The organism is Pseudomonas phoenicis (assembly GCF_047302395.1).
Taxonomy (GTDB): Bacteria; Pseudomonadota; Gammaproteobacteria; order Pseudomonadales; family Pseudomonadaceae; genus Aquipseudomonas.
Map to the genome: position 1 here is coordinate 2465107 of NZ_CP154852.1, position 228816 is coordinate 2693922.

200 protein-coding genes, 1 other RNA gene and 4 pseudogenes (2 of these 205 cut by a window edge) are annotated in these 228816 nt (G+C 64.6%); 119 read left to right on the forward strand and 86 right to left on the reverse strand.

The window, feature by feature from the left end:
* Both mqo and AA0Z93_RS11090 read right to left on the reverse strand, forming a co-directional pair.
* A protein-coding gene (gene mqo, locus AA0Z93_RS11085) for a malate dehydrogenase (quinone) (protein WP_413048893.1) crosses the window boundary here: on the reverse strand, window positions 1-728 show its beginning. The gene continues 778 nt to the left of window position 1, outside the view; only the first 728 of its 1506 coding nucleotides appear in the window; its start codon is at window positions 726-728; its stop codon lies beyond the left edge, outside the window.
* 597 nt (window positions 729-1325) lie between these two features.
* Window positions 1326-1559, reverse strand: a complete 234-nt coding sequence (locus AA0Z93_RS11090) for a hypothetical protein (protein ID WP_413048892.1) — start codon at window positions 1557-1559, stop codon at window positions 1326-1328.
* A 144-nt stretch (window positions 1560-1703) separates the two neighbouring features.
* On the opposite strand from AA0Z93_RS11090, the gene AA0Z93_RS11095 reads away from it, so the two are divergent.
* Window positions 1704-2288 (forward strand): YajG family lipoprotein, encoded by a 585-nt coding sequence (locus AA0Z93_RS11095; RefSeq protein WP_413048891.1) that lies wholly within the window; start codon window positions 1704-1706, stop codon window positions 2286-2288.
* A 56-nt stretch (window positions 2289-2344) separates the two neighbouring features.
* Here AA0Z93_RS11095 and AA0Z93_RS11100 read toward each other — a convergent pair whose 3' ends face one another.
* On the reverse strand, window positions 2345-2551 hold the full coding sequence (locus AA0Z93_RS11100; protein ID WP_413048890.1) for a hypothetical protein: 207 nt from the start codon (window positions 2549-2551) through the stop codon (window positions 2345-2347).
* Between the two features lie 106 nt (window positions 2552-2657).
* Window positions 2658-3827 (reverse strand): 1-acyl-sn-glycerol-3-phosphate acyltransferase, encoded by a 1170-nt coding sequence (locus tag AA0Z93_RS11105; RefSeq protein WP_413048889.1) that lies wholly within the window; start codon window positions 3825-3827, stop codon window positions 2658-2660.
* Between the two features lie 125 nt (window positions 3828-3952).
* Between AA0Z93_RS11105 and AA0Z93_RS11110 the strand changes: the two genes are divergently transcribed.
* From AA0Z93_RS11110 to AA0Z93_RS11125, 4 genes are all read left to right on the forward strand, one after another.
* A complete protein-coding gene (locus AA0Z93_RS11110; RefSeq protein WP_413048888.1) occupies window positions 3953-4138 on the forward strand; it encodes a CPXCG motif-containing cysteine-rich protein in 186 nt (61 codons plus the stop codon).
* Window positions 4138-4398 (forward strand): putative signal transducing protein, encoded by a 261-nt coding sequence (locus AA0Z93_RS11115; protein ID WP_413048887.1) that lies wholly within the window; start codon window positions 4138-4140, stop codon window positions 4396-4398. Before AA0Z93_RS11110 ends, AA0Z93_RS11115 begins: the two co-directional genes overlap by 1 nt.
* Before the next feature lie 15 nt (window positions 4399-4413).
* Window positions 4414-5034: an SOS response-associated peptidase gene (locus tag AA0Z93_RS11120; RefSeq protein ID WP_413048886.1), complete on the forward strand. Its 621-nt coding sequence runs from the start codon at window positions 4414-4416 to the stop codon at window positions 5032-5034.
* Between the two features lie 87 nt (window positions 5035-5121).
* A complete protein-coding gene (locus AA0Z93_RS11125; RefSeq protein ID WP_413048885.1) occupies window positions 5122-5937 on the forward strand; it encodes a M48 family metallopeptidase in 816 nt (271 codons plus the stop codon).
* A gap of 69 nt (window positions 5938-6006) precedes the next feature.
* Here the strand turns inward: AA0Z93_RS11125 and AA0Z93_RS11130 are convergent, their stop codons facing one another.
* The 3 genes from AA0Z93_RS11130 to AA0Z93_RS11140 all read right to left on the reverse strand — a co-directional run bounded on the left by AA0Z93_RS11130 (window position 6007) and on the right by AA0Z93_RS11140 (window position 8862).
* On the reverse strand, window positions 6007-6591 hold the full coding sequence (locus AA0Z93_RS11130) for a TMEM165/GDT1 family protein (protein WP_413049029.1): 585 nt from the start codon (window positions 6589-6591) through the stop codon (window positions 6007-6009).
* 252 nt (window positions 6592-6843) lie between these two features.
* Window positions 6844-7842: a methyltransferase gene (locus AA0Z93_RS11135; protein WP_413048884.1), complete on the reverse strand. Its 999-nt coding sequence runs from the start codon at window positions 7840-7842 to the stop codon at window positions 6844-6846.
* A gap of 54 nt (window positions 7843-7896) precedes the next feature.
* Window positions 7897-8862, reverse strand: a complete 966-nt coding sequence (locus AA0Z93_RS11140) for a 2-hydroxyacid dehydrogenase (protein WP_413048883.1) — start codon at window positions 8860-8862, stop codon at window positions 7897-7899.
* Between the two features lie 505 nt (window positions 8863-9367).
* On the opposite strand from AA0Z93_RS11140, the gene AA0Z93_RS11145 reads away from it, so the two are divergent.
* The 7 genes from AA0Z93_RS11145 (at window position 9368) to AA0Z93_RS11175 (ending at window position 17141) form a co-directional block, all read left to right on the forward strand.
* Window positions 9368-11254, forward strand: a complete 1887-nt coding sequence (locus AA0Z93_RS11145) for a DUF1302 domain-containing protein (protein ID WP_413048882.1) — start codon at window positions 9368-9370, stop codon at window positions 11252-11254.
* 24 nt (window positions 11255-11278) lie between these two features.
* Window positions 11279-12643 carry a DUF1329 domain-containing protein gene (locus AA0Z93_RS11150; protein WP_413048881.1) on the forward strand — a complete coding sequence of 455 codons (1365 nt, stop codon included), beginning with the start codon at window positions 11279-11281 and terminating at the stop codon, window positions 12641-12643.
* Window positions 12644-13071: 428 nt separating this feature from the next.
* Entirely contained in the window at window positions 13072-14676 is a 1605-nt protein-coding gene (locus tag AA0Z93_RS11155; RefSeq protein ID WP_413049028.1) for a response regulator, read from the forward strand.
* Window positions 14673-15365, forward strand: coding sequence for a sensor histidine kinase (locus tag AA0Z93_RS11160; protein WP_413048880.1), 693 nt, complete (start codon window positions 14673-14675; stop codon window positions 15363-15365). The genes AA0Z93_RS11155 and AA0Z93_RS11160 overlap by 4 nt, the downstream gene beginning before the upstream one ends.
* Window positions 15366-15529: 164 nt before the next feature.
* Complete coding sequence (locus AA0Z93_RS11165) at window positions 15530-15826, forward strand: type II toxin-antitoxin system MqsR family toxin (protein ID WP_413048879.1); 297 nt, start codon at window positions 15530-15532, stop codon at window positions 15824-15826.
* Window positions 15827-15828: 2 nt separating this feature from the next.
* Complete coding sequence (locus tag AA0Z93_RS11170; RefSeq protein ID WP_413048878.1) at window positions 15829-16230, forward strand: type II toxin-antitoxin system MqsA family antitoxin; 402 nt, start codon at window positions 15829-15831, stop codon at window positions 16228-16230.
* A gap of 179 nt (window positions 16231-16409) precedes the next feature.
* The gene (locus tag AA0Z93_RS11175) at window positions 16410-17141 is read left to right on the forward strand and encodes an OmpA family protein (protein ID WP_413048877.1); all 732 of its coding nucleotides are present in this window, start codon (window positions 16410-16412) and stop codon (window positions 17139-17141) included.
* A 60-nt stretch (window positions 17142-17201) separates the two neighbouring features.
* On the opposite strand, the gene pta is transcribed toward AA0Z93_RS11175, so the two are convergent.
* Both pta and AA0Z93_RS11185 read right to left on the reverse strand, forming a co-directional pair.
* Window positions 17202-19289 carry a phosphate acetyltransferase gene (gene pta, locus AA0Z93_RS11180; RefSeq protein WP_413048876.1) on the reverse strand — a complete coding sequence of 696 codons (2088 nt, stop codon included), beginning with the start codon at window positions 19287-19289 and terminating at the stop codon, window positions 17202-17204.
* Between the two features lie 40 nt (window positions 19290-19329).
* Window positions 19330-19643, reverse strand: a pseudogene (locus tag AA0Z93_RS11185) (DUF3565 domain-containing protein); the annotation flags it as partial.
* Between AA0Z93_RS11185 and AA0Z93_RS11190 the strand changes: the two are divergent.
* Together AA0Z93_RS11190 and AA0Z93_RS11195 are read left to right on the forward strand one after the other, a co-directional pair.
* Window positions 19642-20127, forward strand: coding sequence for an FKBP-type peptidyl-prolyl cis-trans isomerase (locus tag AA0Z93_RS11190; protein ID WP_413048875.1), 486 nt, complete (start codon window positions 19642-19644; stop codon window positions 20125-20127). The pseudogene AA0Z93_RS11185 and the gene AA0Z93_RS11190 overlap by 2 nt on opposite strands.
* Before the next feature lie 145 nt (window positions 20128-20272).
* Complete coding sequence (locus AA0Z93_RS11195) at window positions 20273-20755, forward strand: glutathione peroxidase (protein ID WP_413048874.1); 483 nt, start codon at window positions 20273-20275, stop codon at window positions 20753-20755.
* A 25-nt stretch (window positions 20756-20780) separates the two neighbouring features.
* On the opposite strand, the gene AA0Z93_RS11200 is transcribed toward AA0Z93_RS11195, so the two are convergent.
* Window positions 20781-21962 carry a glycosyltransferase family 4 protein gene (locus AA0Z93_RS11200; RefSeq protein WP_413048873.1) on the reverse strand — a complete coding sequence of 394 codons (1182 nt, stop codon included), beginning with the start codon at window positions 21960-21962 and terminating at the stop codon, window positions 20781-20783.
* Window positions 21963-22218: 256 nt separating this feature from the next.
* Here AA0Z93_RS11200 and AA0Z93_RS11205 point away from each other — a divergent pair.
* Together AA0Z93_RS11205 and AA0Z93_RS11210 are read left to right on the forward strand one after the other, a co-directional pair.
* Window positions 22219-22905: pseudogene (locus AA0Z93_RS11205) on the forward strand (PAS domain-containing protein); the annotation flags it as partial.
* A 144-nt stretch (window positions 22906-23049) separates the two neighbouring features.
* Window positions 23050-23445: pseudogene (locus AA0Z93_RS11210) on the forward strand (methyl-accepting chemotaxis protein); the annotation flags it as partial.
* Between the two features lie 214 nt (window positions 23446-23659).
* On the opposite strand, the gene AA0Z93_RS11215 reads toward AA0Z93_RS11210, so the two are convergent.
* Both AA0Z93_RS11215 and AA0Z93_RS11220 read right to left on the reverse strand, forming a co-directional pair.
* A complete protein-coding gene (locus AA0Z93_RS11215; protein WP_413048872.1) occupies window positions 23660-23875 on the reverse strand; it encodes a TIGR02450 family Trp-rich protein in 216 nt (71 codons plus the stop codon).
* Between the two features lie 32 nt (window positions 23876-23907).
* Window positions 23908-24144, reverse strand: a pseudogene (locus AA0Z93_RS11220) (EI24 domain-containing protein); the annotation flags it as partial.
* A gap of 952 nt (window positions 24145-25096) precedes the next feature.
* Between AA0Z93_RS11220 and AA0Z93_RS11225 the strand changes: the two are divergent.
* On the forward strand, window positions 25097-26185 hold the full coding sequence (locus tag AA0Z93_RS11225; RefSeq protein ID WP_413048871.1) for a type I restriction endonuclease: 1089 nt from the start codon (window positions 25097-25099) through the stop codon (window positions 26183-26185).
* 783 nt (window positions 26186-26968) lie between these two features.
* Here AA0Z93_RS11225 and AA0Z93_RS11230 read toward each other — a convergent pair.
* The 3 genes from AA0Z93_RS11230 to AA0Z93_RS11240 form a co-directional block, all read right to left on the reverse strand.
* Complete coding sequence (locus AA0Z93_RS11230; protein WP_413048870.1) at window positions 26969-27175, reverse strand: hypothetical protein; 207 nt, start codon at window positions 27173-27175, stop codon at window positions 26969-26971.
* 42 nt (window positions 27176-27217) lie between these two features.
* Window positions 27218-27841 carry a recombinase family protein gene (locus AA0Z93_RS11235; protein ID WP_413049026.1) on the reverse strand — a complete coding sequence of 208 codons (624 nt, stop codon included), beginning with the start codon at window positions 27839-27841 and terminating at the stop codon, window positions 27218-27220.
* Between the two features lie 1032 nt (window positions 27842-28873).
* A complete protein-coding gene (locus AA0Z93_RS11240) occupies window positions 28874-29536 on the reverse strand; it encodes a HEPN domain-containing protein (RefSeq protein ID WP_413048869.1) in 663 nt (220 codons plus the stop codon).
* A gap of 576 nt (window positions 29537-30112) precedes the next feature.
* On the opposite strand from AA0Z93_RS11240, the gene AA0Z93_RS11245 reads away from it, so the two are divergent.
* Window positions 30113-31045: a hypothetical protein gene (locus tag AA0Z93_RS11245; protein ID WP_413048868.1), complete on the forward strand. Its 933-nt coding sequence runs from the start codon at window positions 30113-30115 to the stop codon at window positions 31043-31045.
* Window positions 31046-31101: 56 nt separating this feature from the next.
* On the opposite strand, the gene AA0Z93_RS11250 is transcribed toward AA0Z93_RS11245, so the two are convergent.
* Window positions 31102-31329, reverse strand: coding sequence for a helix-turn-helix domain-containing protein (locus AA0Z93_RS11250; RefSeq protein ID WP_413398521.1), 228 nt, complete (start codon window positions 31327-31329; stop codon window positions 31102-31104).
* On the opposite strand from AA0Z93_RS11250, the gene AA0Z93_RS11255 reads away from it, so the two are divergent.
* The 3 genes from AA0Z93_RS11255 (at window position 31311) to AA0Z93_RS11265 (ending at window position 32841) form a co-directional block, all read left to right on the forward strand.
* The gene (locus tag AA0Z93_RS11255) at window positions 31311-31778 is read left to right on the forward strand and encodes a hypothetical protein (RefSeq protein WP_413049034.1); all 468 of its coding nucleotides are present in this window, start codon (window positions 31311-31313) and stop codon (window positions 31776-31778) included. The genes AA0Z93_RS11250 and AA0Z93_RS11255 overlap by 19 nt on opposite strands.
* Window positions 31778-32323, forward strand: coding sequence for a hypothetical protein (locus AA0Z93_RS11260; protein ID WP_413048867.1), 546 nt, complete (start codon window positions 31778-31780; stop codon window positions 32321-32323). The genes AA0Z93_RS11255 and AA0Z93_RS11260 overlap by 1 nt, the downstream gene beginning before the upstream one ends.
* Window positions 32324-32484: 161 nt before the next feature.
* Complete coding sequence (locus tag AA0Z93_RS11265; RefSeq protein WP_413048866.1) at window positions 32485-32841, forward strand: hypothetical protein; 357 nt, start codon at window positions 32485-32487, stop codon at window positions 32839-32841.
* A gap of 835 nt (window positions 32842-33676) precedes the next feature.
* Here the strand turns inward: AA0Z93_RS11265 and AA0Z93_RS11270 are convergent.
* The 3 genes from AA0Z93_RS11270 to cysZ all read right to left on the reverse strand — a co-directional run bounded on the left by AA0Z93_RS11270 (window position 33677) and on the right by cysZ (window position 37365).
* Window positions 33677-34498 (reverse strand): helix-turn-helix domain-containing protein, encoded by an 822-nt coding sequence (locus AA0Z93_RS11270; RefSeq protein WP_413048865.1) that lies wholly within the window; start codon window positions 34496-34498, stop codon window positions 33677-33679.
* Between the two features lie 758 nt (window positions 34499-35256).
* Window positions 35257-36546, reverse strand: a complete 1290-nt coding sequence (locus AA0Z93_RS11275) for a DUF6538 domain-containing protein (RefSeq protein ID WP_413048864.1) — start codon at window positions 36544-36546, stop codon at window positions 35257-35259.
* A gap of 54 nt (window positions 36547-36600) precedes the next feature.
* Window positions 36601-37365 (reverse strand): sulfate transporter CysZ, encoded by a 765-nt coding sequence (cysZ, locus tag AA0Z93_RS11280; protein ID WP_413048863.1) that lies wholly within the window; start codon window positions 37363-37365, stop codon window positions 36601-36603.
* Window positions 37366-37662: 297 nt separating this feature from the next.
* Between cysZ and trxB the strand changes: the two genes are divergently transcribed.
* Complete coding sequence (trxB, locus tag AA0Z93_RS11285) at window positions 37663-38625, forward strand: thioredoxin-disulfide reductase (RefSeq protein WP_413048862.1); 963 nt, start codon at window positions 37663-37665, stop codon at window positions 38623-38625.
* Window positions 38626-38668: 43 nt separating this feature from the next.
* Here the strand turns inward: trxB and nadC are convergent, their stop codons facing one another.
* Window positions 38669-39517, reverse strand: a complete 849-nt coding sequence (gene nadC / locus AA0Z93_RS11290) for a carboxylating nicotinate-nucleotide diphosphorylase (RefSeq protein ID WP_413048861.1) — start codon at window positions 39515-39517, stop codon at window positions 38669-38671.
* Window positions 39518-39791: 274 nt separating this feature from the next.
* On the opposite strand from nadC, the gene AA0Z93_RS11295 reads away from it, so the two are divergent.
* The 3 genes from AA0Z93_RS11295 to ampE all read left to right on the forward strand — a co-directional run bounded on the left by AA0Z93_RS11295 (window position 39792) and on the right by ampE (window position 43456).
* On the forward strand, window positions 39792-41972 hold the full coding sequence (locus tag AA0Z93_RS11295; protein ID WP_413048860.1) for a DUF1631 family protein: 2181 nt from the start codon (window positions 39792-39794) through the stop codon (window positions 41970-41972).
* Between the two features lie 90 nt (window positions 41973-42062).
* The gene (ampD, locus tag AA0Z93_RS11300; RefSeq protein WP_413048859.1) at window positions 42063-42629 is read left to right on the forward strand and encodes a 1,6-anhydro-N-acetylmuramyl-L-alanine amidase AmpD; all 567 of its coding nucleotides are present in this window, start codon (window positions 42063-42065) and stop codon (window positions 42627-42629) included.
* Entirely contained in the window at window positions 42626-43456 is an 831-nt protein-coding gene (ampE, locus tag AA0Z93_RS11305; RefSeq protein ID WP_413048858.1) for a regulatory signaling modulator protein AmpE, read from the forward strand. Before ampD ends, ampE begins: the two co-directional genes overlap by 4 nt.
* An 18-nt stretch (window positions 43457-43474) precedes the next feature.
* Here the strand turns inward: ampE and AA0Z93_RS11310 are convergent, their stop codons facing one another.
* Window positions 43475-44257 carry a TatD family hydrolase gene (locus AA0Z93_RS11310; protein ID WP_413048857.1) on the reverse strand — a complete coding sequence of 261 codons (783 nt, stop codon included), beginning with the start codon at window positions 44255-44257 and terminating at the stop codon, window positions 43475-43477.
* Between the two features lie 2 nt (window positions 44258-44259).
* The gene (gene cra, locus AA0Z93_RS11315) at window positions 44260-45255 is read right to left on the reverse strand and encodes a catabolite repressor/activator (protein WP_413048856.1); all 996 of its coding nucleotides are present in this window, start codon (window positions 45253-45255) and stop codon (window positions 44260-44262) included.
* Between the two features lie 341 nt (window positions 45256-45596).
* Here cra and ptsP point away from each other — a divergent pair, with 341 nt between their 5' ends.
* The 3 genes from ptsP to AA0Z93_RS11330 are packed head-to-tail and all read left to right on the forward strand — an operon-like array spanning window position 45597 to window position 51153.
* On the forward strand, window positions 45597-48461 hold the full coding sequence (gene ptsP / locus AA0Z93_RS11320; RefSeq protein WP_413048855.1) for a phosphoenolpyruvate--protein phosphotransferase: 2865 nt from the start codon (window positions 45597-45599) through the stop codon (window positions 48459-48461).
* Complete coding sequence (gene pfkB / locus AA0Z93_RS11325) at window positions 48461-49408, forward strand: 1-phosphofructokinase (protein ID WP_413048854.1); 948 nt, start codon at window positions 48461-48463, stop codon at window positions 49406-49408. The genes ptsP and pfkB overlap by 1 nt, the downstream gene beginning before the upstream one ends.
* Entirely contained in the window at window positions 49405-51153 is a 1749-nt protein-coding gene (locus AA0Z93_RS11330) for a PTS fructose-like transporter subunit IIB (RefSeq protein ID WP_413048853.1), read from the forward strand. The genes pfkB and AA0Z93_RS11330 overlap by 4 nt, the downstream gene beginning before the upstream one ends.
* Window positions 51154-51224: 71 nt before the next feature.
* Here AA0Z93_RS11330 and AA0Z93_RS11335 read toward each other — a convergent pair whose 3' ends face one another.
* The gene (locus AA0Z93_RS11335; protein WP_413048852.1) at window positions 51225-51449 is read right to left on the reverse strand and encodes a DUF3820 family protein; all 225 of its coding nucleotides are present in this window, start codon (window positions 51447-51449) and stop codon (window positions 51225-51227) included.
* Between the two features lie 194 nt (window positions 51450-51643).
* Between AA0Z93_RS11335 and AA0Z93_RS11340 the strand changes: the two genes are divergently transcribed.
* On the forward strand, window positions 51644-52120 hold the full coding sequence (locus AA0Z93_RS11340; RefSeq protein ID WP_413048851.1) for a PA2169 family four-helix-bundle protein: 477 nt from the start codon (window positions 51644-51646) through the stop codon (window positions 52118-52120).
* Here AA0Z93_RS11340 and AA0Z93_RS11345 read toward each other — a convergent pair.
* From AA0Z93_RS11345 to norR, 10 genes are all read right to left on the reverse strand, one after another.
* Window positions 52117-53616 carry a diguanylate cyclase gene (locus tag AA0Z93_RS11345; protein ID WP_413048850.1) on the reverse strand — a complete coding sequence of 500 codons (1500 nt, stop codon included), beginning with the start codon at window positions 53614-53616 and terminating at the stop codon, window positions 52117-52119. The two genes, AA0Z93_RS11340 and AA0Z93_RS11345, sit on opposite strands and share 4 nt — an antisense overlap.
* A 315-nt stretch (window positions 53617-53931) precedes the next feature.
* Window positions 53932-54144: a hypothetical protein gene (locus tag AA0Z93_RS11350; RefSeq protein ID WP_413048849.1), complete on the reverse strand. Its 213-nt coding sequence runs from the start codon at window positions 54142-54144 to the stop codon at window positions 53932-53934.
* A gap of 259 nt (window positions 54145-54403) precedes the next feature.
* A complete protein-coding gene (locus AA0Z93_RS11355) occupies window positions 54404-55138 on the reverse strand; it encodes a YkgJ family cysteine cluster protein (protein ID WP_413048848.1) in 735 nt (244 codons plus the stop codon).
* Entirely contained in the window at window positions 55135-55446 is a 312-nt protein-coding gene (locus AA0Z93_RS11360; RefSeq protein ID WP_413048847.1) for a hypothetical protein, read from the reverse strand. The genes AA0Z93_RS11355 and AA0Z93_RS11360 overlap by 4 nt, the downstream gene beginning before the upstream one ends.
* Window positions 55447-55550: 104 nt before the next feature.
* Window positions 55551-56450: a chemotaxis protein gene (locus AA0Z93_RS11365; RefSeq protein ID WP_413048846.1), complete on the reverse strand. Its 900-nt coding sequence runs from the start codon at window positions 56448-56450 to the stop codon at window positions 55551-55553.
* A 195-nt stretch (window positions 56451-56645) separates the two neighbouring features.
* The gene (locus tag AA0Z93_RS11370; protein WP_413048845.1) at window positions 56646-57830 is read right to left on the reverse strand and encodes an HlyD family type I secretion periplasmic adaptor subunit; all 1185 of its coding nucleotides are present in this window, start codon (window positions 57828-57830) and stop codon (window positions 56646-56648) included.
* Between the two features lie 88 nt (window positions 57831-57918).
* Window positions 57919-60003: a type I secretion system permease/ATPase gene (locus AA0Z93_RS11375; RefSeq protein ID WP_413398590.1), complete on the reverse strand. Its 2085-nt coding sequence runs from the start codon at window positions 60001-60003 to the stop codon at window positions 57919-57921.
* Between the two features lie 302 nt (window positions 60004-60305).
* Window positions 60306-61679, reverse strand: coding sequence for a TolC family outer membrane protein (locus AA0Z93_RS11380; protein ID WP_413048843.1), 1374 nt, complete (start codon window positions 61677-61679; stop codon window positions 60306-60308).
* A 257-nt stretch (window positions 61680-61936) separates the two neighbouring features.
* Window positions 61937-79348, reverse strand: coding sequence for a BapA/Bap/LapF family large adhesin (locus AA0Z93_RS11385; protein ID WP_413048842.1), 17412 nt, complete (start codon window positions 79346-79348; stop codon window positions 61937-61939).
* A 186-nt stretch (window positions 79349-79534) separates the two neighbouring features.
* Window positions 79535-81085 carry a nitric oxide reductase transcriptional regulator NorR gene (gene norR / locus AA0Z93_RS11390; protein ID WP_413048841.1) on the reverse strand — a complete coding sequence of 517 codons (1551 nt, stop codon included), beginning with the start codon at window positions 81083-81085 and terminating at the stop codon, window positions 79535-79537.
* Between the two features lie 153 nt (window positions 81086-81238).
* Between norR and hmpA the strand changes: the two genes are divergently transcribed.
* On the forward strand, window positions 81239-82417 hold the full coding sequence (gene hmpA, locus AA0Z93_RS11395; RefSeq protein WP_413048840.1) for an NO-inducible flavohemoprotein: 1179 nt from the start codon (window positions 81239-81241) through the stop codon (window positions 82415-82417).
* 49 nt (window positions 82418-82466) lie between these two features.
* On the opposite strand, the gene AA0Z93_RS11400 is transcribed toward hmpA, so the two are convergent.
* Window positions 82467-83423 carry an arsenic resistance protein gene (locus tag AA0Z93_RS11400; protein WP_413048839.1) on the reverse strand — a complete coding sequence of 319 codons (957 nt, stop codon included), beginning with the start codon at window positions 83421-83423 and terminating at the stop codon, window positions 82467-82469.
* A 275-nt stretch (window positions 83424-83698) separates the two neighbouring features.
* The gene (locus AA0Z93_RS11405; protein WP_413048838.1) at window positions 83699-84877 is read right to left on the reverse strand and encodes an acetyl-CoA C-acetyltransferase; all 1179 of its coding nucleotides are present in this window, start codon (window positions 84875-84877) and stop codon (window positions 83699-83701) included.
* Between the two features lie 279 nt (window positions 84878-85156).
* Here AA0Z93_RS11405 and fabV point away from each other — a divergent pair, with 279 nt between their 5' ends.
* Window positions 85157-86368, forward strand: coding sequence for an enoyl-ACP reductase FabV (fabV, locus tag AA0Z93_RS11410; protein ID WP_413048837.1), 1212 nt, complete (start codon window positions 85157-85159; stop codon window positions 86366-86368).
* A gap of 146 nt (window positions 86369-86514) precedes the next feature.
* Here fabV and AA0Z93_RS11415 read toward each other — a convergent pair whose 3' ends face one another.
* From AA0Z93_RS11415 to folM, 3 genes are read right to left on the reverse strand one after another with little or no spacing between them, the layout of a single operon-like run.
* On the reverse strand, window positions 86515-86856 hold the full coding sequence (locus AA0Z93_RS11415) for a HopJ type III effector protein (RefSeq protein ID WP_413048836.1): 342 nt from the start codon (window positions 86854-86856) through the stop codon (window positions 86515-86517).
* Entirely contained in the window at window positions 86853-87146 is a 294-nt protein-coding gene (locus tag AA0Z93_RS11420; protein WP_413048835.1) for a DUF1244 domain-containing protein, read from the reverse strand. Before AA0Z93_RS11420 ends, AA0Z93_RS11415 begins: the two co-directional genes overlap by 4 nt.
* Window positions 87147-87157: 11 nt before the next feature.
* Window positions 87158-87889 (reverse strand): dihydromonapterin reductase, encoded by a 732-nt coding sequence (folM, locus tag AA0Z93_RS11425; protein WP_413048834.1) that lies wholly within the window; start codon window positions 87887-87889, stop codon window positions 87158-87160.
* A 141-nt stretch (window positions 87890-88030) separates the two neighbouring features.
* Between folM and AA0Z93_RS11430 the strand changes: the two genes are divergently transcribed.
* Window positions 88031-88945 (forward strand): MerR family transcriptional regulator, encoded by a 915-nt coding sequence (locus tag AA0Z93_RS11430; RefSeq protein ID WP_413048833.1) that lies wholly within the window; start codon window positions 88031-88033, stop codon window positions 88943-88945.
* Between the two features lie 15 nt (window positions 88946-88960).
* Here AA0Z93_RS11430 and AA0Z93_RS11435 read toward each other — a convergent pair whose 3' ends face one another.
* The gene (locus AA0Z93_RS11435; RefSeq protein WP_413048832.1) at window positions 88961-89395 is read right to left on the reverse strand and encodes a PAS domain S-box protein; all 435 of its coding nucleotides are present in this window, start codon (window positions 89393-89395) and stop codon (window positions 88961-88963) included.
* A gap of 104 nt (window positions 89396-89499) precedes the next feature.
* On the opposite strand from AA0Z93_RS11435, the gene AA0Z93_RS11440 reads away from it, so the two are divergent.
* Complete coding sequence (locus tag AA0Z93_RS11440; protein WP_413048831.1) at window positions 89500-89955, forward strand: flavodoxin; 456 nt, start codon at window positions 89500-89502, stop codon at window positions 89953-89955.
* Between the two features lie 197 nt (window positions 89956-90152).
* The gene (locus AA0Z93_RS11445) at window positions 90153-91079 is read left to right on the forward strand and encodes an alpha/beta fold hydrolase (RefSeq protein WP_413048830.1); all 927 of its coding nucleotides are present in this window, start codon (window positions 90153-90155) and stop codon (window positions 91077-91079) included.
* Window positions 91080-91285: 206 nt separating this feature from the next.
* On the opposite strand, the gene AA0Z93_RS11450 is transcribed toward AA0Z93_RS11445, so the two are convergent.
* Window positions 91286-92065, reverse strand: a complete 780-nt coding sequence (locus tag AA0Z93_RS11450) for an IclR family transcriptional regulator (protein WP_413048829.1) — start codon at window positions 92063-92065, stop codon at window positions 91286-91288.
* Between the two features lie 152 nt (window positions 92066-92217).
* On the opposite strand from AA0Z93_RS11450, the gene hmgA reads away from it, so the two are divergent.
* Genes hmgA through maiA form a run of 3 tightly spaced genes read left to right on the forward strand, consistent with a single transcriptional unit; the run spans window position 92218 to window position 95461 of the window.
* The gene (gene hmgA, locus AA0Z93_RS11455) at window positions 92218-93525 is read left to right on the forward strand and encodes a homogentisate 1,2-dioxygenase (RefSeq protein WP_413048828.1); all 1308 of its coding nucleotides are present in this window, start codon (window positions 92218-92220) and stop codon (window positions 93523-93525) included.
* Window positions 93522-94814, forward strand: coding sequence for a fumarylacetoacetase (fahA, locus tag AA0Z93_RS11460; protein ID WP_413048827.1), 1293 nt, complete (start codon window positions 93522-93524; stop codon window positions 94812-94814). Before hmgA ends, fahA begins: the two co-directional genes overlap by 4 nt.
* Window positions 94815-94828: 14 nt before the next feature.
* The gene (gene maiA / locus AA0Z93_RS11465; protein WP_413048826.1) at window positions 94829-95461 is read left to right on the forward strand and encodes a maleylacetoacetate isomerase; all 633 of its coding nucleotides are present in this window, start codon (window positions 94829-94831) and stop codon (window positions 95459-95461) included.
* On the opposite strand, the gene AA0Z93_RS11470 is transcribed toward maiA, so the two are convergent.
* Complete coding sequence (locus AA0Z93_RS11470) at window positions 95455-96261, reverse strand: SirB1 family protein (protein ID WP_413048825.1); 807 nt, start codon at window positions 96259-96261, stop codon at window positions 95455-95457. The two genes, maiA and AA0Z93_RS11470, sit on opposite strands and share 7 nt — an antisense overlap.
* A 137-nt stretch (window positions 96262-96398) precedes the next feature.
* Here AA0Z93_RS11470 and AA0Z93_RS11475 point away from each other — a divergent pair, with 137 nt between their 5' ends.
* Complete coding sequence (locus AA0Z93_RS11475; protein ID WP_413048824.1) at window positions 96399-97430, forward strand: Leu/Phe/Val dehydrogenase; 1032 nt, start codon at window positions 96399-96401, stop codon at window positions 97428-97430.
* Between the two features lie 157 nt (window positions 97431-97587).
* Window positions 97588-98793: an MFS transporter gene (locus AA0Z93_RS11480; protein ID WP_413048823.1), complete on the forward strand. Its 1206-nt coding sequence runs from the start codon at window positions 97588-97590 to the stop codon at window positions 98791-98793.
* A gap of 54 nt (window positions 98794-98847) precedes the next feature.
* Here the strand turns inward: AA0Z93_RS11480 and AA0Z93_RS11485 are convergent, their stop codons facing one another.
* Window positions 98848-99114 (reverse strand): YebG family protein, encoded by a 267-nt coding sequence (locus tag AA0Z93_RS11485; protein ID WP_413049024.1) that lies wholly within the window; start codon window positions 99112-99114, stop codon window positions 98848-98850.
* A gap of 343 nt (window positions 99115-99457) precedes the next feature.
* On the opposite strand from AA0Z93_RS11485, the gene AA0Z93_RS11490 reads away from it, so the two are divergent.
* Window positions 99458-99895 carry a phosphate-starvation-inducible protein PsiE gene (locus AA0Z93_RS11490; RefSeq protein ID WP_413048822.1) on the forward strand — a complete coding sequence of 146 codons (438 nt, stop codon included), beginning with the start codon at window positions 99458-99460 and terminating at the stop codon, window positions 99893-99895.
* Between the two features lie 163 nt (window positions 99896-100058).
* On the opposite strand, the gene AA0Z93_RS11495 is transcribed toward AA0Z93_RS11490, so the two are convergent.
* Both AA0Z93_RS11495 and AA0Z93_RS11500 read right to left on the reverse strand, forming a co-directional pair.
* A complete protein-coding gene (locus tag AA0Z93_RS11495) occupies window positions 100059-100994 on the reverse strand; it encodes a DMT family transporter (protein WP_413048821.1) in 936 nt (311 codons plus the stop codon).
* Window positions 100991-101881, reverse strand: a complete 891-nt coding sequence (locus tag AA0Z93_RS11500) for an aspartyl/asparaginyl beta-hydroxylase domain-containing protein (RefSeq protein ID WP_413048820.1) — start codon at window positions 101879-101881, stop codon at window positions 100991-100993. Before AA0Z93_RS11500 ends, AA0Z93_RS11495 begins: the two co-directional genes overlap by 4 nt.
* Window positions 101882-101985: 104 nt before the next feature.
* Between AA0Z93_RS11500 and AA0Z93_RS11505 the strand changes: the two genes are divergently transcribed.
* Together AA0Z93_RS11505 and AA0Z93_RS11510 are read left to right on the forward strand one after the other, a co-directional pair.
* Window positions 101986-102900 (forward strand): LysR substrate-binding domain-containing protein, encoded by a 915-nt coding sequence (locus AA0Z93_RS11505; protein ID WP_413048819.1) that lies wholly within the window; start codon window positions 101986-101988, stop codon window positions 102898-102900.
* Between the two features lie 217 nt (window positions 102901-103117).
* The gene (locus tag AA0Z93_RS11510) at window positions 103118-103420 is read left to right on the forward strand and encodes a hypothetical protein (RefSeq protein WP_413048818.1); all 303 of its coding nucleotides are present in this window, start codon (window positions 103118-103120) and stop codon (window positions 103418-103420) included.
* Here the strand turns inward: AA0Z93_RS11510 and AA0Z93_RS11515 are convergent.
* Window positions 103409-103729 (reverse strand): DUF3509 domain-containing protein, encoded by a 321-nt coding sequence (locus tag AA0Z93_RS11515; protein WP_413048817.1) that lies wholly within the window; start codon window positions 103727-103729, stop codon window positions 103409-103411. The two genes, AA0Z93_RS11510 and AA0Z93_RS11515, sit on opposite strands and share 12 nt — an antisense overlap.
* 108 nt (window positions 103730-103837) lie before the next feature.
* A complete protein-coding gene (locus AA0Z93_RS11520) occupies window positions 103838-104188 on the reverse strand; it encodes an HPF/RaiA family ribosome-associated protein (protein WP_314489259.1) in 351 nt (116 codons plus the stop codon).
* A 284-nt stretch (window positions 104189-104472) separates the two neighbouring features.
* Here AA0Z93_RS11520 and AA0Z93_RS11525 point away from each other — a divergent pair, with 284 nt between their 5' ends.
* The 6 genes from AA0Z93_RS11525 to AA0Z93_RS11550 all read left to right on the forward strand — a co-directional run bounded on the left by AA0Z93_RS11525 (window position 104473) and on the right by AA0Z93_RS11550 (window position 110772).
* Window positions 104473-104778, forward strand: a complete 306-nt coding sequence (locus AA0Z93_RS11525; protein ID WP_413048816.1) for a DUF3649 domain-containing protein — start codon at window positions 104473-104475, stop codon at window positions 104776-104778.
* Complete coding sequence (locus tag AA0Z93_RS11530; protein WP_413048815.1) at window positions 104775-106358, forward strand: PepSY-associated TM helix domain-containing protein; 1584 nt, start codon at window positions 104775-104777, stop codon at window positions 106356-106358. Before AA0Z93_RS11525 ends, AA0Z93_RS11530 begins: the two co-directional genes overlap by 4 nt.
* Entirely contained in the window at window positions 106358-106684 is a 327-nt protein-coding gene (locus AA0Z93_RS11535; protein WP_413048814.1) for a DUF3325 domain-containing protein, read from the forward strand. Before AA0Z93_RS11530 ends, AA0Z93_RS11535 begins: the two co-directional genes overlap by 1 nt.
* Window positions 106685-106688: 4 nt before the next feature.
* A complete protein-coding gene (locus AA0Z93_RS11540; protein ID WP_413048813.1) occupies window positions 106689-107264 on the forward strand; it encodes an RNA polymerase sigma factor in 576 nt (191 codons plus the stop codon).
* A complete protein-coding gene (locus AA0Z93_RS11545) occupies window positions 107261-108241 on the forward strand; it encodes a FecR family protein (protein ID WP_413048812.1) in 981 nt (326 codons plus the stop codon). The genes AA0Z93_RS11540 and AA0Z93_RS11545 overlap by 4 nt, the downstream gene beginning before the upstream one ends.
* 125 nt (window positions 108242-108366) lie before the next feature.
* Window positions 108367-110772 carry a TonB-dependent siderophore receptor gene (locus AA0Z93_RS11550; protein WP_413048811.1) on the forward strand — a complete coding sequence of 802 codons (2406 nt, stop codon included), beginning with the start codon at window positions 108367-108369 and terminating at the stop codon, window positions 110770-110772.
* Between the two features lie 210 nt (window positions 110773-110982).
* Here the strand turns inward: AA0Z93_RS11550 and AA0Z93_RS11555 are convergent, their stop codons facing one another.
* Both AA0Z93_RS11555 and AA0Z93_RS11560 read right to left on the reverse strand, forming a co-directional pair.
* Window positions 110983-111957, reverse strand: coding sequence for a 2-hydroxyacid dehydrogenase (locus AA0Z93_RS11555; RefSeq protein ID WP_413048810.1), 975 nt, complete (start codon window positions 111955-111957; stop codon window positions 110983-110985).
* 227 nt (window positions 111958-112184) lie between these two features.
* Complete coding sequence (locus AA0Z93_RS11560) at window positions 112185-113132, reverse strand: LysR family transcriptional regulator (protein ID WP_296264553.1); 948 nt, start codon at window positions 113130-113132, stop codon at window positions 112185-112187.
* Between the two features lie 139 nt (window positions 113133-113271).
* Here AA0Z93_RS11560 and AA0Z93_RS11565 point away from each other — a divergent pair, with 139 nt between their 5' ends.
* Genes AA0Z93_RS11565 through AA0Z93_RS11580 form a run of 4 tightly spaced genes read left to right on the forward strand, consistent with a single transcriptional unit; the run spans window position 113272 to window position 118071 of the window.
* Window positions 113272-114834 (forward strand): efflux transporter outer membrane subunit, encoded by a 1563-nt coding sequence (locus AA0Z93_RS11565; RefSeq protein ID WP_413048809.1) that lies wholly within the window; start codon window positions 113272-113274, stop codon window positions 114832-114834.
* Window positions 114834-117011 carry an FUSC family protein gene (locus tag AA0Z93_RS11570; protein ID WP_413048808.1) on the forward strand — a complete coding sequence of 726 codons (2178 nt, stop codon included), beginning with the start codon at window positions 114834-114836 and terminating at the stop codon, window positions 117009-117011. The genes AA0Z93_RS11565 and AA0Z93_RS11570 overlap by 1 nt, the downstream gene beginning before the upstream one ends.
* Window positions 117001-117201, forward strand: coding sequence for a DUF1656 domain-containing protein (locus AA0Z93_RS11575; protein WP_413048807.1), 201 nt, complete (start codon window positions 117001-117003; stop codon window positions 117199-117201). Before AA0Z93_RS11570 ends, AA0Z93_RS11575 begins: the two co-directional genes overlap by 11 nt.
* Window positions 117202-117210: 9 nt before the next feature.
* The gene (locus AA0Z93_RS11580) at window positions 117211-118071 is read left to right on the forward strand and encodes an efflux RND transporter periplasmic adaptor subunit (RefSeq protein WP_413048806.1); all 861 of its coding nucleotides are present in this window, start codon (window positions 117211-117213) and stop codon (window positions 118069-118071) included.
* 173 nt (window positions 118072-118244) lie between these two features.
* On the opposite strand, the gene AA0Z93_RS11585 is transcribed toward AA0Z93_RS11580, so the two are convergent.
* Window positions 118245-118700 (reverse strand): universal stress protein, encoded by a 456-nt coding sequence (locus AA0Z93_RS11585; protein WP_413048805.1) that lies wholly within the window; start codon window positions 118698-118700, stop codon window positions 118245-118247.
* Between the two features lie 154 nt (window positions 118701-118854).
* On the opposite strand from AA0Z93_RS11585, the gene AA0Z93_RS11590 reads away from it, so the two are divergent.
* From AA0Z93_RS11590 to AA0Z93_RS11605, 4 genes are all read left to right on the forward strand, one after another.
* The gene (locus tag AA0Z93_RS11590) at window positions 118855-119781 is read left to right on the forward strand and encodes a LysR family transcriptional regulator (RefSeq protein ID WP_413048804.1); all 927 of its coding nucleotides are present in this window, start codon (window positions 118855-118857) and stop codon (window positions 119779-119781) included.
* 116 nt (window positions 119782-119897) lie between these two features.
* Window positions 119898-121439: an MFS transporter gene (locus AA0Z93_RS11595; protein WP_413048803.1), complete on the forward strand. Its 1542-nt coding sequence runs from the start codon at window positions 119898-119900 to the stop codon at window positions 121437-121439.
* A gap of 23 nt (window positions 121440-121462) precedes the next feature.
* Window positions 121463-122548 (forward strand): HlyD family secretion protein, encoded by a 1086-nt coding sequence (locus AA0Z93_RS11600; RefSeq protein WP_413048802.1) that lies wholly within the window; start codon window positions 121463-121465, stop codon window positions 122546-122548.
* Window positions 122545-124002 carry an efflux transporter outer membrane subunit gene (locus AA0Z93_RS11605; protein WP_413048801.1) on the forward strand — a complete coding sequence of 486 codons (1458 nt, stop codon included), beginning with the start codon at window positions 122545-122547 and terminating at the stop codon, window positions 124000-124002. The genes AA0Z93_RS11600 and AA0Z93_RS11605 overlap by 4 nt, the downstream gene beginning before the upstream one ends.
* On the opposite strand, the gene AA0Z93_RS11610 is transcribed toward AA0Z93_RS11605, so the two are convergent.
* A complete protein-coding gene (locus AA0Z93_RS11610; RefSeq protein WP_413048800.1) occupies window positions 123985-124809 on the reverse strand; it encodes an SDR family oxidoreductase in 825 nt (274 codons plus the stop codon). The two genes, AA0Z93_RS11605 and AA0Z93_RS11610, sit on opposite strands and share 18 nt — an antisense overlap.
* 454 nt (window positions 124810-125263) lie before the next feature.
* On the opposite strand from AA0Z93_RS11610, the gene AA0Z93_RS11615 reads away from it, so the two are divergent.
* Window positions 125264-126349, forward strand: a complete 1086-nt coding sequence (locus AA0Z93_RS11615) for a pyridoxal phosphate-dependent aminotransferase (protein WP_413048799.1) — start codon at window positions 125264-125266, stop codon at window positions 126347-126349.
* 111 nt (window positions 126350-126460) lie between these two features.
* Here the strand turns inward: AA0Z93_RS11615 and AA0Z93_RS11620 are convergent, their stop codons facing one another.
* Complete coding sequence (locus AA0Z93_RS11620; RefSeq protein WP_413048798.1) at window positions 126461-126925, reverse strand: multidrug transporter; 465 nt, start codon at window positions 126923-126925, stop codon at window positions 126461-126463.
* A 267-nt stretch (window positions 126926-127192) separates the two neighbouring features.
* Between AA0Z93_RS11620 and AA0Z93_RS11625 the strand changes: the two genes are divergently transcribed.
* Window positions 127193-127948: a hypothetical protein gene (locus AA0Z93_RS11625; protein WP_413048797.1), complete on the forward strand. Its 756-nt coding sequence runs from the start codon at window positions 127193-127195 to the stop codon at window positions 127946-127948.
* Window positions 127949-128007: 59 nt separating this feature from the next.
* Here the strand turns inward: AA0Z93_RS11625 and yaaA are convergent, their stop codons facing one another.
* The gene (yaaA, locus tag AA0Z93_RS11630) at window positions 128008-128787 is read right to left on the reverse strand and encodes a peroxide stress protein YaaA (RefSeq protein ID WP_413048796.1); all 780 of its coding nucleotides are present in this window, start codon (window positions 128785-128787) and stop codon (window positions 128008-128010) included.
* Window positions 128788-128922: 135 nt separating this feature from the next.
* Between yaaA and AA0Z93_RS11635 the strand changes: the two genes are divergently transcribed.
* The 5 genes from AA0Z93_RS11635 (at window position 128923) to moaE (ending at window position 132996) form a co-directional block, all read left to right on the forward strand.
* Window positions 128923-130056 (forward strand): polysaccharide deacetylase family protein, encoded by a 1134-nt coding sequence (locus AA0Z93_RS11635; protein ID WP_413048795.1) that lies wholly within the window; start codon window positions 128923-128925, stop codon window positions 130054-130056.
* A gap of 287 nt (window positions 130057-130343) precedes the next feature.
* The gene (locus tag AA0Z93_RS11640; protein ID WP_413048794.1) at window positions 130344-131738 is read left to right on the forward strand and encodes a PhoH family protein; all 1395 of its coding nucleotides are present in this window, start codon (window positions 130344-130346) and stop codon (window positions 131736-131738) included.
* Window positions 131739-131831: 93 nt separating this feature from the next.
* The gene (gene moaC / locus AA0Z93_RS11645; RefSeq protein WP_413048793.1) at window positions 131832-132305 is read left to right on the forward strand and encodes a cyclic pyranopterin monophosphate synthase MoaC; all 474 of its coding nucleotides are present in this window, start codon (window positions 131832-131834) and stop codon (window positions 132303-132305) included.
* Entirely contained in the window at window positions 132302-132547 is a 246-nt protein-coding gene (locus AA0Z93_RS11650) for a MoaD/ThiS family protein (protein ID WP_413048792.1), read from the forward strand. The genes moaC and AA0Z93_RS11650 overlap by 4 nt, the downstream gene beginning before the upstream one ends.
* Window positions 132548-132549: 2 nt before the next feature.
* Entirely contained in the window at window positions 132550-132996 is a 447-nt protein-coding gene (gene moaE / locus AA0Z93_RS11655; protein WP_413048791.1) for a molybdopterin synthase catalytic subunit MoaE, read from the forward strand.
* Between the two features lie 35 nt (window positions 132997-133031).
* On the opposite strand, the gene rhlB is transcribed toward moaE, so the two are convergent.
* The 3 genes from rhlB to algW form a co-directional block, all read right to left on the reverse strand.
* Window positions 133032-134477 carry an ATP-dependent RNA helicase RhlB gene (rhlB, locus tag AA0Z93_RS11660; RefSeq protein ID WP_413048790.1) on the reverse strand — a complete coding sequence of 482 codons (1446 nt, stop codon included), beginning with the start codon at window positions 134475-134477 and terminating at the stop codon, window positions 133032-133034.
* A 104-nt stretch (window positions 134478-134581) separates the two neighbouring features.
* Complete coding sequence (locus AA0Z93_RS11665; RefSeq protein WP_413048789.1) at window positions 134582-135238, reverse strand: alpha/beta hydrolase; 657 nt, start codon at window positions 135236-135238, stop codon at window positions 134582-134584.
* A 217-nt stretch (window positions 135239-135455) separates the two neighbouring features.
* Entirely contained in the window at window positions 135456-136619 is a 1164-nt protein-coding gene (algW, locus tag AA0Z93_RS11670; protein WP_413048788.1) for a Do family serine endopeptidase AlgW, read from the reverse strand.
* 173 nt (window positions 136620-136792) lie between these two features.
* On the opposite strand from algW, the gene AA0Z93_RS11675 reads away from it, so the two are divergent.
* From AA0Z93_RS11675 to cysN, 3 genes are all read left to right on the forward strand, one after another.
* Complete coding sequence (locus tag AA0Z93_RS11675) at window positions 136793-137551, forward strand: Nif3-like dinuclear metal center hexameric protein (protein WP_413048787.1); 759 nt, start codon at window positions 136793-136795, stop codon at window positions 137549-137551.
* Window positions 137552-138006: 455 nt separating this feature from the next.
* A complete protein-coding gene (cysD, locus tag AA0Z93_RS11680) occupies window positions 138007-138924 on the forward strand; it encodes a sulfate adenylyltransferase subunit CysD (protein ID WP_413048786.1) in 918 nt (305 codons plus the stop codon).
* Window positions 138925-138939: 15 nt separating this feature from the next.
* On the forward strand, window positions 138940-140841 hold the full coding sequence (cysN, locus tag AA0Z93_RS11685) for a sulfate adenylyltransferase subunit CysN (protein WP_413048785.1): 1902 nt from the start codon (window positions 138940-138942) through the stop codon (window positions 140839-140841).
* Window positions 140842-141662: 821 nt separating this feature from the next.
* Here cysN and AA0Z93_RS11690 read toward each other — a convergent pair.
* Complete coding sequence (locus AA0Z93_RS11690; RefSeq protein ID WP_313741642.1) at window positions 141663-142100, reverse strand: YhcB family protein; 438 nt, start codon at window positions 142098-142100, stop codon at window positions 141663-141665.
* A 140-nt stretch (window positions 142101-142240) separates the two neighbouring features.
* On the opposite strand from AA0Z93_RS11690, the gene AA0Z93_RS11695 reads away from it, so the two are divergent.
* The 3 genes from AA0Z93_RS11695 to zapE all read left to right on the forward strand — a co-directional run bounded on the left by AA0Z93_RS11695 (window position 142241) and on the right by zapE (window position 145430).
* Entirely contained in the window at window positions 142241-142876 is a 636-nt protein-coding gene (locus AA0Z93_RS11695) for an alpha/beta hydrolase (RefSeq protein WP_413048784.1), read from the forward strand.
* A 26-nt stretch (window positions 142877-142902) separates the two neighbouring features.
* Window positions 142903-144252, forward strand: coding sequence for a tryptophan--tRNA ligase (locus AA0Z93_RS11700; RefSeq protein WP_413048783.1), 1350 nt, complete (start codon window positions 142903-142905; stop codon window positions 144250-144252).
* Between the two features lie 83 nt (window positions 144253-144335).
* Window positions 144336-145430 (forward strand): cell division protein ZapE, encoded by a 1095-nt coding sequence (zapE, locus tag AA0Z93_RS11705; RefSeq protein ID WP_296264600.1) that lies wholly within the window; start codon window positions 144336-144338, stop codon window positions 145428-145430.
* Window positions 145431-145524: 94 nt separating this feature from the next.
* Here the strand turns inward: zapE and AA0Z93_RS11710 are convergent, their stop codons facing one another.
* Together AA0Z93_RS11710 and AA0Z93_RS11715 are read right to left on the reverse strand one after the other, a co-directional pair.
* Window positions 145525-146448: a GlxA family transcriptional regulator gene (locus AA0Z93_RS11710; protein ID WP_413049023.1), complete on the reverse strand. Its 924-nt coding sequence runs from the start codon at window positions 146446-146448 to the stop codon at window positions 145525-145527.
* Window positions 146449-146663: 215 nt separating this feature from the next.
* A complete protein-coding gene (locus AA0Z93_RS11715; RefSeq protein ID WP_413048782.1) occupies window positions 146664-147704 on the reverse strand; it encodes an NADP(H)-dependent aldo-keto reductase in 1041 nt (346 codons plus the stop codon).
* A gap of 256 nt (window positions 147705-147960) precedes the next feature.
* Between AA0Z93_RS11715 and rplM the strand changes: the two genes are divergently transcribed.
* The 7 genes from rplM (at window position 147961) to AA0Z93_RS11750 (ending at window position 152830) form a co-directional block, all read left to right on the forward strand.
* Window positions 147961-148389, forward strand: a complete 429-nt coding sequence (gene rplM, locus AA0Z93_RS11720; protein ID WP_413048781.1) for a 50S ribosomal protein L13 — start codon at window positions 147961-147963, stop codon at window positions 148387-148389.
* A 14-nt stretch (window positions 148390-148403) separates the two neighbouring features.
* Window positions 148404-148796: a 30S ribosomal protein S9 gene (rpsI, locus tag AA0Z93_RS11725; RefSeq protein ID WP_028696599.1), complete on the forward strand. Its 393-nt coding sequence runs from the start codon at window positions 148404-148406 to the stop codon at window positions 148794-148796.
* Between the two features lie 260 nt (window positions 148797-149056).
* On the forward strand, window positions 149057-149650 hold the full coding sequence (gene petA, locus AA0Z93_RS11730) for a ubiquinol-cytochrome c reductase iron-sulfur subunit (protein ID WP_413048780.1): 594 nt from the start codon (window positions 149057-149059) through the stop codon (window positions 149648-149650).
* Window positions 149650-150861: a cytochrome b gene (locus AA0Z93_RS11735; RefSeq protein WP_413048779.1), complete on the forward strand. Its 1212-nt coding sequence runs from the start codon at window positions 149650-149652 to the stop codon at window positions 150859-150861. Before petA ends, AA0Z93_RS11735 begins: the two co-directional genes overlap by 1 nt.
* Entirely contained in the window at window positions 150861-151640 is a 780-nt protein-coding gene (locus AA0Z93_RS11740; RefSeq protein WP_413048778.1) for a cytochrome c1, read from the forward strand. The genes AA0Z93_RS11735 and AA0Z93_RS11740 overlap by 1 nt, the downstream gene beginning before the upstream one ends.
* A 121-nt stretch (window positions 151641-151761) precedes the next feature.
* On the forward strand, window positions 151762-152385 hold the full coding sequence (locus tag AA0Z93_RS11745; protein ID WP_413049022.1) for a glutathione S-transferase N-terminal domain-containing protein: 624 nt from the start codon (window positions 151762-151764) through the stop codon (window positions 152383-152385).
* A 10-nt stretch (window positions 152386-152395) separates the two neighbouring features.
* On the forward strand, window positions 152396-152830 hold the full coding sequence (locus tag AA0Z93_RS11750) for a ClpXP protease specificity-enhancing factor (RefSeq protein WP_413048777.1): 435 nt from the start codon (window positions 152396-152398) through the stop codon (window positions 152828-152830).
* 44 nt (window positions 152831-152874) lie between these two features.
* Here AA0Z93_RS11750 and AA0Z93_RS11755 read toward each other — a convergent pair whose 3' ends face one another.
* From AA0Z93_RS11755 to AA0Z93_RS11770, 4 genes are all read right to left on the reverse strand, one after another.
* Window positions 152875-153453, reverse strand: a complete 579-nt coding sequence (locus AA0Z93_RS11755) for a BON domain-containing protein (protein ID WP_413048776.1) — start codon at window positions 153451-153453, stop codon at window positions 152875-152877.
* Entirely contained in the window at window positions 153450-154043 is a 594-nt protein-coding gene (locus tag AA0Z93_RS11760) for a phosphoheptose isomerase (RefSeq protein WP_413048775.1), read from the reverse strand. The genes AA0Z93_RS11755 and AA0Z93_RS11760 overlap by 4 nt, the downstream gene beginning before the upstream one ends.
* 88 nt (window positions 154044-154131) lie before the next feature.
* Complete coding sequence (locus AA0Z93_RS11765; protein WP_413048774.1) at window positions 154132-154500, reverse strand: YraN family protein; 369 nt, start codon at window positions 154498-154500, stop codon at window positions 154132-154134.
* A complete protein-coding gene (locus tag AA0Z93_RS11770; protein WP_413048773.1) occupies window positions 154500-156314 on the reverse strand; it encodes a penicillin-binding protein activator in 1815 nt (604 codons plus the stop codon). The genes AA0Z93_RS11765 and AA0Z93_RS11770 overlap by 1 nt, the downstream gene beginning before the upstream one ends.
* A 188-nt stretch (window positions 156315-156502) precedes the next feature.
* Here AA0Z93_RS11770 and rsmI point away from each other — a divergent pair, with 188 nt between their 5' ends.
* From rsmI to lpxC, 18 genes are all read left to right on the forward strand, one after another.
* Window positions 156503-157378: a 16S rRNA (cytidine(1402)-2'-O)-methyltransferase gene (gene rsmI, locus AA0Z93_RS11775; protein ID WP_413049021.1), complete on the forward strand. Its 876-nt coding sequence runs from the start codon at window positions 156503-156505 to the stop codon at window positions 157376-157378.
* Window positions 157379-157445: 67 nt separating this feature from the next.
* Window positions 157446-157805, forward strand: an RNA gene (gene rnpB / locus AA0Z93_RS11780) — RNase P RNA component class A.
* Between the two features lie 308 nt (window positions 157806-158113).
* Window positions 158114-158569 (forward strand): division/cell wall cluster transcriptional repressor MraZ, encoded by a 456-nt coding sequence (gene mraZ / locus AA0Z93_RS11785; RefSeq protein ID WP_313739215.1) that lies wholly within the window; start codon window positions 158114-158116, stop codon window positions 158567-158569.
* Window positions 158566-159513, forward strand: a complete 948-nt coding sequence (rsmH, locus tag AA0Z93_RS11790; protein WP_413048772.1) for a 16S rRNA (cytosine(1402)-N(4))-methyltransferase RsmH — start codon at window positions 158566-158568, stop codon at window positions 159511-159513. The genes mraZ and rsmH overlap by 4 nt, the downstream gene beginning before the upstream one ends.
* On the forward strand, window positions 159510-159803 hold the full coding sequence (gene ftsL / locus AA0Z93_RS11795; RefSeq protein ID WP_413048771.1) for a cell division protein FtsL: 294 nt from the start codon (window positions 159510-159512) through the stop codon (window positions 159801-159803). The genes rsmH and ftsL overlap by 4 nt, the downstream gene beginning before the upstream one ends.
* Entirely contained in the window at window positions 159803-161536 is a 1734-nt protein-coding gene (locus AA0Z93_RS11800; protein ID WP_413049020.1) for a peptidoglycan D,D-transpeptidase FtsI family protein, read from the forward strand. The genes ftsL and AA0Z93_RS11800 overlap by 1 nt, the downstream gene beginning before the upstream one ends.
* The gene (locus tag AA0Z93_RS11805) at window positions 161533-163023 is read left to right on the forward strand and encodes a UDP-N-acetylmuramoyl-L-alanyl-D-glutamate--2,6-diaminopimelate ligase (RefSeq protein ID WP_413048770.1); all 1491 of its coding nucleotides are present in this window, start codon (window positions 161533-161535) and stop codon (window positions 163021-163023) included. Before AA0Z93_RS11800 ends, AA0Z93_RS11805 begins: the two co-directional genes overlap by 4 nt.
* The gene (locus AA0Z93_RS11810) at window positions 163016-164383 is read left to right on the forward strand and encodes a UDP-N-acetylmuramoyl-tripeptide--D-alanyl-D-alanine ligase (protein ID WP_413048769.1); all 1368 of its coding nucleotides are present in this window, start codon (window positions 163016-163018) and stop codon (window positions 164381-164383) included. Before AA0Z93_RS11805 ends, AA0Z93_RS11810 begins: the two co-directional genes overlap by 8 nt.
* Complete coding sequence (mraY, locus tag AA0Z93_RS11815) at window positions 164383-165465, forward strand: phospho-N-acetylmuramoyl-pentapeptide-transferase (RefSeq protein WP_413048768.1); 1083 nt, start codon at window positions 164383-164385, stop codon at window positions 165463-165465. The genes AA0Z93_RS11810 and mraY overlap by 1 nt, the downstream gene beginning before the upstream one ends.
* A 6-nt stretch (window positions 165466-165471) precedes the next feature.
* Entirely contained in the window at window positions 165472-166818 is a 1347-nt protein-coding gene (gene murD, locus AA0Z93_RS11820) for a UDP-N-acetylmuramoyl-L-alanine--D-glutamate ligase (protein WP_413048767.1), read from the forward strand.
* The gene (ftsW, locus tag AA0Z93_RS11825; RefSeq protein ID WP_413048766.1) at window positions 166815-168029 is read left to right on the forward strand and encodes a putative lipid II flippase FtsW; all 1215 of its coding nucleotides are present in this window, start codon (window positions 166815-166817) and stop codon (window positions 168027-168029) included. The genes murD and ftsW overlap by 4 nt, the downstream gene beginning before the upstream one ends.
* Complete coding sequence (gene murG / locus AA0Z93_RS11830) at window positions 168019-169098, forward strand: undecaprenyldiphospho-muramoylpentapeptide beta-N-acetylglucosaminyltransferase (RefSeq protein WP_413048765.1); 1080 nt, start codon at window positions 168019-168021, stop codon at window positions 169096-169098. Before ftsW ends, murG begins: the two co-directional genes overlap by 11 nt.
* Window positions 169091-170545, forward strand: a complete 1455-nt coding sequence (gene murC / locus AA0Z93_RS11835) for a UDP-N-acetylmuramate--L-alanine ligase (protein WP_314489122.1) — start codon at window positions 169091-169093, stop codon at window positions 170543-170545. Before murG ends, murC begins: the two co-directional genes overlap by 8 nt.
* Window positions 170542-171498 (forward strand): D-alanine--D-alanine ligase, encoded by a 957-nt coding sequence (locus tag AA0Z93_RS11840; RefSeq protein ID WP_413048764.1) that lies wholly within the window; start codon window positions 170542-170544, stop codon window positions 171496-171498. Before murC ends, AA0Z93_RS11840 begins: the two co-directional genes overlap by 4 nt.
* Window positions 171499-171504: 6 nt before the next feature.
* The gene (locus tag AA0Z93_RS11845; protein WP_296264642.1) at window positions 171505-172374 is read left to right on the forward strand and encodes a cell division protein FtsQ/DivIB; all 870 of its coding nucleotides are present in this window, start codon (window positions 171505-171507) and stop codon (window positions 172372-172374) included.
* 14 nt (window positions 172375-172388) lie between these two features.
* Window positions 172389-173645, forward strand: coding sequence for a cell division protein FtsA (ftsA, locus tag AA0Z93_RS11850; RefSeq protein WP_296264644.1), 1257 nt, complete (start codon window positions 172389-172391; stop codon window positions 173643-173645).
* A 55-nt stretch (window positions 173646-173700) separates the two neighbouring features.
* On the forward strand, window positions 173701-174903 hold the full coding sequence (gene ftsZ, locus AA0Z93_RS11855) for a cell division protein FtsZ (protein ID WP_413048763.1): 1203 nt from the start codon (window positions 173701-173703) through the stop codon (window positions 174901-174903).
* Window positions 174904-175015: 112 nt separating this feature from the next.
* Window positions 175016-175927 (forward strand): UDP-3-O-acyl-N-acetylglucosamine deacetylase, encoded by a 912-nt coding sequence (lpxC, locus tag AA0Z93_RS11860; RefSeq protein WP_296264647.1) that lies wholly within the window; start codon window positions 175016-175018, stop codon window positions 175925-175927.
* Between the two features lie 80 nt (window positions 175928-176007).
* On the opposite strand, the gene AA0Z93_RS11865 is transcribed toward lpxC, so the two are convergent.
* Window positions 176008-176463 carry a DUF721 domain-containing protein gene (locus AA0Z93_RS11865; protein ID WP_413048762.1) on the reverse strand — a complete coding sequence of 152 codons (456 nt, stop codon included), beginning with the start codon at window positions 176461-176463 and terminating at the stop codon, window positions 176008-176010.
* Window positions 176464-176800: 337 nt separating this feature from the next.
* Between AA0Z93_RS11865 and secA the strand changes: the two genes are divergently transcribed.
* From secA to AA0Z93_RS11885, 4 genes are all read left to right on the forward strand, one after another.
* Window positions 176801-179539, forward strand: coding sequence for a preprotein translocase subunit SecA (gene secA, locus AA0Z93_RS11870; RefSeq protein WP_413048761.1), 2739 nt, complete (start codon window positions 176801-176803; stop codon window positions 179537-179539).
* A gap of 141 nt (window positions 179540-179680) precedes the next feature.
* A complete protein-coding gene (gene argJ / locus AA0Z93_RS11875; protein WP_413048760.1) occupies window positions 179681-180898 on the forward strand; it encodes a bifunctional glutamate N-acetyltransferase/amino-acid acetyltransferase ArgJ in 1218 nt (405 codons plus the stop codon).
* 106 nt (window positions 180899-181004) lie between these two features.
* Window positions 181005-181637 (forward strand): glutathione S-transferase family protein, encoded by a 633-nt coding sequence (locus AA0Z93_RS11880; RefSeq protein WP_413048759.1) that lies wholly within the window; start codon window positions 181005-181007, stop codon window positions 181635-181637.
* Window positions 181634-182581 carry a Nudix family hydrolase gene (locus AA0Z93_RS11885; protein ID WP_413048758.1) on the forward strand — a complete coding sequence of 316 codons (948 nt, stop codon included), beginning with the start codon at window positions 181634-181636 and terminating at the stop codon, window positions 182579-182581. The genes AA0Z93_RS11880 and AA0Z93_RS11885 overlap by 4 nt, the downstream gene beginning before the upstream one ends.
* 46 nt (window positions 182582-182627) lie before the next feature.
* Here the strand turns inward: AA0Z93_RS11885 and AA0Z93_RS11890 are convergent, their stop codons facing one another.
* From AA0Z93_RS11890 to AA0Z93_RS11900, 3 genes are read right to left on the reverse strand one after another with little or no spacing between them, the layout of a single operon-like run.
* Complete coding sequence (locus AA0Z93_RS11890) at window positions 182628-183191, reverse strand: cob(I)yrinic acid a,c-diamide adenosyltransferase (RefSeq protein ID WP_413048757.1); 564 nt, start codon at window positions 183189-183191, stop codon at window positions 182628-182630.
* Between the two features lie 2 nt (window positions 183192-183193).
* The gene (locus tag AA0Z93_RS11895) at window positions 183194-185221 is read right to left on the reverse strand and encodes an ATP-binding protein (RefSeq protein WP_413048756.1); all 2028 of its coding nucleotides are present in this window, start codon (window positions 185219-185221) and stop codon (window positions 183194-183196) included.
* Between the two features lie 36 nt (window positions 185222-185257).
* Complete coding sequence (locus tag AA0Z93_RS11900; RefSeq protein ID WP_413048755.1) at window positions 185258-186175, reverse strand: putative 2-dehydropantoate 2-reductase; 918 nt, start codon at window positions 186173-186175, stop codon at window positions 185258-185260.
* A 120-nt stretch (window positions 186176-186295) separates the two neighbouring features.
* Here AA0Z93_RS11900 and AA0Z93_RS11905 point away from each other — a divergent pair, with 120 nt between their 5' ends.
* The 3 genes from AA0Z93_RS11905 (at window position 186296) to AA0Z93_RS11915 (ending at window position 189120) form a co-directional block, all read left to right on the forward strand.
* Window positions 186296-186781 carry a YajQ family cyclic di-GMP-binding protein gene (locus AA0Z93_RS11905; protein ID WP_413048754.1) on the forward strand — a complete coding sequence of 162 codons (486 nt, stop codon included), beginning with the start codon at window positions 186296-186298 and terminating at the stop codon, window positions 186779-186781.
* Between the two features lie 113 nt (window positions 186782-186894).
* Window positions 186895-187737: a mechanosensitive ion channel family protein gene (locus AA0Z93_RS11910; RefSeq protein ID WP_413048753.1), complete on the forward strand. Its 843-nt coding sequence runs from the start codon at window positions 186895-186897 to the stop codon at window positions 187735-187737.
* A gap of 138 nt (window positions 187738-187875) precedes the next feature.
* Entirely contained in the window at window positions 187876-189120 is a 1245-nt protein-coding gene (locus AA0Z93_RS11915; RefSeq protein WP_413048752.1) for an MFS transporter, read from the forward strand.
* Window positions 189121-189148: 28 nt separating this feature from the next.
* Here AA0Z93_RS11915 and AA0Z93_RS11920 read toward each other — a convergent pair whose 3' ends face one another.
* Window positions 189149-190696: an AmpG family muropeptide MFS transporter gene (locus tag AA0Z93_RS11920; protein ID WP_413048751.1), complete on the reverse strand. Its 1548-nt coding sequence runs from the start codon at window positions 190694-190696 to the stop codon at window positions 189149-189151.
* A 43-nt stretch (window positions 190697-190739) separates the two neighbouring features.
* The gene (locus tag AA0Z93_RS11925) at window positions 190740-191093 is read right to left on the reverse strand and encodes an MGMT family protein (protein ID WP_413048750.1); all 354 of its coding nucleotides are present in this window, start codon (window positions 191091-191093) and stop codon (window positions 190740-190742) included.
* Between the two features lie 152 nt (window positions 191094-191245).
* On the opposite strand from AA0Z93_RS11925, the gene AA0Z93_RS11930 reads away from it, so the two are divergent.
* The 7 genes from AA0Z93_RS11930 (at window position 191246) to AA0Z93_RS11960 (ending at window position 198018) form a co-directional block, all read left to right on the forward strand.
* The gene (locus AA0Z93_RS11930; RefSeq protein ID WP_413048749.1) at window positions 191246-192253 is read left to right on the forward strand and encodes a DUF481 domain-containing protein; all 1008 of its coding nucleotides are present in this window, start codon (window positions 191246-191248) and stop codon (window positions 192251-192253) included.
* An 87-nt stretch (window positions 192254-192340) separates the two neighbouring features.
* The gene (locus AA0Z93_RS11935; RefSeq protein ID WP_413048748.1) at window positions 192341-193072 is read left to right on the forward strand and encodes a HugZ family protein; all 732 of its coding nucleotides are present in this window, start codon (window positions 192341-192343) and stop codon (window positions 193070-193072) included.
* Window positions 193073-193138: 66 nt separating this feature from the next.
* Entirely contained in the window at window positions 193139-193600 is a 462-nt protein-coding gene (locus tag AA0Z93_RS11940; RefSeq protein ID WP_413048747.1) for an FxsA family protein, read from the forward strand.
* Between the two features lie 256 nt (window positions 193601-193856).
* Window positions 193857-194150, forward strand: coding sequence for a co-chaperone GroES (locus tag AA0Z93_RS11945; protein WP_028696642.1), 294 nt, complete (start codon window positions 193857-193859; stop codon window positions 194148-194150).
* A 48-nt stretch (window positions 194151-194198) separates the two neighbouring features.
* Window positions 194199-195839 (forward strand): chaperonin GroEL, encoded by a 1641-nt coding sequence (gene groL / locus AA0Z93_RS11950; protein ID WP_313739190.1) that lies wholly within the window; start codon window positions 194199-194201, stop codon window positions 195837-195839.
* A gap of 177 nt (window positions 195840-196016) precedes the next feature.
* Window positions 196017-196700: a two-component system response regulator ColR gene (gene colR, locus AA0Z93_RS11955; RefSeq protein WP_296265328.1), complete on the forward strand. Its 684-nt coding sequence runs from the start codon at window positions 196017-196019 to the stop codon at window positions 196698-196700.
* The gene (locus AA0Z93_RS11960; RefSeq protein WP_413048746.1) at window positions 196690-198018 is read left to right on the forward strand and encodes a sensor histidine kinase; all 1329 of its coding nucleotides are present in this window, start codon (window positions 196690-196692) and stop codon (window positions 198016-198018) included. The genes colR and AA0Z93_RS11960 overlap by 11 nt, the downstream gene beginning before the upstream one ends.
* A 99-nt stretch (window positions 198019-198117) precedes the next feature.
* Here AA0Z93_RS11960 and AA0Z93_RS11965 read toward each other — a convergent pair whose 3' ends face one another.
* Complete coding sequence (locus AA0Z93_RS11965) at window positions 198118-198939, reverse strand: beta-carotene 15,15'-dioxygenase, Brp/Blh family (protein WP_413048745.1); 822 nt, start codon at window positions 198937-198939, stop codon at window positions 198118-198120.
* A 2-nt stretch (window positions 198940-198941) separates the two neighbouring features.
* Entirely contained in the window at window positions 198942-199634 is a 693-nt protein-coding gene (locus tag AA0Z93_RS11970; RefSeq protein WP_413048744.1) for a bacteriorhodopsin, read from the reverse strand.
* 541 nt (window positions 199635-200175) lie between these two features.
* Between AA0Z93_RS11970 and AA0Z93_RS11975 the strand changes: the two genes are divergently transcribed.
* Window positions 200176-200877, forward strand: coding sequence for a lipopolysaccharide kinase InaA family protein (locus AA0Z93_RS11975; RefSeq protein WP_413048743.1), 702 nt, complete (start codon window positions 200176-200178; stop codon window positions 200875-200877).
* Window positions 200874-201107: a hypothetical protein gene (locus AA0Z93_RS11980; protein WP_413048742.1), complete on the forward strand. Its 234-nt coding sequence runs from the start codon at window positions 200874-200876 to the stop codon at window positions 201105-201107. The genes AA0Z93_RS11975 and AA0Z93_RS11980 overlap by 4 nt, the downstream gene beginning before the upstream one ends.
* Before the next feature lie 59 nt (window positions 201108-201166).
* Here AA0Z93_RS11980 and AA0Z93_RS11985 read toward each other — a convergent pair whose 3' ends face one another.
* The 3 genes from AA0Z93_RS11985 to AA0Z93_RS11995 are packed head-to-tail and all read right to left on the reverse strand — an operon-like array spanning window position 201167 to window position 203511.
* Window positions 201167-201535, reverse strand: coding sequence for a DNA polymerase III subunit chi (locus AA0Z93_RS11985; protein WP_413048741.1), 369 nt, complete (start codon window positions 201533-201535; stop codon window positions 201167-201169).
* Between the two features lie 5 nt (window positions 201536-201540).
* Window positions 201541-201969 (reverse strand): DNA polymerase III subunit chi, encoded by a 429-nt coding sequence (locus AA0Z93_RS11990; RefSeq protein ID WP_413048740.1) that lies wholly within the window; start codon window positions 201967-201969, stop codon window positions 201541-201543.
* Window positions 201970-202017: 48 nt separating this feature from the next.
* Window positions 202018-203511, reverse strand: coding sequence for a leucyl aminopeptidase (locus AA0Z93_RS11995; protein ID WP_413048739.1), 1494 nt, complete (start codon window positions 203509-203511; stop codon window positions 202018-202020).
* A gap of 285 nt (window positions 203512-203796) precedes the next feature.
* Between AA0Z93_RS11995 and lptF the strand changes: the two genes are divergently transcribed.
* Together lptF and lptG are read left to right on the forward strand one after the other, a co-directional pair.
* Window positions 203797-204912, forward strand: coding sequence for an LPS export ABC transporter permease LptF (gene lptF, locus AA0Z93_RS12000; RefSeq protein WP_413048738.1), 1116 nt, complete (start codon window positions 203797-203799; stop codon window positions 204910-204912).
* Entirely contained in the window at window positions 204905-205966 is a 1062-nt protein-coding gene (lptG, locus tag AA0Z93_RS12005; protein ID WP_413048737.1) for an LPS export ABC transporter permease LptG, read from the forward strand. The genes lptF and lptG overlap by 8 nt, the downstream gene beginning before the upstream one ends.
* Window positions 205967-206019: 53 nt before the next feature.
* Here lptG and AA0Z93_RS12010 read toward each other — a convergent pair whose 3' ends face one another.
* The 13 genes from AA0Z93_RS12010 to gap form a co-directional block, all read right to left on the reverse strand.
* A complete protein-coding gene (locus AA0Z93_RS12010; RefSeq protein ID WP_413048736.1) occupies window positions 206020-206508 on the reverse strand; it encodes an RDD family protein in 489 nt (162 codons plus the stop codon).
* Window positions 206509-206594: 86 nt separating this feature from the next.
* Window positions 206595-206807: a cold-shock protein gene (locus tag AA0Z93_RS12015; protein ID WP_186556447.1), complete on the reverse strand. Its 213-nt coding sequence runs from the start codon at window positions 206805-206807 to the stop codon at window positions 206595-206597.
* 333 nt (window positions 206808-207140) lie between these two features.
* A complete protein-coding gene (gcvT, locus tag AA0Z93_RS12020) occupies window positions 207141-208262 on the reverse strand; it encodes a glycine cleavage system aminomethyltransferase GcvT (protein WP_413048735.1) in 1122 nt (373 codons plus the stop codon).
* A gap of 102 nt (window positions 208263-208364) precedes the next feature.
* Window positions 208365-211220, reverse strand: coding sequence for an aminomethyl-transferring glycine dehydrogenase (gcvP, locus tag AA0Z93_RS12025; RefSeq protein ID WP_413048734.1), 2856 nt, complete (start codon window positions 211218-211220; stop codon window positions 208365-208367).
* Window positions 211221-211230: 10 nt separating this feature from the next.
* Complete coding sequence (gene gcvH / locus AA0Z93_RS12030) at window positions 211231-211614, reverse strand: glycine cleavage system protein GcvH (RefSeq protein ID WP_413048733.1); 384 nt, start codon at window positions 211612-211614, stop codon at window positions 211231-211233.
* A 342-nt stretch (window positions 211615-211956) separates the two neighbouring features.
* Complete coding sequence (locus AA0Z93_RS12035) at window positions 211957-213465, reverse strand: sigma-54-dependent transcriptional regulator (protein WP_413048732.1); 1509 nt, start codon at window positions 213463-213465, stop codon at window positions 211957-211959.
* 65 nt (window positions 213466-213530) lie between these two features.
* Window positions 213531-213893 carry a DUF5064 family protein gene (locus AA0Z93_RS12040; RefSeq protein ID WP_413048731.1) on the reverse strand — a complete coding sequence of 121 codons (363 nt, stop codon included), beginning with the start codon at window positions 213891-213893 and terminating at the stop codon, window positions 213531-213533.
* 230 nt (window positions 213894-214123) lie between these two features.
* Complete coding sequence (locus tag AA0Z93_RS12045; RefSeq protein ID WP_413048730.1) at window positions 214124-214573, reverse strand: YbaN family protein; 450 nt, start codon at window positions 214571-214573, stop codon at window positions 214124-214126.
* Between the two features lie 51 nt (window positions 214574-214624).
* Window positions 214625-215239: a biliverdin-producing heme oxygenase gene (locus tag AA0Z93_RS12050; protein ID WP_413048729.1), complete on the reverse strand. Its 615-nt coding sequence runs from the start codon at window positions 215237-215239 to the stop codon at window positions 214625-214627.
* Between the two features lie 104 nt (window positions 215240-215343).
* Window positions 215344-217938, reverse strand: a complete 2595-nt coding sequence (locus tag AA0Z93_RS12055) for a TonB-dependent receptor (RefSeq protein WP_413048728.1) — start codon at window positions 217936-217938, stop codon at window positions 215344-215346.
* 133 nt (window positions 217939-218071) lie between these two features.
* Window positions 218072-219028: a FecR family protein gene (locus AA0Z93_RS12060; protein ID WP_413048727.1), complete on the reverse strand. Its 957-nt coding sequence runs from the start codon at window positions 219026-219028 to the stop codon at window positions 218072-218074.
* Window positions 219029-219122: 94 nt separating this feature from the next.
* Window positions 219123-219635, reverse strand: a complete 513-nt coding sequence (locus AA0Z93_RS12065; protein WP_413048726.1) for an RNA polymerase sigma factor — start codon at window positions 219633-219635, stop codon at window positions 219123-219125.
* Window positions 219636-219807: 172 nt separating this feature from the next.
* Complete coding sequence (gene gap, locus AA0Z93_RS12070) at window positions 219808-220809, reverse strand: type I glyceraldehyde-3-phosphate dehydrogenase (RefSeq protein ID WP_413048725.1); 1002 nt, start codon at window positions 220807-220809, stop codon at window positions 219808-219810.
* A gap of 266 nt (window positions 220810-221075) precedes the next feature.
* Here gap and edd point away from each other — a divergent pair, with 266 nt between their 5' ends.
* The 7 genes from edd to AA0Z93_RS12105 all read left to right on the forward strand — a co-directional run.
* Window positions 221076-222902 (forward strand): phosphogluconate dehydratase, encoded by a 1827-nt coding sequence (gene edd, locus AA0Z93_RS12075; RefSeq protein WP_413048724.1) that lies wholly within the window; start codon window positions 221076-221078, stop codon window positions 222900-222902.
* Window positions 222899-223858 (forward strand): glucokinase, encoded by a 960-nt coding sequence (locus AA0Z93_RS12080; RefSeq protein ID WP_413048723.1) that lies wholly within the window; start codon window positions 222899-222901, stop codon window positions 223856-223858. The genes edd and AA0Z93_RS12080 overlap by 4 nt, the downstream gene beginning before the upstream one ends.
* 123 nt (window positions 223859-223981) lie before the next feature.
* Window positions 223982-224707 carry a response regulator gene (locus AA0Z93_RS12085; RefSeq protein ID WP_413048722.1) on the forward strand — a complete coding sequence of 242 codons (726 nt, stop codon included), beginning with the start codon at window positions 223982-223984 and terminating at the stop codon, window positions 224705-224707.
* Entirely contained in the window at window positions 224688-226142 is a 1455-nt protein-coding gene (locus AA0Z93_RS12090) for an ATP-binding protein (RefSeq protein WP_413048721.1), read from the forward strand. Before AA0Z93_RS12085 ends, AA0Z93_RS12090 begins: the two co-directional genes overlap by 20 nt.
* Before the next feature lie 130 nt (window positions 226143-226272).
* Window positions 226273-227535 (forward strand): ABC transporter substrate-binding protein, encoded by a 1263-nt coding sequence (locus AA0Z93_RS12095; RefSeq protein WP_413048720.1) that lies wholly within the window; start codon window positions 226273-226275, stop codon window positions 227533-227535.
* An 86-nt stretch (window positions 227536-227621) separates the two neighbouring features.
* The gene (locus tag AA0Z93_RS12100) at window positions 227622-228530 is read left to right on the forward strand and encodes a carbohydrate ABC transporter permease (protein ID WP_413048719.1); all 909 of its coding nucleotides are present in this window, start codon (window positions 227622-227624) and stop codon (window positions 228528-228530) included.
* Window positions 228523-228816, forward strand: partial view of a carbohydrate ABC transporter permease gene (locus AA0Z93_RS12105; protein ID WP_413048718.1) — the 5' end (the start) only. Its footprint extends 543 nt past the window's final position; the window shows 294 of its 837 coding nt (coding positions 1-294); its start codon is at window positions 228523-228525; its stop codon lies off the right edge, out of view. The genes AA0Z93_RS12100 and AA0Z93_RS12105 overlap by 8 nt, the downstream gene beginning before the upstream one ends.

Sequence of the window (228816 nt, forward strand, 5' to 3'; positions counted from 1 at the left end):
CCGGCGCCGAGGAAGACGAAACGGGCATCGACCTCGCGACTGCCGCCGCCGTTGACGTCCTTGACGGTCACCGTCCAGCCGCTGCCGTTGCGCCGCAGGCCGGTCACCTTCTTGCTGTACTTGACCTGCGCGTCCTGGGTCTGGCCCAGGTGCTTGAGCAGTTGGTTGGTCAGGGCGCCGAAGTTGACGTCGGTGCCTTTCATGACGCGGGTGGCGGCGATGTGCTGGTCGGCCGGGCGGCCTGGCATCATCAGTGGCATCCACTGCTGCATCACGGCCTTGTCTTCGGTGTATTCCATTTCGGCGAAGGCATGGTGTTGCTTGAGCAGTTCGAAGCGCTTCTTGAGGAAGGCGATGCCCTTGTCACCTTCGACGTAGCTCAGGTGCGGAATCGGGTTGATGAAATCGCGGGGTGCGCCGAGGCTGCCGTTCTTGATCAGGTACGACCAGAACTGCCGCGAGACCTCGAACTGCGTGTTGATATGCACGGCCTTCTTGATGTCGATGCTGCCATCGGCCGCTTGCGGGGTGTAGTTCAGCTCGCACAGGCCCGCGTGGCCGGTGCCTGCGTTGTTCCAAGGGTTGGAGCTTTCTGCGGCCCCCGAGTCCATGGCTTCGACCACTTCCAGCTTGAGGGTGGGGTCGAGCTCCTTGAGCAGTACGGCCAGGGTGGCACTCATGATGCCTGCGCCTACCAGTACCACATCAACCGATTCGTTCTGCGCCATTACCGCGTCTCCACAATCTACAGCACCTAATTGACAGCACAGGATTCCCGGGATGCCAGGATCGCCATGTCCGACGTTTCGCAGTTCTTGCAATGCTCGCCGACACCGCCAATAAGCCCTTACGTTCGTCTATTGAACGCTTTTTGCCCTGCCTGCGGCAATTCGACTTATGGTCAAGGTGCCCTGCGTGCGTTATGCACCGGCCTCGGCGCCCACTTTCGATGGGCACGTCGGCCGCCTGTTCGGCGCTGATGGAGACGCTTCTACCGCGTGTACACATGCCAGACTGTTCATTGCTCGCCACACTCTTGTGAAGTAGTGAATAACCCGTTTTTCACGTCCTTTTGGAAACGTGAACCTCAAAAGGCGAGCTGCGCGCTGGCAACCCGCAGGTCCATGTGCGACCGCGCCTGGCAAATTGCAGGCGACAGCCACCGTGGCCTGAGTGGAAGGCTCTCTGTGGGCGAGGCGGTGTAGGTGCCGAGGTAAACGGCGGATGCGGGGGCCCGATCAGGAGACGTCCTTATAATCGGGGCCAGATTATAGCCAGGTCGTGGGCAGAAAAGTCGCCCGAAAGGGATTTTATTGCGACGTTTGTCAGGCGGGGAGACTGTGTGGCTGCCAATGCCCGTTTGCATTGCGGCAAACCCTGGCGCTTTGCGGCAAGGGCCGATCCAGCCAGGCCAGGCGCATTTCCATGACCTCGACCCACGTGCCGGTATCGGGGCGGGCGGCGCATTGCTTGAAGGCCAGGCAACGACCCTGGGCGTCGAGACGAACATAGGTGCGGCGACGTGGGCGCTTGAACAGCAGGTTCCAGAGCGAGGTCATGGCAGCGATTCCTGTCGGGGGTGGCTGCAAGCGAGGTTAGCCTCAGCCGGTTAAAGCATTGTGACAAGTGCATCGGGCCAATGGCTGGCCGCTCGGGGCGTGCGTATACTGTCGCCCTTTGCGGCCTTTTCTGGAGAAACGCGCATGTTGCAACGTCTGTTGTTCGGTTTGATCGCGGTAGCCGGCCTCGGCCTGGCCGGATGTGCCCACAGCCCGCAGCAACTCAGCCCGCAGCCCAAGATCACCGCCGCGTTGGCGCCCGTCGGGCACGGCCAGCCTGTGGTGGTGAGGGTGGTCGACGGCCGATCCTCGCCATCGCTCGGCACGCGTGGTGGCATGTACCCGGAAACCAGCACCATCAGCGTCAGCGGCAACGACGTGCTGCCCAAGCTGCAAGCCCAGGCCGAAGCGGCCGTACGCCTGTTGGGCTTCACACCTAGCGCCGGCTCGTCCAACGCGCCCAAGCTGACCGTGACCCTGGCCGAGCTCAAGTACCAGTCACCCAAGGACAAGATGTACGTGACCGAAGCCACCATCGGTGCCACCTTCCGTGCCGACGTGGTCAACGGGGGTCGCAACTACAGCGGTCGCTACGGCGCTTCGCTGGATCAGCGCTTCGGTATGGCGCCGAACCAGGACACCAACAACAAGCTGGTCGGCGATGTGCTCAGCGATGCGCTGACGCGTCTGTTCAAGGACCAGACCATCAGCCAGATGCTGGCCCAGTAAGTCAGTCCTTCTGCATGGAAAAAGCCCGCGATCGCGGGCTTTTTCGTGGCTGCGATTCAGGCCGCCTGCACGTGCAGGTCCAGCACGCTGATGCCGGTCAGCAGATCCACGTCGGGCAGGTCCTCGTGGCTATGACCGCCCAGGGCGCAATACACCAGCCACTGGCGGTCCTGGACATTGATGGCGAAGCCGTCGATCAATGCCTGCTGTTCGTCGCTCTGGGCGATCAGGTAGAGGCGGTCCTGGTTCTGGGCGTGCAGCATGGTCACACTCCGTTTCGAGAAGGCCGATAGCCTGGCCTCTCTCAATGACGAGCGTGTGACAGCGGAAATTCAAGCCCCCGGTCGCCTTGACCGGGAGCGCTGGGGTTCAGCAGGCCACGGCGTTCTGCTGTTTGACCTGGTACTGGTTGCGCACGGGCGTGGCGTATTGCAGCACCAGGTAAGGCCGCTGCTCGACCGGGCAGGCCTCCAGACGGGCTTGCCATTGGGCCTTGGCCTTCTCCAGTTCGTCGGCCGGGAATACCTGCTCGGCGCCGGGCACCTGCAAGGCCTCGTCCCTGTCGGCCCACATGGCGTAGGCCAGGTAGTGCACCGGGAACAGGCGATAGCCGCCGAGAATATCCCGGTCGATGGCCTGGGCCAGTTGCTTGGTGTCTTCGTGGTAGGCGGTGACCGGCGGCGCGAAGTGGATGTGCACCCGGCCTTTGTAACCGGTGATGCCCAGGCCGATGCTGTTGTCGTCTTCGCCTGGCGTCTTGCTGTAGCTGCCGGTCGTCGCGCGGATGTACAACTCGCGGGCCTTTGCCAGGTCGCAAGGGTCGTATTCGTAGCTGATCGACACGGGGATCAGGTTCAGGCTCTGGATCACGGCGCCGAAGGGTTCGTCCTTGCGGCTCATGTGGAACATCTTGAGGATCGCCGAATCGGTACGGTCGTCGCCGTCCTTGGCCCGGCCCTCGGCCTGGGCGATCCAGATCGAAGCGCCGTCGTTGCGGATCGAATGGTTGATGTAGGCCGACAGCAACTGAAAGGCCGCGAGCTTTTCCCGGCGCCCGCTCAGTGAGCGGTGCACGATGAAACTCTTGTTCAGGCGCATCATGTCGCTGACGAAGGGCCGCTGCAGCAGATTGTCGCCGATGGCGATGCGCGGCGTCGGCAGGCCGGCATGGTAGACCGCGTAGTTGACGAAGGCCGGGTCCATGACGATGTCGCGGTGGTTGGCCAGGAACAGGTACGGCGTGCCGGACTTGAGCTGCTCCACACCGGTATAGGTCACGCCATCGGTGGCGTTGTCGATGGTCTGGTCGACATAGTGCTCGACCTTGTCCTGCAAGGTCGACACACAGGTGACGCCAGCGAACTGCTGGCGCAGGCGGCGGGCGATCAGCGGCTTGAGCAGCCAGCCGAAGGCACCGGCGGCGCGTGGGAAGCGGTAACGGGTAAGGAGGTCCAGAAAGGCCGGATCGCTGAGCAGGCGCGCCAGAACGGCAGGGACTTCAGCGTCGTCATAGGGTCGGATGGCATCGAATTCGCCCATCATGCTCTCTTGTTGGAAACGGCTAAGGTGATAGAGGCAGGGCAGGGCCCGAGAAATGGCTCGGTCGCCCGCAGGCCCTGCAGACAGAACGGCGATTATACGCACAAGTCCATAGGGAGACCGCGATGCTGGAAGAGGATGGGTACGATTGCCCGTATTGCGGTGAGTCGGTGCAAACCCTGGTCGACCTGTCGGCCGGGGATCAGGTGTATACCGAAGACTGCCAGGTCTGTTGCCAGCCGGTGGTGTTCGTGTTGCAGGTCGACGGCGACCAGTGGTGGCTCGAAACCCGACGCGAGGACGACGCCTGATGCAGCGCATCTACGAACCGGAAAACCTCATGGAAGCGCAAATGCTGATCGGCATGCTGGCCAGCGAGGGAATCGACGTGTTCCTCGCCGGGCGCGACCTGGTCGGCGCCACGGGCGAAGTGCCGATCCATGGCCTGCTAGGCCTTGCCGTGGCCGACGAGCAGGCCGGTTACGCACGGCAGCTGATCGATGCGTACAATGCCGCCCAGCCCATGCCGGGCGACGAACCGGACAGCTATCCCGGTACGCTCATCTGCTAGGTTCTCGTATTTCCCATGTCTGGACGTTACGCGCTGTTCCGCTGGTCCCCCTCATTCGCCGCGCTGCCCGGTTTTCCCGGCGACCAGCAGCCGCACTGGAACATCGCCCCCGGTGCTTCGGTGCTGATCCAGCGCCGTCTCGACGGCGAACCGTCGCTCGCCCGTGCCCGCTGGGGGCTGACCCCGCCCTGGCTCACCGACATGACCCGTACCCCGGCCCACGCCCGCGCCGAAACCCTGGCCGACCAGCCGATGTTCCGCGAACCCTTCGCCCAACGTCGCTGCCTGATGCCGGCCAACGGTTTCTACGAATGGCGCGGCAATGTGCGCAAGCGTCCCTATTGGCTGACCTCGGGCGAGGGCGCGACGCTGTACATGGCCGCCATCTGGGAAGCCTACCCGGTGCAGGAACAGGTCTGGCTCAGCTGTGCGATGGTCACCCAGGCGGCGATGAGCCAGCGCCGGCCGCTGCTGCTCGATGCCGCCGGCCAGGCCGCCTGGCTCGACGCCGAGACACCGCTGGCGCGCTTGCAGGAGTTGCTCGCGCAACCGCCGGCCACGCTTCGGGAACGCGCCCTGGCCAACCTGGTCAATGATCCCAACCTCGATGCGCCGCAGTGCCTGACACCTGCTTGAGCGTGCATCGGCAAATTCGCCAACCAGACCCTAGCGGCGCCCCACCTGTGCGCCTAGGATAGGCGCCACGTAAAAAGGAGTTTCTCAATGCGTAAGATCTTTCTCGTCAGCCTGCTGAGCGCAGGCGTCGTGCTGGGCGGCTGCCAGGCGGTGAACACCACCTCGGGCGACTCGGTGGGCGTGCAACGCAAGCAATACATGTTCAGCATGCTCTCGACCGACGAAGTCAACCAGATGTACGCCCAGTCGTACCAGAAGACCCTCAGCGAAGCGTCGAGCCAGGGCGCTCTGGCCAAAAACACCGCCGATGCGCGTCGCGTCCAGGCCATCGCCGACCGGCTGATCGCCCAGGCGCCGAAACTGCGTCCCGATTCGGCGCAGTGGAAGTGGGAAGTCAACGTGATCCAGAGCGACGAGCTCAATGCCAACTGCGGCCCCGGCGGCAAGATCATCGTCTACACCGGGCTGATCGATAAGCTCAAGCTGACCGACGACGAAATCGCTGCGGTCATGGGCCATGAGATTGCCCACGCCTTGCGCGAGCACGGCCGCGAAGCCATGTCCAAAGCCTATGGCGTGCAGATGGCACGTAATGGCGCCGGCGCCTTGCTCGGCCTGGGCGAGGGCAGCTTGGCCATGGCCGACACCGTGGTCAACTACGCCATGACCCTGCCCAACAGCCGTGCCAACGAGAACGAGGCCGACCTGCTCGGCCTGGAACTGGCGGCCCGTGGCGGCTACAACCCCAACGCTGCCATCACCTTGTGGAACAAGATGAGCCAGGCTTCCGAAGGTTCGCCGCCCGAGTTCATGAGCACTCACCCGGCCTCGGAAAGCCGGATCGCCGCGCTGCAGGCGGCCATTCCGAAGGTGATGCCGCTGTACCAGGCGGCGAAGAAGTAACAGACCCGCCAGCTCGCGTTGGGGCAGGTCTGCACGTCAGACCCGCCCCAACCGACACCTGCGGCGCGATCAGCCCACCCAGCCGCTGGTCTTCATCGCCGAATACACCGCCACCAACGCCAAGACCACGAATGCCGTCGCCGCCAGGCGCCGAATCAGCGTCAGCGGCAGCTTGTCGGCCGCGAAATTGCCCGCCAGCACTACCGGCACGTTGGCGATCAACATGCCCAGCGTGGTGCCGATGATGACCATGATCAAATCCGGATACTGCGCCGCCAGCATGACCGTGGCCACTTGGGTCTTGTCGCCGATCTCGGCCAGGAAGAAGGCGATCAGGGTGGTCAGGAACGGGCCGAAACGCCGTGTGTTGCCGGCCTCGTCGTCGTCCATCTTGTCCGGCACCAGGGTCCACAACGCCGTAGCGGTGAAGCTGGCGGCCAGTATCCAGTGCAGCACCGCTTCGCTGAAGAAACTGCTGAACCAGGCGCCCACGGCACCGGCGGCGGCATGGTTGGCGAGGGTGGCGGCGACGATGCCGGCGATGATCGGCCAGGGCTTGCGGAAGCGCGCGGCGAGAATGAGGGCGAGCAGTTGCGTCTTGTCGCCGATTTCGGCGAGGGCAACGATGGCGGTGGGGACCAGCAGGGATTCCAACATCAGGGTTCCTACGGGGGCGGGTCGACACGGCTATGACACGTACGACCTCCCCGCCCCGGGTAAGGTGTGCGTGTCATAGGTCTTGTCAAACCCTGGACCCGTCTGTGCGGGTCCTTGGGTCGCACGCGCCATGGTCGGAGGACCAAGCATGTTGACGCGTACCGGGCGAGCGCTGGGCTCGCGGGAGACTACTCCCCTAGGACGGAGCGGATTCTGCCTAGGCCGAGCGCATTCGGCAAGCGCTGATTGTCAGCGGCGCGTTGCCTGGTAAATGCGGAAGCCGGCGTCTTCGGTGAGGACGGCGCAGTTCCCCAAAGCGGCTTCGATCAGCGGTTTGTAACGTAGGAAAGTGTTGGCGACCAAGCGCATTTCGCCGCCTTTTCGCAGATGTTCGCCTGATTTTTCCATCAAGGCTTCCGAGGCGCGGTAGTCCGTGTGGACCCCGGTGTGGAACGGCGGATTGCTCAGGATCAGGTCCAGTTCGACCGGCGCATGGTCGATGCCGTCGCCACTGATGACGTCCGCATCCAGACCGTTGGCCGCCAGCGTCAGACGGCTGCTGGCCACGGCGAAGGCGTCGACGTCCAGCAGCGTCACCTGGCTTTCGGGGTAGCGGCGCTTGACGATTGCACCCAGCACCCCGGCTCCACAGCCAAAATCCAGGACCTTGCCGGTCGGCAATCCGTCCAGATGCTGCAACAGCAGCGCCGTGCCGCGGTCCAGGCGGCCATGGCTGAACACGCCGGGCAGGCTGAGCACCTGCAACGGGCCGTCGGCCAGCGGCAGTTCGAAGCGCTGGGCCAGATCGTTCAGCACCGGCGCGACAGGGGCCTGTTCGACGCTGACCTGCCACAGCTGGCAGTGGCGGGCACTGTCGAGCTTGCGCGCAGTGCCGAAGGCTTTCAGGGTCTTGGCAGCGCCTTCGATGCCGCCGCGTTTTTCGCCGACCAGGAACAGTTCGCGTCCGGGCAGCCGCGCGGCGAGCGACTCGAGCAGGTAACTGGCCAGCTCGCGGGACTTGGGCAGAAACACCACCGCCGCTGCGAAGTCCACTGCCGGTACCTCGGTGCCATAGTGGCTGCGCCCGGCGAAGCGGCTGTCGAGCAGGGCATGGTCGCCGGCGTGCCAGGTCCAGCCCTGGGCGTTGGGCAGGCGACCGAGCAGGTCGTCCGGGGCGACCCCTGCGATCAGCAGCGGGCCTTGGAACAGCTCTGCCTGACGGAGCAACACTTCACTGCGCGGGTCCATGGACGGCGTCTCCTGGAAAAAAGCGCGGAGTGTAACAGAGCCGCGCGAGCGCCCTCAGCCCACCGTACGGCGCGGCTGCCCGGCGAAGAACGCCTGGGCGTTCTCGGCAAGCTGGCCGACGATGCGCTGCCGCGCCTCTACCGCACCCCAGGCCGAGTGGGGCGTGACGATCAAGCGTGGAATGTCGCCAGCCAGCAAAGGGTTGCCGTTGACGGGGGGTTCGACGCTCAGCACATCGGTCGCCGCTCCGCCCACGTGGCCGCTGCGCAGGGCGTCGGCCAGCCCCTGTTCGTCGATCAGTCCGCCACGTGCCGTGTTGACCACCAGCGCGCCCGGTTTGAGCAAGGCCAGCTCGGCAGCCCCGAGCATGTTTCGCGTCTGCTCGGTGAGCGGGCAATGCAAGGTCAGCGCATCGACCTGCGGCAGCAGTTCGGCTAGCGGCAGGCGGTCGTCACGGGCTGGACGGCCAGGTACCTGGCCACTGAGCACACGCATGCCGAAGGCTTCGGCCAGGCGCGCCACCGCACCGCCCAACTCGCCATGGCCGAGCAGGCCGAGGGTCTTGCCTTCGAGTTCGAGGATGGGGAAGTCGAGCAAGCAGAACTGCTTGGCACTGGCCCAACGGCCATCGGCGACCGCGTGTTGGTAGTCGCACAGGCGCGTGGCCAAGGCCAGGAGCAGGGCCAGGGTGTGCTGGGCGACCGACGGTGTGCCGTAGCCCTGGCAGTTGCACACCGTGACACCCTGGGCGCGTGCGGCTTTGAGGTCGACATTGTTGGTGCCGGTGGCGGCCACCAGAATCAGTTGCACCTGCGGGTTGGCGGCCAGCACGTCGGCGTCGATCACCACTTTGTTGGTGATGACCACCTTGGCGCCCTGTAGACGCTGCGCGACCTCGTCTGGCGCAGTGGCGTCGTGCAGACGCAGCTCGTCGAAGGCGCTGGACAGCGGAGCGAGGTCGAGATCGCCCAGGTCGAGGGAGGCAAGGTCGAGAAAAACGGCGCGACGCAGACTGGGCATGGGTGGCTCCGGTGGTCGGTTGGAAGGGCAGGGGGTGTCAATCAACCTGAAGGGGGTGGGGGTGTCAAGGCGGGCAACAGGCGGCGGACAAGGCGCGTCGGGGGGATCAAGCGCAAATGCCCATCGATTTGCGGAGGCGCTCGAGGCCTTTATCGGACACCGACTTCGGCTGGTCGCGCAGGGCCGTTCAGCGGGGCGGTGCATTGCGCTCGGGCGTGTGATCGGCACCCAGGCTGGGCATAATGCGGCACCGCGTGCGGCAACTGAGTGGCACCTTGCCATTGTGTAGAAATCAGCCATGCTTCATTGCGCCCAGGCCCGCTCGCCTGTAGCGCCGAAAGGTGGATGTACAGCTCGCGTCTGGGGCACCTGGGCCGCTGCACGGGCTGGCTTCAGTCTCGGCAGGGGATGTTCGCAAGCGGATGAAGCGCCTGCGCCTGAGCATGCCTGGACCATCGCTGAACGCACTCGTTGCCATAACAAGAAACGACACGGAGTAGGGTCGATGAAATCTGCCAACATCCTCTGGCGCCGGGCCAAGTTGCCCCTGGCTGCCAGCCTCGCTTCAACCCTTGCCGGCCCTGCGTTCGGGGTCAACTTCAACATCGGCGAGATCGAGGGCCAGTTCGACTCGTCGCTGTCGATCGGCGCCAGTTGGTCCACGGCCAGCCCCAACAGGAACCTGATCGGCGTCAACAACGGCGGCAAGGGCCTGTCGCAGACCTCCGACGATGGCCACCTGAACTTCAAGCGCGGCGAGACCTTCTCGAAGATATTCAAAGGCATCCACGACCTCGAACTCAAGTACGGCGACACCGGCGTGTTCGTGCGCGGCAAGTACTGGTACGACTTCGAGTTGAAAGACGAAGGCCGCGAGTTCAAGGACATCAGCGACTCCAACCGCAAGGAAGGCGCCAAGTCGTCGGGCGCCGAACTGCTCGACGCCTTCGTCTACCACAACTATTCGATCGGCGATCAACCGGGTTCGGTGCGTTTCGGCAAGCAGGTGGTGAGCTGGGGCGAAAGCACCTTCATCGGCAACGGCATCAACGCCATCAACCCCATCGACGTGTCGGCCTTCCGTCGGCCCGGCGCCGAGATCAAGGAAGGGCTGATTCCGGTCAACATGTTCTACGTGTCGCAGAGCCTGACCGACAACCTGTCCGCCGAAGCCTTCTACCAGTTGGAATGGGACCAGACCGTGGTGGACAACTGCGGCACCTTCTTCTCCCAGGCCGACATCATCGCCGACGGCTGCGACGGCAACCTGCGCGTGCTCAACAGCAGCCGTACCTTGCCGGCCGCCGCCCGGGGCTTTCTCGCCAGCCAGGGTGTGAGCGCCAACGAAGAGGGCGTGCTGGTGCGCCGCGGCGCGGATCGCGATGCCCGCGACAGCGGCCAGTTCGGCGTGGCCTTGCGCTACATGTTCGAGCCGCTGGACACCGAGTTCGGCGCCTATTTCATGAACTACCACAGCCGTGCGCCGATCTTCAGCGCCACCGGCGCGCCGGTCTCGGCGTTCCGCGGCGTGGGCGGCCTGCCGGCGGCCTTGCGGCCCTTGGCCCCCTTGGTCATCGCCGGGAGCTCGCAATATTTCGTCGAGTACCCGGAAGACATCCGCCTGTACGGCCTGAGCTTCTCCACCACGCTGCCCACCGGTACGGCCTGGAGCGGGGAGGTGAGCTACCGGCCCAATGCACCGGTGCAGCTCAACACCACCGACATCCTCTATTCCGGGGTACGGCCATTGGGTGGAGCGCTGAGCAACGCCTCTCTGCTCAACGGCGTGCCGGGCCAGGACCTGCACGGCTACCGACGCAAGGAAGTGACCCAGTTCCAGACCACCCTCACGCACTTCTTCGACCAGGTGATGGGCGCAAGCCGCATGACCCTGGTCGGGGAATTGGGCGTGACCCACGTGGGCGGGCTGGAAAGCGCCTATGACACCCGTTACGGCCGCGACCCGGTGTTCGGCCCCGGCCCCTTGCCGGCCACCGGCGGGCAGGACACCTGCCAGGCGCTCAACGCCAGCACCATCGCCGGGGCGGGCGCAGGCGCGTCCACGGCCAACCTCAACCGCAAGTGCGAGAACGACGGTTACACCACCAGCACCTCATGGGGTTACCGCACGCGGGTGATCTGGGAATACCCGGACGTCTTCGCCGGGGTCAACCTCAAGCCCAGCGTGGCCTGGTCCCACGACGTGTCCGGCTATTCGCCAGGCCCTGGCGGCAATTTCGAGGAAGGCCGCAAGGCCGTCAGCCTGGGGGTGGACGCCGAGTACCAGAACACCTACACCACCAGCCTGTCCTACACCAATTTCTTCGACGGCAAGTACAGCACCGTGGATGACCGCGACTTCGTCGCCCTCAGCTTCGGCGTGAACTTCTAAGCACTCGATCGGGATGACAAACGCATGAAGACTTCCTCACGCTTGTTTTGCGCCGGTGCCCTCGGCCTGTCCTTGCTCAGCAGTAACGTCCTGGCGGCCGTTTCCGCCGAAGAAGCGGCCAAGCTCGGCACCACCCTGACGCCCATGGGCGCCGAGAAAGCCGGCAACGCCGATGGCTCGATCGGGCCTTGGGAGCCCTTGTCCAAGACCGCCGGCAGCGTCGACGGCAAAGGTTTCCTGGCCGATCCGTACGGCAGCGAGAAACCGCTGTTCACCATCACCGCGCAGAACGTCGAGCAATACAAGGCCAAGCTGTCGCCCGGCCAGTTGGCGATGTTCAAGAGCTACCCTGACACCTACCGGCTGCCGGTGTACAAGACCCACCGCGGCGCCACGGTACCTGACGAGGTGTTCGCCGCGATCAAGCAGAACGCCACGAACACCAAACTGGTCGAGGGCGGCAACGGCCTGCAGGATTTCCAGACCGCGATTCCCTTCCCTCTGCCCAAGTCGGGCCTGGAGGTGATCTGGAACCACATCACCCGTTACCGCGGCGGCAGCGTCACGCGCCTGGTGGCGCAAGTGACGCCGCAGCAGAACGGTTCCTACAGCGCCGTGTCGTTCCAGGACCAGTTCGTCTTCCGCGACCGCCTCAAGGATTACGACCCGGCCAACCCGGGCAACGTGCTGTTCTACTTCAAGCAGAAGGTCACCGCGCCCGCCCGCCTGGCCGGCACGGTGTTGCTGGTCCACGAGACCCTCGACCAGGTCAAGGATCCACGCAAGGCCTGGATCTACAACGCCGGCCAGCGCCGCGTGCGGCAGGCGCCGCAGGTGTCGTACGACGGGCCGGGCACGGCGGCCGACGGCCTGCGCACCTCCGACAACCTCGACATGTTCAACGGCGCCCCCGACCGCTACGACTGGAAGCTGGAGGGCAAGCAGGAGCTGTACATCGCGTCCAACGCCTTCAAGCTCGATTCGCCCAGCCTCAAGTACGAGCAGATCGTCAAGGCCGGGCACATCAATCAGGACCTCACACGTTACGAACTGCGCCGCGTGTGGCACGTGGTCGCGACCCTCAAGCCCGGCCAGCGGCACATCTATGCCAAGCGCGACTTCTACATCGACGAAGACACCTGGCAAGCGGCGGTGATCGACCAGTACGATGGCCGCGGCCAGCTGTGGCGGGTCTCGGAAGCCCATGCGCAGCCCTACTACAACGTCCAGGTGCCGTGGTACACCCTGGAGGCGATCTACGACCTGCAATCCAAGCGCTACCTGGCCTTGGGCATGAAGAACGAAGAGAAGCGCGCGTACGACTTCGGCTTCAGCGCCAACAAGAGCGACTTCCAGCCAGCGGCCCTGCGCCAGGACGGCGTGCGTTGAAACCAGCGCTGCTGGGGCCGGCGAACGCTTGACGGGATTCCTGTTGGGGCGGCCGGTTCGGCGCTCCGCTCCTGTTGGAGCGGCTTCAGCCGCGATGGGCGGCACCGCCGCCCTGACACGGGCCGAGCCGCCGGCCTATTTCAGACACCGTCGAACATTTGACCGAAACCGATCGCAGCCATTGGGCCTGCTGCGCAGGCCATCGCGGCTGAAGCCGCTCCGACAAGGTGGCCTCGAGAGACTTGTCTGCAACCATGGAGCCTCCAACACGGCAGTGGTCGTAGCGATTGCGATGGGTGGCGCCGTCCTGTCTGCTCATCGCCTCAGATTTTCTATTCAGCTTTCGCGCCGCCGGCCGATACACAGGCCGGCGGCTACGCGTTCGCGCGCACCCTATGTCCAACTTCCCACTACAACAGGGCGTGTTGATGCTGCAGTACGGGCAAAAAAGCTTTCTGATCGTCGACGACTACACGGATTTTCGCACCGCGACACGCTCCATGCTGCGTGAGCTGGGTGCCCGTGAAGTCGATACCGCCGACAGTGGCGAGCAGGCGATACGCCTGTGTGCGCAAAAGCGCTACGACTTCATCCTCCAGGATTTCCACCTCGGCGATGGCAAGAAGAACGGCCAGCAGGTGCTCGAAGACCTGATCCTCGACAAGCAGATCAGCCACGAATGCGTGTTCGTCATGGTCACGGCCGAGAGCAGCCAGTCGATCGTGCTCAGCGCCCTGGAGCACGAGCCCGACGCCTACATCACCAAGCCGTTCAACCGTGTCGGCCTGGCCCAGCGGCTGGAGAAGCTGGTACAGCGCAAAGCCTTGCTCAAGCCCATCCTGCAAGCGCTGGACCGCGGCCGGCCGGCCGAGGTGCTGGCGGCCTGCACCGAGGTGTGCAAGCAGGACCCACGCTTCGCGCCGCTGTGCCTGCGCTACCGGGCCGACGCGTTGCGCGACCTGAACCGTTTCGACGAACTGGAAAAGTACCTCACCGCCATCCTCTCCAGCCGCCCGCAGCCCTGGGTGTACGCGGCGCTCGGCAAGCTGTTGCACAAGCGCGGACGCAATGCCCAGGCCCAGGGCGTGTTCGAGCAGGCGCTCAAGGCCTTCCCGATCATGCCCAACCTGTACGACGGCATGGTCGAGGTACTGATCGCCCAGGGCGACAACCGCCGCGCGCAAGGCCTGCTGGAAGAAGCGGTGCGCTTGTCGCCGCTGTCGGTCAAGCGCCAGGCGACCTTGGGCAAGCTGGCCTACGAGAACGAGGATTTCGACAGCGCCGCCAAGGCCTTCCGCCAGGCGGTGAACCAAGGGCAAAGCTCGCGCTACAAAGACCCGGAAAGCAACCTCGGCCTGGCCCAGGCGCTGATGAGCCGCAGCGCGGGCGGGCTGGATGCGCGCACGCGGGTGGAAATCAACAACGCGCTGGGCGAAGTGGCCAAGGACTATCCCGAAGACCAGGGCATGCAGGTGCGTGCGCGCATGATGAAGGCCGCCAGCCTGGTGCAGGCCGGCGACGCCGAGTCGGCCGCCAAGCTCACCGAGCAGGCCGTGCAGCGGCTGGGCAAGATGAACCAGTTCTTCTCCGTCGAATCGGCGCTGACCGTCGCGGCGCAGATGAAGGCCATGGGCCAGGGCGCGGCCGCCAAGTCGGTACTCAAGGCCTGCGTCGAATCCTACGGCGACGACCCGAAGGTGATGGAAAGCGTCGGCAAGCTGACCGAAGACCCCGACGTGCTCAACGCCGTGGCCGATGCCGTGGACCTCAACCGCCAGGGCGTGCGCGCCTATCAGGCCGGCCACCTGGAACTGGCGCTGGGCATGTTCCGCCGCGCTTTGGCGCTGCAAGGCAAGAACATCAGCATCGCGTTGAATACCGCCCAGGCGCTGCTGCGCGTGGCCGGCGACAAACTGACCCCGGAGGTCATCGAGGAATGCCGCGCCTGCCTCGGCAGCGTGGCTGGCATTCCACCCGGTGACAGCCGTTACGATCGTTACCGCAAGTTGCATATCCGAGTGTTCGGCGCATGAATCAGACAGACCAGGGGCTGGATTTCTCCACGGTGATCGCCTCCACCGTCCACGACATGAAGAACTCGCTTTCGGCACTGATCCAGGCCCATCACCAATGGCTGGAACGCATTCCCGAAGCGTTGCGCGAAGGCAGCGAACTGGGCGTGGTCGAGCATGAATTGAGCCACCTCAACGGCATGCTGGTGCAACTGCTCGGGCTGTACAAGCTGAACGTCAACCAGCTGCCGATCTGCCCGGACTACCACGAGCTGGACGATTTCCTCGAAGCGCAACTGGCCGTCCACGAGGATGTCATCAAGCACCGCGGCATCGTCGCCAGCTGGCGCCTGGACAGCGCAGCGCCTTTGGCCTTTTTCGACCGCGAGCTGGTGGCCTCGGTGGTCTCCAACATGCTCACCAATGCCATCCGCCATGCCGACAAAGCGCTGGTGCTGAGCATCGAAGAAGCCGGTACGGAGCTGGTGATCTGCATCAATGACGACGGCCCAGGCTATCCACAGCGTCTGATCGAGCAACAGCTCGACTACGTGCCCGGCATCGACCAGAGCAGCGGCAGCACGGGCCTTGGTCTGTACTTCGCCGCCCGCATCGCGGCGCTGCACGAGCAGGGCGGGGTGCAGGGGCGGATCGAGATCGCCAATGGTGGGGAGTTGGGGGGGGGGTTGTTCAAGTTGTACTTGCCTTGAAAGTCGTTGGAGCGCGAAAGCTGGCATGCGCTGGCCTCATCGCATCTACTGGCCAGGCGGTAGCTTTCTGCAATGCATGAGTGAATGTCAGTACGGAGTCCGCTGACCTACCGGCTGTCTGGCTGTGCTAACCTCCCGCAAAAAAACCTAGTAGGTTAATTGCGATGGAGAAAAGGACGCCACATTGTAGACTCAGCGTCGTCAAGGCGTTGATTGCACAGGGTAAGGTACGCACGACCCAAGCCGCTCGTACAGGCGCACTGGATCTGGGTCTTGAGCTTGTCGATATGTTGGCCGTCGTGAACGAGCTTGCACCCAAGCATTTCTTCAAAAGCATGACTACTCATGCCGATCACACAATCTGGCAAGACGTCTATCGCACGACTGCCTGGGTGGGGGATGTGTATCTGAAATTGACAGTCATAGACGATGTACTGATCGTGTCCTTCAAGGAGCTTTGAACATGAAATGTCCTGTTTGCGGCGCTGCGGAACTGATCCAGGATACGCGCGACCTGCCGTATGTCTACAAAGGTGAAACCACCACGATTTCATCCGTCACAGGCGAATTCTGTCCGGCGTGTGATGAGTCCGTGCTCGGCTTGCAAGAGTCGGATCGGGTCATCAAGGAAATGGGCGCCTTTGCCAAACAGGTCAACGCAGCGATCGTCGATCCCGTCTTCATCGCTACGGTGCGCAAAAAGCTCTTGCTCGATCAGCGCGAAGCCGCTGAGTTGTTCGGCGGAGGCGTCAATGCTTTTTCACGTTATGAAACTGGAAAAACCAAGCCCCCATTGGCGCTGGTGCAGTTGCTGAAGGTGTTGGATCGCCATCCCGAACTTTTGCATGAAGTCAGAGCCGGTTGAGAGTGTAAGGGGGCAATCGGAAAGGCGGCCTCCCTTTGCATGAATAGAAGTGTCGCAGTACTTGCTCAGCGCTCCTGTCGCCAGCGGTATGGGAATTTTCCTCCCCCGGTACACTCCAACCCCGGTACGGATCGCCCGCCGATCGCTGCAATTTTTCATCCTGCCTCAGGAGCTTGCCCATGTTTTCCATGCGTCCCTTGATCGTCCTTGCCACTGCGGCTGCGCTGATGTCCGGCTGTGCCAGCCAGAACCCTTACGAGAACCAGGGCCAAGCGCAAGGCTCCAGCGGCATGAGCAAGACCGCCAAGTACGGTGGCCTGGGCGCCCTCGCGGGTGCCGTGGCAGGCGCTGCCATCGACCACAACCACCGTGGCAAGGGGGCGTTGATCGGCGCTGCCGCCGTGGGCGCCGCCGCTGCCGGTTATGGCTACTACGCCGACCGCCAGGAAAAGGCCCTACGCGAAAGCATGGCCAACACCGGCGTGGAAGTGCAGCGCGAAGGCGACCAGATCAAGCTGATCATGCCTGGCAACATCACCTTCGCCACCGATTCGGCCAGCATCGCGCCGAGCTTCTACGCGCCGTTGAACAACCTGGCGACCTCGTTCAAGCAGTTCAACCAGAACACCATCGAGGTAGTCGGCTTCACCGACAGCACCGGTGCTCGTCAGCACAACATGGACCTGTCCCAGCGCCGCGCGCAGTCGGTGGGTACCTACCTGACCTCCCAAGGCGTGGACGCTTCGCGCGTGACCGTGCGCGGTCTCGGCCCGGACCAGCCGGTCGCGAGCAACGCCGACGCCAATGGCCGTGCGCAGAACCGACGTGTGGAGGTCAACCTCAAGCCGATTCCCGGCCAAAACTATCAGCAACCGGCCCAACAGCAAGGCCAGGTGCAGCAATACCCTTGATGCGCTGAACCACCGTTGCCAGCGGGGCAGTTCGGGAGACCGACTGCCCCGCTGTGCGTTTCACAGCACCTGGCTGGCCTGGATCGCGGTCAGGGCGATGGTGTGCACGATGTCGTCGACCTGCGCGCCGCGCGGCAGATCGTTCACCGGTTTGCGCAGCCCTTGCAGCATCGGCCCCAGGCTGACGCCGTCGGCGCTGCGCTGCACGGCCTTGTGGGTGGTGTTGCCGGTGTTCAGGTCGGGGAACACGAACACCGTGGCGCGGCCGGCCACGGCGCTGCCGGGCGCCAGTTGGCGGGCGACGTCCGGGTTGGCGGCGGCGTCGTACTGCAACGGGCCGTCGATCAACAGGCCTGGTACCGCGCTTTGCGCCAGGCGCGTGGCTTCGCGCACTTTACCCACTTCCTCGTCGCTGGCCGAATCGCTGGAATAGCTGATCATCGCCACCCGCGGCGCGATACCGAACGAGTCCGCCGACGCCGCGCTCTGCCGGGCGATTTCCGCGAGCTCCTCGGCGCTGGGGTGGGGGTTCATCACGCAATCGCCGTAGATCAGCACCTGATCGGGGAACAGCATGAAGAACACCGAAGACACCAGGCTGCACCCCGGCGCGGTCTTGATCAGTTGCAGGGCCGGGCGAATGGTGTTGGCCGTAGAGTGCACCAGGCCCGAAACCAGCCCATCGACCTCGCCCAGGGCCAGCATCACCGTAGCCAGCACCACCGGGTCTTCGAGCTGTTGTTCGGCCATCGGTGCGTTGAGGTTCTTGCTCTTGCGCAGGGCCACCATCGGCTCCACATAACGGCTGCGGATCGACTCCGGGTCAAGGATCTCCAGGTCGGGCGGCAGGCTGATGCCTTGGGCGCGGGCCACGGCCTGGACGTCTTCGGGCCGCGCCAGCAATACGCAACGGGCGATGCCGCGTGTCTGGCACAGGGCCGCGGCCTGGACCAACAGGGGTTCGGCACCTTCTGGAAGAACGATGCGCTTGTTGGCCTGCTGCGCCCGCTGGATCAGTTGGTAGCGGAACACCGCCGGCGACAGGCGCAGCTCGCGGGGCGTGCCGCAACGCTGGTGCAGCCAGGTGGCGTCCAGGTGGCTGGCGACGAAGTCGGTGATGACTTCGGCGCGCTCGCGGTCGTCGATGGGGATCTCGCGGTTGAGCGAATTGAGCCGGGTCGCGGTGTCGTAGGAGCCGGTGCTCACCGACAGGATCGGCAGGCCGGCCTGCAAAGCGCCACGGCACAGCTCGAGGATGCGTGTATCGGGCTTGCTGTCGCTGGTCAACAGCAGCCCGGCCAGGGGCACGCCGTTGATCGCGGCCAGGCTCACGGCGAGGATGATGTCGTCGCGGTCGCCCGGCGTCACCACCAGGGTGCCGGGCTTGAGCAGCGGCACGGTGTTGGCCACGGTGCGCGCGCAGAGGATGATGGCGTTCATGCGCCGCTGTTCGTAGTCGCCAGCATTGAGCACCTGGGCGCCGAGCAGATCGGCCACGTCGCGCGTGCGCGGCGCGTTCAGCTCGGCCTGGAAGGGGATGCAGCCGAGCAGACGGAAATCGCCGCCGCGCAGCAGCGGCGAGTGCTCGCGCAGGCGCTGGGCGAAGTCGGCCATGGGCTCGTCGGAACGCACCTTGTTGAGGATCACCCCCAGTACCTTCGGGTCGCGCGGGCCGCCGAACAGCTGCGCCTGCAGCTCGACCCGTCCGGACAGCTCGCTGAGCACCTCGTTTTCCGGTGCCGACACCAGGATCACCTCGGCGTCCAGGCTCTTGGCCAGGTGCTGGTTGACCCGTGCGGCGTAGCTCGCGTGCCGCGTGGGCACCATGCCCTCGACCACCACCACGTCCTTACCGACGCAGGCTTGCTGGTACAGGCGCACGATCGCTTCGAGCAGCTCGTCGAGCTGGCCGTCGCCGAGCATGCGCTCGACCTGCGCCAGGCTCAACGGGGTGGGCGGCTGGATGCCATGGGTGCGCGCCACCAGCTCGGTGGAACGTTCGGGGCCGGTGTCGCCGGGGTGCGGCTGGGCCACCGGCTTGAAGAAGCCGACCTTGAGCCCGGCGCGTTCCAGGGTGCGCACCAAGCCCAGGCTGATCGAGGTCAGGCCGACGGCGAAATCGGTGGGTGCGATGAAAAATGTCTGCATGTGTGCGTCTCGGCTGTAGGCGGGCACAGAATCGATCGGCAAGGGTAGCGCTATCGACCCTCTGGGCGCACCAACCGCAGGCGAAGGGCTGACCGATGCGCCGTCGCCGCGCCTGGGGGTCGAGCACCCAAGGACGTGATTGCCAAGGCGGTTGGTGGCGCAGGTGCTGGGTATGGCCGCAGGAGAGCTGCACGACCCAGTGCCCCTCCTGGTCGAGCTGCCAACCGATAATCCGACCGCTGGGTCGCCCATGGCTACCGTTGGGTCGTGCCGGAGCCATGGCCGGTTCGCAATCGGGCGATGCGTTGGTTACACTTCCAGGTTCTACATTCTTTTGCAAAGGTCTCGCCCCATGCTGATCGCCGCCAACAAGGCTGTCTCTATCGAATATACCCTGACCAACGAAGCGGGTGAGGTCATCGACAGCTCCGCTGGCGGTGCGCCGTTGGTGTACCTGCACGGTGCCTCGAACATCATCCCGGGCCTGGAAAAACAGCTCGAAGGCAAACAGCCCGGCGACGAACTGAACGTCACCGTCGAGCCTGAAGAAGCCTACGGCGAATACTCGGCCGAACTGGTCAGCACCCTCAACCGCAGCCTGTTCGAAGGCGTCGACGAGCTGGAAGTGGGCATGCAGTTCCACGCTTCGGCACCGGACGGCCAGATGCAGATCGTCACCATCCGCGACGTCGATGGCGACGACGTGACCGTCGACGGCAACCATCCGCTGGCCGGCCAGCGTCTGAACTTCCAGGTCAAGGTCGTCGACGTACGCGACGCCTCCGAAGAAGAAGTCGCCCACGGCCATGTGCACGGCGAAGGTGGTCATCACCACTGATCGTTCTGCGCTAAGCTCAGAACGTCGCCAGGCGCTCGGCCAAGCCGGACATTCCCAAGGGAAGTCGACCGGCTTGGCCCGGCGCCTTTTTGTTGGGCGCGCTTTGCCCGCAGCGCAATGCGTGAAGCCATCGAGGGAGAGATTCATGAGTGCATTTCATCAGGTGAAGCTGCAGGCGCTGCAAGGCGGCGAGCTGTCGCTCGCGCCGCTCAAGGGGCAGGTGGTGCTGGTGGTCAATGTGGCCTCCAAATGCGGCCTGACACCGCAGTATGCCGCTCTGGAGCAATTGCAGCAGCGCTATCAGGCCCAAGGCTTCAGCGTGCTTGGCCTGCCGTGCAACCAGTTCGCCGGCCAGGAGCCGGGCAGCGAACAGGACATCCAGACCTTTTGCGACACGCAATACGGTGTGAGCTTCCCGCTGTCGGCCAAACTCGAGGTCAACGGCCCACAGCGGCATGCGCTGTACCGCTTGCTGGCCGGAGAGGGCGCGGAGTTTCCGGGCGACATCAGCTGGAACTTCGAGAAGTTCCTGGTGGGCAAGGACGGCCGCGTGCTGGCGCGCTTTTCGCCACGGACTGCGCCGGACGATCCGGCGGTGGTGCAGGCGATCGAGAAAGCGCTGGCCTGAGCATTGTATGGTCAGCGCTCGTCCATCATGGATAGGCCCGGTCCAGCGCCCCTTGTGCGCCATGCGCCAGACACGCCTGCACCAGGTATTCTTCGAACCGTTCGACGACTCCCGGCCAGCCCTGCTGCAGGGCATGGTGTCGGGCGTTGAGGCGCACGCGTCGCACGCTCTCGTGGTCTTCGAATAGCCAGCACGCCGCCTCGATGAAGCCGGCGCTGTCGCCAGGCATGGCCAGGGCGCCGTTGTAGCCGTGTCGAATGTGCTGAGCTGCGGCGGCCTGGTCGAACGCTACCACCACCAGCCCCGAGGCCATGGCTTCGAGCACCACGCTACCCAAGGTGTCGATCAGGCTGGGAAACAGACACAGGTCGCTACTGGCGTAATGCTCGGCCAGGGCTTCGCCCCGTTGTCCACCGCAAAACACGGCGTCGGGCCAGCGCTGCGCGAGCACGTCGCGTTGCGGACCCTCACCGACCACTATCAAACGTAAACGACGCTGCGGGGAGGCACGCTGCAACGCCGCCAGGCAGGGACCTAGCAGATCCAGGTTGTGCTGCGCCGCCAATCGGCCCACGTGCAGAACGGCAAGGTCTTCAGGCCCGAGCCCCCAGTGTTCGCGCAGCGACCGGCTGCGCCGCGCAGGGTTGAACAAATGGGCGTCGACCCCATGCGCCAGCAGCTCTACTCGCTCGAAGCCACGGCGTTGCAACTCCAGGCGCTGACTGAGACTGGGTACCAGGGTGAGCGCGGTTCGGCGATGAAAACCGCGCAAATAGCAAGTCAGCGCGCGGGCCAGCAAACCCGAGCCATAGCGCCCCGCGCATTGCGCGAAGTCCGTGTGAAAGCCACTGACCACCGCGATGCCCAGACGCCGCGCTGCACGCAACGCGTTCACACCGAGCGGACCTTGGGTGGCGATGTACAGCACGTCGGGCCGTTGCCCTCGCCAGCGCCGCCAGAGCTTGTGCATCGACACTCGACTCCAGCGCAGGCCTGCAAAGCCTGACCAGGGCCAGCCTGTGACCGGCGACAGATCGACTCCCTCCTGGCCGGCCACATCGGCAGGCAGGCGCGCTCGAACGATGTCTACACGGTGGCCGCGCTGGCGTAGCCCCTCGCTCAGGTGAGCCAGGGCATTGGCCACGCCGTTGATTTCGGGCGCGAAGGTGTCGCTGACCAAGGCAATGTGCAAAGGCGGGGTTTTCATGCAAAAAGTGTCCCTCCAGCCCGTTGCCATTGCGTGACAGCCAAATGGCAGATGCTTGAACGGTAGCGCATGGCGGTCTGAAGAATATTTCATCGAGCACCCCTCAAGAACCGAGCGGCTCCAGCCGATGGATAAGCATCAAATGACAGGTGCTCGGGTGAGTGTGATGTTCAACAAAAAATTGAAGCAGGAAATGCAGCAACTGCGTGAAGACCTGCTTTCGGTCGAGCAGGTTAAGGACAGCCTCGACAGTGAAATGCTGGTCATCCAGCTCGACCCGGAAGGTCGCATTCAGCACGTCAACGAAAACTTCGCCAAGGAAATGCGCTACAAACCCGAACAACTGCTGGGCCGCGCCCTCGAAGATTTCGTGCCGGGCCATGTGCGCTCGCTGGACTTTTACCAGCGCATGCACAAGGCCCTGACGCGCGGCGAGCACCTGCATGGCGCCTTCCGCTTGCTGCGCGGCGACGGCGAGGAAGCCTGGTTGCGCTCGATCCTGCAACCGGTGCGTGGCAGCGATGGCCGCCTCAAGTACTTCAGCCTGCACTCCAGCGACCTCACCCGTACCATCAAGACCTCCCGCGAGCACGAAAGCCTGATCAAGGCGCTGATGCGTTCCACGGCGGTGATCGAGTTCACCCTCGACGGCGAAGTGCTGACCGCCAACGACCGCTTCCTGCAATCGCTGGGCTATCGCCTCGAACAGGTGCGCGGCCGCCACCACCGCATGTTCTGCGAGCCTCAGGAAGCCAACTCGCCCGATTACCAAGCCTTCTGGGAAAAGCTGCGGCGCGGCGAGTACATCGCCGACCGCTTCAAACGTGTCGATGCCCACGGCAATACCGTATGGCTGGAAGCTTCGTACAACCCGATCTTCGATGCCCACGACGTGCTCTACAAAGTGGTCAAGTTCGCCACCGTGATCACTGACCAGGTCAACCGCGAGCAGGCCGTGGCGCAGGCCGCCGACATCGCCTACTCGACCTCGCTCGACACCGATGCCAGCGCCAACAAGGCTACCGGCGTGATGAGCCAGAGCGTCGAGGTGATGCGCGGGCTGGAAGCGTCGATGCAACGCGCCGCCGAGGGCATCCAGGCGCTGGACAAGCAATCGAAAGTGATCGGCGCGATCATCAAGACCATCAGCGACATCGCCAGCCAGACCAACCTGCTCGCCCTCAACGCGGCCATCGAGGCCGCCCGCGCTGGCGAACAGGGGCGCGGCTTCGCCGTGGTGGCCGACGAGGTGCGCCAACTCGCCTCGCGCACCAGCAGCGCCACCGAGGAGATCGCCCGTGTGGTGCAGCAGAACGAGCAGCTCGCGCAAGCGGCCGTGGACATCATCGACACCAGCAAGCGCCAGGCCGAGCAGGGTCTGAGCCTGGCCGACGAGACCGGGCAGGTGATCGACGAGATCCAGGAAGGGGCGAAGAAGGTGGTGGATGCGGTAGGGCAGTTCTCCAACCAGCTCAATGGCTGAGGCCGCGCCACTGCATCGAGCCCTGGGCGCCTGAAGGCGGTCGGGGCCGTTCCTGGAACACCTGGGCGCTACCTGCCCCGCAGCCATCTGATGGATTGATGCGGGCGCCGGAACGGGCGGGTCGCGAAGGCCTCTCGGGCATCACTCCCCATACTTGGCGAGCCTGCGGATAGGCGCCTGGGCGTCTGCAAGGCCGCTTTCGCCAGCCCTCCGATTATCGCCAGCCCATTGCCCACACCTCTGCATCGCGCAGCAGCCGCCAGTCCAGCCACTCGCTACGCCCGCTGTGCACGGCCTGTAGCTCCACGCGCAGCAGGACGCCGGCTTCGTCATGCTCCAAATCGGTCACCAAAAAGTGCTTTTCACGGTTGACCGGCTGCGTCGCGGTCCATTTCGACAGCTTGAGTTTGGCGGGGCTGAAGCGATTCATTGGTAAGCTCCTGTGGACGAGGTGAGATAGGTTCAGGCCCGGCGGTCTGGCGTTTTCGCCACTCGGCCATCGCCTTTTTCCCGTACCCAGAACAAGGTCGCACCAGCGACGGCCGCCGGCATCATCAGGATGTTCACGCCCGGAACCAGCAACGCCAGGTAGGTCACCCCACCGAAGCTCAGCGACTGCCAGCGCTTGCTGCGCAGCCAGGCGAGCATGTCCTGCCAGCTCATCTTGTTGTTGTCGGCCGGGTAGTCGATGTACTGAAGAAGCCGACCCAGGTCCCAAGAACCCGCGTAATTCACTGCCCCTTCCCAGGGAGGTGAGAGGGTAATGTATCAGTCAAGTGGGTGGCCTGAAAGGATCAGGTGAAGACCTGCCTGTAGCAGATAGCGTTGCCCATTCAGTCGTCCGATTCTTTGAGAGTAAGTCCCGCTTGATCCGGGTCTACCAGCGGTACAGATGATCTCAGCAAAATTTCTCGCCCCATATGTCGCGAGTGGGAACTGTCGTAGGGCTTACGTGGTAAGGGCCGGCGTGTAGTGCGAGACTCCACGCACACAGTACCCACAACTTATCCACAGGGGGCGTGCCTTGCAAAGGGTCTGGGACCGCATTATCTTGTAGCCAGAAACGCGAAGCCCCCTATATATAGGGGGCATAGAAGGAATTAGCTGGCGAGTGGTCACGCGAAGTTTGGCGACAGAACGTGTCCACCCGCCCCTCCCCTGATACGCGCATTTCTAGAACGCATGAATCCGGGCAGGCGGTTATTAAGCCAACACCGTGACCGTCACGTCAATACACTAGATGTGTAAACGGCGTCACGCTCGGAGGATTGCTACATTGTGAATCCTTTAGAGGGCTTAACTGCCATGTCTAGACGCCGTCCTCGCCGCTCGTCGGCACAACGCATTAAGAACGTGTTTGTTCACTCCTACCCACGATACCGCTTAGGTCGCTGGGAGCAGGTTTGTCAACACTTCCGTAGTATGCCTCAGCAGCTAGTCTTCGATTTCTGATTGGCTTCGCCCCTGCCTGAGTTTGGTAGGGGTACTAGCTTAAAGCTTGACATCAAGGCTAATGACAGGTCCTGGGCAGCGGTAAGGCCCTTACCCTCCTCAACGCTATTTACCTTCCCCCAGTAGAGTTCTGGGTGATTAGCAATTGCCATCATGGCCTCACGCCACTAGTATGTGGTATCTGTGCGAGGAGCAAGAGATGGAATTCGTAGAGCGACTGAACGCATTATCAGCCAAGATCCGCCAGCAGGGTCCTGCCATCCTGACAGAAGAGGCGACTAAGATTGCCTTTGTCATGCCTTTTATCAATTCCGTACTGGGCTATGACGTCTTCGACCCCTCTGAGGTTACTCCAGAGTACGTCTGCGACGTCGGGACGAAAAAGGGCGAGAAGATCGACTACGCCATCATGAAGAACGGCGAGATCCAGATTCTGATCGAGTGCAAGAAGATAGGCGAGCCGCTCCATATTAACCACGCTAGCCAGCTCTTCCGGTACTTCCACGTCACTACAGCTCGTATCTCGATACTAACCAATGGCCAAGTATACAGGTTCTTCACCGATCTCGACGCCCCTAACAAGATGGATGAGAAGCCTTTCTTAGAGCTCGATCTTCTCGATATAGATGAACACGCTCTACCAGAACTTCAGAAGCTGACGAAGTCCGCATTCAATGTGGATTCGATCATTAGTGCTGCCGGTGAATTAAAGTACGTCGGGCAAATTAAAAAGGAGATGGCTTCTCAGTTCAGTCAACCGAGCGACGACTTTGTCAAGTTCTTCGCAACTCGCGTGTATGATGGAATCATCACGCAAAAGGTCAGGGAGCAGTTTACTATTCTGACCCGTAAAGCTGCGATCCAGTTCCTGGGTGATCAAATCAACGGTCGACTTAAATCAGCTATGAGCGGTGCTGTTGAACCGTCATATGCCATGCAGTCTGTCGAAGTTAGCTCACCAGTTGCAGAGTCTAATGAGGATAGCCCTGAAGATCAGGTCCAAACTACACTTGAGGAGTTGGAAGGTTTTCATATCGTCAAGGCAATCGTAAGAGCGGTGGTAGATGCTAAGCGTATCGTTCATCGAGATACTAAAAGCTACTTCGGGATATTGCTTGATGACAATAATCGTAAACCTATTTGTCGCTTGCACTTTAATCGAAGTCAGAAGTACATAGGTTTGTTTGACGCTGACAAGAATGAGACTAGGCATCCTATCGCATCTTTGGATGAGATATACAACTTTGTAGAGCAACTGAAGAGTGCCACCTCTTTGTATGATAAGTGACGTTCAATCGAGAGCCATCCATCAATGAGAAATCCAAGAGCTCTGACAGTTAGCCTCGAAGCTGAGTCTGCTGAGCATTTGCGTAAGCTCCTTGAGTTAGCTATGTTCGACTTGGACAAGCTAATAGAGAAGTCTAGGGATCGGGAAGAGGGGGAGTCTGTCCCAGTTGCTATGACTGGGGATATGGGCAGTTACAAGATTGTATATAAGTTGGGTTCCCACGCAGCGGTGGATGCTCACGCCAGTTTGCTTGAGCAAGGGTATGAGCGTTGGGAGTCAGCAACGTGGACTGACCGGGGTTACAGTGTCTACGGGCACGCGGAACAAGCGGCGGTGCGTTTGTATATCGATGATGGTCGGGTCACAGAGCATGATCAGGCTGAGCACGAGGCCAATACCTTTGGCTTTTGACTTGACGCCACCATGCCGGGTCCACGTACTGACTTCTTCAATAACTACCTAAAACGCAGTCTGCTCCATCGGTAATGTTGGCGCGCTTCATCAAAGGTTAGCTTTTCGCCAATGCTGAAGGCTAGAGTGATCAGAGGTATTGCAGTGCAAGACTCCCTACACCCCCAGCCCCATGATTTTCAAACGTACCTTCTGCCTTTCGTGAACGGCACTGGCGAAGCTGGGGCGCTAATATGCAGCGGGGCACTGGGCAACCGGCCAGAGTCAGCTAAGTGTGGGTCGGTGCTTAACGCCCCTTGCTCTGGCTTCGGCCACCGCATGCTGAAAGGTAGAAATATGCCGGACAAAGCAAAGCCCCGCCAATGGCGGGGCTTATGTCCGAAGTTGCTCTATCACCGAGGCTATCACCTCAGCGTTGGTATCCAGCGCCTGTAGCGCCATCATTGTGTTCTCAAAGGTGTTCTCTGAACCTCTGGCCCTCAACCATAGGGCTATCTCTTCAGTACTCGCCCGTATAGCCTGCTGGTTCATATGCAGGGCCTCAAGAGCGTCTGCTATTGCCGCATCCCGGTCGTCCATAAGGTGCTCTCGCCGTAGAACCTGATAACGCAGCTTAGGCTACTACAGCGCCTGAAGGGCCATATCTTTCTTGATCCGGTACACCGTAGCTACCCCCACCTCTGCCAGCTTGGCTATCTCTTCTATCTTGATACCATCACGCTTGAGCAGAGCAGACACCTGACCCCACTTCTTCTGATTACGGCCCTTGCCTCCTACCTTCTCGCCACGGGCACGTTTGTTATCCAGCCCCTGCTTGATACGCTCCACCCGCTTCTCTTGATCTAGGCGGGCCATTGTCGCCATTAAATCAATGAGCATGTCATTGATAACATCCATGATCTGGCCAGTAATGCCTTTGTCTACGATGAGCTGATGAGAGGTAGGCAGGTCAGCAACTACCAGACGCAGGCCCTTTGACTTGATGACGCCCTTCAGGTGCTGCCAGTCGGCCTGGGAAAGGCGAGAGAGGCGGTCTACTGACTCAACCAGCAACACATCACCTGATGTAGCAGAATCGAGCAAACGAGCCAGTTCAGGGCGTTCTAGCTTGGTGCCGCTGATGTTCTCTGCATATACATCGGCCACTTGCAGACCTTTGTCCTGGGCGAAGTCCAGCAAGAGTTGCTTGGCTCGCTCTGCGTCCTGATCGTTAGTCGAGGCGCGAAGGTAGAGGTGGGCCTTAATCATGGATCTATCCTTTGTCCAATTCGGTGATAGACAAATGATAACCTATCATTTAACTGCCAATCAACTGGCGATTGATAGCCAGGAGCGACTCTCTCGTGCCATCTCGGATAGCTATAGCTAAAAAGTAGTCTAGGGCGTGAGTCAACGATGAAGGTTGCCCAGCTTGAGGTATTGACAAGACGACCTGTCCGCAACTAGGGCGTAGGCTGATATGCAGCACTTCATCATTTGCGATCTACGCATGAATCTTTAACAAGTTGATACCGATGCCTGCGGGCACTCACCGGACAAAACCCGTAATAGAATTGAGGTGGGGTGCACAAACGCTGAGCTGAAGAGCGATGAATAGTAGCGGAGGTACCAGAGATAACCCATGGCTTAATCAGGAATCTTACTGGCCTTCAAGTCTAAGATCCTCCCAATGGGCTGGATCATCTGGTATTTGTCTCCAAAGCAGCTATCCGTTGATCAGCTCATCGCATTTACGGTCGTTAAGAACGTCGCAATCGAGTATCGCTCGGCAATACCGCAGAGCTTATCCATGCTTAACTCGGATTGCTGTAGGGGAGGCGGGCCATATCCGGTAATTATTGTCTTAGCTCGAACGGTGGCAGTAGTACTGTTACATATTGATTATCACTGGGGCGCATGTTCCACTGACACGACGCACTAGAAGCGATCGGTAGCATTAGTGGCTATTAATCCTGTCGTGCAGAATCCTTGTGATGCCTGGTATGATGATCGGAATATTTATCTCAGGAGGGGCTTCGGCTTGACCCCGCTTCTGTCAATGCCAACATCTACGGGCTACCGAATGAGTTTGATGATGACAAGTTATATGCACAAACCTACCAAAGGATAGATAAGCCTTAGTTAAATTGAAATCTAATAGCGAGTATTTATTACTGGTCTGTAATTGCCTTTTGCCGATGACTCCGCCCGTCAAACACGGTGAAGTTTAGATCAGGTAGATAGAGCTCTATAACGTTCGAGGCATCACCTGATCCAAGTCGGTCACGTTTATCTTAGTTACCAAGGCTCAGCGCCGGTTTGCAGCTTTAAATGATCGGCGACTGCTTGCTCGCATCGGTCAACGATCTGTCGCACATGATTCAGGTACGCCGCACCTGTATTCTTCGCGACAGGTTTTGCATCACGGATGCGATGAGCAATGTTGCCTCGACTGCTAATGAAGGCGTCTAACTTGGTTTTGGCTTGATTAGGCGTCATCTTGTGCCAAGCCCAGTTGCTACTGAGGTTGTTAAGCCCCAACATCTCTTCGTAGAGCCTATCAACCTGCTCTGACTTCGGCGTATTGAATTTTCCCAACCACTTATCGTGCACGTCGGCCTTGTGCTCTAGAAGAATAGTCCGCCATCCACTATCAGCCAAGTCCCAAAGCTTTAGCGAATTAGGGTCATTCTTAATGTCTTTAATTGCGAGGCTTTTAACTCTTCCTGGGATGGCGGACGCACTTTGTGCATGCTTAAGCAAGAAGTCGAATGCCTCGATAGCTAGGTCCTCAATGTATGATTCCCAGCATGCAGTGACAAAGATAATTACGGAACGGTTTAGTACCTCAACACCGTGCTTGCGTCCACGCCCCTCTCCGCCAATCTCCTTGTGGATGTCCCATAGCTGCTCGATGTCAGCCTTGTTGATCTCAAATGTACTTTTAGAATTAGACGACATTCCTTGACCCTATTGATGTGAGATGAAATCGCGTGCATGCCTCGACCTAGCTATACTCGCATACCGCTCTCAGCCTAGCCCAACAGCCTGCGATGTCAATGCCAATCGTATCAATTGCCGGGTACGTAAACCCCTACTGAGTCAAGCTCTACAAGCCAACTATTATTCATAGCCAGTACAAATTGGGAGGGCACATTAATATTCATTTGAATAGTTGCCGATGCAAATAGCATCCATAGGCGGTCAATTACTGGTCGGCAGCTATACGCCACCGAACAAAGCGGCAATGCTCAAGCCTAAGGTATCAGCCAGCACTTGGATGATGTTGATGGAGTGATTTGCGCCTCAACTCTCGATGTGCGACATGTTTATCTTGGCGAAGCCCCACAGATCAGCAAATGCTTCCTGACTTACGCCCATGGCCATACGCAGCTCCCTACCTAGGTATTGGACTGATATGGAAACGTTGGTCGCCAGCTCAGTGAGATAGGGTGGCCATCCTTAAAGAGGTCTGCTAAGCAACGGAGCACTTGATATAACTAGGCTGGTATGGCTATCTAACATAGTTACCCTTCCATGGACAAGCTGATGTCTACCAAGAGAAAAATCGCTTACGCTTACTACTTGCAAGGCTGGAATTACGATGGTGGCAACCGAGAGGTCCTCAAGGCGAGCCGACGGGTTACGCCCGATGAGTATGAAGAGGAGATGCTTGGTAGCCTCTTCTGCCCAGGCTGTCACACAAACATTGAGCGGACCCCCAAGGAGAAGGACCTCTTTACCAATCGCCGTGATCCTTTCTATCGTCACCTACAGCGCTGGCAGCATGTGGCTTGCGTCCTCAGGGCAAAGAGGCCAGAGGGCAAGCGTTACGACTCATGGGAGGAGGCGAAGCGAGCAATAGATCACGATGAGCTGACGATCATCAAGGAGTTTCGCCAGACCAAGCCTGAAGTGGATCTCACCTCTAGCGCCGACTACGACGAGACCCCAGTGGAAGACGCTGATGGACCTTTAGCTGAGGTGCCGATCAGCCGTCACAAAGGTGAGTCCTTCAAGTTGCCTAGCAAGATCAGTACCGTTGCAGGAATTTGTCGTAACTTTGACATTAACAAGGGCAAGTACTTTTACCTGCCGGAAGCACAGCATGCGGTGCAGCTTGCCTCCTTGCTAACGAACGTGACTGAGCTCACACACGACATTCTGAATACTAAGCAGAAGCCCCGGCTGTATTACGGGAGGATCAAGAGCAGTCGGAACGCTGGGAGCTCCTCGACCAACATCCGCATGACTCGGCTCGAATGTGATCCTGCAATTGGTGATTTCACTGTCAAGCTTCAAGATGGATTCTGTCGAGACAAGGGCATAAACGATGAGTCCGCTGGTCGGATCGTAATGTTCTACGGGGTCATCACCACAAACGGTACAGGCTTGGCTGTTGATCGGGGTGCTTGGGGTGAGATAGCGCTCGTGCCAATAAAATACAACGATTCACTTATACCCGGTTGATGACAGTCACCAGCAACGGAGGTGTCCCGCTGTGTCTTACTCCCCAGTGTCGGCTCTTATAATCTCAAGGCTGTCTCAACATCAGCAATGAGGTGTGACGGCCTGCACCCTAGCGCAGCGGCCAGCTTGAAAATGATGTTGATAGTAGGCTGATGCACGCCCCGCTCGATAAGGCTAACGTAGTTCCTTTGCACGTCGGCCTCTAGTGCCAGCTTTTCCTGCGTCAGTCCTGCCTGCTTCCGCCGCTCGCGGAGAACCTTGCCGAATGCCAAGCCTGCGTCCAAACCTTGCCTCCTCTATAAGAGGTAGCACTGTCAGTACAAGAATCAGTCAGGTCTTCACAGTATGCTGTGAATTTAGGCTCTGGCATGGCATCATTCTGCCCGAGCAATGGCAGGGTGCCATTGCAGCGGCGACGGTAAGGTTCGCTGCTCAAGCGGAGACAGGAGTGTTAATTTTGAAAGGAAGATCGTTGGCTCTGTTGATTGCAGGCGCTATGGTGCTGATGGGCGGATGCACTGCACCGCAGTACCGGATGGTGAAGCCAGGGGCCTCTGACGAGCAGGTGACACAGGACGACGCTAAGTGCCAGAACCAATCGGCCATGATCCAGGTTGCCGACTGGGAGTACCGAGGAACGTTCGCAGAAGGCGCCAATCTTCAGATGAAGCAGAACAAAGCCTATCAGAACTGCATGGTAGGCAAGGGCTACAGCGCCATCAGGGTCAAGTGATGCCTCTAGAACAGAAGCGGATGATGCGGCGCGTGATTCAAGGTACGGCGGCCATAGGGGTGCTGTGTGCCCTGGCTGGGTGTGCTCAATCGCGGTACGAGCCAATTGTGTACACAGACTCTGCATCCGCTGAGCGGTGGGCTTTCACGCCGATTGAGGTCAAGTACAAAGACGCCCAGTCCCCGGCCTGGAACTTTGAAATGGTCCTTCAGACGAGAGCCTGGGAATGCAGCCAGCAAGCAGATATGGGCTACATCCTCTATAAGCAGCTCCGAGAGTATGGATCGAACAAGCGACCGGATGAGAACGCTCAAGCCCTAGCTGACTGCCAGCGGTATGCCTATCAGCAGGGGGATGAGGCTATTGGTCGTCTTAAGCAAGCCAAGGTCTCAGCCAAGACCTTGGACCTTAGCAAGGACCTGTACGCGAAGTGGTCAGCCTTCCTTGCAGGAATGTCGATCTCTGCACCGAAGGACCACATAGCAGCGGGTCAGTATGATGCAAGCAGACGTGCCCTGATGGCAGAAGAGAGGTTCGCTCAGTAGCTCCCAAGTACTCCGTCGGTGCGAGATTAGCGATATCGAAAGTCTGGTAAGTCCGCAGTTGGTAAGGCCCTCAGTAATAAAGCCAGTAAGACCGTAAGTGTAAGGCTAAAGCGACCTTAAACCTACCTTGCTCAACTGAGCTAATCGAAGGAACCTACCTAATGAACGATCAACTTGCATCAATCTTAAGCGGCGAAACCAACAAAGAATCACCATCCGTCTACCTAAGCCAGCAAATGCTCTCCAGGCTTGCCGAAGCTAGTCTCGCAGTTCCCAACTGCATTCCAGTAATGCTGATGCTTGTTTCAAAGGCAAGAGCCGACGGTTCTATTGAGCTATCCAGCGTGGAATTGGCTCGGCAGTGTGAGCTCACGCTAAAAAGGTTAACGGCAGCCATCTTCGGGCTCGCTGGCGCAGGGCTTATAGAGAATTTCAATGTAAGGGCCAGCCTTGAGGGCAGAATACTCTGCCAAGTAAACTCTACCTTGGTAAGTCGCAAAGTTCCGGCGCAGAAGTGATACTGGCCTAACATACATGAGTAAGGATTGCTCAAAAGCCTTTAGTCCACTATGCAGAAAGCGACCTGTGGCCTAGGATGTGCCGCATTCCAAAGCTTGCATATCTGACTTAGCATCTACTGAAAACTGGATCAGGCCACCTTGGAGAGTAGGCCCTCGGAGCTGTCTGGTAGCACTGCTTGTATACAGAGTGCTACAGCCTTCACAAAAGATTTACTTTCAGTAAGAGTAGGGGCAAGAGCAGGTTGGTGCTGCACCATCCCAACTTTGGTTTGGAGGTTTACCTGCGCCTGCTACTTGGTATCTTTAGGTGGGAGGGGGAGCAGTACTCCACTTCGTGGGCTTAACCCTTTCATTAAACTGTGACGTGCCGTCACGCAATAATAAATCTATGCCGCTCGGCATGATTGAGATCAAGGCTTAGAGTGGGGAGGGCAGTACAGCCCTTCTCTCCCTCTGCTTATAGAATTGTTATCCTGCCTTACGGCGTATTCATAGCAGGGGGCAGGGCAGACAAGCCCCCCAGTGCTTCTGATGTTAACCTTGCAAATAAATGGTGACGTTCCGTCACGCAGTAATAGCTTTTATGGTTCTGAGTATAGATAGAGTAAGATCAATAGATAGAATGAGGGGCTTTCTTGCCCCTTCTCTTCTCTGCTGCATAGAGTATTACCTTGCCTCAAGGCAAAAGTAATTTTGCTGTGGCGGTTACGCCACGATGGTAAAATTATAGAGGTAAGTCATCTCAAAGCTCCGCTTTGGCATTCGCTTTATATGTATGCGGCCGTATTACTCCCCCCCCATCCTGCTCCAGAACCATTGCAGGTGGTGGTGGCTATGCTGCCTGCAAGCTCTCATGTTCTGCTGCCTCGGCTCGCCACTTCCTGATTGTCTTCGGATCAACCCCTGTCTCTCTTGCGATAGGCTTGATCGGTACGCCTTCTCTCAGCATTTGCATTACCCTGGCCTTCATTGGATGCTCCGAACGTATAGGAAGTTGAGCTATAGTCGGTTTAAAACCATCAACGGTCACCTGTGAGTCATACTCCTCTTCACTGTTATACTGGTTCAGCGTACGTAGGTCATAATGAAGCTTCTGTATCTCTTCAGGGCTAGGGGTAGTAGATTCATTACAGTCTTCCCAGTCATGATTCTTTTGAGTTGAGTTTATGCCTTCCATGTAGTCTATCAGCATCGTCGGGCGGCTCTTCATCATCCAAGGGATTATGAGGCTTATAGCGGTTAAATAGCGCCTTGCATGCCGCTCTTTCAAGTTTAGTAGGATCTCCACCGATTCGTTTGTAACTTCGGGAAGCCATTCTAGAATCAGTGCGATACTTTGTACTGAAAGTGGCATCGACTTGCCGCTTGCACCAATGGGGCGGTCATGCCAGTCAAGTCGGGCAACCCCCTCAATGATGTCCATCGCAAACCTAGGATAACGCTCCCAAGCAGTCATAGAACCTATGAAGCCGTAGAACGGATTTACCACTGTCTTGGGTTTGGGGCCGGTTGTGCTCTTTTGTTTCCTTAAAGGCTTGACCTTGCAAGGGGTAGCGTTGTCCGTTAGCCACTTTTGAGCATTGGCTGCTAACCGGCTGTCTATTGCTTCAAGCTCTGGGGCGGTAAGAAGGGTTGTAACTTGCTCGTTGTGCATGTGTTATCACTCTGTGTTAATTTTATCTCATGGCAATACCTCGCGCCTGCTTAGCAATTACTTTGTGGTAATTGGTTTTATCGCAGACGACATGAAGCCCGCTCTGCTCAGTGGCTCAGTGGCTTGAACAAGCGAGTTAATGATCTGATGTGGGAGGATATTGCGGATGTCAGCGGTGCTGACAGGTTTTCCATAGTACAGATGTGTTGCCGGCAGTCAAGCTTCTAAGGTCAGTTAAGATTGCTTTAGCCACTGTTTTTGTTAATGCAGTACATGCCATGCTGCACTTATCTTCATTCAGTGTGTTGGGGTAAGGGCCTCCTGACGCTTTTGTCCTCATAATGGCCATGACAAGGCCCTTAGCACAGAGCGCGTTGAGATCGAGTTGATATGAGAGATAGTCATGATCTCATCCTGCTTATGTTGCTAACTATCGGGCATCTCAATGTTGATAATCTCTCCGCTGGGTGTAGGGCGATCCGTCATTGGCGGGGGCTTCAATTATTCCTCCCGATCTTTTAATCGATTGATGCTAATCCTCACTGTGTCATACCGGTTGTCCACAGGATCAGAGATCCTATGGCTTGTCATGCTCACGAAGCCGCAGTGGGCCGGGACAACCACGATGCCAGTACCTTGCGATCGTGGCAGCAGGCGATGCGTCATGCCGGTTAAGCTTCAAGATCCATTGGAATCGTAGTCAAAGCCTTCAGCATTGCCTTTAGAGGACTACGGCTACCATAGGTGCTAGGAGCCTGTCATTGGTCAGGCAGCAGCCCAGCAGCTTTAGCAAGACTAGGCAGCTTCTGTATCTCAACCGCCATGCGGGACAGTGGATTGATGCCATAGCTATCTCCGATGTGGCCAGACGCATGCCCAGTTATCCAGTCGCTCACTTCCTTAGGTATCCCGTGCTCCCTTGCAAGGGTTTTGAAACTATGCCGGAAGGCATGTAGTGGATTACGGCCTGCTCGGTACACACCGCACCGCTGAGTGATCGGACGCCATGACTTGGAGACAATCCCTGCGAAGCCGTCGCTCACTTTTACTAATTGAGGGAAGACCCGTGTCTCTGGCAAGCGGCCGTGTACGAGGGTCAGTAACCCTAGGGCGATCAGGTCGGGATGGACAGGGATCTCTCTGCGACTGCTGTCAGTCTTGACTGACTTGTCAGCTCGGTCATCGATGATCCGAATGAACCACGAGCCACATTCATGCTGGTGGATATCTTCGATGTAGAGTTGAGCCAGCTCTTCACGCCGGGCACCAGTGTATGCGGCCATCAGCGGTATCCAGAATACCGCGTTCCCTGGCCGACCTTGGGCATCTCGCAGCTTCTGGAACTCAGCATGGCTAAACAGATTGACCAGCTCGCTCCAGCTATACCCCCGATTGTCATCCAGGCGGCGCTTCGGCTTACCTGACCCCAAACGCTTGTGAATGCGGGATGCTGTTACCGGATTCGTTTGAAGCAGACCTGAATCCACTACGAAGGCCATTACTGATGACAGCCGTGCTAGCAGCAAGCGAGTTGATGAGGTCGCCAGCGGCTTGACGTTGGGATCTGAGGGCTGGATCAGGTTGCCAGCGAACTCATGGATATCTGCGGGCTGAATTGCCGCAATAGGCTTGTCACTCATGTCTTTGATGAACCGGTTGACGGCGCGGCTGTAGTCCACCGTATGCCGCCGCAGCACGTATTCGGACCTGCCTGACATAGAGATGGATTGCACATAGCGTGTGAGCGCCTCTGACAGCCTTATAGAGCTTTCTCTAAGGACAGGCAGTGTAGGCGTAGATAGAGGCTCACCTACCGTCTTGGGCTTGCAGGGCTCAACGTAGAGGCCCTGACGGGCATCATTAAACAATCTCTCTGACTCCGTATACGCAAGAGCAAAGGCAGCCTTCGCATGATGATGGTCTCGGGTATTCAGCGAGCGGCGAATCTCGGTCTTGCCGATGATTTGCCTGAGATCATCCGGCACCCTGCGACGTAGGTAATAAATGCCCGAGTCGGGGTGCCTGAATGGTTGAGCTATGAGTGCCATGTGTACCAGCCTTGTGTATCAGTTGGCTGGGAAAGGGCATCGCTTACGTAGTTATCAGGCTTGCTTATTGGCTGATTGTGTCACCCGCCCATCGCCCTTTTCCCGCACCCAGAACAAGGTCGCACCAGCGACGGCCGCCGGCATCATCAGGATGTTCACGCCCGGAATCAGTAACGCCAGGTAGGTCACCCCACCGAAGCTCATCGACTGCCAGCGCTTGCTGCGCAGCCAGGCGAGCATGTCCTGCCAGCTCATCTTGTTGTTGTCGGCCGGGTAGTCGATGTACTGGATGGCCATCATCCACACGCCGAACACCAGCCACAGCGGCGCGGCGACGACGTTGACCACCGGAATCAAAGAAAGGACGAACAACCCCAGCGCGCGCGGCAGGAAATAGCCCAGCTTGCGCATTTCGCGGGAAAAGGTGCGCGGCACCATGGCCGCCAGCTCACCCCAGCTGAAGGGCGGGAAATGGTCTTCGCCGCGGGCCACCACCTCGACCTTTTCCGCCAGGAAACCGTTGAAGGGCGCAGCGACGATGTTGGCCACCAGGGTGAAGCTGAAGAACACCATCAGCACCACCAACGCCACGAACAGCGGCCAGAGGATGTAGGACAGAAAACTCAGCCACTGCGGCAGGCTGGGCATCAGGGTATCGACCCAGAGGCCGAACTGGTGGCTGGCGAAATACACCAGGCCGCCGAACAGCAGCAGGTTGATGGTCAAGGGCAGCAGCACGAACAGCCGCAGGCCCGGGCTCAGCACCAGCTTTAGGCCTTCACGCAGGTACTGCGGGCCAGACAGAACGGGGGCGGGCATGGACAGCTCCAGAAAGGTCAGGGAAACCGCGCTGACCTTACCGAGTTTGCCGGATGCGGGGAAGGCATCTGCCAGCATCGGGCGCCGCCGCCAGTTGGCCGAGCCGCCCTTGGTAGTGCATAGCGCTTGCCTATGGAGTGGATTGTCTAAGGATATTTCCTTACTCTCTGCCACCTCGCTACAGTCTGCCCCACAGCTTTCTGCGGCCCGTGCGGCCCGACATCGCACAGGCCCTTCAATTCCAGCCTGCCCACCCGGCGCCCGACGCCGGCCCTGGTAGATCTACAGGAGTTCGACATGTCCGAAGTTCGTCATTCGCGAGTCATCATTCTCGGTTCCGGCCCTGCCGGCTACAGCGCGGCGGTCTATGCGGCCCGAGCCAACCTCAAGCCGCTGCTGATCACCGGCATGCAGGCCGGTGGCCAGTTGACCACCACCACCGAAGTCGACAACTGGCCGGGCGACCCCCATGGCCTGACCGGCCCGGCACTGATGCAGCGCATGCAGGAGCACGCCGAGCGTTTCGAAACCGAGATCGTCTTCGACCACATCAATGCCGTGGACCTGGCCAGCAAGCCGCATACCCTGACCGGTGACAACGGCACCTATACCTGCGACGCGCTGATCGTCGCCACCGGCGCCAGCGCCCGCTACCTGGGCCTGCCGTCGGAAGAAGCGTTCATGGGCAAGGGCGTGTCGGCCTGCGCCACCTGCGACGGCTTCTTCTACCGCAACAAGCCGGTCGCCGTGGTCGGTGGCGGCAACACCGCCGTGGAAGAGGCGCTGTACCTGGCCAACATCGCCAGCAAGGTCACCCTGATCCACCGCCGCGATACCTTCCGCGCCGAGAAGATCCTGATCGACAAGCTCAACGCCCGCGTGGCCGAAGGCAAGATCGAACTCAAGCTCAACGCCAACCTCGACGAAGTGCTGGGCGATGAGATGGGCGTGACCGGTGCGCGGCTGAAGAACAACGACGGCAGCTTCGACCAAATCACCGTCGACGGCGTGTTCATCGCCATCGGCCACACCCCCAACACCTCGCTGTTCGAAGGTCAGCTGACCCTCAAGGACGGCTACCTGGTGGTCAACGGCGGCCGTGAAGGCAATGCCACCGCCACCAACGTCGAGGGCGTGTTCGCTGCAGGCGACGTGGCCGACCACGTCTACCGCCAGGCCATCACCTCGGCCGGTGCCGGCTGCATGGCGGCGCTGGACGTCGAGCGCTACCTGGACGGCTTGGCCGAAGCCTCGTTCTGATCGCTGTGTGGCAGCAGGTGGCCGGAGCGCCGGCCGCCTGCTGCTACAGGCTCAAGCGCATCGACAGGTCGACGGCTTTGACATCCTTGGTCAGGGCACCGATCGAGATATAGTCCACGCCGGTCTCGGCGATCACCCGCAAGGTCTGCTCGTTCACGCCACCGCTGGCCTCCAGCTTGGCTTTGCCGGCGTTCAGACGCACCGCTTCGCGCATCTCATCCAGGCTCAGTTCGTCGAGCATGACGATGTCCGCCCCGGCCTCCAGCGCCTGGCGCAGCTCTTCCAGACTTTCCACTTCGATCTCCACCGGCTTGCCCGGCGCGATGCGCTGTGCGGCCTGCACGGCCTCGGCCACGCCCCCGCAGGCGGCGATGTGGTTCTCCTTGATCAGAAAAGCGTCGTACAGGCCGATGCGGTGGTTATGGCAGCCGCCGCAGGTCACCGCGTACTTCTGCGCCAGGCGCAGCCCCGGCAGGGTCTTGCGGGTGTCGAGCAAGCGCACGCCCGTGCCTTCTACCAAACCTGCCAGAGCCTGGGCGCGGGTAGCGACGCCCGACAGCAGTTGCAGGAAGTTCAACGCGGCCCGTTCGCCGCTGAGCAGCGAACGGGCCGGGCCTTCGAGGTGGAACAGCGCCTGATCGGCGGCGGCATGCTCGCCATCGAGCACTTGCCAGTGCACCGCCACGCGCGGGTCGAGCTGGCGAAACACCGCATCGACCCAGGCCGTGCCGGCGACCACGCAGGCCTCGCGGGTAATGATGGTGGCTTTGGCCAGGCGTTCGGCAGGTATCAACTGCGCGGTGATGTCACCGTTGCCGATGTCTTCGAGCAGCGCCCGGCGCACGTTGGCTTCGATTTCGGCGGTCAGGTCGGCGAGGCGTAGGTTCGGCATGGTCGGCTCCACAGGCAAAGTGCCGGCGATTATAGGGCAGGGCAGCCGCCTGTACACCCGCCAGGCCACGCTAGCCCGTACACTCTGGCGCCCCTGTACTCGCGCCGCCATTGTGACGTCGCGCACATCTTTCCGCCCAGGGACGACCTTTGATCGGTTCGCAGGAGTTCGAGGAACGTCTGCCGGTCATCAGTATCGAATCCCGCAGCGTTCGTCCCGCCATGCACACGACTTCTCTGGCCTCACGCACCTCGTCAAGGATTGACCCTTTCTCATGAACAGCAAGGAGCTCGACATGCGGCACGAAGGCAATGTGATCCCACTGGCCTCGGCCCTCGACCGCCGTACGGCGTTGCTCGCGCCCGGCCTGCCCATGTCGCTGCTGCGGGTGCGTGATCGCGCTGCCGCGCATTTGAGCAAGGATGTACAGACCCTGTTCGATGCGGCCGAAGACGTGTTGCTCGAGCAGATCGACAAAACTCGGGATGCGTCCGGGCAGCGGCGCGCTCAACAGGCCATGCGCAATGTCCGCCTCAAACGAAAGCACGTCGAATTCGAGCTGCTCGATGCGTTTCACCAGGCCTTCGCAGGGCTGGCGCAAAACACCGGCAAAGCCCTTTTCGACAGTGATCTGGTGCGTGCGCCACAGCCCCGCCTGACGCGTACCGACAATGCGCAGACCCTGGCCATGATCGCACGCGTACATGGCCGCGAAGGCGCTGTGCTCGAGCAACTTGACGCCCGTTTCGAGACGCTGCTCGAAACGCCGCTGAGGTTCACACGCGGCAATCCCTTGAGCCCGGCGTGCCTGTGCCAGTACTTTGCCCAGGCCTGTGGCGGGTTGCGTGTGGACGAAGCGATCACCGCGGTGTTGTTCGACCTGTTCGACCAGCATGTTCTGGGTCGGCTGGGCGCGCTTTACAGCGAGGCCAATCAGTTGCTGGCGAGCGCAGGCGTGCTGCCAATGCTGACGCCTATGGCTGCCGCGTCCGGCATGCGGCGCCCGCCACGGGCCGGTGCTCCGACGCTGGCGGCCGGGCAGGGGCAGGCGATCGCCCTGCAGGCGGCCGGACAGGCGTTCTTCGTCTCCATGCAAAGTGCGTTGGCACCGCTGCGCGGGCAGCTCACCCCACGGCTGCGTGCCACCGGCGCCATCGCGGTCACCGCTCAGGACCTGGCCCGCATGCTCTCGCATTTGCAGCGCCACAGCGCTGTTGCGGCCGGCGCCGGTGCTTTCGACCTGGGTCAAGAGTTGCAGCACCTGTTGCTCAAGATCAGCGCGCGGAGCGGCACACGACGCTGCCTGGGCCAGGCCGAAGAAGACACCATCAATCTGCTGGGGCGCATATTCGCCGCGTTCGAGCACGACTCGAGCCTGCATCCGCGCATGCGCGCTTTGCTCGCGCGGCTGCACCTGCCGCTGCTCAAGGTGGCGGTCCTCGACAAAAGCCTGCTGACCCGCGCCAGTCATCCGGCCCGGCGCCTGTTCAATGAGCTGGCCAGCACGGCCATCGGCTGTCAGGGCGAGGCCGACGGTCTCTACCTGCGCCTGGAAAACGTGGTGCAACGCGTACTCGACGACGTTTTCGAGGACAGCATGGTCTTCAAGAGCCAACTGGACACCTTGCTCACCGCCAGCCTGGAAGAGCGCCGCCGCAACGATCTGCTCGAACAGCGCGCCCGCGATGCGGAAGAGGGCCATTTGCGCATGCAACGGGCGCGGCACGACGTCGAAGCCGCGCTCGACCGGCGTCTGCGTGGCCAACGCTTGCCACTGAGCGTGTTGCGCCTGGTGCAGGATGCCTGGAGCCAGGTGCTGTTGATGGCTTGGCTCAAGCACGGCATACGGTCCGCAGCCTGGAAGGGCGCGTTGCTGACCGTCGACCAATTGCTCGCCAGCATCGCCCCGCACCCCTGCGCCGAGGCACGCGTCCGTCTGCTGGCCGGTCTGCCGGCACTGCTCAAGGCGCTGCGCGATGGCTTGGGCAGCATCGCCCTGGATTCGTCGAGCAGCCGGGAATTCTTCTGTGAACTGGAGCGCCTGCATGTGCAGGCCTGCACGCAGGCAGGCGGTAAAACCGCAGACTCGGACCCGAGCTGGATAACGATCACCGCGCCGATCCGTCTGCCAGGTGCCGAATCGTTGCCGCCCTCTACGGCAGCCGATGATGTGCCGCCTTGCGCCTTCAAGATGCTCGAGCGCCTGCGCATCGGCACCTGGATCGAGGTGCGCGAGGCTGACAGCGTAGTGCGTTGCCGGCTCCTGGCGCGTGTCGACGGCAGCGACCGTTACGTGTTCGCCAACCATGAGGGCGTAAAGCTGCGCGAATGGCACCGCGTGGCCCTGGCGCGGGCCGTGCACCACGGCGAGGTGCGCTTGCTCAACAGCGGCCGCGCTTTCGACCGCGCCCTGCGCAAGGCGCTCGACCGACTGGACTCCGGCCAGGTGCGCTGACCGCTCGAATACCCGGCCATCGTTCATTCACAGGCCGGGTAACGCGGCGCATACTGAGCGCCCCCCAAACGCTTCACAGGATCGGCTTCCATGCACCTGGACCCCGCCACCGGCTGGTTCCGCGACGTGACCCACTGCCCGTCGCCCAACTGCAATGCGCGCCCGCTCGGCCAAGCGCCGTCTTTGTTGGTCATCCACAACATCAGCCTGCCGCCGGCGTGCTTCGGCACCGGCAAGGTGCAGGCGTTCTTCCAGAACCGTCTCGACCCGGACGAACACCCCTATTTTCAGGGCATTCGGCACCTGACCGTATCGGCGCACCTGTTCGTCGAACGCGATGGGGCGGTGACGCAGTTCGTGTCTTTGCTCGAACGCGCCTGGCATGCCGGGGTGTCGAGTTTCGAGGGCCGCGAAGGCTGCAACGATTTTTCCATCGGTATCGAGTTGGAAGGTACCGACACGCTGCCCTACACCGATGCGCAGTATCGGGTGCTCGAACACCTGACCCGGCAGATACGCGATGCCTGGCCTTCGATCGATGGCGCACGCATCTGCGGGCACAGCGACATCGCTCCACAGCGCAAGACCGATCCAGGGCCGGCTTTCGACTGGCCGCGCTATCGCGCGTCCTTGGCCATCGACGAGGACGACGCATGAGTTTTCTGGTGCTGGTGCTGGTGGTATGGATCGAGAAGTTCTCGGCCCTGCGTCATCGCGTGCAATGCGACGCTTTCTTTCGCGGCGAGTTGGTGCGCCTGGAGCGCAGCGGCAAGCTCCACCCCTGGTCGAGCCTGGCGATTCTGGTGTTGGCGCCGGTGGCCTTGCTGGTGATGGTGCTGCACGTGCTGGAGCCGGTGGCGTACGGCCTGCTGGTACTGCCGGTGCACCTGCTGGTGCTGCTCTACAGTCTGGGCCGGGGCGATGCCAAGGCGGCGCTCGGGCCGTTGCGCGACGCCTGGCACCGCGGCGACGAACAGGCCGCGTTGCATGTCGCCGAACGCGATCTGGGCCTGCACGCCGAAGGGGCCGACGACTTGCTCGGGCAGGTCCAGCACTATCTGGCGTGGCAGGTCTACCAAGGCTTCTTCGCCGTGATCTTCTGGTACTGCCTGCTGGGTCCGGCGGGTGCCTTGGCCTATCGCCTGCTGGCGTTGAGCGTCGCGCATAGCCGGCACACTGCGCTGCAAGTGCGCGCCGAGCGGCTGCGCCACCTCATGGATTGGTTGCCGGTGCGGGTCTTGGGCGCGAGTTTCGCCTTGGTCGGACACTTCGTCGCCGTGGGGCGGCGGATGCTGCCGGAGTTGCTCGACCTGCACCGGCGTGCCTCTGCGCTGGTGGCCGACTGGGCGCTGGCGGCGACCGACGCGCCCGCGCAGGGTGCCCTCGAACAGGGCCGGGCGCGCTTGAACGGACTATGGGAATTGCTGCTGCGCAGCGCGGTGTTGTGGTACGTGGTCTTCGCGCTGTGGACGATCTTGCGCTAGCGCCAAGCTCGCAGCGGCTCAGTCGGCCCAGCCGAACAGCGTGCAGGCATTGGCAGTGGTGGCCTCGGCCAACCGCTGCGGCTCCACGCCGATGATCTCTGCCAGCACCCGGGCGATGCAAGGCAGGTGCGCGGGGCTGTTGCGCTGGCCGGCAAACATGGCTGGAGCCATGTCCGGCGCATCGGTCTCCAGCACCAGGCTCTCCAGCGGTAGGCGCGGCAGCACCTTGCGCAGGCGCAACGCCTGCGGCCAGGTGGCGGCACCACCCAGGCCCAGCAGAAAGCCCAGCTTGATGTACTCGCGGGCCTGCTCGTAGCTGCCGGCGAAGGCATGCACGATGCCACCGCGCGGCAGCCTGTAGCGCTTCAGGGTGGCGATGACCTCGGCATGGCTGCGGCGCACGTGCAGCAGCGCCGGCAGCTGGCAATCCTTGGCCAGTTGCAGCTGCGCTTCGAACCAGACCTGTTGCCGTTGGCGGTCCAGCTCGGGCAGGTAGAAGTCCAAGCCGAATTCGCCGACCGCGCACAGGCGCGGGTCGCCGCGCAGCCGGTCGAGCCAGTCGTGCAGCTGTTGCAGGTGCTCGGCGCGGTGCGCGTCCAGGTACACCGGGTGCAAACCGAACGCCGCGTGCAGGCCGGGGTGGGCACAGACCGTGTCCCATACCCGCTGCCAGTTGGCCTGCTCCACCCCCAGCACTATCGAGCGCTCCACCCCGGCGGCCCGCGCCTGGGTCAGCAACGGCGCGCGGTCGGCATCGAAGTCGGGGAAATCCAAGTGGGTATGGGTGTCGATCAGGCGCATGGTCAGGCCAGGTGCAAGCGTTGCTTGAAGGTGCGCGCCACCGCATGTACGCCAGGTTGGTACTGCTGGGTTTCGATGGCGGCGACGGCCAGGTCCAGGGCGGTGGCGGCGATCAGGCCGTGCTGCTGGGCCATGGCGTTGACCGGCAGCGGCAGGAAGTCGAGCAGTTGATTGTCACCGAAGGTGCCCAACTGCAAGGCGCGGGTGCCTGGCGCCTGGCCGTGCAGGGCGTCGAACACCCCTTGCAGCAGCACGTATGAGGTGGTCACCAGGGCATCGGGCAGGCCACCCAGTTCCTCGATCGACTGGGCCATCAGGCGCTGGCCGCAGGCGCGGCTGAACGCCTCGCCCTGGTAGCGGCGCACCTCGCCCGTGTGCTGGCTCACGGCAGCGTCGAAGCCGGCCAGACGCGCCTGGCTGACCGACAGCTCCGGGCGCGCGCCGATCAGGGCGATGCGCTGCGGGGCGTCGCGCAGCAGGCTTTGGGTCAGCAGCAGGCTGGCGTGATGGTCGTCGCTGACCACCGAGCAGAACTGCTCCGGGTCCAGGCTGCGGTCGATGCCGATCACCGGCAGGCCTTTGGCCTGCAGCTCGCGGTAGCTGGGGTCGTCGGCCGGCAGACAGCTGGCGACGAACAACGCATCGCAACGCCGCGCGCGGAACAGCTGTTGCAGCTGCCGTTCGCTGTCGGGTTGGTCGTCGCTGCTGGCGATCAGCAACTGGTAGCCACGGGCACGGGCGCCGGCTTCCAGCCGCTTGGCAATGCGTGCGTAGCTGGGGTTTTCCAGGTCGGGCAGGATGAAGCCCAGGGTACGGGTATGCCGGCTGCGCAGGCCGGCGGCCTGGGGGTTGGGCATGAAACCATGGGCCTCGACCACGGCGCGCACGCGCTCCACGGTGGCGCTGCTGATGCGCTGCTGTTCGGCCTTGCCGTTGATGACATAGCTGGCGGTCGTCACTGACACACCGGCCAGACGGGCGATATCGCTGAGTTTCACCGAATGTTCCTTGTTATGACCTGGAAAGGACCGCGCGGCCCCTTGCAGCAGTTTTACCCATACTTGCAAGGCTGCGCAGACGACCTATGTCGCAATTGTCCGACAAGCTGGGGCTGTTTAGACGCAAGATTATCGAGTAACGTGGCCGCCGAATCAGATTAAACGTTTCAGCCTCGGAATACTGCCCTCTTTCCTTCCGCGCTGGAACCACGTCGCGATGCAAACGAGCGGTCTGTGACCCATTCTGGTGAGCAGGCGCTGCGCCTGTATCGGTCGCAACCCAACGTCAGCATCCACAACAATACCTCGGGCTCCGAAGCGAGCCGGAAAAGGAGTAGGTCATGCTCGAGCTCGCCAAAGAGCAGATAGCGATGGGCCAGGTAGCGGCCGACAAGGCCCAGGCATTGCGCCTTCTGGCGGATCGGCTGGTCGCCGACGGTCTGGTCGCCGAAGGCTACCTCGAAGGGCTGCAAGCCCGCGAGGCACAAGGTTCGACCTTCCTCGGCCAAGGCATCGCCATTCCCCACGGCACCCCACAGACCCGCGACCTGGTGTTCAGCACCGGCGTACGCCTGTTGCAGTTCCCCGACGGCGTCGACTGGGGCGACGGCCAGCGCGTGTACCTGGCCATCGGCATCGCCGCGCGTTCGGACGAGCACTTGCGCCTGCTGCAATTGCTGACCCGCGCCCTGGGCGAAACCGACCTGGCCGAGGCCCTGCGCCGCGCCAGCTCCGCCGAGGCCTTGCTCAAACTGCTGCAAGGCGCGCCCAAAGAACTCGCCCTGGACGCGCAACTGGTCAACCTGGGCCTGGCGGCCGACGACTTCGACGAGCTGAGCTGGCGTGGCGCGCGATTGCTGCAAAAGGCCGGTTGCGTCGAGCCCGGCTTCGCCGCGGCCTTGCAACAGGCCGAACCGCTGCCGCTGGGCGAAGGCCTGTGGTGGTTGAACAGCGACCGTCAGGTGCTGCAACCGGGCCTGGCCTTCATCACCCCGCAGCAGCCCCTGCGCTACCGCGACCAGCCGCTCAATGGGCTGTTCTGCCTGGCCAGCCTGGGCGCCGCGCACCAGGCTTTGCTGGAACGGCTGTGCGAAGTGCTGATCGAAGGCCGCGGCCAGAGCCTCTACCAGGCCACCGACAGCCGCACCGTGCTGCAAGTGCTGGGCGGCGAAGTGCTGCCCGACTGGCCCAGCGCGCGCATCGTGCTGGCCAACGCCCATGGCCTGCACGCACGTCCGGCCAAGGTGCTGGCGCAATTGGCGAAAAGCTTCGACGGCGACGTCCGCCTGCGCGTGGTAGACACCGGCGAAGCCGCCGTGTCGGCCAAGAGCCTGAGCCGGCTGCTGAGTCTCGGCGCCCGCCGTGGGCAGACGCTGGAGCTGCTGGCCGAACCGCAGATCGCAGGCGATGCCCTGCCGGCCCTGTTCGAGGCCATCGCGCAAGGCCTGGGCGAAACCGTCGAACCGCTCGACCAGACCCCCGCCGCACTGCCGCAAGCCGCTACTGCGCCAGACGCGGCCACCGTGCAGGCGCCCCAGGCTGGCAGCCAGATCCAAGGCGTGGCCGCGTCGCCCGGCATCGCCAGCGGGCCTGCCCACGTCTGCGTGGAACGTGCCCTGGACTATTCGCTGCGTGGCGTCTCGCCCGCGCACGAACGGCAACGCCTGCGTGAAGCCCAGGCCGTGGTCGACGCCGAGTTGCAGGCACTGATCGCGCGCAGCGCATCGGCGATCGGCGACATCTTCGTCACCCACCAGGAAATGCTCGCCGACCCGGCCTTGGGCGAAGAGGTCGAGCTGCGCCTGGGCCAGGGCGAAAGCGCCGAAGCGGCCTGGATGGCGGTGATCGACGCCGCCGCCCGCCAGCAGGAGGCGCTGCACGATGCCTTGCTCGCCGAACGCGCCGCCGATTTACGCGACGTCGGCCGCCGTGTGCTCGGCCAACTGTGCGGTATACAGGAGGCGCGTGAGCCGCAGCAGCCCTATGTGCTGGTGATGGCCGAAGTCGGCCCGTCCGACGTCGCCCGCCTGGACCCGGCGCGCGTGGCCGGCATCGTCACCGCCTACGGCGGCGCGACCGCGCACAGCGCCATCGTCGCCCGTGCCTTGGGCATCCCGGCGGTGGTCGGCACGGGTGCAGCGATGCTGTTGCTCGAATCGGGCACGCCGTTGCTGCTCGACGGCCAACGTGGCCGCGTCAGCGTGGCGCCGTCCGCAACCGAGGTGCAACGCGCCCTGGCCGAACGCGATCAGCGCGAACAACGGTTGCAGGCGGCCTGGGCCGAGCGCCATCGACCCGCCGTGACCCGTGACGGCCACGCCATGGAAGTGTTCGCCAACATCGGCGAGAGCGCCGGCATCGACAAAGTGCTGGAGCAGGGCGCCGAAGGCATCGGCCTGCTGCGCACCGAACTGGTGTTCATGGGCCATTCCCAAGCGCCGGACGTGGCCACCCAGGAAGCCGAGTACCGCCGTGTGCTCGACGGCCTGGGCGGGCGCCCGCTGGTGGTACGCACTCTGGACGTGGGCGGCGACAAGCCGTTGCCCTACTGGCCGATCGAAGCCGAAGAGAACCCTTTCCTCGGCGTGCGCGGCGTGCGCCTGACCCTGCAACGCCCGCAGATCATGGAGGACCAGTTGCGCGCCCTGTTGTGCGCCGCCGACAACCGCCCGCTGCGGATCATGTTCCCCATGGTCGGGCAGATGCACGAATGGCGCGAAGCCAAGGCCATGGTCGAGCGCCTGCGCGTGGAGATCCCGGTGGCCGACCTGCAGGTCGGGATCATGGTCGAGGTGCCTTCGGCGGCGCTGCTGGCGCCGCAACTGGCCCGCGAGGTGGACTTCTTCAGCGTCGGCACCAACGACCTGACCCAGTACGCCCTGGCCATCGACCGCGGCCATCCGAGCCTGTCGGCCCAGGCCGACGGCCTGCACCCGGCGGTGTTGCAACTGATCGACATGACCGTGCGCGCCGCCCATGCCCATGGCAAATGGGTCGGCGTCTGCGGCGAGCTGGCTGCCGATGCCCAGGCCGTGGCGATCCTGCTGGGCCTGGAGGTGGACGAACTGAGCGTGGCCGCACGCAGCATCGCCGAGGTCAAGGCGTTGGTGCGTGAGACCGATTTCCAGGCGGCGCGCGCGTTGGCGCAGGCCGCCTTGCAACAGGACAGCGCCGCCTCCGTACGTGCGCTGGTGGAGCGTAGCTGATGGCCAAGATCCTCACCCTGACTCTCAACCCGGCGCTGGACCTCACCGTCAGCCTCGAGCGCCTGCGCCCGGGGGCGGTCAACCGCGCCCACAGCCAGCACAGCCATGCCGCCGGCAAGGGCCTGAACGTGGCCCAGGTGTTGGCTGACCTGGGCCACGAGCTCACCGTCGGCGGCTTTCTCGGGCGCGACAACCTGCAGCCGTTCGAAGCGCTGATCGAGCGCCGCGGTTTCAGCGATTGGTTCGTGCGCGTCGATGGCGAGACCCGCAGCAACCTCAAGCTGGTCGAGGCCGACGGCCAGGTGACCGACATCAACGGCCAAGGCCCGCAGGTGGACGCCGCCGCGCAAGCGGCCTTGTTGCAGCGCCTGGAGCGGATCGCCCCCGGCTTCGACGCCGTGGTGGTCGCCGGCAGCCTGCCGCGCGGCATCAGCCTGGCCTGGTTCGAGCGACTGCTGCGCCAACTGGTGGGGCAGGGCCTCAAGGTCGTGCTCGACACAAGCGGCGACGCCTTGCGTGTCGGCCTGGGCTGCTCGCCCTGGCTGGTCAAGCCCAACGTCGAGGAACTGGGCGACGTGCTCGGCCAGGCGTTGCCCGACCGCGCAGCGCAGCAGGCCGCCGCCCAGCGCTTGCTGGCGGCCGGCGTGGAGCACGTGGTGCTGTCCAATGGCGAGCACGGTCTGAGCTGGTTCAGCGCCGCGCGCACGCTGCACGCGCTGCCGCCACCGGTGAAAGTGGCCAGTACCGTAGGCGCCGGGGATTCGCTGGTGGCCGGCATGCTGCATGGCCTGTTGCAGGGCGAAGCCCCCGAACGGAGCCTGCGCCGGGCCACGGCCATCGCCGCCCAGGCCGTGACCCAGGTCGGCTTCGGCATTGACGACCACGCGCAACTGGCCCGCCTGGAAGCGGGCGTGCAGATACAAGAACAACAGGAGAGTGGCCAATGAACCTTGCCATCGTCACCGCCTGCCCGAACGGGCAGGTGTCCAGCGTGCTCAGCGCACGCCTGCTCACCGCCGAGGCGCAGCGCCGCGGCTGGAGCACCAGCGTCGAGGTGGCCGACGCCGAACACCCCGAACAGTGCTTGAGCGCCGAGCAGATCGCCGCCGCCGACTGGATACTGGTGATCGCCACCGGGCCCCTGGACCTGTCGCGCTTCGTCGGCAAACGCGTGTTCCAGAGCACGCCCGCGCAAGCCTTGGCCGACCGCGAACGGTTCCTCGACGAGGCCGCCGCCAGTGCTCAGGTGCTGACAACGTCCGCGATCGCCGAGCCTGCCGCAAGCACCGGCGCCTCGGCTACCGCCCAGCCGCGGCTGGTCGCAGTCACCGCCTGCCCGACCGGCGTGGCGCACACCTTCATGGCTGCCGAAGCTTTGCAACAGGCAGCGGCGCAGAAGGGCTGGCAACTGACCGTGGAGACCCAGGGTTCGGTAGGCGCGCGCAACCCCTTGTCGGCCGAGGCCATCGCCGATGCCGATGTGGTGCTGCTGGCTGCCGACATCGAAGTGCCCACCGCGCGCTTCGCCGGCAAGCGCATCTACCGCTGCGGTACGGGCATCGCCCTCAAGCAGGCGGCCGCGACCCTGGACAAAGCGCTGGCCGAAGGCAAGGTCGAGAGCGCAGGCGATGCCAGCGCAGCGCCGGCCAAGGCGGAAAAGGCCGGAGTCTACAAGCACCTGCTGACCGGCGTGTCGTTCATGCTGCCGATGGTGGTGGCCGGTGGCTTGTTGATCGCGTTGTCGTTCGTGTTCGGCATCAATGCCCATGAAGTGCCGGGCAGCTTGCCGGCCGCGCTGATGCAGATCGGCGGCGAGGCAGCGTTCAAACTGATGGTGCCGTTGCTGGCAGGCTACATCGCCTGGTCCATCGCCGACCGCCCGGGCCTGGCGCCCGGCATGATCGGCGGCCTCTTGGCCAGTACCCTGGGCGCAGGCTTCATCGGCGGCATCGCCGCGGGCTTTCTCGCCGGCTACAGCGCCAAGGCCATCGCCCATTGGGTGCGCTTGCCCAGCAGTCTGGAAGCGCTCAAGCCGATCCTGATCATTCCGTTGCTGGCCAGCCTGTTCACGGGGCTGGTGATGATCTACGTGGTCGGCCAGCCGGTGGCGGCGATGCTCGCGGGCCTGACCCAGTTCCTCGACAGCATGGGCACCACCAACGCCATCCTCCTGGGGGTGTTGCTGGGCGGGATGATGTGCGTCGACCTCGGGGGGCCGATCAACAAGGCTTCCTACGCCTTTTCGGTCGGCCTGCTGGCTTCGTCGAGCTACGCGCCGATGGCCGCGACCATGGCCGCCGGCATGGTGCCGCCGATCGGTCTCGGCATCGCTACCTTCATCGCTCGGCGCAAATTCGCCCAGAGCGAGCGGGAGGCCGGCAAGGCAGCCTTCGTGCTGGGCTTGTGCTTCATCTCCGAGGGTGCGATTCCCTTCGCCGCCAAGGACCCGCTACGGGTGATCCCGGCCAGCATCGCCGGTGGCGCCCTGACCGGCGCGCTGTCGATGTACTTCGGCTGCAAGCTGATGGCGCCTCACGGCGGGCTGTTCGTGATGCTGATCCCCAACGCGATCAACCATGCGGCGCTGTATTTGCTGGCGATCGTGGCGGGTAGCTTGGTCACGGCGGTGGTGTACGCCTTGATCAAGCGTGGCGAGCCGGTGGAGTTGGCGGTGGCGGCACCGCCGCGTTGAACGCCGCGCCCGCGGCTAGCGGGCATTGGCAAGGTTGACCGACAGGGGCGCTGAGGCGCCCCTGTCGCATTTCAGCGGCGCGCTGGAGCGCTGCGCAAGGGCTTGAGCAGGTCGATCAGGCCGTTGTGGTCGATCTCGTGCATCAACGCCAGCAGGCCGCCCAGCTCGCCAGGCGGAAAGCCTTTGCGGGCGAACCAGGCCAGGTAGTCGCCCGGCAGGTCGGCGAGCAGGCGGCCTTGGTATTTGCCGAACGGCATGCTGCGGGTCACCAGCAGCTTCAGGGTGTCAGGGTTCATGCGGGCCACCGGATACGAATGAGTCGCGACCCTACTGCAAACTGCACGACCGGCCAAGGCCGATCATGCAGAACGCGACGCATGGCGTTCTGCCTTTACTTCCTAAGCTATTGATTTATAAGAAATTAACTTTTAATCAAATCTGGCACGAAGGCTGCTCTCATCTATTCACTAACCATCAAGGAGTTTGAGTCATGAGCGATACCAACAAAGATGTGATCGATGTCCTCAACGACCTGATCGAGTACAGCAAAGATGGCGAGAAAGGGTTCAAAAAGTCGGCCGAAGACGTGAAAAACCCTCGTCTGAAAGAATTCCTCACTGCTCGCGCTGCAGGCTGCGCTCAGGCCGTAACCGAGCTGCAAGCCGAAGTCACTCACTTGGGCGGCAAAGCAGAAGATTCCACCAGCTTCACCGGCGACCTGCACCGCGCTTGGATCGACCTGAAGACCACGTTCACCAGCCACGATGACGAGGCTGTCATGAACGAGACCGAACGCGGCCAGGACTACGCGCTGAAGGCGTACCGCGAAGCCCGCGAGAAGTTGACCAAACTGAACGTCCCAGCCGCAGCCAACAGCCTGGTACTGGTCCAGAAGCAGCTGGACGGCGTACAGAAAAATCATGACGAAGTAAAAGCACTGCGCGACCAGGTCCGCGCGCAGTCCTAAGACTGCGCTTGCTCCACCCGGTTGCGGCCATTGGCCTTGGCCCGGTAGAGCGCCTCGTCAGCCAAACCCAGCACGGTCGTCAGATCGCGCTGGGTTTTTTGCATGCGTACGGCAATGCCGATGCTGACCGTGATCGCCACGCTGCCATCGCCGAATGCCGGTAGCTCCTCGACCGCCGCTCTGATCCGTTCGGCGATCAGCCGCGCGCCCGAGGCATCGGTTTCCGGCAGCACGACTTGGAATTCTTCGCCGCCATAGCGCGCCGCCAAGTCGGCCGGGCGGCGGACGCACCGGCGCAGTGCCAGCGCCACTTCGCGCAGGGCATGATCGCCACCGGCGTGGCCGTGACGCTGGTTGAACGCCTTGAAGTGGTCGATATCCACCATCAGTATCGCCAGTGGCTTGCCGCTGCGCTGGGCGCGCGACCATTCGAGCTTGAGCACTTCGTCGAGGCGACGACGGTTGGGCAAGCCGGTGAGGCTGTCGGTGGCCGCCAGTTCGGCGAGGCTGTGCTCGGCGCGCTGGCGGCGGCGCAGTTCCCGGCCGAGCAGGACGCTCAACCAGAGGATGCCCACACACAGCACGCCGGTGGCAGCGCCCACCAGCCAGGCTGTGTGTCGCCAGGAGTGCAACACTTCGTCGGCCGAATGCACCACCAACACGATCAACGGCAGGTTCGCCACTTTGGCGAAGGTGTAGATGCGCTGTGCGCCGCCACGGGCGACCGAGGCGGCGGTGAAGCTCCCGTTCTGCTCGGCCAGAATGCGTTGGAAGTTCGCCCGTTTCAGGTAGTTGCCACCCACCTGCGGATCGGTGTCTAGCACCGGTTGGCGCGCCAGCAGTTGGCCGTCGGTGCTGAGCAGGTTGACACTGCTTTGCTTGCCAATGTCCAGGCGCTGGAACAGCGCGTCGAAGTACGCAAGCGGTAGTGCGCCCAGCGTGACTCCCATGAAAGCGCCGCTCGAAGAAGAAATGCGCCGGCTGAAGTTGAGGCACCAGCCCAGTTCGTCCAGTTGGCGCTGTGAGGGCGAAGTCAGCACCAGGCCCAGGCCCGGATGCGCGCGATGCGCCTGGAAGGCTGCGGTGTTGGCGAAGTCGGTCAGCAGGGGCACCTTGCCGGACGATCGTCCCTGCACCTGGCCCTGTGCGTCCAGCCACAGCAGCTCGCCTTGCCCAGGCGTGGTGATGGCCTGACGGAAGAGGATCTGCCGACGCAGGTCGGGCGCCAGGCTCGACAGCTGCGGATGCCGCACACCCCACATGAGCCCGCGCAAGGATTGGTCGTACAGCTCGGCGTTGCGCAGCACATCGTTTTCGATCAACTGCACGATGTTGTTCGACGCCCGCACCGCCGAGCGCTCGACGCTGTCGCGCTCGCGCAGCAGCAGGTAGCCGACGATCGAAACGATGGCGAACACGGCCAGGCAGGTGCCCAGGGTCAGTGCCTGTTCGGGGCGGGATTTGAATAGCGCGAGCAGCGGCGCAGGCGTGGGCACGTCGAGCTCCCTGAGCAAGAACGTCGTGAACGGGGCGCCATTCTAGGCAGCGGCACCTTCTGCCTCAAGCCTGTGACCATGGGCTTTCACGGCCAGGCGGGCTTTGCAGGCGGCGGGCGGCCTGCGTTCGGAGTCGATCCGCGCTGGGCGGACGGACTATTGGATGCCATCGGTGTGTCATAGGTGGACGCACTGAGATGGGGGATCGGCGTGCGCCGAGCGATCCAGCACGGCCGAACCGGTGCCCCGATCTGCCGTGCTTTACAAGGAACTATTGCGAAGGGCGTAACAAGCTATGAAGGTTTTGCTGCGCGATCAGCTATCGGCCTGATCGCTGCTCGCCGTTTTCGCAGCGGTTCGCTCGCTGCTGTCGCTGTGGTCGCCCTGTTGCGCGAATTGCGCTTGGGCCTGCTCGGCCAGCGCCTGGTTGCGCGCCGCGAAAGCGGGGGATTCTTCGGCCTGCGCCAGGGGCGACAGCACCAATGCCGAAAGGATGAACGCGCTGGCAATACCCATGCTGTTGGACATTTCGAACTACCTTCTTGCTGAGCAAGTGCTATGTGGATGGCGTTACGGTAGTCCTGGCGCTAAGCAGGAAAAAGCGTCAGGCGCAATAAGCACCTTTACCAATTGGGTAAGAATAAGGCGTTGGTATCTGCTCGAAAAATCTGTCTTTCCGGTCAGAACCTGCATGCCAGAGCGGCTGCTGCGCCGCGCGCCAGGTTCGCCGAAACGATGCCTTGCCCGCGCAGGGGTATGTCGGCATCCGGCGTCGCCCGATCAGCGGTCAGAATCCGATGAAGGTGTAGTACTCAGGCGTCTGTGCAGTGACCTGCAGCCCATAGGTGCCGACAGCTTCGGCCAGATTGGGCTGCTCCACGTGCACCTGCCAGGGTTCGGGGCTGCCGCTCAGGGGATGGTCCAGCGCTTGCGCGAAGGCGGTCATATCCGGCAGCCAGGCGGTGAAGCCGTTGCCTTTGAGTGCGCTGATGGTCATCCCCAAGCGTTCGCAGACCGCCACCTTCGCTGCGATGTCGTCGCGGTCGGCCTGGCGCGACGCTTCGATCAGCGCGCGCAGCGCCGGGTCCGCCGCCACTTGACCGTGGATCAGCACCGGCCCTCGTTCCCAGGCTTCCTGGGGACAGTCCTTGGCTTCTGGGCGCAGCGGAATGTGCGGGTTGATTTCCATGGGGTAGATGCGGCAGACCAGCGGGCGCGCTTCGTAGATGGTGCACAGGTCGGCCGTGTCGAGGTGCATGCAGCGGCCTGGGTTGAAGGCCGCGAAGGTGACCGCCACCTGGACCTCGCCGGTGCCGCACGGCACGCCCAGGGAGCGGCGCAAGGCATGCTCGCGCTGCTCGACCGGCATGCCCGGACCGTCGGTGACGAAGCCTTCGATCAGCACGATGACCTGCCCGCCGGCCTGCGCCCACTGCCGCGCTTCGTTCAAGGTCAACGGCACGTGGTGGCCGGTGCAGCATTTGCCGCAGCCGGTGCAGGCGAAGCGCAAGGCCGTGCTCATGACTTGCCGATGACCCACTCGCTGACGAAGGCTTTCTGCACGCGCCGATCGTACAGGCACAGCTCGGTGCCGAGCTTGCCTTTCAGGGCCTTCTGCGGATAGACGCCTTCGATGAGCAGGGCGCTGTAGCCGACCTGGTCGTCGAACTCGGCGGGCTTGCCCAGCACGTGGACGTCCTTGAGCTGGCTCGCCGCCAGGCAGGACTTGAGCAGCGCCTGGCGGTAGTCGTTCCAGGCCTGGCTGCTCGACGCATGGGCGGCGCCGCTGGCCAGGGCGCAAGTGATCAGGATTGAGCAGAAGAACTTCATATGCGATACCGGCACTTTCATCTGAAGACGCTGGATTATGCCCGACTGAGGTCAGGCATCAACCCTGAGGCTGTGTCTTCATCTGTACGCTGGCGGCGTATCGCTCACGGCTCGCCGAACACCACCGCGCGCGCCGCCACCAGCAGGCAGTCGGTCAGTTCCGGCGAGGAGAACTTGGTGAGAATGGCGTTGGCCCCGGCCAGGCGCGCCTTCTCGCTGCTCATGGCACTGTCGAGCGAGGTGTGCAGCAGCACGTACAGGTGCTTGAAGTCCGGCGTTTCGCGCAGGGTCCGGGTGAAGGCGTAACCGTCCATCTCGGACATTTCGATGTCAGAGACCACGATGTTGATCTCGCTGGCCGTACCTTGCAGCTCCAGCAGCACTTCGATGGCGTCTTTCGCGCTGCGTGCCGTGCGGCAGTCGATGCCCAGGTTGCGCAGGGTGTGGATCGACTGCTGCAACGCGACCTGGCTGTCGTCGACCACCAGGATGTTGGCGGCGGCCAGCAGGCTGGCGGCATCTTCGTCCAGGCCATTGCTGGGCGCCATCTGGGGCGGCGGGGCGATGCCGTGGATCACTTTCTCGATGTCCAGCACCTGCACCAAGGCGTCGTCGACACGTGCGACGCCGGTGATGAACGAACGGTTGCCCGAACCGAACGGCGGCGGTTTGATGTCGGTGGTGCGGCAATGCACGATGCGCACCACGGCCTGCACGTGCAGGCCCTGCCGCGAGCGGCTGATCTCGGTGACGATCAGGCAACCGCCGTTGGGGTCTTCCAGCGGCCGCTCGCCGATGGCCCGCGACAGGTCGATCACCGACAGCGGGTTGCCGCGCAGGGTGGCCACGCCTTTGACGTGCGGGTGGGCTTCGGGCAAGCGGGTCAGCGCCGGGCAGGGAATGATTTCGCTGACCTTGAGCAGGTTGATCGCCATCAGCTTGCCGCTGCGCAGTGTGAAGAGCAGCAGCGACAGCGAGTCTGCGCGGGCGTTTTGGGTAGCCATGGGGCGAGCTTGCACTCAATGAGGGAGGATGCCGGGTTATCGGCTTGAACGCGCGGGGCTTTAGCCCGTACTGGCAAGCCGCCTGGGTCGGGGCGGCGCTGCCGCCCATCGCGACTGAAGTCGCTCCTACAGGGGCGTTGCCACCCATTGCGACTGATCGGAGCGCCGACCCAATGGCTACGACACCGCCCCGAGTCACCGCTCCCGCAACGCCTCCCGCGCCCGGTTCATCGGCTTGATCAGGTACTCCAGAATGGTCTTCTGCCCCGTGCGGATGTCCACCGTCGCGACCATCCCCGGCGTGATCGCGAACTGTTTGCCGGCTTTGTTCTCCAGGCTGTCGCGCTGGGTGCGGATGAACACGCGGTAGTAGTAGATCTCCGGTTTGACCTCGTCTTGCAGGGTGTCGGGCGAGATGCCCACCACGTGGCCGTCGAGGCTGCCATACACCGAATAGTCGTAGGCACTGATCTTCACCTTGGCCGCCTGCTCGGGGTGGATGAAGGCGATGTCGCGGGGCGAGATGCGGGTTTCGATCAGCAGGCGCTCGTCCATCGGCACGATCTTCATCACCTGTCCGCCAGGCTGCACCACGCCGCCCAGGGTATTGACCTCGATGTCCTTGACGATGCCGCGCACCGGCGAGCGCAACGTCAGGCGGGTCAGCGAGTCGGTACGGCCGCGGATCACCGCCTTGAGGCTGTCGGCTTCGGCGCTGGCCTTGGCCAGTTCTTCGCGGGCCCGCACCAGGTAATCGGAGCGCGCTTCGGTGGCCTTGAGTTCGAGTTCCGAGCGCTGGCGGTTCAGGCGGATCACCTCGACCCGGCTGGAAGCGCCGAGCTTGGCCAGGTTCTCGGTGATCTGCAGCTCGCTGCGCACCAAACGCAACGAATCCTGGATGCCGGCCAGGGTCTGTTCCAGACCGCGGCGGCGGGTCTGGTACAGCGCGGTTTCGGCTTCGGTCAGCTCGGTCCAGTCCTTGAGGCTGGCAGGGAAGGTCAGCGGTTTGCCGCTGACTTCGGCGCGCAGCCGAGCCACGCTGGCCAGCGCAGCGCGGTACTTGGCCTCGCTTTCGCCGACGGTGGATTCGGTCTTGGTCGGATCGAGCTGGGCCAACACCTGGTCGCGCTGCACCATGTCGCCTTCGGCGACGTTCATCTGCGCGACGATGCCGCCTTCGAACGACTGGATCACCTGTTCACGGGAGCTGGGGATGACTTTGCCGGTGCCGGTGGACACCTCGACGATCTCGAACCAGGCCGCCCAGGCCACGAACGCGGCGAGCATCAGGGCGCAGACCGTGATCACGCGCCCAGCGCGCAGTACCGCGTGGTCGTCCTGGCCGTCCAGGTAGGAAGCGGGTAACGACGGTTGGCTCATGCTTGGCCTCCTTGGCCTGGCGCTGTCGGTAGGGCGGCGAGCGGGCCATGTCGGCGCTCGCCACAGGCAACGAATGAAAACGAACGGCTCATGCCTGGCCTCCCTGGCTCAGCCGCGCCAGCGCGGCGTCGCGCTGGTCGTCGATGACGATGCGCCCGCCGTCGAGCACCAGCACCCGGTCGACCCGTTGCAGCACGCTCATGCGGTGGGTGGCGATGACCAGGGTGCGGCCCTGGCAGAAGCGCTCGAGGTTGTCCAGCAACGCGCGCTCGGTGACATCGTCCAGCGCGGCGGTGGGCTCGTCGAGCAGCAGCACCTGGGGCTGGCGCAGCAGCAGGCGCGACAGCACCAGGGCCTGGCGCTGGCCGCCGGACAGCCCCAGGCCGCCCTCCAGAATCAGGTGGTCGAGGCCCTTGGGCAGTTGCCGCACGAAGGCCAGGGCGCCGCTGGCTGCCAGCGCCGCGACCAGTTCCTGGTCGCTGGCCTGGCCGCTGCCCAGGGTCAGGTTTTCCCGCAGGGTGCCGTGGAACAGGCGTGCGTGTTGCGCCAGCAGGCCAACGTCGCGACGCAGGTCGGCCGGGTCCAGGTGGGCCAGGGCGATACCATCGAGGGTGACTTCGCCCTGCGCCAGGTCCATGGCGCCGCCGAGGGCTTGCAGCAGGGTGGACTTGCCGGCGCCGTTGCGCCCCAGCACGGCGATACGCTCGCCGGGGGCGATGCTCAGCTGGCCGATGCTCAGTGCCGGTGTGGCCTCCGGGCTGTAGCGGAACACCGCTTGGCGCAGCCGGTACTCGCCATGGATCGCCGGCAGGTGCACGCGGGCTTCGCCTTCCGGATGGTCGACCGGGCTCTGCATCAGTTTGTCGATGCCTTCCAGGGCTACCTTGGCCTGCTGCCAGCGGGTCAGCACGTGGGTCAGTTGCGCCATCGGCGCCATCATGCGCGAGGCCAGCATCGAGGCCGCCACCAGGCTGCCGGTGGTGAGGTCGCCGGCGATCACCATCGGCGCGCCGACCACCACCACCACGGCGAACACCGCGCCCTGGATGTTCTGCGTCCAGGTCACCAGGCCGTTGGTCAGGGTACGCAGGCGCAGGCTGTTGTGCGCGCAGGCGGCGTTGTACTGGTTCCATTGCCGCTCGAAGCGCGCTTCGGCTTGCAGGGCCTTGATCTCGTCCAGGCCCTGGATGCTTTCCACCAGCATGGCGTTGCGCAGCCCCGACTCGCGCATCGAGGCGTTGGCCAGACGCGCCAGACGGCGTTGGGCGAGGATGCCGGGCAGAATCATCAGCACCAGCGCCGCCAGCGGAATGATCACCAGCACGCCGCCGATCAGCCAGAAGACGAACAGGAACAGCAGGAAGAACGGCAGGTCGGCCAGCGCCGTTGCAGTGCTGGAGGTGATCAGGTCGCGGATCTGCTCCAGCTCGCGCAACTGCGAAATGAACGAGCCGGTGGACTTGGGCCGCACCGAATTGCGCAAGCGCAGCGCATGGCCGTAGACCAGGTCGGAAATGCGCAGGTCGGCGCGCTTGCCCAGCAGATCGGTGACCTTCAGGCGCAGCAGGCGCATGGTCAGGTCGAACACCAGCGCCAGCACCACGCCGCCGAACAGCACGTACAGCGTGGGCAAGGATTCCGCCGGAATCACCCGGTCGTACACCTGCATGGAGAACAGCACCCCGGCCAGGGCCAGCACGTTGGCCACCAGGGAGGCGAGCATCACCTGGCCATAAGGGCGCAGGTCGCGCAGCACGATGCGCGCGAACCAGTGGCGGTCGTAGGGCGCGGTGTAGTCGTCGGTGCGCACGTCGCGCAACGGGCGGGCCGGGCGCAGCAGGGCGACGCGGGCGATGCGGCCCTGCAACTGGTCGCGGTGCAGACGGCTGGCCAGGCCCTGGTCGCCGGCGAAGACCACGGCCAGGTGGTCGTCTTCGGTCACCGCCTCGACCACCGCCAGCTGGCCGTCGTCCAGCTCCAACACCAAGGGCGCGCGCCATTGCCGCAGGTCCTTGGCGTCGAAGCGCACGAAGCGCAGGGTCAACCCGGCCTGGCGCGCCATGTGCCGGAGGATCTCGTCCAAGGGCCGCGCGTCTTCGGCGGCGGCCAGGCGGATACGCTGCGGCGACACGTCGAGGCGGTAGTGCCGGGCCACCTGTAGCATGCTTTCCAGCCAAGGGCCGAGGTCCGGGCGCTGGGCGGGGTCGCCGGCCGTAGGTCCGCCAGCGCCAGATCCACCCGCAGCGGATTGACCGGGGCCAGGTCTTCCTACGTCGGGTTGACGGCTGTCCAGTGGACCGGCGGCGGTTCGACTGGCGTTGGGTCTTCCTGCGGCGGGTTGACCGGCAGCGGGTCCGTCAGCGCCGGTTTTATCCGCGCCAGAACCACCAAGACCAAGTCCGTGCGCACCGGCGCCCGTATCGGCAGCGGCGGCAGAGGTGGCAGCGCCCGGTTTGCTCAGGTTGACGGCATCGTTCATGGCAGGATCTCCACCCCTTGCAGGCGCTGGCCTTCGAGGCCCAGCACCGGGCGCAGCGCGCCGTTGTTGTATAGGCAGTCGACGTTCAGGCGTAGCAGGTCGGAACGAGTGGCGGCCATGTCGAAGCGCGATTGGTAGATTTCCTGCTCGGCGTTGAGCAGGTCGAGCAGGGGCCGGGTGCCGAGCTCCAGGTACTGCCGGCCGTAGAGCATGCGCGCTTCCTGGATGCTGTCCTGGCGCAGTTCCAGCGAGCGCAGCCGGCGGCCCAGGCCCGAAGTCTGCGCCTGGGCTTCGGCCAAGCCGCGGCGCGCTTGCAGGCGCGCCGCGTCTTCGGCCGAATCGGCGGCGCTCAGCGCGTGGCCGGCGGCACGGGCACGGGCGCTGGTGGCACCGCCTTGGTAGATCGGCACCTCGACATTGAGATAGATGCCGGCCTGGGTGCGGTCCAGGTTGCGGTTGTCGCGGTTGTAGTCGTTGTCCAGATAGTGGTTGACCTGCGGTTGCAGCGACAGGGTCGGATACGCCTCGGCCTTGGCCTGGGCCAGTTCGGCCTGGGATTGCGTGCGCTGGGCCAGGGCCATCAGCACGGCCGGCAGACGGTCGTCGCCGGCCAACGGGCGTTGGCAGGCCTGGCCCAGTTCAGTCGGTGCATCGTCGCTCAGCGGTGGAGGCGAACTGCGCCCCAGCAGGGTGGCCAGTGCCGCCCGCCAGCGCTGGTACTGCGCTTGGTACTCCTCGAACACGGCCTGCGCGGCCTCGGCCCGTGACTGCGCCTGGACCACGTCCGAGCGCGTGCTGGCACCCATGTCGCTGCGCTGGCGGGCCAGGCCGACGATTTCGCCCACGCCTTGGATCTGCGCACGGGCGATGTCCATCAGGCGCGCGTAGCGCTGGGTCTCGATCCAGGCATAGGCGGTGTCGCGCGCCAGCTCGTCGATCACCAAGAGGATGTTGGCCTGGGCGCGGGCGGCCGCCGCATTGGCTGCATCGACGGCGTAGTCGACCTTGCCGAAGTCGTAGAGCATCTGCTTGAGCGAGAGGTTGAGCGCCTGGCTGCTGCGGTCGCCGCCGTAGCCGGAGTCGAAACCGGTGCGCACGCCCCCGGAAATCTGCGGGTAATAACCGGAGCGGGCGACGTTGATGCCCTCGCCCTGGCGATAGAGATCGCCGATGGCCTCGGCGATGCGCGGGTGCCACTGCACCGCCTGCAACGCGGCCTCGGCCAGGCCCAGGCGGTCCTGGCCATCTGCCGCCTGGCCGGTCGGCGGGCGCGCCGGCACGGCTTGGGGGCTGTCGCGAATCGAGGAGGGGCTGATCTGGCGCAAGGCCGGATCGATATCGTCGTCGGCCAAGGCGGCCGGTTGCAGCATCAATGCCAGAAGCCCGAAGGCACCTGGCAACAACGGAGACAGCGAACAGCCTGACTTCACATCATTCCCTTAATACCGTGTCATCCATGACTGCCGGACACAGGCCCGACGCGCTTGCAGGTGTCGCCATCGTTTCGGAAAAGGACCGGTGTGCCGCGCCGGCCAAATCGAGCGCGGGCAAGACCTAAATCCTGCCTGCGCTCGCCTTGCATTACCTTCGTATCAAGACGTTTCCTACAACCATAGACTAGCTTTCCCTAAACCACATGCACGCTGTTCTGGATCCACAGTTGCTGGCTCGGGTCTTGCTGGGCCGTGTACTGGTCGTAGTCGATGCCGTCCGCCACGCCTTGGCCCGCCAGGCTCCACTGCTCGCCGAGCAGCACCGAGTCGGCGCCGTCGCCTTTGATCAGCAACGGGCTGCCCACTCCGTCGCCCAGCGCCAGCACATCCTCCAGGCTGACGCTCAGGCTCACCGCACTGGTGGTGTTGAGGTCGAGCACTTCCAGGGCCTGGACCTGGCCAACCAGGCTGCCCAGGTCGATGCTGGCGTCGCCGCCTTGCCAGAGCAGGGTGGTGCCCTCGGCAGCGTCCTGCACCTGGGCGAAAGCGTCTTCGCCGAGCAGGTCGTCCGCAGCCACGCTGGTATCGGCACCACTGTCGTTGGTATCGGCGGCTGGCGTGTCACGCGGATCGTCGCTCAGCGCCTGCACCGCTCGATCATCCGCCTCGGCCCCGCCGGCCACCAGCAGCGAGACTTGGGCGTTGTCGTCCAGCACCGCCAGGCGTTGCACGCCAGTGACAGCGCCCTCGGCCAGGGTGATCTTCAGCTGCGCGGTGTCGACACTGCCGTTGGGGTGGGTGAGGGCGTAGGTGAACTGATCCACCTGGCCCACCACCGAGCCGGCCAATCCGGGTTTGAGCGTGTAGCTGTAACTGCCGTCGGCCTGCACCAGCAGAATGCCGTACAGCCCGACCACGCTGATGCCGTTGTAGCCAGGCAGCGCGTAAGTGTTGGCGGCGGTCTGCACGCTCAGGGTGGTGAGGTTCGAACCCAGGGTATCGCCGGCCAGCAGGTTGCCGGTGGCGACGCTGGAGCGGTCGACCATGAACTCGGTGAGCGACTTGGTGCTGGTGTTGAGCGTGGAGTTCAAGCTCGACCCCAGGCCCAACAAGCCGCTGGCCTTGACCGTGACCTGGTAGGTACCGGCGCTCTGGTTGGCGAAGGTGTAGCCGCGCGCGGTGTTGTTCACCAGGCTCAGCAGGTCGTTGCCGTTGACGGTCTGCACGGTTACGTACTGGCCGCTGGCATTGAGTTTTTGCAGTTGCACCGAAGCATTGCCCAGCAGCGCCAGCAAATTGGCCGAGGTCAGCACCACTTGCAGGTCGGCGGTGGTGCCGGCGGCCACGGTGTGGCCCAGCACGCTGGACTTGACGCCTGCCAGGGCCGGCAGGTCGATGCGGGCGAAGTCCTGGGTCGCCGTCGTGACCTTGTTGGCCAGTACCAGGTTGCTGCGCCCCACATCGTCCACGGCGTCCACCAGCCTTGCCGGCGCGGCGAGGTTGCTGTCGTTCCACACCTCAGTGGCCTGTGGGCTGTCGATGCGCACGTAGAGGTTGGCGGTGTCGCTCTTGCCGTTGGGATGCGCCAACTGATAGCTGAACACATCGACCTTGCCGACGCTCGCGGTGCTGCCGTTGGGGGTGTAGGTGTAGCTGCCGTCGGCACGGATCAGCAGGCTGCCGTACTGGCCCTGGACCGTGGTGCCGGCGCCGGCCGCGACGTAGCTGCCGGCCTTGAGCACCTGCAACACGGCGCCGCTGTCCGGCCCGAGGATGTCGGTGGTGCCGTCGGTGCCCAGGTCGCTGACGACGTTGCCGGCCAGCGCCGTGCCCGTGCCGGTGAACTGGGTCAGGCTGGTGGTTTCGATGTCCAGCCGGGTGTTGACCGTGGTCAGTACGCCCAATCCCCCGGAACGCGTCACCAGTTGATAGTCACCGGCCTGCAACGTGCCGATCGTGGCGCGCAGCCCGACGCCGGGCAGCAGCACCAAGGTCAACAACGCCGAGTCGTTGGCGGTGGCGATGTCCACCCAGACGCCGCTGGCGTTCTTCACCTGCAAGGTGAAGGTCGAACTGTTGAGCAGACCCAGCAGGTTGTCGGTGCTCAGGGTCAGGACCGGATTGGCGGTAGTGCCGGCGGCGACCGTCCAGTTGAAGGCCTTGCTAGTGTTGAGGCCCGCCAGCAGGGTGTAGCTGTCGTTGATCGGTGCTTGGGTGACGACCACCGGCGCCAGGTTGACCACGGCGGTCGCCAGGTTGTCGCTGGCCACCACCGGCAGGTTGACGTCGATGTCCGGCGCCACCACCGTGGCGTTGGCCGACACGTTGCCGCGCGGGTCGGTGAGGCTCACGGTCAAAGCCTGACCATTGTCCTGCGCCGGGTTGAGCACCACGCTGAACAGCCCCGTAGCACCGATCACCACACCGCTTTGCAGCACGCTGCCGTCGGCGCCGCGCACGGTGACGCTGGCGCCCACTTCGCCGCTGCCGGTGAGCAGCGTGCCGGTGGCGTTGACCAGCAGGTTGCCGGCCAGGCTCGGCGGAGTGAAGTCGGGCGCCACCACGCTGCTCACCGGCGAGACGTTGCCCGCCCCATCGGTCAGGGTGACGTTGAGGGTTTCGAAGTTGACCTGTGGTGTGGTCAGCGTGACCACATAGCTGCCGTTGGCCGCCACCGTGGCCGTGCCGACGACCGTGCCGTTGCTGCGCACGATCACCCGTGTGCCGGCCTCGCCCGTGCCGGTGAGCACGGTGCCCGCCGCGTTGATGGCGACGCTCGGCGCGGTGGGCGCCGTGGTGTCGGCGGCGGTTAGGGTGGCGCTGGCCGACAGGTTGCCGGCGCGGTCGGCCTGGCGCACGGTCAGCACCTGGCCATCGAGCTGGGCGGTGGGCAGCGTCAGTTCGAACTGGCCATTGGCACCGACCTGCACCGAACCCAAAGCCGCGCCGCCCCGGCCGCTGACGCTGACCAGGGCGCCCGCCTCGCCCGTGCCTACCAGGCGCAGGCCGCCGTCGAGCAGTTGCAGGTTGCCCGGTGCGCCAGGCGCTTGCACGTCCGGCACGCTGTAGCCGAGCACGGCCGAGCCGTTGCCGGCGGCATCGGTCTGCTGCACGTTGAGGGTCTGGCCGTTGAGCTGGGGGCTTCCCAGGGTGACGGCGAAGGTGCCCGCCGCCGTCACCGACGCGGTGCCCAATGTGGCGCCCAGCGCGCTGCGCACCGTGACCGTGGCGCCGGCCTCGCCGGTACCGCTGAGCACCAGGCCGTTGCCCGACAAGGAAACCACCACCGGCTGCGCGGGTGGCGTGACGTCCGCAGCCATCAGTACGAAGGGCTGCGACGCACCGCCACTGGAGCTGGCGACGACCTCGAGCATCTGACCATTGAGTTGCGCTTGCGCCAGGGTGATCTGGAAGGTGCCCTGCAAGGTCGCCTCGGCGACGCCGAGCTGTACCCCGGCGGCGTCGTACACCCGCACTTCGCTGCCGGCCGTGGCGAGGCCGGTGACCACCAGGCCATCGGCGCTGAGCAGCACGCCGGTGGGCGCCGCCGGTACGGGTTCGAGCGGCGTGTCGAAGGTCTCGGCTGGGGACAGGTTGCCTGCGACGTCGGTCTGCGTGATCGACAGCGGCGCACCCGGTGTGGCGGTCGGTGCCAGCACTACCTGGAACGTGCCATTGGCCGCCACCACGGCGCTGCCCAGCGTCGTGGCGCCTTCGGTGACACGTACCGTCGCACCCGCTTCGCCGCGACCGGTCAGCACGTCGTAAGCGGTATTGATCGACAGATTGGTCACCAGCCCCGGGGGTGTGACGTCCAGAGCGACCACGGTCTGCGCGGCGGAGGTATTGCCCGCGGCATCCGTGGCGCTGACGGTCAACGTCTCGCCATTGAGCTGCGCGGGTGTGATCGGCACCGCGAAGGCACCGCCCGCCGGTATCTGCACTTCGTTCAGCACCGCACCGTTGGCGGCACGTACGCTGACCGTACTGCCCACTTCGCCCGTGCCGGTGAGCAGCGTACCCGCCGCATTGAGGTTGAGGTCGAGCAGGGGCGCCGGTGGGGTGAGGTCTTGCGCGGTGAGCAGCAGCGGCACCGATGGATTGCCCGTGGCGTCCTGCGCCACGACGCTCAACACCTCACCGTTCTGCTGCGCGGTGGCAAGGTCCAGGACGAACAGGCCCTCGTCGTCGATCACGCCTTGGGCCACGACGTTGCCCAGGTTGTTGACCACAGTCACCCGCGCGCCGGCTTCACCGCTGCCGCTGATCTGCGTGCCGTCGGCATTGAGGCTGGCGACCACTTGCGCCGGTGGCGTGACGTCGAGCGCCACCAGGGAAGTGGGCAGCGACACGTTCTGGCTGGCGTCCTCGAGGGTGACTTGCAGGCGTTCGCCATTGCGCTGCGCAGCATCCAACGGCACCACGAAGCGGCCATCGGCGCCCACGTCGGCGGTACCGATCGGCACCCCGCCCAGGCTGACCGTGACCCGGGTGCCGGGCTCGCCCGTACCGCTGAGCTGGTCGCCTGCGCCGTTGAGCGCCAGGTTGTCCGGCGCCAGCGGCGGCGTGCGGTCGGGCGCGGTGACCTGTACCGCCTGGCTGAGGTTGCCGGGCGGGTCGGCCTGCTGCACGTCGAGGATCTGGTTATCGATCTGCGGTGGGTCGAGCTCGACGCGGAAGGTCTCGTCGGGCTGCACCAGGCCGCTGCCCAGCACCTGCCCGGTCGCGTCGCGCACGGTCACCGTCGAGCCCGGTTCGCCGCGTCCGGTGACCACGCTGCCGTCGACTCTGATCCGCACCGCGCTGAGCGGCTCGGGCGGGGTGAAGTCCGGGGTGTTGAGGATCAGCACCGGCGACAGGTTACCGGCCGCGTCGGCCTGTACCAGGCGCAGGGCCTCGGCGTTGGTCAGCGCCGGGGTCAGGGTGAGGCTGAAGTTGCCGCTGGCATCGACGGTCGCCGTGCCCAACGGCTCGCCGGCCGCATTGCTCACCGTGACCACGGCGGCCACTTCGCCACGACCGCTCAGCGTCGCACCGTCGGCGGAAATGCTCACGTCGCTGAGCAGGGTGGGCGCCCTGGTGTCGGGAGCTGTGAGGTCGCTGGCCGCCGAACGGTTGCCGGCGGCGTCGGTGAGCACCACGTGGAGGATCTGGCCATTGGCCTGGAGCGGCGTCAGTGCCACTTCGAAGGTACCGTTGAGCAGCACCGTAGCGCTGCCCAACAGGGCGCCGCTGGCATCCAGCACACTGACTTGGGCACCCGCTTCGCCGGTACCCAGCAGCACGCCGCCGCCGCTGGCGAGGCGCAGTTCGGCCGGGGCCTCGGGCGCCGTACGATCCGCTGCCAACAAGGCGATGCTGGTGGAGATGTTGCCGGCCGCATCGGCCTGTGTGGCGTCGAGACGCTCGCCGTTGAGTTGCGCGGCATCGAAGGTGACGCTGAAGCTGCCGTCGGCCGCCACCTGGGCCGTGCCCAGCGTCAGGCCGCCGTTACCGCTGACGCTGACCGTGGCGCCGGCTTCGCCCTTGCCGCTGAGCACCAGGCCATCGGCGGACAGCGACAACTGCGTCAAGGGTTGTGGCGCGATCAGGTCCGGCGCTTGTAGCGTGGTCGGCAGCGACAGTGTGCCAGCGGCGCCTTCGGCGCTGATTTCCAAACGCTCGCCGTTGGCCTGGCGGCTGTTCAAAGTCACGTTGAAGGTGCCGTCGGCGAGCACCGCCGCGCTGCCCAGCAACAGCCCGTTGGGACCGTAGACCTGTACCGTGCTGCCGACACTGCCGATGCCACTGAGGCTCAGGCCGTCGTCGGCCAGCAGCAGTTGCGTCGGCGTCTGTGGCGCAGGGATGGCCGGTACGTCGAAGGTCAGGGCGGGCGAGGCATTGCCGTTGGCGTCGACTTGCACCACACCGAGCGGCAAGCCCGGTGTGGCAGGCGGATCGAGGGTGATCGCGAAGCGCCCGTCGGCATCGACCACGCCGGTGCCGAGCACGGTGCCATTGACGTCGATGACATTGACCGTGACGTCGGCACCTGCCTCGCCATGTCCGGTCAAGGTCACGCCGTCGGCCGACAGCGCCAGGTTGCTGACGAAGTCGGGCGGGGTGGTGTCGGCGGCGAGCACATTGGCTACCGCCGAGCGGTTGCCGGCGGCATCGGTGGCGGTCACCTGCAGCGCTTGGCCATCGACCTGTGGCGCCGCGAGGGTCAGGCGGAAGGTGCCGTTGGCGTCGACCAGGGTGGTACCCAGCAGCAGGCCTTGGGCATCGCGCACCTGCACGGTGCTGCCGGCTTCGGCGCTGCCGGTGAGTTGCAGGCCGCCGCTGGCCAGCAGCAGGTCGCTGGGCGCGGCAGGCGGCGTCAGGTCAGGGGCGACGACTGGCGCGGCCGCCGAAGCGATGCCGCCTGCGTTGATCTGCACCGCGCTCAGGCGCTCGGCGTCGAGTTGTGCGGCGTCCAGCCTGAGCACAAAGGTGCCGTTGCCGGCGACCGTGCCGGTGCCGATCAGCGTGCCTGCCGCGTCGCGCACCTCCACCGTATTGCCTGCCTGGCCCAGGCCGCGCAGGGTCAGACCGTCGTTGTTCAGCACCAGGTTGCTCAATGGCGCTGGCGGTTGCAGGTCGGGGGTGGTCAGGGCGATGGCCGGCGACAGATTGCCGGCCGCGTCCGCTTGGGTCACGCCCAAGGTCAAGCCCGTGGTTTGTGGCGGTGTCAGCGCGACCACGAACAGGCCGTTGTCGGCCACGGTCGCGCTGCCTACCAAGGTGCCGTCAGGCGTACGCACGCGCACGCTGGCGCCGGGTTCGCCGGTACCGCTGAGCCGGCTGCCGTCTGCGCTCAACAGCAGTTGCCCGACCGCCAGCGGTGGGGTGCGGTCCGGCGTAGCCAGCGCGACCGGCTCGGAGGTGTTGCCGGCCCGGTCGGTCAGAGTGATCTGCAGCGGCGCACCGCTGACCTGGGTGATCGGCAGAGTGACCTGGAACTGCCCGACTTGGTTGACCGTACCGGTGGCCAGCACCACACCGTTGGCGTCGCGCACGGTCACCAGTGCGCCGTTTTCGCCCTGGCCGCTGACCACCGTGGCGGCATCGTTCAAGCTCACAGCCGAGGCGCCGGCCGGCGGCGTGATGTCGGGTGCGCTGGACGAAATCGCCAGCGACAGGTTGCCGGCCGCATCGGCCTGGCGCACCAGCAGGGTTTCGCCGTTCACCGGGGCGGGGTTCAAGGCCACGCTGAACGCGCCGGCGGCGTCGACCACGGCGCTGCCGAGCAAGGCGCCGCCGGTGTCGCGGACCGTGACGGTCGCGCCCGCTTCGCCGCGCCCGCTCAAGGCCGTGCCATCGCGCTCGACCAGGGTCACCACAGGGGCATCCGGCGCCGTAACGTCCGGCGCGACCACGCTGACCGGCGCCGACACCACGCCTTGCAGCGACGCATTGACCTGTAGCGTCTGGCCGCCGAAGGCGGCGATGCGCAGGAACACCAGGAAGGTGCCGTCCGTGCCCACCGTGCCGGTGCCCAGGGTCACGCCCTCGGCGACCACGCTGATCTGGCAGCCGGCCGTGCCCACGCCCGTGAGGCTGAAGCCGTCGGCGCTGAGCTGCAATTGGGACGGTGTCTCGACGATGCTGCCGAGCGGGCCGTCCACCGGCGTAGGCACTGTGTTCGGGTTCCCGGCGGCATCGATCACCACCAGTTCGGCACTGTCGCCGGCCAGCAGCGCGGTGAGCAGAGGCACCACGAAAGTGCCGTCGTCACCGACCTGAACGCGGCCCAACTCGCCGTCTGCGTTACGTACGACCACCGTGCTGCCCGGCTCGGCATTGCCGCTGATGCTGGCGCCGTCCAGGCTGACCGAGACGTTCAGCGCGGCTTCGGGTGGAGTGGAGTCGGGCGCGTTGAGCAGCGCTTCGAGCGAGGTGAGGCCAGCGCCATCGGTGGCGATCAGGCTGATCAGCTCGCCGTTGGTCAGCGTGGCGGGAAGGGTCGCGGTGAAGGTGCCGTCGGTCTGCACCGGCACGGTGACCAACTCGAGCCCGGCGGCATCGCGCAGGGTGACGCTCACAGCGCCAACGGCCGTACCGCTGACGGTGCTGCCGTCGACGCTGACGCTGCCCAGTGGTGCTTCCAGCGGCGCAGTGGCGGGCGCGGTCACGTCTGTGGGGATGGAGGTGTTGTTCGCCGTATCGGTCAGGGTCACGCTTAGGGTTTGACCCTCGTTCTGCAGCGGCGTCAGGTTGACCACGAACAGGCCGCCGGGCTGCACCACGCCCTGACCGAGCAGATCGCCCGCAGCATTGCGCACTTCCACGCGGCTGCCCACTTCGCCCGTACCGGACAACTGGTTGCCGTTGGGGCTGAGCTGCAGGTTGTCGGGCGCCAGGGGAGGGCTGGTGTCATTGGCGGTGTAGCGTACCGCCGCTGAGGCGTTGCCCTGGGCGTCGATCACCAGCACATCCAGCAATTGGCCGTCGATCTGCGCAGGCAGATCGACTTGGAAGCGTCCGTCGGCATCGACCGTACCCGTGCCCAGCACAACGCCCAGCAGGGTACGCACTTCCACGCTGGCGCCTGGTTCGGCGATGCCGCTGAGCAGGGTGCCGTCGACGCTGAGCGACAGCCCGGCGGCGATGTCGGGGGCTTGCAGGTCCGGTGCTTGCACATCGACGCCTGGGGAAACGTTGCCGCCGCCATCGGTCAGGGTCGCGGTGAGGCGCTGGCCGTTGAGTTGCGCCGGCTCCAGCGTCACGCGGAAGCTGCCGTCTGCGGCAACCACGACGCTGCCGACCACGCCTTGGGCGTTGCGCACGGTGACGGTGGTGCCAGGTTCGCCTATGCCGATCAGTACGCTGCCGTCGGGCAGCAGTTGCAGGGCGCTGGCAGGCTCTGGCGTTTCCAGGTCCGGGGCGCCGACCGTGACGGGGGCGGACAGATTGCCGGCCACATCGCGCTGTTCGACGGTCAAGGTCTGGCCGTTGGTTTGCGCGGGGTCCAGGGGCACGTCGAAGCGGCCGTCCGCCGCCACCAGCACGCTGCCTAGGATGGCGCCGTCAGGCCCGCGCACGGTCACGCTGGCGCCCGCTTCGCCCTGGCCGCTGACGGTGGTGCCCTCGGCGCTGACCAGCAACTGGGCGACCGGCAAGGGCGGTTCGATGTCAGGCACAGCGAACGTCACCGTGGCCAGGTTGCCGGCGGTGTCGCTGGCTTCGATGTCCAGCGTTTCGCCGTTGCGTTGCGCCGGGGTGAGGGTGAGGCTGAAGCGACCTGCGGCGTCGACCGTGGCGCTGCCCAGCACGTTGCCGTCGATGTCGCGCACGGTGAGGGTGGCGCCCGCTTGACCGAGGCCGCTCAGCAGCGTGCCGGTGGCATCCACGGTGAAACCCGAGGGTTGCAGCGGGCCGAGCAGGTTCGGCGCGGTCAGGCTGCCGGGCGTGGAGACGTTGCCGGCGCCATCGGTGAGGATGACGTCGAGCGCTTGGCCGGCGACCTGCGCCGGGTTCAACGTCAGGCTGAAGCTGCCGTTGTCGTTGACCACGCCAGTGCCCAGCGCTTGGCCATCGGCACCGACCACCTGCACGCTGGCACCCGGCTCGCCACGGCCGTTCAGGGTGACACCGTCGGCGCTCAGTTGCAGGCCCAAGGGCGCCGACGGCGCGGTGATGTCCGGGGCTACGGCGGGGGTAGGCAACGAACTGTTGCCGGCGGCATCGACCACCACCAGGGTGAAGTCTTCGCCGTTGGCCAAGGGCGGAACGAGCGGCAACTGGAAGTTGCCAGCGCCGTCGGCCCGAACTTCCCCCAGCGAATTCCCGGCAGCATCGCGCACCAGCACCTGGCTGCCCGCTGGCGCGGTACCACTGACGCTGGCGCCGTCTTCGGCCACCACCACGTTGGCGGGGCTTGGCAGCACGGCGTTGCCAGGTACGTCGAGCGACAGTTCGGCGGAGCGGTTGCCGGCCGTGTCGATCTGCACCAGGTTCAGCGCATCGCCTGCGGCGACCGCAGTGTCCAGGGCGACGAGGAAAGTGCCGTTGTCGGCGACCACGGCGGCGCCCAGCAGCGTGCCATTGGCGTCCCGCACTTCCACGCGGGCGCCGACTTCGCCGCGGCCGGCGACCAGCCCGTCGAGCGCGCTCACCACTATGTCGAGCACCAGCCCTGGCGGGGTGACGTCCGCTACGTCGTAGTCCAGCGGCGTCGAGCGGTTGCCCGCGCCATCGATCACTTCGATCAGCAACGCTTCGCCGTCGAGCAGCGGGGTATCCAGGCTCAGGCTGAAGCGGCCCTGGGCATCGACCAGCGCTTGCCCGACCAAGGCCCCATCGGCGTCGCGTACCTCGATCCGCGCGCCGGCTTCGGCACTGCCGCTCAGGGTCTGGCCGCCGACCAGCAGCAGGTCGGTGGGTTGCGCGGGCGCAGTCAGGTCGGGTGCGTCGAGCGAAGCGCTGGCGGTGTTGCCCGCGGCATCGGTGAGGGTCACGCGCAGCGCGCTGCCGTCGATGACGGCGGGCACCAGGTCGAGGATGAACTGGCCGTCGAGCGCCACTTGGCCCTGCGCCAGCACTTGGCCTGCGGCATTCAGCACACGGACCGTGGTCCCGACTTCGCCACGACCGGACAGTATGGCGCCGTCGGGGCTGATGGCCAGCGCCGTGGGTGCGGCCGGCGCAGTGGTGTCGACCGGCACCTCGATCTGCGGTGCCGTCACGTTGCCGGCCAGCGACGTATTGCCCGCGCTGTCGGTGGCACTGACTTGCAACGCTTGGCCGGCGACCTGGGCCGGTTGCAGGGTGACGCTGAAGCTGCCCGCAGCATTGGCCTGGACGCTGCCGAGCAGATTGCCCTGGGCGTCCTTGACTTGCACTTGGCTGCCTGCTTCGGCACGGCCGACAACGCTGCGCCCGTCGGCGCTGACCAGCAACGCGCTGGGCGCATCGGGTGCGGTGAGGTCAGGTGCGGTGATGGGCACGGGCAGCGAAGCGTTGCCTGCGCCGTCGACCACGACCACTTGCAGTTGCTCGCCGTTGGCCTGGGGCGGGTCGAGCACCACGTCGAAGCGGCCTTCGGCGCCCACGCCGACGCTGCTCACGACCTCGCCGTTGGCGTCGCGCACCTGCACCGTCGTGCCCGGCGTGGCGCTGCCGCCGAGGCTGCTGCCGTCCGCGGCCAGCACCAGATCGCTGGGGCTGAGCGGCGGCGGGGTCAGCGGCACGAGGTAGTTGACCGGGTCAGAGGTGAGGCCGGCTGCGTCGGTCTGTACGAAGGTCAGGGCGCTGCCTGGCAGGATGGCCTCGGTCAACGGCAGGAGGAAGTTGCCATCGACGCCCACCACGCCGCTCGCCAGCAATTGGCCGTTCGCATCGCGTACGCTGACCGTGGCGCCTGCTTCACCACGCCCGGCGATGAGCAGGCCATCGGCGCTGACCACGATGTTGCCGACCCCATCGGGGGCGGTGCGGTCGGGCGCTGGGAACACCAGGGGCGTCGAGCCGTTGCCCGCCGCATCGATCAGGCGTATGTCCAGCAGCTCGCCATTGAGCTGGGGCGTGTCGAGGGTGAGGCTGAAGCGTCCGTCGGCATCGACGTTGCCACTGCCGATCAGCACGCCGGCGGCGTCGCGCACTTCGACCTGGGCGCCGATCTCGCCGGTACCGCTGAGCAGGTCGCCGTCGATCAGTTGCAGGTCGCTTGGCTGTTGCGGTGCGGTGAGGTCGCGGCTGGTGATCAGGGTCGGCGCCGAGGCATTGCCGGCGGCATCGACCAGGGTCACGCGCAAGGTGCTGCCGTCGATCACCGCGGGTGCGAGGTCGAGGCCGAAGCGGCCGTCGGCGCCGACCGTAGTGCTGGCGACGAGGTTGCCTTGGGCATCGCGCACCTGCACTTGGGCGTTGGCCTCGCCGCTACCGGTCAGGCGCACGCCGTTCGGAGTGAGCGCCAGGTCGAGCGGGGCCTGCGGCGGCGTCACATCGACCGGCGGTTCGAGGTCGGGCGCGGTGACGGCGGCCGGGCCGGAGACGTTACCGGCCGCATCCTGGGCGGTGACGGACAGCGCTTGCCCGGCGGTCTGCACCGGCACCAGAGGCACGCTGAAGCTACCGGCCTCGTTGACCACGGCGGTGCCGAGCAGGTTGCCCTGGGCATCGACCACGCGCACGGTGCTACCCGGTTCGCCACGGCCGGTGACGGACGCGCCGTCGGCGCCGACGAGCAGTTCGCCCGGCACGCTTGGCGGCGTGATGTCGGGCGCGGTGAGGGAAGTAGGGATCGAGCTTTGGCCGTTGCCATCGATGGCGAACGCATCGATCAGTTCGCCATTGGCCTGGGCCGGTTGCAGGGTGAGGGTGAAGGTGCCGTCTGCCGCCGCTACGGCGCTGCCCAACAAAGTGCCGTCAGCGGCACGGGCCTCGACACGGTTTCCGGGCGTGGCGACGCCACTCAGTTCGGTGCCGTCTGCGTTCAGGGCCAGTCCGGTCGGGCTGGCCGGGGCCGGGGTGGCAGGTACGGTGAAGTCCAAGCCTGCCGAAACGTTGCCGGCGGCGTCGGTTTGCGTGAGGGCGATGGCCTGGCCGGCGGCTACCGGCGTGTCCAGGGTCAGCACGAAGGTGCCGTTGTCGGCCACCGTGCCGGTGCCGATGAGGTTGCCGTCGCCGTCGCGCACCTGCACGGTGGCACCGGCTTCGCCGCGGCCTGAAAGTGTGACGCCGTCGGCGCCGACCACCACGTTGGTGACGGCGGCGGGGGCAGTGATGTCGGGCGCTTGGAAGGCCAGCGGGGCGGAGGTGTTGCCGGCACCGTCGGTCTGGCGCACGTCGAGGAACTCGCCATTGGCCTGGGCGGGGTCGAGGGTCAGAGTGAAGCCACCGTCCGCACGTACCTGTCCCGTGCCAATCACCGTGCCCAGCGCGTCGCGCACCACGACGGCGGCGCCGGGCTCGCCCGATCCGCTCAGGGTGGTGCCGTCGGCCAGCGCCAGTGCGCTCGGCTGGGCCGGTGCCGTGAGGTCTGGCGTAGCGATCGAAACGGGCGCCGAGGTGTTGCCTGCGGCGTCGGTGAGCTGCACTTGCAACGCGCTCCCGTCGACGATCGCGGGGGCGAGGGCAAGGACGAAGCTGCCGTCGGCCGCCACCGCGCCCGTACCGATCACGTTGCCTTGGGCATCGCGCACGGTCACCGTCGTACCCGCTTCGCCACGGCCGCTCAACTGTCCGCCGCCAGGGCTGAGCACCAGGGCGGTCGGGCTGGCCGGCGGCGTGACGTCGACGGGCGGTTCGAGGTTGGGCGCGGTGATGCCCACCGGCGCCGAGACGTTGCCGGCGGCATCCTCTGCGGTCACGGCCAGGGCCTGGCCTGCGGTTTGTGGCGGGTCGAGCGGCACGGTGAAGCTGCCGGCGGCATTGACCACGGCGCTGCCGAGCGGGTTGCCCTGGGCATCGAGCACGCGCACGGTGCTGCCGGGTTCGCCACGGCCGGTGACGTTGCTGCCGTCGGCGTCCACGGTGAGTTCGGTCGGCACGGCGGGGGCAGTGATGTCGGGTGCGGTGAGCGAGGTGGGGATCGAGCTTTGGCCGTTGGCGTCGATGGCGACCGCATCGATCAGTTCGCCGTTGGCTTGAGGCGGTTGCAAGGTGATGGCGAAGGTGCCGTCTTGGGCGGCCACGGCGCTGCCGAGCAGTACGCCATTGGCGCCGCGCACTTCCACTCGATCGCCAGGTGTCGCCAAGCCGGTCAGTTCGGTGCCGCCGGCATTCAGCGCCAGTCCGGTCGGGCTGGCCGGGGCGGGGGTGGCAGGTACGGTGAAGTCCAGATCTGGAGAAACGTTGCCAGCAGCATCGGTTTGCGTGAGGGCGATGGCTTGGCCGGCGGCTACCGGCGTGTCCAGGGTCAGCACGAAGGTGCCGTTGGCGGCCACCGTACCCGTGCCGATCAGCGTGCCATCGCCGTCGCGCACCTGCACGGTGGCACCGGCTTCGCCGCGGCCCGACAGTGTCACGCCGTCGGTACCGACCACCACGTTGGTGACGGCAGCAGGGGCGGTGATGTCGGGTACTTGGAAGGCCAGGGGCACGGAGGTGTTGCCCGCCGCGTCGGTCTGGCGCACGTCGATGAACTCGCCATTGGCCTGAGCTGGGTTTAGGGTGAGCGTGAAGCTGCCATCGGCATCCACGGTGCCGGTGCCGATGACATTGCCTTGGGCATCACGCACTTGAACCGTAGCGCCCGGCTCGCCAGAGCCGGTCAGGGTGATGCCATCGGCCACGGCCAGATCGGTCAGCGGCGCAGGTGCGGTCAGATCCGGCGAGAGCACCGAACCCGGTTGCGAAACGTTGCCGGCCGCATCGGTCAGGTCCACTTGCAAGGCGCTGCCGTCGATCACGGCCGGGTCCAGCGCAACGGTGAAGCTGCCATCGGCGCCCACCGTGCCGGTGCCGATCAGGTTGCCTTGGGCATCGCGCACGTTGACGATGGTGCCCGTCTCGCCGCGGCCGCTCAACTGACTGCCGCCTGGGCTGACGACCAGGTTGGTGGGCGCATCGGGCGCGGTGTCGTCGACCGGCGTATCGACATGGGGCGCTGTCACCACCGCGCTGGCCGAAATGTTGCCGGCCGCATCCTGGGCTGTGACCGACAGCGCCTGGCCGTCGATTTGCGGCGGCGCGAGTGCGACCGCGAAGCTGCCGGCAGCGTTGACGGTGGCCGTACCGAGCACGTTGCCCTGCGCATCGACCACACGCACGGTGCTGCCAGGTTCGGCGCGGCCGGTCAGCACCGTGCCGTCGGCACTGACGGCCAGTTCGGTCGGGGCATTGGGGGCGGTGATGTCGGGGGCGGTGATCGAAGCGGGGATCGAGCTTTGGTCATTGGCGTCGATGGCCACGGCATCGATGATTTCGCCGTTGGCTTGAGGCGGTTGCAGGGTGATGGTGAAGGTGCCGTCCGCCGCCGCTACGGCGCTGCCCAGCAAGGTGCCGTCAGCGGCACGGGCTTCGACACGGTTTCCGGGCGTGGCGGTGCCGCTCAGTTCGGTGCCGTCTGCATTGAGCGTCAGTCCGGTCGGACTGGCCGGAGCGGGGGTGGCAGGTACGGTGAAGTCCAGATCTGGAGAAACGTTGCCAGCAGCATCGGTTTGCGTGAAGGCGATGGCTTGGCCGGCGGCTACCGGCGTGTCCAGGGTCAGTACGAAGGTGCCGTTAGCGGCCACCGTACCCGTGCCGATCAGCGCGCCGTTGCCGTCGCGCACCTGCACAGTGGCACCGGCTTCGCCGCGGCCCGACAGTGTCACGCCATCGGCACCGACCACCACGTTGGTGACGGCAGCAGGGGCGGTGATGTCGGGTACTTGGAAGGCCAGGGGCACGGAGGTGTTGCCCGCCGCGTCGGTCTGACGCACGTCGATGAACTCGCCATTGGCCTGGGCTGGGTTCAGGGTAAGCGTAAAGCCACCATCGGCACCCACGGTGCCGGTGCCGATCAGGTTGCCTTGAGCATCGCGCACCTGAACCGTAGCGCCAGGTTCGCCGCTGCCGGTCAGAGTGACGCCACCGGCCACTGCCAGATCAGTCAAAGGCGCAGGTGCAGTCAAGTCGGGCGAGAGCACCGAACCCGGCTGCGAGACGTTGCCAGCGGCATCGGTCAGATTCACTTGCAAAGCACTGCCGTCGATCACGGCGGGGTCAAGCGCAACGATGAAGCTGCCGTCGGCAGCGACTACACCCGTGCCGATCAGATTGCCTTGTGCGTCGCGCACATTGACGGTAGTACCAGCCTCGCCACGCCCGCTCAACTGGCTGCCGCCTGGGCTGACGGTCAGTGCGGTGGGCGCGTCGGGTGCGGTGTCATCGATCGGCGTTTCCAGATCGGGTGCCGTCACCGCTGCGCCGGCTGAAGTATTGCCGGCCGCATCCTGGGCAGTGACCGAAAGCGCCTGGCCGTCGATTTGCGGCGGCGCGAGTGCGACCGCGAAGCTGCCGGCAGCGTTGACGGTGGCCGTACCGAGCACGTTGCCCTGCGCATCGACCACACGCACGGTGCTGCCAGGCTCGGCGCGACCGGTCAGCACCGTGCCGTCGGCGCTGACGGCCAGTTCGGTCGGGGCATTGGGGGCGGTGATGTCGGGCACTCGGAACGTCAGCGGCGCTGAGGTGTTGCCCGCCGCATCGGTCTGGCGCACATCGACGACCTCGCCATTCGCTTGCGCCGGGTCGAGGGTCAGTGTGAACCTGCCGTCGGCGCCTACGGTGCCGCTGCCGATCGGGTTGCCGGCGGCATCGCGCACCTGCACGGTAGCGCCAGGCTCGCCAGTGCCGGTCAGGGTGACGCCATTGGCCACGGCCAGATCGGTCAGCGGAGCGGGTGCGGTCAAGTCCGGTGACAGCACCGACACTGGTGGCGAGACGTTGCCTGCGGCATCGGTCAGGTCCACTTGCAGGGCGCTGCCGTCGATCACGGCAGGATCGAGCACAACGCTGAAGCTGCCATCGGCACCTACGGTACCGGTGCCAATCGAGTTGCCCTGGGCATCGCGTACGTTGACGGTGGTGCCGGCTTCGCCGCGGCCGTTCAGTTGGTTGCCGCCCGCGCTTACGGCCAGGTCGGTGGGCGCGTCCGGTGCGCTGGTATCGGGTGGAGTATCGGTCGTAGGCGCGGCGATGACCGTGCTGCCGGACGTGTTGCCGGCCGGATCGGTCACGCTGACCTGCAAGGGCTGGCCGCCCGTTTGTGGGGGCTGCAAAGGCACGCTGAAGCTGCCGTCGCCAGCCACCGTACCGCTGCCGAGCAGGCTGCCGTCCGGGCCACGCACCACCACGGTGGCGCCCGGCTCGGCGGTGCCGGAGACGGCCGTGCCCTGGGGATTGATCGCAAGGTCCGTAGGCGGTTGCGGCGCGGTGATGTCGGGCGCTGTGACCGTAGCGGGCTCGGACGTGTTGCCTGCGGCGTCGGTCAGGCTGACGTCCAGCACTTCGCCATTGGCCTGGGCAGGCGCCAGGGCCAGGTCGAAGGTGCCATCGCCGCCCACCGTACCGCTGCCGAGCAAATTGCCCGCCGCATCGCGCACGTTGACGGTGCTGCCGGCTTCGCCACGCCCGCTCAGGCGCAGGCCGTCGGCGCTGACCAACAGGTCGGTCGCGGCGGCCGGGGCCGTGGTGTCCGCTGGGGCACCGCCGCCACCGCCGCCACCACCACCGCTGCCGGCCGCCGCTGCGGCACCACCGGCGCCGAGCAGGCCCAACCCGGCAATGGCGAAGGTGGGCGTGGCATTGCCCGCTTCGCCCAGGCCGGCCATGAGCTGGTCGAGCGAGGCGAAGTCTTCGAAGGTGAAGCCGGTGAAGGCGTCGGCGTCGTAGAGGCCGCGCCAGAGCGTGCCGTCTTCGCCGACGAAGACGATGTCGTTGCCGATCCCGGCTTCGTTGACCACGAAGAAATTGCCGAGGGTGATCTTTTCACCGGACTTGAGCGTGACCACCAGGTTTTGTCCATCGCGCACCACGTTGGCCACGCGGTCAGGCGCGACGGGCAGTTGAACGAGGCTGGGCTGGTTGAGGCGCAGGTCGCCCCAGGCGGATTGCGACAGTTGTTCGGTGCTTTTATCGGCGACGACGATGTTATCCATACATGCTCCCTGCTGGATGGTGGGCCGCCCTACCGCACAGCGGTAGCCGGCCAATCCTTGCCCGTTCGTGCACGAACGAGCCCGTAACAGCCCTGTTACAGATCGTTGGGAATGTATAGGTAGCGCTGATCGAACCGGCCAGTTTGTGGGGCGCGCCAAATATTTAGCTGCCGAATAATTGGCGTCTCAGTCGATGCCCAGACGCTTGCACAGGCGGCCCAGGTTGGCTCGGTCCAGACCCAGCTCGCGCGCAGCGGCGGCACGGTTTTGCGCGTGGTCGGCAAGCGATCTGCGAATCAGTTGGCGCTGGAAATCGTCCGTGCTTTGGCGTAGGTCACCCACGGGTTGTCCGATGAGCGGTATCGCCACAGCGTCGTTGGCCAAGGCTTTGGCTGTGTTCGCAGGCAGGTCCAGGTCGCTGGCGGTCAAACTCAGGATGCGCGGACGTTGCGCTTGACGGCCCAGTGCCTTTAGCGCGCTGCGGCCGACCAGATGCTCCAGTTCGCGGACGTTGCCCGGCCAGTCATGGCGCAACAGCGCCGCTTGCGCGTCGCTGGTCAGGCGCAAGCCGTTCAGGCCCAGGCGCGAGCGGTTCTGTTCGAGGAAGGTGCCGGCCAGCAAGAGAACGTCGCGCCCGCGTTCGCGCAGCGGCGGCACCCGTAGCGGGTAGACGCTCAAGCGATGGTAGAAGTCGGCACGCAGACGCCCCTGGCGCACTTCTTCGGCCAGGTCGCGGTTGGTGGCGGCGATCAGCCGCACATCGACCCGGTGCTCGCGGTCCGAGCCCAGGCGCTGCAACTGGCCGCTTTGCAGCACCCGCAACAATTTGGCCTGCACCGTCGGGCTCAACTCGCCCACTTCGTCGAGAAACAGCGTGCCGCCATGGGCCAGCTCGAACTTGCCGCGTCGGTCGCTATGGGCACCGGTGAAGGCGCCACGCACATGCCCGAACAGTTCGCTTTCCACCAGCGTGTCGGGCAGGGCCGCGCAATTGAGGCTGATCAGGGGTTTGTCGGCGCGCAGGCTGGCCTGGTGCAGGGCTTGGGCGACCAGCTCTTTGCCCACGCCGGTTTCGCCGGTGATCAGCACCGTCAGCTCGCTGGCCGCGACCAGTTGCACCTGGTCGAGCAGCTGTCGGTGGGCTTCGCTCTGGCCGATCAACTGCCGCGCGGGGTGGCTGGCCTGGCGGTAGAGTTCGGCGCGTTGGCGTTCGTCTTCGGCGCGCAAGGCCAGGTGGGTGATGCGTTCGGCTACGGTGACGGTGGCCGCGGCCAGGCTGGCGAAGGCCTGCAGTGCATCCAGCTCGACCTTCTGGAATTGCTCCGGGCGCAAGGCATCCAGGGTCAGCAGGCCCCAGGGGCGGTCTTCGACCAGCAGCGGGCAGCCCATGCAGTCGTGCACGTGCAGATCGACCTCGGGAGCGTCGACCAGGCCGTCGTAAGGATCGGGCAACGGACTGTCGCTGGGAAAACGGGTGGGGGTGGCTTGGCTCAGCAGGATCTGAAAACGTGGATGCTCGCTGACCTTGAACCGCCGGCCCAAGGTGTCGGGCGTCAGGCCGTCGACCGCCAACGGCACCAGCCACTCGCCGTCCAGGCGCAGCAGCGCAGCGGCGTCACAGGGCAGCAGGTCGCGCAGGGCTTGCAGCAGGCGGCGGTAGCGTTCGTTTTCGGGCAGTTCGCGGGACAAGTCGCGGACCAAGGGCAGCAGGGCGCGGAGCAAAGGGGTTGCAGTCATAAGGACTCCTCGTAGTCGAAATGACTATAGTTGCGTACGAGTCATTTCGACACTCAGATCTTCTAAAACCTTGATTCGAAAGGATTCTTTAGTTGGCACGCATTGTGGAATATCCAGGTATCCGTTTTCCATGCTTGCCTTAGGAGTCACCGCATGCTCACTGCCGACCAACGCGCCATCATCAAAGCCACCGTTCCACTGCTCGAAAGCGGTGGCGAAGCGTTGACCACACATTTCTACAAGATGATGCTCGACGAGCATCCCGAGGTGCGTCCGCTGTTCAACCAGGCCCACCAGGCCAACGGCGACCAGCCCCGGGCGCTGGCCAACGGCGTGCTGATGTATGCCCGGCACATCGACCGGCTGGAACAGCTGGGCGGCTTGGTCAGGCAGATCATCAACAAGCACGTGGCGCTGCAAATCCTCCCTGAACATTACCCGATCGTCGGTGCCTGCCTGCTGCGGGCCATCAGGGAAGTGCTCGGCGAAGACATCGCCACGCCTGCGGTGATCGATGCTTGGGGCGCGGCCTACGGCCAACTGGCGGACATCCTCATCGGTGCCGAAGAAGGCTTGTACCGAGCCAAGGAGCAGGCCACGGGCGGCTGGCGCGGTGCACGTGCCTTCAGGTTGGCGCGCCGCGAGCAGGAGAGCGCGGAAATCGTGTCCTTCTACTTCGCCCCGGTCGATGGCCAGCCGGTGCTCAAGGCCGAGCCCGGCCAGTACATCGGCCTGCAGGTGTTCGTCGACGGCTGCGAGCAGCGCCGCAACTACTCTCTGTCGGCGCTGTGCGATGGCCGTGAGTACCGCATCAGCGTCAAGCGCGAGGCGGGCGGCAAGGTGTCCAATTACCTGCACGATCGGTTGCAGGTGGGCGATGTGCTGCAACTGTTTCCGCCAGCCGGTGATTTCACCCTCACGGCCAGCGACAAACCGCTGGTACTGATCAGCGGCGGCGTGGGCATCACGCCGACGTTGGCCATGCTGCAAGCGGCCCTGGAAAGCGGCCGGCCGGTGCGCTTCATCCACTGCGCACGCAACGCCGGTGTGCATGCCTTCCGCGACACCGTCGATGCGCTGGCGGCGGCGCATCCACAGCTCGAGCGCTTCTACTGCTATGCCGAAGACGATGGCAGCGCGCCTGCCCAGGCGGTCGGCTTGATGAGCCAGGCACTGCTCGGCCAATGGCTGCCCGTCGAGCGCGATGTGGATGTGTATTTCCTCGGACCGAAGCCGTTCATGGCGGCGATCAAGCGTCAGCTCGCGGCGTTGGGCGTGCCGCCTGAGCAAAGTCGTTTCGAGTTCTTCGGGCCTGCGGCTGCGCTGGAGTGAAGCACGGCCTGGCCATCGACGCGCCAGACCGCTCGGGGCTCGACGTGCCTCAGCGTCGGATCAGCACCGGCAGCAAGCGCACGTAGATCAGCTCGGCCACCAGCTCCACCAAGGTCTGGGTCATCACCGCTGCGGCCGCGAGCGTGCGCAGCTCGGGTGGCAGGGCCAGAGCCAGGGGCAGTACCACCAGCGAGTTGCGCGTGGCGCTGCTGAAGGCGAGTGCGCGTGCCTGCTGCAAGGGCAGGCGCCACAGCCGGGCCACGAGCAGGCCGATGCACGGCGCTAGGACGGCGAAACCGACGTACACGGGCAATACCGGCAGCAGCCGGCCCACATCGGCCAGCACCTCGCCGATCTGCGACGCCACCACCAGCATCAACACCAGCGCCATGGCCGGCACCGGCAGCCAGGCACAGGCCCTGTCCCAGGCCGCCATGCCGGCGAAGCGCCGGGCGCCGGCGCTGGTGGCGACGGCCAGCAGCAGCGGCAGCGCGATCAGGCCCAGGAAGGCGCTGAGGAAAGGTGTGAGGGTGAGCTGTAGCGTCATTCCCTCGGCCATCATCGCGGTCATGAAGATCGGTAGCAGCAGCAACTGCACCAGCAGCAGCACCGGCGTGGCGGCGAGCATCGAACGGGCATCGCCCTTGCCCAGGTGGGTGAACACCACCACGTAGTCGATGCAGGGCGTCAACAGCACCAGCAACGCGCCGACCAACAGCGCCGGATGCCCGACCAGGCTGCGCGTGCCTACCCACACCAACAGCGGCACCAGGACGAAATTGGCCAGCAGCAGGGCCGCCATGAAGCGGCCTCTGGGCAGGCTGGCGCGCATGTCGAGGAAGGGGATTTGCAGGAACATGGCGTACATCAGTACGGCGATGGCGGGGCTGATCAAACCGGTGAGGCCAGCCGCGACGCCAGGCGCCGACAGCCCGGCTGCGACGGCGAGTGCCACGGCGGCGAAGTACAAGGGGATCTGGCGCTGTTCCAGTTGGTCTCGGGTCAAGGTAGGGCTGCCTGCACGGTTCGGGGGCTGCCGGGCGACGGACGCGTCAGACCGGTCGGGGCAGGTGAGGGCCGGCATTATGCCTGAGCGGTGTGGTTGAGTTGGGGAGGGTTGCCGAAGGGCGGGTTCTGATTCATCCCAGGGGGGTGACACCGTGGCGCGACCGTTGGGCCGGCTGTGCCGGCCATCGCGGCTGATCGGAGCGCCGAACCGGTCGCTCCCACAATCGGGTGCGAGATCGGGTCTTGATACAGGGCGCGCAGTTCCGCATGCGGTCAACGCTCGATGGCCAACGCCACACCTTGCCCGCCGCCGATGCACAGCGTCGCCAGGCCCTTGTGCGCGTCGCGCTTGAGCATTTCGTGCAGGAGCGTCACCAGCACCCGGCAGCCCGAAGCGCCGATGGGGTGGCCCAAGGCGATGGCACCGCCGTTGACGTTGACCCGCGCCGCGTCCCACTGCAGTTCCTGGCCCACCGCCAGCGCCTGGGCGGCGAAAGCTTCGTTGGCTTCGATCAGGTCCAGGTCCTGCATCCGCCAGCCGGCCTTGTCCAGGCAGCGACGGGTGGCCGAAACCGGGCCGATGCCCATGACCGCCGGGTCGACACCGGCGCTGGCGTACGCCGCGATGCGCGCCAGGATCGGCAGCCCCAACGCCTCGGCCTTGGCCACGCTCATCAGCAGTACGGCCGCCGCGCCGTCGTTGAGCGTCGACGCGTTGCCGGCGGTGACGCTGCCGTCCTTGCGAAAGGCCGGGCGCAGCTTGCCCAATGCCTCGGCGGTGGTGCCGGGGCGCGGCTGCTCGTCGATGGCGAAGACGGTCGGTTCGCCCTTGCGCTGTGGAATGTGCACAGGGGTGATCTCGTCGCTGAAGCGTCCGCTGTCGATGGCCGCCAGGGCCTTGCGCTGCGATTCGGCGGCGAAGGCGTCCTGCTGCTCGCGGGTCAGGCCGTAAGCCTCGACCAGATTCTCGGCGGTGATGCCCATGTGGTAGTCGTTGAAGGCGTCCCACAGCCCATCGGTGATCATGCTGTCGAGCATCTGCCCATGGCCCATGCGTTGCCCGGTACGGGCGCTGGGCAACACGTAGGGCGCCAGGCTCATGTTCTCCTGGCCGCCGGCGATCACCACCTCGGCGTCGCCGCAGCGAATCGCCTGGGCACCCAGGTGGATGGCCTTGAGGCCCGAGCCGCAGACCTTGTTCAGGGTCAGGGCCGGCACCGCATGGGGCAGGCCGGCCTTGACCGCGCTCTGCCGCGCCGGGTTCTGCCCGCTGCCGGCGGTCAGCACCTGGCCGAGGATCACTTCGTCGACCTGGGCCGGGTCCAGGCCGGTCTGCGCCAGCAGGCGGCGGATCACCACAGCGCCCAGCTCGACGGCGGAGACCGTGGCCAGTGCTCCCTGGAAGCTGCCGATGGCAGTGCGGGTGGCGGCGACGATGGCGACTTCGTTCATGGCGGTGCTCCCTGGACAGGCTGGAAAGCCCCACAGCATCCACGTCCTCGCCGAGCTTGAGAAGTTTGTTTTTCTAGGCGATTGATCGCCTTTTCAAATCAATATCGGCGATTGGTGGCGATTGCGTGAGTGTTTGAAACCTGCGGCACAGCCCTTAAGATGTGTCGCGGCGTGGACGGGTGTAGTCTCACCCTCCCAGAAATCCCGGAAACTCCAGACACGCATGCGCTCGCCTTCGCCGCGAGCGCAGCCTGCACAACACCTGACGAGGTACAGACATTGGCCATCATTCATCCTAAGGTTCGCGGTTTCATCTGCACCACGACCCACCCGAAGGGCTGCGAGCTCAACGTCCGTGATCAGATCGAAGCTACCCGCAAACTGGGCGTGCGCGAAGATGGTCCGAAGAAGGTCCTGGTCATCGGCGCCTCCAGCGGTTATGGCCTGGCTGCGCGCATCACCGCAGCCTTCGGCTTCAAGGCCGACACCCTGGGTGTGTTCTTCGAAAAGCCCGGCAGCGAAACCAAGGCCGGCACCGCCGGCTGGTACAACTCGGCGGCGTTCGACAAGTTCGCCAAGGCCGAAGGGCTGTACAGCAAGTCGATCAATGGCGACGCCTTCTCCGACGAAGCCCGCGCCAAGGTCATCGAGCTGATCCAGCAAGAGATGGGCGGCAAGGTCGACCTGGTCATCTACTCCCTGGCCTCCCCGGTGCGCAAGCTGCCCAAGACCGGTGAAGTGGTCCGTTCGGCGCTCAAGCCCATCGGCCAGCCGTACAAGTCGACCGCCATCGACACCAACAAGGACGTCATCACCGAAGCCAGTATCGAGCCGGCCTCGGAGCAGGAGATCGCCGACACCGTCACCGTCATGGGCGGCCAGGACTGGCAGCTGTGGATCGACGCACTGGCCGATGCCGACGTACTGGCCGACGGCGCACGTACCGTGGCCTTCAGCTACATCGGTACGGAAATCACCTGGCCGATCTACTGGCATGGCGCCCTGGGCAAGGCCAAGCAGGACCTGGACGACACCGCCCTGCGCCTGGACGAGAAACTGGCCTCGCAGGTACAGGGTGGCGCCAACGTGGCGGTGCTCAAATCGGTGGTGACCCAGGCCAGCTCGGCCATCCCGGTGATGCCGCTGTACCTGTCGATGGTGTTCAAGATCATGCAGGAGAAGGGCGTGCACGAAGGCACCGGCGACCAGCTCAACCGCATGTTCCGCGAGCGCCTGTACCGCACCGACGGCCAGCCGGCCGAGGTGGACGAGAAGCGCCGCCTGCGCCTGGACGACTGGGAGCTGCGCGACGACGTGCAGGACGCCTGCAAGGCGCTGTGGCCGCAGGTCACCACCGAGAACCTGTTCGAAGTGACCGACTACGCCGGTTACAAGAAGGAGTTCCTCAATCTGTTCGGCTTCGAACGCGCCGATGTCGATTACGACGCCGACGTGGCGACCGATGTGAAGTTCGACTGCATCGAGCTGTAAGCCGCCAGCGCCCAGGCCGGGCTCACCCGCCTGGGCGAGCGAGCGTCGAACCGACCTGCATGGGTTCGGCGCTCCATCAAGGACTGCTGCGCGAAGAGGGAAGGGTGCCGACCCCTCGCAGCGGTCCTGCCTGTCCAGGCGTTACCTCAGTCCAACCGCTGCAGCGGCTGCGCCTGGAACGTCACCCCCGCCAGACCGGCGTTCATCAGCGCGCGGATGTTGCCGTGGTCGCTGCCTTCGGGCGTGTTCAGCACATCGCGGTAGTGCTCGCCGAACGCCAACAGCGCCTCATCCTTGGTGAAGTTTTCCAGCAAGGCCAGGCCGAGGGTCTTGCACGACCCTTCGTTCTGCCCGGCGGCGCTGACCAACCCATTGTTGTCGAAGCCTTGCGGCGTGTAGCGGTAATGCTCGGCGACGAACGCCAGCGTGTCCGCGAAGGCATGCTCGCCGCTGTTGAGCGAAGTGCGCAGGGTCAAGAGATCGGTCACGGTGCTTTCCTTTGGTCGAACGCCGCCTGTTGCTCGGCGTTGGCTTCTTTCTGGTAGTGGGCTTTCCATTCGGCGTAAGGCATGCCGTATACCGCTTCGCGGGCCTCGTCGAGGCTGAGTTCGACCTGCTGCTCGTCGGCGGCGGCCTTGTACCACTTGGACAGGCAGTTGCGGCAGAAACCGGAGAGGTTCATCAGGTCGATGTTCTGCACGTCGGTGCGCTGTTGCAGGTGGCCGACCAGGCGGCGAAACGCGGCGGCTTCGAGTTCGAGCTGTTGCTGTGGGGTCATGGTATCGGCTCTCAGAGCATGCGGTTCTTCAGGTGTCGGCCGCCGTTGATCGTCACTTGGCTGCCGGTGCTGTACTGGCTTTGAAGCAGGAACAGTACGGCTTCGATCAGTGGCTGGGGGCCGGGTTCGAATTCGAGCAGGGCTTTTTGCAGGGCGTGCTGGCGGTAGGCTTCGTCGCCCTCGGGCTTGAACATCAGCAGGCCGGGCAGGATGCCGTTGACCCGCACCTGCGGCGCGTACTTCTCGGCGAACGACAGCACCATGTTCTGCAGGGCGGCCTTGGTGGCGGCGTAGCCGATGTGGCTCTTGCTGCCACGCGAGGAGGTTTCGTCGCAGATGTGGATGATGTCGGCCTTGCCGGCGCCTTGCAGCAGCTCGCCCAGTGCCAGGTTCAGGTGATAGGGCGCCTCGACGTGCAGGCGGAACATGGTGTCGAGGTTGTCCAGGCTGTCGTCGAGCCACAGCGAGGCGTTGTGGATCACGGCGCGCAGGCTGGTGCAGTGGCGTCGCAGGTGGGCGACCAGCGCCTCGCGGTCGGCGACTCGGCACAGGTCGGCTTCGAAGTGCAGCAGGTTCGGGTGCGCCGGCGGCTGGCTGCGGCTGGCGCAGACCACCGTGTGGCCAGCCTGCGCCAGGGCCTGGGCCAAGGCCAGCCCGACACGCTGGCTGGCGCCGGTGAGAAGGATGGGGCTGTTCATGTTCGGGGCGGTCGACCGTGGTGTCCTTGCGATAGGGCCAAGCATACCCGAACTGTTTCCCCCTGTGCGGGCACGCCGCCGCCTGCCGTGGGCCAGCAGGGATGAACGCCATCGGGCGGCTGCGCTCGCCGGGCCAGGCCTCCCGACGTACACTGGGCGGCTCTTTCCACAGCAGACAGCGGTCCCATGAATCGACGGTACGCCGGCTGCCCGGCAGAGCAGGATCAGGAGCCGGTGCTGCACGCCATTGGCGAGGTGGCGCGCGACACTGGCGTCAACGCGGTGACCTTGCGCGCCTGGGAGCGTCGCCACGGGCTGCTGCAACCGACCCGCACCGACGCCGGCCACCGCCTGTACAGCCAGGCCGACATCGACACCATCCACAGCATCCAGGCCTGGCTCGAGCGTGGCGTGCCGGTGAGCCGGATCGCGCGCATCCTGGCCCGCGGTACGCCGGCCACCCAGGCGCTGGCCGAGGGCTGGCATGCGCAGGCGCGCACGGCCTTGGCCGATTTCGACCGTCAGCGCCTGGCCGAGGTGCACCGGCAGGGGCTGGCTGCCCTGGGCCAGGATGTGCTGTTCGAGCAGGTGTGGATGCCGCTGTGGACTTCACTGCGACGCGCCGATGGGGCCTATGGCCAAGTCAGCGAGAGGCTGTGTCTCGATCAGTTCCTGCGCCATCAGGTGCTGGACCAGCTGCGCGCGCAGCCTGTCGAGGGCCGCTTGCAGGTGCTGGTGGCGCCCCTGAACGAACAGGCGCACAAGCTGGAGCTGTTGGTGGCCGGTTTGCTGTTGAGCGATGCCCACACGGCGGTGACCGTATTGCCTTTGGGTCAGCCGCTGGCCGAGCTGGCGTTGATCTGCGAGCGGCGCGCGGCGGATGCGTTGGTGCTGTTCGCCCATCACCACCGACCGGCCGAACTGGGCCGCCGGTTGGCCCAGGTCACCTGTGGGTTGACCTGCCCCTTGGCGTTGGCCGGGGAGGTGACCGAATCGGCCGAGCCGTTGTTGCAGGGTGGCCCAGTGGCATGTCTGGGCGCGCAGGGAACGGTGATGCGCCAGCGTTTGCGCGCCTTCCTGGCAGGGCAGCTCGATACTTGAGAGGCGATGCCGCGCCTACGCCGGGTTCGTGCTCAGCGCCGCCAACGCCGCCTGCGTCTCGGCCAACTGACGCTCCAGCTCGACCTGGCGGGTCACGTCTTTCTGGATGCCGATGTAGTAGGTGCGCTGCGAGATGGGGTCGTGCAGCGGGGTGATCGACAGCTCGTTCCAGAATGCCTGGCCGTCCTTGCGGTAGTTGCGCAGCACTTCGCGGCAGGGCTGGTGTTCGGCCATGGCGCGGCGGATGCGCACGCGGGCCAGTTGGTCGCGGTCCTCGCCCTGCAGGAAGCGGCAGTCCTGGTACAGCGCTTCGCTGCTGGCGTAACCGGTCAGCCGTTCGAAGGCGGGATTCATGTAGATGAGGATGGTGTCCTCGCCTTCGCGTTCGGCGACCACGATGCCGTCGTTGGAGGCATCGACCATCGACTGCAGCAAGTAGGGATTGATCATCGGCAAGACCTGAAAGAAGAGGGACGACACCGGCAGCGTGCTTTTTCGCGCGCGTCGAAAGCCAGTATCCTACGACTTCATTCACTGCTGGAAATCCCTTCCCGATGAAAATCGCCATCCTGTGCGGCTCGGTCTATGGCGCAGCCGAAGACGTCGCCCGCCATGCCAAATCCGAGCTCGTCGACGCCGGTTTGCAGGCCTGGCATGCCCAGCGCGCCACCCTCGACGACATCCTCCGTTTCGCTCCCGAGGCGGTGCTGGCCGTGACGTCGACCACCGGCATGGGCGAGTTGCCCGATAACCTGCTGGGCCTGTATAGCGAACTCAAGGACACCTTGCCCGCCAGTTGGCGCGGTCTGCCGGGCGCGGTGATCGGCCTGGGCGATTCGAGCTACGACACCTTCTGCGGCGGCGGCGAGTTGATGGTCGAGCTGTTCGAGGAGTTGGGCGTGCAGGCCGTGCTGCCGATGTTGCGCCTGGACGCTGCCGAAACGGTCACACCGGAGACCGACGCCCAGCCGTGGCTGGCGCAGTTCGCGGCCGCCCTGAAAGCACGCTAGAGGCCGCCCGCCCATCAGGCAGCGCTTACCGCTGTCCCGTACGGCCATCAAGCTGGCTGCCAACGCGACGCAGCGCCCAGACCGCCCTGGCTAGACTCGACCTCGAGAGCGAGAGCACACCCATGTGCCAAGAGGTGATTCGTCATGCGTGCAGTCTTGATGGCCTCCCGTTGCACCGAACCGGGGGGGCGCGCCTGATGCCCCTCGCCGAGATCCCCCTTTGTGTCTGGCGCACACGTGCGCAGTCCTTCACCTTCGCCGGGCAGAGCGTGCGCTACTGGACGGCCGGGCAGGGCGAACCGCTGCTGTTGCTGCATGGCTTCCCCATGGCCAGTTGGGACTGGCACTATCTGTGGGCGCCGCTGGCCCAGCGCTTTCGCCTGATCGCCTGCGACATGCTCGGCTTCGGCGATTCGGCCAAGCCCCTCGACCATAACTACAACCTGCTGGCCCAAGCCGACCTGCAGCAGGCGCTGTTGTGGCACCTGCGCATCGACCAGCCGGTGCACGTGCTGGCACACGACTACGGCGGCCATGTGGCCCAGGAGCTATTGGCTCGGCACCGCGAAGGCCGCGCCGAGCTGGCCAGCTGTGTGTTTCTCAGCACCGGCCTGCTGCCCGAATGCCACCCTCTGCAAATGGCCCACAAGCTGTTGCTCAGCCCTTTGGGGTGGCTGGTGGGGCGTGCCTTCGGCAGGGAAGATCTGGTGCGCAGCCTGTCGCAAACCCACCGCCTGGACACCCATCTGAGCGAGAGCGCCCTGGACGACTACTGGAGCCTGATCCTGTCCAACCGCGGCACGCGCATCCTGCACAAGCTGATGGGCTTTGCGCGCGAGCGCGTGCTTCACCGCCAACGCTGGCTCGACGCCTTGCAGCAGGGCGACGTGCCTTTGGCGGCGATCAATGGCGCGGACGACCCGCTGTGCAATGCGCCGGCGCTGGCGCGCTATCGACAAGTGCTGCCCGAGATCGAGATCGGTCTGTTGCCCGGGGTTGGCCACTTTCCCCATACCCAAGCGCCTGCGCAGGTGCTGCAACGGTATCTGGCGCTGCGCGACCAGCCGCTGTTCCCGCTGGCGCACAAGGCCACCTGGGACGAGGTGCGCCAGGCACAGCCATAAAAAAAGCCGCTGCACCGGCAGCGGCCAAGGAAGACGGCAGATCAAGGAGCTTCAAAATCGGCCTGGGTCCCGGCCGGCACCGGTCACTGGGGGTTCGGGGTGCAAGGGCCGGGGAGGGGAGCATAAGCCGTCGACTTCCTCGGAAAAACACGCTTTGCCGACAATCATCGTTACACGTCTGGTAACAGTGGCGTGGGCGCCATGCCTCAAACCGGTTGGAAACCCATCCGCCAGCTGCTGGCCTGCGCCGCGGCACGCAAGTGCTCGGCCGCAGGGCCTTGGCTGTCGGCGTTGAACATCGAGGTCGGCCCGACCACGGTCATCACGGCCGCGATACGGCCCTGGGCATCGAAGATCGGCGCTGACAGGGCGTCGACTCCCGGCATCAGCAAACCGTGGATGTGGTGCAGCCCTTCGCTACGGATCGCTTGAAGAGTGGCCTCGTAGTCACAGGCGCGGCGTTTGGAGCGGGCAAGTTCCTGTTCACGCAACTCGGCGAGCTCGCGCTCGGGCAGGTAGGCGGCGAACACCAGGCCGGTGGACGAGCCCAGCAGCGGCAACACCGAACCGATCTGCGTCACCACCGTGACCGCACGCACGGCCGGCTCGATGCCGACCACCGTCGCCCCCTGATTGCCCCAGACCGCGATGAAACAGCTCTCGTTGAGGGTGTCGCGCAGCTGCGCCAGCGGTTCGGCGGCGACCTTCAGCACATCGATGCTGCCTAGCGCGGCCAACCCCACGCGCAGCGCTTCGCGACCCAGGCCGTAGTGGTTGGTGGCCGTATTCTGCTCGGCGAAACCGCTGGCGATCAGTGCCTGCAGGTAGCGGTGCACCTTGCTGGCGGGCATGTCGACGAATTCGGCCAGGCGCGACAGCGAAGTGGACGGCGCGAGCTGCGCCAGGGCTTTGAGGATGTCGGTGCCGACTTCTGCCGAGCGGACTTTCTGCTTGCCGCTGTCGGCAGGCGTTTGGGGCTGGGTCATCGCAAGGTTCTTCCGGTGGAGGTGGCGACCTTATAGCTTGACGCCTGGGATTGAGCAAATTACGTTATACGTAATCCGATTACGATAAATACAATTCAGCGAGCTTGCTGCGGTGCCATACCGCTTGGCAGCCCGCCCGATCCGGAGGTCCCATGCAGCCCACCCCGTCCGCCGATGTGCAGTACCTCAGCGGTTTCGCCAACGAATTCGCCAGTGAAGCCCTGCCGGGCAGCCTGCCGCAGGGGTGCAATTCCCCGCAGCGGGCGCCTTATGGGCTGTATGCCGAGCAGTTGTCCGGCACCGCCTTCACCATGCCGCGCCACGAGCAGCGCCGCAGCTGGCTGTACCGCTTGCGGCCGAGCGCCCTGCATCCGCGCTTCGAGCGCCTGGCGCGGCAACCGTTGGCCGAGGCCGCAGGGGAGATCACGCCCAACCGCCTGCGCTGGAATCCGCAGCCCCTGCCGGCCGAGCCGACCGACTTCATCGACGGCTGGTCGCCCATGGCGGCGACTGCCGCCCCCGAGGCCCCCAGCGGCGTCAGCGTCTACCTCTACGCAGCCAACCAGTCGATGCAGCGGGCGTTCTACGATGCCGACGGCGAACTGCTGGTGGTACCGGAAATGGGTCGCCTGCGCATCGTCACCGAACTGGGCGTGTTGCAACTGGAGCCGCTGGAGATCGCCGTGATCCCGCGCGGCATGAAGTTTCGCGTGGAGCTGCCCGATGGCGAAGCCCGCGGGTATCTGGCGGAAAACCACGGCGCCGCATTGCGCATTCCCGACCTGGGACCGATCGGCAGCAACGGCCTGGCCAACCCGCGCGATTTCCTCGCGCCGGTCGCCCACTACGAAGACACCACCGGCCCCGTGCAACTGGTGCAGAAGTTCCTCGGCCAGTTCTGGGGTTGCGAGCTGAACCATTCGCCGCTCGACGTCGTGGCCTGGCACGGCAACAACGTGCCGTACAAGTACGACCTGCGGACCTTCAATACCCTCGGTACGGTGAGCTACGACCACCCCGACCCGTCGATCTTCACCGTTTTGACCTCGCCTAGCAGCGTGCCGGGCATGGCCAACATGGACTTCGTGATCTTCCCGCCGCGCTGGATGGTGGCGGAGAACACGTTCCGCCCGCCGTGGTTCCACCGCAACCTGATGAACGAGTTCATGGGCCTGATCGCTGGCGCTTACGACGCCAAGGCCGAGGGCTTCCTGCCAGGCGGCGTGTCGCTGCACCCGTGCATGAGCGCCCATGGCCCCGACGCCGAGACCTGCGAAAAGGCCATCGCCGCCGAACTGGCCCCGCACAAGATCGACGGCACCATGGCCTTCATGTTCGAGACCAGCCAGGTGCTGCGCCCCAGCCGTCAGGCGATGCGCAGCCCGCAATTGCAAACCGACTACGACCGCTGCTGGGCCAGCCTGGCGACGACTTTCGATCCGCAGGGAGCCAAACCATGAAGCCGTCCTCCATCACCCTCAGCTGGGTGGAACACGCCAACGGGCATCGCGACTTCCCGTTGCAGAACCTGCCCCTGGGCATCTTCAGCCGGCCGGGCGAAGCGCGCCGCGCCGGGGTCGCCATCGGCGAAGCGATCCTCGACTTGCCGGCGGTACTGGATGCCGGGTTGTTCGATGGTCAGGCCAGGGTTGCGGCCGAGGCCGCGTCGAGCGATTCGCTCAACGACTTGTTCACCCTCGGCAGCGGTCCGCGCGTGGCCTTGCGCGAACGCTTGACGGTGCTGCTCGGCGAACACAGCGAGCATCAGGCGATCCTGCGCCCGCTGCTGTACCCGACCCAGGACTGCGAGATGCACCTGCCGGCGCGGGTCGGCGACTACACCGATTTCTACGTGGGCATTCAGCACGCCACCAACGTCGGCAAACTGTTCCGCCCCGACAACCCGCTGCTGGCCAACTACAAGTACGTGCCGATCGGTTACCACGGCCGCGCCTCGACCCTGCGCCCGAGCGGCGTCGACGTGCGCCGTCCCAAAGGCCAGACGCTGCCGGCAGGCGAGCGCTCGCCGCGCTTCGGCCCGTGCGCACGGCTCGACTACGAACTGGAACTGGGGGTCTGGATCGGCCAGGGCAACGCCATGGGCGAGGCCATCGACATCGCCCGGGCGGGCGCGCACGTCGCCGGTCTGTGCCTGCTCAACGACTGGTCGGCGCGCGACATCCAGGCCTGGGAGTACCAGCCGCTGGGGCCGTTCCTGTCGAAGAGTTTCATCACCAGCCTGTCGCCCTGGGTCATCACCGCCGAGGCGTTGGCGCCGTTCCGCTGCGCGCAGCCGCCACGTCCCGATGGAGATCCGCAACCGCTGGCCTATCTGTTCGACGCCGACGACCAGGCTCAGGGTGCCTTCGACATCGAGCTGGAAGTGCTGTTGCTCACCGAGCGCATGCGCGAACAAGGCCAAGCGCCCGAGCGCCTGGCCCTGAGCAACAGCTTGAGCATGTACTGGACCGTGGCCCAACTGGTGGCGCACCACAGCGTCAACGGCTGCCAACTGCAACCGGGCGACCTGTTCGGTTCGGGCACGCTGTCCGGGGCCGGGCAGGGCGCCTACGGCAGCCTGCTGGAGATCACCGAAGGCGGCAAACAGCCAGTGCGCCTGAGCAATGGCGAGCAGCGCAGCTTTCTCGAAGACGGTGACGAAGTCATCCTGCGCGGGCGTTGCGTGCGCGAGGGCGTGGCCAGCATCGGCTTCGGCGAATGCCGTGGCCGCGTCGTGGCCGCCAACTGAAGGAGGCCGCGGCGATGGAACTGTTCACCTATTACCGTTCCACCTCGTCCTACCGGGTGCGCATCGCGTTGGCCCTCAAAGGCCTCGATCCCCGGGCGATCGCCATCAACCTGCTGGGCGGCGAACAGCTGCAACCGACCTATAGGGCGCTCAACCCGCAGGCGCGGGTGCCAATGCTGCGCACCGACCACGGCGAGCTGCTGTTGCAGTCGCCGGCGATCGTCGAGTACCTGGAAGAGGTCCATCCGCTGCCGGCGCTGCTGCCCCGCGACGCCGGCACGCGGGCGAAGGTGCGTGCGGTCGCGGCGCTGATCGCCTGCGACGTGCATCCGCTGCACAACGTCAGCGTGCTCAACCGCTTGCGCGGCATGGGCCAGGACGAGGTGCAGGTAGCGGCGTGGACGGCCCACTGGATCGGTGAGGGCCTGGCTGCGGTGGAACGGCTGATCGGGGATGAGGGCTACTGCTTCGGCGACGAGCCGGGCCTGGCCGACCTCTACCTGATACCGCAACTGTATGCCGCACAGCGTTTTCAGGTCGATCTGGCCGCCTACCCGCGCATTGGCCGCGTCGCTGCCCTGGCGGCACAGCATCCGGCGTTTCAAAGGGCGCACCCGGCGCGTCAGGCCGATGCGCCGGCTCAGTGAAGCGAGCGGGGTGCCGAAGGCAGTTGTTCCAGGCGTTCGGTCAGTTGCAAGCGTTGTACTGGATCTTCGCTGAGCAGCAAGGCGTGCTCCAGGTCGAAACGTTCGGCCTGCGGGCAGTCGAGCCGCTGGTACAGCGTAGCCCGTGCCAGGTAGTCGCCGCTGAGCACGGGGCCCAGCTGCATCACCCGTTCGGCGTCCACCAGTGCGGCCAGGAAGTCGTCGTGCTGGGTATGCAGGTGCCTGAGGTTGCGCGACAGGCGCTGCAGCATCTGTGCGGGCGTGGCGGCGGCCAGATGCTCGACACTCAGGGAGGCACTGGCGCCGTACTGGCGTTGCAACAGCTCGCGGCAGTCCGCGGGGTACAGACGGCGACCGCCGCAGGGGTCGAGCAGGTAATCTGCGCCCGGCACGCGCAGCAGAAAGTGGCCCGGGAAATTCACCCCTTCCAGTGGAATGGCCAGACGCTGGGCGATTTCCAGCGCCAGGAGCGCCAGGGCCAGGGGCTGGCCGCGACGACGTTGCAACACTTGGTCGAGCAGGGCTGCCTGGGGACGGATGGGCTGGTATTCCTCCTGTTGAAACCCCAACGCGTTCAGCGTGCGCAGCAAAGGCTGGGCGAGCTCCCTGGGCGGCAGAGCCGGCAGATGGTGGGTGACGTCCAGCTGCAGGTGTTGCAGCTGGTTGAGGCGATTGCCAGGCGAAACGCCTGGGTCATGTTCGGCGGCGATCCATAGCGCCGCTTCGAACGGTGCGGCGGGAGTGCGTTGCAGGCACAGCAGGCAGTGTTGACGTGGGTTCATCGAGGCCTCCACACAGCGGTCGTCTTCGGACGTGGCAGTGCGTCTCGGTACGTGCGGTCGGCCGGTGGTCCGACGGCGGTTCGCACGGCAGGGCGCTGCCTATACTGGGAATCTGCACCTTTTATGGGAGCCCGTCGATGTTCGCGCTCATGCATGCCACACGCGCCCAGGCCTTGCACCTGTGGAGCGACCCCGCGACCGGCCTGCGCGCAGTGGCGGTGATCCACAACGAGCAGCTGGGGCCCGCCATGGGCGGCTGCCGTTACCTGCCCTATGCCGATGACGAGACCGCCATCGCCGACGCCCTGCAATTGGCCCGGGCCATGAGCTACAAGGCCGCGCTGGCCGGGCTGCCGGTAGGCGGCGGCAAAGCGGTGATCCTGCGCGGCGCCCAGGGCGGCGACCGTGCCGCGCTGTTCCAGGCTTTCGGCCGCTTTCTCGATACCCTGGGCGGACGCTTGGTGGTGGCGGTGGACAGTGGCACCTCCATCGACGACATGGACTGCATCGCCCGCAGCACGCGCCATGTCGGTAGCACCCGCGCCGCCGGCGACCCGGCGCCGGTCGCCGCGCTCGGAGTGCTCGCGGGCCTGCGCGCCACGGCCCAGGCGCGTCTGGGCAGCGGCAGCCTCGAAGGCCTGCGCGTGGCGGTGCAGGGGCTTGGCCATGTGGGCCACGCACTGGCCGAGGGCTTGCACGCGGCAGGGGCGGAGCTGCTGGTCAGCGATCTCGACCCCGATCGCGTGCGCCGCGCCGTGGAGCAGTTCGACGCCTGGCCGGTGGCCCACGACGCCCTGTTGAGCACACCTTGCGATCTGTTCGTGCCCTGTGGCGTAGGGCCGGTGCTCAACGCCCAGAGCGTGATGCAGTTGCGCTGCGCCGCCGTGGCAGGCTCGGCCAACAACCCGCTGACCACCTTGGAGGTGGCCGACCAACTGCAAAACCGCGGCATCCTGTACGCGCCCGACACCATCATCAACGCCGGCGGCCTGATCCATGTGGCGTTGACCCATCGCGGCGAAGCGCCCGAGCGCATCACCGCCCACCTGGCGCGCATCCCCGAACGCCTCACCCAGGTGTTCGGCCATGCCCAGGCGGAAAATCGCTCGCCAGCGCGGGTGGCGCAGACGCTCGCCGAGCGGTTGCTCTACGGATGCGCGGGAACCTGAGCGCCGCCCTGGGCTCAGAGCCCATAGAGGCTCGGGGTTGGACGCTCGCGTCGCACACCTTTAGACTCCGCGCCCCGGCGTTCGTGCTCGCCTTCGAGCCGCGCCTGCTGCACCGCGCCTTGCCTTGCGGCGCCCCATTCGAACGATAAGGTTTTCCATGACGACACAACACACCGCACCCCATGTGGGCACGGCGCTGGTGCTGTTCGCGTTGGCGGTCGGTGGCTTCGCCATCGGCACCACGGAATTCGCGACCATGAGCCTGTTGCCCTTTTTCGCACCGGACCTCGGCATCGATGCGCCGACCGCCGGGCACGTGATCAGCGCCTACGCCCTCGGCGTGGTGGTCGGCGCGCCTTTGTTGGCCGTGCTGGGCGCGCGCCTGGCGCGCCGTACCCTGCTGATCGGGCTGATGGGCCTGTTCGCCCTGGGCAACGGCCTGTCGGCGCTGGCGCCTGACTATCACTGGATGCTGGTCTTCCGCTTCATCGCCGGTTTGCCGCACGGTGCCTACTTCGGCATCGCATCCCTGGTAGCCGCCTCGCTGGTGCCGCCCAATCGCCGCACCTGGGCGGTAGGGCGCATGTTCTTCGGCCTGACCATCGCCACGATCATCGGCGTGCCCCTGGCCAACTGGCTGGGCCAGTTGTTCGGCTGGCGCTACAGCTTCGCGCTGGTGGCGCTGCTGGGCATCGGTACCATGCTCGCCCTGACCCTGTACGCGCCGCGCGATACCGCCAACCCCACGGCCAGCCCGTTGCGCGAACTCGGCGCGCTGCGCAACGCGCAGGTGTGGTTGACCTTGGGCATCGGCGCCATTGGTTTCGGCGGGCTGTTCGCTGTGTACACCTACCTGGCCGACATCCTTGGCGCCGTCACCCATGTGCCTCACAGCACCGTACCGCTGGTGCTGGCGGTGTTCGGAGTCGGCATGACCCTCGGTACCCTGATCGTACCGATCTTCGCCGATCGCGCACTGATGGCCACCGCCGGTGGCATGCTGGTATTCAGCGCCATGATGCTGGCGCTGTTCCCATTCGCGGCAGGCAACGTGTGGACCATTTCGCTGTGCGTGCTGTTGATCGGCTCGGGCGGCGCGCTGGGCACGGTGTTGCAAACGCGCCTGATGGACGTCGCCGCCGACGCCCAGGGCCTGGCAGCTGCCCTCAACCATTCGGCCTTCAACTTCGCCAACGCCCTTGGCCCATTCCTGGGCGGCCTGGCCCTTACGGCCGGCTATGGCTGGACATCGCCAGGATGGGTGGGCTGTGGCCTGGCCCTGGGCGGGCTGGCCATCTGGGCCGTGTCCGCCGGGTTAGACCGCCGAACCCTCGGCAGCCCGGCCGAACAGACGCCTTCATGACCCGCGCAAACGAGAAGGGCGGGGTTTGATACCCCGCCCTTCGATCGCCCGACATCACTCGCCGGCGTCGGCCTTGGCCTCGAGCTCGGCCAGCGCGCCGGCGTTGCTCTTGAACGCCGTGGCGAACACTGCGCGGTTTTTCGCCATGAAGATACTGGCTTCTTCGGCCAGGTTTTCGTCCAGCCCGGCTACGTTTTTCAACAGGACCTGGGTAAGCACCTCAGCCAGTTCCAGCATCTGGTCATGGGCATCTGCAAGTTTGCGGTCCAAGAACGTCGTCTCCAAATCGCGAGTGCTGCGGTAAAGAATCTCAACAGCCATACGAGGCCTCTCAGTCAGTGATGTCAGGGGCACCGGCACGGCGCGGCCTGGGTCGCAACGAAAGCCGCTGCGGTAGGTGGCGACATCTTCGTTCGAACGGGGGTGGTGATTCGGTTACAGGTTGACTGTATCGATATACAGTATACGCGGCGATCTGGTTCATGCAACCGCCACGTATCCACGTGATGATTTGCCATAGCCTTCCGGCTGGCCTGCGGCATTGCAGATGCCTGCGGCATTCGGTCGCCTTCCGCAATGCGGAGCTGGCCTTTTAACTGCATGGCTTGGGCGTCATGCCTGCGGCGAAGGCTGTTCCTGGCCGCACACGAGGGGGAGAGGAAACATGAAATGGGCGGATAGGATGCGGGTCCGGCTGCATGCCGGAGCCAACAGCCTGGGCAACCTGGGCGTCGAGCTATTCCATTACCTGGCCTTGTTCGGCATCGGCGCGATCACCGTCTATGCCGGCATCAACACGTTCATCGACATGCTGGGGCAAGACAAGGTCAGCGTCGACGACATCCTGCTGTTGTTCATCTACCTCGAACTGCTGGCGATGAGCGGCATCTATTTCCGCACCAACCACATGCCGCTGCGGTTCTTGCTGTACATCGGCGTCACGGCGTTGATTCGGTTGTTGATCAGCGACGTTTCCCACCACAAGTCGCCCGATGCGGGCATCTTGTACCTGACTGGCGGCATTGTGCTTTTGTCGCTGTCCATCCTGGTGGTGAGGTTCGCATCGGCGCGATTCCCGTCGGTGCAAGAACGGAGCGAATGAGCACGGGACATTGTGCGAAACGATCGTGCTGTGCCGACATCACGAGCAAGAGCGCCTGGCGATGCGTCTGCGTCCGATTCTCCGTGGATTCGCTGGATACTGATAAAAATGCCAGTCTGGCTTAGTAGAAGCACTTCGAGTGACTGTTTGAACACCTCTGGGCTCATTTCGGTTCCTTGTCGCGGCGGCTACCGTCGCAAGCCAGTGCCCGGACGTTGGCGCAGACCGCAGCATTGAGGAAGCGAACCCGGCTGAATCCTTTGACTGCCATGATGATCAACAACGCGCCCACTAACGTGAGCCAGGAAATCTCGTTACCGAACGCCAGATAATCCAGCACGACGGTCACCACCGGTACCAAATAGAACAACACGCCCACCTGACTCGCGGCCTTGCGGGTCAGCATGTGAAACAGCAACAGGACGGCGCAGGTGGAAACCACCACGATCATCCAGACGGCGGCCATGACGAATTCGCCGGTTACGTCCAGCCTGATGGTCGTGAACGGCAGCGCGAGCAGGAATAGGCAAGCGGCCGTAAGCGTCTGGTAGAACGCCGAAGCGACGGGGTGGATGACCGATCGCTGCTGCATCACTGAGCCTGCGCTGATCGAGACGACCGCTACCAGTGCGAACAACAGGCCCAGCCCGGTCAGCGCACCGACCTCTCGTGCGCCGAGCACGGCAGTGGTCAGCCCTGCAAAGCCCACTGCCAGGTAGGCGTAACCTGCTCGTCCAATGCGCTCGTTAGCCATTACCGGCGTCAGGATCGGCTGTAGTCCCAAGACGATCGCCAGGACGCCTGGAGTCATCTGGTAGTCCAGCGCAAGAAAATAGGCCGATTGGTAGCCTGCCTGAATCAGCACACCGATCCACAGGGCTCTGAACAGCAGCCGCCTAGGCAGCACGAGCAATTCACGCAAGCCATCGACCCGGCTGATCAGCCAACAAACGAAGAACAAGGCCAGGGCCGCGCCCGCTGCGCGTATCGTAAGAAACACCGAGACCGAGGCGTCCTCCAGGCCGAGTTTCACGAAAATGGCGCCGCTGCTCCACATCAGCAGAAACAGCAGCGGAGCGTATCTTTCCAGCGCAATCACCGAGCGACCCCAGCCTGACACGTCCAGTCGCTCAAGGCGTAGCGTTCGCCCATCGCTCTATGTTCGATGAGGTAGCGACGCAGTGTTTTGGCTTTTTCCAGTACAGGCGCATTGTTCGCCTGCTCGGCCGCGCTGATGATCCAGTCGTAACAGGAGGCCACGGGCAGGTCATAGATGAAGTGATATTTGGACAAGGCGAACACGATGTCCTTGAACGTAAAGCATTCGATCAATGTGGCGGTCGCTGCAATGATTTCGCGTTCTTTCAGGGGCTGGAGCGGCACGCGCTTGATATGGATGTCATGGCGCTGGACGTGGGCCGATCGGCGATCCTTGAATATGTCGGCCGGTTCGAAACGTTGTTCATATATGAAGTCCAGACAGAGGAACGTGCGGCTGTTCAGGCCAAAGTTTATCGCGGCATGGCTGATGCCGGCATCCAGATACCAGACTTCGCCCGCGCGCATCTGAAAGACGCCTTGTTCATCGGAATGGAACGCTTGTGCATTGTCTTCGAGCGCTAGAAATACGCGGTAATAAGTAACCGCTGTGTCCAACTCCACAAAGTCACGGTGGGGAATGACGAGGCCGTCCACCAAGCTGCGGGCGCGGACCATCCTGAGAGCCGTGGGCTCGAACTGCTCCTGGATGAGCTTCGCGATGGCTGGGCACTGGCGCAGGTGCTCAGTGGGCAGGCAACGGCGTGCGTTTTTATAGCGGGTGTCGTCCGCCTCGCCGGTTGCATTGTAAAGGGATATGTTTTTCCAGTGCCCTTGGCCGAACTCATCGTATTCTTCGGGCTGTTTCCTGATCGACCTGAGGCGCTCGATATCATGACCCAGTTGGTAATGTTCGATGTTTATCGTTCCTATGATTTCAGAGGCCATCGCTCGCTCCTTATGCGCTTGCCTCATCCTAGGCGATGCAATGGCCTACCGTCGTTAATAGTTATGATAAGGGGCATCACCGGTGGTGATGGAAAGGAATCGCGATGAACTTGGACATGAACCAATTGCGCGCCTTCGTTACGGTCGCCGAACTCAAAAGTTTTTCCAGAGCCTCGCATCGGTTATGTCGCGTGCAGTCTGCCATTAGCCAGCAGATTCAAAAGCTCGAACGCTCGATCGGCGCGGTGCTGTTCGTCAGGGGTGCGCGTACGCTCGAACTTACCGCCCAAGGCGAACACCTGTTGGCCTATGCGCTGAAGATTCTGGCGTGGAACGATGTCGCCATCACCGAGTTGACCGAAGTGTGCACGGCGCGCGTGGTCAAGATAGGCACTTCGGACACCTATGCGACATGCCATCTTGCGCACATCATGAAAACCTGCGCCCAGCGGCTGCCTGCCATGGAAATCGAGGTCCAGTGCGACTACAGCAGTGCGCTGTGGAGGCGTTATCGCGCCGGGGAACTGGACATCGTGCTGACTCAAGACTGCCCTGCGGACATTTCGGCGCAGTTGCTGTATTCGGAGCCCTTGGTCTGGGTTGTCGCGAAGCAGAGCGACGTCTTCGAACGGGAAACGGTGCCGCTGGCGCTTTTCACCCAAGGCTGCGGTGACAGGGCGCTGGTGCTCAATGCCCTCAATCGCGTGGGCAAGCCGTACCGCATCGGCTATCACGGTACGAGCCACGCGGGCGTGATCGCAGCTTTGTCCACAGGCTGTTACGTCTCGGCCATGTTGCCGAGCAGCGCCGACCCAAGCCTACGGGTCCTGGACGAAGCGCAAGGGTTTCCGCCCTTGGGCAGCCTGGACATTTCGCTCGCCTGTCGAGAAAAGTCGCACATCGCTCTGGTCAGCCTGTTCGCAGAAGTGGCCCGCAGTTACTTCCATCGATTGAACCGCGCACCTTCGAGTTTCGAACGCCCTTCAATGCTGATCGATGCAGCCGCACAGGCGCTGTAAGATTGCGCCTGTGCAGGCTGAAAGCACGACTGCCGACCTGCTCCGCAACCAAGGTGTTCGAGCGCATGCGGTGATGGTCTCTCAGGCGCCTTTGACGACCTGAGGTGCTGATTATCTAAAGGTACGGCTGCACCCAAGTCCTTTCAAATACCGCGACTCGGCCTCCCGGCGGCTTTTTCGACCGCTGGCCGTCGGGTGTGGAATCAAGGGACTCGTCATGGGCGAACAAGAACACGTCATCGACTTTCTGGAAGGCTATCTGCAACCGCTGGGGCTGGACCTGGAAAACACGTATATCACCGAAATCAACGACATCATCGAGCCACGAGTGGTCGCTTCACGCTCGATAGCCGACGAGGTGGTGCACTGGATGGGCTTGGGCCAAGAGCCGACCTACGACCCTGGCCTGGTGGGCGTCTTCCGCGAACCGTATAGCTTCGCGGATACACATCGCGAACCTCGGCTGCGCCTGTCCGAACTCGAAAGGGCGATCCGCGCGCTGCTCGACCTAGCGCGCTGAAGGGCGGGGCAAGTGCGTGGGCGGCGGTGGGAGGCGTTCGGCAAGGCTTGCCAGCATGGCAGCTGAGTCGTCGGCAGCGGTGGCCAGTTCCAGCTGGATGCCTTCGACCAGCCGCTGCAACTGCCGTGGATCGTTGCGTTGTGCCGGTGCGATCAGGTGTTTGGCCACGATGCCGGATGCATCGGACAAGGTGAGCATGATACTGCCATCCAGACCTGCGACACACAGGTTCACGCGGTAGTCGTCGGCAAAGGCCCTGTTGATCAGTTCGAAAGGGTTGTACATGGTCATGTTCTGCAACGTGGACATGTAGAGAGGACTGGCATCGCAAGGAGAAGGTTCACCGCCCGAGCCCCATGGGCTGCAAGGGAAAACGCCCGGCATCGTGGCGCCGGGCGTTTCGGACGGGGCATGCAATCACTCGTCAGGGTCTTCGTTCAATTCGAGCGTCGGCCGCTTGCTGCGCAGTTTGCCGTAGAAGTGCTCCAGCGCATGGTTGAGCTTGGTGGTGGCGCCGTCGACCGCCAGGTCGAGCGAGTTGGCGGTGTGGCTGACCGAAATCGGTGCATGGCCTTTGGGTCGAGCTTCCATCTGGCAGCGCTTGTCGTGTGGGCCGGGCTTGGCGCCATTGTCGTCGCTCAGGTGGACTTCGATGCGGGTGAGGTCGTCTTCGTAGCGCTCGAGACCACTGTGCAACGTGGTGCGGACCCATTCTTCCAAGCGCACATCGCCCTGGATCTGGTTGCTGCTGTTGACCTGGATTTGCATGATTCCAATCCTTATTCAGCTGGCTCGCAAGGGCGGCTCCGGGCGTTCGTGCCGTGGGAAATGCTGCGCCCTTGACTCTAAGGTCAAGCAACGCCCGGTCGAATTCAACCCTGGTTGAAAAATAAATTTCCTGTTGCAATTAGTCTTGAACCAAGGCGTCAAAGGGCACCCGCATGGGCCGCCTTGAAGGTTTCGCAGGCAACGCCGGCAACTCATCAGCCAAACTTTGCTTATGAGAATTGAAATCATTACTATTGCATCCCCCGAAACCCCGGACCTCTTCCATGAAACCCAAAGCCACGGGTCTGCCTCTGCATTACCGCCTGGCGGTCGTGTCCCGTTGCCTGGCCGCCTTGTTCGGCGGCTACGTGCTGGCTTCGCTGGCCAGCATCTGCCTGGCCCTGTTGGCGCCTCTGCCCCAAGTGGACGCCGTACTGTTGGGCATGATGCTGTCGTTCGTCGTGTACCTGCTGGCCTTCATCTGGTGCTTCGCCTGCCGTAGCGCTTGGCAGGCGTGGGTCGGGGTATTGGCGCCGAGCCTGGTGCTGGGGGCGATCGACGCACTGGCCTACTGGATGAACCTGCCATGAGAGAAGGCTTCCGCCAGGCGATGGCCTGGCTGCACACCTGGACCGGGCTGATCTTCGGCTGGTTGTTGTTCGCGATTTTCCTGACCGGCACGATGTCGTATTTCAAGGAAGAAATCAGCCACTGGAGCCAGCCGGAGATCCAACGCCACACCCTCGATCCGGCCAACAGCCTGGCCTTGGCCCAACGTTACCTGCAAAGCAACGCAGGCTCGGCCAGCGCTTGGTTCATCCGCCTGCCAAGCGAACGCGAGCCGGCCATCAGCGTGGGTTGGCGCACGCCGGAAGGCGGTCGTCGCGGTTTCATGCGCAAGGACCTCGATGCGTCCAGCGGTGAGGAGGTGCAGGCACGCGACAGTCGCGGCGGCGAATTCTTCTACCGTTTCCATTTCCAGCTGGAGATGCCCCATCCCTGGGGGCGCTGGCTGTCGACTTTGTGCGCCTTCATCATGTTCCTCGGGCTGATCACCGGGATCATCACCCACAAGAAGATCTTCAAGGAATTCTTCACCTTCCGCCCCGGCAAGGGGCAGCGCTCCTGGCTGGACGGGCACAACGCCATCGGCGTGCTGGTGCTGCCGTTCCACCTGATGATCAGCTACAGCAGCCTGGTGCTGTTCATGTACATGGTCATGCCTGCCGGCATCCTGGCCAGCTACGGCGGTGACACCAATCGCTACTTCAGCGACCTGTTCGGGCGTGACCTCGACGTCACCCCCGCTGGCGTGGTGGCGCCCATGGCGGCGCTGCCCACGCTGTACGCCAAGGCGCTGGAACAGGCACCCGGCGCGCATCTGGGCACGGTCCAGGTGCAGAACCCCAACGACCAGAACGCCCGGGTCAGCTTCACCCGCGCCTCGTCCGACGACGTCGCCTACCGCCGCAGCCAGACCTGGAGCTTCGATGGCGTCAGCGGCCAACTGCTGTCCAGCGGTGCGCCCGAGAGCGGCATGATGATGACCTCGTTCAGTTTCGCCGGTCTGCACATGGGCAACTTCGCCGGGCCTTGGCTGCGCTGGCTGTATTTCTGCTTCGGCCTTGGCGGCACGGCGGTGATCGGCACCGGCCTGGTGATGTGGTTGGGCAAGCGCCAGCTCAAGCATGCCAAGCGCGCACGCATGCCGGCCGAACTGCGTTTGGTCGAGGTGCTCAACATCGCCAGCATGAGCGGTCTGCTGCTGGGCGTGGCGGCGTTCTTCTGGAGCAACCGCTTGCTGCCGCTGGACGTGCAGGGGCGCGGCGACATGGAGGTCAACGCGTTTCTGGGGGTGTGGGCCTTGTCGCTGCTGCATGCAATGCTACGCCCCGGTCGTCGTGCCTGGGCCGAGCAATTGGGCCTGGGCGCGCTGGCCTTCGCGTCGCTGCCGCTGCTCAACGCGCTGACCACTGGGCAGGGCCTGAACCATTCACTCGCGGTGGGCGACTGGGCGATGGCCGGTTTCGATCTTACGGCGCTTGCCGTCGGCCTGTTCCTGAGCTGGACCGCGCGCAAGCTGCTGACCCCGCCCAAGGTCGCCGCCAAGCGCGCCCCGCGGGCATTGCCTGCAGGCCGCGACGGCGTCGCCAAAGTGGAGGTGCACTGATGTTCGCCATCGCCTTGATGGGCTTCGCCGGTTTCGCGGCGCTGTGCCTGGCCATGGAAAAGCACTTCAAGGAGCTGCTCAAACGCAGCCCCGACGCACGTCATGGCAAGGCCTTGCGCCTCGGCGGCTGGGCGCTGTTGCTCACGTCGCTCGCGCTGGCGGTGCACCTGCGCGGTTGGACGCACGGCCTGGTGGAGTGGATCGCCGTGTTGATGGCAGGGGGGGTCGCATGGGTGTTCGTGCTGCCTTATCGCCCACGCCTGTTGTTGGGCCTGGCGGCCGCCAGCGCCGTGCTCGGCCCGTTGCTGGCCGTGTTCACGCCGTGACGCTGTGAGCGAGCCGGGAGAGCGCAGCGAGCCCGCCGAGGAGCATGCTTGCGGGCGGGCACGGTTCGTCCAGGTGTTCCAGGCCCAACGCGCGCGCATGGAAGCGCTGGTCAGCCGCCGCGTCGGCTGCCGTGCCACGGCTTCGGACCTGGTCCAGGAGCTGTTCCTGCGTTTCTGGCGTCGGCCGCAGATCGAGGTCGAGGCGCTCGACACCTACCTGCTGCGCTGTGCCGGCAACCTGGCCATCGACCACCTGCGCAGCGAAGGCAGCCGCGAGCGTGCGGCCGAAGCCGTAGCGCCGGTGGACGAGGCGACCACCGCCCTGGCCCCGGAGCAGGCGCTGGAAGTCGACCACGACCTGCAGCGCATCGAGGCCGCCTTGCGTGGTTTACCCGAACGCACCCGGCACATCTTCCTGCTCAACCGCATCCATGGCCGCAAGTACGGCGAGATCGCCACAGCCATGCAGGTGTCCCAGAGCGCGGTGGAAAAGCATATGATGCGCGCCCTCCAAGCGTGCAAGGCGAGCGTCGCCGAGCCCACGTCCATGCCACGCCGGCCAGGAAGCGCCCGCCGATGAGCCGTCCACCGTCGATCTCCGAAGCGCAGTCGCAGGCTGCCCTGCTCTGGCTCAGCCGGATCAACGAGCAGCCCGCGCAGGCCGAAGGCGCGGCCTTCAAGCGTTGGCTGCTGGCCGATCCGCGGCACCGCGAGGCTTACGCGCAGGCCCAGTCACTGTGGCGAAGCAGCGCCGCGCCGGCGCTGCGCCTGGCCGAAGAGGAGGGCGACAGCCTGCAACGCTATCTCGAGGCCATGGGCCGTCCGGTCAAGCGTCCTTGGCGGCGACGCAGCGCGGCGTTGGCGATGGCCGCCTGCCTGGTACTGGCCGTGGGCATTGCCGGAGGATGGCAGCCTGGCCATTGGCTGCTGGACACGCAGGCCGACTACCGCAGCGGCGAAGGCCCGCGCCAGATCACCCTGGCCGACCGCTCGCAGGTCACGCTCGATGCGGGCAGCGCGATCGCGGTCGATTTCGCCCAGGGTGAGCGCCGCGTGCGTTTGCTGCGCGGCGCGGCGTTTTTCCAGGTCAGGCATACCGGCGAAGCGTTCCGGGTCGAAGCCGGTGGCGGCGAAGTGCGGGTGATGGGCACCCAGTTCGAAGTGCGCGCGCTCGACGACGGCGCGCAGGTCACGGTCAGCAGCGGACGCGTGGCGGTCAGCCCAACGCCGGGAGGCAGGGCGCAGGAGCTGACTGCCGATCAGCAACTGAGCTACCGCAGGGGGCAGCTGGACACCGTGCAGCGCGTCGACAGCGACAACCGTCTGGCCTGGCGTCAGGGCTGGCTGAACTATTACCACGCGCCGCTGGGGCAGGTGGTCGATGACCTGGCGCGCTACTACCCCGGGCGCATCCTGCTGCTCGACGACACGCTGGCGCAGCGGACCGTCAGCGGCAGCTTCCCGGTCGCCGAGCCGATGCAGGCACTGGATTCGCTGGCCCAGGTGCTGGGCTTCTCGCGGCAGACGCTGTTGGGGCGGCTGACCCTGATCCGCTAGGCGAATGCGGATCGAAAGATCGTGAAAATATTTTCGACGACGGGTGAGGTCGTCCGCTTCGGCATCCGTGTAATGAGTGGAACTGCGATTGATTCGCAGTCATAGCCCCTCACAGGTCAGCGTTCATGAAGTTCATCCCGCGTTGCGTTCCCCTCTGGCTCGGCCTTTCCCTGCTACCGACCACGGCGTTCACCTCCCTGGCCAGCGGCGCCGAGCAGCAGCAGGCCTACGCGTTCGCCCAGCCGGCCCAGCCCTTGGCCCAGGCCCTCAACGCCTTCAGCCGCGCCACCGGGCAGAGCGTGGTCTATACCGTCGAGTTGCCCGGCGTCCAGGCGCCGGCGCTGGACGGACGCTACAGCGCCGAGCAGGCGCTGCAACGCCTGCTCGGCAGCACCGGCCTGACCTGGCGGCGTCTGGACGCCCGTACCCTGACCCTGGACGCCTCGTCTGCGCCAGCGCCCGACAGCGCCGGCACCGTCAACCTGCAGGCCACCACCGTCGCATCAATGCTCGACGACGACAGCTACCAACCGCCGGCCACGGCCTCGATCATGCGCGGCCAAGGCCCGAGCCAGGACCTTCCCCAGGCGATCAACGTGGTCCCGGCCCAGGTGATCCGCGACCAGGCCCCACGCAACCTCGACGACGCCCTGAGCAACGTCAGCGGCATCACCCAAGGCAACAACTTCGGCGGCACCTCCGACACGGTGATGAAGCGCGGCTTCGGCGACAACCGCGACGGCTCGATCATGCGCGACGGCATGCCCATCGTGCAGGGCCGCAGCCTCAACGCCAGCACCGAACGGGTCGAGGTGCTCAAGGGTCCGGCGTCGTTGCTCTACGGCATCCAGGACCCGGGCGGCGTGATCAACGTGGTCAGCAAACGCCCGCAACGCGAGCAGTACAACGCCGTGACCGTGCGCGGTTCGACTTACGGCAGCGGCAAGAACGGCAGCGGCGGCGGCCTGGACAGCACCGGTGCGCTGGGCGACAGCAACCTGGCCTATCGGCTGATCGTCGACCACGAAGACGAAGACTACTGGCGCAACTATGGCGTGCACCGCGAATCGCTGGTGGCGCCGTCTTTGGCCTGGCTGGGCGAAGACACTCAAGTGGTGCTGGCCTACGAGCACCGCGAGTTCCTCCACCCCTTCGACCGCGGTACGGCGTTCGGCAGCAACGGCCACCCGCTGGACATTCCCGCCACCCGCCGCCTGGACGAGCCGTTCAACGACATGGAGGGCCGCTCCGACCTGTATCGCCTGGAAGTCGACCACCAATTGGACGACGCCTGGAAGCTGCACTTCGGCTACAGCTTCAACCGCGAAACCTACGACGCCAGCCAGGTGCGCGTCACTGCCGTGAACGAAACCGCCGGCACCCTGACCCGCAGCATGGACGGCACCCACAACGCCATGAGCCGCGATCAGTACGCGACGCTGAGCCTCAACGGCAACCTCGAACTGGCCGGCATGCAGCACGACCTCCTGTTCGGCGTCGACCACGAGGACCGCAAGGTGTTTCGCGGCGATCTGATCCGCCAGACCGCGCGCTCCCGCTTCAGTTATGTCGATCCGGTTTACGGCCGGGAAGTGGAGGGCAGCACGGTGCGCGCCAGCGACAGCGACCAGACCGACAAACTGCGCACCGATGCGCTGTTCATGCAGGACGCCCTGCACCTGGACGACCACTGGATTCTGGTCGCCGGCGCGCGCTTCCAGCAGTACGACCAATACGCCGGGCGCGGCCGACCGTTCACGGCCAACACCGACACCCGCGGCCAGTCCTGGGTGCCGCATGCCGGCATCGTGTACAAAGTCGACGAACAGTTGTCGTTCTATGGCAGCTACAGCGAGTCGTTCAAACCCAACTCCAGCATCGCGCCGCTGACCGGTGGCCTGGTGCTGGACTCCTCGATCGCGCCCGAAGAGGGCAAGTCCTGGGAACTGGGCGCCAAGCTGGACGTGCCGGGCCGGCTGACCGGTACCCTGGCGCTGTTCGACATCACCAAACGCAACGTGCTGGTGTCCAACTTCGACAGCAGCACGGGCGAGACGCTGTACAGCAATGCCGGCGAGGTCAATTCACGCGGCGTCGAATTGGACCTGACCGGCCAGCTCAGCGACCGCTGGAGCCTGATCGGCAGCTATGCCTTCACCGACGCCGAAGTCACCAAAGACCCGGACCTGGAGGGCAATCGCCTGCAAAACGTCGCCCGTCATAGCGGCTCGCTGTCGGCGGTGTATGACTATGGCAGTGTGTTCGGCGGCGACCGGCTGCGGATCGGAGCAGGCGCGCGCTATGTGGGGGAACGTTCGGGCAACGCCACCAACACCTTCGACTTGCCGTCCTATACGGTGGCCGATGCCTTCGCCACCTATGAAACCAAGCTCGATGAGCACAAGGTGCTGTTGCAATTGAACGTGAAGAACCTGTTCGACAAGGTTTATTACAGCTCAGCGGTGAACCAGTATTTCGTGGCGATTGGGGATGCGCGGCAGGTGGGTGTGTCGAGTACTTTGGAGTTCTGAGGCGGCATGAGAAACCGTACTGTGGCAGGGCAGCTATGTGCATTGGTCGTATCAGGGCGGCGGTGCCGGCCATCGCGGCTGAAGCCGCTCCTACAAAGAGATATGTATTCTCGGCAGTGCACTCTGACTTGTAGGAGCGGCTTCAGCCGCGATTGCCGGCACCGCCGGCCCAATGGCCCCAGCACCTTCCAACAGATTCCGGCGCGGTCGTTACCCCTTCCACACCTGCGGATTCACCAGATTCTGCGGCCGCTCACCCAACAGCGCCGCGCGCAGGTTGTCCAGCGCCCGGTTGGCCATGGCTTCGCGGGTTTCGGCGGTGGCCGAGCCCAAGTGCGGCAGGGTCAAGGCATTGGGCAGCTTGAACAGCGGCGATTCACGCAACGGCTCCTGCTCGTACACGTCCAGGCCGGCGCCGCGGATGGTGCCGTTTTGCAAGGCTTCGATCAGTGCCGCCTCGTCCACCACCGGGCCGCGGGCGATGTTGATCAGGAACGCGCTGGGCTTCATCGATTTCAGTTCCCGCGCGCCGATCAGTTTGCGCGTGGCGTCGGACAGCGGCACCACGATCACCACGAAGTCCGCCTCGCCCAGCAACTGCTCCAGGCTGCGGTACTGCGCGCCCAATTCCTGCTCCAGCGCCGTCTTGCGGCTGTTGCCGGCATACAGCACCGACATGTTGAAACCGAAGCGCCCGCGGCGGGCGATCGCCGCGCCGATGTTGCCCAGGCCGACGATGCCGAGGGTCTTGCCGTGCACGTCGCTGCCGAACTGCGCCGGCCCCACGGTGGCCTGCCAGTTGCCGGCCTTGGTCCAGGCGTCGAGCTCGGCAGTGCGCCGGGCGCAGCCCATGATCAGCGAGAAGCCGAGGTCGGCGGTGGTTTCGGTGAGCACATCGGGGGTGTTGGTCAGGGCGATGCCGCGCTCGTTGAAGTAGTCCACGTCGTAGTTGTCGTAGCCCACCGACACGCTCGACACCACTTCCAGCTTGGCCGCACCTTCGAGCTGGCTGCGGCCCAGTTTGCGCCCCGCGCCGATCAGGCCATGGGCTTGGGGCAACGCTTCGTTGAACTGCGCCGCGATGTCGCCGTTCTTGGGGTCGGGCACGATCACGTTGAAGTCGGATTGCAGGCGCTCGGCCATGGCGGGAGTGATGCGGCTGAAGGCCAGGACGGTTTTTTTCATGGACGGCTTCTCTGCAAGGCGGATAGGGCCTTGTAGGGGTTAGCCGTTGCGGCATTCCGGTGCTAGCTGCGACGGCCCGCAGAGCGACTGCGGGTCAGATGATGCGCGATGGCTTGACCAGACATCGCCGGCCGTTGCGGCTAGCCTCGGCGCGCGGAAACGGCCGCCCCTACAGGTGATTGGTTAGCAACCTAACATCGTCCGTGGCCTCAGTGCAGCCGCTTTTTTCAATGCGCCACGTGCAACTCATGAATTTTCAGGTCCGCATCGTGGGCGGCGAGGATTTCCGGCAGGGAATTGCGCAGGTACTCCACCCAGGTCTTGATCTTGGCGTCCAGGTACTGCCGCGACGGGTAGATCGCGTACAGGTTCAGCTCCTGCAAGCGGTAGTCGGGCACCACCCGCACCAGGCTGCCGTCGCGCAGCCCGTCGATGGCGGTGTAGATCGGCAGCACACCCACGCCCATGCCGCTGCGGATCGCGGTCTTCATGGCGTCGGCGGAATTGACCTGGAACGGCGAGGACGGCACGTTGATCACCTCCTGGCCTTCCGGACCGTTGAACAGCCACTTCTCCAGCGCGATCACCGGGCTGACCATGCGCAGGCAGGCGTGCTTGGCGAGTTCGGCCGGCTTTTGCGCGATGCCATGGCGGGCCACGTAGTCGGGCGAGGCGCAGACGATGCTGTAGGTGATGCCCAGACGCTGCGAAACGAAGCCCGAATCGGGCAGCTCGCTGGCCAGCACGATCGACACGTCGTAGCCTTCGTCGAGCAGGTCCGGCACGCGGTTGGCCATGGTCAGGTCGAAGGTCACGTCCGGGTGGGTTTCCCGGTAGCGGGCGATGGCATCGACCACGAAGTGCTGGCCCACGCCGGTCATCGAATGCACCTTCAGTTGCCCGGCCGGGCGCGCATGGGCGTCGCTGGCTTCGGCTTCGGCCTCTTCGACGTAGGTGAGGATCTGCTCGCAGCGCGTCAGGTAGCGCTTGCCGGCTTCGGTCAGGGCGATGCGCCGGGTGGTGCGGTTGAGCAAGCGCGTTTGCAGGTGCGCTTCGAGGTTGGAAACTGCGCGCGACACGTTCGCGGTCGTGGTATCCAGTTGGGCGGCGGCGGCGGTGAAGCTGCCCAGCTGCGCCACGCAGCTGAACGCGCGCATGTTTTGCAAGGTGTCCATGGGTCACTCTCGGGGTTGAGGGCGAAATTGTGACATGAAGCAACGGCGGAAGCGCTTCGACCAAAGCCGGATTATCGCTCTTTTGGTAACAAAGATTCGCAGGAATATACGCTTATCGGCGTTCGCGCCGCCCCCTAGAATGGCGCCGCCCACCCTCCATGCCCCGGAAACCGCCGCTGTGCAGCGTCGCCTCGTTAGCGCACTTCGTGTGCTCAGTTGTTGTGTCTTCAGTCTGAACGTATCGGGCTGTATCAATACCGCCGGTATCGCCCCGCACCAGCACCCTATGCAGCCCGACGCCCTGGCCATCGACGCGGCCATCCGCGGCGCCGAAGCGGATGCGCACTGGCCCGTTCAGCGCTGGTGGCAAGCCTATGGCGACCCGCAGCTCGACCGCCTGATCGACCAGGCCCTGGCCGGCAGCCCCAGCCTGGCCGCCGCCGTGGCGCGCCTGCGCCAGGCCCAGGCGCAGGCCGGTGTGGCCGAGTCGGCCGAAGGTGTGCAGGGCAATGCCGAAGCCGCGTTGAACCGCCACGGCTGGCCGCAGGATCAGTTCTACGGCCCCGGCGCACTGTCCGGCGCCAGCACCTGGGACACCCATGCCGGGCTTGGCCTGAGCTATTCCCTCGACCTCTGGGGCCGCGAGCGCAATGCCAGCGAGCAGGCCCTGGACGTCGCCCACCAGCGCGCCGCCCAAGCCCGACAGGCGCAGCTGGAATTGCAGAACAACCTGGCCAAGGCCTACATCCAGCTGGCGCTGCACTACGCGCAACGCGACATCGTCGAACGCCAACTGACCCGTCAGGAACAGATCCTGGCCCTGGCCCAGCGCCGCCTCGACGCCGGCATGGGCACCCACCTGGAAGTCAGCCAGGCGCAGGCACCGCTGCCGGAAATCCACCGCCAGCTCGACGGCCTCGACGAAGCCATGGCCCTGACCCGCAATCAGTTGATGGCCTTGGCAGGCCTCGGGCCAGGGCAGGGTGCCAGCCTGCAAAGGCCGACCCTGGCCCTGGCCGCGCCGTTGCCGCTGCCGTCGCGGGTGCCGGCCGAACTGCTCGGCCAACGCCCGGACGTGGTCGCCAGCCGTTGGCAGGTGGCGGCGCAAGCGCGGGGCATCGACGTGGCCCATGCGGATTTCCTGCCCAACATCGACCTGCTCGCCAACCTCGGTTTCATGGCCACCGGCGGCGCTGCCCTGAGCTTGTTCGACGCGCGCAAGCGCACCTATCAGGCCGGGCCTGCGCTGAGCCTGCCGGTGTTCGACGGCGGCCGCCTGCGCGCGCGACTGGGCGCCGCGGCGGCCGGCTACGACCTGGCCGTGGCGCACTACGAGCAAACCCTGGTGGAGGCGCTGAAAGCCATTTCCGACCAGTTGATCCGCCGTGAGTCGATGCAGGCCCAGGCGCGCCTGGCCGGTGAGTCGGTGGCCGCCGCCCAGCGCACCTACGACATCGCCACCGTGGCCTTCCAGCGCGGGCTTACGGGGTACCAGGACGTGCTCGACGCACAGACCTCGCTTTTGCGCCAGCAGCAGATCGAACGGCAGGTCTGGGCCGCGCGCCTGACCGTGCATGCCGAACTGGCCACGGCCCTGGGCGGGGGGCTGGGCGCCGGGGGCGATGCTCCTGACCCCGCGCGCGAAGCGGCGCCTTCCTTGCCGGCCGCCCTGGCGCTGGGGCAGCGCGGCGGTGGCGCGTGATGAACGCCATGGGCCTGGCCTGGGACCGCCTCCAGGGCCTGGAGTGGCGGCGCGGTCTGTTCACCTGGGCACGCACCGACGGCGTCACCTGGGTGTACATCCTCAAAGTGCTGACGGCGGCCTTCCTCACCCTGTGGCTGGCCATGCGCCTGGAGCTGCCGCAACCGCGCACGGCGATGATCACCGTGTTCATCGTCATGCAGCCGCAGAGCGGGCATGTGTTCGCCAAGAGCTTCTACCGCGTGCTCGGCACCCTGGCCGGCTCGGCGATGATGGTGTTGCTGATGGCGCTGTTTCCGCAGAACACCGAGCTGTTCCTGCCCAGCCTGGCGCTATGGGTGGGCTTGTGCGCGGCCGGGGCCATGCGCTACCGCACTTTCCAGGCCTACGGTTTCGTACTGGCCGGCTATACCGCGGCCATGACCGGCCTGCCGGTGCTCGAACACCCCGACCAGGCCTTTCTGGCCGCGGTGTGGCGGGTGCTGGAAATCGGCCTGGGCATCGTCGTCTCCACCGCGGTCAGCGCCGCGATCCTGCCGCAGTCGTCCAGCGCGGCACTGCGCAATGCTCTGTACCAGCGTTTCGGCGTGTTCGCCGGGGTGGCCGTGCAGGCGTTGCGCGGCAGCAACGCCCCTGCCGACTTCGAAGCCAACAGCGTGCGCCTGGTCGCCGAAGCCGTGGGCCTGGAAAGCCTGCGCAACGTGACCGCCTTCGAAGACCCGCACATGCGCCGGCGCAGTGGCCGGCTGGTGCGCATGAACAGCGAGTTCATGGGCGTGACAACGCGCTTCAACGCCCTCTACCGCTTGCTCGAACGCTTGCGCGCGCAGGGCTCGACGTCCATCAACGCGGCGCTCGCGCCCGGCGTGGCGAGCCTGATCGAGCTGTTCGAGCCTTATGTGAACCGCTTGCTGACCGATGCCGACGCGCTGCGCCTGACCCTGGAACTGGCCGCCTACCGCGACGGCCTGCAGCAGCAGGTACGCGAGCTGCGCGCCGCGTACCTGGCCAGCGCGCCCAGCGAGGCCGAGCTGCTGGATTTCCACACCGCCTTCGAACTGCTCTACCGCTTGATCGACGACCTCTACAACTATGCCCAGACCCACGCTTCGCTGGCGGCCCACAAGCACGCCCGCGAGCAGTGGCGCGAGCCCTTCGTGGCCCGCACCAACTGGCGGGTGTCGGCGGCGGCAGGCGTGCGTTCGGCCGCGGTGCTGTTGCTGCTGGGCAGCTACTGGCTGCTCAGCGACTGGCCCAGCGGGGCGATGATGACCTTGATCGCCACGGTCACCGCCGGGCTCTCGGCGGCCTCGCCCAACCCCAAGCGCATGGCGTTCCAGATGGCCTGCGGCACCTTGCTCGGCGCCTTCGTCGGCTTTTTCGAAACCTTCTTCGTGTTTCCCTGGATCGACGGCTTCGCCTTGCTCTGTCTGGTGCTGGCGCCAGTGTTCGTGTTCGGCGCGTTTCTTTCCTCGCGCCCGGCCCATGCCGGCTACGGCATCGGCCTGCTGGTGTTCTTCGCCACCGGCTCGGTGCCGAACAACCTGACCCAGTACGACCCTTACACCTTCATCAACGACTACATCGCGATGGTGCTCGGCATGCTGGTCTGCGCGGCAGCGGGGGCGATCGTCCTGCCGCCCAACAGCCGTTGGTTGTGGCAGCGCCTGGAGCACGACCTGCGCGGCCAGGTGCTGTTCGCCCTCGGTGGGCGCCTGCGCGGGTTGGGTTCGGCCTTCGAGAGCGGCACCCGCGACCTGCTGCACCAGGCCTATGGCCTGGCCGCCGGCACGCCAAAGGTGCAGGGCGAGCTGGTGCGCTGGATGTTCGCGGTGCTGGAGATCGGCCACGCCATCATCGAGCTGCGCAAGGAGCAGGCCCAGGCTCCGGTGCACCCGGCCTACGCCGAAACGCAGCCCTGGAGCCAGGCCATCCGCGTGATGGGGCGGGCCCTGGCGCGCTTGTTTTTGCAACCGAGCGCCAGCCACCACGCGCGTGCGCTGGTGGCCGTGGACCACGCCATCAGCCGCGTGCAGGCCACCGACGAGCCCTTCGCCCGGCATTTCGACACCTCGGTACTGCGGCGGGTGCAGAGCTACCTGCACTTCATCCGCACCTCGCTCCTCGACCCACAATCGCCACTGGCACCCGCCCCAGGAACCGACCATGCCCCGTGAGATCGCCTTCCACGGCCTGTACCTGCCGACCCTGACCTTGCTGTTCCTGCTCGCCGCGGGGCTGGCCTGGGGCCTGGACCGCTTCATCGCCAGCGTCGATGGCTACCGTTTCTTCTGGCATCCGGCGCTGCTGCGCCTGTCGCTGTTCGTCTGTCTCTTCGGCGCCCTGGCGCTGACCGTCTACGGGTAAGCACCTGCGATGAAAAAGTTCTACAGCCTGATTGCCACCCTGTTGGTGCTGGCCGCTGCCGTGTTCATCGGGCGGCAGTTGTGGGTCGACTACATGACCACACCCTGGACCCGCGACGGCCGGGTGCGCGCCGACATCATCAATGTCGCCGCCGACGTGCCGGGCTACGTGCTGGAGGTGCCGGTGCGCGACAACCAGCGGGTACGCAAGGGCGACCTGTTGATCCAGATCGACCCGGCCCATTACCAGGTGGCGGTGGACCAGGCCAGGGCGCTGGTGGCCTCGCGCAAGGCCACCTGGCAGATGCGCCAGGTCAATGCCCGGCGCCGCGCCGACCTGGACAACCTGGTGATCTCCCAGGAAAACCGCGACGACGCCCGCGACATCGCCGGCGCCGCCCTGGCCGACTATCAGCAGGCCCAGGCCCAGCTCGCCGCCGCCGAGCTGAACCTGGCGCGCACGCGTATCCTGGCTACGGTAGACGGCTACGTCACCAACCTCAACGTGCACCGCGGCGACTATGCGCGCACGGGCGAGGCGGTGATGGCGGTGGTCGACGAGCAGTCGTTCTGGGTCTATGGCTTCTTCGAAGAGACCAAGCTGCCGCACGTGAAGGTGGGCGATCCGGCCGAGTTGCAGATGATGAGCGGCGAGCGCCTGGGTGGGCATGTCGAGAGCATCGCCCGCGGCATCTACGACCGCGACAACCCGCAGAGCCGCGAGCTGGTGGCCGACGTCAACCCGACCTTCAACTGGGTGCGCCTGGCGCAGCGGGTGCCGGTGCGGATTCACATCGATCAGGTGCCGGAGGGATATCTGTTGGCGGCGGGGACCACCTGTACCGTGGTGGTCCAAGGGCGTGAGGAATGAAGAAGGCGGCTGGGCGGTTCGACTGGGCGGCATCGCCCAGACAGGGTCGGCGAAGAAGGCCTGGCCAGACCGGCTCGGCCAGATCGGCTCGGCCAGACCGGCTCGGCCAGACCGGCTCGGCGCGCAATCGAAGCATTATCGACCGCCGGCGTCGCAGCCCCTTACATGCGTGCTCAGGGTTCCTGCATCGGTGCCACCAGCACTGGCCATCGCCCCTCATCGATCACCTTCGCGCTGACCGACGGATCGAGCAGCCGGCCCAGCCGCGACAGGTGGCGGTGGCCCATGACGATCAATTCGCAGTCCAGCGTCTGCGCCGTGTCGAGAATCACCGCCACCGGTGCCCCCGGTACGGTGTGCCCCTCGCACTCGAAGCCCGCTGCGCGCAACGTCTCGATCGCCTGGGCCACGGCCTGCTCGGCCAGTTGCTGTTCTTCGCAGGCGGCCGGGTACTGGTCGCGCTCCTGTTCGGTGTAGCCGGTCGGTGCGGGGTGTACGGCAAAGCTCGGGTCGATCGCCAGCAGCACATGCAAGGTCTGTTGCGCAGACCGGCAATAGCGCTGGACCAAATCGAGGATGGCATGGCGGGCCGGGGAGGCATCGATGGCGATCAGGACTGGGCGCGGCATGGGCATTTCCTTGGCAGTGGAAGGGCAGGCCTGCATTCTCGACGCTTGCCGGCGTGCGGATAAAGCCCCTGGCACGCACGAGCCGATTGCGTCTGGCGCACGGGTGCCAGCTGTTAAGATCGCCACTTCCCACAGCCTTCGCGGAAATCACTCGATGCCACTGCCGGACATGAACCTGTTGGTCGCCCTCGATGCCTTGCTCGACGAAGGCAGCGTGGTCGGCGCGGCGCAACGCATGAACCTGAGCCCTGCCGCCATGAGCCGCACCCTGGGGCGCATCCGCGACGCACTGGGCGACCCGATCCTGGTGCGCGCCGGGCGCGGCCTGGTGCCGACGCCACGGGCGCTGGCCCTGCGCGAGCAGGTCAGCCACTTGGTGGAGCAGGCCGGGCAGGTGTTTCGCAGCGCCGAGAGCGTCGATCTGGCCAACCTGGAGCGTGCCTTCAACATCCGCACCAACGACCTGTTCATCGCCCTGTACGGCGCGCAGTTGCTGCGCATGATGCACGAGCAGGCGCCGCGCACGGTGCTGCGTTTCGTGCCCGAAGGCGGCCAGGACGACGATGCGGTGCTGCGTGACGGGCGCACCGACCTGCTGATCAGTTCGAGCATCGACCTGGGCCCGGAGATCAAGGTCCAGCGCTTGTTCCACACGCTCTACATCGGCCTGGCCCGGCGCGAGCACCCGATCTTCGACGGCCCGATCACCCCCGAACGCTTCGCCGCCTACCCGCAGATCAGCGTCTCGCGCCGTGGCCGCGCCAACGGTCCGATCGATGCGGAACTGGCGCTGCACAAGGTGCAACGGCATGTGGCGCTGATCACCCCGAGCTTCCATTCGGCGATGTTTTCCCTGCCCGATTCCGACCTGATCCTGCCGATGCCGGCCAACATTCTCGCCAGCGTCAACAAGCTCGACCTGCCGCTACGGGCCTTCGACATTCCGCTGCCGATGGAGCGGGTGACGGTCATGCAGGCCTGGCACCCGCGCTACCACAACGACCCCGCGCACCGCTGGCTGCGCCAGACCCTGAAGGCCTGTTGTCAGATGGAAATGGGTGACGAAGGACAGTGGGCCTAGAACCAACACCCGCCGATTGCGCCGGACGCAAAATAAAACTGCCGATAAGTCAGTTTTCGTAAGCATTCGACCTTTCTAGACTGCACAGCCTTAAATTATTGCTGGAGATTTCAGGCATGGCGGTGTCGTTCACCCCCCCGCCGACGCTCGCCTCTGCGCCGTCAGCGGCCGCGCCGGCGCCATCGGCGTTCGGTCCGCGCGTGGTGACCGGGTTGTTCGGCGTGCTGCTGGCGGTGCTGTGTGCCGGCCTCAACGAAGCCGTGACCAAGCTGTCGCTGGCCGACATCCGCGGCGGCATGGGCATCGGCGCCGACGAAGGTGCCTGGCTGCTGGCGGTGTACAGCGCCGCGTCGGTGTCGGCCATGGCCTTTTCGCCCTGGCTGGCCACCACGTTTTCCCTGCGCCGTTTCACCCTGTGCGCCATCGCCCTGTTCGCCGTGCTCGGTCTGCTGCAACCCTTCGCACCGAACCTGCACAGCCTGATGCTGCTGCGCATCCTGCAAGGGCTGGCGGCCGGGGCCTTGCCGCCGATGCTGATGAGCGTGGCGCTGCGCTTCCTGCCGCCGGGCATCAAGATCTATGGCCTGGCCTGCTATGCCTTGACCGCCACCTTCGGCCCGAATCTGGGCACGCCGCTGGCAGGCCTGTGGACCGAATACGTCGGCTGGCAATGGGCGTTCTGGCAGATCATCGCGCCGTCGCTGCTGGCCATGGCCTGCGTGGCCTGGGGTTTGCCGCAAGACCCGTTGCGCCTGGAGCGCTTCGCCCAGTTCGACTGGCGCGGCGTGCTGCTCGGGCTGCCGGCCCTGAGCTGCCTGGTGCTGGGCCTGTCGCTGGGCGATCGTTGGGGCTGGTTCGACTCGCCCCTGATCACGGCGCTGCTGGGCAGTGGTGGGTTGCTGCTGGTGCTGTTCATGTACAACGAGTGGTCGGAGCCGGTGCCGTTCTTCCAGCTGCGGCTGCTGTCGCGGCGCAACCTGGCCTTCGCGCTGGTGACGCTGGCCGGGGTGCTGGTGGTGCTGTCCGGTTCGGGCAGCCTGCCGTCGGCGTATCTGGCGCAGATCCAAGGCTATCGGCCGGCGCAGACCAGCCCGCTGATGCTGTTGGTGGCGCTGCCGCAGTTGCTCGCGCTGCCGTTGACCGCGGCGCTGTGCAACCTGCGCGCCGTCGATTGCCGCTGGGTGCTGGCCATGGGCCTGGGCCTGCTGGTGCTGTCGTGCCTGGGCAGCAACGGGCTGACCAGCGCCTGGATCCGCGACGACTTCTACCCGATCTACCTGCTGCAGGTGTTCGGCCAGCCCATGGCGGTGCTGCCGCTGCTGATGCTGTCGACCAACGGCATGAGCCCCCAGGAAGGGCCGTTCGCCTCGGCCTGGTTCAACACGGTCAAGGGTTTGGCTGCGGTGGTGGCCACGGCGGTGCTGGAGCTGCTGGGTACCTGGCGCCGGCATTTCCATTCCAACCACCTGGTCGACAGCCTGGGCAACGCGCCGCAACTCGACGATCGCGCCGCCGGGCTCGCCCAGCGCATTCATGAACAGGCCCAGGTGCTGACCTCGGCCGACCTGTATCTGGTGATGGCAGGGATCGGCGTCGCGCTGATCTGCCTGATTCCTTTCGTACCTACCCGGGTCTACCCGCCGCGTGCGGTGGCCTGAACCTGTGACCGAGAACCGCTGACATGAAGGACAACCGCAAGACCCTTATCATCGCCGGCGTGCTCGCCGTGGCGGCGCTGGCCGTGCTCGCCGGCCGCTGGCTGCTGGGCAGCGACCATCGGCAAAGCACCGAGGACGCCTACGTGGTGGCCGACTACACCGTGGTCGCGCCGAAAGTGGCCGGCTTCGTCAAGCAGGTGCTCGTCGAGGACAACCAGCAGGTCAAGGCCGGGCAACTGCTCGCCAGCCTCGACGACCGCGACTACCAGGCCGCTCTGGACGCCGCGCTGGCCCGCCAGAGCGTGGCCCAGGCGCAGCGCGCCAACGCCCAGGCGACCCTCGAACGCCAGGCCGCGCTGATCGCCCAGGCCGAAGCGGCGGTGAGGGCAGCCAAGGCCGAGACGGCCTTCGCCGAACACGAAGTGGGCCGTTACGGGCGCCTGGCCGAACAGGGCGCCGGCACCGTGCAGAACGCCCAGCAGGCGCGCAGCCGGGTCGAACAGGCCCGCGCGCAGCAGGCCAACAGCGCCGCGGCCTTGCTCGCCGCACGCAAGCAGGTGGATGTGCTCAGCGCCCAGCGCGACAGCGCCGAAGGCCAGTTCAAGCAGGCCGGCGCTGAGGTGGAGAAGGCGCGCCTGGACCTGTCGTACACGCGCATCACCGCCCCCGTCGACGGCATGGTCGGCGAGCGCGCGCTGCGTGTCGGCGCCTACGTCAGCCCCGGCACGCGACTGCTGTCGGTGGTGCCGCTGGCCGAGGCCTACGTGGTCGGCAACTTCCTCGAAACGCAACTGACCCACGTGCATCCCGGCCAGCCGGTGCACTTGCGGGTCGACACCTTCGCCGAACACAGCCTGCACGGCCACGTGCAGAGCATCGCCCCGGCCACCGGCGTGACCTTCGCTGCGGTCAAGCCCGACAACGCCACCGGCAACTTCACCAAAGTGGTGCAGCGCATTCCGGTGAAGATCGTCTTCGATGCCGGCCAGCCCGGCTTGGAGCGGTTGCGTGTCGGCATGTCGGTCGAGGCGACCATCGAGACCGACGCCGATGGCCACGTCGATAGCCTCGCGGAGAGCCCCGTCGGCCGCGAGATCAGCGCGCGATGAAGGCCATGGCCCGTTTCAGCCCTTTGCTGCTCGCCGCAACCCTGGCCGGCTGTAGCCTGGGCCCGGACTTCCAGGCGCCACACAGCCAGGCACCGGCGCAGTGGTCGTCGCCGCGCGGTGAGGCCGCGGCCAGCCAGCCGCGCGCCGAACCCCTGCAACAGCGCTGGTGGGACAATTTCCATGACGCCCGTCTCAGTGCCCTGATCGAGCAGGTGACGGCGCGCAACCTCGACCTGCGGCTGGCCAGCGCCCGCGTGCTGCAAAGCCGCGCCGCGCGCAGCTCGGTGGCCGCCGAAGAACTGCCGTCGGTGGACGCCGAGGCCGGCTACAGCCGCGCGCGCAACAGCGCCGAAGGCCTGAACGATCCGTCCGGCCATGCCGGTAAATCCGCCTATAGCCTGTGGCAAGGCGACCTCACCGCCGGCTGGGAGCTGGACCTCTGGGGCCGCGTACGGCGCCAAGTGGAGGCGGCCGATGCCAACGTGCAGGTGGCCGAGGACGACCGTCGCGGCGTGCTGTTGACGCTGCTGGCCGAAACCGCACGCGACTACATCCAACTGCGCGCCGTGCAGCGCACACTGGGCGTCACCGAGGACAACCTCAAGCTCGCCCGGCATGGCCTGGAGCTGTCGCAAGACCGCTTGAACGAAGGCGTGGCGACCCAATTGGACGTGGCCCAGGCCAGCGCGCAAGTCGCCTCCATCGAGGCGCGCCTGCCTACTTTGCAGGCCCGACGCGACGACCTGATCAACGCCTTGAGCCTGCTCGCCGCCGAGCCGCCCGGGCGTTTGCAGACGCAGTTGCTGGCCCCTGGCGCCGTGCCCGAGCCGCAACAGCGCTTCGCCATCGGCCTGCCCTCGCAACTGGCCGCGCGGCGGCCGGACATCCGCCAGGCCGAAGCGCGACTGCATGCCGCCACTGCCAGCATTGGCGTGGCCCAGGCCGACTTCTACCCGAGCATTCGCCTGTCGGGCAGCGTGGGCTTGCAGTCGCTGCAACTGGCCGACCTGGGTAGCTGGAGCGCACGCCGCTTCGCGGTCGGCCCACAGCTGTCGCTGCCGATCTTCGAGGGCGGGCGGCTCAAGGGCGTGCTGCAACTGCGCGAGGCGCAACAGCAGGAAGCGGCGGTGAACTACCGCAAGACCGTGCTCGGCGCCTGGCACGAGATCGACGATGTGCTGCGCCTGTACAACGCCAGTCAGTTGCGCCGCGACCATTTGGCCGAAGCCGTGCGGCAGAACCGCATCGCCCTGCAGACCGCGCAGCGCCAGTACGTGGAAGGGGCGGTGGACTTTCTCAACGTGCTCAGCGTGCAGAGCGCGCTGCTGGCCAGCGAAGAGCAGTGGATCGACAGCTCGGCGGCGGTGGCCCAGGCCATGGTGGGCTTGTACAAGGCGCTGGGCGGAGGCTGGGAGGCGTTCGAGGCCGCGCCTGCGTCACAGCCGTCGCAGTAGCCCGAAACGCTTGCGCAGCGCCCAGTCCAGCAGGCGCCGCGGCACCAGTCTGGCGAGCAGCGGCAGGGCGGTGCTGCCATTACCCAAGCGCACCACGGCCGGCAGCGGGCGCCGTTGCAGCGCGGCGAGCACGCCTCGGGCCAGTTGCGCTGCGGGGGTGGGGTGGTCCTGCGAAGCCCGGGCGCGCGCCTCGACCTGCGCACGCAAGGGCCACCAGGGCGAGTCGGCCTGCAACACCTCGGCCGCCTGGCGCTGGGCGGTGCTGGCGAACTGCGAGGCGATGGCGCCGGGTTGTACTTGCAGGACGGTGATGCCGAATGGCGACAGCTCCAGGCGCAGGGCATCGCTCAGCGCATGCACCGCTGCCTTGGAAGCGCAGTAGGCGCCGGCGAACGGCGTGACCAGCACGCCCGACACGCTGCCGATGTTGACCACCGTGCCCTGGCTGCGGCGCAGCAGCGGGAAGAACACGCGGGTCACGTCCACCAGGGCGAACACGTTGGTTTCGAATTGCTGGCGCAGTGCGTCGGCGCCGCCGTCGAGCAGCGGGCCCATGGCGCCATAGCCGGCGTTGTTGACCAGCAGGTCGAGGCCCGCGCCGCGCGCCTGCACCTCATCGAACAGACGCAGCAGCGCAGGGCGGTCGTTGACGTCCAGCGCACGGGCGATGAAGCCGGCCGCGGCCAGGCACTCGACGTCGCCCGCTTGCCGCGCCGTGGCCCAGACCGCGTAGCCGGCATCGCGCAAGGCGTCGGCCAGGGCGCGGCCGATGCCGCTGGAACAACCGGTGATCAAGGCAGTGGGCATGGCGCGGGACCGTGACGAGGGCAGGGAGGGAGAGTCTGGCAGAGTGCGCCGAACAATGCGTGCGATCAGGCGGTATTGCGGACCAATCCGGTCCGTTGGGCAATCGGGGCCTGATGACTGCGATCGGTTACATCAGGTGCTCTACGATGCCTGCCTGAATAAGGCCTGCTGCGCAGGCCATCGCAGCTGAAGCCGCTCCAACACGGTTTTTGTCGCCTGAAAGACTTGGCTGCACGAAGTCTCACAAAGGAACCCTGTAAGAGCGGCCGGTTCGGCGCTCCGATTAGCCGCGATGGGCTGCGCAGCAGCCCCAGATGACGCTGTCTACGCGTGACTGACTGCCATTAGTCATTGCGAGCCCGCCTTGGAGCAGCCGGGCATGGCGCCGTGCCACCCTAAAGACCGTTCCGCTCCAGGCGTCCTTTAGTCATCGACTCCCTGGAGGCACTACCACATGGAAGGTTTATCGCGGCGTCGTCTCGTCGGTCTCGGTGCGGCCCTGCCGTTCTTCAGTCAGGCCAGCCAGGTCAGCTGGGCACTGCCAGCGCCTGCCGACCCCTCACCCGTACGGCTCAACTACAACGAGAGCCCGTGGGGGCCGAGCGCGGCGGCGCGCGCAGCCATGCAGGCGGGCATCGCCGGTTGCGGCCGTTATCCCTATCCATTGCAATACCAACTGATCGAGGTATTCGCGCGGCAGAACGGTCTGAGCGAAGACCAGGTACAGGTGTTCTGCGGCTCCAAGCTGGCCCTGCAGTACGCCGTGCATGCCTTCACCGACAAACGCAGCCTGGTGGTGGCCGAGCCCTCCTACGAAGCGCCGGTCGACACCGCCCAGGCGCGTGGCACGCAGGTGCATGCCATACCCCTGGACGCCCGGCATGCCCACGACGTGGACGCCATGCTGGCTGCCGATAGCGCGCCGGGCATGCTCTATGTGTGCAATCCCAACAACCCCACCGGCACCCTGACGCCGGCGACAGCGTTGCAGCGGCTGATCGCCAAGGCGCCGTCCGACACCGTGGTGGTGGTCGACGAGGCCTACATCCACTTCAGCGATGCGCCCAGCTGCCTGCCCTTGGTCGCCAGACATCCCAACCTGCTGGTGTTGCGCACCTTCTCCAAGCTGTACGGCATGGCCGGCGCCCGCGTAGGTTTGGCCATCGGGCAGCCTGCGCTGTTGGCACGACTGGAGGCGTTCGACGGCTACAACGTCGCTGCCGAGCCCAGCCTGCGCGGCGCCCTGGCCAGCTTGCAGGACGGCCCCCTGGTCGCGCAGCGCAAGCGCGACAACCAGCGCTTGCGCGACTCGACCCTGGCGCGGCTGCGGCAGGCGGGCTGGCGCTGCACGGCCTCGCAGGCCAACTGTTTCATGGTCGATGTGCGGCGGCCGGCCGGGGAGGTGGCGCAGGCGTTGGCCAAGGCGCAGGTGCTGGTGGGGCGGGTATGGCCGAGTTGGCCGACCTGGCTGCGGGTCAGTGTCGGCGATGCGGCGCAGATGCAACGCTTCGAGGAAGCATTTTTCCAGGTAGTGGGCTGAGCGGACCGCTTACGGAGCTTTGCCGTGCGTGCCGGGCCTCGTCACCCTCGGCGCAGGGGGCGCGGCATGTGCGCGGCAACGCAGCCGGCCTGTTTCCAGCGTGAGCCCCGTTCAGTTGGCGAAGCGCCCTTGCAGGTGCTCTGCACGAAACTCCAGGGTCTGCGCGCGATAGCCACTGCGCAGTGGCGGCAGCGGCAGGCAGTCGCTCCATTCGGCGCCGGCTTGTAGCTCGCCCGGCCCGCGATAACGCGGCGCGCTGTAGGTGCTTTCGGCGAGGTTGACGGTATCGCCCGGCGCATAAGCGGCAATGCGCCAGCGCAATTCGCTCAGCGGTGCCGCGTTGGCGTTTTTCATCCGTACCTGCAAAGGCCGATCGGCCGGGCAACCGTCTGGTGCATAGCTCAGCCGCAGGTCGAGCCGCGCCAGTTGCGCGGCCTCACGGGTGTCTTGCCAGGCGACCCACGTCGCGACCAGACCCAGCCCCAGCACGGCTGCCAGCGACAGTGGCAGGGCCTTTTGCGGGTAGCGCAGCAGCAGGGCCAGCCAAGTGAGCAGCAACAACGCGCCGATGAGCATGGAATGCGAGCCTGGGTGGGAAGTGGTTTGGCCATGCTAGCGGTATTCGATCTGGGGTTCAAAGCGCCTTGAGCGGTGCGTGCAGTGTGGGGCAGGGGTCTGTGGCAGGACGCGGCTTGAGCACACAGCTGGCGGCGCGTGCGGTTCTGGCGCCTGGCATTTCTGCCAGTACAAATTGAGCGCCGTTGACTCTAGGGTAGTCGCCAAGCGCTGCCTGATAGGCAGCAACACTCCGCAAATACGACGCCAAGCGCTTAAGGAACTGACATGACTACTTCCGAGCACGCCATTCACGATCAAGGCTACATGAGCGCTACCATCGACGGTAAACCCACGTCCCTCACCACCAAGATCGACCCATCCGGTGGGGTCATCGGCATCAATGACAGGAACCAGTTCGTCTACATCGGTTTTTCCGAGGACATTGCCGACGGCAATTACAACATCGGCGAGTACGGCATCTCGGCCTATATAGGCGGCGACCATTCAGGGGCGGCGGTACGCGGCAAGCTCAAGGACTTCAAACGGAGCGAAAGCGACCGGGTGATCATCCAGGGCAAGTTCGAATTCACGGCCGTCGACGAGAATGGTCTCGAGATCGAGGTTAGCGATGGCGCGTTTTCGGTATCGGCGATATCAGCGGCGAAAGCCAATGCTTCGGGTGTGGCGTCAGCCACCTTCAAGCCCGAACTGGCGAGCAACGCAAGGTTCGACGCCGACCACTTCAGCTATTCTGGCACGTCCGACAAACCAAGCTTGGTCTGGGTAAGGCAGGACGAGAACCTTCAGGGCGACTTGAATTCGCTGGGTGTGTTGTTCACCCTCATCTATGACGACCCTGCAAACCCAACTGTAAGAAACGCGTTCATGACCATCCATCAATCGGTCGTGCCAGCCACACTGTTCAGTCCTGCTGTGGTGAGCCTCACGCCCGGCCAGACCATCGAGATCCAGTTCGACGTGGAGTTCTCTTACATGGGCGAGTCATACAGAAGCAAAGGTTTGCTCACGCTCAATCTGTAGACGTCGGGCGCGTTCGTCTGCTCGCGCGACGTGGCGCGAGCGGGGTTCCTTTTGCCGCGTCAGGCCGGCGCCTGGTCGCGCAAGAACACCAGATGGTCCGGTGTGGACTGCTCAGCGCTGTAGTAGTAGCCCTGTTCATCGAAACCCTGCAAATGCTGCGGGTCTTCGATGCGCTCCTTGATCACGAAACGGCTCATCATGCCCCGCGCCTTCTTGGCGTAGAAGCTGATGATCTTGTGCTGGCCGTTCTTCAAGTCCTTGAAGTCGACGTCGATCACCCGAGCCTCGAGCGCGCTGCGTTTGACCGCGCCGAAGTACTCGTTGCTGGCCAGGTTCAGCAGCAGATCGTCGCCTTGGTCGGCCAGGGCTTGGTTCAGCCATTGGCTGATGCGCGCACCCCAGAACGCGTAGAGGTCCTTGCCGCGCGGGTTGGCCAGTTTGGTGCCCATTTCCAGGCGGTAGGGCTGCATCAGATCGAGGGGACGCAGCAGACCATAGAGGCCCGAGAGCATGCGCAGGTGGTCCTGGGCATAGCTGAAGTCGTCTTCGCCGAGGCTTTCGGCGTCCAGGCCGGTGTAGACGTCGCCCTTGAAGGCGAGCAGCGCCTGCTTGGCGTTGCTCGGGCTGAACTCGGTGCTCCAGCTGCCGAAGCGCGCGGCATTGAGGCCGGCAAGCTTGTCCGAAAGGTGCATCAGCGCGGCGATCTGCGCCGGGCTCAGCTCGCGCAGTTGCGCGATGAGCAACTCGGCATGCTCGAGGTGCTGCGGCAGGGTGGAACGCTCGGTGACGGGCGGGGTGTCGTAGTCGAGGGTCTTGGCGGGGGAAATCACCGTCAGCATCGGTGCGGCTCCTGAAGTCGATGGGGGATTCTACGGCGCAGGTCGCGCCAGGCCAAATCGGCATGGCGACAAACGCAGACCTCGGACGGGGCAGAGGCTATAGTGCCGGCCATGTCTTTTGCGGAGTGATCGATCGTGCGCATTGTCTTGGGCCTGCTGGCAGGTCTGTTAGGCCTGACCGTACAGGCCGCGCCCGTCTCGCCCTATGTCAGCCTCGACCGCGCAGCATGGCCCGAGCGGCTGGACAGCCCGGTGCTGTTCGACGTCGCTTCGCGGGCGGAAATTCTCTCTTTCGCGCGCGCGCTCAACGACAGCGAACAGCTCGACGAAACGGCGCTGGCGGCGCGTCTGGGCCTGCGCCAGGTCAACTTGCAGAAAGTGCGCGCCGTGCGTGCGCGGCTATGGCAGCGGTTATGGCACAACTACCAGCAGGCGCAACTGAGCTGCGAACAGGACGCCTCGTTCTGCTATCCGCTGGAAAGTCTCGCTGAGTTGCGCACCCAAGCTGCGCAATTCGCCGACGATGTCGGCGAGTTCTATACCGGTTGGGTGGAGCCCAGCTACCGCTTCCACCAGCGTTACCTCGACGAGCAGTTGCGCAAGGCGGCGCTGCTCGGCCAGACCTCCAGCGAAGTTGAGCGGCTGTCGGATGCCGAGCGCGACGGCGCAACCCTCAACGACCGCGTGTTCCTGTTGAGCTTCGTCGGCGGCCCGAGTGCGCCAGGCGGCGCCACCGACGGCCTGACCGACTACCTGCGGCGCCAGCAGGTCGAAGGTACCTTCTTCGTGCTCGGCAACCGCTTGCAGCAACGCCGCGGCGCCAGTTCGGTCGAGGCGCTGCGTGCGTTGTACGCGCGGCAGTGCGTCGGCATCCAGGGCTGGGAATACCGCTCCCATGCGCAGTGGCAGGGCTGGCAGGACTCGCTGCGGCGCAGCCAGGCGCGGGTGCAGAGCGATCTGCCGACGCAGTACGTGCCGCTGTTCCGTCCGCCCTATGGGCAGCGGCGCAGCGATGGCGACGGCTTCATGGCCAGCCAGGGGTTGCAGGTGTCGTTGTGGGACATCGACGCCCAGGACGACGGCAGCCTCGACAGCCAGGCCTCGGCGCAACGCGTGCTGACCTTGATGCTGCTGTGGCGCAAGGGCGTGGTGCAGTTCCACGACAGCCTGGACAAGGCGCAGCCGGCCGTCGAGTGGTTGCTGGAGAACACCGCGCAGAGCGGTCTGGGCTGGGAAGACTGCCACGCCTATGGCACGTCGACACGTTGAGGCACCAGGGCGAGGCCTATCACTTTAGCCGTCGTTCGGCCGTACGCAAGGTCGCTTGGGCGATCGGAAAAATAAACTGCACATCCGCGTGAAAGTGCTTTTTCCCGTCATGGGTTTTGCGGTATGAAAGAAGCCAGACAGCCGAATCCTGCAGCACAGGTGGCGTCATCCAGACTCCCCTTGCCAGGTGCGCCCCCCGCCCGTAACGACGCGGATACGGGGAGAACGGCGGTCAATCTGTAGCGCAGCGGCACGTGCTACGTGGCTTCGATATAAGGTGACCGAGTATGGATGACCAAGGACGCACCCCTTCCTCCAGCAAGCCAATCCTCTATGTCCTCGATACCAATGTCCTGATTCACGACCCCAACGCGTTACTCAACTTCGAGGAGCACCACGTCGCCTTGCCGATGACCGTGCTGGAGGAACTCGACAAGCTCAAGACCGGCAAACAATCGATCGCCGCCGACTGTCGCCAGGCCATCCGCCTGATCGATCAGACGCTCGGCGACGCCACACCCAGCGCAGTGGAGCAGGGCGTGCCGATCCAGCGTGGCAAGAACGGGCCGAAGGGCTTTCTGTCGATCCTGATGAGCCCGCGCCATGAAGCCAGCCATGTGCTGCCGGCGCACCTGAACGACAACATCATCATCAACCAGCTCCTCGAGCTGCGCGCCAAGCGTACCGACCTCGACGTGGTGCTGGTCACCAAAGACATCAACATGCGCCTGAAGGCGCGCGCCTGCGGCATCGCCGCCGAGGACTACAGCACCGATCAGCTGGTCGACGACGTGTCCCTGCTGTCCAAGGGCTATCACTCGGTCAATGGCTCGTTCTGGGACCGCGTCAGCAAGGTCGATACCCGCCAGGAGCGCGGACGCACCTGGCACCGCGTGCAATTGGCCGAAGCCTTGCCGGCGGTACACGTCAACGAATTCATCATCGACGAACAGGGCTTCGTGGGCTGGATCAAAGGCGCTCGCGAAGGTGAATTGCTGCTGCTCGACCTGCACCAGGAACCGCTGCTGCACCAGGAAGCCTGGGGCCTCAAACCGCGCGACATCCACCAGAGCCTGGCGCTGCTCGCGCTGCTCGACCCCGACATCCACCTGGTCAACCTGACCGGCGCCGCCGGCTCGGGCAAGACCATCCTGGCCCTGGCGGCGGCCATCGAGCAGACCATGGTCAGCAAGCGCTACCGGCGCATCATCGCCACCCGCAGCGTGCAGGGCCTGGACCAGGAGATCGGCTTCCTGCCCGGCACCGAGGCCGAGAAGATGGAGCCTTGGCTGGGCGCCATCACCGACAACCTCGAAGCCCTGCACATGGACGACGAAAGCACCCACGGCAGCGTCGAATACATCCTCGAACGGGTACCGTTGCAGTTCAAATCGCTCAACTACATCCGCGGTCGCAGCTTCCAGCAGAGCCTGATCCTGATCGACGAGTGCCAGAACCTCACCCCGCACCAGATGAAAACCATCATCACCCGCGCGGGCGCCGGTTCCAAAGTGGTCTGCCTGGGCAACCTGGCGCAGATCGACACCCCCTACCTGTCCGCTACAAGCTCCGGTCTGACCTACCTCACCGAGCGCTTCAAGGACTTCCCCCACGGCGTGCACATCACCCTGCAAGGGGTACCGCGTTCGGTACTGGCCGAATACGCCGAGTCGCATATGTAAGGTCGGACATCGGGCGGCACGCCGCCCGATTTTTCCCTGCGCAAGCGTGGCCCCGGGGTTTACACTCGCAGCTCCCTTCACAGGAGCAGAGCAGTGCTGACACACCTTGATTCCCAGGGGCGGGCCAACATGGTCGACGTCACCGAGAAAGCCGTCACCGCGCGCGAAGCGGTGGCCGAGGCCCGCGTGCGCATGCTGCCGCAGACCCTACGCATGATCGTCGAGGGCGAGCACCCCAAGGGCGACGTGTTCGCCGTGGCGCGTATCGCCGGCATCCAGGCGGCGAAGAAGACCAGCGACCTGATTCCCCTCTGCCACCCGCTGATGCTCACCAGCGTCAAGGTCCAGCTGCGCGCCGAAGGCGACGCCTGTGTGCTGATCCAGGCGCGCTGCAAGCTGGCCGGGCAGACCGGCGTGGAAATGGAAGCGCTCACGGCGGCCAGCGTGGCCGCGCTGACGATCTACGACATGTGCAAGGCGGTGGACAAAGGCATGGTCATCGAGCAGGTCCGCTTGCTGGAAAAGCGCGGCGGCAAGAGCGGCGACTTCATGGCGGGCGCCTCGTGAACGTGCAGGTGGTGTACTTCGCCCGCTACCGCGAACGCTTGGGCCTGGATGGCGAAGCGCTGGCGGGCCAGTTCGCGTGCGTCGACGATGTGCGCCAGGCCTTGCTCGCCCGTGGCGAAGCTTACGCCGTGCTGGCCGAGCAGAACCTGATGTGCGCGCGCAACCAGGATCTGTGCCGGCTGGCCGAGCCGCTCGCAGAGGGTGACGAAGTCGCATTCTTCCCGCCCGTGACCGGAGGTTGAACATGGCCGTATGCGTGCAGGAAGGCGCTTTCGATCCGGGCCAGGCGGTCAACGCCATGCACGCGGCGAATGTCGGCGTGGGCGCGGTGGTGAGCTTCGTGGGCTACGTGCGCGACTTCAACGACGGTCGCGACGTGGCGGGAATGTTCCTCGAGCACTACCCCGGTATGACGGAAAAGGCCTTGGCCAAGATCGTGGCTGAAGCCGAGCAGCGTTGGCCGCTGCTCAAGGTCGAAGTGCTGCACCGTATCGGCGCGTTGGCCCCAGGTGAGCCGATCGTCTTCGTCGGCGTGGCCAGCGCGCACCGGCAGGCGGCGTTCGCCGCCTGCGACTTCATCATGGATTACCTGAAGACCCGTGCCCCGTTCTGGAAGAAGGAAAGCACGGGCGAGGGACCGCGTTGGGTCGAGGGCAAGCAGAGCGACCAGGACGCGGCGCAGCGCTGGTGATTGGCCAGGAGCGGATGGCGCCCGCTCCTGAGGGCCTAGGGTTTACGCGGTACGGGTGTTAGCAACGCTTCAGGCGGCATTTCGCATTTGATCTTGCGCCCCAGCAGCTCCTCGATACCCGGCAACTGGTACGAGTCGTCTTCCCCGGCAAAGCTGATCGACACGCCATTGGCCCCGGCACGTCCGGTACGACCGATGCGGTGCACATAGTCGTCCGGGTCTTCGGGCAGGGTGAAATTGATCACATGGCTGATGCCGTCGATGTGGATGCCACGGCCCGCCACGTCGGTGGCCACCAGCACGGTCACGCGGCCCTCACGGAAGTTTTCCAGGGTGCGGATGCGCTTGTGCTGCGGTACGTCGCCCGACAACTGCGCGGCGTTGATGCCGTCGCGCACCAGGCGCTCTTCGATGCGCCGCACCTCGTCCTTGCGGTTGGCGAAGACCATCACCCGCGACCAGCCGTTCTGCGTCACCAGGTTGTACAGCAGCTTGTACTTGTCGCTGCCGGCTACGGCATAGACGTGCTGCTCGACGGTGTCGCTGGCCACGCTTTCCGGCTCGATCTCGACGATGGCGGGCTCGGTGGTCCACTGCTTGGCCAGGTTCATCACATCCTCGGTGAAGGTGGCCGAGAACAGCAGGGTCTGGCGCTCCACCTTGGGCGGGGTCTGGCGAATGATCTGCCGTACCTGGGGGATGAAGCCCATGTCGAGCATGCGGTCGGCTTCGTCGAGCACCATCACTTCGACCATGTCCAGGTGCACCTCACCGCGCTGATGGAAGTCCATCAAGCGACCTGGGGTCGCGACCAGGATGTCGCAGTGGCGGGCTTCGAGGGCCTTGAGCTGCTTGTCGAAATCCATGCCGCCGACGAAGGTCATGACGTTCAGACCGCTGTATTTAGTCAGCCCCGCCGCGTCCTTGGCGATCTGCACCACCAGCTCACGGGTGGGAGCGATGATCAGTGCGCGCGGCTCGCCCATGTAACGCTCCTTGGGCGGCGGCGTCTGTTGCAATTGGGCGATGATCGAGATCAGGAAGGCCGCGGTCTTGCCGGTGCCGGTCTGCGCGCGACCGATGGCGTCCTGACCGCGCAGGGTATGCCCCAGCACCTGCGCCTGGATCGGCGTGCAGTAGGGGAAGCCCAGGTCATGGATGGCGTGCATCAGTTCGGGCGACAGCTTGAAGTCGTGAAAGCGCGTCTTGCCCTCGGCCGGTTCGACGACGAAATCTTCCAGCTTCCATAACGAGGCTTGCGGCTTGGGCTTGCGCTCGCGACGGGGTTTGGGTTTGGCGACGGGTTCGACAGGCTCGCTGGCAGCCGTAGGCATGGGCGGGGTGGCGTGAGTCGGCGCCGGAGATGGCGGGGAAGCCGGCGCAGCGGCGGCCGGCGGCGGTTGTATCACGGGGGCAGCGGGCGCGACGGCCCGGGAGGCTGCCTCGTCCTTGCCGAATAGTTTCTTGAGTGCCTTGAGCACGGTCGTCTCATCAACTGATTAAGGAATGTACGCCGGGCAGTGTAAAGCAAGTTCCATGCGCGGCGTAGTACGGTTCGCAGGCAACTACAAAGTGGCCGCGTCGATCAGCGTAGGCGCGCGGCCAACCAGTCGAAGATGTCTTGAATCTGCGCAGGTAGCACCTGGTGCTCCATCGGGTATTCCTTCCACTCTGCCGCCACGCCCCACCGCTTGAGGTATTCGAAGGCGGTGCGGCCCATCGAGGGGATCACCACCGGGTCGTGCACACCATGCAGGCAGAGCGCAGGCGTACGCTGCTGGCAGGCGCTGAGCTGGTGTTCGTCGCCGAAGGTGGGGGCGTAGGTCGACAGTGCCAGTACGCCGCCCAGCGCTTCCTGCCAGGCGACGTAGGCCGTGTGCAGCACCACCGCGCCGCCCTGGGAGAAGCCGGCGAGGAAGATGCGCGAAAGGTCGATGCCCTTGCTGCGCTCTGCCTCGATCAACGCCACCACCTGAGCGGCCGATTCGTCCAACTGCGCCTCGTCGATGGCCCGTGCCGGGCTCATCGCCTTGATGTCGTACCAGCTGGGCATGGCATAGCCGCCGTTGATGGTCACCGCGCGGGTCGGCGCCTGGGGCATGATGAAGCGCGTGCTGAGCAGGCCTCCCTGCAACGCTTCGGCCACCGGCAGGAAGTCGTAGCGGTCGGCGCCCAGACCGTGCAGCCAGATGACACAGGCATCGGCGGTCTTTTGCGGTTCTAGGATCAACGGGTCGGTCATGTCTGCTCCATGAAGTGGGCGCTTTCCTGTTCAAGTGCGGGAAAGCACCAGCCAGTGGGTGGGTAAGGTCTGTGCGAAAGCCTTGAACACTCGTCGGTGCCGGGTAGGAAATCGCCACATTCGACCTTCGCCTCGGGACTTTTCGCATAGGCCGCCAGGGCGAACGATGGCGTCACCCTACAGGTTTTAGCGCCGCCGTGCGTCGGCGCTTCGACGGCTACTTCTCTTGCTGCTTGACCACCGGCGCCGGTGGCGGACGCAGGCCGACCTCGGCGATCAGTTTGAGCTGCTTGCCGTTGCGCATCACTTCGATGGCCACTTTGTTGTTGGGCTTGATCCGTGCCACCTGGTTCATCGACTTGCGGCCATCGCCGGCCGGCTCGCCATTGATGTTCAGGATCACGTCGCCGACCTGCAATCCGGCTCGCGCCGCCGGGCCTTCACGGAAGATGCCGGCGACGACGATGCCCGGACGGCCCTTGAGGCCGAAGGATTCGGCCAGCTCCGGGCTCAACGGCTGCACTTCGATGCCCAGCCAGCCACGGATCACCTGGCCATGCTCGATGATCGACTTCATCACCTCCAGCGCCAGCTTGACCGGAATGGCGAAGCCGATGCCCTGCGAGCCGCCGGACTTGGAGAAGATCGCCGTGTTGATGCCAGTGAGGTTGCCGTTGGCATCGACCAGCGCGCCGCCGGAGTTGCCGGGGTTGATCGCGGCGTCGGTCTGGATGAAGTCTTCGTAGTTGTTCAGGCCCAACTGGTTGCGCCCGGTGGCGCTGATGATGCCCATGGTGACCGTCTGGCCGACGCCGAACGGGTTGCCGATGGCCAGCGACACGTCACCGATGCGCAGGGTGTCGGAGCGGCCGATGGTGATGGCCGGCAGGTCCTGAAGGTCGATCTTGAGTACCGCCAGATCGGTTTCCGGATCGCTGCCGATCACCCGTGCCAGGGTCTCGCGGCCGTCCTTGAGGGCCACCACGATCTGGTCGGCACCGCTGGTGACGTGGTTGTTGGTCAGCAGGTAGCCCTCGGGGCTCATGATCACCGCCGAGCCCAGGCTCGACTCCCAGCGCCGCTGCTTGGGCAGGTTGTCGCCGAAGAAACGGCGGAATTGCGGGTCTTCGAACAAAGGATGGGCGGCGTTCTTGTTGACCACCTTGGTGGTGTAGAGGTTGACCACCGCCGGTGCCGCGTGGGTGACCGCGTCGGCGTACGACACCGGCCCCTGCACCACTTGGCCGCTCTGCGGCGCCTGTTGCAGGTTGACGTCCTGGCTGGGCAGGCCCACCCACTGGGGGAAACGCTGGATCACCAACAGCGCGATCATGATCCCGGTCAGAAGGGGCCAGCCGACGTAACGCAAAGCCTTGAGCATCGAACGAATCCTGGGAGTAGGGCGGGGGCCGCAGCGTCGGGGCACATGCCGGTACGACGCTGCGGCGAGCGGCGACCACGGACGGTGTTCGCGGGGCGGTCGGCGGCTCATAATGGCCGGCATTATACGGGCAGCGCGCCTGTCACCAAGGTCGATTTGAAGGAGTTTTTTCCATGGCTGTCGCTCTCGATACGCTGGTCGCCGAAGCCGAACGCTATTTGGCCAGCAAGGGCTTTCAGGACTACTGCCCCAATGGCTTGCAGGTCGAGGGTCGGCCACAGGTGCGGCGCATCGTCAGCGGCGTCACCGCCAGCCAGGCATTGATCGACGCCGCCGTGCAGGCCGAAGCCGATCTGCTGCTGGTGCACCATGGCTATTTCTGGAAGGGCGAGAACCCTTGCATCACCGGCATGAAGCAGCGCCGGGTGAAGGCCCTGCTGCAACACGATCTCAGCCTGCTGGCCTTCCACCTGCCGCTGGACGTACACCCAGAGGTGGGCAACAACGTGCAGCTCGCCCGCCAATTGGGCATCACCGTCGAAGGCCCGCTGGACCCGGCCGACAGACGTGTGGTCGGCCTGCTCGGCGCGCTGCCCGAACCGGTCTCGCCGCGCGACTTCGCCCGGCACGTGCAGGAGGTGCTGGGCCGCGAGCCGCTGCTGATCGAAGGCGAGCAGATGATCCGCCGTGTGGGCTGGTGCACCGGCGGTGGCCAGGGCTACATCGACCAGGCCATCGCGGCGGGGGTCGATCTGTTCATCAGCGGCGAGGCCTCGGAACAGACCTACCACAGCGCCCGTGAGCACGGCATCAGCTTCATCGCCGCAGGGCACCACGCCACCGAGCGCTATGGGGTGCAGGCCCTGGGCGATTACCTGGCGCGGCGCTTCGCCGTGGAGCATCTGTTCATCGATTGTCCGAATCCGATTTGACGGTTAGGCAGTGATGGGGGGGCGTGCTGCCGGGTTCGGTTGAATGATGACTGTCCGGTACGCCCTGGTGAAAACGTCGGGCGCGCTGTGCGGGCCATTGCGGCTAAAGCCGCTCCCACAAATTGGGCGTGACCCTGTTGGAGCGGCTTCAGCCGCGATGGGCGGCAACGCCGCCCTGGATCAGGCGTCGCATATTCTCTATGGAGAAGCGTTCTGGCCATCGGGCCGGTGCCGCCGGCCCAAGCTGCGCGACGAACCAGATGCTAAGCACTTTTGCCTGCAATGGCATCCCAGCTCCCCTCGGCGAAAACTGGGCTCTTACCCCAAACCCCCAGTCATATCGTTAGGCCTTTTCGATCTATCCGGCCTCCTAAATAGAATCGACCCCTGTGATAAAGTGCCCTGCTCGAACACGGCCCGCAGGCCGTCCATAAGATCGTTTTACGTGAGTAGCCATGGTCGACAAACTGACGCACTTGAAACAGCTGGAGGCGGAAAGCATCCACATCATCCGCGAGGTGGCCGCCGAGTTCGACAACCCGGTCATGCTGTACTCGATCGGCAAGGATTCCGCCGTGATGCTGCACCTGGCGCGCAAGGCCTTCTTCCCAGGCAAGCTGCCCTTCCCGGTGATGCACGTCGACACCCAGTGGAAATTCCAGGAGATGTACCGCTTCCGCGACAAGATGGTCGAGGAAATGGGCCTGGAGCTGATCACCCACGTCAACCCAGAGGGCGTGGCCCAGGGCATCAACCCCTTCACCCACGGCAGCGCCAAGCACACCGACATCATGAAGACCCAGGGCCTCAAGCAGGCGCTGGACAAGCATGGTTTCGACGCGGCCTTCGGCGGTGCCCGTCGCGATGAAGAGAAGTCGCGCGCCAAAGAGCGCGTCTACTCGTTCCGCGACAGCAAGCACCGCTGGGATCCGAAGAACCAGCGCCCCGAGCTGTGGAACGTTTACAACGGCAAGGTCAACAAGGGCGAATCGATCCGCGTCTTCCCGCTGTCGAACTGGACCGAGCTGGACATCTGGCAGTACATCTACCTCGAAGGCATCCCGATCGTGCCGCTGTACTTCGCCGCCGAACGCGAAGTCATCGAGAAGAACGGCACTCTGATCATGATCGACGACGACCGCATCCTCGAGCACCTTTCCGAGGAAGAGAAGGCGCGCATCGTCAAGAAGAAGGTGCGCTTCCGTACCCTGGGCTGCTACCCGCTGACGGGCGCCGTCGAGTCCGAGGCCGAGTCGCTGACCGACATCATCCAGGAAATGTTGCTGACGCGAACGTCCGAGCGCCAGGGCCGGGTCATCGACCACGACGGCGCAGGCTCCATGGAAGACAAGAAACGCCAGGGCTACTTCTAATTTCAGGGTTACTCCATGTCGCACCAATCTGATCTGATCAGCGAGGACATCCTCGCCTACCTGGCCCAGCACGAGCGCAAGGAACTCCTGCGTTTCCTGACTTGCGGCAATGTCGATGACGGCAAGAGCACCCTGATCGGGCGCCTGCTGCACGACTCGAAGATGATCTACGAGGACCACCTCGAGGCCATCACCCGCGACTCGAAAAAATCCGGCACCACCGGCGAGGACATCGACCTGGCGCTGCTGGTCGACGGTTTGCAGGCCGAGCGCGAGCAGGGCATCACCATCGATGTCGCCTACCGCTACTTCTCCACCGCCAAGCGCAAGTTCATCATCGCCGACACCCCGGGCCACGAGCAGTACACCCGCAACATGGCCACCGGGGCCTCGACCTGCGACCTGGCGATCATCCTGGTCGACGCCCGCTACGGCGTGCAGACCCAGACCCGCCGCCACAGCTACATCGCTTCCCTGCTGGGCATCAAGCACATCGTGGTCGCGGTCAACAAGATGGACCTCAAGGGCTTCGACGAGCAGGTCTTCGAGTCGATCAAGAGCGACTATCTGGACTTCGCCGAGCGCATCGACCTGCAACCGTCGAGCCTGCACTTCGTGCCCATGTCGGCGCTCAAGGGCGACAACGTGGTCAACCGCAGCGAGCGTTCGCCGTGGTACACCGGCCCTGCGCTGATGGAAATCCTGGAAACCGTGGAAGTGGCGGCCGACCGCAATTTCACCGACCTGCGTTTCCCGGTGCAGTACGTCAACCGGCCGAACCTGAACTTCCGCGGCTTCGCCGGCACCGTCGCCAGCGGCATCGTGCACAAGGGCGACGAAGTGGTGGTGCTGCCCTCGGGCAAGAGCAGCCGGGTCAAGTCCATCGTCACCTACGAAGGCGAGCTGGAGAATGCCGGTCCCGGCCAGGCCATCACCCTGACCATGGAAGACGAGATCGACATCTCCCGTGGCGACCTGCTGGTGCATGCCGACAACGTACCGACGGTGGCCGATCAATTCGACGCCATGCTGGTGTGGATGGCCGAAGAGCCGATGCTGCCGGGCAAGAAATACGACATCAAGCGCGCCACCAGCTACGTGCCGGGCTCGATCGCCAGCATCACCCACAAGGTCGATGTGAACACCCTGGAGAAGGGCGCGGCCAGCGCGTTGCAGCTCAACGAGATCGGCCGGGTGAGCGTCAGCCTCGACTGGTCGGTGGCGCTGGACGGCTATGACAGCAACCGCACCACCGGCGCGTTCATCGTCATCGACCGCCTGACCAACGGCACCGTCGGCGCCGGCATGATCATCGCGCCGCCGGTCCTGCCCCATGGCGGCAACGGCCAGCATGGCAAGACCGCCCACGTCGCTACCGAAGAGCGCGCCCGGCGCTTCGGCCAGCAACCGGCCACCGTGCTGTTCAGCGGCCTGTCCGGCGCCGGCAAGAGCACCCTGGCCTATGCCGTGGAGCGCAAGCTGTTCGACATGGGCCGTGCGGTCTACGTGCTCGACGGCCAGAACCTGCGCCATGACCTGAACAAGGGCTTGCCGCAGGATCGCGCCGGTCGTACCGAAAACTGGCGCCGTGCCGCCCACGTAGCGCGCCAGTTCAACGAAGCCGGCCTGCTGACCCTGGCCGCCTTCGTCGCCCCGGACGCCGAAGGCCGCGAACAGGCCAAGGCGCTGATCGGCCAGGACCGTCTGTTGACCGTCTACGTCCAGGCCTCGCCCCTGGCCTGCCGCGCCCGCGACCCGCAAGGGCTGTATGCGGCCGAAGGCGACAACATCCCGGGGGAAAGCTTCCCGTACGATGTGCCGCTGGACGCCGATGTGGTCATCGACACGCAGAACAGCAGCGTCGAGGACGGCGTGAAGCAGGTGCTGGACGCGTTGCGTCGGCGTGGGGCGATCTAAGCGTCATTACCAGCCCTGGATTGGCGGGGCTGGTTGAGGCGCTGCGTCCTGCAGATTCGGCGGACGCTACGAAAGCGGCGTCACCCTTAAAGGGTGGCGCCGCTTTTTTGTGGGCCAGGAAATGCGCGGCGAACCGCATTCAAACGATCGGCTGAAAGGTTTTCCCGCAAAAGGTAAAGATAGGTAAAAGCCGCAACGGCCAGGCCGGGCTTGACTCTACACTCGCGGCGGTGCCGGGTCTGTAAGTGGAGGAGGCATCTGTTTTCCAGCTTTCGGAGTGCCGTAATGAAATTGAAGCGAGTCCTGCGTGCGGCCTTGGTGGCCGCGATGGTGTCCAGTCTCTCGGGGTGCTGGTTGTTCATGCCACCAGGTGGCGGGGGCGGGCACGGTGGGCATGGAGGCGGGGGGCCTGGCGTGAGCGGTGGTCCGCGCTAAACAAGCGATGGAAACGCCCGTCCGTTCAGCCCTGTGGCGCTGGGCGGACTTAGGATGAGCTGGCGTGCCTGTTCATGGGAACTGAGGCTGCTGGCAGGTTCTAGACTTACGCTCGAGCAACGGGGCGGGAATCCCTGCCTGCTGCCCGCTGTGCAATGGCGCTCTTAGTGTGCAAGGGCTGGTGATTGACCAGCGCATCTATCAGGAGCACCACTATGAACGCTATCGACTACATAGAGCCGACCATCGGCCGCCTTGGCGGAGACGACGATGAAAACGGCAATCCTTGGCGCTGACGTGAGATGAAGAAAAGCCCTGCAACCGCAGGGCTTTTCTTTTAGGGCAACGATCGACCTTTCAAGTAAGGCCTTCGATCATTCAGCGGTTCAGTGCTTCAAACCGTAGCTCTCATCGAGCATACCCGGCGAGTTCGGCGCCTTGGGCGCGTAGTCGCGAGGGGCGTCGGCGCTGTCGCGTGGTGGGGTCAGACGGTCGCGGTGGTGCTGCGGCGCCTCGGAGTGCAATGCGGCGAGCAGGCGCTGGCGGGTGAGGTCGTCGAGCGCCAGGCGGTCGGCGCCTTCGGCCAGGTGGTCCTGCACGTCCTGGTAGCTTTGGGTCAGGCGCTTGACCAGGGTGGCGGTGCTGTTGAAGTGCGTCACCACTTCGTTCTGATAACTGTCGAAGCGTTGCTGGAGATCGTCCAGCTGGCGTTGCGAGCTGCTGGGCGCGGCATGGGGCAGCAGACGGGCAGCGACAAAGCCGGCGACCACGCCGACCACCAATGCCAGGGTCGGCAACAACCAAACAAGGAGCGAGAGTTCCACGAGTCCTTCCTCTATAAACGGCTTTGCTTTACGTTAACGGCTCAGACCTGCGCTGTATACCGCGAGCGATCGCAACTATCTCAGAACAGAATTCAATCCGCTAGACGAATCGACCCCTCCCGAGGTCACGGAGTAGAGCCTTGCTTGTCCGCGAAACCCCTTGCGTCATCGACGGTCCGATCGGCCCCCTGGAGGGCCTGCACCTGGAAGTGGAGAACGCCCGTGGCGTGGTGCTGATCTGCCACCCCAACCCGGTGCAAGGCGGCACCATGCTCAACAAGGTGGTCTCGACCCTGCAACGCACCGCACGCGACGCCGGTTACAGCACGCTGCGCTTCAACTATCGCGGTGTCGGCCAGAGTGCCGGCAGCTCCGACATGGGCGCGGGAGAGGTCGACGACAGCGAGGCTGCCGCCCAATGGCTGCGCCAGCGCCATCCGCAACTGCCGCTGGTGCTCATGGGTTTTTCCTTTGGTGGTTTCGTGGCCACGGCGCTGGCCGGTCGCCTCGAGAGCCAAGGCGTCGACATCGCCCAGCTGTTCATGATCGCTCCGGCCGTGATGCGTTTGACCGAGCAGTTCGCGCTGCCGCAGCGTTGCCCCGTCACCCTGATCCAGCCCGATGCCGACGAGGTCATCGATCCGCTCGTGGTTTACGAATGGTCTGACGCGCTACCGCGCCCCCATGCGTTGCTGAAAGTGGCAGAATGCGGGCACTTCTTCCATGGCAAGCTGACCGATCTGAAAGATCTGCTGTTGCCGCGTCTCTCGAACTGAGCCAAGCCTGACCAAGCGAACACCCCATGACTACGCGCATCCTTACCGGCATCACCACCACCGGCACCCCGCATCTGGGCAACTTTGCTGGCGCCATCGGCCCGGCCATCCGCGCCAGCCAGCAGCCTGGCGTCGACTCGTTCTACTTCCTGGCCGACTACCACGCCCTGATCAAGTGCGACGACCCGCAGCGCATCCAGCGCTCGCGCCTGGAGATCGCCGCCACCTGGCTGGCCGGTGGCCTCGACCCGGACAACGTCACCTTCTATCGCCAGTCGGACATTCCCGAAATCCCCGAACTCACCTGGCTGTTGACCTGCGTCGCCGGCAAGGGTCTGCTCAATCGCGCCCATGCCTACAAAGCCTCGGTCGACAAGAACCTGGAAAACGGCGAAGACCCGGATGCCGGCGTCAGCATGGGGCTGTTCAGCTATCCGGTGCTGATGGCCGCCGACATCCTCATGTTCAACGCCCACCGCGTGCCGGTCGGCCGCGACCAGGTGCAACACGTGGAAATGGCCCGCGACATCGGCCAGCGCTTCAACCATCTGTTCGGCCAGGGCAAGGAGTTCTTCACCCTGCCCGAGGCGGTGATCGAGGAAAGCGTCGCCACGCTGCCGGGCCTCGACGGGCGCAAGATGTCCAAGAGCTACGACAACACCATTCCCCTGTTCGCCAGCGCCAGGGACATGAAAGACGCGATCTCGCGCATCGTCACCGACTCGCGCGCGCCTGGCGAGGCGAAAGATCCCGATACCTCGCACCTGTTCACCCTGTTCCAGGCCTTCGCGACCCCGGTTCAGGCGCAAACCCTGCGCGACGATCTGCTGCAGGGCCTGGGCTGGGGCGAGGCCAAGCAGCGTCTGTTCCAACTGCTCGACGGCCAGTTGGCCGCACCACGCGAGCGTTACCACGAACTGCTGGCCCGTCCGGCAGATCTCGAAGACATCCTGCTCGCCGGTGCCGCCAAGGCGCGCCACACCGCCACGCCCTTCCTCGAACAACTGCGCGAAGCGGTGGGCCTGCGCTCGTTCCGCAACATCGTCCAGGCCGCGCCCGAAGTGGCCAAGAAAGCCATCAAGAGCGCCCGCTTCGTCAGTTTCCGCGAGCAGGACGGCAGTTTCCGCTTCCGCCTGCTGGCTGCCGACGGCGAGCAACTGCTGCTCTCGCGCGCCTTCGCCGACGGCAAGAGCGCCGGGGCCGTCAGCAAGCAACTGCAGCAGGGCGGGGAAGCGGACGTGCGCGCCGAAGGCCTGAGTTACCATCTCTGGCTGGAAGGTGAGCCGGTCGCCGAAGGGCCCGCGTTCGCTGACGCCCAGGCGCGCGATGCGGCCATCCTCAGGTTGCGTGCGGCATTGGCACCCGTCGAGGGCTGAGGCAACTTGACGCAAGTCCGATTGCCATTACTCGGGGCCGTCGCTACAGTGACGGCCCGGTTTTGTTGCCTCGCTAGCGAATTATGACGCCTCTAGAACGATACCAAGCAGATCTCAAACGTCCCGACTTCTTCCACGACGCAGCGCAGGAAACGGCGGTGCGTCACCTGCAGCGGCTGTACGACGACCTGCTGGCGGCGCAGAACAACAAACCGGGCATGCTCGGCAAGCTGTTCGGCCGCAAGGAGCAGACCCCGGTCAAGGGCCTGTATTTCTGGGGTGGCGTCGGTCGCGGCAAGACTTACCTGGTCGACACCTTCTTCGAAGCCTTGCCGTTCCCGCAGAAGATGCGTACGCACTTCCACCGTTTCATGAAACGCGTGCACGAGGAAATGAAAACCCTCAAGGGCGAGAAGAACCCCCTGACCGTCATCGCCAAGCGTTTCTCCAACGAGGCGCGGGTCATTTGCTTCGACGAGTTCTTCGTTTCCGACATCACCGACGCCATGATTCTTGGCACCTTGATGGAAGAGCTGTTCAAGAACGGCGTCACCCTGGTGGCCACCTCGAACATTGTGCCGGACGGCCTGTACAAGGACGGTCTGCAGCGGGCGCGCTTCCTGCCGGCCATCGCCATGATCAAGCAGTACACCGACGTGGTGAACGTCGATAGCGGCGTGGACTACCGCCTGCGCCATCTGGAACAGGCCGAGCTGTTCCACTACCCGCTCAACGACGCCGCACACGAAAGCCTGCGCCAGAGCTTCAAGGCCTTGACGCCCGACTGCACGCAGGCGGTGGAAAACGACGTGCTGATGATCGAAAACCGCGAAATCCACGCCTTGCGTACCTGCGACGACGTCGCCTGGTTCGATTTCCGCGCACTGTGCGATGGCCCGCGTAGCCAGAACGACTACATCGAGCTGGGCAAGATCTTCCACGCCGTGCTGCTCAGCAACGTCGAGCAGATGGGCGTCGCCTCCGACGACATTGCCCGCCGCTTCATCAACATGGTCGACGAGTTCTACGACCGTAACGTCAAGCTGATCATTTCAGCTGAAGTCGAACTCAAAGACCTCTACACCGGTGGCCGTCTGAGCTTCGAATTCCAACGCACCCTGAGCCGTCTGCTGGAAATGCAATCCCACGAGTTCCTGTCGCGCGCGCACAAGCCTTAGGCGACGCGCCAGCGCGTCCAGCCAATACGAAAAAAAGCCGGCGCAGACCTGAGTCTGCCCGGCTTTTTTCGTCGATGACGGCTGCACGTTCGGCTCACCTGCCGTTGGCTACGGCGGGCCGGTCGTTGTCTTGCATGAACTGCTGGCGATACTGGTTGGGCGAGAGGTCAGTGTGCTGGCGGAACAGCCGAGCGAAGAAGCTGGCATCGTCGTAACCGACTTCGTAACTGATGGTCTTGATGCTCTTGCGTGTGCTCGACAACAGGCCTTTGGCGGTTTCGATGCGCAGCCGCTGTAGGTAGTGCAAGGGCTTGTCACCCGTGGCGCCTTGGAACCTGCGCATGAAATTGCGAATGCTCATGCCATGGTTGCGAGCCACGTCTTCGAAGCGGAACTTGTCGGCAAAGTGGTCTTCCAGCCAGTGCTGGATCTGCAGGATGATCAGATCCTGGTGCAGTTTCTGGCCGCCAAAACCCATGCGCCCTGGCGTGTAGTTGCGTTGCACTTCATAGAGGATGTCGCGGGCGACCGCTTGCGCGACGTTGGCGCCGCAGAAACGCTCGATCAGGTAGATGTACAGGTCGCAGGCGGAAGTGGTGCCGCCTGCGCAATACAGGTTGTCGGCGTCGGTCAGGTGCTTGTCCTGGTTCAACCGTACTTTCGGGAAACGTTCGGCGAAGCTGTTGAAGAAGCGCCAGTAGGTGGTCGCTTCCTTGCCGTCGAGCAGTCCGGCTTCGGCCAGCCAGAACACCCCGCTGGCCTCGCCGCAGAGTACCGCCCCGCGGGCGTGCTGCGCACGCAGCCAAGGCAGCACCTGGGGCGACTTGGCCAGCAGGCGGTCGAAGTCGTCGGAAAAGGCCGGCAGGATGATGACGTCGGCGTCATCCAGGCTACCGTCGACGGGAATGCGCACTTTGCTGAAGCTGTCGACCGCTTGGCCGTCGGGGCTGACCAGGCAGATCTCGAACATCGGCTGTGGGCTCAGGCCAAGCTGGCGGCTATAGCGCAGGCTGGCCAGATGGAAGAAGTCTTTGGCCTGCATCAGGGTCGAGGCGAACACCTGATCGGTGGCCAGGATGCTGACGCGCTGCAATTGGGCGCGAGAGGAAATTGGCGTCATGGTCTTTGTTCTTATAGGGGTAAGTGGTCAATCCGTGGCTGGATCGTCTTACCTTTTTTCGTCGCTGTCTAGCGCGAAACGCCGGAGGAGGGCGCCGAAGCGCCTTCCCATGGTCACGGAGCCGGGTTGGGCTGGTCCTGGTGGATGGCTTCGATGGCCGCAAGCAGTTCGTCGCTGAGCTCGAGGCGGCTGCTGTCGAGATTGAGTTTGAGCTGTTCGAGGTTGGTCGCGCCGATGATGTTGCTGGTCACGAACGGCTGGCGCGTGACGAAGGCCAGGGCCATCTGCGCCGGGTCCAGGCCGTGTTCGCGGGCCAATTGCACGTAACGGCTGCAAGCGTCGACGGTCTGCGGATTGGAGTAGCGGGCGAAGCGGCTGAACAGGGTCAGGCGTGCGCCCTCCGGTCGGGCGCCTTGCTCGTACTTGCCCGACAGCATGCCGAAGGCCAGAGGCGAATAGGCCAGCAGGCCGCATTGCTCGCGGATCGCTACCTCCGCCAGGCCGACCTCGAAGCTGCGGTTGAGCAGGTTGTAAGGGTTCTGGATCGACACCGCCCGCGGCCAGCCACGGCTTTCGGCCAGTTGCAGGAATTTCATGGTGCCCCAGGGCGTTTCGTTGGACAGGCCGATATGGCGGATCTTGCCTGCGCGGACTTGTTCGTCCAGCACCTCGAGGGTTTCTTCCAAGGGAGTGAAATGGTCGTTCGGCAGGTGCTGGTAACCGAGCTTGCCGAAGAAGTTCGTGCTGCGTTCCGGCCAGTGCAACTGGTAGAGATCGAGGTAGTCGGTGTCCAAGCGCTGCAGGCTGGCGTCGAGTGCCGCGACGATGTGCTGGCGGTTGTGCCTGAGCTGGCCGTCGCGAATATGACTGATGCCGTTGCCCGGGCCTGCGATCTTGCTGGCCAGTGTCCATTGCTCGCGGTCGCCGTGCCGACGGAACCAGTTGCCGATGATGCGCTCCGTGGCGGCATAGGTTTCCGGACGCGGGGGTACCGGATACATCTCGGCGGTATCGATGAAGTTGACCCCATGATCGCGGGCCATGGCGATCTGCTCGAACGCCTCGGACTCGTCGTTCTGCTCGCCCCAGGTCATGCTGCCAAGGCACAGGGCGCTGACCTCGAGCGCGGTGCCGCCTAGCTTGCGGTATTCCATGTGGGTCTGTCTCCTCAAGTGGAAAATGATCGAAGCGGGTTGAAATATCCTGCGTAATCTGGATAATTACGCGCCTTCGTGCGCTGCGGAAGTGATGCACCGCGTTGTACGAGAAACCTTTGCCGAATCTGGACGCGCCGACCCGAGCCCCCTATAGCGTCCGTATGCGGCTGCGCGCTTGACTTGTCAAGTGATGCACTAACCAGTAAGATTCGCCGTCTTAATTTTCGCTGGGCGGCCTCTGAGGCTTTAGAGAATGAAAACTTTTACTGCTAAACCGGAAACAGTAACGCGCGACTGGTTCGTCGTCGACGCCGCTGGCCAGACCCTGGGTCGTCTCGCCACCGAAATCGCTCTTCGTCTGCGCGGCAAGCACAAGGCAGAATACACCCCTCACGTTGACACCGGCGACTACATCGTCGTCATCAACGCCGAGCAGGTACGTGTCACTGGCGCCAAAGCTACAGACAAAATGTACTACTCCCACTCCGGCTTCCCGGGCGGTATCAAGGAAATCAACTTCGAGAAGTTGATCGCCAAGGCCCCCGAGCGCGTGATCGAGACCGCGGTCAAAGGCATGCTGCCTAAGAACCCGCTGGGCCGCGACATGTACCGCAAGCTGAAAGTGTACGCGGGTGCTGCTCACCCACACACTGCTCAGCAGCCTCAAGAACTGAAGATCTAACGGGATAGTTCATTATGTCGGCGACTCAAAATTACGGCACTGGCCGTCGCAAGACCGCAACCGCTCGCGTGTTCCTGCGTCCAGGTACTGGCAACATCTCCATCAACAACCGTCCTCTGGACACGTTCTTCGGCCGCGAAACCGCTCGCATGGTTGTTCGCCAGCCGCTGGAACTGACCGAGAACCTCGAGAAGTTCGACATCTATGTCACCGTTGCCGGTGGTGGTGTCAGCGGTCAAGCCGGTGCAATCCGCCACGGCATCACCCGCGCGCTGATGGAATACGACGAAGCCCTGCGCCCAGCACTGCGCCGCGCTGGCTACGTCACCCGCGATGCTCGTGAAGTCGAGCGTAAGAAAGTGGGTCTGCGTAAAGCGCGTAAGCGTCCTCAGTACTCCAAGCGTTAATCGCGCTTCGGCAGTCGAAAAAACCCGATTCCCTGGAATCGGGTTTTTTTTTGCCTGCGCACTGGCCTTGTCCGTATCCGCTTCGTCTCGCCTTATAGACGTAGATCAAGCAATGCGAGGGTTGGCGCCGCCTCGCGGCTAATCACCTTGTAATTGTGTGGGCTTGTTTCTTACCATGGCGGCCAAATTTTGGTGCCACAGATATTGCCTGATGACAGGCCCGCAGAATGGGTCGTGAACGCTGATGGGGAGAGGACTGAATGAGTAATGACGGCGTCAATGCAGGGCGGCGCCGCTTCCTTGTAGCTGCCACTTCGGTGGTGGGTGCAGCGGGGGCAGTGGGCGCTGCGGTACCGTTCGTGGGGTCATGGTTTCCCAGTGCCAAAGCCAAGGCGGCGGGCGCACCGGTCAAGGTCAACATCGCCAAGATCGAGCCAGGCCAGCAGATGGTGGCCGAGTGGCGTGGCCAGCCGGTGTTCATCGTACGACGCACACCGGAGATCCTGGGCAACCTGCAAAAGATCGTCGACGATCTGTCCGATCCACAGTCCGAGGTCTCCGATCAGCCCAGCTACGTCGATGCCCAAACGCGTTCCATCAAGCCGGACATCCTCATCCTCGTAGGGTTGTGTACGCATCTGGGCTGCTCGCCCACGTTCCGTCCCGAAGTGGCGCCGGTCGACCTGGGTCCCAAATGGGTCGGCGGCTATTTCTGCCCTTGCCACGGCTCGCATTACGACATGGCGGGCCGCGTCTACAAGTCGCAGCCAGCGCCCCTCAATCTACCTGTGCCACCCCATGCCTATGAGTCGGACGACATCGTCGTCATCGGCGTCGATCAGGAGAGCGTGTGATGAGCAAGTTCATGCAGTGGATCGATGCACGCTTCCCCGCGACCAAGATGTGGGAAGAGCACCTGAGCAAGTACTACGCCCCGAAGAATTTCAACTTTCTGTACTTCTTCGGCTCTCTGGCGTTGCTGGTGTTGGTCAACCAGATCGTCACCGGCGTATGGCTGACCATGAGCTTCACGCCTTCCGCCGAAGAAGCGTTCGCATCGGTCGAATACATCATGCGCGATGTGGAATACGGCTGGATTCTGCGCTACCTGCACTCCACCGGCGCTTCGGCGTTCTTCATCGTGATTTACCTGCACATGTTCCGCGGCCTGCTCTACGGGTCCTACCAAAAGCCCCGCGAGCTCGTATGGCTGTTCGGCATGCTGATCTACCTGGCGCTGATGGCCGAAGCGTTCATGGGCTATCTGTTGCCCTGGGGGCAGATGTCGTATTGGGGGGCGCAGGTGATCATTTCGCTGTTCGGCGCCATTCCTGTGATCGGCGATGACCTGACCCAATGGATCCGCGGCGATTACCTGATTTCCGGCATCACCCTGAACCGCTTCTTCGCCCTGCACGTGGTGGCATTGCCCATCGTCATTCTCGGGCTTGTGGTGCTGCACATCCTGGCGCTGCACGAAGTGGGTTCGAACAACCCCGACGGCATCGACATCAAGAAGTACAAGGACGAAAACGGCATTCCCCTCGACGGCATTCCGTTCCACCCGTACTACACGGTCAAGGACATCGTCGGCGTCGTGGTCTTCTTGTTCGTGTTCTGCTCGGTGGTGTTCTTCTTCCCGGAAATGGGCGGGTATTTCCTGGAAAAACCCAACTTCGAACAAGCCAACGCTTTCAAGACCCCTGAACACATTGCGCCAGTCTGGTACTTCACGCCTTTCTACGCGATCTTGCGCGCGGTGCCCGACAAGCTGATGGGGGTGATCGCCATGGGGGCGGCGATCGCAGTGCTGTTCGTGCTGCCCTGGCTCGACCGTAGCCCGGTGCGCTCGATGCGCTACAAAGGTTGGCTGAGCAAGGTGTTCCTGCTGGTGTTCTGCGTGTCCTTCGTGATCCTGGGCGTATTGGGCGTCCTGGCACCGACCCCTGGCCGGACCTTGCTCTCGCAAGTGTGTACCGCACTGTATTTCGCTTACTTCCTGCTGATGCCGTTTTATACCCGGCTCGAACAGACCAAACCGGTTCCGGAAAGGGTGACTGGCTGATGAATAAGCTGATTGCTGTAATGTTGCTGGCTCTGTTGCCGCTGTTCGCGTGGGCGGCGGAGCATGGCGTGACATTGGACAAGGTCGATGTCGACCTGTCCGACAAAGCCGCCCTGCAAGACGGCGCGCGCACCTTCGCCAACTACTGCATGGGTTGCCACAGTGCCAAATTCCAACGTTACGAGCGCGTGGCCGACGACTTGGGCATTCCCCATGATGTGATGCTGGAAAACCTGGTGTTCACCGGCGCCAAGATCGGCGATCACATGAAGATCGGCATGCAGGCGCAGGATGCAAAAACTTGGTTCGGTGCCGCGCCGCCCGATTTGACCCTGGTGGCCCGGGTGCGTGGCGAAGACTGGCTGTACAGCTACCTGCGCAGTTTCTATGCCGACCCGTCACGGCCCTATGGCGTCAACAACAAGGTGTTCCCCAACGTCGGCATGCCCAATGTGCTGGCAGGATTGCAGGGCAACCAGGTCATTGGCTGCAAGCAGGTGCAAACCGTCGTCGAGGGCAAGAAGCAGTTCGACCCCTTGACCGGCAGCCCATTGACCCACGAAGCCTGTGATCAGCTGACCGTGGAGCCGAATTCCGGTACCCTGGCGCCCGAACAGTTCGACGAGAAGGTCAAGAATCTGGTGACCTTCCTGGCCTATTCGGCCAACCCGGTGAAGCTGGAGAGCCAGCGCATCGGCACCTATGTGCTGCTGTATCTGGCCGTCTTCTTCGTATTCGCTTATTTCCTCAAGCGCGAGTATTGGAAGGACGTGCACTGATCGCGCAGCCATAGCAGGAAGTTGAACGCGCTCCGATGCGGCGTTGGCCATCAGCCAGCTCCGTCTCGGAGCGCGTTCGCGTTTAGGCTATTGCACGCATGTTTATGCGAGGAGTCACGTGATGGACGTCATCAATGGGTTGGCTTGTTATTCCGACCCCGCTGACCATTATTCCCACCGGGTACGCCTGGTGCTTGCCGAGAAGGGGATCAGCGTAAAGATCATCGACGTCGATGCCGCGCACCTGCCGCCGAAGCTGGTCGAGGTCAACCCCTATGGCAGCGTCCCGACCCTGGTGGACCGCGATCTGACACTGTACGAACCCACCGTGGTCGTGGAGTACCTCGAGGAACGATATCCGCATCCGCCCTTGATGCCGGTGTATCCGGTGGCGCGGGGCAATACCCGGCTGTTGATGCACCGTATCCAGCGAGATTGGTGCGCGCTGGCCGATGTCGTTCTGGATTCACGCAGTGCCAAGGCCGCGAGCCTTGAGGCACGCAAGAACCTGCGCGAGAGCCTGATTGGGGTATCAGCGTTGTTCGGCGAGTTCAACTGTTTCATGAGCGAGGAGCAAAGCCTGCTCGATTGTTGTCTACTGCCCATCCTATGGCGCCTGCCGAGCATGGGCATCGAATTGCCGCGGCAAGCCAAGCCCTTGTTGGATTACATGGAACGACAGTTCGCCCGCCCGTCATTCATGGCGAGCCTGTCGTCCGCCGAGCGCGAAATGCGCAACGTTTAAGGAGCCGGTGATGAATTCCAGTCGCCCCTATCTGGTTAAAGCCCTCTACGAGTGGATCGTCGATAACGATTGCACGCCCCACATGCTGGTCAATGCCGAATACCCACAAGTCCAAGTGCCCGATGGTTTTGCCAGCGATGGTCAGATCGTCCTCAACATATCGCCCAGTGCCGTACGCAGTCTGCACATGGATAACCAGGCCGTAAGTTTCGAGGGTCGCTTCGGCGGCGTACCCCACAGTCTGTACGTGCCTACAGGCGCCATCCTGGGTATCTATGCCCGGGAGAACGGCCAGGGAATGGTCTTCGAGTTGGAGCCCTCCATGGAGGAGGATGACTTTGCGCTCGACGAAGAGGGTTTCGGCACGGACGATGACGACTCTCCAGACGGCGGCGGCCAGCCGCCTCGGCCAAGCGGGCGTCCTAGCCTGAAGGTGGTCAAGTAACAAAAAAGGCGATCCGCAGGGATCGCCTTTTTCATGGGGCTTGATCAGTCGATGTATTCGAACAGCTTGACGATCTTCTGCACACCGGACACGCCCTGCGTGACGTTGGTGGCCGCAGTGGCTTCGCCATTGGTCACCAGGCCCAGCAGATAGACGATACCGTTTTCGGTGATCACCTTGATGCGCGAACTTGGCACGTTGGTGTCGGCAAGCATCTGTGTCTTGATCTTGGTGGTGAGCCACGCATCGTTGTTGCGCGCCAGGATTGAAGAGGGCTGCATGACTTGCAGCTCGTTGTGCACGCGTTTGACCCGCTGCACCTGGCTGGCGGTTTGCTCGGCCAAGGCTTTGAGGTCGGCGCGTGGTGTCTGGCCTGCCAGCAAGACCACGCCGTTATAGCTGCTGACGACGATGTGCGAGCCTTTGTCGAGGTCGGGGCTGGCCTTGCCGACGTTCACCGAAACCTTGGTTTCTATCAGCGAGTCGTCGATCTTGCTGCCGATGGTTCGCGTCCCGCGGTCGTCGTCGATGGGCGAGTTGCGTGCCGAGGACACGATGGAGCTGCAGCCTGAGATGCCCAGGCAGAGGGTGAGGGCCGCCAGGCCCAGACGCTTGGAGATCATTCTTCACTCCCGAACAGTTGGCTGTCGATCAGGTCGCACAGGCAGTGGATTGTCAGCAGGTGGACTTCCTGAATGCGTGCGGTGACGTTGGACGGTACGCGGATTTCCACATCCTCGGGCAGCAACAGCGAGGCCATGCCGCCACCGTCGCGCCCGGTCAGGGCGACCACCACCATCTCGCGGTCGTGCGCGGCCTGGATCGCCTGGATCACGTTGGCCGAGTTACCGCTGGTGGAGATGGCCAGCAGCACGTCGCCGGGTTGTCCCAGGGCGCGGATCTGCTTGGAAAAGATTTCGTTGTAGCTGTAGTCGTTGGCGATGGAGGTGATGGTCGAGCTGTCGGTGGTCAGCGCAATGGCAGGCAGGCTCGGACGCTCACGCTCGAAGCGGTTGAGCAGTTCTGACGAAAAGTGCTGGGCATCGCCGGCCGAGCCACCGTTGCCGCAGGCGAGCATCTTGCCCTCGTTGAGCAAGGCATTGACCATGACCAGACTGGCATGCTCGATATGCGGTGCCAGGACGTCCATGGCCTGTTGCTTGATGTCGATGCTGGCCTGGAAGAGCCGGCAGATACGGGATTGCATGTCCATCGGGTGTGACCTTAAAAGGGGCGGTGGCCGGCGCGCGGCGCAACTAGGCACTGCCCGCGAAACATAGAGCTGAATAATCGAATCAGGTTCAGCAGTCGAAGGCGTTTTTCAGCCATTGCAGCGGCTGACCGGCATGGCCGCTACCTTGCATCGCGACGACATCGAAGCGGCAAGGGTAGGTGGCCCAACGGGATTCTTGTTGCAGAAACAGATTTGCCGCCAGTGCCAGCTTTCGTTGCTTGCGCGAATCGATGCTGGCGAGGGCACCGCCATGGCTGGCATGCAACCGATAGCGGACTTCGACGAATACTACTGTATCGGCGTCGAGCATGACCAGATCAAGCTCGCCGCCGCGACACCTCCAGTTGCGCGCCACCAGCTGCAGGCCTTGCCCTTGCAGCCAGTGCAGGGCATGGGACTCGGCCGCTTGGCCTGCGCACGCAAGAGGTGCCTTCATCAGCGTGGTGTATCGGGCAGGCGCTTGACCTGCCCACCGGCGAATTCCGCCCATGGCAGTTGGCGTTCGATGCGCTGATTGTCGTTGACGCTCAAGCTACCGGACAGACCTTGGATGCGGTTGTCCGGCAAGGCCTTGAGCTGGCCCAGACGCGGCGCCAGCGCATAGGCGTCCACGCCCATGGCATACAGGCGGCCGAGGCTGCCAGCGGCTTGTGGCCACTGCTGCACGACCTGCTGGCGCAGGGCGTTGCTGGTGTCGAGCAGCCAGGGCGTCTCGCAGAAGCGCACGCCGGTCAAGTCGTTGTACTGGTTGACGTCGCCGCTGGCGCTGTAGAGGTTCGAGGTGGCGTAGACCGGAATGTCGCCGGCGTACTGGAAGTTCAAGGTTGGCTTGATCTGCTGGGCTTGTTGCGGTGTAGCGGCCAGGAAGATGAAGTCGATGTCCTGGCGGCGCGAAGGCTGCGCGGCCACTTCACCACCGACAGCATTTTGCAGGCTCTGTGCACGGCCTTCGCTCTGCCGCAGTTGCAGCAGTTGGGCGATCTGCCCGGCCAGTTCTACCGGTTGGCCGATGCGTTGGGCCGCCAGCAGCGTGCCGCCATTGTTTTCCCAGTCCTGGCGGAAGGCCGCCAGGACGCGGTCACCCCACTCACCGGTAGGTACCAGGGCCACTGCGCGGGTCAGGCCGTCGGCATGGGCGCGGCGCGAGACTTCACGCGCTTCGTCTTCGGCAGCCAGGCCGAACTGGAACAGCTGGGCAGGCGCTTTCTGGCCGGCGTCGGCATAGTTCAGGGCAAGGGTGGTAATCGGCAGGTTGGGGTAGGCGGCCATTTGCTTGACCAAGGGCTTTTCCAGCGGGCCGACCACCAGTTGCGCACCGGCGGCTTGAGCTTGGCGATAGAAGTCGTCGAGCGAGCTTACACGCGAGCTGTCGAACACCTGGATGTCAGGTGCCTGCTGGCCACTCTGTCGGGCCTGGGCCTGGGCTGCCATGAAGCCATCGCGCAGCGCTTTGGCCACGTTCGCCAACGGACCTTCCTGGGGCAACAGCAGAGCGATTTTAGTCAGCGGTTGGCTGGCGAGTTCCTTGAGCTTGAGCAGGGGCGTTGGCAGTTGCGCGGCCGCTGGATGCTCAGGGTGCTGTTGGCGCCAGGATTCGATCGCGGCTTGCTGCTGTTCGAGGGTGCCCGCGGTTTTCACCGCCAGGGCTAGGCTGGTCCAACCCGAGACCGTGGGGTTGGCGGCAGGCTGCAGCTGCTCGGCCGGCAGCGAGGCGACCAAGTTCCAGATCGCGTCGCGGTTGGCGTCGGCTGCCTGTTCCTTGAGCAGGGGCGCCAGCAGCACGCGCTGCTCGACGGCGGCGAGCGTTTGACCGTCGGCTTCGAACGCTGCGGCGTGCACGCTGTAAGTGCGCACCTGCTGCGCCTGTGGCAATTCGCCCAGGTGTTGCAGGCTCGGGTGAGCAAGCGCTTGCACCGCAGCCTTGGGCTGGTTGCGGCTCATCGCCAGTTCCGCGGCCAGGGTGCTGGCGAAGATCTGCTGGGCCGGTTTGAGCGAGTCCAGCGGCACCTGGGCCAGGATGCTTGCGGCGCGTGGGTAGTCCTTCTGTTGATAGGCCAGGTCTGCGGCGCTCAGGCGCAGCAGGGCGGTGTCCTCGGCCGATTTGCTGGCGCTGGCCTTGTCGAGCAACTGCTCGATGCTGGCATCCGGCGTGCGCGGTAATTCGCCCAGATTGGATGAGGGCGAGCTGGCGCAGGCTGCGAGCAGAGCAGCGAGGCACAAGGCTGGGAGCAGCCGCAGACAAGCGATCATGGAAGGATCCTGTTACATGGTCTAGGTGGACGGCAATTGTACCCAAGCGGTGGCCGGGGCGCGATGTCGCATAAGTGCACGCATCAATATAGGCGGCGTTTCGTAGGGTGTAGACCAACTTCGTTGCGTATCATTGCGAGCGCTCGCGCTACAATGGCGCTTTTGTTCCAGATGAGTGGGTGAGTGCAGTGACCGATGCGGCAGAGGCGAGGAAATCCAAGGTGGGCACGTTGTACGTGGTCGCCACGCCCATAGGCAATCTCGACGACATGAGCGCACGCGCCCTGAAGGTGCTGGCCGATGTCGCGCTCATCGCCGCCGAAGACACCCGGCACTCCATCCGCCTGATGCAGCATTTCGGGATCGGCACGCCCTTGGCGGCCTGTCATGAGCACAACGAGCGCAACGAAGGCGGGCGTTTTCTCGAGCGCCTGTTGGCAGGCGATGACGTGGCTTTGGTGTCAGATGCCGGTACGCCCTTGATCTCCGATCCGGGTTACCACCTGGTGCGTCAGGTGCGTGCGGCAGGTATTCCCGTGGTACCAGTACCGGGTGCCTGTGCGCTGATCGCCGCGCTGTCGGCCGCCGGGCTGCCTTCGGACCGTTTCATTTTCGAAGGTTTCCTGCCGGCCAAGGCGGTCGCCCGGCGCACGCGCCTGGAGCATGTCAAGGAAGAGCCACGCACCCTGATCTTCTACGAAGCCCCGCACCGTATCCTCGAATGCCTGGAAGACATGCAGGCGATTTTCGGCGACGAGCGTCCCGCAGTACTGGCGCGCGAGATCAGCAAGACCTTCGAAACCATCCGCAGTCTGCCGCTGGGCGAGTTGCGGGCGTTCGTCGCGGACGATTCCAACCAGCAGCGTGGGGAGTGCGTGGTATTGGTCGGCGGCTGGAGCGCGCCGCAGGAGGGCGAGTTGGTCGACAAGCAGGCGCAGCGGGTGCTGGGCCTGTTGCTCGCCGAAATGCCGCTCAAAAAGGCGGCGGCGCTGGCGGCCGAAATCACCGGCGTGCGCAAGAACGTGCTGTATCAATTTGCGTTGTCGTTGCACAAGGATCAGTGACGGCAAACCGATATCGGACGCGATGTCGCTTGTGGTCAAGGCGCTCTGCCGTTACCCTTGGCGGCGGAGAGTCGGTTGGACAGTCGCTGCCTTCTTTTGTTCCGCAAAAGAGGGGGGAGGAAAGTCCGGGCTTCATAGGGCAGAGTGCCAGGTAACGCCTGGGAGGCGCGAGCCTACGGAAAGTGCCACAGAAAATAACCGCCTACGTACTTCGGTACCGGTAAGGGTGAAAAGGTGCGGTAAGAGCGCACCGCACGGCTGGCAACAGTTCGTGGCTAGGTAAACCCCACTCGAAGCAAGACCAAATAGGGTTCCTTATGGCGTGGCCCGCGTCGGAACCGGGTAGGTTGCTAAAGGCGTCCAGTGATGGCCGTCGTAGAGGAATGACTGTCCTCGACAGAACCCGGCTTACAGACCGACTCTCCACCTCCTTTCCTGCCATCGACCGACGGCAGACTACACATCGGTAATGCCGAAAAAATCTTAATTTTCACAAAACCCTTTAACTCGACGCGCTATCTGCTTGAGTTGAACGGATTTTTGCCGCGCCTAAGCACCTTGGATTGTTTTTCCCTCTTCCTTTTGTACGCTAAATCGCCTTGCTCTAAGGGTTTTCCGTATGAACGCGCCTTGACGGTGCAGCGGGCGGATTCCTATAGTGTGCGCAAGTGGCGAAAAGTGGGAGAAAGTGGGTTTTTTGCCATCATCTAGCCAAGAATCAGAGGATTCTCACTCGTGTTTCGCGGAGCCAATGCCGTCAGCCTCGATGCCAAAGGCAGGCTCGCTATGCCGAGTCGGTATCGTGACGAGTTGAATTCGCGAAGCAATGGCCAACTGATCATCACCATCGATGCCGCCGACCCATGCTTGTGCGTTTACCCCCTCGACGAATGGGAACAGATAGAAACCAAATTACGCGCCTTACCTTCGTTGCGTGAAGAGAACCGCCGCCTTCAGCGTCTGCTGATCGGCAATGCGGTGGATCTGGAACTCGACGGTAGCGGGCGCTTTCTAGTGCCACCGCGTTTGCGCGAATACGCCCGGCTCGACAAGAAGACGATGCTGGTGGGGCAACTGAACAAATTCCAGTTGTGGGACGAACAAGCCTGGAACGACGTTTCAGCCGCCGATCTCGCAGCTATTCAACAACCTGGCGCCATGCCCGACGATTTGCGTGACCTGATCCTGTGACTAAAGAAAGCGGCTTCAACCACATCACCGTGCTGCTCGACGAAGCGGTCGAAGCATTGGCCCTGCGCGACGACGGTTGCTATGTCGATGGCACTTTCGGCCGGGGTGGGCATAGCCGTCTGGTGCTCAGCAGGCTCGGACCGCAGGGGCATCTACTCGGCTTCGACAAAGACCCTCAGGCAATTGCCACAGGACAAGCGCTGGCGGCCGAAGATGGCCGCTTCGTCATTGTGCAGCGCAGCTTTGCCGAGATGGCCGACGAAATCGCCACCCAGGGTCTGCAAGGCCAGGTGTCCGGCGTGCTTCTGGACTTGGGCGTATCCTCGCCGCAGCTCGACGACCCTGCACGTGGCTTCAGTTTCCTCAACGACGGCCCGTTGGACATGCGCATGAACCCCGATCAGGGGATGAGCGCCGCCGACTTCATCGCCCAGGCCGAGGAAGAAGAAATCGCCCGCGTGTTCAAGGAATACGGCGAAGAGCGTTTCGCGCGCCGCATGGCCAGAGCCGTCGTGCAGCGTCGCGAGAAGCAGCCGTTCACCGGCACCGCAGACCTCGCCGAAGTGCTCAAGGTCGCCAACCCTGCCTGGGAGAAAGGCAAGAACCCCGCTACCCGGGCGTTCCAGGGATTGCGCATCCACGTCAACAATGAGTTGGGTGACCTCGAAACCGGGCTGCAAGCCGCCTTCGATGCATTGCAGGTCGGCGGGCGCCTGGTGGTGATCAGCTTCCACTCGCTCGAAGACCGCATCGTCAAACTCTTCATGCGCAAGCTGGCTAAAGGCGAGGCCGACAACCTGCCGCGCAATCTGCCGGTACAGCACAAGGTGTTCGAACCGCGCGTGCGTCTGGTCGGGAAAGCGCAGTTCGCCTCCGAAGCCGAACTCAAGGCCAATCCGCGTTCGCGCAGTGCCGTGATGCGCGTTGCGGAGAAGTTGCGGTGAGCAAGCTTTTCGCCAAACCGCTGCCTGGCGGCAGCTTCCTCATGCTCTTGTTATTCATCGGCGTGCTGGTTTCGGCCATCGCCGTGTCTTACAGCGCACATTGGAACCGTCAGCTGCTCAACACGCTGTACGGCGAGCTCAACGACCGCGACAAGGCCCAGGCGGAGTGGGGGCGTCTGATCCTCGAGCAAAGCACCTGGACTGCCCATAGCCGCATCGAGAACCTGGCCAGCGAGCAATTGAAGATGCGCGTGCCCGCCGCCGACGAAGTACGGATGATCGCGCCATGATGAAACTCGAAGGTGCGCTCTACCCCTGGCGTTTCCGTGTGGTGATCGCGCTGCTGGCCGTGATGGTGGGCGCCATTTGCTGGCGCATCATCGACTTGCAAGTGGTCGATCGCGACTTCCTCAAAGGCCAGGGCGATGCCCGTAGCCTGCGCCACATCCCCATTCCCGCGCACCGTGGTCTGATCACCGACCGCAACGGCGAGCCGCTGGCCGTCAGTACGCCGGTCACCACCCTGTGGGCCAACCCCAAGGAAATGCAGGCGGCCAAGGACCGCTGGCCGCAATTGGCCGCGGTGATGGGGCAGAACCCGCAGCAACTGATCGAGCGCCTCACCCAGCAGGCCAACAAGGAATTCATCTACCTGGTCCGCGGCCTAACGCCCGAGCAGGGGCAGCAGGTGCTCGACCTGAAGGTACCGGGCGTCTACGGCATGGAAGAGTTCCGCCGTTTCTATCCGGCAGGCGATGTGACCGCGCACATGGTCGGTTTCACCGACCTCGACGACCACGGTCGTGAAGGTGTGGAGCTGGCCTATGACGAATGGCTGGCCGGTGTGCCGGGCAAGCGCCAGGTCATCAAGGACCGTCGCGGCCGGCTGATCAAGGACGTGCAGGTGACCAAGAACGCCAAGGCCGGCAAGACCCTGGCCTTGTCCATCGACCTGCGCCTGCAATACCTGGCCACCCGCGAGCTGCGCAACGCCATCGCCGAACAGGAGGCCAAGGCCGGCAGCCTGGTGATCATGGACGTCAAGACTGGCGAAGTGCTGGCGATGGTCAACCAGCCCACCTACAACCCCAACAACCGTCGCAGCATGTTCCCCTCGGCGATGCGCAACCGAGCGATCATCGACGTGTTCGAGCCAGGCTCCACGGTCAAGCCGCTGTCGATGAGCGCAGCTCTGGAAAGCGGCCGTTGGAAGCCCACCGACAAGGTCGAGGTCTATCCCGGCAGCTTGCAGATCGGCCGCTACACCATCAAGGACGTATCGCGCAGCGAAGGGCCGATCCTCGACCTGACCGGCATCCTGATCAACTCCAGTAACGTCGGCATGAGCAAGGTCGCCTTCGACATCGGCGGCGAAGCGATTTACCGGGTCATGTCCCAGCTGGGCCTTGGCCAGTACACCGGCCTTGGCTTCCCGGGCGAGCGCGTCGGCAACCTGCCCAACCACCGCGAGTGGCGCAAGGCCGAAACCGCGACCTTGTCCTATGGCTATGGCCTGTCGGTGACGGCCCTGCAACTGGTGCATGCCTACGCGGCCCTGGCCAACGACGGCAAGATGGTGCCGCTGTCGATCCTCAAGCTCGACAAGGAGCCCGAAGCCACCCAAGTGGTGCCCAAGGCCACTGCCGAGACCATCCAGGGCATGCTCCAGCAAGTGATCGAGGCGCCACGCGGCGTCTACCGCGCCCAGGTGCCGTTCTATCACGTGGCCGGCAAATCCGGGACCGCGCGTAAGGCCACCGTCGGTTCCAAGGGCTACACCGAGAACGCCTACCGGTCCCTGTTCGCAGGCTTCGGTCCGATGAGCGATCCACGTTACGCGATCGTCGTGGTCATCGACGAACCGAGCAAGGGCGGCTACTTCGGCGGCCTGGTCTCGGCGCCGGTGTTCAGCAAGGTGATGTCCGGCACGCTGCGCCTGCTGAACGTACCGCCAGACAACCTGCCGCCGCCGACCGATGCACAGCAAGCCAGTTCAGTACCCGCCAAAGGAGGGCGTGGATGATGACGATGCCACTGAGCAAATTATTCGCCCACGCCAGCCACGATCCGCTGATCCGCGAACTGACCCTCGACAGCCGCCAGGTACGCCCTGGCGATCTGTTTCTCGCCGTGCCGGGCGCCAAACTCGACGGCCGCGCGCACATCGCCGACGCGCTGGCCCGCGGTGCGGCGGCGGTGGCCTATGAGGAGCAGGGTTCGGTAGTGCTGCCGCTCACCGAGGTGCCGCTGATCCCGGTCAAGGGCCTGGTGGCGCAATTGTCGGAAATCGCCGGGCGGTTCTATGGCGAACCCAGCCGTCAGCTGGACCTGATCGGCGTGACCGGCACCAACGGCAAGACCAGCGTCACCCAGCTGGTGGCCCAGGCGCTCGATCTGCTGGGTCAACGCTGTGGCCTCATCGGCACCTTGGGTACGGGCTTCCACGGCGATCTGCAAAGCGGCCGCCTGACCACGCCCGACCCGATCGCGGTGCAATCCACGCTGTACGACCTGAAGAAAGCCGGCGCCCGCGCCGTGGCGATGGAAGTCTCGTCCCACGCGCTCGACCAGGGCCGTGTCGCCGCATTGGCGTTCGACATTGCAGTGATGACCAACCTGTCGCGCGACCATCTCGACTACCACGGCAGCATGCACGCCTACGAGGCCGCCAAGGCCAAGCTGTTCGCCTGGCCGGGGCTGCGCTGCCAAGTGGTCAATCTGGACGACGACTTCGGACGCCGGCTGGCCGCCGATTTCGCCGCCATGCCCGGTCGCGAGCTCATCGAAACCCGTCTGATCAGCTACAGCCTGGAACAGCCCGGCGCCTCGCTGTACTGCCGCGCTGCCACCTTCAGCGACGACGGCGTGCACGCCACCCTCGTCACTGCCCAAGGCGAGCGGACCCTGCGCAGCCAACTGCTGGGCCGCTTCAACCTGAGCAACACCCTGGCCGCCGTGGCCACCTTGCTGGCCCTGGATTATGCGTTGGACGAAATCCTCGAGGCCGTCCCGCAACTGAAAGGCCCGGTAGGCCGCATGCAACGCTTGGGCGGTGGCGACAAGCCGCTGGTGGTGGTCGACTACGCCCATACGCCGGATGCCCTGGACAAAGTGCTCACGGCCCTGCGCCCGCATGTCCGCGGCGAGTTGCTGTGCCTGTTCGGCTGCGGTGGCGACCGTGACCGCGGCAAGCGCCCGTTGATGGCCGAAGTGGCCGAGCGCCTGGCGGACCGCGTGGTGGTCACCGACGACAACCCTCGCCATGAAGTGCCCGCACATATCTTCGACGACATCCGTCCAGGTTTCAGTCGCCTAGAGGCGGTCGAGTTCATCGACGGTCGCGGCCTGGCCATCGCCCAGTTGATCGCTTCTGCCGGCGCCGACGACGTCGTGGTGCTGGCAGGCAAGGGGCATGAGGACTATCAGGAGATCGCCGGCCAACGCCACGACTTCTCCGATCTGAAAGAAGCCGAACAGGCCCTGACCCAGTGGGGAGCGCAACATGCTTGAGGCCATGACCCTCAGCCAATTGGTCGAGCCGTTGCAAGCCTCGCTTCTGGGCGCCGATGCGCGCTTCGACGGCGTGAGCATCGACAGCCGCTCGGTCGTACCTGGGCAGTTGTTCGTCGCCCTTACCGGGCCGCGTTTCGACGGCCACGACTACCTGGCCGACGTCCAGGCCAAGGGCGCGGTCGCCGCTTTGGTCGAGCGCGAGGTGCCGGGCATCGATTTGCCGCAACTGCGCGTGGCCGACTGCCGTCTGGCCCTTGGGCAGCTCGGTGCACTGAACCGCGCCGCGTTCACCCAGCCGGTGGTGGCCATCACCGGCTCCAGCGGCAAGACCACGGTCAAGGAAATGCTCGCCAGCATCCTGCGTACGCGTGGCGAAGTGCTGGCGACCCGCGGCAACCTCAACAACGACCTGGGCGCGCCGCTGACGCTGCTGGAGATCGCGCCACGACATCGCGCCGCGGTCATCGAGCTGGGCGCCTCGCGCCTGGGCGAGATTCGCTACACGGTGGGCCTCACCCAGCCGCACGTGGTGATCCTCAACAACGCCGGCACCGCCCATGTCGGCGAGTTCGGCGGCCCGGACAAGATCGTCGAGGCCAAGGGCGAGATTCTCGAAGGCCTGGGCGAGGGCGGTATCGCCGTGCTCAATCTGGACGACAAGGCCTACTCCATCTGGCATGCACGCGCCGGCAGCCACCCGGTGCTCAGCTTCGCCCTGAGCAACGCCGCCGCCGACTTCCACGCCAGTGCCATCGACCGCGATGCCCGTGGCTGCCCGGGTTTCACCCTGCATGGTGCTCAAGGCAGCGTGCCCGTACAACTGAACCTGCTCGGCGTGCACAACGTCGGCAATGCCTTGGCCGCCGCCGCCGCCGCGCACGCCTTGGGCGTGAGCCTGGCGCACATCGCGCAGGGCCTGAATGCCGTGCAACCGGTCAAGGGCCGCACCGTGGCGCAACTGGCACCCAGCGGTGCCTGCGTCATCGACGACACCTACAACGCAAATCCCACCTCGATGTGCGCAGCCATTGATATACTCGCCGGCTTTTCCGGTCGCACCGTCCTGGTGCTAGGGGATATCGGCGAGTTGGGGCAGTGGGCCGAGGAAGGCCACCGCCAGGTTGGCGCCTACGCCCGTGGCAAGGTTGACGCCTTGTACGCGGTGGGTAGCCACATGGCACATGCCGTCGATGCGTATGGCCACAACGGCCACCACTTCGCTTCTCAAGCCGAGCTGATCGAGGCCGTCCGCGGCCAGGCCACCGGCAACACCACCATTTTGATCAAGGGTTCGCGCAGCGCTGCGATGGAAAACGTCGTGGCGGCACTGTGCGGTTCCAGCGGGGAGAAACATTAATGCTGCTGCTGTTGGCCGAGTATCTGCAACAGTTCCACAAAGGCTTCGCGGTCTTCCAGTACCTGTCCCTGCGCGGCATTCTCGGGGTGCTGACCGCGTTGTCGCTGTCCTTGTGGCTCGGGCCCTGGATGATCCGTACCCTGCAAATGCGCCAGATCGGCCAGGCCGTGCGCAACGACGGGCCGCAGTCGCACCTGTCCAAGTCCGGCACCCCGACCATGGGCGGTGCGCTGATCCTCTCGGCCATCGGCGTCAGTACCTTGCTCTGGGCCGACCTGTCCAACCGCTATGTGTGGGTGGTGCTGATCGTCACGCTGCTGTTCGGCGCCATCGGCTGGGTCGACGACTACCGCAAGGTCATCGAGAAGAACTCGCGCGGTTTGCCAAGCCGCTGGAAGTACTTCTGGCAATCGGTATTCGGTCTGGGCGCAGCGATCTTCCTCTATCAAACGGCGCCGACCAGCGTCGAAACCACGCTGATCGTACCGTTCCTCAAAGACGTGACGATCCCGCTGGGCATCGGCTTCGTGGTGCTGACCTATTTCGTCATCGTCGGCTCCAGCAATGCGGTCAATCTCACCGACGGCCTGGATGGTCTGGCGATCATGCCGACGGTGATGGTCGGCGGTGCGCTGGGCATCTTCTGCTACCTGTCGGGCAACGTGAAGTTCGCCGAATACCTGCTGATTCCCTATGTGCCGGGTTCGGGCGAGCTGATCGTGTTCTGCGGCGCGCTGATCGGCGCGGGCCTGGGCTTTCTCTGGTTCAACACCTACCCGGCGCAAGTGTTCATGGGCGACGTCGGCGCATTGGCGTTGGGCGCTGCCCTGGGCACCATCGCGGTGACCGTGCGCCAGGAAATCGTGCTGTTCATCATGGGCGGGGTGTTCGTCATGGAAACCCTGTCGGTGGTCATCCAGGTCGCCAGTTTCAAGCTGACCGGCAAGCGCGTGTTCCGCATGGCGCCGATCCATCACCATTTCGAACTCAAAGGCTGGCCCGAGCCACGGGTGATCGTGCGCTTCTGGATCATCACCGTGATCCTGGTGCTGATCGGCCTTGCCACCCTGAAGTTGAGGTAGACGCGCGTGTCATTGATCGCTTCCGACCATTTCCGCATCGTTGTCGGCCTCGGCAAGAGCGGCATGTCCCTGGTTCGCTTCCTGGCGAGCCGGGGCATCGCCTTTGCGGTGGCCGACACCCGCGCGCAGCCTCCGGAGCTGGAAACGCTGCGGCGCGATTTTCCGCAGGTCGAAGTGCGCTGTGGCGAGCTTGACGTCGATTTCCTCTGCCGCGCCGACGAGCTGTATGTGAGCCCGGGCCTGGCCTTGGCCACGCCGGCGTTGCAACAGGCCGCCGCCCGTGGCGTGCGCCTGTCGGGCGACATCGAACTGTTCACCCGGCATGCCAAGGCACCGGTGGTGGCCATCACCGGCTCCAACGCCAAGAGCACGGTCACGACCCTGGTCGGCGACATGGCTCATCAAGCGGGCAAACGCGTGGCGGTGGGCGGCAACCTCGGCACCCCGGCACTCGACCTGCTGGACGATGCGGTAGAGCTGTACGTGCTGGAACTGTCGAGCTTCCAGTTGGAAACCGTCGACCCGCTCAATGCGCAGGTGGCCACGGTGCTGAACATCAGCGAAGACCACATGGACCGCTACAGCGGCCTGCCGGCCTATCACCTGGCCAAGCACCGCATCTTCCGCGGCGCCCGACACGTGGTGGTCAACCGCGACGACGCCTTGAGCCGGCCACTGCCGGTGGAAGGGCGTCCGTCGTCCAGCTTCGGCCTGAGCGTGCCCGACTTCAAAAGCTTCGGCCTGCGCGAGCGCGACGGCGAAAAACACCTGGCCTACGAATTCGAATGCCTGATGCCGGTGCGCGAGTTGAAGGTGCGCGGCGCACATAACCAGAGCAATGCCCTGGCTGCCTTGGCCCTGGGCCATGCCGCAGGGCTGCCGTTCGCACCGATGCTCGACGCGCTGCGCACGTTCACCGGCTTGGCGCACCGCTGCCAGTGGGTGCGCGAACGCAACGGCGTGCAGTGGTACGACGATTCCAAAGCGACCAATGTGGGCGCGGCCCTGGCCGCCATCGAAGGCCTGGGCGCCGACATCGACGGCAAGCTGGTGCTGATCGCCGGTGGCGACGGCAAGGGCGCCGACTTTTCCGCCCTGCGCGCACCGGTCGCACGCCACTGCCGCGCCGTGGTCCTGCTGGGTCGCGATGCCGAGCGCCTGGCGCAGGCATTGGGCGACCAAGTGCCGTCGATCCGTGTGAACAGCCTCGACGAAGCGGTCGAGCGGTGCGCCGAGCAGGCCGAGCCAGGCGACGCCGTGCTGCTGTCGCCAGCCTGCGCGAGCCTCGACATGTTCAAGAACTTCGAAGAGCGGGGGCGTCTGTTCGCCCAGGCCGCAGAGAGGCTGGCATGATCTTTCGCGTCATCAAGCCATACCCGTCGCCGCTGATCAGCGGCCGTGGCATCGATCTGGATTTCGCTTTCCTCGCCGGTTGCCTGGCGCTGCTCGGTCTGGGCCTGGTGATGATCACCTCGGCTTCTTCGGAAGTGGCCGCCGTACAGTCGGGCAACCCGCTGTACCACATGTTCCGCCACCTGGTTTACGTCGCCTTGGGCCTGGTCGCCTGTGGGGTGACCATGCTGGTGCCGATTTCCACCTGGCAGCGCATGGGCTTCATGATGCTGGTCGGCGCGTTCGCCTTGCTGGTGCTGGTACTGGTACCGGGCATCGGCCGTGAGGTGAACGGCTCGATGCGCTGGATCGGCTTCAGCTTCTTCAACGTGCAGCCTTCGGAAATCGCCAAGGTCTTCGTGGTGATCTACCTCGCCGGTTACCTGGTGCGTCGGCAGCAGGAAGTGCGCGAGAGCTGGATGGGCTTCTTCAAACCGTTCATCGTGCTGCTGCCGATGGCCGGCCTGCTGCTGATGGAGCCGGACTTCGGCGCCACCGTAGTGATGATGGGTGCGGCGGCCGCGATGCTGTTCCTCGGCGGGGTGGGGTTGTTCCGCTTCAGCCTGATGGTGGTGCTGGCGGTGATCGCTGTGTTCGTGCTGGTGCAGGCGCAGCCGTACCGGATGGCGCGGCTGATCACCTTCACCGACCCCTGGTCGGACCAGTTCGGCTCCGGCTACCAGTTGACCCAGGCGCTGATCGCCTTCGGCCGTGGCGAATGGCTGGGCGTGGGGCTGGGCAACAGCGTGCAGAAGCAATTCTATCTGCCGGAAGCGCACACCGACTTCGTGTTCTCGGTACTGGCCGAAGAGCTGGGCGTGGTCGGCACTCTGTGCACCGTAGCCCTGTTCGTGTTCGTCACCGTGCGCGCGCTTTACATCGGCCTATGGGCGGAAAAGGCCAAGCAATACTTCGCTGCCTACATGGCTTTCGGGCTGTCGTTTCTGTGGATCGGACAGTTCCTGATCAACATCGGCGTGAACGTTGGCCTGCTGCCGACCAAAGGCCTGACCTTGCCGTTCCTCAGTTACGGGGGCAGTTCGCTGGTGATCTGCTGCGCCTGCGTAGGGCTGTTGCTGCGCATCGAGTGGGAAAGTCGAACTCACCTGGGCAGCGAAGAGCACGAATTCAACGAGAAGGATTTTGCCGAGGAGCCTGCCCATGGCCGCTGACGGCAAGAACATCCTGATCATGGCCGGCGGCACCGGCGGCCACGTGTTTCCGGCCTTGGCCTGCGCGCGCGAGTTCCAGGCCCGCGGTTATACCGTGCACTGGCTCGGCACGCCGCGTGGCATCGAGAACGAGCTGGTGCCGCAGGCCGGCATCGCCTTGCACCTGATCCAGGTCAGCGGGCTGCGCGGCAAGGGCAAACTGTCGCTGCTCAAGGCGCCATTGACGCTGGTCAAGGCCGTGCTGCAAGCCCGGCGCATCATGCGCGAACTGCGGCCGGTGTGCGTTCTGGGCTTTGGCGGCTATGTCACCGGCCCTGGCGGCGTCGCCGCCAAATGGTGCGGAGTACCCTTGATCATCCATGAACAGAACGCCCGGGCCGGTACCGCCAATCGCTTGCTGGTGCCCATGGCTGCGCGGGTCTGCGAGGCCTTCCCGGATACCTTCCCGGCCAGCGACAAGCGCCGCACCACCGGCAATCCGGTGCGTCCCGAACTGTTCCTGCAGGCGCCGCGCGAACCATTGGCCGAGCGTCGCGCGCGCCTGCTGGTGCTCGGCGGTAGCCTGGGCGCGGAACCATTGAACAAATTGCTGCCTAAGGCCCTGTCCGAAGTGCCCGCGAGCGTTCGTCCGGAAGTCTTCCACCAGGCCGGCAAGCAGCATGCCGAGATCACCGACCAGCGCTATCGCGAGGTCGAGGTGCAGGCGCAAGTCGAACCCTTCATCAAGGACATGGCCCATGCCTATGGCTGGGCTGATCTGGTGGTCTGCCGCGCAGGCGCGCTGACCGTGAGCGAACTGGCCGCCGCCGGCTTGCCGGCGCTGTTGGTGCCCTTGCCCCATGCGATCGACGACCACCAGACCCACAACGCCCATTACCTGGCGCAGGACGGCGCGGCCTTCCTGATGCCACAAGCGACCACTGGCGCAGCCCAGCTCGCTGAACGCCTGAACGAGGTGCTGATGCAACCCGAGAAACTCCACACCATGGCCGGCACCGCGCGTCGGCTGGCCAAACCTGCTGCAACCAGCACCGTAGTCGATATCTGCCTGGAGGTGGCCCATGGTTGAACACCAGAAAGCCATGCCCCATCCGAAAATGGGCCGTATCCGCCGCATCCACTTCGTCGGTATCGGCGGCGTGGGCATGTGCGGAATCGCCGAGGTCCTGCTGAATCTGGGTTACCAGGTGTCCGGCTCCGACCTCAAAGCTTCGCCGGTGACCGAACGCCTGCAGTCGTTCGGTGCCGAAATCTTCGTCGGCCATCGTGCCGAGAACGCTGCCAGCGCCGATGTGCTGGTGGTGTCGAGCGCCATCAACCCGGCCAACCCGGAAGTGGCGACCGCGCTGGAGCGGCGCATTCCGGTGGTGCCGCGTGCCGAAATGCTTGCCGAGCTGATGCGCTACCGCCATGGCATTGCGGTGGCCGGCACCCATGGCAAGACCACCACCACCAGCCTGCTGGCCTCGGTGTTCGCCGCAGGCGGCCTGGACCCGACCTTCGTCATCGGCGGTCGCCTGACCGCCGCCGGCACCAACGCCCAGCTCGGCACCAGCCGCTACCTGATCGCCGAAGCCGACGAGAGCGACGCCAGCTTCCTGCACCTGCAACCGATGGTCGCCGTGGTCACCAACATCGACGCCGACCACATGGCGACCTACGAAGGCGACTTCAACAAGCTGAAGAAGACCTTCGTCGAGTTCCTGCACAACCTGCCGTTCTATGGCTTGGCGGTGATGTGCCTGGACGACCCCGTGGTGCGCGAGATCCTGCCTCAGGTCAAGCGCCCGACGGTCACCTACGGCTTCAGCGAAGAAGCCGACATCCGCGCCATCAACGTGCGCCAGCAGGGCATGCAGACCCATTTCACCGTGCTGCGCCGCGACCTCGCTCCGCTGGAAGTCTCGGTCAACATGCCGGGCAACCATAACGTGCTCAACGCCCTGGCCACCATCGCCATCGCCACCGACGAGGGCATCAGCGACGAAGCCATCGTGCAAGGGCTGTCGGGCTTCCAGGGCGTGGGCCGACGCTTCCAGGTATACGGCGAGCTGCCGGTCGAAGGCGGCAGTGTGATGCTGGTCGACGACTACGGCCACCACCCCACCGAAGTCGCCGCCGTGATCAAGGCCGTGCGCGGCGGCTGGCCGAGCCGCCGTCTGGTGATCGTCTACCAGCCGCACCGCTACAGCCGCACCCGTGACCTGTACGACGATTTCGTGCAGGTGCTGGGCGACGCCAACGTGCTGCTGCTGATGGAAGTCTATCCGGCGGGTGAAGAGCCTATTCCCGGTGCCGACAGCCGCCAGCTGTGCCACAGCATCCGCCAGCGCGGCAAGCTCGACCCCATCTACATCGAGCGCGGCGCCGAGCTCGCGCCCCTGGTCAAGCCGTTGCTGCGCGCCGATGACATCCTGATCTGCCAAGGCGCCGGCGACGTCGGCGGCCTGGCACCACAACTGATGAAAAGCCCGCTGTTCGCGGGTGCCAAGACTGCCCAGGAGACATTGAAATGAGCAGCGCCTACGACCGACTGCACGCCACCCTCGACGTCAAGGCCTACGGCCGCGTCGGCGTGTTGTACGGCGGCAAGAGTGCCGAGCGCGAAGTGTCGCTCAAGTCGGGCAACGCCGTGCTCGGTGCCTTGCGCGAAGCTGGTGTCGACGCGGTCGGCATCGATGTCGGCGACGACCTGCTGCAACGCCTGCTGGACGAGAACATCGACCGTGCCTTCATCATCCTGCATGGCCGCGGCGGCGAGGACGGCAGCATGCAGGGCTTGCTGGAGTGCCTGGGCATTCCCTACACCGGCAGCGGCATCCTGGCGTCGGCTCTGGCGATGGACAAGCTGCGCACCAAGCAGGTGTGGCAGAGCCTGGGCATTCCGACCCCGCGCCACGCCGTGTTGGCCAGCGAAAACGACTGTATTCGCGCCGCCACGGAACTGGGCTTCCCGCTTATCGTCAAACCCGCCCATGAAGGTTCAAGTATCGGCATGGCCAAGGTGAACAGCGCGCAAGAGCTGGTCGCCGCTTGGCAGGATGCCGCCCACTACGATTCCCAGGTCCTTGTCGAACAATGGATTCATGGTCCCGAGTTCACTGTCGCGGTATTGCGCGGCCAGGTGCTGCCGCCGATCGCCCTCGGCACGCCCCATGTGTTCTACGACTACGACGCCAAATACGTCGCCAATGACACCCAATACCGTATTCCCTGTGGGCTCGACGCCGCGCGGGAGCAAGAACTGATCGACCTGACCGCACGCGCCTGCGATGCCATCGGCATCGAAGGCTGGGGGCGGTTGGACGTGATGCAGGACGAGCAGGGCCGCTTCTGGCTGCTCGAAGTCAACACCGCACCAGGCATGACCGATCATAGCCTGGTACCCATGGCGGCCCGCGCGGCCGGTCTGGACTTCCAGCAGTTGGTGCTGGCGATCCTGGCCGCCAGCGTCGAGACGCGAGGTTAACGATCCATGCAAGGCGCGATGGTACGTCATCAGCAACCCGCTCCCGGCCGTAGCAAGCCGGTGCCGCGTGGTGCCAGCCGACTGGAGGCCACCGAGCCGATGTCGGCGCGCCTGCCCAAAGCCAACTTCTCGGTGCTCAAGCGTCTGCTGTGGCCCGTGTTGTTGGTCGCGGCCGGGTTCGGTGCGTACGAAGGGGCGATTCGCCTCATGCCGTACGCCGACCGCCCGATTAGCAAGATCGCCGTGCAGGGCGACCTCAGCTACATCAGCCAGCAGGCGGTGCAGCAGCGGATCGCACCCTTCGTCGCGGCCAGCTTCTTCAGCGTCGACCTGGCGGCGATGCGCAGCGAACTCGAAACCATGCCGTGGATCGCCCATGCCGAAGTGCGTCGGGTCTGGCCCGACGAGGTGGTGGTGCGCCTGGAAGAGCAACTGCCGGTGGCCCGCTGGGGCGACGCGGCGCTGCTCAACAACCAGGGGCAGGCCTTCACGCCGCGCGAGCTGTCCAACTACAACCACTTGCCGCAGCTTGCCGGGCCGCAACGTGCCCAGCAGCAAGTGATGCAGCAATACCAGGTCTTGAGCCAGATGCTGCGCCCCCTCGGCTTCTCCATTGCGCGTTTGGAATTGCGCGAGCGGGGCAGTTGGTTCCTGACCACCGGCGGCGGCAGTTCGGGCGCCGGTATCGAACTGCTGCTGGGGCGCGACCATTTGCTCGAGAAGATGCGCCGTTTCATTGCCATATACGACAAGACGCTTAAAGAGCAGATCAACAATATCGCCCGCATTGATCTGCGTTACGCCAACGGCCTGGCCGTGGGCTGGCGGGAACCGATTGCACCGACGACGGCCGACCCCGCCGTTGCGAAGAATTAGAGAGAGGCAGGACCATGGCAAACGCGCATAGCGGCAAAATGATCGTCGGGCTGGACATCGGTACGTCCAAGGTGGTGGCGTTGGTGGGTGAAGTCGCCGCCGACGGCACCCTGGAAATCGTGGGCATCGGCACCCATCCGTCACGCGGCTTGAAAAAAGGCGTGGTGGTCAACATCGAGTCGACGGTGCAGTCGATCCAGCGCGCTGTCGAAGAAGCGCAACTGATGGCCGGCTGCCGCATCCACTCGGCCTTCGTCGGGGTGGCCGGCAACCACATCCGCAGCCTCAACTCCCACGGCATCGTCGCGATCCGCGACCGCGAGGTCAGCACCGCCGACCTGGAGCGGGTGCTGGACGCGGCCCAGGCCGTCGCCATCCCGGCCGACCAGCGCGTGCTGCACACGCTGCCCCAGGACTACGTGATCGACAACCAGGAGGGCGTGCGCGAGCCCTTGGGTATGTCGGGCGTGCGCCTGGAAGCCAAGGTCCACGTGGTGACCTGCGCCGTGAACGCGGCGCAGAACATCGAGAAGTGCGTGCGCCGCTGCGGCTTGGAAATCGACGACATCATCCTCGAGCAACTGGCCTCGGCCTATGCCGTGCTGACCGACGACGAGAAAGAGCTGGGTGTGTGCATCGTCGACATCGGCGGCGGCACCACCGACATCGCCATCTTCACCGAAGGCGCGATTCGCCACACCGCGGTGATTCCGATCGCCGGCGACCAGGTCACCAACGACATCGCCATGGCGCTGCGTACGCCGACCCAGTACGCCGAGGAAATCAAGATCCGTTACGCCTGCGCCCTGGCCAAACTGGCTGGCGCCGGTGAAACCATCAAGGTGCCGAGCGTCGGCGACCGCCCACCGCGCGAGCTGTCGCGCCAGGCGCTGGCCGAAGTGGTGGAGCCGCGTTACGACGAGCTGTTCACCTTGATCCAGGCGGAATTGCGTCGCAGTGGCTACGAAGACCTCATTCCTGCGGGCATCGTCCTCACCGGCGGTACCGCGAAGATGGAAGGCGCCGTCGAACTGGCCGAAGAAATCTTCCACATGCCGGTGCGCCTGGGCGTACCGCACAGCGTTCGAGGTCTGAGCGACGTCGTGCGCAATCCAATCTATTCCACCGGCGTAGGCTTGCTCAGCTACGGTTTGCATAAGCAGACCGACGAGCTGCCGTTGTCCGGCAACAGCAACAACAACAGCTATGGCGATGAACCTAAGGCTCCAGTGCTCGAACGCTTCAAGCGCTGGGTGCAGGGCAACTTCTAAGTTTCAAAGCAGTAGTGGTAGGCGCAACAACTAGAGAACTGTAAGGAGAGGGAAAATGTTCGAGCTCGTAGACAACGTCCCGCAAAGTCCGGTCATCAAGGTGATCGGCGTCGGTGGTGGCGGTGGCAACGCCGTCAACCACATGGTCAAAAGCAGCATCGAAGGCGTCGAATTCATCTGCGCTAACACCGATGCCCAGGCGCTCAAGAGCATTGGTGCGCGTACCATCCTGCAACTGGGTACCGGCGTCACCAAGGGCCTGGGCGCAGGTGCCAACCCGGAGGTCGGCCGTCAGGCCGCACTGGAGGACCGCGAGCGCATCGCCGAGGTGCTGCAGGGCACCAACATGGTCTTCATCACCACCGGCATGGGTGGCGGTACCGGCACGGGTGCTGCGCCGATCATCGCCGAAGTGGCCAAGGAAATGGGCATCCTCACCGTTGCGGTGGTGACCCGTCCGTTCCCCTTCGAGGGTCGCAAGCGCATGCAGATCGCCGACGAAGGCATCCGCATGCTGGCTGAAAGCGTCGACTCGCTGATCACCATTCCCAACGAAAAACTCCTGACCATCCTGGGCAAGGACGCCAGCCTGCTGTCCGCCTTCGCCAAGGCCGACGACGTGCTGGCCGGTGCCGTTCGCGGTATCTCCGACATCATCAAGCGTCCGGGCATGATCAACGTCGACTTCGCCGACGTACGCACCGTGATGGGCGAGATGGGCATGGCGATGATGGGCACCGGCTGCGCCAGCGGTCCGAACCGTGCTCGCGAAGCCACCGAAGCGGCCATCCGCAACCCGCTGCTCGAAGACGTCAACCTGCAGGGCGCCCGCGGCATTCTGGTCAACATCACCGCAGGTCCCGACCTGTCGCTGGGCGAATACTCCGACGTGGGTAGCATCATCGAGGCCTTCGCCTCCGACCATGCCATGGTCAAGGTCGGTACCGTGATCGACCCGGACATGCGCGACGAGCTGCACGTCACCGTCGTGGCCACAGGTCTTGGCGCGCGCATCGAGAAACCGGTCAAGGTGGTCGACAACACCCTGCAAACCGCCCAGGCGGTGTACGAGTCGTCCAATCCGGCAGCGGCCAGCCGCCCGAGCGAGAAAGCGGAAGTCAACTACCGCGATCTGGAGCGCCCGACCGTCATGCGCAACCAGGCGCACGCCGGCACCTCCGCCGCAGCCAAGCTCAACCCTCAGGACGACCTGGATTACCTGGACATTCCAGCCTTCCTGCGCCGTCAGGCCGATTGATGGAATTTATCAGGACTATAGGGGTGATTGGTATTCATCAAAGGTTGGCTCTGGTATTATTTCCAGCCTTTGTTGATACCTGTTCGCAATTAGCGATGAAGCGGCCAATGCCATGATTAGACAACGCACCCTGAAGAACACCATTCGCGCTACCGGCATCGGCCTGCACTCCGGCGAGAAGGTCTACCTGACCCTCAAGCCGGCGCCCGTCGATACTGGCATCGTCTTCCGTCGTGCCGATCTCGACCCTGTGGTCGAAATCGCCGCGCGTGCGGCCAATGTCGGTGAGACCACCATGTCCACCACGCTGGTCAACGGTGACGTCAAAGTCGATACGGTCGAGCACTTGCTGTCCGCCATGGCGGGTTTGGGCATCGATAACGCCTACGTCGAGCTCTCCGCCTCGGAAGTGCCGATCATGGACGGTAGCGCCGGTCCGTTCGTATTCCTGATTCAATCCGCCGGTCTCGAAGAACAGGACGCACCCAAGAAGTTCATCCGTATCCTGCGTGAGGTAACCGTGGAAGAGGGCGACAAGCGCGCCACCTTCCTGCCTTTCGAAGGGTTCAAGGTGAGCTTCGAGATTGATTTCGATCACCCGGTTCTACGTAACCGCACGCAGAGCGCCAGCGTCGATTTCTCAAGCACCTCGTTCGTGAAGGAAGTCAGCCGCGCACGTACTTTCGGTTTCATGCGTGACATCGAATACCTGCGCAAGCACAACCTCGCACTCGGCGGCAGCGTCGACAACGCCATCGTGGTGGATGAGGAAGGCGTGCTCAACGAAGACGGTCTTCGTTACGAAGACGAATTCGTCAAGCACAAGATCCTCGATGCCATCGGCGACCTCTACCTGCTGGGCAACAGCCTGATCGGCGAATTCAAGGGCTACAAGTCCGGCCATTCGCTGAACAACCAGTTGTTGCGCAAACTGATTGCCGAAACAGACGCTTGGGAAGTGGTCGTTTTCGAAGACGCCAGTACGGCGCCTATCTCCTACATGCGCCCTGTTGCAGCGGTGTAAGTTCGAACACTCTCTAGTAGTTCTTGAGGCCACCTTCGGGTGGCCTTTTTATTTGGCCCCAATAACTAGGCAGTGGTCGATCAACCCTTGCGCGGGCCATGTGCGGCCAGGCGTTCGAGCGCTGCCCGCAGTTTGGGGTCGCTGATACCTTCGGCCGAGCCGCGAATGCTGTCGGCCGCATCGCTGGACAGCTCCGGCCCCTGGCCCTGGCGCCTGGCCGGAACCAGTGGCGGCTGTACCTTGAACAGTATCCGGTGCAGATTCGCGAACGCTTCCAGCGCCTGTAACTGGCGCTGCAAGCGTTTTTGCTGATAGCGCAGGCGGGTCGCCCAATGGCCGTCGGTGACGATCAGCAACAGTACGCCGTCGCGCCACGATGCGATGTGGCAATGGGCCCGAGCGGCCGGCTGCAACTGGCTTTCCAGCAGGCGCTGCAGATGCGCGATGCGTTCGGCCTGACTGAGCAGACGGCGCAACGGACGGGCCTGACGCAGTAACACGGCAGGAGGGAGGGCGGGGGAGGGCTTGTAGGCCATGGGCGCATGCCGAAACGGACGAAGGCCGCAGTTTAACAGAGGCGCGCGCGAGTGCTGGGGCGACCTACTTTTGCGCCGTTCGAACGAATAGGTCCCATGTATGCAGAAACATGATCCGAATCAGTGTCCATAGCTTTCATGATTCGTTGCCTTGAACTTGGCAATAATGACCTCATGTTACAAACGCCCCTGCCAAAGCGCTGTGCCAGCATCGTGGACATCGACCACTTTCCTCACCATCGTTTCCGGGTAGAATGCTCGTTCGCATGCGGCCCTCGGCTGCACGGGCGACTCATGGGGCCGCCCTCCATCCCCACGTGTGGAAGATCCTGCCTATATGTTTGCGCCTTTGTTAAAGAAACTTTTTGGAAGCAAGAACGAGCGTGAAGTCAAACGCATGCTCAAGACGGTAAGCACCGTCAATGCCTTCGAAGAGAAAATGGTCGCCCTCTCCGACGAGCAGCTGCGCGCCAAGACCGCAGAGTTCAAAGAGCGCCTGGCCAAAGGCGAGACGCTTGATCAACTGCTGCCCGAAGCCTTTGCCGTAGCCCGTGAAGCCGGCAAACGGGTCATGGGCATGCGCCACTTCGACGTGCAGCTGATCGGCGGCATGACCTTGCACGAAGGCATGATCGCGGAAATGCGCACCGGCGAAGGCAAGACCCTGGTCGGCACCCTGGCCGTGTACCTCAACGCCCTGTCGGGCAAGGGTGTGCACGTGGTCACGGTCAACGACTACCTGGCGACCCGGGACGCCAACTGGATGCGCCCGCTGTACGAATTCCTCGGCCTGTCCGTGGGTATCGTTTCGGCGTTCCAGCCACCCGAGATGAAGCGCGCCGCCTATGCCGCCGACATCACCTACGGCACCAACAACGAATTCGGTTTCGATTACCTGCGCGACAACATGGCGTTCAGCCAGGACGAAAAATTCCAGCGCGAACTCAACTTCGCCGTGATCGACGAAGTCGACTCGATCCTCATCGACGAAGCGCGTACCCCGCTGATCATCTCCGGCCAGGCCGAGGACAGCTCCAAGCTGTACATCGAGATCAACCGCCTGATCCCGACCCTGACCCAGCACATCGAAGAAGTCGAAGGCCAGGTCACCCAGGAAGGCCACTACAGCATCGACGAGAAGACCCGCCAGGTCGAACTCAACGAAGCCGGCCACCAGTTCATCGAAGAAATGCTCACCCAGGCAGGCCTGCTGGCCGAAGGCGAGAGCCTCTACTCGGCGCACAACCTGGGCCTGTTGACCCACGTCTACGCCGGCCTGCGCGCGCACAAGCTGTTCCACCGCAACGTGGAATACATCGTGCAAGACGGCCAAGTCCTGCTGATCGACGAGCACACCGGCCGCACCATGCCGGGCCGCCGCCTCTCCGAAGGCCTGCACCAGGCCATCGAGGCCAAGGAAAACCTGAACATCCAGGCCGAAAGCCAGACCCTGGCCTCGACCACCTTCCAGAACTACTTCCGCCTCTACAACAAGCTGTCCGGCATGACCGGTACCGCCGACACCGAAGCGTTCGAATTCGCCCAGATCTATTCGCTCAACGTGATGGTGATCCCGCCGAACAAGCCGCTGGCGCGCAAGGACTTCAACGACCTGGTCTACCTGACCTCCGAAGAGAAGTACCAGGCGATCATCGCCGACATCCGCGAGAGCATGGCCCAGGGCCGCCCGGTGCTGGTCGGTACCGCCACCATCGAAACCTCCGAGCACATGTCGCGCCTGCTCACCCAGGAAGGCATCGAGCACAAGGTGCTCAACGCCAAGTACCACGAGAAGGAAGCCGAGATCATCGCCCAGGCCGGCCGCCCGGGCGCGCTGACCATCGCCACCAACATGGCCGGTCGCGGTACCGACATCTTGCTGGGTGGCAACTGGGAAGCCGAGGTCGCGGCGCTGGAAGACCCTTCCGCCGAGCAGATCGCGCAGATCAAGGCCGACTGGCAGAAGCGCCATCAGCAAGTCATCGAAACCGGCGGCCTGCACGTCATCGCCTCCGAGCGCCACGAGTCCCGCCGTATCGACAACCAGCTGCGTGGCCGTTCCGGTCGTCAGGGCGACCCGGGTTCGAGCCGCTTCTATCTGTCGCTCGAAGACAGCCTGATGCGCATCTTCGCCTCCGATCGCGTGAAGAATTTCATGAAGGCGCTGGGCATGCAGTCCGGCGAGGCCATCGAGCACCGCATGGTCACCAACGCCATCGAGAAGGCCCAGCGCAAGGTCGAAGGCCGCAACTTCGACATTCGTAAGCAATTGCTCGAATACGACGACGTGGCCAACGAGCAGCGCAAGGTGATCTACCACATGCGCAACAGCCTGCTGGCGGCCGAGAACATCGGCGAGACCATCGTCGCCTTCCGCCAGGAAGTGCTCGACGCCACCATCAGCCAGCACATTCCGCCGCAATCGCTGCCCGAGCAGTGGGACGTGGCCGGTCTGGAAGCCGCGCTGTCCAGCGACTTCGGCATGAAGCTGCCGATCCAGCAGTGGCTCGACGAGGACGACCACCTCTACGAAGAGACCCTGCGCGAGCGACTGCTCAACGAGATCACCACCGCCTACACCGAAAAGGAAGACCAGGCGGGCGAAGACGCCTTGCGCAGCTTCGAGAAGCAGATTCTGCTGCGCGTGCTGGACGACCTGTGGAAAGACCACCTGTCGACCATGGACCACCTGCGCCACGGTATCCACCTGCGCGGCTATGCGCAGAAGAACCCCAAGCAGGAGTACAAGCGCGAGTCGTTCACCCTGTTCCAGGAGCTGCTGGAGTCGATCAAGCGCGACGCCATCCGCGTGCTGTCCCACGTCCAGGTACGCCGCGAAGATCCGGAAGAGGAAGAGGCGCGTCTGCGTCGCGACGCCGAAGAACTGGCCAGCCGCATGCAGTTCGAGCATGCGCCGGCGCCAGGTCTGGACGTCGACCCTGAAGCGGTGGAAGCGCCGACTGCGGTGGTTGCAGCCGCAGAACCTGTGCGCAACGACCAGAAGCTGGGCCGTAACGAGCTGTGCTGGTGTGGTTCGGGCAAGAAGTTCAAGCATTGCCACGGCCAGATCGAGTGATACGGGCCCCACGGGCCAGGCGGTCAGCCTGGCCTGAATACCGATACACCCGGGGCCGCTCAGCGGCCCTGGTCATTTTCCAAGCGGCTGCGCCAGTGACGGCGTGCCGATACCCCCACTGTTTTGTCTAGGAGCGCTTACATGGCTGTCGGTCTTGGTCCTCTGCCCACCTTGCACCCGGTTCCGGGTTTCGAACTCGGTATCGCCTCGGCGGGCATCAAGCGTCCCGGACGCAAGGATGTGGTGGTGATGCGCTGCGCCGAAGGCTCCAGCGTGGCGGGCGTGTTCACCCTCAATGCATTCTGCGCGGCCCCGGTGATCCTCTGCCGTCAGCGCGTGCAAGGCCCGGTCCGCTACCTGTTGACCAACACCGGTAACGCCAACGCCGGCACCGGCGCCCCAGGCCTGGCGGCGGCCGAGCGCACCTGCGCCAAGCTCGCCGAACTGACCGGTGTCGAGGCAAGCGCCGTGCTGCCGTTCTCCACTGGCGTGATCGGCGAGCCGCTGCCCGTGGAGAAGATCGAAGGCGCCCTGCAAGCGGCCCTCGACGACCTGCGCGAAGACAACTGGGCCACCGCCGCGACCGGCATCATGACCACCGACACCCTGCCAAAAGGTGCCAGCCGGCAGTTCCAGTTCGACGGCCAGACCGTCACCGTCACCGGCATCAGCAAAGGCGCGGGGATGATCCGCCCGAACATGGCGACCATGCTCGGCTACATCGCCACCGACGCCAAGGTCGCCCCGGCGGTGCTCAAGGACCTGATCCTCGACGGCGCCAACAAATCGTTCAACCGCATCACCATCGACGGCGACACTTCGACCAACGACTGCTGCATGCTGATCGCCACCGGCAAGGCCGACGTGCCGGAAGTCACCCAGGCCTCGGGCGAGCTGTTCGAAGCGCTCAAGGCCGCCGTGTTCGAGGTGTGCATGGAGGTCGCCCAGGCCATCGTGCGCGATGGTGAGGGCGCTACCAAGTTCGTCACCGTGCAGGTCAACGGGGGCGGCAATCACCAGGAATGCCTGGACGTCGGTTACGCCGTGGCGCATTCGCCGCTGATCAAGACCGCGCTGTTCGCCTCCGACCCCAACTGGGGGCGCATCCTCGCCGCCGTGGGCCGTGCCGGGGTGCCGGATCTGGACGTCAGCCTGATCGACGTCTACCTGGGCGAGGTGTGCATCGCCAGCCAAGGCGGTCGCAGCGCCAGCTATACCGAGGAGCAGGGTTCGGCAGTGATGGCCGAGGCGGAAATCACCATCCGCATCGAGTTGGGCCGCGGCGCGTGCAGCGAGACCATCTGGACCACCGACCTGTCCCACGAATACGTCAAGATCAACGCCGAATACCGCACCTGATCGCCTCTGCCCGGCGCCGGTCTAGCCCCGGCGGCCGCGGCCCCTTGCGCCATCGACGGCGTTTCTGTGCCCGTCGATGGCGACCTCGTACCGCCTGGAGTCCACCATGAGCTATCACCTGATCATCGGCGACAAGCGCTACTCCTCCTGGTCGCTGCGCGCCGCCTTGGCGCTGGACCTGACCGGGGCTCCCTACGAACAGACCCTGGTCAAGCTCAAGCAGCCCGACACCCGTGCGCACCTGCTGCAGCACTCGACCACTGGCAAGGTGCCGGTGCTCAAGACCGAGCATGGCTCCATCGCCGACTCCCTGGCCATCGCCGAGTACCTCGCCGAACGGCATCCCCCTGCGCAGCTGTGGCCGCAGGCCATCGCCGCGCGCGCCAAGGCCCGTGCCGCCTGCGCCGAGATGCATAGCGGCTTCGCCGAGCTGCGTACCGCCATGCCTTTCGATGTCACACGCGATCGGGCGCTGGAACCGATGCCTGCGCAGGTACGGGCCGACATCGAACGCATCGTCGCCCTCTGGGCCGAATGCCGGGCGGCCTGCACCACACCAGGCCCGTTCCTGTTCGGCGCGCCAGGCATCGTCGATGCCTTCTTCGCGCCGGTCGCCGTGCGTTTGCGCACCTATCGCGTCCAGGTGCCGGCGCAGGCAGCGGCCTATATCGAGGCCATCTACGCCTGGCCGGCGTTCCAGGCCTGGCGCCAGGCCGGCCTGGCCGAGGCACAGGCATGAGCCGGGTGCATGTGGTGGCTGCCGTGATCCGGCGGGCCGATGGCCAGGTGCTGTTGGCCCAGCGCGGCGCCAGTCAGCATCAGGGCGGATTGTGGGAGTTCCCCGGCGGCAAGGTCGAGGCGGGGGAGGCGGTCGAGGGGGCGCTGGCGCGTGAGCTGCGCGAGGAGTTGGGCATCGAGGTCAGCGCCTCGCGACCCTTGATCACCGTCAGCCATGACTATCCCGACAAGCAGGTGCTGCTGGAGGTGCGCGAAGTCAGCGCATTCGCCGGCGAACCCCAGGGTGTCGAAGGTCAGCCACTGGCCTGGGTCGCTCCTCGGGATCTGCCCGGCTACGCATTTCCCCAGGCCAACCGGCCGATCGTGGCGGCGGCGCGGTTGCCGGACCAGTACCTGATCACCCCCGACGACCAGGATCCTGGCCAATTGCTGCGCGGCATCCGCCAGGCCGTCGCCAATGGCATCGGCCTGATCCAGTTGCGCGCGCCCGACGGCTACGACCCCAAGTACCGCGACATCGCCGTGGATGCCGTGGGCCTGTGCGCCGGCAAGGCGCAGCTGATGCTCAAAGGGCCGCTGGAGTGGTTGGGCGACTTCCCGGCAGCGGGCTGGCACCTGACCGCCGCGCAGTTGCGCAAGTACGCGGCCAAGGGCCGGCCATTCCCCACTTCACGCTGGTTGGCCGCCTCCTGCCACGATGCCGAGGAGCTGGCATTGGCCGAACGGATGGGCGTGGATTTCGTCACTCTGTCGCCGGTGCAGGCCACTCAGACCCACCCCGAGGCGACGCCCTTGGGGTGGGAGCAGGTGCAGGATTTGATCGCCGGGTTCAACCAGCCGGTGTTCGTGTTGGGCGGCGTCGGACCGCAGCAGCGCGAACAGGCCTGGCAGGCGGGCGCGCAAGGTGTAGCGGGGATTCGGGCGTTCTGGCCGCACGTCGAGTGATGGGGCGGCGAAGGGCGGCCGGTGCCAAAGCGCCGGCCCGCCCTCCTTACACGGGCCGCTTGGCCGCTTCCCAGAGCACTTCGGCAACCCCCTGACGGCGGCCGATGATGCGCGAGGCGACGAACAGCAGGTCCGACAGTCGGTTCAGGTAGGCCAGGCCGACGGCGCCCAGTGGCTCCACCGCGTTCAGCTGTTGGCAACGGCGCTCGGCCGTGCGCGCCTGGCTGCGGCACACATGGGCCTGGGCGATCAGCGCCGAACCGCTGGGCAGAATGAAGTTCTCCAACGGCCCCAGCTCTTCGTTCCACACATCGATGGCCCCTTCCAAGCGCTCCACTTCGAGAAGGGTAAGCGCCTGGTAGCTGGGCATCGCCAGCTCGCCGCCCAAGTCGAACAACCGATGCTGACACGGCGCCAGCACCTCGCTCACTTCCGTCAGCCCTTGCTCGGCAAGCCCCGCCAACAACAGACCCAAGTGGCTGTTGAGCGTGTCCACTTCGCCGATGGCCTCGACCCGCGGGTGGTCCTTGGGCACCCGGCGCCCGTCGCCAAGGCCGGTTTCGCCTTGGTCGCCGGTGCGTGTGTAGATCTTCGAAAGGCGATAGCCCATGGTCATGACTCCGTGGCGGGGGACGGACTGGCCGTCGGGTTCAAGGGCAAGCGCAAGGTGAAGCAGGTGCCGTGGCCGAAGCCCGACTGCACCTCCATCTGGCCCTTGTGGTTGTTGGTGATGATGAAGTACGACACCGACAGCCCGAGGCCAGTGCCCTGGCCGATGTCCTTGGTGGTGAAGAAGGGTTCGAAGATGCGTTTACGCACGTTATCGGCCATGCCGGTGCCGTTGTCCTCGACTTGGATCTCCGCCCAGGGCGGGCTCATCCGCGTGCGGATGCTGATGCGGCCCGCTTCGCTTGGCTGGGCGCGCTGGTGAATGGATTGCGCGGCGTTCTTCAGCAGGTTCAGCAGCACCTGTTCCAGTTCGTTGGCGATGACCGGCACCGGCCCCAATGCAGGGTCAAACTCGCGCAGGATGGCCTGGCCCTTGAAGTCGAAGCCCACGCTCAGATCGAAGTCGTTGCCGGCGATGTCCACGGCCTGGTCGATCAATGCCGGCAGGTCGCACGGCACCAACTGGCGGCTGCTCAAACGGCTGAAACTGAGCATGTGGGTGACGATCTTCGCTGCACGCGTGCCGGCCTGCTGGATGCCGTCGAGCAAGTGCGGCACCTGGCGTTCGTGCAGGTAGCGGTCGACCGCGGCCAGGTCGACGGCCAACGCCTGGGCGGTTTCCTGATTGCGCGGCAGGTCCGTCGACAGGCGCCTGCGCAGGTTCTGCACGTTATGCAGGATGGCGCCCAGGGGGTTGTTGATCTCGTGGGCCATGCCTGCGGCCAGGCCGCCCACCGAGAGCATCTTCTCGGACTGCACCATCATTTCTTCCAGCGAGAGGCGCTGGGTGATGTCGTCGATACGGATCACCACACCGCGGCCGCCGCCGCCGGTCAGCGGATAGAAGGTCAGGGCGTAGTGTCGGGGGCTGTCGCCATGGTTCCAGGTGACCCGTTCCACCTCGGCCACGCGGTGCTTCTCGACGCTGTCCTTGAGCTGCGGCAGGAACGGTTTGAGCGGTGCGAACGCAAGGAAGATCGGCTGGTTCAACGCCTCGCCCAAGGGCGTGCCGGAGAGCGCCGTGGCGGCCTGGTTCCACTGCGTGACGTACAGCTCTTCGTCCAGGGCGATCAGCGCCGAGGGCATGGAGTCGATGATGCTGTTGAGGTAGTTCTGAAAGCCGGTGAGCTTTTTCTCGATCTTGCCACGCACCTGGGCTTCCAGCTCAAGCTTGCGGTTGGTGTGGCGGGTTTGCTCGGCCAGGCCCTGGGCCTGGTCGAAGGCGGACTGGAATTCGTCGCGGGCGCGCTTGAGCTGCTGCTCGCGCGCTTCGATGCGCGACAGCATGGTGTTGAAGGCGTCGGCCAGGCTGCCGATTTCGTCGTCGTTGCCGCGCTGGGCGCGCAGCGCGTAGCTTTCTTCGCGGGTCACCTGGCGGCTGAGCTCTTCGAGCTGGTTGATCGGCCGGGTGATCAGACGCTTGATCTGCCGCGCCACCAACAACCACAGCAGGCAACCCAGCACCAGAATCGCCAGGCTGGCGGTAAGGGTGCCGGTGTAGAAGGCACTGGGCAGTTCGCTGCTGGCCACCAGCAGCAAATGCGCAGGGGGGCTGCCGGGGCGCGGGAGGGTGATCACCTGGGTGCTGCGAAACTCCCTTAGGCGCCAAGCATCGATGTTGCGAAAGCGCTGGGGCAGGGCCAGCGGCTGGTCGCGCTGCAACTGCGCCAGTTGCCGACCGTCGCTGCCGTACACGGCGGCCGCGTGCAGCGGTGAGTAGCTTTCCAGGGCGTTGAGCAACCGTTCGGCCTGTTCGCTGGAATCGCCCGCGCGGGCTGCCAGCGCCGGATTGTTCGCCAGCCGGCCGATGGTCTGTAGCGCTTGCGGGGCCATGCTTTCCTGGGTGATCCAGTAGGCGGCGCTGATGAAGGTCAGGTTGGCGACCACCAGGATGGTGACCAGCAGCACCAGCAGGGCAGCGAAGAGTTTCTGCCCGACCGGCAGGTTGTCCAGGCGATGGCGCAGGTTCATGGGCGCACGTGTTTCCTGTCGATTGAAGGGGCGCGGTCAGACGCTGGGCAGGCCGCGCGCTTGCAGGCTATCGACCAGGCGCTGGCGCAGGTGTTCAAGGCGTGGCACGGGCAACTGGTGGCGCGTCGCGCAGCGGCAGGCATGGCCGAGCAGGTAATGGATCTCGGTGCGGCGCCCGGCACGCACGTCCTGGTACATCGAGGAGTAGTTAGCGGCGGTGGCGAGGATCACCCGCTGCACATCTTCGGCCAGGCCCTGCGCGGCGTCCGGCTGGCCACAGCGTTGCAGCAGCAGCGACAGCTCGGCGCACAGGCCTTCGATTTCATCGAGATGGCCCAGCAGGCCACCGTTGCGGCAACCGTGCAGCACGGTCAGCGGGTTGATCGCACAATTGAGCGCCAGCTTGCGCCACAGGCGGGTGAGGATGTCGACCGTCCATTGCGCGGGAATGCCGGCATCGTCCAGGTCGCCCAGCCATGTCGGTGGCATCGTCTGCAACGGATCGCCCAGCCAGGTGAAACCCTGGCCGGCGAAGCGCACCGCGAACGGCGCCTCGAGAAAGGCGCCTTCGGTGCTGGAGGCGAAGATGCAGCGTGCATGGGGCGCCTGTTCGGCGACTTCGTCCTGGCTGCCCAGGCCGTTCTGCAACAGGATCAGCTCGGCATCGGGTGCAAGCCTTGGCAGCAAAGCGGCGATGGCCGGCGCGGCATCGTAGGCCTTGCAGGCCAGCAGCAGGCGGTGGATCGGCGTATCCGCGCTGGCCGTCTGCGCGGGGACGGCGTAGTGGCTGCAGTGTTCCTGCTCGTGCAACGTCAGGCCGCCGGCGGTCCGGTAGGCGTCCAGCGCAAGCCGGTCGCGCAGGATCAAGTGCACCGCCTTGCCCGCGCGCGCCAGGCGGCAGGCCCACAGGCTGCCGAGGCTACCGGCGCCGAGAATATGCCAGCTGCTGCTCATCTGCGTTTCGCAACCCGTTATAATGGACGCGCATTTTAACCCTCAAAACACCCGCGCTCCACCGCCTGGCCGTTGGCCGAAGGCGTGTCGGGCGCGCCGTTCATTTATGGAGAGTAACCCATGCCTTCGTTCGACGTGGTATCGGAACTGGACAAGCACGAAGTGCAGAACGCGGTCGAAAACGCCATCAAGGAGCTCGACCGCCGCTATGACCTCAAGGGCAAAGGCAGCTTCGAGTTCAAGGACAAGGAAAAGACCGTCGCCCTCACCGCCGAGGCCGAGTTCCAGCTCGAAGCGATGATCGAGATCCTGCGTCTGGCCTTGGTCAAGCGCAAGCTCGACGTCAAATGCCTGGAGGTCAAAGACGCCTATCCCTCGGGCAAGGAGATGAAACAGGAAGCGGTGTTCCGCGAGGGCATCGACAAGGACCTGGCCAAGAAGATCGTCGCCGAGATCAAGGACGCCAAGCTCAAGGTGCAGGCCGCCATCCAGGGCGAGCAGGTGCGCGTCACCGGCAAGAAGCGCGACGACCTGCAGGAAGCCATCGCTCTGCTGCGCACCAAGGAATTCGACATGCCCTTGCAGTTCAACAACTTCCGTGACTGATTCGAGCGCGCCAGGAACCTCCCTGGCGCTGGCAGGGTCCACCCCTCCCGTGTCCGCTGCCAGCCGGCGGCCGGTTTCAACGTGTACATGCCGCTCGGCATCAGGAGATAAACATGGATTTGAACGCTGAAGTCGATCAGCTGGTTCACCAAACGCAAACCTGGATTCCCTTGATCCTGCAGTACGGCAGCCGTCTGCTGCTGGCGCTGCTGACCCTGGCCATCGGCTGGTGGATCATCAACCGCCTCAGCGCGCGCCTGGGCAAATTGGTGGGGCTGCGCCACTCCGACGCGGCCTTGCAGGGCTTCATCGCCACGTTGGCCAACATCGTGCTGAAGATCCTGCTGATGGTCAGCGTGGCTTCGATGATCGGCATCGAAACCACCTCCTTCGTCGCCGCCATCGGTGCTGCCGGTCTGGCCATCGGCCTGGCCCTGCAGGGCAGCCTGGCCAACTTCGCCGGCGGGGTGCTGATCCTGCTGTTCCGTCCGTTCCGCATCGGCGACTGGATCGAGGCGCAAAGCGTCAGCGGTACGGTCGACAGCATCCAGATCTTCCACACCGTGCTGCGCACCGGCGACAACAAGACGGTGATCGTGCCCAACGGCAGCCTGTCCAACGGCATCATCACCAACTACAACCGCCAGCCGACCCGCCAGGTGGTGTTCAACGTCGGCGTGGACTACGACGCCGACCTGCAGAAGGCTCGCCAGGTGCTGCTGGACCTTGCCAAGGACCCACGCGTACTGCCCGATCCAGCCCCTGCAGCGGTGGTGTCGGAGCTGGGCGACAGCTCGATCACCGTGTCGCTGCGCGTTTGGGTGAAGACGCCGGACTACTGGAGTCTGATGTTCATGCTCAACGAGCAGACCCGCGACCGCTTGCGTGCCGAGGGCATCGACATTCCGTTCCCACAGCGGGTGATCCGCGTGGTGCAGGAAGCACCGGCACAGTAAACCCTGCCGGGCCGTACAACCTGTGGGAGCCTCGTGAGGGGCTCCCACAGGCGTTTCTGTCTTTACATTTGTTCACAGCGCCATTGCCGGCGTTGTGGCATACAGCCTGCCCTCATACCCTCCTGCCGACGTCGCCCCATGAAACCACTGCTGCACATCACTCCGGTCCGCGCGCTGCTGTTCGGGCTCACCCTGGCCTTGTTCGAACTGCTGACCTATCTGGCCAGCGATGCGGTCATGCCGGCCATGCCCAACGTGGTCGCCGACCTCAAGGCCAGCCCCGAGTACATTCCCCACGCGCTCAACCTGTACCTGCTGGGCGGGGTGCTGTTGCAGTGGTTGATCGGTCCGCTGGCCGACCGCTACGGGCGGCGTCCTCTGCTGCTGACCGGTTGCCTGCTGTTCGGCGCCGCGTGCCTGGGCACCTATTGGGCGCACGACATCACCCTGTTCAACCTGCTACGCCTGTTGCAGGGAGTGGGTCTGGGCTTCGTCGTCACGGTCAGCTACCCGGCATTGAACGAGGCCTTCAGCGAGGCCGACGCCGTGCGCATGATGGCGTTGCTGGCCAACATCGCCTTGCTCTCGCCGCTGCTCGGGCCCTTGGTCGGCACCTTGATGCTGCAATGGCTCGACTGGCGCTGGCTGTTCGTGGCTTTCGCGGTGGGTGCGGTGCTGACCTGGGTGCTGTTGTACCGTCTGATGCCGGAAACCCTGGGCGTGGAGCGTCGCGACGGGTCGCGCTTGCCGTTCACGCCGATCGAGCTGTTACCGCTCTTGCGCGGTTACGGGCAACTGCTCGGCAATCGCCGCTTCGTCGCCGGCAGCACGGCGCTGGGGCTGGTGGGCCTGCCGTTGATCGCCTGGATCGGCCTGTCGCCGGTGCTCTTGATCCACGACGAAGGCTTGAGCGCGATGGCCTATGCGCTGTGGCAACTGCCGGTGTTCGCCGGGCTGATCCTGGGCAACCTGATCATCAACCGCATCGCCGACCGCTACCCGCTGACGACCCTGCTGCGCGGCGCGCTGCTGCCTTATATGGCCGGTTTGGCGGTACTGGTACTGGCGACCTGGCTGTGGCCTTCGGTACTGAGCGTGGTGCTGGGCCTGTCGCTGTACGCGGCGGGTTTGGGCATTGCCAACGCGGTGCTGTACCGCTTGACGCTGTTCTCCAGCCTGCAGAGCAAAGGTCTGGTGTCGGCCATGCTCGGCATGATCACCATCGCGTTGCTGGGCCTGGGTGGCGCGTTGCTGGCGGTGCTCGGCGCCGGCGCCAGCCTGTTGAGCTTCGCCGTGGCGGCCGGCACGGCGGGCGCGTTGGCGCTGTGGCCGCTGTGGTCGATCGTCGGCGCGCGTTCGGTACGGCAGATACCCGCAGCGTAGGGCAGGGGAGCGGTCGCTCCCCGTGCTGTCAGGACTTTTCCGATGGTGGCTCGGCCGCCGCGCCCAAGGCGCCCGTCCGCGATTGCTGACGCCATTGCAGGGCGATCAGGATCAAGGTCGGCACGCCCAGCAGGGCTGTGATCATGAAGAAGTTGTGGTAGCCGAACTTCTCCACCATGACCCCGGAGTAACCGCCGATCAGACGCGGCAACAGCAGCATGATCGAGCTGAGCAGGGCGTACTGGGTGGCCGAGAACTTGAGGTTGGTCAGGCTCGACAGATAGGCGACGAAGGCCGAGGTGGCCAGGCCCGAGCTCAGGTTGTCCAGCGAGATGGTCAGGATCAGCATCTGCAGGTTCGGGCCCATGTCGGCGAGCATGACGAACAGCACGTTGGTCGCCGCCGAGCTGACCCCACCGATGAACAGAATCGGCAGAATGCCGAAGCGCACGATCAGCAAACCACCCACACCGGCGCCGAGCAGGGTCATGATCAGGCCGAAGATCTTGCTGACACTGGCGATCTGGTCCTTGGTGAAGCCCTGGTCGATGTAGAAGACGTTGGCCATCACGCCCATCACCGTATCGGACATGCGGTAGGTGGCGATCAGCCCGAGCAGCAGCAACGCCTGCCAGCGATAGCGCTGGATGAAGTCGTTGACCGGCGTGAGCACCGGCGCCAAGCCGCGCCGGCCCATGGACGACAGACACGCCCAGGTCAGCAGCACATAGAGGACCAGACGCATGAAGGCGCGGTCGTCACGCGCCAGGTCGAGCATGGAGGCATCGCCGAACACCACGCTGGCCCAGTCGGTGTTGAACATCTGGGTGAAGCTCGCCGGCACCGAGACCAGCAGGATGATCAGCACGAACACCGAAGCCAACTGGTGGCCGAGACCATAGCGCGCGGCGGACAACTGGGTGCGCAGCGGCACCGGTGGCTCGCGCATGATCAACGTGGTGAACACCGCCGGCAGCATGATCACGCCGAACAGCACGTAGGTGCCGGTCCAGGCCTTGTGCAGGTAGCTGAAGCCGGTCGAGCCGAACCATTCGGCGAAGAACAGCGCGCCAGCGGTCGCCAGCAGGGCCGCCACACGGTAGCCGGCCATGTAGCTGGCGGCCAGGGCGGCCTGGCGCTGGTCGTCGGCGATCTCCAGGCGGTAGGCGTCGACGGCGATGTCTTGCGTGGCCGAGGCGAAGGCGACCAGCACCGCCAGCGCGATCAGCCAGGACAGGTGCTGTTGCGGATCGCACAGGCCCATACCGATCAGCCCCAGCACGACCAGGGTCTGCGACAGCAGCAGCCACGAGCGGCGCCGGCCCATGCCGCCAAGCAGCGGCAAGCGCCATTGGTCGAGCAGGGGCGACCAGACCCATTTGAAGGCGTAGGCCAGGCCGATGAGGCTGGCATAGCCGATGGTCTCGCGGGCGACCCCGGCTTCGCGCAGCCACACCGACAGGGTCGAGAACACCAGCATGTAGGGCAAACCGGCGGCGAAGCCGAGCAGCAGAAGCACCAAGGTCGAGGGGCTGGCGTAGGCAGCGAGCGCAGCGCGCCAGGTTTTACGGGACATCGGCCACTATCTGCCTCAAGGTTGCATGAACAAAACGCGCACTCTACCCGCTGTGCTCTACCGGGCGCCAGCCATGTCGGGCCATATCCACACGATCGGCATCGATTCGCACGCCCTCGGCGCGCAGCCTGGCGCGTTGCTCTTCCCCGGAAGGCGTACCGCCGGCCAGGCTCAAGCGGCCATTGGCGGCCACTACCCGATGCCAGGGCAGGCGACTGCCCTCGGGCAATTGGCTCAAGGTTCTGCCGACCCAGCGGGCCGCGCGGCCCAGCCCGGCCAGTTCGGCCAGTTGTCCATAGCTGACCACCTTGCCTGCCGGCACGCTGCCCAGAACGCCATAGAGCGCCGTTCGTCGGGCTTGGGCGCTCGATGGGTCGGGTATGGACGGGTCGCTCATCGTGGTAGCCCTTCAAGCATGGGAACACTCCGAATGAATGGATTCAAATGAGAACGGAACTCAACACCGAGAAGGGTGTCTGTGCTTGCTCTGACCGTGGCGATCTGGATAATGCCCGGTTTTTTCCACTCTTCGAGCCTTACGATTCGCTTATGTTCTCTCGAGCTTTGCTGTCTCTCGTTGTTGTTTCCCTGTCCGCTCCGGCGTTGGCCGATACCGTCTGGATGAAGAACGGTGACCGCCTGACCGGCACCATCAAGGTCTTCGACGGCGGCAAGTTGCTGCTCGACACCAAGTACGGTGGCGCCATCGCGCTGGACTGGAAAGAGGTCAAGACCCTCGAAAGCGACCAGCAGTTGTTGGTCAAGCAAGGCGCCTACGAGGGCGAGCACGCCAAGTCGCTGCAACCGGCCGAGGCGGGCAAGGTCATTCTGGCCAACGGCGAAGCGCCCAAGACCGTCGAGCTGGCCAGCATCGAGCAGATCCTCAAGCCCAAGCCGGTGGTCGAAGATCTGGTGTGGAAAGGCCGGATCGACGCCGCGCTGGACTACAAGCGCGCCGAAAAAGATACCGACAACTACGACATCGGCTTCAAGACCACCGCGCGCCATGGCCGCTGGCGGCACACCGCCGACGGCGAATACAACCGCGATACCCAGGACGACGTGACCACCAACGACAACTGGACCGCCGAGTACTCGCTGGACCGCTTCCTGACCGACCAATGGTTCTGGCAAGGGCGCATCGACTATACCCGCGACCACATCGAAGACCTGGAACGCCAGCGCACCGTCGGTACCGGCCCCGGCTACCAGTTCTGGGACAACGAACTGGGCGCCTTCTCGCTCGGCAGCCTGCTCAACCGCACCGACTACGCCTACCGCGACGGCGGCAAGGACGACTTCTATTCGGTGGCGATGAAGTGGGACTACAACCGCTACCTGATCGGCAAGCGCTTCGAGTTCTTCACCAACGGTGAAGTCGGCAAGCCGCTGGGATCGGTCGCCGACTACTCGCTCGATGCCGAGCTGGGCGTGCGTTACAAGGTGACCGAATGGGCGTCGCTCAACCTCAAGGCCGAGCGCAACGTGATCAGCGGTACGCAGGACAGCGACCTCGAGAAAACCCGCTATACCGCAGGCTTCGGCGTCAACTGGTAAGCCGCTGGCAGCGCTCCGGCGGCTGGCACCTGACGGCGTAAATGACTATCGTGTGCCCGGTCATTTCTTCGTCAGGAGCCGCCCTTCGTGAGTACCCCCGCCCATCGTCCTGCCCGGGAGCTGTTGCTCAAGGAATACCGCGGCGTGCTGTCGACCCACTCCAAGTCCATGCCTGGTTACCCCTTCGGTTCGGTGGTGCCTTACTGCCTGGACGCGCAGGGCTGGCCGCTGTTGCTGATCAGCCGTATCGCGCAACACACCCACAACCTCAAGCAGGACGCCAAGTGTTCGCTGCTGGTCGGCGAGCGTGACGCCGAAGACGTGCAGGCCGTAGGCCGCCTGACGCTGCTGGCGCAGGCGCGCAAGCTCGACGAGGCCAGCGCCATCGCCGCCGCTGCGGAGCGTTACTACCGTTATTTCCCCGAGGCGGCCGGCTACCACCAGGCCCACGATTTCGACTTGTGGGTGCTGCAACCCGTGCGCCACCGTTACATCGGCGGCTTCGGCGCCATCCACTGGCTCGACGACGTCACCCTGGCAAACCCCTTCGCCGGTAGCGTCGAAGCCAGGATGATCGAGCACATGAACAGCGACCATGCCTCGGCCATCGCCCATTACGTTGGCCTTAACCAGCTGCCGGACACGCCTCCCGCGGCACTGGTCGGCATCGACAGCGAAGGCATGCACCTGCGTATCGGTCAGGCGCTGCACTGGCTGCCCTTCCCGCAAATCTGCAATAACCCGACACAAGTTCGCGAAGCCCTGGTTTTGCTGGCTCGCGCCGAACAATGGCCTGTCTGCGAACAGCCTGCGGGTTGAAATACAGAGTCGTCGCAACCATCTAGAGGTCTCACAGCAAGACTGTCTTGCGCGAGGATTCCTGTAATGCGTGTTTTTCTCCTGCTTCTATTGATCTTCCCGGTGCTTGAGTTGTTCGTCTTCGTCAAGGTCGCCGGGGCCATCGGATTTCTACCGGCGTTGCTGCTGATCATCGCCGGCTCTGCCCTGGGCCTGCTGGTGATGCGGGTAGCGGGCCTGGCCACGGCGTTGCGCGCCCGTGAAAGCCTGCAGCGCGGCGAATTGCCTGCCGAACAGATGTTCCAGGGCTTGATGCTGGCCGTGGGTGGCGGTCTGCTGCTGATCCCCGGTTTCGTCAGCGACGTAGTGGGCCTGATCTGCCTGCTGCCGTTCACCCGCCACTTCGCGGCGCGCAAGCTGCGCGCCCGTGCCGAGGCGCAGGCCGCCCGTCAGCGGGCGTTCCGCGACGAGCCTTCCGCCGCCCAGCCGCGTGAGGGGCTGCAACGGCCCAATGTCATCGAAGGCGAATACGAACGCCGCGACCAGTGATCCTGCCCTCCCTGCAACGGCCCCATGACGGGGCCGTTCGCATTTACGTTCCCTGCATCTGAAAAAATATTTTTCTACGGCCTTGTAATCGACGTTGCCGACCTCATGTATGGGACACCGCAAGGTTTCTGGCGCACATCGCCAGACATGACAGCGATGGCTCGCCCGCGGCGGGCCATCTCCGGCAACGCCGGAACGCATTAACCGCCGGTGTCGACACCGGCCGATGAAAACCACAATTTGGGAGAGATCGACAATGAAGCTTCGTCCTCTGCATGACCGCGTAGTCATCCGTCGCAGCGAAGAAGAATCGAAAACCGCTGGCGGTATCGTCCTGCCGGGCAGCGCGGCCGAGAAGCCGAACCGCGGCGAAATTGTTGCCGTCGGTACCGGTCGAGTTCTGGACAGCGGCGAAGTCCGCGCCCTGGCCGTCAAAGTGGGTGACAAAGTCGTGTTCGGTCCGTACTCGGGCAGCAACACCGTGAAAGTCGACGGCGAAGACCTGCTGGTGATGAGCGAGAACGAAATCCTCGCTGTCGTCGAAGGCTGATTTCCCCCGATTTCCGTGACCCCACAGAATTTCAAGGATTAAACGATCATGGCTGCTAAAGACGTAAAATTCGGCGATTCCGCCCGTAAGAAAATGCTCGTCGGTGTCAACGTTCTGGCTGACGCCGTCAAAGCCACCCTCGGCCCGAAAGGCCGTAACGTAGTACTGGCCAAGAGCTTCGGCGCGCCGACCATCACCAAGGACGGCGTTTCCGTCGCCAAGGAAATCGAACTCAAGTGCGCGTTCGAGAACATGGGCGCGCAACTGGTCAAGGAAGTCGCTTCCAAGGCCAACGACGCAGCCGGTGACGGCACCACCACCGCCACCGTCCTGGCCCAAGCCATCGTCAACGAAGGCCTGAAAGCCGTCGCTGCCGGCATGAACCCGATGGACCTCAAGCGTGGCATCGACAAGGCCACCACCGCCGTCGTCGCCGAGCTGAAGAACCTGTCCAAGCCGTGCTCCGATTCCAAGGCCATCGCCCAGGTCGGCACCATCTCCGCCAACTCCGACGAGTCCATCGGCCAGATCATTGCCGAAGCGATGGAAAAGGTCGGTAAAGAAGGCGTGATCACCGTCGAAGAAGGTTCGGGTCTGGACAACGAACTGTCGGTCGTCGAAGGCATGCAGTTCGACCGCGGCTACCTGTCGCCGTACTTCGTCAACAAGCCGGACACCATGGTCGCCGAGCTGGAAGGCCCGCTGCTGCTGCTGGTCGACAAGAAGATCTCCAACATCCGCGAACTGCTGCCTGTGCTGGAAGCCGTCGCCAAGGCCGGCCGTCCGCTGCTGATCGTGGCCGAAGACGTCGAAGGCGAAGCGCTGGCGACCCTGGTCGTCAACAACATGCGCGGCATCGTCAAGGTCGCGGCAGTCAAGGCACCAGGCTTCGGCGATCGCCGCAAGGCCATGCTGCAGGACATCGCCGTCCTGACCGGCGGTACCGTCATTTCCGAAGAAATCGGTCTGTCCCTGGAAACCGCCACCCTGGAGCACCTGGGCAACGCCAAGCGCGTCGTTCTCTCCAAGGAAAACACCACCATCATCGACGGTGCTGGCGTGGAAGGCGACATCCAGGCGCGCGTCACGCAGATCCGTGCCCAGATCGGCGACACGTCGTCCGACTACGACCGTGAGAAGCTGCAAGAGCGTCTGGCCAAGCTGGCCGGCGGCGTTGCCCTGATCAAGGTCGGTGCCGGCACCGAAGTCGAAATGAAAGAGAAGAAGGCCCGCGTCGAAGACGCCCTGCACGCTACCCGTGCAGCCGTCGAAGAAGGCGTGGTACCTGGCGGTGGCGTTGCCCTGGTGCGCGCCCTGGCCGCACTGGTCGACCTCAAAGGCGACAACGAAGACCAGAACGTCGGTATCGCTCTGCTGCGCCGCGCCGTCGAAGCGCCACTGCGTCAGATCACTGCCAACGCCGGCGACGAGCCAAGCGTGGTGGCCGACAAGGTCAAGCAGGGCTCGGGCAACTACGGCTACAACGCTGCAACCGGCGAATACGGCGACATGATCGAAATGGGTATCCTCGACCCAGCCAAGGTCACCCGTTCCGCGCTGCAAGCAGCCGCTTCGATCGGTGGTCTGATGATCACCACCGAAGCCATGGTCGCCGAGCTGCCGGAAGAAAAAGCCGCAGGCGGCATGCCTGACATGGGCGGCATGGGTGGTATGGGCGGCATGATGTAAGCCGGTCTCACCTTGCTGTAGGAAAAGCCCCGCCTTGTGCGGGGTTTTTTCGTTATGGCGTATAAATCGTTTCTTATCGGGTCTGGGTTAAATGGCCGGCAACGCTGGCGTCGCCATGACCGAAAGCCTTAAGCTGCGCCAGCCGCGCCGCGCCCCAGCACTGCACAGGAGACCCCGATGCGCATTCTTTTGGTGGAAGACAACCGCGATATCCTGGCCAACCTCGCCGATTATCTCGGCATGAAAGGCTATACCGTCGATTGCGCCCAGGATGGGTTGTCCGGCTTGCACTTGGCGGCGACCGAACATTACGACCTCATCGTGCTCGACATCATGCTGCCCGGCATCGATGGCTACACCCTGTGCAAACGCCTGCGCGAGGACGCCCGCCGCGATACGCCGGTCATCATGCTCACTGCCCGCGACCAGCTCGACGACCGCCTGCAGGGCTTTCGTTCCGGCGCCGACGACTACCTGCTCAAGCCGTTCGCCCTGTCCGAGCTGTCGGCGCGCATCGAAGCGATTCTGCGCCGTGCCCAGGGTGGCGGGCGGCGCACGCTGCAGGTGGCCGATCTCAGCTACGACCTCGACACCCTGGAGGTCACCCGCGAGGGCCGTCTGCTCAAGCTCAACCCGGTCGGCCTCAAGCTGCTCGCCGTGTTGATGCAGAAAAGCCCGCACGTGCTGCGCCGCGAAGTGCTCGAAGAGGCGCTGTGGGGCGACGACTGCCCCGACAGCGACAGCCTGCGCAGCCATGTCCACCAATTGCGCCAAGTGATCGACAAGCCATTCGACAAGCCGTTGCTGCACACCGTGCATGGTGTCGGCTATCGCCTGGCCGAGGGTCGTGATGGAGTTTAAGCAGAGCCTCGCGCAGCGCATCATCATCGCCTTCGCGGTGATGAGCGCGCTGGTGGCCGGCGCCTTCGGTATCGGCATCGTGTCCACCGTGCACCTGGTGGAAGAGCGTCTGATCTCCTCGGTGCTCGGCGGCGACCTGCAGCGTCTGCTGCGCATGGACAGCGTCAGCGACTGGAGCCACCGGCCGCGCCCCGACCAGCTGTTCTATTTCGACGGTGGGCGCGACGACTTCGAGCTGCCCAGGGACCTGCGCCATCTGGAAACCGGCTTCCATGAGGTGTTCCGCGACCAGCTGTCGTACCACGCGATGGTCGAGGTGGTCGATGGCCGGCACTATGTGCTGCTGCAGGACCAGAGCGACTTCGAAGAGCGCGAGCGACTGCTGTTCGCCGTAGTGCTGGTGGGCTTCGTGCTCAGCCTGGTGCTGGCCACCGTGCTCGGTTGGTTGCTGGCAAGGCGGGTGATGGCGCCGGTGATCCGCTTGGCGCGCCAGGTGCGGCACCGCGATCAGTTGCTGGGCCTGGCACCGCCCCTGGCGCCGGACTACGCCGCCGACGAAGTGGGGCAACTGGCGGTGGCCTTCGACGACACGCTGGGCCGGCTGCGCGATGCCTTGACCCGCGAACGGCTGTTCACCAGCGACGTCAGCCACGAACTGCGTACGCCATTGATGGTACTGGCGACCTCCTGTGAACTGCTGATGGTCAATCCCAACCTCGACAGCCGTTCGCGCAGCCAAGTCGAGCGTATCGCCCGAGCTACCGAGGAGATGCGCGAGCTGGTCAAGACCTTCCTCATGCTGGCGCGTGCCCAGCATGACGAGAATGCCATCGCCTCGCGCGCCACCGTGCGCGAGGTGGCCGATGACCTGATCGGTGTGTGGCGCGACACCGTCGAGCAGAAGGGGCTCGCGTTGTACTACGACGGTCGGGTCAGTGCTGGTCCACAACAATACAACGCCACGTTCCTGCAATCGGTCATGGGCAACCTGCTGCGCAACGCCGCGCATTACACCGACAGCGGCTACATCCGTCTGAGCCTCAACCCCGATGGCTTCAGCGTGGAAGACAGCGGCGTCGGCATCCCGGAGGAGCAGCGCGAAGCGATGTTCAAACCCTTCGTGCGGGGTGCCGAACGGCGTGGCGAGGGTCTGGGCCTGGGCTTGTCGTTGGTGCAGCGGATATGCGACGACCAGGGCTGGCAGGTCAAGCTCAGCGCGACCTTGCCCCATGGTTGTCGTTTTCAGGTGGACCTGTGTGGCCCGAAGGAGGTGCTCGATCTGAACGCAGAGGCGCACAAGGCTCCCTCCAACGAGTAGGCTTAGCCACGAGTCCCGGCGGCCCGTTTGCCGAGAGCCTTTGCCTGGGCTGGCGCGCGTTCGCGAGGTGACGAGGAGTGCGAAGGTATGCTCCGAGGATCAGTGGACTGGCGCTGGTCGCTCGACCACGAACCATGGCAAAACCAGCATGTGCGGTATGGCGAACGCGGCCAGTACGGCAAACAGCGAGCGAGTACCCGTATGCTCCTGCTGGACGAACACGACAGCGACGATCAGGGCGAACAAGGCGGCTGCCGCCAGTACCAAGCGTGTCATCCGCAGGTAGTCGCCCAGCTTGCGCATGCCTAACAGGCGCTGCCGTGTGCGGGTCTGTGGTGCGGCATGCAACAGAAAGAAACCCAGCGCGAACCCAGTCAAAGGTGGCAGGCACAGGGTCGCGACGACTATCGCCGCCAAGCGCCCATCGCTTTTGCGCCAGGCAGCCCCCAGCAGTACCGCACTGGCCAGGACGCCTGAGACGGCCAGCGCATTCGCCAATCCAATAGCCAATGCACTGGTGTGATTACCCGAAGCCAAATCGAGCAGCTGCCCCACCGTTTGCCTGTGCAATACGGCAGGGGCGCCGATGATGAAAGCGCCCAAGGCCAGGCGCTCGCAGGGATGCTCGAAGCATTCGTCTTCGTGACTGAAATGCCAGGCGGACAGCAGCAGAAAGACTATGAGGGCTACGGAGCTGGCAATTTGCCAAAGCCCCAGGTAGGCGAGAGCGGCGGCAAGGTAACAGGCGATGAAAGACAGTCGCCGTGCTGCATTGACCACATGCAGGTCGCTCGCTCCATGCAACAGACCCAGGCCTAGCCCGACGGCCACGGCAAAGGCCAGTGGCAGGCTGCCGCCGATCAGGCTGACGGCAACCGCACACAGCACCAGTGCCAGCCAGCCTTGGCCTGCGGCACGCACGTTCAGGCGCCTCGATCGACCAACGCATTGCGCAGGTTGCCTTCGCTGGTGAAGGCATAGACCACCTTGGCAAGGACATCGAGCACCAGGAATACCCAAACGGTCAAAGCATCGCTGACCAGGCCCAAGCCTTCCGGACCGACGGCGAACACCACCGGATAGATCAGCCACAGCAAAGTAAGAAAACCGATGTTGCGGCGGTAGGCGCTGCCGACTGCAACATGTTGTTCGGCCAGTGCTGCCAAAGGCTTCCACATCAGATACAGCACACCGGCGAAGGCGGCGCAGGACCAGGCGAAGAACACCCATTTCACCGTTCCATAAGGTGCCAGCGAGGCAACCAGGCCGGTGACGATCATCACCACGTCCAAGGCCACGATCGAAGCGATGAAGCCTGCTCGGCCATCTCGTTCGCGCGCGCCGAGAAACGCCGAGCTGACTACGCCTGCCAGCAACAAGGGTGTGGTGAACGTCCAGTCCAGATAACGCGCGACATAGGTCACGGTGCCGTCCGGCTTGATCAAGTTGCCCAGGCCCAGGTACATGGCCAGATAGGCGGTGGCCGCGATGAAGGGCACTGCGGCGTGAAGCAGGGTATGGCCGCGCAGAGGTCCGTGGTGGGCACCTTTGGCATAGATGGCCAAGGAGGAGAGGGACATGATGATGAAGCCGATGAGCAGGGGCGTTTGAACCATGGCGAGCTCCGGAAGCGACAGAAAGGGCAACGGTCGAGCAGCGTCAGAGCGTGGCTGCGTTGCTCGCCCGATAGAAAGTGGAGGAAGTGCCCGAATATTTGGTTCAAAATGTTTCGGGCAGCAATGGGCCATAGAGCTTTGCAGGTCAAGCTCGACAACATTTGGGAATGCTCGACAGGCGCTCACTGGCGGTACGTAGTTTGCACACGTTGATGGCCTTTATAGGTCGCGCCGTTCGGGAATACATTCCGCGAGCTGCCATATCGAATCGTCGATTTGCACAATGGCAAAATAATTCAAGGCGTTACGGGCACGGATCGCCGTTCGTGCTGTCAGCTATCGGCCACTTTCGCAGGCCTATGACCCGCCAAGGCAACTGCTGCGGCATCGGCTTGTGAGGCTTTGCCTCGAAGCACCGTGTTACCCATAGCCACATCCGTAACACGCTTTTTCTCGATCGGCTTTGCATTCAACCGCGTATGACGGTGCTGCCAGGCTATGCCGTATGGCTAATCAATCTATTACGCAAGAGACAGTGATCATGGCAAGTGCCCAGAACCCAGCCTCGCAGTTCGACTTCTACTGGCAGCAAAAAGGAGAGTGGGTCGAAGAGCCCAACCAGCGCCGGGGAGGCGAAAGCGGTGTGCAGCGCCTGGACAACGGCCAGGGTCACTGCCTGTATGCCAAGCGCCAGACGGGCCACCTGTACCGTAGCTGGCTGCATCCGTTCGGGCGTCCGACCGTGCTGCGCGAGCAGGATGCCTTGAGCAGTTGCGCGCGCCTGGGCGTACGTGTGCCACGCATCGTGTTCTGCCAGGCGCGCCGCGATGCCAACCATCAATGGCAGGCGCTGTTGGTGAGCGAGGCTCTGGAAGGCTTCGTCGACTTGGAAAGCTGGTACGCCGCCGGTGCCCTGACCGGTTACCCCGAAGCCGTGCACCAGCGCATGCTCAAGGATCTGGCGCAAAACATGGCGCGCATGCACAGAGGGCACTGGCAGCACAGCTGCCTGTACGGCAAGCATGTGTTCGTCAAGGTGGTAGGGGAAGGCGAGGACGCGCAGGTCGAAACGGCGCTGCTGGATCTGGAAAAAGCGCGTCGGCGCTTGAGGTGCCAGAGCGCGGCCGCGAAAGATCTGGGGCAATTGCAGCGCCACTCGTCCATTTCGGACGCACATTTCCGTTCCTTGCTCTACTTTTACGAGACAGCGTTTGGCAGCGCAGTCAAAGGGTTAGGGCAATGAAACTAGAAATAGCACGAGCTTTGTTCTTCATCGCTGCGTTGGCCGTCACCACGGCTGCGGCGGCGGCCTGGGAACAACCGCGCCCATTGGTGTTCAGCAAAGCCGAATTGGCAGGGCAATGCGCCTTGCCGCGAGCACCCAGAGCCCAGATACAAGACCAGGCCAGGCCCGATCATGACCTGCTGTTGTTTCTGTTCGGCATGCGCCAGGGCCTCAAGCCTTTCGGCTGAGGCCGCACCTCCCATGCCTCAGGCCCGCCTCCAGCAGGCGGCCTGGGGCCACCGCTGCATCATTCCTTTGCGTTGAGCAAACGCTCCATACGCACCGCCAGACGGCGCTTGATCTCGGTTTCGATGTGTGGCGTGAAGTCGTTGATCACGTCCTGCATGATCGATTGGGCCGCTGCGCGCAATTCGCTGTCCAGGTGCAGCAGGGTGTCCTGACGACGGGCCTGCGCGTCGTGAAGATCGCCAGTGCCGGCTGACACCTTGGCGGACGACGCAGCGCTGTTCTGTGCCGCGCTGGCCGACGGTGCCGGTTCCACCGTTTCGGTGAGCAGAGGGGGTTGCAGGTCGGCATCGCCCAGCAGCTCGCGGATCGACTCCAGGTCATCGAGCAGGTGGGCAGAGTGGTTGGGGGAAGTCATCGGCTTGTCCATGGTCGTCAAAGTCGCTGTAGGCGGTGATCGGTAAGAGCGTAGCCCCGTTCCCGATAGAAACGGAATCGCTCACGTGCGGCCTGGCGGACAGCGGGCGCTTCCACCACGATTTCGGCTACCCGCTGGAACTGGCCGACGAAAGCGGGGACGTCGCTGCCCAGGTTGATCAGCAGGTCGGCATGCCCATGGGCCGAAACACCGATACCCAATACCACTCGGCCGACAGGGTCCAGCTCTGCCGGGCCGTGGGGCACGAACGCTTCGCCCTTGAAGTGCCAAAGGCGTTGGTCGAGTTCGCCGCGCTGGTCTTCGTCCTGGCAATGCAGGTAGACCTGGTGCCCGAGGCGCCAGGCTTTTTCGCAGAGCTTGCAGGCGAAATCCAGACGCGCCGTGAGCGAGTCGGTGGGCAGGATGTAGAAATCGACTTTGGCCATGATTGGAATGCCGGCCAGCGGCGCACGGGCGCCACTGGCGATGTGGCATCAGGCTCCTGCGCGGTCGAGCAGGTATTGCGTCAGCAGCGGAACCGGACGGCCGGTGGCGCCCTTTTCCTTGCCGCCGCTGATCCAGGCGGTCCCGGCGATGTCCATGTGCGCCCACTGGTACTGCTTGGCGAAGCGCGAGAGGAAGCACGCAGCGGTGATGGTCCCGGCCTTCGGCCCGCCGATGTTGGCGATGTCGGCGAACGGGCTGTCGAGCTGCTCCTGGTACTCCTCGAACAACGGCAACTGCCAGGCGCGGTCGTCAGCCCGTTTGCCGGCATCGAGCAGCTGGCTCAGCAGGCCGTCGTCGTTGCCCAGCAGGCCAGTGGTGTGGCTGCCCAGGGCGACGATGCAGGCGCCGGTGAGCGTGGCGATGTCGATCACGGCCTGTGGCTTGAAGCGCTCGGCATAGGTGAGGGTGTCGCACAGCACCAGACGACCTTCGGCGTCGGTGTTGAGGATCTCCACGGTTTGCCCGCTCATGGTGGTGACGATGTCGCCAGGACGTGTGGCGCCGCCGCTCGGCATGTTTTCGGCACAGGCCAGCAGGCACACCAGGTTGATCGGCAACTGCAGTTCCAATACCGCTTGCAGGGTGCCGAACACGCTGGCCGCGCCGCACATGTCGTACTTCATCTCATCCATGCCGGCGCCAGGCTTGAGACTGATGCCACCGGTGTCGAAGGTGATGCCCTTACCCACCAGTACGTAGGGTCTTTCGCTTTTCTTGGCGCCTTGGTAGTTGAGCACGATCAACCGCGGCGGTTGCTCGCTGCCTTGGCCGACGGCATAGAAGGCGCCCATGCCCAAGTCTTTGATCTTCTTCTCGTCGAGCACTTCGACCTTGAGGTTCTTGTGCGCCTTGCCCATGTCCTTGGCTTGCTCGGCGAGGAAGCTCGGGTGGCACAGGTTCGGCGGCAGGTTGCCCAGGTCGCGGGTCAAGGCCATGCCGGCGCTGATCGCGCGGGCGTGCTTGAGGCTGCGCTCGACCTCGGCCAAGCCAGCCTCGCTGGTGAGCAGGGTGATCTTCTTCAGCGCGCGCGGTTCGGCCTTCTGGCTCTTGAAGCGGTCGAACACGTAGGTGCCGGCCAGCAAGGTTTCGGCCAGCAGCCGGTATTTGCCGTAGTGGCCTTCGCGACCTTCGACGACGACGTCATCGAGCACCAGGGTGGCATCGCTGCCGCCCAGGCCTTTGAGCACGCTGGCAACGGCGTTGACCACCTTGCGCCAGTTGCGGTCGTTCAGGGCCTGCTCTTTGCCGATGCCGACCAGCAGCACGCGTTCGGCCTTGAGGCCGGGCAGGGCCTGCAACAGCAGGGTCTGGCCGACTTTGCCGGTCAGGTCGCCGCGCTTGAGTACCGCGCCGATGGCACCGTTGCTCGCCTGATCGATGTGCTGGGCCAATGCGCCCAACAGGCGACCTTCACCGACGCAGAGCACCAGCGTGGCGGTTTTGACGGATACAGCAGCGACGCTTTTTACAACCAGTTCCATGTCGGGTCCCCAGATGGTCATTGGTGTGGCGTTGTCGGACGCAGGCGTCGCGATGCGCGGGCCGCCTGCTCGCATGCCAGTGGAAAAGCTGCCAGTTTGACCCTCCGCCGACCCTACTGACAACCCCGGGCCGTGGCCGGGCACCGCACCAAGTGACAGAGGCCATCAATCCCAGGATAATGCGCGCACTTTTGCAGTCGGTGGGCTTCGGCGAACCGGCTATGATCCTGATTGTCCGATTTCCTTGTCTGGCACTTCGCCCCTGACAACCCAGGAGTTTCTGGTTTGATCGTCTTCCGTTATCTGTCTCGCGAGGTCCTGGTGACCTTGAGCGCCGTCAGCGCCGTGCTGTTGGTGATCATCATGAGCGGGCGCTTCATCAAGTACCTGGCCCAGGCCGCGCAGGGCATCCTCGACCCGAGCGTGCTGTTCCTGATCATGGGGTTCCGCTTGCCCGGATTCCTGCAGTTGATCCTGCCACTGGGGCTGTTCCTCGGCATCCTGCTGGCGTATGGCCGGCTGTACCTGGAAAGCGAAATGACCGTGCTGTCGGCCACCGGCATGAGCCAGCAGCGTCTGCTCGCCATCACCCTGGCGCCGGCGGCCCTGGTGGCGCTGCTGGTCGCCTGGCTGAGCCTGAGCCTGGCGCCCCAGGGCGTGGCGCAGGTGCAGCGGATCATCAACCAGCAGGATGCCCTGACCGAGTTCGACACGCTGGTGCCGGGCCGTTTCCAGACCCTGCGCGACGGCACTCGGGTGACCTACACCGAACAGCTCTCCGACGATCGCGTCAAGCTCGACGGCGTGTTCATCTCCGAGAAACGCTTCAACCAGGACAAGACCAAGGACCGTGCGCCGACGGTACTGGTGGCCGAGCGCGGCCATCAAGAGGTGCGCGGCGACGGCAATCGCTACCTGGTGCTGGAAAACGGCTACCGCTACGACGGCAACCCGGGCGAAGCCAGTTATCGCGCGATCAAGTACGACACCTACGGCGTGCTGCTGCCCAAGCCCGAAGTCAGTCAGGAAGTCACCGACCGTGAAGCCATCCCGACGCAGCAGTTGTTCGCTGAGCAGGGCCTGCGCGAGCGGGCCGAGCTGCAATGGCGCCTGTCGTTGCCGATCCTGGTGTTCATCGTGACCTTGATGGCGGTGCCGCTGTCACGCGTCAATCCGCGCCAGGGCCGCTTCCTCAAGCTGCTGCCGGCCATTCTTCTCTACATGGCGTACCTGACCATGCTGATTTCCGTACGTGGCGCTCTGGAGAAGGGCAAGCTGCCGATCGCTTTGGGCATGTGGTGGGTGCACGGGTTGTTCCTGGCCATCGGCCTCGGGCTGATGTATTGGGAGCCGCTACGCCTCAAACGCGCGGCCCGTCGTGCGGAGGTGGCCCGTGGGTAAGCTCGATCGCTACATCGGCAGCAGCGTGCTGCTGGCCATTCTGGCCGTGCTGGGCATCATCCTCGGCCTGGCCTCGTTGTTCGCCTTCATCGACGAAATAGGCGACCTGAGCGACACCTACAGCCTGCTCGACGCCGGCATGTACGTGCTGTTGACCGCGCCCCGTCGGCTCTACGACATGCTGCCCATGGCCGCGCTGATCGGCTGCCTGATCGGCCTGGGCAGCCTGGCGAGCAGCAGCGAGCTGACCATCATGCGTGCGGCCGGGGTGTCGATCGGGCGCATCGTCTGGGCGGTGATGAAACCCATGTTGGTGCTGATGCTGGCAGGCCTGCTGATCGGCGAATACGTGGCACCGGCCACCGAAAGCAAGGCCCAGGCCGACCGCTCGCTGGCCCAGGGCGGCGGTGAGGCGCTGAGTTCCAAGCGCGGCATGTGGCATCGCCAGGGCAACGAGTTCGTGCACATCAACTCGGTACAGCCCAATGGCCTGCTGATCGGCGTCACCCGTTACCAGTTCAACGAGCAGCGCCAGGTGATGACCTCGAGCTTCGCGCGGCGCGCCACCTACGCCAACGAGCAGTGGACGCTGAATGATGTCAGCACCACCTTCTTCCGCGGCGACCATACCGAAGTGGTCAAAGCCGAGCAGGAACATTGGGACGTTTCGGTGACGCCGGAGCTGCTCAACACCGTGGTCTTGCCCGCCGAATCGCTGTCGATCAGCGGCTTGTGGAGCTATATCCACTATCTGTCCGACCAGGGTCTGAACAACTCCGCCTACTGGCTGGCGTTCTGGACCAAAGTGCTGCAGCCGTTGGTCACCGCTGCGCTGGTGGTGATGGCGATTTCCTTCATCTTCGGCCCGTTGCGCTCCGTGACCCTGGGCCAGCGCGTGTTCACGGGCGTACTGGTGGGCTTCGTGTTCCGCATCGCCGGTGAACTGCTGGGGCCGTCCAGCCAGGTGTTCGGCTTCCCGCCACTGCTGGCAGTGGTGTTGCCCGCAGCGATCTGCATGGTGGCCGGGGTCTGGCTGTTGCGCCGAGCCGGCTGATACCGTGATGCCAGGGGTGCCGATCCCGGTCCCCTGGCTCGATCTCCACGCTGCTACTTTCTCGCTTTCGGCACCCTGACCAATCGGGTGTTGGAGTAGAGGTCATGCCAGGTGCGCTGATGCTTGTCGAACAGCGCCCAGAAAAAACCCAGCCCCAGGCATAGCCACGAAGCGATGGCCACCATGAAGCGCAGCAAGGCCTGCCAAAGGCTGATCGCACTGCCGTCGGCGTTCTGCACCCTGACCCCCCACGCTTGCATGCCCAATGTCTGCCCGCCATGGGTCCAGAACTTGGCGAAGAAGCCGAACAACGCGAACAGCAGCAGGGTGGACAGCAGCGGGTCGCCGTCCAGAGCACCGGCTTCGGTCAACTGGCGCATGCGCGCCTCGCCGATGAACGCCATCTGGACCAGCTTGTAGAGCCCAGCCGTCACGATCAGCAGGGCCGTGCACAGCAGTGCGTCGTAGAACACGGCGGCCAGGCGCCGGGCGAGGCCGGCGGGCGGGAAGTCACCCTGGGGTTGCAGCGTGGACGTTGGCATGCGTAGCGGCTCCGGTAAACGAAGCGCGCATTCTACGGACAAAAAAAAGCCCCTGCACTTGGCAGGGGCTTTTTGCGGAGCTTCGATCAGCCTTCGGCTTGAACTTCGTCGGCCTGCATGCCTTTCTGGCCTTGAACGGCAACGAAGGTCACCTTCTGGCCTTCCTTCAGGGATTTGAAACCGTTGCCCTGGATGGCACGGAAGTGCACGAAGAGGTCAGCACCGGATTCTGGGGTGATGAAACCGTAACCTTTCTCGTCATTGAACCACTTGACGGTACCGTTCTGACGCTCTGCCATGATCTTGCTTCCTATGGAACTTGGGTTGTGATGACAGTGGTTCACTTGAGGTGTGAAGTGAACGCCACTGGGCTGGTTGCAGGAAGTCTGGCGTCGAACGGGTGGTAGCGGTTTCGGCTACTGGCCCGGGTCACGATTCCACTTTGGCGACCCATGCAAACACAGTGGAAAAGACTCTACGCCAACTCTCTCGGATAAAACAAGTCCTGTCTGAGGCACCTTTCAGAGGGCATGCGCAGATACGACATTTCTGTCGGAAACGGCATGCCGCCTGGCCTGCAGGCCTTTCGCAAAACCACGGTCAGGGTTCGAAAACGAACATGGGCCAAGCCTTCAACCCCGGTGATAACGCGGCGTGACGAAAGGCATTTTGCTCACGTGCATGGGCACTTGTTTGCCGCGCACCATTGCGAACAGCGCGCTGTCCAGTGCCGCATGTTCGATATCGACATAGCCCATTGCCAACGGCGCATTGAGGGTAGGCCCGAAGCCGCCGCTGGTGACCTTGCCCACGACCCGACCAGCGGCATCGACGAGCTCCGCGCCTTCACGTACCGGTGTGCGGTCCTTGGCCAACAAGCCGACCCGTTTGCGCGCCACGCCTTCGCGTTGCTGCGCGAGGACCACCTGTGCGCCCGGAAAACCGCCGGCGCGTATGCCGTCGCCGCGGCGTGTCTTGGAGATGGCCCAGAACAGGCTGGCTTGAACCGGGGTGGTGGCGCTGTCCATGTCATGGCCATACAGGCACAGCCCCGCTTCCAGACGCAGCGAATCGCGCGCGCCCAGACCGATGGCCTGCACGTCCGGTGCGGCCAGTAGCCGGCGGGCCAGCGCTTGCGCGGCAGGGGCGGGTACGGAAATCTCGTAACCGTCCTCGCCGGTGTAACCCGAGCGGCTGACCACGCAGGACACGCCTAGAATGTCCAGCGTGCGTACTTGCATGAAGGTCATGTCCGCGACTTCGGGCGCCAGTTCGGCCAGCACCCCGACAGCGGCAGGGCCTTGCAAGGCCAGCAGGGCGCGCTCTTCGAACAGCGGCAACACATCGCACTGACCACTCAGCGCATGGCGCAGGTAGGCGAGGTCTTGGGTCTTGCAGGCAGCATTGACCACCAGCAACAGCTCGTCGTCGGCCAGGCGCGCGACCATCAGGTCATCGAGGATGCCGCCCTGGTCGTTGGTGAACAATGCATAGCGTTGCAGGCCCACCGGCAGGTCGAGGATGTCCACCGGTACCAGGCGCTCCAACGCCGCTGCGGCGCCTGGGCCGCGCAAAAGGATCTGACCCATGTGCGAAACGTCGAACAACCCGGCGTGCGCACGGGTATGCAGGTGTTCCTTGAGCACCCCCAGAGGGTATTGCACGGGCATGGCGTAACCGGCGAAGGGCACCATGCGCGCGCCCAACTCCAGGTGCAGGGCATGCAGCGGTGTGTGTTGCAGTGTGTCGGACATCGAACGCTCCTGAAAATCTCGTCTAGGTCGGCCCAGCGGCACGACGATGGACCGGCCGGCGCCATGGCGACCGGCCGGACCCTGCGCGGACGGCAACGGCCGTCAGCCTTCCTGATACAGCTCGATCGGCGGGCAGGCGCACACCAGGTTGCGGTCGCCGTAGACGTTGTCGACACGCCCCACCGGCGGCCAATACTTGCCCTGCACCAGGCTCGGCAAGGGGTATACGGCCTGTTCGCGGCCATAGGGGTGGCGCCACTCGCCGACCAGCTCGGTAGCGGTGTGCGGCGCGTTCTTCAGCGGATTGTCGTCCGCGTCCAGACGGCCTTCCTGCACCGCACGGATTTCCTCGCGTATCTTGAGCATGGCCTCGCAGAAGCGGTCCAGCTCCTGCTTGGATTCGCTTTCGGTCGGCTCGATCATCAACGTGCCGGCCACCGGGAACGACATGGTCGGGGCATGGAAGCCGAAGTCGATCAAGCGCTTGGCCACGTCATCGACGCTGATGCCGCTGCTGTCCTTGAGCGGGCGCAGGTCGAGGATGCACTCGTGGGCCACCAGGCCCTGGTTGCCGGTGTACAGCACTGGGTAATGGCCGTGCAGGCGCCGAGCGATGTAGTTGGCGTTGAGGATGGCCATCTGCGACGCGCGCTTGAGGCCGGCGCCGCCCATCATGCGGATGTACATCCAGGTGATAGGCAGAATGCTGGCGCTGCCGAAGGGCGCCGCGCACACCGCGCCTTCCTGGCGCGGCAACGCCGCGTGGCCCGGCAGGAACGGCGCCAGGTGCGCCTTCACGCCGATCGGGCCGACGCCGGGGCCGCCGCCGCCGTGGGGAATGCAGAAGGTCTTGTGCAGGTTCAGGTGCGACACGTCGCCGCCGAACTTGCCCGGTGCGCACAGCCCGACCATGGCGTTCATGTTGGCGCCGTCGATGTACACCTGGCCGCCGTGCTCATGGACGATAGCGCAGATTTCGCCGATGGCCTCCTCGAACACGCCATGGGTAGACGGGTAGGTGATCATCAGCGCCGCCAGTTGCTCGCGGTGCTGCTCGGCTTTGGCGCGCAGGTCGTCGACATCGACGTTGCCGCGGGCATCGCAGGCCGTGACCACCACGCGCATGCCGGCCATGTGCGCGGTAGCCGGATTGGTGCCGTGGGCCGAGGCCGGAATCAGGCAGACGTTGCGCTGCTGGTCGCCACGGCTGCGGTGATAGGCGCGAATCGCCAGCAGACCGGCGTATTCGCCCTGCGAGCCGGCGTTGGGTTGCAGCGACACGGCGTCGTAGCCGGTGGCGGCGCAGAGCATGGCTTCCAGCTCTTCGGTCATCTGTGCGTAACCCTGGCTCTGTTCGGCCGGGGCGAAGGGGTGCAGGTTGCCGAACTCGGCCCAGGTCACCGGAATCATTTCGCTGGCCGCATTCAGTTTCATGGTGCACGAACCCAGCGGGATCATGCTGCGGTCCAGCGCCAGGTCCTGGTCGGCCAGGCGGCGCAGGTAGCGCATCAGCTCGGTTTCGCTGTGGTAGCGGTTGAATACCGGGTGTTCGAGGAAGGCCGACTGGCGCCGTAGTGCGGCCGGCAGGCGCGGTTCCGCGGTGGCAGCCAAGGCGGCGAAGTCGGGGGCGGCCTTGCCATCGGCGAACAGCGCCCAGAGTGCCTCGACGTCGGCCTGGGTGGTGGTTTCGTCCAGTGACAGGCCCAACTGGCTGGCGCCGACCACGCGCAGGTTGATGCGCTGCGCGCGGGCTTTGTCATGCCACTGCATGGTGGCGCTGCCGGTGTCCAGGGTCAACGTGTCGAAGGCGCTCTCGCCGAGCACCTTCACGCCCAGCTCGTGCAAACCTTGGGCAAGGATCGAGGTCAGGCCGCTGACCCGTTCGGCGATGCGCGTCAAACCTGCCGGGCCGTGGTAGACCGCGTACATGCTGGCCATGTTGGCCAGCAGCACTTGCGCGGTACAGATGTTGGAGGTCGCCTTCTCGCGGCGGATGTGCTGCTCGCGGGTTTGCATGGCCAGGCGCAGCGCGGTGTTGCCGAAGCGGTCGATGGACACGCCGACCAAGCGCCCGGGCATGTCGCGTTTGAACGCATCGCGGGTGGCGAAGTAGGCCGCGTGCGGGCCGCCGAAGCCCAGTGGCACGCCGAAGCGCTGCGCCGTACCGATGGCCACGTCGGCCTCGAATTCACCCGGGGGCGTGAGCAGGGTCAGGGCCAAGAGGTCGGCGGCCACGGCCACCAGGGCGTTGGCGGCGTGCAGGCGCTGCACCAGTTCGCGGTAGTCGAATATCTCGCCATGGCTGGCCGGGTATTGCAGCAGCGCGCCGAAGAACGTCGAAACATCCTCAAGTTCGCGCTCGTCGCCGACCACCACCTCGATACCGAGAGGTTCGGCGCGGGTACGCAGCACGTCGAGGGTTTGTGGGTGGCAATGCACGGAGGCGAAGAAGGCCTGGCCGGTCTTGTTCTTCGACAGGCGCTTGCAGAAGGTCATGGCCTCGGCCGCGGCGGTGGCTTCGTCGAGCAGGGAGGCGTTGCTGATCGGCAAGCCCGTCAGGTCGCAGATCAGCGTCTGGAAATTCAGCAGCGCTTCCAGGCGACCTTGGGAAATTTCCGGTTGGTAGGGCGTATAGGCGGTGTACCAGGCGGGATTTTCCAGCAGGTTGCGCAGGATCGGCGCCGGGGTGTGGCAGTCGTAGTAGCCCTGACCGATGTAGGTCTTGAACAGCTGGTTGCGGCCGGCGATGGCCTTGAGCGCGGCCAGGGCGTCGGTTTCGCTCTGGCCGGGGGCGTCGCCCAGCACGCTGGTGCCCTGGATGCTGGCGGGAACGACGGCTTGGCTCATGGCGTCGAGGGAATCGAAGCCGAGCAGGGCGAGCATGGCCTGCTCATCGGCGGCGCGGGGGCCGATGTGGCGGGCGACGAATTCGTTGGCGGTGCTGAGGTTCAGGGGCATGGCGGGGTCCTCAGGCGTCGACGCTGGCATTGAGCAGTCGGTCGTAGGCGTCCTGGTCGAGCAGGTCGGCCACGGCGTCCGGTTGGTCGGGCACGAAGCGGAAGAACCAGCCTGCGCCGAGCGGTTGTTCGTTGACCAGTTCCGGCTGTTCGGCCAGTTGCTCGTTGACGGCGACGATCTCGCCGGCCAACGGCATATAGACGCCGCTGGCCGCTTTCACCGACTCCACGGTCGAGGCCTCACTGGCTTGGTCGTAATGTTGCAACTCGGGCAATTGCACGTAGACCACATCGCCCAGCGCCTGCTGGGCGTAGGCGGTGATTCCCACCGTGACGCTGCCGTCGGTTTCGACGCGCAGCCATTCGTGATCCTCGGTAAAACGCAACTCGCTCATGAAAAGTCCTCGGGATGCAGGAGGTCAGGCGCGGTGTGGCCCCACGCTCTGGGTCGAGGTTTTCCCTAGCAAGAAGGCGGCCAGCCGGGTGAAAGCCCGATTTATCGAGGGTTTGCTGCGAATCGGTACATGACAGCTAAAAGGGTTTTGTAATGAATTCGATACAGTCTGGAGCGGTCTGAAAAGGAAGCCCGATCAAACCCTTGCAGAACAGGCTGTCGGGGGCTTTGTATGAATTTCATTACACCGTAAAGCAATCGGTACAATCCTGTTACGCCTGCCCCATAGTCATATGCCTGCAGGCCAGCGCACGCGACGGCGCATGGCTGGCATCATCGCTGTTCAAGCATCCTTACGAATCCCGTACTTGCGCAGACGCTGGGCGATGGCGGTATGCGAAGTCTGCAAGCGTGCAGCCAGCAAGCGAGTCGACGGGTAGCTGGCATACAGGCGTTGCAGCAGCTCGCGCTCGAAGTCGCCGACCGCCCGCTCCAGGCTGGCGACGCCGCCCGACTGGCCGCTGGCGACCGAGGTGCCGGCGATGTCCAGATCGTCGATCTCCACCCACTGGCGTTCGCAAATCGCGGCAGCGCGGAAGATCACGTTGTGCAGTTGGCGCACGTTGCCCGGCCAGGGATTGGCCAGCAGCGCTGCATGGGTGGCGCTGCTCAGGCGGCAGGGCGGACGCTGGATCTGCGTGCAGGCCTGGGCCATGAAGGCGTGTGCCAGCATGAGGATGTCTTCGCCGCGTTCGCGTAGAGGCGGCACTTGCAGGTTGAGCACGTTGAGCCGGTAGAACAGGTCTTCGCGGAAGGTGCCTTCGCCGACCATGCGTTGCAGGTCGCGGTGGGTGGCGCTGATGATGCGCACATCGACCTTCACTTCGCGGTCGCCACCGACCCGGCGGAAGCTGCCATCGCTGAGAAAGCGCAGCAGTTTGGCTTGCAGGTAGGGCGACATTTCGCCGATTTCATCGAGAAATACCGTGCCCTGGTTGGCCAGTTCCATCAGCCCCGGCTTGCCGCCACGCTGGGCGCCGGTGAAGGCGCCGGGGGCATAGCCGAACAGCTCGCTCTCGGCCAGGCTTTCCGGCAGCGCGGCGCAATTGAGCGCCAGGAACGGCGCGGCTTGGCGACTGCTGAGGGCGTGGCAGCCGCGGGCTACCAGTTCCTTGCCGGTGCCGGTTTCGCCATGCACCAGCAGCGGAGCGTCGAGCACCGCCACGCGCAGGGCGCGGGCCTTGAGGGTGCGAATCGCCGGCGAGTCGCCGAGCAACGCCTCCAGGCCTTCGGCATGGTCGTGGCGCAGGGCCGAAAGCCGCTCGCCCATGCGCGTGGGTGGATACAGCGTCAGCAGCCCGCCGGCATGGGTGATGGGGCTGGCGTCGAGCAACAGGCTCTGGCCGTTGAGCTGCATCTCGCGCATCGGCAGGTGGAAGTTGTTGTCCAGCAGCGCTTGCAGCAGGCCCGGATCGCCAAACAGCTCGCCCACCGAACGCCCGGCCGACTCACGGCCGCACAGGGCGATCAATGCCGGATTGGCCAGCAGCACCTTGCCGGCGCTGTCGACCGCCAGCACCGGATCGCTCATGGCCGCCAGCAGGGCGTCGAGCTGCAGGTGGCGGCGCTGGCCGGGAAGGATGTCCACCACCTCCACCGACTGCACGCCGTGCACGTCGAGCAGCGCGTCGTGCAGTTCTTCCAGTACGGCAGGGCTCAGGGTCGGGGCGTCGATGTAGACGTTCGGCGGGACCATCTCCACCGCGTCCAGGTTGAGGTGGCGGGCACCCAGCAAGGCGAGCACTTCCTGGGTGATGCCGACGCGGTCGATGAAGCTGACGTGGATACGCATGGGGGCTGGGGCCATGGCCGGAGGGGCGGACAGTATGCCCTGGCCAGACCGGCAACCCCAGTGGATCAGGTGAGGTGTTCGGGCTTGACCGGGTCGCCGGACTTCACGTCGAGCTGGGCTCGCACGTCTTCGAACATCAGGTCGTAGAAGGTATGGGACGCCGCGATGCTCGACGCACTCTTGGGCAGGCCGTGCTTTTCCGCCAGGCGGGTGACGTAGCGGGCGAAGTCGAAGGCCTGGTCCTTGGGCAGGAAGAAGGTTTCATCGACCGTTTTGTCATCGATGCTGCCATGCAGGCGGAAATTCATGCCGGCGCCTTCCTTGGGGTCTTGGAACAGGCTGTAGTCGACGCTCAGGTTATAGCTGTGGTCGGCCTGGTTCAGCGCATGGCGCTCGATGTGCAAGTGGCCGGGGGTGAAGGTGGCCATGGGCGGTCCTCCTGATGATGGGTGGGCTTTGCGCGCATTGGGTGGTGTCAACGGTAGCTGATAAGCGGCGGAATGTGCCCAGCAGTTGCGCTGATTTGACGCGAGGGTGGTTGGGTGCTGCCGCCGCTCGATGACGAGTCACGTACTGCGCGCAGTGACCGGGATGTGCTGTCCATGGCGACCGGAAGCTCCAGCCTAGGGACGTGCAGTCCATTGCCCACTGACCTGTATCAGTCAATGGACGCATGCGAAGGCGGAACCTGGGGCAAAGAAGGTCGTACGGAACCGGATTGGGCTACGGCCCGTTCGGGGCGCGACCAGATCCACAGGTTCCCCAGGACCATACCGCCGATGGCCAGGAACACCGGCCAACGGTGCTCCAGCACCAGCAGCATCAGACCTGCGCACAGCAGCATGCTGACCGTAGCGCTGATCTTGGCGCGGCGCTGGATCACCTTGCCGTTGCGCCAGTTGTAGAGGATCGGGCCGAACAGCCGATGCCGCTCCAGCCAGGCGCTCAGCCGCGGCGAACTGCGCGTGGCGGCCCAGGCGGCGAGCAGGATGAATTCGGTGGTCGGCAGCCCGGGTATGACGATGGCGACCAGCCCGATGCCCAGGCTGGTATAGGCCAGGAGTGCGTACAGCAGACGGGTCACGCGGGAGCGGGCAAGTTGGGTCATGGTCTCACTGCGGTGAGTCCGGCCTCCGTTCGCAGGGGCCGGACGGGCGTATCAAGCCAGTGCGGGGTCGGTCGCATAGGCATGCTTGAGCAACTCGGTAAAGCGTTCGAACGCAGCCACGGCCGCACGTTCGGCGGCAGCGTCCTCTTCCGCCGAAAGGGGCAGGTGGTCGAGGGTGCGGGTGAAGCGTTTCCAGCCTGCGGCGCGACCGCCGGCAGGCTCGCCCAAGTGGCGCGCGCCGAACGTGTCGGTCAGTTGCAGCGCGGCGGCGCGCTTGATCAGGAACGCGGCGCCGAGTTTGGAGCCTTCGGAGACGAAGAGCCAGCCCAGGGCCTGCGCCACGCTCGGATCGCGCAACGCACCCGGCACGGGCGCCGGTACGTCGCAGCCGAGGTCGGCCAAGTCCTGTCGGGCCTGCTCGGCGCGGCAGCGTTCGGCCAGGTCCGGGAACAGCGCGACCAGCGCCGGATCGCGGTACAGCGGTTGCAGTTCGGCCTGGAACAGGTACTGGGCGACGACGAAGCGGGCAAAGCGCTCGCGGCTGTCGAACGGGGCGTGGGCTTTGACCAGGGCGTCCAGTTCGCTGTGCGGGGCGTGGGTGACCTGGTTCAGGCGTTGCGAGCGCAGGCTGGCGCGCTCGTGGGCGGTGGCAGTGGCAGTGGCCATGGAAGTTCCTCCAGGAATGGGCGCCTGTGTATGAAGACGAAACACACAGGGGAAAACGGTAAAAAAGGTCGGCGGGCGCGCTGTGGCAGCGCGCCCATGCCCGTTCAGATGTCCCACACCAGGTTGATCGCCACGTTGCGTCCCGGCAGGGTCAGGCGGTCGAGGTTCGCCGGCTGCGTCACCCCGGCTTCGCCCAGGCCGTCATAGCCGCGCACCGAATCCCACTGCCAGTATTTCTTGTCGGTGAGGTTGTAGAGGCCGGCGTTGAGAGTCAGATCGTCGGTGAGCTTGTAGAAGCCGGCCAGGTCGAGCACGCCGTAACCCGGTGTGCGGAACTGGCTGCTGGTGCCGTCGGGCGCAAAGAAGGTGGTGTCGTCGACGCGGTCTTTGCGCTTGACCACGGTCCAGCTCAGCAGGCCGCCATAGTTCGGCTGCTCGTAACCCAAGCCCCACACCTTGGTCAGCGGGTTGATGCTGTTGAGCGGCCGGCCGTTGTCGTCGTTGCGCCCGTGCAGATAGGTGACCGCGCCTTGCGCGTACAGCCCAGGTGCGGCGCCGAAGTGGTCGAGGTTCAGGCGGCCCTTGAGCTCGGTGCCTTTGATGGTCGCGCGGCGAATGTTGTTGGCCTTGAAGGTGGTGCCCAGCGAAGACGACTGGATGGCGTCTTCGTTGATGAAGTCGCGGTATTTGTTGTAGAACACCGCCACCTCGAAGTTGCCCGCTTCGAACTGCCCACGCAGACCGGTTTCCAGGCTCTTGCTCTTTTCCGGTTCGAGGTCGGGGTTGCCCTCGACGCGGTAGCCTTCGACCTGGTTGTCGAAGCGGCCGTACATCGACTTGGCGGTGGGGGTGCGGAAGCCCTCGGCGTACTGGCCATAGCCGGTGTAATGCTCGTCGAAGGCGTAGGTGACGCCGAGCTTGGGCGAAACCCGGTGCCAGTGCTTGCTGGAGGTGTCGATGGACGTGGGCGCCGCGCTGCCGGTGCTCTGCAGGCCGAGCAGGAATTCGTCGGTGGCCTTGGGTTTCATGCGCGTGTAGTCGTAGCGCGCGCCAGGCAGGAAGGTCCAGGCACCCCAGCGGATTTCGTCTTGCGCGAACAGGCTGTAGGTGTCGATGGTCGGGTCGGGGAAGTCGCTGACCCGCGCCTGACCATCTTTGGGGCTGTCGAAGCCTGCCCCTGGGCAGCCTGCGCCGACCCCCAGACAGGTGCCGGTGCCGCTGCGCGAACCGGTGACCTTGTCGTGCTTGAAGGTGGTGCCGTAGGTCAGCAGGTGCTGCGTGTCACCCAGGTCGAAGGCCTTGTCGAGCTGCGCGTCAAGCACCCACTGGCGATTCTTGTAGGTGGTGTCGCGGGTGCGAAGCACGGTGCGGCTCAAGGGGAAATACACTTCTTCGGTGTGCTGGTCGGTCTTGGCGATCTGGTAGTTGAGGCTCCATTTCGCCTGGTCGGCCAGTGCGCTGTCCAGGCGCAGCGTGTGCTCCAGGCCGAAGCGCTCGCGGGTCACGGTGTCTTCGGCCTGGCGGCTGCGGTACATGCCCATCCCCCGGCCATTGGTGAACGGCCCGCCGACCGCACTGCGCACGTTCTGCTCGCGGTCGTTCTTGAACCGCTCGTAGACCAGCGCCAGGCGATCCTCTTCGGCATAGTTCCAGCCCAGCTTGGCCAGCACGTTGGTCGTGCGCGCATCCTCGGGGTTGGCCGCGGTGCGTGCCAGGCCGTCGCCGCCATGGCGACCATAGGACTCGGTCTCATGGCCGTCGCGCCGGCTCAGGTGCAGCAGGCCGTCGAGGTCGCCGCTGCGCCCGGCCACGGTGGCCGACTTCAGCCAACTGTCGTCGGCCGAGCTGTAGCCGGTCTTCAGACGGGCTCCGACATCCTTGCCGGGTTTGATGATGTCTTCGGGGTCGAGGGTGAAATAGCTGACCGCGCCGCCGATGGCGTTGCTGCCGTAGAGCACCGAGGCCGGGCCGCGGAGGATTTCCACGCGCTTGACGATTTCCGGATCGACGTAGTTGCGTTGGGTCTGGGCGTACGGGCCGAAGAAGAAGCTGTCGGGAATGGCCACGCCGTCGACCTGGGTGAGGATGCGCTCGCCGTCGATGCCGCGGATGTTGTAGCCGTTCAAGCCGCTGCGCTGGCCGATGCCGCTGACCGACACGCCCGGCTCGTAGCGCGCCAGGTCGGCGATGCTGTTGATGTTCTGCCGGTCGAGCTGCTCGCGGGTGTGCACGCTGACGGTGCTGGGCACCTGGTTGACGTCCTGGGCGCTGCGGGTGGCGCTGACGGTGAGCTGTTGCAAGGCGATGGCGTTGCGCTGGCCGAGCGCCTGGCGCTCGATCACCACGTTGCCAGGGCCGAGGGTGCGGTAAGTCAGCCCGGTGCCTTGCAGCAAACGCTCGAGCGCGGCCTGGGCCGGCAGCGCACCGGAGACGCCGGACGCGGCCACGCCTTGGGCGAGCTCTGCGGAAAAGCCGACCTGCCAGCCGGTGACTGCGGTGAAGGCATTGAGGGCCGAGACCAACGGTTGCTGTTCGATGGCAAAGCGGTAGTCGCCCGTATGCGGGCTGCTGGCCTGGGCCGTATCGGCAGCCAGCGCGGGCAGGCTGCACACGCCACCGGCGAGCATGGCCAGGGTCAGCAACGACAGTTGGCCGACCCGGCGGGAAGAAGAGGACGGGCGTTTGAAACCTGTGGACATCGAAAGCGCTCCCTGTCGCGCGAACGTTATGAGTGGCTGAAATCTTGATGAACAAGAATCAGTCGCATTGGCTATAACGAGACGGAACAGGCCAGGCGGGTGCGTAAAAAAATTTCGGTGAACGCTGCGAGCCCTAGTTGAGGATCACCAGCGCAGGGTATTCGTGCAGCTGCGCCGAGGTGATCTGCGCCAGGGCGCGCAAGGTTTCCACGGGCTGATCGAGGCGGTAGTTGCCGGTGACCGTCAGTTGCTCCAGGCGTGGGTTGCGGTTGACGATCCAGCCTGGGTAATAGCGGCGGACCTCGTCCAGCACCTGGCTCACCGGACAGTTCTCGAACACCAGGCGGCCCTCGACCCAGGCCAGCGCCTTGGCCATGTCGGGCCGTTGCGGTGCGCTGAAACCGGCCGGACCCAGGCTGATGCTGTCGCCTGCACGCAGGCGCACGCGCTGGTCGTCCGGCGACTGCAGATCGACGTCTCCGCGCTGCACGCGCACCTGCGCCTGACCATCGAAGTAGCGCACGGCGAAGTCGGTGTCGTCGGCCCGTGCGCGCAACGGCCCGGCTCGGACTTCCAGCGCGGGCTGGGTGCCGGCCGGCACCTGGAAATAGGCCTCGCCTTGCAACAGGCGGGCGGTGCGCTGGCCGTCGTGTCGCTCGCTGGCCAGGGCACTGTCGGTGTTGAGCAGCACACGGGCACCCTCGTCCAGTTGCAGGCGCTGGCGCTCACCGACGGCAGTCAGATGGTCGGCCTGAAGGCGCACCGGCAGATTGCCGAAGGTGAACAGGCCGACCAGCAGCAATGCGGCGGCGGCCAGTGGCGCGCGGTAGCGACGCAGGCGCGCGGGCCAGGCGCGGCGCCTGCGTCGCTGCAAATGGCCGGCCGCCTGTTGCAGGGCTGCGCCGTTCCACAGCGCTTCGGCCTGCAAGTAGGCTTCGGCGTTTTCCTCGGCCTGGGCCAGCCAATCGGCGAAGTCGCGCTCGTCTTGCGGATCGGCGCATTGCAGGCGCACCAACCAGTCCAGCGCCTGCTCGCGGGCGCGCGCGCGGGCCTGGGTGACGCTGGAGGAGGTGGAGGGGTGGTCGGTCACGCAGAGTCCTTGCACGGCTCGTGGGGCTACGGATGATCGGGGCTGGCAGGTCGGCTGGCAAGCCGTGCGCCTGCCGGCCAGCGCCGTCGGTCGTTCAGCCCAAGCGTTGGGCGATGTCCATGCAGAGCGACATGATCAATTTGAGTTCCTTCTGAACGGTGCTGGCCGACACCTTCAACTGCTGGGCGATTTCCAGATAGCTGGCGCCCTGCACGCGGCTGAGCACGAAGATCCGTTGCTGGCGCTCGGTCAATCGACCCAGATGGCTGCTGAGGTGTTTGAGCAGTTGTTCGGCATGGGCCGCATCTTCGCTGCTGCCCAGGGGCGCAGCGACGTTGTGCAGCACCTGCTCCGGCACATCGTCGACCAAGGTGCGCGCTTGCGCACGGCGAGCTCGCAAGTGGTCGAGCGCCAGGTTGCGTGCGGTCTGGAACACGAAGGGCTCCAAGTGCGTGACCGGCCGTTCGGCCAGGGCACGGGCGACCCGCAGGTAGGTTTCCTGCAACAGGTCTTCGGCGGTGCTGGGGTTGCCGACCATGCGCTGCAGGGTGCGCAGCAGGGAGAGGCGCTGCTGGACGAACAGCGCGTTGAAGCGAGACTGACTCACGAGGAAACCTGACCAAAGGGAAGTTATTGATAATGCGTATCATCTTCCCTTGGGGTCAAGCTGGAAAACGCTTCCAAACGTTAGGCCCGGCTCGGCCAGACCAGGCCTGGCCTGGCCGTCGTCTAGCGCATGCCGAAGCTGCGGCGCGGCTTCGGTCAGTCGAATGGCTTCTTCAGCACGCGTCGAACAGCGCGCGGCAGGTGTCGAGCATGCGGTTGGAAAAGCCCCATTCATTGTCGTACCAGGCCAGCACCTTGAGCATGCGCCCGTTGCTGCGGGTATGGTTGGCGTCGAAGATCGACGACAGCGGGTTGTGGTTGAAGTCGCACGACACCAGGGGCAGGGCGTTGTAACCGAGCACCGGCGACTGGCGGCTGGCCTCGGCGAAAGCCTGGTTGACCTCGTCGCGGCTGACCTCGCGTTGCAGGTTGACGGTCAGGTCGACCAGCGACACGTTGATCACCGGCACCCGTACGGCCATGCCGGTGAGCTTGCCGGCCAGCTCCGGCAGCACCAGCCCGACCGCCTCGGCGGCGCCGGTCTTGCTCGGGATCATCGATTGGGTGGCCGAACGCGCCCGGTACGGGTCGCTGTGGTACATGTCGGTCAGTACCTGGTCGTTGGTGTAGGCGTGGATGGTGGTCATCAGGCCCTGTTCGATGCCGAACTCGCGGTGCAGCACCTGGGCGATCGGCGCCAGGCAGTTGGTGGTGCACGAAGCGTTGGAGATGACCTGGTGCGAGGCGCGCAGCACGTCGTGGTTGACGCCGTACACCACGGTGGCGTCGGCGCCCTTGGCCGGCGCCGAGATGATCACCTTGCCGGCGCCGGCGCTCAGATGCGCGGCAGCCTTTTCGCGGTCGGTGAACAGGCCGGTGCATTCGAAGACCACATCCACCGCTTCGGCCTTCCACGGCAGCTCCGCCGGGTTGCGGATGGCGCTGACGGCGATACGGTCACCATTGACCGTCAGGCTCTGCTGGTCGGCTTCGACCTGTGCATCGAACGGGCCGTGCACGCTGTCGTACTTGAGCAGATGGGCGTTCATGGCGCTGTCGCCCAGATCGTTGATGGCGACGACCTGCAGGTGCTCCCGATAGCCTTGGGTATAGAGTGCACGAAGCACGTTGCGGCCGATGCGGCCGAAGCCATTGATGGCGATGCGGATGGTCATGGCGATACCTCTGGCAGTGGGGCGAGGCCTGTGGCACAAAGGCAGGCTTCGCTGAAACGGTTTTGTTGTTGGAATTACAAGATTATTCCCTTGCTGATAGAAAACAACCCTTTTTGGTGTCAGTATTTGTTTAGAACATACAACGAGTGGTCGGGTTCAACCTGATGTCGCCGCCGTCGGGGCTCTCCACTGAGCCTAGGCCGCAACCGACGCAAGGTGAAGCAACCCGTCAAGACCGCCCTTACCGCGAGCCTGGAGTCCTGTACATGCACCCGCGCATCCTTGAGGTCACCCAGCGGCTGATCAAACGCAGCCGTGCCACCCGTGAACGCTACCTGGCGCTCATCCATGGCGCGGCCAGCGCCGGCCCCATGCGCGCCAGCCTGCAATGCGCCAACTTCGCCCACGGCGTGGCGGCGTGCGGTACGGACGACAAGCAGACCCTGCGCCTGATGAACGCGGCCAACGTCGCCATCGTCTCGGCCTACAACGACATGCTCTCGGCGCACCAGCCCTACCAGCACTTCCCCGAACAGATCAAACGGACGCTGCGCGACATCGGCTCGGTCGGCCAGTTCGCCGGTGGCGTGCCGGCCATGTGCGATGGCGTCACCCAGGGCGAGCCGGGCATGGAACTGGCCATCGCCAGCCGCGAAGTGATCGCCATGTCCACGGCCATCGCCCTGTCGCACAACATGTTCGACGCCGCGCTGATGCTGGGCATCTGCGACAAGATCGTGCCGGGGCTGATGATGGGCGCGCTGCGTTTCGGCCATTTGCCCACCGTGTTCGTACCCGGCGGGCCGATGGTCTCGGGGCTGTCGAACAAGGAAAAGGCCGACGTGCGCCAGCGCTACGCCGAAGGCAAGGCCAGCCGCGAAGAGCTGCTGGAATCGGAGATGAAGTCTTACCACGGTCCCGGCACCTGCACCTTCTACGGCACCGCCAACACCAACCAGCTGGTGATGGAGGTGATGGGCCTGCACCTGCCGGGCGCCTCGTTCGTCAACCCCTACACGCCGCTGCGCGACGCGCTCACCGCCGAAGCGGCGCGCCAGGTCACGCGCATGACCAAGGCCAGCGGCAACTTCATGCCGCTGGGCGAGATCGTCGACGAAAAGGCCTTGGTCAATTCCATCGTGGCCCTGCACGCCACCGGCGGGTCGACCAACCACACCCTGCACCTGCCGGCCATCGCCCAGGCCGCCGGCATCCAGCTGACCTGGCAGGACATGGCCGAGCTGTCGGACGTGGTGCCCACGCTGTCGCACGTCTATCCCAACGGCAAAGCCGACATCAACCATTTCCAGGCCTCAGGCGGCATGGCCTATCTGATCCGCGAGCTGCTCGACGCCGGCCTTCTGCACGAAGACGTCAACACCGTGGCCGGCCCCGGTCTGCGTCGCTACACCCAGGAACCCTTCCTCGAAGACGGCCAGCTGGTCTGGCGCGAAGGGCCGACCCAGAGCCTGGACGAAACCATCCTGCGCCCGGTGGCGCGGCCGTTCTCGGCCGAAGGCGGGCTGCGGGTGATGAACGGCAATCTCGGCCGCGGTGTGATGAAGGTCTCGGCGGTGGCGCCCGAGCACCGGGTGGTCGAGGCCCCGGCGCGGATCTTCCACGACCAGCAGTCCCTGGCCGATGCGTTCAAGGCCGGCGAGCTGGAGTGCGACTTCGTCGCCGTGGTGCGCTTCCAGGGCCCGCGCTGCAACGGCATGCCCGAACTGCACAAGCTGACGCCGTTCCTCGGCGTGTTGCAGGACCGTGGCTTCAAGGTGGCGCTGGTCACCGACGGACGCATGTCTGGCGCATCGGGCAAGATTCCTGCCGCCATCCATGTCTGCCCCGAAGCCTTCGACGGTGGTCCGCTGGCACGGCTGCGCGATGGTGATATGGTGCGTGTCGACGGCGTCGAAGGCACGCTGCAGGTGCGCCTCTCGGCCAGCGAGCTGGAAAGCCGCGACCTGCCCCCTGCACCCCAGGGCAACGACCTGGGCTGCGGGCGCGAGCTGTTCGGCTTCATGCGCGTCGCCTTCAGCTCGGCCGAGCAGGGCGCCAGCGCCTTCACTGCGGATTTGGAGAAGCTTGGATGACGGAATTGCTGGTCGGCGACATCGGTGGCACCAACGCGCGCTTCGCGTTGTGGCGCAACAACCAGTTGGAGGCCGTGGAGGTATTCGCCACCGCCGACTACAGCGGGCCGGAACAGGCCATCGAACAGTACCTGGCCAATCAGGGCGTAGCGCCCGGCGCGGTGCGCGCGGCCTGTCTGGCCGTGGCCGGACCGGTGCTGGGCGACGCGTTCCAGTTCACCAACAACCAATGGCAGCTGAGCCAGCGTGCGTTCTGCGAGCACTTGCAGATCGAGCGCCTGCTGCTGGTCAACGATTTCACCGCCATGGCCCTGGGGATGACCCGGCTCAAGCCCGGCGAATCGCTCGAAGTCTGTGCCGGTGAGGCCGACCCCAGCCGCCCGGCACTGGTGATCGGACCGGGCACCGGTCTCGGCGTGGGCTGCCTGCTGCGCCAGGGCGAGCGTCGCTGGCTGGCCTTGCCGGGGGAGGGCGGCCATGTCGACCTGCCGGTGAGCAACGCGCGCGAAGTGGCGATCCAGCAATATCTGCATCGCCAGCTCGGCCACGTCAGCGCCGAAAACATCCTCAGCGGCAGCGGCCTGCTGCGTTTGTACCAGGCGCTGTGCGCCATCGACGGCGACGTGGCGCAGCACCAGACGCCTGCGCAAATCACCGACGCCGCCCTGGGTGGCGAGCCCCGGGCGCGGGCGGTGATCGAGCAGTTCAGCCGCTTTCTCGGCCGCGTCGCCGGCAACAACGTGTTGACCCTCGGCGCGCGCGGCGGCGTGTACATCGCCGGCGGCGTGATCCCGCGCTTCGCCGAGCTGTTCCTGCACAGCGGTTTCCGCGACAGCTTCACCGACAAAGGCCACATGAGCCATTTCTTCGCCGGCATCCCGGTGTGGCTGGTGACCGCCGAACTGTCGGGCCTGCTGGGGGCCGGGGTGGCGCTGGAGCAATCGCTGCACGATTGAGCCGAGTCATGGCAGGCCGCGAGGCCTGCCGCTACACTGCCGGCCGCATGCAACTGCCATTTCCACCCAACGCCTGCGCCAGGCACATCGCGGCTGTACCTCAGCCGTCAAAAGGGATCGACCGTGAGCACCTCCGGTAAATCGATACTGATGGTCGACGACGACCACGACATCTGCGAACTGCTGCAAACCTACCTCAGCCGCGCTGGCTTCGACGTGCGCGCCGAAACCGATGGCCAGGGCTTTCGCCGGGCGCTGGATGCCGGCGACTACGACCTGGCCATCCTCGATGTGATGCTGCCCGACGAAGACGGGTTCAGCCTGTGCCGCTGGGTGCGCCAACACCCCCGGCATGCGCGGGTGCCGATCATCATGCTCACCGCCAGTTCCGACGAGACCGACCGGGTCATCGGGCTGGAACTGGGCGCCGACGACTACATCGGCAAACCCTTCGGCCCCCGCGAGCTGCTGGCGCGCATCAAGGCTCTGCTGCGGCGCACCGAGTTCGCCCAGGCCGCGCCGGCCAGCACGGTACTCAGCTTCGACGACTGGCGCCTGGACACCACACGCCACCGTCTGTACCACCGCGACGGTGAAGAAGTGATCCTCACCGGCGCCGACTTCGCCTTGCTCAAGCTGTTCCTCGACCACCCGCAGCAGATCCTCGACCGCGACACCATCGGCAACGCCACCCGCGGGCGCGAACCCATGCCGCTCGACCGCATCGTCGACATGGCGGTCAGCCGCCTGCGCCAGCGCCTGCGCGACACCGACAAGCCGCCGCGGCTGATCCGCACAGTGCGCGGCAGCGGCTACGTGCTGGCCGCCGATGTCCGTCCGGGTGCCTGAGCCGCGCTGGCGCCTGCTGCCGCGCTCGCTGCTGGGGCGCATGCTGCTGCTGACCTTGCTGGTGGTGCTGCTGGCCCAGGGGCTGTCGAGCCTGATCTGGGTCGCCCAGTTGCGCGCCAGCCAGTTGCAGGGCCTGCAAGCCAGCGCGCGCAGCCTGGCGCATTCGATGAGTGCCAGCGTCAGCTACTTCCGCTCGCTGCCCGTGGCCTATCGGCCAATGGTGCTCGACCAGCTGCGCAGCATGGGCGGCACGCGCTTCTTCGTCTCGCTCAACGAGCGTCCTCTGGACATGCCGAGCCTGCCGGCGACCGCGCGCAAGCAGGCGGTGATCGAGGTGTTCGACCAGGTTCTGCACGAGCGGCTCGGCGCGCAGACCGACTTCACCGTGGAGTTCGTCACCCCGCAGGAGCTGCGCATCTTCAACAGCGGCCTGAAGCTCGACGAGCTGCCGCGTTCCTGGGCGCACTATGCGCTGACCCTGGAGCCGCTCAACCCGCCGGTGCTGGTGATCCAGATTCCCCTGGCCGAGCACGAATGGCTGTACATCGCGTCCCTGCTGCCCGAGCCCTACACCGGCCTGGAAGAGCAGGGCTTGCCGCGTCAGCAGATCGGCTTCATTGGCCTGACCACGGCCTTGCTGTTGCTGTTCATCGGCCTGTTGGTGCACTGGCAGACCCGCCCGCTCAAGCGTCTGGCCAGCGCCGCACGCGACCTGTCGCTGGGCGCCGACGTCGCGCCGCTGGCCGGTGGCGGCGGCAGCGAGGTGAGCGAAGTGGCGGGCGCGTTCAACAGCATGCGCGAGCGCATCAGCCGTTACCTGACCGAGCGCAGCCAGCTGTTCAGCGCCATCTCCCACGACCTGCGCACGCCCATCACGCGCCTGCGCCTGCGCGTCGAGCTGCTCGAAGACGAACAGGCTCAGCGCACCTTCAACCGCGACCTCGACGAGCTGGAGCTGCTGGTCAAGGGCGCGCTGCAATGCGTCAAGGACACCGACATCCACGAGAACATCGAGCCGATCGACCTCAACCAGGTGCTGGAAATGCTCGCCGAGCCTTACCTGCGCGACGGGCGCATCACCCTCGAAGGTCGGGCGCTGGCGCCTTATCCGGGTAAATCCCTGGCCTTGCGCCGCTGCATCGGCAACCTGATCGACAATGCCATCAAATACGGCGAGCGCGCCCATCTGCGCATCCTCGACAGCGCCACAGGCTTCGTGCTGCAGGTCGACGACTGTGGCCCCGGGGTGCCGCAGCAACGTCTGGAGCAGGTGTTCGAACCGCATTTCCGCTTGGCCGGCCAGCAGCAGGGCTACGGCCTGGGTTTAGGTATCGCGCGCAACATCGCCCACAGCCACGGCGGCGAGGTGAGTTTGCTCAATCTGCGTCAGGGCGGCCTGCGCGTCACCCTGAGCCTGCCACGCAGCGCCGAATGAGCCGGCTTTTGTCACCAAGCGGTGACAAAGACACGGCGCTTCGTTACCTGGCGGCGCCACTCGTCTGATTAGACTCCGAGGCAAGCGCAAGCACTCGACTTGCTCGCATAACAAAAACAAAGGTTTTCACATGAACGCATTCACTCGTCTGGCTACTGCCATCTCCCTCGCCTGTTCCCTGCCCCTGAGCGCCGTCGCTGCCGACAACGGCACCGTCGAAGTGCTGCACTGGTGGACCTCCGGTGGCGAAGCCGCCGCCGTGCAGACCCTCAAGCAACAGATCGAAAAGGACGGCTTCACCTGGAAAGACAACGCCGTCGCCGGCGGTGGCGGCGCGGCGGCCATGACCGTGCTGAAAAGCCGCGCGGTCGCCGGCAACCCGCCTGCCGCCGCGCAGATCAAAGGCCCCGACATCCAGGAGTGGGGCGCCCTGGGCCTGCTCACCGAACTGGACGAAGTGTCCAGCGCCAACAAATGGGACGAACTGCTGCCGGCCAAGCTCACGCCGATCTGGAAGTACGACGGCCATTACGTGGCCGTGCCGGTCAACATCCACCGCGTGAACTGGCTGTGGATCAACCCGCAGGTGTTCGAAAAGGCCGGCGCCAAGGTGCCGGAAACCCTCGACGAACTGTTCGCCGCCGCCGACAAGCTCAAGGCTGCCGGCTTCCAGCCCCTGGCCCATGGCGGTCAGCCCTGGCAGGACAGCACCGTGTTCGAGAACCTGGTGCTGAGCATCCTCGGGCCCGAGGGTTACCACAAGGCGTTCGTCGACCTCGACACCGACACCCTCACCGGACCGAAGATGGTCGAGACCTTCCAGACCCTGCAACGTCTGGCCGGCTACATGGACCCCAATCGTGCCGGGCGCGACTGGAACATCGCCGCCGCCGAAGTGATCACCGGCAAGGCCGGCATGCAGATCATGGGCGACTGGGCCAAGAGCGAATGGACTGCGGCCAAGAAGACCGCTGGCAGCGACTACGTCTGCGTACCGTTCCCCGGCACCCAGGGCAGCTTCACCTACAACATCGACTCGCTGGCGATGTTCAAGCTGACCAAGGAAAACGACATCAAGGCGCAGAACGACCTGGCCAAGGTAGCGCTGGAAAAACCCTTCCAGACCGCCTTCAACCAGAACAAAGGTTCGCTGCCCGTGCGCCAGGACATGGACATGAGCCAGTTCGACGCCTGTACCCAGCGTTCGGCCAAGGACTTCCAGCAGGCCAGCCAAGGCGACGGCCTGCAGCCGAGCATGGCGCACAACATGGCCTCGACCCTGGCGGTGCAGGGCGCGATCTTCGATGTGGTCAGCAACTTCCTCAACGACTCCAAGGCCGATCCGGCCAAGGCGGCCAAGCAGCTCGACGCGGCCATCAAAGCCGCGCGCTGACCGCCTGGCAGACCAGCCGTAGCGGGTGATGCACCCGCGCGGCACGGTCTGCGCTCATCCGTCTTTTCTCTTCTGGAACACACGCCATGAACATTGCGACCGCGTCTCGGCGGGCGTCCCCCCTGGACTGCCTGCAACGCTGGCTGCCCAAGCTGGTGCTGGCCCCGAGCATGCTCATCGTGCTGGTGGGCTTCTACGGCTACATCTTCTGGACCCTGGTGCTGTCCTTCACCCAGTCGACCTTCATGCCCAACTATAAATGGGCCGGGCTCACCCAATACGCCAAGCTCATGGCCAACGACCGCTGGTGGGTGGCGAGCAAGAACCTGCTGGTGTTCGGCGGCCTGTTCATCGGCATCAGCCTGGTGATCGGCGTGGTCCTGGCGGTGCTGCTCGACCAGCGCATCCGTCGCGAAGGCTTCATCCGCACGGTGTACCTGTACCCCATGGCGCTGTCGATGATCGTCACCGGCACCGCCTGGAAGTGGCTGCTCAACCCAGGCCTGGGCCTGGACAAGCTGCTGCGCGACTGGGGCTGGGAGGGCTTTCGCTTCGACTGGCTGGTGGACCCGGACCGTGTGGTCTACTGCCTGGTGATCGCCGCCGTGTGGCAGGCTTCGGGCTTCGTCATGGCGCTGTTTCTGGCCGGCCTGCGCGGGGTCGACCCGTCGATCATCCGCGCGGCCCAGGTCGATGGCGCCAGCCTGCCGCGCATCTACCTGCGTATCGTCCTGCCCAGCCTGCGCCCGGTGTTCTTCAGCGCAGTGATGATCCTGGCGCACATCGCCATCAAGAGCTTCGACCTGGTGGCGGCGATGACCGCCGGCGGGCCGGGCTATGCCTCCGATCTGCCGGCGATGTTCATGTACAACTTCACCTTCAGCCGCGGACAGATGGGCATGGGCTCGGCCAGCGCCATCCTCATGCTCGGCGCCATCCTGGCGATCCTGGTGCCGTACCTGTACTCCGAACTCAGGAGCAAGCGCCATGACTAGCCGTCACGGATTCTCCGCAAGCCGCCTGGCCATCTACGCCACCCTGTTGCTGGCCTGCGCGGTGTACCTGGTTCCGCTGCTGGTGATGCTGCTGACCAGCTTCAAGTCCCCCGACGACATCCGCACCGGCAACCTGCTGAGCTGGCCGGACGTGGTCACCGGCATCGGCTGGCTCAAGGCCTGGGACAGCGTCGGCGGCTACTTCTGGAACTCGGTGAAGATCACCGTGCCGGCGGTGCTGGCCTCCACGTTGATCGGCGCGCTCAACGGCTACGTGCTGTCGATG

Coding starts and splice junctions, on each gene's coding strand:
- AA0Z93_RS11090 (WP_413048892.1), bottom strand. CDS start 1,559: ATGACCTCGCTCTGGAACCTGCTGTTCAAGCGCCCACGTCGCCGCACC.
- AA0Z93_RS11095 (WP_413048891.1), top strand. CDS start 1,704: ATGTTGCAACGTCTGTTGTTCGGTTTGATCGCGGTAGCCGGCCTCGGC.
- AA0Z93_RS11100 (WP_413048890.1), bottom strand. CDS start 2,551: ATGCTGCACGCCCAGAACCAGGACCGCCTCTACCTGATCGCCCAGAGC.
- AA0Z93_RS11105 (WP_413048889.1), bottom strand. CDS start 3,827: ATGGGCGAATTCGATGCCATCCGACCCTATGACGACGCTGAAGTCCCT.
- AA0Z93_RS11110 (WP_413048888.1), top strand. CDS start 3,953: ATGCTGGAAGAGGATGGGTACGATTGCCCGTATTGCGGTGAGTCGGTG.
- AA0Z93_RS11115 (WP_413048887.1), top strand. CDS start 4,138: ATGCAGCGCATCTACGAACCGGAAAACCTCATGGAAGCGCAAATGCTG.
- AA0Z93_RS11120 (WP_413048886.1), top strand. CDS start 4,414: ATGTCTGGACGTTACGCGCTGTTCCGCTGGTCCCCCTCATTCGCCGCG.
- AA0Z93_RS11125 (WP_413048885.1), top strand. CDS start 5,122: ATGCGTAAGATCTTTCTCGTCAGCCTGCTGAGCGCAGGCGTCGTGCTG.
- AA0Z93_RS11135 (WP_413048884.1), bottom strand. CDS start 7,842: ATGGACCCGCGCAGTGAAGTGTTGCTCCGTCAGGCAGAGCTGTTCCAA.
- AA0Z93_RS11140 (WP_413048883.1), bottom strand. CDS start 8,862: ATGCCCAGTCTGCGTCGCGCCGTTTTTCTCGACCTTGCCTCCCTCGAC.
- AA0Z93_RS11145 (WP_413048882.1), top strand. CDS start 9,368: ATGAAATCTGCCAACATCCTCTGGCGCCGGGCCAAGTTGCCCCTGGCT.
- AA0Z93_RS11150 (WP_413048881.1), top strand. CDS start 11,279: ATGAAGACTTCCTCACGCTTGTTTTGCGCCGGTGCCCTCGGCCTGTCC.
- AA0Z93_RS11155 (WP_413049028.1), top strand. CDS start 13,072: ATGCTGCAGTACGGGCAAAAAAGCTTTCTGATCGTCGACGACTACACG.
- AA0Z93_RS11160 (WP_413048880.1), top strand. CDS start 14,673: ATGAATCAGACAGACCAGGGGCTGGATTTCTCCACGGTGATCGCCTCC.
- AA0Z93_RS11165 (WP_413048879.1), top strand. CDS start 15,530: ATGGAGAAAAGGACGCCACATTGTAGACTCAGCGTCGTCAAGGCGTTG.
- AA0Z93_RS11170 (WP_413048878.1), top strand. CDS start 15,829: ATGAAATGTCCTGTTTGCGGCGCTGCGGAACTGATCCAGGATACGCGC.
- AA0Z93_RS11175 (WP_413048877.1), top strand. CDS start 16,410: ATGTTTTCCATGCGTCCCTTGATCGTCCTTGCCACTGCGGCTGCGCTG.
- pta (WP_413048876.1), bottom strand. CDS start 19,289: ATGCAGACATTTTTCATCGCACCCACCGATTTCGCCGTCGGCCTGACC.
- AA0Z93_RS11190 (WP_413048875.1), top strand. CDS start 19,642: ATGCTGATCGCCGCCAACAAGGCTGTCTCTATCGAATATACCCTGACC.
- AA0Z93_RS11195 (WP_413048874.1), top strand. CDS start 20,273: ATGAGTGCATTTCATCAGGTGAAGCTGCAGGCGCTGCAAGGCGGCGAG.
- AA0Z93_RS11200 (WP_413048873.1), bottom strand. CDS start 21,962: ATGAAAACCCCGCCTTTGCACATTGCCTTGGTCAGCGACACCTTCGCG.
- AA0Z93_RS11215 (WP_413048872.1), bottom strand. CDS start 23,875: ATGAATCGCTTCAGCCCCGCCAAACTCAAGCTGTCGAAATGGACCGCG.
- AA0Z93_RS11225 (WP_413048871.1), top strand. CDS start 25,097: ATGGAATTCGTAGAGCGACTGAACGCATTATCAGCCAAGATCCGCCAG.
- AA0Z93_RS11230 (WP_413048870.1), bottom strand. CDS start 27,175: ATGGACGACCGGGATGCGGCAATAGCAGACGCTCTTGAGGCCCTGCAT.
- AA0Z93_RS11240 (WP_413048869.1), bottom strand. CDS start 29,536: ATGTCGTCTAATTCTAAAAGTACATTTGAGATCAACAAGGCTGACATC.
- AA0Z93_RS11245 (WP_413048868.1), top strand. CDS start 30,113: ATGGACAAGCTGATGTCTACCAAGAGAAAAATCGCTTACGCTTACTAC.
- AA0Z93_RS11255 (WP_413049034.1), top strand. CDS start 31,311: ATGCCAAGCCTGCGTCCAAACCTTGCCTCCTCTATAAGAGGTAGCACT.
- AA0Z93_RS11260 (WP_413048867.1), top strand. CDS start 31,778: ATGCCTCTAGAACAGAAGCGGATGATGCGGCGCGTGATTCAAGGTACG.
- AA0Z93_RS11265 (WP_413048866.1), top strand. CDS start 32,485: ATGAACGATCAACTTGCATCAATCTTAAGCGGCGAAACCAACAAAGAA.
- AA0Z93_RS11270 (WP_413048865.1), bottom strand. CDS start 34,498: ATGCACAACGAGCAAGTTACAACCCTTCTTACCGCCCCAGAGCTTGAA.
- AA0Z93_RS11275 (WP_413048864.1), bottom strand. CDS start 36,546: ATGGCACTCATAGCTCAACCATTCAGGCACCCCGACTCGGGCATTTAT.
- cysZ (WP_413048863.1), bottom strand. CDS start 37,365: ATGCCCGCCCCCGTTCTGTCTGGCCCGCAGTACCTGCGTGAAGGCCTA.
- trxB (WP_413048862.1), top strand. CDS start 37,663: ATGTCCGAAGTTCGTCATTCGCGAGTCATCATTCTCGGTTCCGGCCCT.
- nadC (WP_413048861.1), bottom strand. CDS start 39,517: ATGCCGAACCTACGCCTCGCCGACCTGACCGCCGAAATCGAAGCCAAC.
- AA0Z93_RS11295 (WP_413048860.1), top strand. CDS start 39,792: ATGAACAGCAAGGAGCTCGACATGCGGCACGAAGGCAATGTGATCCCA.
- ampD (WP_413048859.1), top strand. CDS start 42,063: ATGCACCTGGACCCCGCCACCGGCTGGTTCCGCGACGTGACCCACTGC.
- ampE (WP_413048858.1), top strand. CDS start 42,626: ATGAGTTTTCTGGTGCTGGTGCTGGTGGTATGGATCGAGAAGTTCTCG.
- AA0Z93_RS11310 (WP_413048857.1), bottom strand. CDS start 44,257: ATGCGCCTGATCGACACCCATACCCACTTGGATTTCCCCGACTTCGAT.
- ptsP (WP_413048855.1), top strand. CDS start 45,597: ATGCTCGAGCTCGCCAAAGAGCAGATAGCGATGGGCCAGGTAGCGGCC.
- pfkB (WP_413048854.1), top strand. CDS start 48,461: ATGGCCAAGATCCTCACCCTGACTCTCAACCCGGCGCTGGACCTCACC.
- AA0Z93_RS11330 (WP_413048853.1), top strand. CDS start 49,405: ATGAACCTTGCCATCGTCACCGCCTGCCCGAACGGGCAGGTGTCCAGC.
- AA0Z93_RS11335 (WP_413048852.1), bottom strand. CDS start 51,449: ATGAACCCTGACACCCTGAAGCTGCTGGTGACCCGCAGCATGCCGTTC.
- AA0Z93_RS11340 (WP_413048851.1), top strand. CDS start 51,644: ATGAGCGATACCAACAAAGATGTGATCGATGTCCTCAACGACCTGATC.
- AA0Z93_RS11350 (WP_413048849.1), bottom strand. CDS start 54,144: ATGTCCAACAGCATGGGTATTGCCAGCGCGTTCATCCTTTCGGCATTG.
- AA0Z93_RS11355 (WP_413048848.1), bottom strand. CDS start 55,138: ATGAGCACGGCCTTGCGCTTCGCCTGCACCGGCTGCGGCAAATGCTGC.
- AA0Z93_RS11360 (WP_413048847.1), bottom strand. CDS start 55,446: ATGAAGTTCTTCTGCTCAATCCTGATCACTTGCGCCCTGGCCAGCGGC.
- AA0Z93_RS11365 (WP_413048846.1), bottom strand. CDS start 56,450: ATGGCTACCCAAAACGCCCGCGCAGACTCGCTGTCGCTGCTGCTCTTC.
- AA0Z93_RS11370 (WP_413048845.1), bottom strand. CDS start 57,830: ATGAGCCAACCGTCGTTACCCGCTTCCTACCTGGACGGCCAGGACGAC.
- AA0Z93_RS11380 (WP_413048843.1), bottom strand. CDS start 61,679: ATGCTGCAACCGGCCGCCTTGGCCGACGACGATATCGATCCGGCCTTG.
- AA0Z93_RS11385 (WP_413048842.1), bottom strand. CDS start 79,348: ATGGATAACATCGTCGTCGCCGATAAAAGCACCGAACAACTGTCGCAA.
- norR (WP_413048841.1), bottom strand. CDS start 81,085: ATGACTGCAACCCCTTTGCTCCGCGCCCTGCTGCCCTTGGTCCGCGAC.
- hmpA (WP_413048840.1), top strand. CDS start 81,239: ATGCTCACTGCCGACCAACGCGCCATCATCAAAGCCACCGTTCCACTG.
- AA0Z93_RS11405 (WP_413048838.1), bottom strand. CDS start 84,877: ATGAACGAAGTCGCCATCGTCGCCGCCACCCGCACTGCCATCGGCAGC.
- AA0Z93_RS11420 (WP_413048835.1), bottom strand. CDS start 87,146: ATGACCCCACAGCAACAGCTCGAACTCGAAGCCGCCGCGTTTCGCCGC.
- folM (WP_413048834.1), bottom strand. CDS start 87,889: ATGCTTGGCCCTATCGCAAGGACACCACGGTCGACCGCCCCGAACATG.
- AA0Z93_RS11430 (WP_413048833.1), top strand. CDS start 88,031: ATGAATCGACGGTACGCCGGCTGCCCGGCAGAGCAGGATCAGGAGCCG.
- AA0Z93_RS11435 (WP_413048832.1), bottom strand. CDS start 89,395: ATGATCAATCCCTACTTGCTGCAGTCGATGGTCGATGCCTCCAACGAC.
- AA0Z93_RS11440 (WP_413048831.1), top strand. CDS start 89,500: ATGAAAATCGCCATCCTGTGCGGCTCGGTCTATGGCGCAGCCGAAGAC.
- AA0Z93_RS11445 (WP_413048830.1), top strand. CDS start 90,153: ATGCCCCTCGCCGAGATCCCCCTTTGTGTCTGGCGCACACGTGCGCAG.
- AA0Z93_RS11450 (WP_413048829.1), bottom strand. CDS start 92,065: ATGACCCAGCCCCAAACGCCTGCCGACAGCGGCAAGCAGAAAGTCCGC.
- hmgA (WP_413048828.1), top strand. CDS start 92,218: ATGCAGCCCACCCCGTCCGCCGATGTGCAGTACCTCAGCGGTTTCGCC.
- fahA (WP_413048827.1), top strand. CDS start 93,522: ATGAAGCCGTCCTCCATCACCCTCAGCTGGGTGGAACACGCCAACGGG.
- maiA (WP_413048826.1), top strand. CDS start 94,829: ATGGAACTGTTCACCTATTACCGTTCCACCTCGTCCTACCGGGTGCGC.
- AA0Z93_RS11470 (WP_413048825.1), bottom strand. CDS start 96,261: ATGAACCCACGTCAACACTGCCTGCTGTGCCTGCAACGCACTCCCGCC.
- AA0Z93_RS11475 (WP_413048824.1), top strand. CDS start 96,399: ATGTTCGCGCTCATGCATGCCACACGCGCCCAGGCCTTGCACCTGTGG.
- AA0Z93_RS11480 (WP_413048823.1), top strand. CDS start 97,588: ATGACGACACAACACACCGCACCCCATGTGGGCACGGCGCTGGTGCTG.
- AA0Z93_RS11485 (WP_413049024.1), bottom strand. CDS start 99,114: ATGGCTGTTGAGATTCTTTACCGCAGCACTCGCGATTTGGAGACGACG.
- AA0Z93_RS11490 (WP_413048822.1), top strand. CDS start 99,458: ATGAAATGGGCGGATAGGATGCGGGTCCGGCTGCATGCCGGAGCCAAC.
- AA0Z93_RS11500 (WP_413048820.1), bottom strand. CDS start 101,881: ATGGCCTCTGAAATCATAGGAACGATAAACATCGAACATTACCAACTG.
- AA0Z93_RS11505 (WP_413048819.1), top strand. CDS start 101,986: ATGAACTTGGACATGAACCAATTGCGCGCCTTCGTTACGGTCGCCGAA.
- AA0Z93_RS11510 (WP_413048818.1), top strand. CDS start 103,118: ATGGGCGAACAAGAACACGTCATCGACTTTCTGGAAGGCTATCTGCAA.
- AA0Z93_RS11515 (WP_413048817.1), bottom strand. CDS start 103,729: ATGTCCACGTTGCAGAACATGACCATGTACAACCCTTTCGAACTGATC.
- AA0Z93_RS11520 (WP_314489259.1), bottom strand. CDS start 104,188: ATGCAAATCCAGGTCAACAGCAGCAACCAGATCCAGGGCGATGTGCGC.
- AA0Z93_RS11525 (WP_413048816.1), top strand. CDS start 104,473: ATGAAACCCAAAGCCACGGGTCTGCCTCTGCATTACCGCCTGGCGGTC.
- AA0Z93_RS11530 (WP_413048815.1), top strand. CDS start 104,775: ATGAGAGAAGGCTTCCGCCAGGCGATGGCCTGGCTGCACACCTGGACC.
- AA0Z93_RS11535 (WP_413048814.1), top strand. CDS start 106,358: ATGTTCGCCATCGCCTTGATGGGCTTCGCCGGTTTCGCGGCGCTGTGC.
- AA0Z93_RS11545 (WP_413048812.1), top strand. CDS start 107,261: ATGAGCCGTCCACCGTCGATCTCCGAAGCGCAGTCGCAGGCTGCCCTG.
- AA0Z93_RS11550 (WP_413048811.1), top strand. CDS start 108,367: ATGAAGTTCATCCCGCGTTGCGTTCCCCTCTGGCTCGGCCTTTCCCTG.
- AA0Z93_RS11555 (WP_413048810.1), bottom strand. CDS start 111,957: ATGAAAAAAACCGTCCTGGCCTTCAGCCGCATCACTCCCGCCATGGCC.
- AA0Z93_RS11560 (WP_296264553.1), bottom strand. CDS start 113,132: ATGGACACCTTGCAAAACATGCGCGCGTTCAGCTGCGTGGCGCAGCTG.
- AA0Z93_RS11565 (WP_413048809.1), top strand. CDS start 113,272: ATGGCGCCGCCCACCCTCCATGCCCCGGAAACCGCCGCTGTGCAGCGT.
- AA0Z93_RS11570 (WP_413048808.1), top strand. CDS start 114,834: ATGAACGCCATGGGCCTGGCCTGGGACCGCCTCCAGGGCCTGGAGTGG.
- AA0Z93_RS11575 (WP_413048807.1), top strand. CDS start 117,001: ATGCCCCGTGAGATCGCCTTCCACGGCCTGTACCTGCCGACCCTGACC.
- AA0Z93_RS11580 (WP_413048806.1), top strand. CDS start 117,211: ATGAAAAAGTTCTACAGCCTGATTGCCACCCTGTTGGTGCTGGCCGCT.
- AA0Z93_RS11585 (WP_413048805.1), bottom strand. CDS start 118,700: ATGCCGCGCCCAGTCCTGATCGCCATCGATGCCTCCCCGGCCCGCCAT.
- AA0Z93_RS11590 (WP_413048804.1), top strand. CDS start 118,855: ATGCCACTGCCGGACATGAACCTGTTGGTCGCCCTCGATGCCTTGCTC.
- AA0Z93_RS11595 (WP_413048803.1), top strand. CDS start 119,898: ATGGCGGTGTCGTTCACCCCCCCGCCGACGCTCGCCTCTGCGCCGTCA.
- AA0Z93_RS11600 (WP_413048802.1), top strand. CDS start 121,463: ATGAAGGACAACCGCAAGACCCTTATCATCGCCGGCGTGCTCGCCGTG.
- AA0Z93_RS11605 (WP_413048801.1), top strand. CDS start 122,545: ATGAAGGCCATGGCCCGTTTCAGCCCTTTGCTGCTCGCCGCAACCCTG.
- AA0Z93_RS11610 (WP_413048800.1), bottom strand. CDS start 124,809: ATGCCCACTGCCTTGATCACCGGTTGTTCCAGCGGCATCGGCCGCGCC.
- AA0Z93_RS11615 (WP_413048799.1), top strand. CDS start 125,264: ATGGAAGGTTTATCGCGGCGTCGTCTCGTCGGTCTCGGTGCGGCCCTG.
- AA0Z93_RS11620 (WP_413048798.1), bottom strand. CDS start 126,925: ATGCTCATCGGCGCGTTGTTGCTGCTCACTTGGCTGGCCCTGCTGCTG.
- AA0Z93_RS11625 (WP_413048797.1), top strand. CDS start 127,193: ATGACTACTTCCGAGCACGCCATTCACGATCAAGGCTACATGAGCGCT.
- yaaA (WP_413048796.1), bottom strand. CDS start 128,787: ATGCTGACGGTGATTTCCCCCGCCAAGACCCTCGACTACGACACCCCG.
- AA0Z93_RS11640 (WP_413048794.1), top strand. CDS start 130,344: ATGGATGACCAAGGACGCACCCCTTCCTCCAGCAAGCCAATCCTCTAT.
- moaE (WP_413048791.1), top strand. CDS start 132,550: ATGGCCGTATGCGTGCAGGAAGGCGCTTTCGATCCGGGCCAGGCGGTC.
- AA0Z93_RS11665 (WP_413048789.1), bottom strand. CDS start 135,238: ATGACCGACCCGTTGATCCTAGAACCGCAAAAGACCGCCGATGCCTGT.
- algW (WP_413048788.1), bottom strand. CDS start 136,619: ATGCTCAAGGCTTTGCGTTACGTCGGCTGGCCCCTTCTGACCGGGATC.
- AA0Z93_RS11675 (WP_413048787.1), top strand. CDS start 136,793: ATGGCTGTCGCTCTCGATACGCTGGTCGCCGAAGCCGAACGCTATTTG.
- cysD (WP_413048786.1), top strand. CDS start 138,007: ATGGTCGACAAACTGACGCACTTGAAACAGCTGGAGGCGGAAAGCATC.
- cysN (WP_413048785.1), top strand. CDS start 138,940: ATGTCGCACCAATCTGATCTGATCAGCGAGGACATCCTCGCCTACCTG.
- AA0Z93_RS11700 (WP_413048783.1), top strand. CDS start 142,903: ATGACTACGCGCATCCTTACCGGCATCACCACCACCGGCACCCCGCAT.
- zapE (WP_296264600.1), top strand. CDS start 144,336: ATGACGCCTCTAGAACGATACCAAGCAGATCTCAAACGTCCCGACTTC.
- AA0Z93_RS11715 (WP_413048782.1), bottom strand. CDS start 147,704: ATGGAATACCGCAAGCTAGGCGGCACCGCGCTCGAGGTCAGCGCCCTG.
- rplM (WP_413048781.1), top strand. CDS start 147,961: ATGAAAACTTTTACTGCTAAACCGGAAACAGTAACGCGCGACTGGTTC.
- rpsI (WP_028696599.1), top strand. CDS start 148,404: ATGTCGGCGACTCAAAATTACGGCACTGGCCGTCGCAAGACCGCAACC.
- petA (WP_413048780.1), top strand. CDS start 149,057: ATGAGTAATGACGGCGTCAATGCAGGGCGGCGCCGCTTCCTTGTAGCT.
- AA0Z93_RS11735 (WP_413048779.1), top strand. CDS start 149,650: ATGAGCAAGTTCATGCAGTGGATCGATGCACGCTTCCCCGCGACCAAG.
- AA0Z93_RS11740 (WP_413048778.1), top strand. CDS start 150,861: ATGAATAAGCTGATTGCTGTAATGTTGCTGGCTCTGTTGCCGCTGTTC.
- AA0Z93_RS11745 (WP_413049022.1), top strand. CDS start 151,762: ATGGACGTCATCAATGGGTTGGCTTGTTATTCCGACCCCGCTGACCAT.
- AA0Z93_RS11750 (WP_413048777.1), top strand. CDS start 152,396: ATGAATTCCAGTCGCCCCTATCTGGTTAAAGCCCTCTACGAGTGGATC.
- AA0Z93_RS11755 (WP_413048776.1), bottom strand. CDS start 153,453: ATGATCTCCAAGCGTCTGGGCCTGGCGGCCCTCACCCTCTGCCTGGGC.
- AA0Z93_RS11760 (WP_413048775.1), bottom strand. CDS start 154,043: ATGGACATGCAATCCCGTATCTGCCGGCTCTTCCAGGCCAGCATCGAC.
- AA0Z93_RS11765 (WP_413048774.1), bottom strand. CDS start 154,500: ATGAAGGCACCTCTTGCGTGCGCAGGCCAAGCGGCCGAGTCCCATGCC.
- AA0Z93_RS11770 (WP_413048773.1), bottom strand. CDS start 156,314: ATGATCGCTTGTCTGCGGCTGCTCCCAGCCTTGTGCCTCGCTGCTCTG.
- AA0Z93_RS11800 (WP_413049020.1), top strand. CDS start 159,803: ATGAAACTCGAAGGTGCGCTCTACCCCTGGCGTTTCCGTGTGGTGATC.
- AA0Z93_RS11805 (WP_413048770.1), top strand. CDS start 161,533: ATGATGACGATGCCACTGAGCAAATTATTCGCCCACGCCAGCCACGAT.
- AA0Z93_RS11810 (WP_413048769.1), top strand. CDS start 163,016: ATGCTTGAGGCCATGACCCTCAGCCAATTGGTCGAGCCGTTGCAAGCC.
- mraY (WP_413048768.1), top strand. CDS start 164,383: ATGCTGCTGCTGTTGGCCGAGTATCTGCAACAGTTCCACAAAGGCTTC.
- ftsW (WP_413048766.1), top strand. CDS start 166,815: ATGATCTTTCGCGTCATCAAGCCATACCCGTCGCCGCTGATCAGCGGC.
- murG (WP_413048765.1), top strand. CDS start 168,019: ATGGCCGCTGACGGCAAGAACATCCTGATCATGGCCGGCGGCACCGGC.
- murC (WP_314489122.1), top strand. CDS start 169,091: ATGGTTGAACACCAGAAAGCCATGCCCCATCCGAAAATGGGCCGTATC.
- AA0Z93_RS11840 (WP_413048764.1), top strand. CDS start 170,542: ATGAGCAGCGCCTACGACCGACTGCACGCCACCCTCGACGTCAAGGCC.
- AA0Z93_RS11845 (WP_296264642.1), top strand. CDS start 171,505: ATGCAAGGCGCGATGGTACGTCATCAGCAACCCGCTCCCGGCCGTAGC.
- ftsA (WP_296264644.1), top strand. CDS start 172,389: ATGGCAAACGCGCATAGCGGCAAAATGATCGTCGGGCTGGACATCGGT.
- ftsZ (WP_413048763.1), top strand. CDS start 173,701: ATGTTCGAGCTCGTAGACAACGTCCCGCAAAGTCCGGTCATCAAGGTG.
- lpxC (WP_296264647.1), top strand. CDS start 175,016: ATGATTAGACAACGCACCCTGAAGAACACCATTCGCGCTACCGGCATC.
- AA0Z93_RS11865 (WP_413048762.1), bottom strand. CDS start 176,463: ATGGCCTACAAGCCCTCCCCCGCCCTCCCTCCTGCCGTGTTACTGCGT.
- secA (WP_413048761.1), top strand. CDS start 176,801: ATGTTTGCGCCTTTGTTAAAGAAACTTTTTGGAAGCAAGAACGAGCGT.
- argJ (WP_413048760.1), top strand. CDS start 179,681: ATGGCTGTCGGTCTTGGTCCTCTGCCCACCTTGCACCCGGTTCCGGGT.
- AA0Z93_RS11880 (WP_413048759.1), top strand. CDS start 181,005: ATGAGCTATCACCTGATCATCGGCGACAAGCGCTACTCCTCCTGGTCG.
- AA0Z93_RS11885 (WP_413048758.1), top strand. CDS start 181,634: ATGAGCCGGGTGCATGTGGTGGCTGCCGTGATCCGGCGGGCCGATGGC.
- AA0Z93_RS11890 (WP_413048757.1), bottom strand. CDS start 183,191: ATGGGCTATCGCCTTTCGAAGATCTACACACGCACCGGCGACCAAGGC.
- AA0Z93_RS11895 (WP_413048756.1), bottom strand. CDS start 185,221: ATGAACCTGCGCCATCGCCTGGACAACCTGCCGGTCGGGCAGAAACTC.
- AA0Z93_RS11900 (WP_413048755.1), bottom strand. CDS start 186,175: ATGAGCAGCAGCTGGCATATTCTCGGCGCCGGTAGCCTCGGCAGCCTG.
- AA0Z93_RS11905 (WP_413048754.1), top strand. CDS start 186,296: ATGCCTTCGTTCGACGTGGTATCGGAACTGGACAAGCACGAAGTGCAG.
- AA0Z93_RS11910 (WP_413048753.1), top strand. CDS start 186,895: ATGGATTTGAACGCTGAAGTCGATCAGCTGGTTCACCAAACGCAAACC.
- AA0Z93_RS11915 (WP_413048752.1), top strand. CDS start 187,876: ATGAAACCACTGCTGCACATCACTCCGGTCCGCGCGCTGCTGTTCGGG.
- AA0Z93_RS11920 (WP_413048751.1), bottom strand. CDS start 190,696: ATGTCCCGTAAAACCTGGCGCGCTGCGCTCGCTGCCTACGCCAGCCCC.
- AA0Z93_RS11925 (WP_413048750.1), bottom strand. CDS start 191,093: ATGAGCGACCCGTCCATACCCGACCCATCGAGCGCCCAAGCCCGACGA.
- AA0Z93_RS11930 (WP_413048749.1), top strand. CDS start 191,246: ATGTTCTCTCGAGCTTTGCTGTCTCTCGTTGTTGTTTCCCTGTCCGCT.
- AA0Z93_RS11940 (WP_413048747.1), top strand. CDS start 193,139: ATGCGTGTTTTTCTCCTGCTTCTATTGATCTTCCCGGTGCTTGAGTTG.
- AA0Z93_RS11945 (WP_028696642.1), top strand. CDS start 193,857: ATGAAGCTTCGTCCTCTGCATGACCGCGTAGTCATCCGTCGCAGCGAA.
- groL (WP_313739190.1), top strand. CDS start 194,199: ATGGCTGCTAAAGACGTAAAATTCGGCGATTCCGCCCGTAAGAAAATG.
- colR (WP_296265328.1), top strand. CDS start 196,017: ATGCGCATTCTTTTGGTGGAAGACAACCGCGATATCCTGGCCAACCTC.
- AA0Z93_RS11960 (WP_413048746.1), top strand. CDS start 196,690: ATGGAGTTTAAGCAGAGCCTCGCGCAGCGCATCATCATCGCCTTCGCG.
- AA0Z93_RS11970 (WP_413048744.1), bottom strand. CDS start 199,634: ATGGTTCAAACGCCCCTGCTCATCGGCTTCATCATCATGTCCCTCTCC.
- AA0Z93_RS11975 (WP_413048743.1), top strand. CDS start 200,176: ATGGCAAGTGCCCAGAACCCAGCCTCGCAGTTCGACTTCTACTGGCAG.
- AA0Z93_RS11980 (WP_413048742.1), top strand. CDS start 200,874: ATGAAACTAGAAATAGCACGAGCTTTGTTCTTCATCGCTGCGTTGGCC.
- AA0Z93_RS11985 (WP_413048741.1), bottom strand. CDS start 201,535: ATGGACAAGCCGATGACTTCCCCCAACCACTCTGCCCACCTGCTCGAT.
- AA0Z93_RS11990 (WP_413048740.1), bottom strand. CDS start 201,969: ATGGCCAAAGTCGATTTCTACATCCTGCCCACCGACTCGCTCACGGCG.
- AA0Z93_RS11995 (WP_413048739.1), bottom strand. CDS start 203,511: ATGGAACTGGTTGTAAAAAGCGTCGCTGCTGTATCCGTCAAAACCGCC.
- AA0Z93_RS12010 (WP_413048736.1), bottom strand. CDS start 206,508: ATGCCAACGTCCACGCTGCAACCCCAGGGTGACTTCCCGCCCGCCGGC.
- AA0Z93_RS12015 (WP_186556447.1), bottom strand. CDS start 206,807: ATGGCAGAGCGTCAGAACGGTACCGTCAAGTGGTTCAATGACGAGAAA.
- gcvT (WP_413048735.1), bottom strand. CDS start 208,262: ATGTCCGACACACTGCAACACACACCGCTGCATGCCCTGCACCTGGAG.
- gcvP (WP_413048734.1), bottom strand. CDS start 211,220: ATGCCCCTGAACCTCAGCACCGCCAACGAATTCGTCGCCCGCCACATC.
- gcvH (WP_413048733.1), bottom strand. CDS start 211,614: ATGAGCGAGTTGCGTTTTACCGAGGATCACGAATGGCTGCGCGTCGAA.
- AA0Z93_RS12035 (WP_413048732.1), bottom strand. CDS start 213,465: ATGCGTATCCACGTCAGCTTCATCGACCGCGTCGGCATCACCCAGGAA.
- AA0Z93_RS12040 (WP_413048731.1), bottom strand. CDS start 213,893: ATGGCCACCTTCACCCCCGGCCACTTGCACATCGAGCGCCATGCGCTG.
- AA0Z93_RS12045 (WP_413048730.1), bottom strand. CDS start 214,573: ATGACCCAACTTGCCCGCTCCCGCGTGACCCGTCTGCTGTACGCACTC.
- AA0Z93_RS12050 (WP_413048729.1), bottom strand. CDS start 215,239: ATGGCCACTGCCACTGCCACCGCCCACGAGCGCGCCAGCCTGCGCTCG.
- AA0Z93_RS12055 (WP_413048728.1), bottom strand. CDS start 217,938: ATGTCCACAGGTTTCAAACGCCCGTCCTCTTCTTCCCGCCGGGTCGGC.
- gap (WP_413048725.1), bottom strand. CDS start 220,809: ATGACCATCCGCATCGCCATCAATGGCTTCGGCCGCATCGGCCGCAAC.
- edd (WP_413048724.1), top strand. CDS start 221,076: ATGCACCCGCGCATCCTTGAGGTCACCCAGCGGCTGATCAAACGCAGC.
- AA0Z93_RS12080 (WP_413048723.1), top strand. CDS start 222,899: ATGACGGAATTGCTGGTCGGCGACATCGGTGGCACCAACGCGCGCTTC.
- AA0Z93_RS12090 (WP_413048721.1), top strand. CDS start 224,688: ATGTCCGTCCGGGTGCCTGAGCCGCGCTGGCGCCTGCTGCCGCGCTCG.
- AA0Z93_RS12095 (WP_413048720.1), top strand. CDS start 226,273: ATGAACGCATTCACTCGTCTGGCTACTGCCATCTCCCTCGCCTGTTCC.
- AA0Z93_RS12100 (WP_413048719.1), top strand. CDS start 227,622: ATGAACATTGCGACCGCGTCTCGGCGGGCGTCCCCCCTGGACTGCCTG.